Origin of the sequence: Parabacteroides sp. TM07-1AC (assembly GCF_003480915.1) — a bacterium.
Classification (GTDB): Bacteria; Bacteroidota; Bacteroidia; order Bacteroidales; family Tannerellaceae; genus Parabacteroides; species Parabacteroides chongii.
Genome location: NZ_QUKD01000001.1, coordinates 922,743 through 1,104,972 on the forward strand (window position 1 = coordinate 922,743; position 182,230 = coordinate 1,104,972).

Genomic DNA, 182,230 nt, shown 5'->3' on the forward strand with positions numbered 1-182,230 from the left:
AAACAGGTGTATTGCTTGTATATCCAAGCTGTTCTTCAGCTTCCTGCATAGAAATTTCAACTGTGAAACGACTGCCTTTCCCTTTCTTGCTGTCTAAACGGATTGTTCCGCCAAGCATCGACACAATATTACGCATTATGGCAAGCCCAAGCCCGAAACCCTCCTTTGCGGCGGCATTTGATAGACGTTCAAACGCACCGAACGCTTGTTTCTGTTCCTCTTCTGTCATGCCTGTACCTGTATCTTCAACGACCAGTGTCAGAACTCCATTATCATATTCAGTAATCAAAGAAACACCGCCTTCTTCTGTGAACTTGACAGCGTTTGACAGCAGGTTATTCCCGATTTGTATTATTCGCTCTTTGTCGGTCAATACAATGGCATCGTGTCCAGTCTTCACGGACAAGGACAGCCCTTTGTTCACGGCAACAGGCATGAACTCCGTTTCAAGTGTGTGCGTGATTGCTGAAATCCGGCAGGGTGACAGACGGGGCTGTTCCTTGCCGTTGTCCAGGCGGAAGAAGTCAAGCAAAGTGTTAAGCATATCCCGCATACGGTCGGAGGATTGCAGTATGTTTTGGATATACTGCCCGGACTTATCCTCACACTGTTCTTTCCGTATCAGTCCGGCATAGCCTGTTATTGCTGTCAGCGGTGTGCGCAGTTCATGGGTGATAGTATGTACCGCCTTCTTCCTTGACGTTATCAGTGCCTCGTTCCGTTGTACGGATTGTTCCAGTTGCCTTATCAAATCAGTTGTCTTGTGCTTGTATTGTTTAATGCTTTTTGCATCACGATGTATGATGATGTAGGAAATTAACAACAATAGAAGAACGAATCCCATTAAACCGCCTACTTGCATAAATGACTTTTCACGCATGGCAACTATTTCGTTTTCCCGGCTTTGCAGTTCGGTTTGTACCTTTTCTTCTATTTGGCAAATCAATTCTTGCAGTTGTCTGTTAAGTTCTGCATTACGAGCTGCAAGGCTGTCGGCTTGTTCCGACAATTGGCGATCCTGCACTTTCTGTTCGCTGATTACGTTTCTATTGACCGAATGAAGGATAGTGGTTGATACTGCTGGAGTTACTTCCTTTTTTTTGCCGAATATGCCTAAGAAACCTTTTCGTTTTGGCTTTTTGGACTGTTCCTGCACACTTTTCTGTACAATAACCGGAATTTGATTGGCTATCTTCTTGTTAATAGATTGTTGTTCATCCATTAACCGGACTATCTGGAACATCTGTCGTTCCTTATCCTCTAAAAGACTGCGCACACTATCGATGCGCTCTGCTGGATAGGTGGCCTTGAAACGGCAGAGCATACTGTCCATTGCCATACGCCGTGCATGGTAATGCTCGATATCTTTATCGTTCCATTCCAGTATTGTTTCACCCAATAGAGAAAATTTTATCATTTGAATATTGATATTGTTTATTTCTTTTCGGAGCTCGTCTATTTTTTTATTGCCAAGTTCTAATGCTTCTATCTCCTGCCATTCATAGAGGCTATTATATGCCATACATCCGATAAGAATGGAGATAAGTATATATCCCAACCGTATTGCCTTATAGAAATTTCCTGACCGCTCCATTATTTTAATGACATTGATTTTTGGAACATGAATAAAAGTTTATCTTTTTCGTTCATGCGGATATTATCAGAATAACCGTCTTTTGTTATTTGATACCCACATGGCTTAACCATAAAAATGCCTAAGCCCTTAGTGTACGAACTTACTTCTGAGGCATAGTCTTTACTTGTATTTAATGGAACTTTCCCTTTAATATGACACCACTCATTATTACAACTGATGTCTTCAATCTCAGACATCAGTTTTTGCAAATCTGTAATAGCTTTGGAACTCGCTACTTGGGGTATCTGCAACTCAAAACAGAGCATCGGTTCGAGAATGTCCACACCTGACTGTTGCAAAGCCAGCCTGAAGACATAAGGGGTCAGCTGTCTGAAATCAGCAGGTGTACTTACCGGGCTATAATACTCGGCTTGAGTAAAAGTTACTTTCAGATCTGTCACTTCCCATCCATGTAAACCAGATTGGCAAGACATACGAATCCCTTCAAAAACGGCATTTTGAAAAGAATGGTTCAGATAACCATAGGAGATGTCACTTTCGATTTGCAACCCTGCCCCTAACGGTAAGGGTTCAAGAGTCAGCCCTATTGTGGCCCAGTAAGGGTTGGGTGGTACTTCGATCTGAATAATCTTATTGACCTTTTTTATAGGTCGTTCTTTGTAGATAGTCTTGATCTCATCAAAATGGACCTTTACGGAAAATCGTTCTTCCAGCAATGTCTGTATGATTTCCTTTTGGGTCAAACCATATAACGAGATTTCCAATTCATCACTATATGAGTTTATGGAAAAGGACAAAGACGGGTCTTCAATCCACAATGTATTCAGAGCGGATATCACCTTGCTTCTCTCTTCGGGCTTATTTGGCCGGACGGAGGATTTGAGAGCGGGATGCTGATGAGATAATCCTTGAATCAAACAAGGTTTAGCACCTAAATAATCTCCGATTCGAAAATCTTCTATATCTTCTACAATCGCGATATCATTGGCACCCACTTCATCAACATTTATCTCTCTGCCCTGATAAATAGTCTTTAGATTTTTAATCTTGATGAATTTTTCCGAATCGTTGATTCTTACAACGTCTCGAAGTCTCAGACTTCCGTCAATTATTTTAAGAAAACTTCTTTTATGCCCTTTGGGGTCATGCTCTATCTTATAGAGATAAGCTGAAAGTCTGTTTGAGACTGATGCCGGAGGAAGTATAAAAGAAGAAATGGCGTCCAACAACTCATTGATACCGATATTGAACATTGCTGATCCATGTAGCACCGGATAGACTTTGGCTTTTGCCACAAGAGCGATTATCGTATTCCAATAATCAGCCGGTGAAATTTCGCTATCCGCCAAATATCGTTCTAATATATCGTCGTCATGGTTGCATACAAATTCTTTGTATTCTTCCTTTATATATGTTTGGGAGCAAACCGGATAAACCGATCCATCGACAACAGTTTGCATAAACAGGACATCTTGCGACAGATTTGTTTTTATATCCATATACAAACGCTCCAAATTCACACCGGCACGGTCAATCTTATTGATAAATATAATTGTCGGGATTTGCAGCTTTTGTAAAGTACTGAACAGCAACTTTGTCTGCGCTTGTATGCCTTCCTTTGCGGATAAGATGAGGACTGCTCCATCAAGCATTTTGAATGTCCGCTCCACTTCCGCAATAAAATCCATGTGTCCCGGAGTGTCAATGATATTGCATTTCACTCCATTCCAGATAATAGATGTCGTAGAAGCCCGGACAGTAATTCCTCTACGTTTCTCTATATCCATAGAGTCCGTTATGGTGTCACCATTATCCACACGGCCGCACTTTTCCGTTGCTCCACTGGCAAACAGCAGATTCTCGGTTACGGAAGTTTTTCCTGCATCAATGTGAGCAAGAATTCCTAAATTTATAATATTCATTTGGATTAAGCAATAATATACTACAGTAGATGCATTGTCGAAACGCACCTTTTAATACCTCCTCGTAGCATATGAGAACTACAGGATTACTAACTCGTATTAATATGTATATTATTACTGCCGCATAACGATTACAAAATTACACAAAAAAATATATCTAACAAAAGTGGGAGGATTTTTTAACTTTTTACCATAGACATTTTATTAGGGAAGCGTAGGTTCAACTGGCAAGTACAAATAAGTAGAAATGTTTGAACAACACCGTTTTAGGAAGTTGAAAAATCAAGTTTCTCTCTCGGTATAGCGTTTATTTTGGCCAATATCTTCTTTAGTTTAGCATTTGTGTATTTCCCATTCGTGTTCTATTTAGCTCCTTATTATGAGTATGTAGCAAGTTACTTATCAAATTCAGCCTCTTTGAGGGTCAAATATGGTTTTGCAAATGGTGACTGACAAGACATAAACAAGGTCAGCAGGAATTTTTTACATAAATGGACATGAATGTATATAACCTAAAATAAGAATAAATTTTAATAAGGGCTGCCCAAAAAGAAAAAAATGCAGTTGCCATCCTATAGATACTTGCAGAAAGGATAAAATTTACTTTTAGACCTTTTGGGATAGCCCTTATTAATACTTCAGATAAAATTCCTTAGGTTATATTTTCAATCCTTTGGACCGGGTTTCCTCCTTGGCATACAGTCCCGGACGCCCGATTATGACATGGTTGGCAACGATACTATCCGCCGGACTGCGTATCTGCGGCGGTGCATTTTCGGGATATTGCGCCTGCCTGTTCCTCACATCTTCCGCTTCCGGCTTGAGCTGTTGCCCTTCATTCTCCTTTTCTGCGACTTCGGGCGTGGGTGGCGCAAGCTCCAGCTGAATTTTTCGGTCAAGGGCGGCAAGTTCGGACTTCAACTGCTTCAGCTCGTCCTCCTTCTTCCACACCTTACCCGCTATCTCCTGTAACTGCGGTATCTCCATCTCCAGCACCTCGTTCTTCGCCTTGTACTGGTCGATGATGGAGGGTATCCTCTCCATCGCGTTGAGGAAGTTGCGGGCGGCGGCCAACGGGTCAGCCATCGCCAGATGCCCGTTGTTGTAGGTGTACTTGTAGTTCCCCTCGACCACGAAGCGGTTGTCGGTGAACTCCAATCCCTCTTTGAGTATCCTTTCGCTCACCACCTTTATCGGAAAACCGTAAAGTTCACCGACCTGCGTGTACAACCCTCCGGTCGTGGCATTCTTGGCTATCTCCTGCAAACGCTTTCCGATGACCTTCTCATCGGCGGAATCCACTCCGTCCACCTTTATTATATTAAGGCGGTTGCCCTCCTTGTCGGTCTGCACCACCGACAGGAAGCGGTTCCAGTCCTCCGTCATGGCATCTATGAAAGCCGTGTTGTTGCGCAACTCGCCGGTCTTTGACTCCAGCTTGAACTCCGAATCACGCTTGCCCTTGTTGAACGACTTGCGTTCCCCTTCGAGCGATGCGATCCGCTTTTCCAGTTTCGCCTTGTCCAACAGGTCGGTATTGCCGGAGAGCAACGCCATGTATTCCGAGAAATTCATGCCCGATTTTTCGTCCATTGCCCCCTCGTCGATGGTACGCGCACCCATCGCACCGCTTTTGAGCTGGCTTATGAAAGTCTGCTTGCAGTGCAGGAGGTTGAACTTGTAGCTGTCCAGTGACTTCTCCACCGCGTAGATGATTACATCCACGTTGTTCCCGGCGAAATGTTTGGCAATCTCATTACCTGCCCTAACTCCGCGTCCGTCACGCTGTTGCAAGTCGGACGGTCGCCACGGCGTATCGAGATGATGGATAGCCACACACCGTTTCTGGGCGTTCACACCCGTTCCGAGCATAGAGGTAGAGCCGAACAGCACACGCACCGTCCCGGCGTTCATGGCGTCTATCACCGCCTTCCGCGCCTTGTCGGTCTTGCACTCCTGAATGAAGCGCACCTCGCTTGGCGGTATACCGTAGTCCTCCGTCAGTTTGCGCTTGATTTCCGAATAGACGTTCCACCCGTCGCCCGGCTGGTATGTCCCCAAATCAGAGAAAACGAACTGCGTGCCTTTCTGGGCGTCGTATTTTTGATAATACTCCGCGATCATCTTGGCACAGTGACTCGCTTTGTTGTCGGGATGATCTTCGTAATTCGGGTCTATCATGCGCATGTCGAGTGCCATTTTCCGGGCATAGTCCGTGGCGATGAGCATCTTCGCCTTTTCTTCCGTTTCCGAAAGCGGCAGCCTGCCCAACAAGGTGGCATCGCCCGTCTTGGCGAACTGCATCAGTTTCTGTATGAAGTCCTCCTGTTCCGGCGTGGGCGGTATATGGTGCAGTATCTCGTTCTTGGCAGGACGGTCAACGCCCACATCCTCCGCCGTGCGGTAGTCCGTGATTTCATTATAGAAGGCGGCAAGCTCCGGCACTTTGATGAAGTAGCGGAAACGCTCCTTCTGGACCACATTGTTCGTCACGTTAAATTCAAAATCCGTCGTCTTCTTGGCAAATATCGCCGCCCAAGCGTCGAAACACCTTATGTCCTGCCGTTCCAGCTCCTTCGGGCGCAGGTACTTGAACAGCAGGTACAATTCAGTCAGTGAGTTGCTGATAGTCGTGCCGGAGAGGAAGGTCGCACCCAAGTCTTTTCCTGTGCGCTCCTGTATGGTGCGTATGGCAAAGAGCATGTTAAGTGCCTTCTGGCTTCCCTCGCTGTTTCCCAATCCCGCCACACGGTCGTGGCGCGTGTTGAAAGTCAGATTCTTGAACTGGTGGCTCTCATCTATGAAGATGTGGTCGATGCCCATCTGCTTGAAATCCACCACGTCGTCCGTGCGTGACTTTATGGCGTGTTCCACCTTCTCCAGCTTCGCTTCAAGGTTGTGCTTGCGCTTCTCCAATCCTTTCAGCATCGCCCGCGACACGTTCTTTCCCTGCTGCCGTAGCACTTCGAGGTTTTCCTCCACCGTGTCAAGCTCTGCTTGCAGGATGCGCTGCTGCAATTCCGGCGACTGCGGTATCTTGCCGAACTGGTCGTGCGACATGATGACGCAATCGTAGTCGTTGTTCTTTATATTATTGAAGAAGCGCACACGGTTGGCGGTCGAAAAGTCCTTCTCCGAAGCGTACAGAATACGTGCGTTGGGATATGCCGCCTGATAGGTGGCTGCAATCTCCGCAACGTTGGCTTTCAGCCCGATAATCATCGGCTTGTGTGCCAAATTCAGACGCTTCATCTCATGCGCGGCGATGCACATTATCAGCGTCTTACCGGTTCCCACCTCGTGGTCGCAAATTCCGCCGCCGTTCTGTTTCAACATCCAGACGCAATCCATCTGTGAGGGATAGACGCTCTTGATACCCCGGCTTGCCAGCCCTTTCAGGTTGAGGTCGGGAAAGGTCTGATGGGAGCCGTCGTAGCGCGGGCGCACGAAACAGTTGAACTTGCGGTTATACATCGTCACAAGCCGCTCCTTGAACTGCGGCGACTGCTCTTCGAGCCATTCGGAGAAGCCGTTTCGTATCTCGTCAATCTTGGCGTTGGCGAGTTGTATTCCCTCGCTGTCGCGCATCTTGATGTCGTTGCCATGCTCGTCCTTGCCGATGGACTTCATCATGTCAGGGCAGGTGTTGTGCAGGGCGTGTTTTAGGAGGTGCATACCGTCATAGTTCCGGTAATACCCCTTCACCAGAAACTCGTCCGTGATTTTCATGGTGCGGTAGCCGCACACCACCGAAAACTCGTCCATGCTTGCGGAATAGGCGATTTTCACCTCCGTGTCGAACAGCCGGCTCATGTAGGCGGCATAGACACCCGTCGGAATCCAGCGTTCCCCGAAATTGAAGTCCAGATCCTCGAAGGCGATGCGCTGCGGCTCGGCATCTTTCAGAGCCTCCAACGCCTGCTTCACCTCCGGCATACGCTCATTTTCGGGATTGTCACCCATCCATGCCTCTATGCGTTCCGCTTTCTCTATGACATTTCCGGCGATGAAACGGTCTTTGATTTCGTAACCGGTCACGAGCGGATTGTAGTAGATGCGCCCTTGCAGGGCAGTGAGCAAATCCTCCGCCGTGCTGTCGGTTATCTCCCGCATATAGTCGAGATTGACCGTACCATATTTGTTGAGCGACGCAGACAGGGCTTCTTCGGGAGAGCCTACGTTGGCATGGCTCTCCACCGCGAAGGAAACAGGATGCTCGAAGATGTCCGCCTTGACGAACTTTCCGTTTTCCATCCGTTCCAGCGAAAGGATGTCGCGCCCGCCCGCATCCATCATCACTAACTTCACGTTCTGCTTGGCGTTGAGGTTGCCGTAGCGCATGACAAACTCATCGTAACAGGTATTCAGATGCTCTCGCCACGGAACATTTGCCTCGCGCCGGAGCGATTCATAACGGTACAGACGCTCGTAGGCGTCACGCAGCGACACATACAACAACGCCTTTTCCTTCTGGTATCCTTTCAGGTCGAGCGGCTGGAATGTCGCCCCGTATGGCGTGATGTCTTTCAGGTAGCCGATGTTATGACGCCCCCGGTCAGCCACCAGCGACCCTTCGCGCAGGTGCATCTCCGGCGTGCGGTGGTAGGCACGCGGAGAAAGGTCCACGACTTCCTCCTTCGGCTTTTCCGCTTCGATGTCGGGGAAAAGGAAAGTCCCCACCGCTTCCGATGGGGTATCTGTAACGGCAGGTGCGGCGACTGCCTCCGGCTGTGTTTCCTCCTGTCGTGGCTGCTCACGGGAAGTTTCCGGCACGGCTTTCACTTCCGTCTTTTCCGCCACTTGTTTCTCGTTATGCTGCCTTGCCAGTTCCCGAAGTTCTTTCCTACGCTCCGGCGTCAAACCCATCATCATTTCATAGAAACCGTTGATGGGAGGATTGGTATCCCAGTCCAGTGTGGCATAGATGTCGTCCGGGTCGGCAGGCTTGGCGGTGTTCTCCGCTTTCACCTCCTTATTCTCCATTGCGGGTTTTGCAGTTGGAGCTGTCGGTGTAACCGTGACTTTCGGTTTGGGCGGAGTGGACTTTGCCGTAACTGCCTTTTTCACCGTCTTTTTCTTTTTGGAGGTTTTCGGTTGGCTGACCTCTTCCGTCATCCCCCAGAGGTCAAGCAGGGTGAGCTGCACGCCTGCGGAATATTGCGGGCGCGGTTCTATCTCCGGCTTTTCATCTGCGGGTTGCGGCTTTTCTGTCGGAGTTTCCACCGTCTGCGCCGAGGATACTGTTTCCAATTTTATGGCAGGACGCTCTACTTTATTTTGAACGGCAACTTTTTCTTCCGTTCCTGCCTGCCGGATTGAACCCGAATACAAGCGCATGGCAAGCCTGTAATGGAAATCCTCGTCGAGCATACGGCGCAAATCCCCGGCGATGCCTGCTGCCTTGCCCTCGTGCAGATAAACCATAGCGGGCTTCCCGTAGGGGTCTGTGTCAAGTTTCGCCATCGTATGCACGATGCGTTCCGGGTGGTGGATGAAATAGGCGTTGTCGGTCAGGGCGGTTTTCGTGTCCGTCTGTATCACGGTCATCAGCCGCTCGTCCTGCGACATTTCCTTCTTGCTGAGGTTCTTTTGCAGGACAATCAGGTCACTGCCCACCTCCGTGCCCGCGTTGTCCGTGAACAGGTTGTTGGGCAGGCGTATCGCGGATACCAGATTGGCCTGACTGAACAGCTCGTTACGCACGGAGGTCTTGGTGCTATTCAATACCCCTTGCGAGGTGATGAACGCCACGATACCGCCGTCACGCACGGCATCCAGTCCTTTGAGAAAGAAATAGTTGTGGATGGTTTTCTGGGCGGAGCGTCTGCCGAAAGAGTCGCTCCGCTGAAACTCCGCGTCGAACACGGCAATGTCACCGAACGGAATGTTGGACACCGCCAAGTCGAAATAATTGTTGAACGGTCTTTCGATTTTCTCAAAACCGCAGGTGCGCATTTTCTGGTCGGGATAGAGATGCCTCAAGATTGTACCCGTGAGCAGATCCTTCTCGAAAGCCATCACATCCGCATTGGGGCTGTGCCGCAGCATGGAATCCACGAACACGCCGACACCTGCCGACGGTTCGAGCATACGGGCGGGGCGGACGCTGTAATCTGCCAGCACGTCCGCGATGGTGTCGGTTATCTCTTTGGGGGTGTAGAAAGCGGTCAGCACGGACGCTTTCAGCGAATCCACAAACCGCTTGTACTCTGTTTCGTCCTTGCTGTTCTCACGGATAAGCCTGTGCAGCTCCACCGTCGGGGCGAACAGTTCGAGGTCGGATTTCGCCCACCGGACGGCATCCGTCAGTTCCTTTGCAGGGTTGAGGATACATTTCAGACCGCCGAAACCGCAGTACCTTTGAAGTATGGCACGCTCTTCGGTTGTCGCTGTCCTATTTTCCCTGTCAAGGATGAATGCCGTCCGTATCGCCTCGATGTTGTCCCGCAGTTTCTGTTTGCGGTTAAACGCCATATTCGTCTAAGTAAAGGACGGTTGCTCCCGTCAGCTCCGTGTAGAGCAGGTCGTAATCGGAAGACAGGGCGAAATTGTCATCCGAGAGGTCATAGACGGAGAACACGTTGCCGACAAGCGGCAGCAGTTTCAGGACAAAGGCTTCACGCTTCTCTTCCGGCACTTCATCGGCAAACTCGTTTTCCACGACTTCGCGGAGGATGGCGTAACGGGAATAATGCAGCCCGCGCAGCAGCGTGTCCATCGCCAGTTCCTGCGCACCATCGGCGGGATAGCCTTCAAGCCGTGCCCTCTCATACGTTTCGGCGGCACGGTCGGCCCGTTCCCGTATGAAAGCGGTGTCGTCAGCCTGTTCAAACTTGTTCGTGCGGAGATAGTCCAGCAGGTACAGACCGTAATAGGAAAAGTCGGTCTGACCCTCGTTTTTCTTCTTGTTGTTCATTACTTTGGATTTAGCGGATTGATAATTAACGGGATAATCGGTTGGAAAAAGGAAGAAAAAGGCACTCGGTATCCCTCCGAGTGCCACCACTAAATCCAAAGTATGAGTGTAATCCGGTATCGAAGAACAATTCATTACTCTGAACAAGTGGCAAAGTTAATACTATTTCTTCCGTCCTGAAAATTTCTTGTCCTTTTTAGCCTCCGGGAACACAAAAGTCGTGTTATATTCCCCGTCAAAGGCGACAACAGCATCGAAACTCTTGCCCTGTTTGCTCTTGAACCCTTTGAGCAGCTTGGTATGCCCTTCGGTGAGCAGGTCTTTGATTTCATCGTCGGACAGGGTGCGTCCCGCTTTCAGCCGGAACACGGGCAGTCCGCACTCCGTGTTGTCGCAGCGTACCACCTTGCCGTAGAACCGCATCCTGCCCGTGCCACACTTGGGACACGCGCAGCCGGAGTCACGGCTGCCGAAGAGCTTGTCGCACGAGATCAGTTCGGAGGTTATCTCACGTGTGTACGCCTCTATCTCCTTGCGGAAGGTGTCGTCGGACAGTTCCCCGCGCTCGATACGCGCCAGCTCCTTTTCCCATTCGCCCGTCATGGCAACATCGGCGATGCGCATCGTCTTGACGACGGAATTGAGGGCAAGTCCTTTTTCGGTGGGAACAAGCGACTTCTTGCAGCGTTCCATGTAACCGCGCTTGAAAAGCGTTTCGATGATGGAGGCGCGTGTGGCGGGAGTACCGATGCCACAGTCCTTCATCGCCTGCCGCAGTGCGTCGTCCTCAATTTCCTTGCCCGCCGTTTCCATTGCCGAGAGCAGGGTGGCTTCGGTATGCAGCGGCTTGGGTTTGGTCTTTCCTTCGGTAATGGACGAGCCTTTCGGTGTCAGCGTGTCGCCTTCCTGCCAGCCGGGGATGGTAATTTCCTCTTTTTCCTCGCCATAGACGGCACGCCATCCGGTTTGCTTCACGACGCTGCCTTTTACGGTAAACTCCACTCCGGCACATTCCGCCGTGACAGTGGTCACATCCTTGACGCATTTCTCAGAGAATGCCTCGACCATGCGCCCGGCAATCATCTGATAGATGGTATTGTCCTCTTTGGAGAGGAAGAGCGGTTTCTCACCCGTGACGAGCAGGGCATGGTGGTCTGTCACCTTGCCGTCGTCCACGCTGCGGCGTGTCGGGGCGGCTTTTGCCCGCACCTTGTCTTTCCATTCGGGCTGTGTGCCGATGAAAGCGAGCAGTTTGGGAATTTCGGCAAACACGTCTTCGGGGATGTAGCGGCTTCCCGTTCTCGGATAGGTTATCAACTTCTTTTCGTAGAGTTTCTGCGCGATTTCAAGCGTCTGTTCCGCCGTGAAGCCGTGCTTGGCGTTGGCTTCTTTCTGGAGCGTGGTCAGGTCGTAGAGCAAGGGAGTTTCCTCCGTCTTCTCCTTGCGCTCGGCTTTCGTGACAGTGGCGCAACCTGCCGCCTTTACCTTATTATATAGTTCCATCGCCGGTTCTTTCTCTTTCCATTTCTCGGAGGATGAGAATTTCACGACTTCGCCGTCGCAACCGTCCGTTGCGATATGGAGCTGCCAGAATGCTTCGGACGTAAAGCGGCGGTTCTCCCAGTAGCGTTCACATACCATAGCCAACGTTGGTGTCTGCACCCGCCCCACGGAATACGTGCCGTGTCCGGCGGCGATGGATAACGCCTGTGTGCCGTTGATGCCCACGAGCCAGTCGGATTCGCTCCGCGCTTTGGCGGCGAGGTAGAGGTTGTCGTATTTGCTGCCGTCTTCGAGTTTCCGCAGTCCCTCGCGGATAGCTTTGTCGGTGAGAGAGCTGATCCACAGGCGCACGAAAGGAGTGGTGCAACCCGTATAGTGGTAGAGGTAGCGGAAGATAAGCTCTCCCTCGCGTCCGGCATCGGTCGCCACGATGATATGTTCGCTTGTGTCGAACAGTCTTTTGATGACTTTTATCTGCGACACCACGCCGCTGTCGGGCTTGTAACCTTTCTCCGTCCTGACCTGACGGGGGACGAGCGTGAATGTGTCGGGAATAATCGGGAGGTTGTCACGGACAAATCCGCGCACGCCGTAGCCGTCGGGCATGGCAAGCTGAACGAGGTGTCCGAATGCCCATGTCACGGCATAACCGCCTCCCTCGAAATATCCTTCCTCTCTCTTTGTCGCGCCCACGATGCGGGCGATTTCACGTGCCACGGAGGGCTTTTCTGCAATGATTGTCTTCATGTCTTCTTCTTTTTTGTTGATACTTTGGATTTTATTTTGGATTCAGTGGCGGACACGGGATTACATTTTCATGCCCTTGCCCGTTTTCTTCTGCGGCTTCTCCTGCTGCTGTTGCTGGCGGGCGTCCTTCGGGTTGGTCTGACCTTTCTGCAACGGCTCTCTCAGATTCTTTGTAGCCTCGTTGGTCTTGCCATCGTTGTTCACCGCCACCTGCGTGCGGCTCTCGTTGGACGGAGCAACCTGCTGTGCATTGTCAGGGTTCGTGTCGTAGCGGTACGGGCGTCCCTTCTCCGGGTTGAACTTGATATACATCGTGGCATGGAAGCCCTGCTTGTCGGTCACGTTCTCCAGCTTCACGGCTTTACCCGCCACATAGTCGGCTTTCTGCTGGTCGGTGAAGCTCACGCCGCTCCATTTGCTGATGGGGCGGATGCTGCCGTCCTCGTTCGTCCACGTGTTGCGGCGTTGCTCCTTCTTGGTCTGTGCGGCATTTTCCCCGCCCTGCGCCTGACTTTTCGATGTGTCGCCTTTGGTTTCCTGTGTCTGTGCGGTACGGGGCGACTTGCCGGTTCCCGGCACGAACTCCACGCCGCGCTGCTCCACGTTCACTTGCAGGGTGGTGACGAACTTTCTGCCGTCGTTGCGCTCGATGAGCTTGTCGCGTACGGGCAGTCCGGCGCGGAGCATGTCCCGCTCCTGCGTGGTGATTTCCGTCTTGCCGATGCGCTCCGGGATGCGCACCCTGCTTGCCGGAATGTCCGTGATTTCATTCGTCTTGCGGTCGATGCTGATGTAGGAGGGGATGATCTCGCCCGTTTCCCTGTCCACAATGTCCACGACCCTACCGAGATTGCCCGTTTCGCGGAGGTTCTTCCGGTCATTGTCGGAGAATTTGTGTTCCTTGTACTCATCCAGCTTCTGCTCCTTGCGGATGAAGTGCGGCACGAGGCTGATGTTTCCCTCACCGTCCTTCTTGAAGGAGAGGCGGGCGTCCAGCTCGAATGATTCGCCGCCGAAGGTCGGTTTGACCTTTACCAAGTCGGACTTGCCATAGTTGAGCATCTTCGTAAGGTCGCCGGACTTTTCAAGGTTGTCCCGCTTTACGCCCCATCTGTCCTCCAGCTCCTGCCAGTTGATTTTACTCTCGTCGATGGGCTGGTAGCCACGTTTGCCCTACATCTGTTCGGATTTGTCCTGTTGCTGTTCTTTCCGTTGTTCCATGTTCTCCTGTTTTTGAGGTTCTTGTTTCTCTGTCTGTTGTGCTGCCATCTCTTCCTGCACCTTCTTCTCATAGTCGGAGGTGTCCACCTTGTGAGGGGCGAGCAGCTCCTTGTTCGCTTCGGGGTCTTTCAGCAGTTGCTTCATCACCTCTAAGAGATTTTCAGCTTGGTCTGCCGCAATGCGGTAGAAACCGAAGCGGCTGGGTTCCTTGCACTGCCGGAAGAAGTTCTTGAAGAAGTTGTCCAGCACGTCGCCATGTCGGTCGAATTGCAGGAAACTCTGCGCGTTCTCCGCTTTTGCGGGGGTGCGCTTGGGTGTGCCGTCCGCGTTCAGCCCGGCTACCACGCTGATCTCGCCTGTCTTCTCGTCACGGACTACCAGCACGTCCTTTTCGTCTTTTTTCTTTGCCATCTGAAAAATGTTTTAATGGGTTATTTATGAAAGAAATTATGGATACGAGCCTTGTAGAAGGCTATATCTTCCTTTTTGAAGTCCTTGATATGGTTGGAAAGGAATGTCAGCACGTCCTCCTCGCTGTAATAGGTCTTCTTGCCCAGCGTCTTGTAGGGCAATGCGCCTACGCTGCGGTAGCGTTGGAGGGTGCGTTTGCTTATCTGGAGCAACATGCACAAATCCTGATTGTCGAAAAGGCGGATGCTTTCCGTGATAGTGGGCTGTTTCCCCTCAGCCTTCATCGCCAGCAGCAGTTCGTCCTGACGGTCGAGCCGTTCCATCAGCTTCTGCATCCAGCCCTCGAAGTTGTTTCGTGTGAGCAGTTCCATGACCTATGTCCTCCTTCCTTTTGGTTTGCCGCCCGTGCGCAGCGTGTGGTTGTGGAACAGGGTGTCTATTGTCCCTTCCTCGTTCCTTACTGTGTTGTCCTCCAATAGCCGCAGTATCTCGGAAAGGCGGTAGCGGCAGCTTCCGCGTACCACCACATACTCGATACGGTGGTCGGTGCGCATACGCTGCATGGTGCGCTTGCTCACGTTGAGCATCTTCGCCGCCTGTGCCGTGTCAAGCAGCTTGTCTTCGGTTTCCCGCTTCCGTTTCTTCTCGTCCCTTGCCTCGCGGATGTACCCTGCGATGTTCGCAATCTGCGCCATCATCTCCTTGTAGGCGGAACTTTCCATTGTTATCACTTTCATGTTCAGTCCTTTCTTTTTGTTTCTGCGACAAAATTCGGCAATAAACAAAAGGGGCTTTAACAACTCACTACGTGACTCACGTAAGATTTTTGCGGAAGATGGCTCCGTAACCCGGTCAAACGGCGCAACAGGCAGCCTTTCAGCGGAAAACGATACGTCTTGTATGCCGTTTCGTTACCTTTGCGGCAAACTCTAAATGACATGAATATGGAAATAGTATCTATCGAGAAAAAGACTTTCGAGATGATGGTGGCGGCATTCGGCGCACTCTCGGAGAAGGTCGCCGCCCTGAGGCGCAAAAGCGACACGGGGCGCATGGAAAGATGGCTCACGGGCGAGGAGGTCTGCGGGCAGTTGAGAATAAGCCCGCGCACGTTGCAGACGCTGCGTGACAGGCGGCTTATCGGCTACTCGCAGATAAACCGCAGGTTCTATTACAAGCCAGAGGAGGTGAAGCGGCTGATACCGCTTGTCGGCACGCTCTATCCGCACGGCAGATGATTTGATTTATTCACCCACTGAATCCGAAGTTATGATGAACGAGAACAACGATGTTTTTACGATGGAAGACGAGCCGATAGCCTCTGTGGTGCAGGATATGCGCAAAGGCTCGAAATGGCTGTCCGCATTTCTGGAAAGCTACCGTCCTCCGCTGGACGGGGAACGTTACCTGACGGACGGCGAGGTGTCGGAACTGCTCCGTGTGAGCCGGCGCACCTTGCAGGAATACCGCAACAACCGCGTGTTGCCCTTCATACTTTTGGGAGGGAAGGTGCTTTACCCGGAAACGGGGCTGCGCGGGGTACTGGAAGCGAACTACCGCAAGCCGCTGGAGTGAGGCGGTTTCATGAAAAAGTAAACGGGTGACACCTTTTGTGGTGCTACCCGTTTACTTGTCTTATGGGGTATGTGCAATCAGCAATACCCGGCTTTTCCGTTCTGTATGAACATCACGTATGTCTGCCGTTTCTCTTGTGAGAGTGCCTTTCCCACCAGCCATGTGCGGAACAGGTGGGTGTTGTAGGTATTCACCCTGAAAGCGACCGGGATGATGATTTCAAGGGCGTACACGTCCGCGTGCAGCCCGTTTTCAAGCTGCATGTAGCGGCACACCTCGTAGTCGTTCAGCACGTCCGACTTGCGGACGGCTCTGATGGCGGCGTTCACTGCCGGGACGGTCGTATGGAACAATCCGGCTATTTCGGTGGCGGTCATCCACACGTCGTTACCGGTTACGCTGACTGCCTTGTCCTCGATGATGATTGTGTCACGTTTCATGGCTTTTCTTTTTAGATGGTGCAACCTGCAAATTCCTCGACGCCGTTCAATCTTGCGGCAAGGTTCTCCATGTCCTGATTGAGCTTCTCTTTGGTTATCTTTGCGTAAATCTGCGTCGTCTTTATGCTCTTGTGTCCGAGCATGGAGCTGACCGTTTCGATGGGAACACCGTTGGAGAGGAATATCGTCGTGGCTGCCGTGTGGCGGCTCTGATGCCACGTGATATGCTTGGTGATGCCGCAACGCTTGGCGACGGCACGGATACCGGCAAGGCACGTGTTATAATGCGGAACGGGAAATATCCTGCCGTCCCCGCACAGTCCCCGGTATTTGCCGATTATGCGGTTGGCGATGTCGAGCAGGCGGATGTTGGACACCACGCCCGTTTTCTGGCGGTTGATGTTTATCCACTCGTGTTCGTCGAAGTAGGTGCGGATATTCTCTTCCGTAAGGTTGCGCATATCCGCGAACGACAGCCCCGTGAAGGCGCAGAACAGGTAGAGGTCGCGGTACAATTCCTGTTTGGCGTTTTTCAGTTTCCCCTCCATCAGCAGGCGGATCTCATCTTTGGTCAGGAAACTGCGTGTTGTTTCCTCCTTCTTGATTTCATACTCGCGGAACGGGTCGCGCGTCAGCCACTCGTTGTTGATGGCGATGAATACCATCGTCCGTAACGGGCAGACGTACAGCCACACGGTATTGGTGCAGCAGTGCTTGTCCGTGCGCAGGAACATCTCGAAGTCGGAGATGAAAGCCGGGGTAAGCTCTTTTAGGGCGATGTCCTTCACATGGTAGCGGATGTCGAGGAACTCTTGCATGTGCTTGTAAACGGTGCGGTACTTCAGCAGCGTGCCTTTGGCTTTCATGCCTGCCTCCACCTGCTTCTCGTAGTCCTCGTTGTGCTGGCGGAACACCTGCATCAGCGTGTGGTAGCGGTGTTCCAGTCCGAGAAAGGCGTTCTTCACCTTCTCCGCCGTGACGAAGTTGTCACGCTCCATGATTTCCTGATAATGCCTGTTGATGCGTACCCGCATCTTGTCAAGCATACGGTTCGTTTCGAGTGCCGCCGTGCTTCTGCCCGTGACACGTCCACCTTTGGTGTCCCACAGTTTCGGATCGACAGTCAGTTTGCAGCTGAACTGTGTCTGGCTGCCGTCCACCGTGATGCGTCCCATGACGGGAACTGTCCCGTCCTTTTTCACTACCTGACGCTTGAGGTAGTAGATTACTGAAAATGTACTCTTCATTGTCCTTAATTTTTGGGTTTCAAAATTAGTTGGTGAAGAGTCCGGTGTTGGTACGCAAAACGGGGAGGAACGGCGCAATCTTTTTCCGTAACCTGATTTTTCGCATGAGTTATGGATAACTCACTATTCCTTAGAGCCTTGTTTCGCTATTCGTACCCGTTTGTCGCATTTTCGGGCATGGTTACGAACAAGTAACGTAGCGGCGTCAGGATTTGGCTTCGGCAGGGATTGTAATGGCTTCACGGATTATCGCCACTTCAACCAAAACCCTTGTAACTCAATTCTATCACTATATCTTTCCGCATTTCACTTTTTTGTAGTAACTTTGCACTAAATATATACATATTATCATATATGGCTAAACAAGGCACCATACTGGTCGTAGACGACAATAAGGGGATTCTTACCGCAGTACAGATGCTGTTAGGCACCTGTTTTGAGAAAGTGATAACTATCTCTACCCCAAACAAAATCAAAACAACCCTGCATAATGAAAACGTAGACGTTGTTTTACTCGATATGAACTTCAGTGCCGGTATCAATACCGGAAATGAAGGGCTTTTTTGGCTTTCCGAAATAAAGAAGGAAGACCCGTCGGTACAGGTTGTTCTCTTCACCGCTTATGCTGATATAGACCTGGCGGTAAGGGGAATCAAGGAAGGCGCTACCGACTTCGTTGTCAAACCCTGGAATAACGCCAAGTTACTGGAAACGTTGAAAACGGCTTATGATATCCGGACAGCCAACAAGAAAGGTATTCCTCACGAAAACAGCAAACTGGTTGTCTCGAAGGAAAGCGGCATGTTTTGGGGCGAAAGCAATGCGATGCAGCAACTTCGCAACCTGATCGAGAAAGTAGCAAAAACAGATGCCAACATCCTGATCACCGGAGAGAACGGAACCGGTAAGGAAATGCTGGCAAGAGAAATACATATGTTGTCGAACCGTAAAAAAGAAGCCATGGTTCCAGTAGACATGGGCGCCATCACCGAAACGCTGTTCGAAAGCGAACTGTTCGGCCATATGAAAGGTGCTTTTACCGATGCCCGCGCCGACCGTCCGGGAAAGTTTGAAGCAGCCAACAACGGGACCCTTTTCCTGGATGAGATAGGGAACCTCTCCTACCATCTGCAAGCCAAATTACTGACTGCCCTACAACGCCGCAGCGTAGTACGAGTGGGAAGCAACACGCCTATTCCGGTCAATATCCGCCTGATCTGTGCGACAAACCGCGACCTGCAGGATATGGTACAGAAAGAACAATTCCGCGAAGACCTTTTATACCGTATCAATACGATACATGTGGAAATACCGTCCCTCCGCGACCGCCCCGAAGATATCGTGCCGCTGACAGAGATATTCCTCGCTAAATATTGCTCTATTTACGGAAAATCATCCATGCGCCTGAATGCGGACGCAAAGGAAAAACTGAAACAACAACCCTGGTTCGGTAATATCCGCGAATTGGAGCATACCATCGAAAAGGCAGTGATCATTTCCGAAGGAGAAACGCTCGACAGCTCGGATTTCGATTTTCCCCGTAAGAAAGAATCTCCTCTGAAAGAAGCTACCACATTGGAAGAAATGGAATACAACATGATCAAAAATGCCATGGATAAATACAATGGCAATCTTTCGCTCGTTGCCAGCCAGCTGGGTATTTCACGTCAGACACTGTACAACAAAATCAAACGTTACGAGCTGTAATAATGTTAAAAGGTATCTATCATAGCCTGACTTTCCGGCTGGGTCTGTTCGGTATATTTACCGGCTGCGGGACCTACTTCGCCATGACCCGGCAATGGGAATGGCTCATTCTCATTCTTATCGGCTGGCTCTATTCCATGCGGATGATGAGCGAGTTATTCAAACGTAATGCCCAAAAAGTTGCCTTTATGTTCGATGCGATCGACAACAGCGACTATGCATTCCAATACGCCACCCGCGGACGTTCATCCAACGACAAGCTAGTCAGCGAATCACTGAACCGTATCACCCAGATTCTGTTCCAGGCAAAAGCGGATGCCGTCCAAAAAGAAAAATATTATGAGTTGATCATGAATTCGGTCAATACCGGCATCATCGTACTGGACGATACCGGCAATATCTTTCAGACCAACAATGAAGCACTCCGCCTGCTGGGGCTTTCCGTCTTTACCCATGTCAAACAGCTGGCACGCATCGACGACAAACTACAAGCTACAATCGCCAATATTCTCCCTGGGGATAAACATCAGATATCATTCGTAAACGAACGCGGCACGGTCAACCTGTCTATCCGCGTCTCCGAAATGACCCTGCAGGAAAAACACGTACGTATCCTGGCAATCAACGATATCAACAGCGAACTGGATGACAAGGAAATCGATTCATGGATACGCCTGACTCGTGTACTGACTCACGAGATCATGAATTCCGTCACCCCTATTACTTCGCTGAGCGATACCTTATTATCCATCCATGAGGATGCCGACAGCGATATACGGAACGGACTGGAAGTGATCAGTACGACCGGCAAGAGCCTGATATCGTTCGTTGAGTCGTATCGCAAGTTTACCCATATCCCAACCCCTGAACCGTCGTTGTTCTATGTGCAGAAATTCGCGGAACGGATGATAAATCTGGCCCGCCATCACAACAAATTCCCCAATATAACGATTAATATACATATAGAGCCGGCCGACCTGATCGTTTACGCTGATGAGAAACTGATCACGCAGGTTGTACTGAACCTGCTAAAGAACGCCATGCAGGCCATCGGCAGCGAACAACCGGACGGACGAATTGAACTGAACGCATCTTGCAATCCGGATGAATCCGTGATCATCGAGGTCAGCAACAACGGTCCCTGCATCCCGCCGGAAGAAGCGGAACATATCTTTGTCCCGTTCTTCACCACCAAAGAAGGCGGCAGCGGTATCGGGTTATCTATCTCGCGACAGATCATGCGACTGTCGGGTGGCAGTATCGCGTTGAAGAGCAATCCGGCTATAAACAAAACGTCGTTTATTCTGACGTTCCCATAAAAGGAAGTTGCTCATGAAGCATGAGCCGACTGGTGCAGGTCTTATGAGCCGAGGCGCTCACGTTGCATGAAAAGATTAAACAAGACACTGTAAGTATTAAAAACAAAAAGATAAGACAAGACATGAAACTTTTAGACAAACTCAAAATCAATCACAAACCTCGTTCCGGAGGATTAGACCTTTTGAAATATATTGGTCCCGGTTTATTAGTCACTGTCGGATTCATCGACCCGGGAAACTGGGCAACCAACCTTGCCGCCGGATCCGAATTCGGTTATGCCCTGTTATGGGTCGTTACCTTTTCATCCATTATGCTGATCATCATCCAGCACAACGTTGCCCACCTGGGGATCGTCACCGGACTTTGCTTATCGGAAGCGACCAACAAATATATGCCCCGTGCACTCAGCCGGCCTATTCTAGGATCGGCAATGCTTGCCAGTATATCCACCTCACTTGCGGAGATACTGGGTGGAGCCATTGCGTTACGAATGCTGTTCAGCATACCGATAAAGATCGGTGCCGTGATCGTTACGGTGGCCTGTCTGATCATGCTGCTCAGTAATACATACAGCAAGATCGAACGCTGGATCATCATGTTCGTTTCCATCATCGGATTGTCCTTCTTATATGAGCTGGCTCTAGTCGATGTAAATTGGGGACAGGCTGTCGTGGGATGGGTAAAACCTTCTTTCCCCGAAAACTCAATGCTGATCATCATGAGTGTGCTCGGTGCCGTTGTCATGCCGCATAACCTGTTCCTGCACTCGGAAGTGATTCAGAGTCGCGAATGGAACCTGGAAGATGAATCCGTTATCAAGAAACAATTGAAATATGAATTTTACGATACGCTCCTGTCGATGGTGATCGGCTGGGCAATCAATTCGGCGATGATCATCCTGGCAGCAGCCACTTTCTTCAAGGAAAAGATTACCGTGGACGAACTGGACCAGGCACAGCAATTGCTGGTTCCGCTGGTCGGAAACAATGCAGGCGTTATCTTTGCCGCCGCCTTATTGCTTGCCGGTATTTCCTCGACGATCACATCCGGAATTGCCGGAGCATCCATCTTTGCCGGTTTTTACGGGGAGGCATACAACCACAAAGACTTGCACTCCAAACTGGGGGTTATTCTTTCGTTCGTTCCGGCATTGCTTATCATCTTCCTGATCGGCGACCCGTTCAAAGGATTGATTCTTTCGCAGATGTTACTCAGCGTGCAACTTCCCATCACCGTCTTTTCGCAAGTATATCTTACTTCCAGTAAAAAAGTGATGGGGCAATATGTCAATTCACGTTCAACCACCATCCTGTTGCTATTACTGGGAACCATGGTGACCGTATTGAATATCGCCTTGCTGATCAGTTTGTTTTAACAAAATATTTATTCCGGACTATTTCAATCACTCCCGGCAGGATGGAGATAAAGATGATGAGGACAATCAGCAGTTCCAGATTCTTTTGAACGATCTCCATTCCGCCGAAGAAATAGCCGGCATATGAAAACAAGACCACCCAGACAATCCCTCCAACGATATTATACGAAGCGAAATGACGGTAATTCATATGCCCCATCCCCGCCACGAACGGTGCGAACGTACGCACAATGGGAACGAAACGGGCTAGGATAATGGTTTTCCCTCCGTGCTTTTCATAAAATTTATGCGTTTTCTCCAGATAACTCTGTTTAAATATTCTCGAATCCGGTTTACTGAACAGCCTTTCACCGAAGAACCTGCCTATTATATAGTTAGAGGCATCTCCCAGTACGGCCGCGACAATCAGCACCAGTACGATCAGATGCACATTCATCGGGTTACCCGGCAAAGCCGCCAGCGCTCCCGCCACAAATAACAACGAATCACCCGGAAGAAAGGGTGTTACTACCAATCCTGTTTCACAAAAAATGATCAGGAACAAAATGGCATATATCCAAATGCCGTAGGCTGACACAAGCGCTGCCAGATGGGTGTCGATATGCAGCACGAAATCAATCAGGAGATTGAAGTATTCCATACAAATGTATTATAATCTGTTCGATAAAATTAAGCCACAAATATAGGAAAAAACTTGTATTGCTATGCAGCGAATAAAGAAATCGCTACCTTTGTTCCGTTAATAAAGAAATAACATATTTATAACAGATATGAGCGATATCAAAACGAACGAAGAAGAAGGCAAAAAGAGCCTGAATTTTATTGAAGCAAATGTTGAGAAAGACCTGGCAGAAGGAAAGAACGGCGGACGTATACAAACTCGTTTCCCACCTGAACCAAACGGTTATTTGCATATAGGACACGCCAAAGCTATCTGCCTGGATTTCGGTATTGCAGAACGTTATAACGGAGTTTGTAACCTTCGTTTCGACGACACGAACCCTGTAAAAGAAGATACAGAATATGTCGATGCAATCAAGGAAGATATAGAATGGCTTGGATTCCATTGGGGTAACATCTATTACGCATCCGACTATTTCCAGCAATTGTGGGATTTTGCCATCCGTCTGATCGAGGAAGGAAAAGCCTATATCGACGAGCAAAGTTCGGAAGTTATCGCCCAGCAGAAAGGAACTCCTACCCAGCCGGGTATCGATAGTCCGTATCGTGACCGTCCTATCGAGGAAAACCTGGCTTTGTTCCAGAAAATGACTGACGGAGAGATAGAAGACGGAGCCATGGTGTTGCGTGCCAAAATAGATATGGCCAATCCGAATATGCACTTCCGCGATCCGATTATTTATCGCGTATTAAGGACCGCACATCACCATCGCACAGGTGACAAATGGAAAGTCTATCCGATGTACGACTTTGCACACGGACAGAGCGACTTCTTCGAAGGCGTTACGCATTCACTTTGTACCCTGGAATTTGTGGTACACCGCCCGTTATACGACCTGTTCATCGACTGGCTGAAAGAAGGTAAAGACCTGGACGACAACCGTCCCCGTCAGACCGAGTTCAACAAGTTGAATCTGAGCTATACATTAATGAGTAAACGTAACCTGCTTACGCTGGTAAAAGAAAAGCTGGTAGACGGTTGGGACGATCCCCGTATGCCGACTATCTGTGCATTCCGTCGTCGTGGTTATTCCCCCGAATCTATCCGCAAATTCGTCGATAAGATCGGATATACCACCTACGATGCCCTGAATGAATTTGCCTTGCTGGAAAGTGCCGTTCGTGAAGACCTGAACGCCCGTGCCACACGTGTATCCGCTGTACTCGATCCGGTGAAGCTGATTATTACCAACTATCCGGAGGGACAAGTGGAAGAGATGGAAGCCATCAACAATCCGGAAGATCCGGAAGCAGGCAGCCATATCATTGAATTTAGCCGCGAACTGTGGATGGAAAGAGACGACTTCATGGAAGATGCTCCGAAGAAATTCTTCCGTATGACTCCCGGACAGGAAGTGCGCCTGAAGAATGCCTACATCGTAAAATGTACAGGCTGCAAGAAAAATGAAGCAGATGAAGTAGTAGAAGTTTATTGCGAATACGACCCGAACACCAAGAGCGGCATGCCGGACAGCAACCGTAAGGTGAAAGGTACTCTTCACTGGTTGAGCTGTGCACACAGCCTGCCGGCAGAAGTACGCCTGTACGACCGTCTGTGGAAAGTTGAAAATCCGCGCGATGAACTGGCTGCTATCCGCGAAGCAAAAGATTGTTCCGTACTGGATGCCATGAAGGAAATCATCAATCCGGACTCTCTGAACATATTGACAAACTGCTACGTTGAAAAATATCTGGCAAATGCCAAACCATTAGATTATTTACAATTCCAGCGTATCGGTTATTTTAATGTAGACAAAGACTCTACGCCGGAAAAGCTCGTCTTCAACCGTACCGTATCTCTGAAAGATACCTGGAGCAAAGTGAAAGACAAGGCTTAACAATGTGCCAATTAAATTATTCCCTATGAAAAAAGATGATATCTCACGCTTGTTACAACGTTATCTGTCTGCCCGCGAAATGGGAAAAGAACCCTATTTCGATGCAGATGAAATTGATGAACTGTTGGGCAGCTTTGAAGAATCGGACAATTATGAATACTTCGATGAAGTTTTAACCTTAGGGTTAAAGCTTCATCCCGGTAATACGGATTTACAGATCAGACAGTGCAAGCTTTATGTCTATAATGAAGATTATGAAAGTGCACTGGTTTTGATCGACTCCATTGCCGAAACAGATAACCAGGACCTCGACTTATTACGGCTGGAATGTTACTGCATGCTCGACCGCTACGATAAGCTCATTGAATACACGGAAAGACTGATCGAAGAAAAATGCGATTATCTGGAAACCGTATTCGAATGTACCGCTCCCCTTTTAAGTGATATGGAAATGAACGATGAAGCACGAGATTTCATACGCCGCGGCATTGTTTTATTCCCCGACAATCTAGTCTTAAAGGATGAGTTATGCTACAACATGGAACTGGAAGGAGACATCGACGGAGCGATCGACCTATGCAACGAACTGATCGATAAGGACCCCTACTCTCACGAATACTGGTTCACACTCGGACGATTGTACTCCATCAAATCGGAATTTGACAAAGCGATTGAAGCATTCGACTTTGCGCTGACTTGTGACGATTCGGATCCGGAACTGAAAATACTGAAAGCTTACTGCCTCTACATGAATGAGAATTATGAAAAAGCACTCGAAGTATATCAGGACATCGATGCTACCTCCGAAATGGCAGAGCGCATCAAGCCTCTGATGGCAGAATGTTATATCAAGCTGGAAGATTTCGAAGGAGCATATAACCTACTGAAAGACATTATCGGTAAAAAAGCGACTGCCAATGAACCGGCAGCCTACATCAATTTCATCCGGTGTTGTGCAGAGACGGAACGCGACCGGGAAGCATCGAAAACGCTCAACAAAGCGGTCGAACTATTTCCCAACAATGTCCGGATACTCTCTTTACTGGCTCTGACTTACGTGGAAAACGGCAAAGACAAGCAGGCTATAGAGACAACCGAACGTCTGTTCGATATCCTGGATAAAGGGGAAAACTATCTGCCCGAAGATTATGAAAGTCTTTTCCATGCAGGTCAATACCTGTATATGAAAGGTGACATCGATAAAGCACTCAAATACTATAAAAAAGTATATGCCGTCAATCCGGACCTGCCTTACATGCACCTTCATATGGCTATGGCTTACCTGGCAAAAGGCGACATGAAGCATTTCGGCGAACACTTCAGTCAGACCTCTCCGAAAGAACTGGTGAAATACCTGGAAGACTCCGGTATCGATTTCAGTGACGTCGAGCAGCAACTGCTGGGAAAACATATCCCGCCGGAAGATCTGACGAAGGAATTCCTCAATAACAAAGACAATAACAACTAATGGACAGAAATCTAAAAGACTACGGTCTCCTACTTTTGAAAGGCATGGGAATGGGCGCAGCCGATGTCGTGCCCGGCGTATCAGGCGGTACGATTGCCTTTATTGTTGGTATTTATGAAGAACTGATCGATTCGATCAAGAGTATTAACGGAGCAAGCCTGAAGTTACTCTTCACCGGTAAGATCGCCTCATTTTGGAAAGCTATAAATGCCAATTTCCTGCTGGCTATCGTTGCCGGCATCGGTATCAGTATCTTTTCGCTGGCAAAGATCATCACATGGTTACTGGTTACACACCCGATCCTCGTGTGGGCTTTCTTCTTCGGACTGGTACTGGCTTCCACCTGGTTTGTTTCGAAAGATATCAAGCAATGGAACTGGAAAACAATACTGAGCTTTATTATCGGAGCCGTCATCGCTTACTATATAACAGTGGCTACTCCGGCAGAAACTCCGACTAATCTATTCTTTATATTCCTTTGCGGAGCCATAGCCATCTGTGCCATGATCCTGCCCGGCATTTCCGGCAGTTTCATCCTGGTATTACTGGGTAAATACTTCTATATTATGGAAGCGGTAAAGACTTTCAATATACCGGTCATGCTCGTATTTATCTGTGGGGCTGCCATAGGTATTACCTCTTTCTCGCGTGTATTGTCTTTCGCCCTGCGCAGATTTCATGATACGACCATCTCTGTACTGGCAGGTTTTATGCTGGGTTCGCTAAACAAAGTATGGCCGTGGAAAGAGACGATTGAAACCTACACCGACAGCCACGGAGTGATCAAACCCCTGGTTGAAGCGAATATCCTGCCCAACCAACTGGTATGGGAAGCCGTAGGATTAATGATTTTGGGATTCGCCATCGTATATTTCCTTGAAAAGCTATCTATGAAAGGAGCTAAGGCTTAAAAAATAATCTCTTCCCTATGCTCACGCACGAGGAAGAGCTTGTTCTCTCGCCAAAGAGAACCTCATCAATTATGTTAACCTTATTCAAGGTCATGGAAGGGAGCAGTTCGCCAGAGTTGCTCCCTTCATGTTGAAAACACACATATTCTTAGTATTGTTTATCTTTTTACCTTCTTTATTAGCAAATAGCATGCCAAAAATGTATCTATCTGATAATTAAGCCCATTAAATAAACCGGGCATGTCCGATTATGGACATCTGCCCGGTTTTACTTACTGTATCCGGCATCGCCGCTTATAATGCAAACAGCGTGCCAAAACATACAAACGACTATCTATCAAGCTTATAAATATTATTCACTAATTCCATTCTGTCCAATTATTAGACACTGATGTATAAAATTTAGACAGTATCACCTTACATCATAGCGTGTAAAGAAATAAAAACAAGCCATGAACAGAACAGCGATCGTGATTATCATAGCGACCAGGTAACCGCTGATAAATTCGAAGCGCTGGCCGAAGGAGGCGATCTGTTCCTGATACTGCGGAATCTGGTCGACGGCTACAGCCTTTTTACTGGTAGAATATTCTTCATACGGATTATACCAGTGAGGACTGCCGGAGTCTTTGGCATCTATATCCTTAAACCATTGAAGGAACCGTTCCTGGAAAATATGCAGGTCATTCCAGTTCTTCTGGAAACGCAGGTAACCACCTCCGAGGAATGCCTCATTCATATAATCGAACTGGGCAATCGGTGAGAGCAAGGTGAAATTACGGGTTTGTTCGAACTGGCGGAACTGCTGCAGGTAATAAGCATCATTGAACATCTTATCATTATTCATCAGATTGGTCATATTCTTTGCACGAAGTTCATGCCTTGGGAAGAAAGCATCGCCACCGTTGGACGACCAACTGCCCGGAGGCGCATTGCGGTTAATATCATCACGCGCTTCCATACGTTTACGGTCTACCTCTTCCGATGCCGGAATACCGAATAACTTTTTCGCCCAAAACACAGACGTATTAGGAATAATCACCGCAGCAAACAACCAAAAGCAAAGAGATATAAGCAGGCTGATATTCGAGTAACGCGTTACAACCGACGATAGCAAGCCGAATACAGCAAAAGTTGTAATAAACAACAGACTGATCAGCACAAAACCGCCTGTCTCCATCAAAAAGCTCCCGTTCAGCTGCACCTGTCCCGAAACAGCCAGGATAAGCAGACTGATTATAATACCGACCAACTCCATCATACCTACCACCGTGACGATACTTAGCAGTTTACTGCACAGGAAAGTACGCCTCGGTACAGCATTCGAAAAGACCAGAGCAAGCGTCCTCTCTTCCTTCTCACCCGATATCGCATCAAAAGCAAAAAGCAGCGTGATAAAACTCAGGAACATAGAGACAATGAACGACCAGCTCAGACTGTCTCCGCGACTTAACAAAGGGTTGTTGCTATCGTGCCGCACCGAGTAACCGAACACGTTGTAGGCACTATATTCGATACGATTAGGTAAATAGCTTTCTTTACAATCAGCAATCACACTGTTTTCACGCGGAGAAGTCACAAAACTGCTCCGTTGAGTCGCCACCTTCGACAAACTCTCGGCACGTTTAGCCAATGTCTCCTGCTGAGCCTGGTTGTACTTGGCGTAATTATCATGCATACCTTTAAAAGAAGAAACAAACGAAATGCTTCCCAGGCTAAAGACCAGCACAACAATGACGAAAGAAACCTGAAAACGCAGACTATACAAGTAGTTCTGCAATTCCCGTATATATAAAGTTGTAAACATAACTGTAATTATTTATTATCTGACATCATATTTCATAAACGACACGATTGTTCCGACCAACAATACGATCGCCAACCCCAGCAAGGCACATAAGCGTCCCAGTGCATCGCCCAAAGCAGCGGAAAGTGTTACCGGCTGAGGAATATAACGAGGTACACTACCGGTATCCAAATATGGAAATTCACTGTTTCCTCTTTCATATCTCCTTTGTGCCTCTTGGTCTCCTGCTTCCAATTCGGCACGGGTAGGAAATTCCTCCAGCTTTTGTCCCGTAAAGTAAGAGATGGATTCAAACAACTTATGATCTTTGAAATAAGTAATAAGGCTCTCCCGGTAATTCCGGATACTCTCCATATATTTCAGAAAACAATTCGCATTGGTATGACACAAAGCATCCGTCGTCTGGCTAAACAATTCGGAGGGAGACAACCAGGCGATCACCTGTTGCAGGTGTTGCTGCCGCATCAACCCATCCAGGTAATCGCGTTGCAAAGCCCATTTCTTATCCGCATTATTCAACATGACCGGAGTAGCCCAAATCTGCATCTGTTGATGAAACAAAGGAGTTTCCCGCGGCCCTCCGGCCAGTTCCAGATATTCCAAACCATCCCCATTACAATTATTGTAACTCAGGGATTTCATATTCACCCGTTGAGCAGCGCGCGGCCATTCTTCCTGATACTCCTTCATATAGGTATCGTCATAATCACTCATCGCAGCCTGAACATTGTCATACAGAGGTGCTTTCGAGATACTCTGCGACAGATAAGTGGCAATATTGGGCATCAGGAAAAGGAACCAAATCCAGCACAATAGACTAATGATGATGGATGAAGACGAATGCGTAACCCTGCTGGAAATAAACATACCCAACAAAAGGAACACCATCATATAAATGACAGAAGTCAGGAACAGTAATGTCACCCCGCCCCAGTCGGAAGCAGAAAAGGAGATTCCCGGATTGACCACAATAATCAGGCAGGCGAGCAGATAACAGAACAACAATATAGGAAGCAATATCAGCAACAGTCCGAGCAACTTACCTATCAGAAAGGAGATACGGCTCACCTGCCCGGTAAATGTCAGCTTCATCGTTCCGTCTTCCCGTTCGCGGGTGATGGCATCGTATGAGAATACGAGTGCCAGCAACGAAATAAGGATAGCGATAACCTTTGAAAAGTCTATCGAGAAGAAGGCATTCAATGACGGGTTATCACGCGTAATCGTATGACCCGAAGGAAACAACGGATATTCCCAAAAAGCGATCTTTACCTTGTTTCCCACATTCGTCATTATGCCCGTACTAAAAATACTCAGAGGTTCAGGCTCCTGAACGATGGTAGGACGTACCGCCGACCACACCCGGCTCTCTTTCAATTCCCTGTCCGCCTGCGCCTGTTCGATCTTATAGACGCGAACCTGGTTCTCGTAATTGTCCACACTGACAATGATCGTGAACGGAATTACCAGGAGGCAGAGCACAAACCCTATAATAAACCTGACTGACAACAAGTTCAGCAGGAAATCTTTCTTTGCTATTAACCAAATCATAGTATGTATCGTATTAGACAGTTTGTACTCTTATTCTAAAATAGCTTCCTGCATATAGTCCAAATAGATCCGCTCCAGGTCGTCCTGCAGGAACTCTTCGCGGCTACGGAGCATGACCAGGCGCCCTTCTTTCATGATACCGACACGATCGGCTACCGCTTTGGCACGAAAGAGATCGTGGGTACACATCAGGATACTTTTACCGGCATTGCGCAGGTTGATCAGTATCTGCATCAGCTCGGCTGCACTCTTGGGATCGAGTCCGGTAGTCGGTTCGTCCATGACGATGTTGTTGGCATCCTTGATGATGGCGATGGCAAGACCTACTTTCTGACGCATACCTTTGGAGAATGTCTTCAGCTTGCGTTCGAAGGCTTCTTCCTGAAGGCCGACACGGCGCATGACGTTATAATAATCGTCTTTCGTCAGATTGGTCTTCCCTCCCAGGCGGGCAAAGAAGTCGAGGTTCTGACGGGCGGTGAAGTTACCGTAGAGCATTACGTTTTCAGAAACGAAAGCGACATGGTTCTTTGTTTCCAGCGGTTTTTCCATAACGTCGATACCGTCGATCAGGGCATGGCCCGAAGTCGGTTCGATAAAGTTCAGGAAGATATTGATGGAAGTGGTTTTTCCGGCGCCGTTAGCACCCAGCAGGAAGAATATTTCTCCCGGTTTGATTTCCAGATTCAAGGCATCCAAAGCCAGGTTGCCGTCTTCGTATCTCTTTGTTAAATCGATAGCTTGTAACATAGTGTTCTTATTTTAATTATTATTATTATTATCTTACCGCTTACTAAGTTTCATCCCGAACCAGACGATTCCGCCCACAAAGCCCACCAGCAACAGGATCAAAAAGATTGTCCCGAAGATAGATGTGGCGGCATTCACCTGTATGCGGACCGTCTTGTCTTCTGTATCCACCTTGCGGTTATCTGCCATGGCTTCTGTCTTGATCTTTACTTCCTGGGCACCTACTCCACCATCTTTTGGCGGGATGATGGTGACCTGTACGGTCATTTCCTTTTCCGGATCCAGACTGCTGATCACATCCGGTTCGATACGGGTATCCCAGCCCAACGGCTTCTCGGTAGTCAGCTTGATGTTGTCCAGGCGACGGCTACCGCCGTTACGCACGGTCACATCCATTGTTACTTCTTTTCCTACGGTTGTTTCGTGGTAGAGGTTGTTTGCACGCACTTCGATCTTTCCTTTCCCGCGAGGGATGATCTCAAGATTTTCGCTACCCGCCTTCTCGCCGTTAGAAGCAGAAACAGTCTGAACCTGGAACTTGATCGGCTGGTCGATCACTACTTGCTGGTCATCGCGGTCGGGTAAATATACCTGCAAAGATAACTTCTTTATGTTTACGCCCTGCGCAAATTTGATCTGGGTTACCTTACTTTCTCCGTCCATAAAGTCGTAAGTGATCTGACGCGGCAGGTCGAGCACTTCCAGACGATATACATCATCCGAGGTAGAGAAACGTTCGAGTGTCAAGTCATACGTCGCCTTGCTGCTCAGGTCCGCTTCCTGACTGAACTGCATGGAGGAGATATCGATCACGTTCACACTGGCATCTTTCTTCAGATAGATGTTCTTCTCATCCTTGCGGTTATTGTAGTTCAACGACACCGTAAGGTTTTCCGCATCTTTCAGCAATTCAAAATCGGCAGTCGCCACCTTTCCCAGTTCGATAGACGGCACACGGTACTCGTACGGCGAACCGATAATCGTCTTCGATTCGTTATCCACCAGCGATACATATATATTATATATCTTACCGGAACGCATCTCGGGTGTAAAAACATCGAAATGTTCCTTGAACTGGCTCAAATACTCTTCATTCCCTTCCAGTGCACTTTTCAGGGTGATCTTTACCTTGCGTTCGCCACGCTGGTCCTGATATTTCACGGCACGCTCCACCGTGATGTAACTCTGCTGCGAGATCAGTTTCAGGATCAGCTTCTGATAATCCACCTCCTTACTCAGCAATTCATTCTTCGAACGGTTGAAATCGTTGGCTGAGATGGCTTTCTCATTATACAACTTCGTATCGTTCTGATACTTCTGTTTCGCTACTTCATAATCCGCACGCGTCTTCTTCAGGTCGAGCAGCAAGGAAGCCTCATCGTCCCCTTGTGCACGAACGCTGCAAACCAGCAGTAATGCCGCCAGTATAAGCGGAATCTTTCTAATCATCTGTGTCATCATTTGTCTGTTATCTTATTAATAATTACTCTTTAGCACTGTGACTTTTAATCTTCAGGTCACGTATTTTTACTATTTAAATGCTATACTTTTATTCTTTTTAGCTAGCTCAAAATTGATTTTTAGCATGCTAGTAATTAAATTTGAGCATGCTAAAAATTAAATTCATGTTTGCCAAAAAGATTAAAATGTCCTATGAAAAGAACCAATGAGTACCTATATAATCATTAGTATCTCCTTACTTTGCAACTAATTCCCTGTCTTCCGGCAGGAAGCTACGGTTATGTTCGAAGTCATACATCGTCTTACGGTTCAGATCCGCCACAGAAAGACGGTACGTGATATAGCTGTCGATGTAGGCGAGCTGTACCTGCGAAAGGCGTTCCTGCTCGATGGAAAGTTCCTGGCTCGTCATATCGCCGTTCTCAAAACGCATCTGGCTGATCCGGTAACTCTGTATCGCCACTTCCTGGTTCCGGCGGTTGATGCGGTAACGCTTCTCGGCCTCATACACGCTGCGGACGATCTCGCGTATCTCCTGTTCGATGGTACGTTCGGTATTGTCGAGGTTCAGCTTGCGCTGCTTCAGGCGGACCTCTTCACGGCGGACCTGATTCCTGGCGCGTCCCCAGTCCAAAAGCGGATAAGAGACCGTCAGGGCTATTCCCCGGTTAGACGGACGGTCGCGCATGTTGTCAAACGAAGAACCGACCAGCTGACCGACCGTGCCGCCGTCGCGCGTACTTAATCCGGTAAAATCATAGTAAGCGGAAATGTTGCCTTTAAACTCCCGTTCGCGTTTGGCACGCTTCACTTCGATCGCCTGCAGCTCGATGTCGAGATTGTTTTCCTTGATCTCCATTCGGTTGCGCAATGCCTCGTCGATCGCCTGCTGCATATCGACAATAAAGGCCTCGAACTCCATGTCCGCCTTCAGGTCGATCTCTTCGTTCAGAGGCAAGCCTATCAGCAATTTGAACTGGTCCTTTGCCGTAGACAGCTTACCTTCGCTTTCCATCACGCGCGCCTCATCCTGCGCTACGGTGATCTCGGCAATCAGCATTTCCCCTTCGGGAAGATTACCCGTTTCCTGTTTCAGCTTGGTGATGCGATAAGCCTCACGGGAGTTGACCAGACGGTCCTGGTTGATCTTGTGCTCGTACGCCAGTTTATATACATTATAAAAAGCATCCGTTACATTATATACGATATCCATTTGGACACGGGTGAAATAACAGGTACTTTTCTTATAATCCAGTTCAGCCACCTTCATGTTCTCTTTCAGTTTATTCGCCGTAAAGATGGGCTGGTTGAAAGAGAGGGCGAAACGGCTGTACACCTGGTCGCGTTTCAGCTCCGCATAATCCTGTTGTGAAAGCGTAGTCCGGTAATTCTCCCAATACATTTTAGAGCTGAGGGCAAAATTACCGCCGGTCGGCAATACGTAGGTAAAATTCAGATTACCTCCCACCTGCAGGGAACCGGTGGAGTTATACACCGGCAGGCCGTCCGCCTGCGAAATCTCCGTCAGCTCTTCCGTCCATGAAGGAGTAAAGAAATCGAAGTTAAGCAACGGCTTGAACTGCGCTTTGGTGTACAGATAAGAATAACGGGTGGCATCCATATCTTCCTTATAATATTTCACCGTATAACTCTCGCCCAAAGCGATCCGTATCGCTTCATCGTAAGAGATTGTACGGGGTGTTTCCGTTTCAGCATGCCCTGCCAAAGCAAATCCCATTAACAGAGATACCAGTAATTTTCTTTTCATACTATATCGAATTAAGTCTTTCCGGGTAATATGTTACCCAATTATCTTCTTTTGTTTATTCACACGTATATAGTAAGGCAAACGGCGTGCCAAAATCGTAACAGGCTGATTATACGTGCCTCGCTGAAATGGGTCACTTTTTACTCGTGGGTAATAGCCTTTACCCTTACCCAAATTGGGTAATTTCTTACCCATTCGCTCTATTTCAGAAGATAATACAACCGATTCAGCAGAAAGTTCTAATTCCAAACAAGAGAAAACACATACCTTTGTCTATCGAAAACAAACAAGTAATACCATGAATATAAGACAAGTAATACGTAATACGTTTTTATCTTTTATGTTCCTTGCCACGCTGGCTTCTGCGACGGTCAAAGAGCCTGTCGATTACGTGGATATGTTTATCGGAACTTCCAATTCCCGGTGGATGCTGGGACCTTATGCCCAGGAGCCGTTCGGGATGGTACAGCTCGGACCGGACAACCAGGGGAATGTCTGGATGGGCGGATACGAATACGCCATCAACAGTGTTTCCGGTTTCAGCCACCTGCATGCCTGGACGATGGGCGGACTGATGATCATGCCGACAACAGCCGATCTCGCATTGTCGAATCCATCCTCCGACTCTCCGTATAAAGGTGCAAACGCCGGCTATCATTCCCGTATCCTGAAAGAAACGGAAAAGGCTTCGCCGGGATATTATTCCGTCTACCTATACGATCATGAAGTGAAAGCCGAATTGTCCGCCACTACCCGTTGCGGTATCCACCGGTATACCTTCCCCGAGAGAAAAGAGTCGAGGATATTGATAGACCTCCTGTTTCCTACCGAATGGGATTACGGATTCAGCGTTAAGGATGCCTGCATCACCAAAGTAAGCGACACGGAGCTGGAAGGTTATGCCGACTGCCAGTCCGGTCCCTGGAGCGGATGGAATGATTACAAGCTGCATTTCATCGTCCGATTCAGCAAACCGTTTTCTCAACTGAACGGATGGAATGAAGGAAAGGAAGCCGATGACATACAATCCATCGCCGGCAAAAACGATATCGGAATCTATGCTCTTTACTCCACGAAAGAAGGGGAAAGCATCACCGTCTCTACCGGTCTGTCGCTGGTCAGCATCGAGCAGGCGCGCTTAAATATGGAAGCGGAACTGGCTCCCTTGCAATACGACTTCGACCGCGTAGTGGCACAAACCCGTGCTAAATGGAACGAACTGCTCGGAAAAATAGAGATAGAAGGACAGGACGAAGTGGATAAGACCAAGTTCTATACCAACCTGTATCGCGCTTATGCCGGAAAGCAAACCTGGAACGATGTGAACGGCAAATACCGGGATGCCTGCGAAAACATACAGCAACTGGATCACGGCAATATGTATGGCGGAGATGCTTTCTGGAACAGTTTCTGGAACCTGAACGGTCTTTGGTCGATCATCTCCCCTCGCATCGTCGACGATTGGGTAACGACACAACTGGAGATGTTCAAACATACGGGATGGACAAGCAAAGGTCCGGCAGGACTGGAATATTCGGGGATCATGGAAGGCTCGCACGAAACCGCGCTGATGGTGGCGGCTTACCAGAAAGGGATACGCAAAGACGGCGAGGACATTTACAAAGCCGTCCGAAAGAATGTAACGGAAACAGGTATCAAGCATCCCTGTGGCGGTTATTGCGGCAATCCTTTACTGGATGTCTACATTCAATATGGCTATATGCCGATGGAAAGGGGCGTTGTATCCAAAACACTCGATTATGCTTACGACGACTGGTGCGTCGCCCAGCTTGCCTTTGCCCTCGGAAAGAAAAAAGAGGGAAAAGCCTTGCAGGCACGTTCCATGAACTATAAGAATGTATTTCATCCGGAAAAGAAGTTTGTCATGCAGCGGGACAGTCTCGGCAACTGGGACCCTGACTTCAACGTATTCTCCAACAAAGGGTTCATCGAAGGGAACAGCTGGCAATACTCCTGGTATGTGCCGCATGATATTCCGGGATTGGTCGACCTGTTGGGAAAAGACCTCTTCAACAGCCGGCTGGAAGAAGGTTTCATCAAATCGGAAAAGCATAAGTTCGCTGCCCATGTCTTCGACCGTACGATGGGACAGGCTGCCGAATTTTATATCAACCAGGGGAATGAGGTGAATATGTGTACGCCGTTTCTGTTCAACTACTCCGGCAAGCCATGGCTGGCACAGAAATGGTCGCGTGCCATACTGGACAGTTTCTACGGTTCGACGCCCTATCATGGCTGGGAAGGCGATGAAGACGAAGGACAGATGGGCGGCTGGTATGTGATGAGTGCCCTCGGCCTGTTCGAAATGAACGGTGGTGCTTCCCTCCGGCCGGAACTGGAACTGACCAGTCCGCTCTTCAACAAAGTAACCATCCATCTGGATCCTGATTACTATAAAGGAAAGACGTTCACGATCGAAGCCCGCAACAACTCAAAAGAAAATATCTATATCCAAAAAGCATATCTGAACGGCAAGGAGTTAAAACAGCCGCGAATACCTTTTACTGCCATTACCGCCGGCGGAGTGCTTTTACTCGAAATGGGCGATAAACCAGGGTATACGTGCTTCTGAGACAGGCTTGCATTGCCGGACGAAATCATTATTCTATGTAACCGTCCGGCAAATTCATCTGTTTTTTATACTTTTGTACAAAGATCAGAAACAACATGCCACTATTCAGAAAGAACGAACAGCCCAAGCAACCGAATCTGGAACAACTGCTTTCGGAGTTCAATCAGTCGCTTACGCTGATTGTCGACAAGCAATTACTTATCGGCAACATCGCCGCCAAAGTAAAACAAATATGTCCTGTCGAAAGTATTTATATTTTCCTGCTGGATGAGAACACGGGGAATTACAAACAGCAGAACGAAACCCGAAACAAACCGGTGACGCTGATCAAACGGAGCCGCCTGATCAGCTGGCTGTCGGTAAACGAAAAGCATCTGACGGTATCCGAACATCCGGATATCATCGTTTACTTCCCTCCGGAAGAACAGGAAACATTACGGCAACTGGGCGCTGAACTGATCTTCCCGCTAAAGGTGATGAACCAGATAAACGGAACGATCTTTATCGGAAAGAAAACCGACGGAACCGCTTTCACTCCGCAGGAACTGAAACTGCTCTCCATCCTGATCAACCAGGCTACTTTTGCCATCGAACATGCTTCGCTCTACGAGATACAGACCGAACGTCTGAAGAAGATGTACCGCACAGACCGCCTGGCTACGTTGGGTGAGCTGGCTGCCGGTGCCGCCCACGAGATACGGAATCCGCTGACTGCCATTCGCAGTACGATCCAGTATCTGAGCAAAGACTTCAATGCCGATCCGACAAAAAAGGAGATGATGGAGGAACTGATCTCGGAAGTGGAACGTATCAATAAGATCGTACAGGGCTTGCTGTCGTTCGCCCGCCCCTCGGAGCTGAATACGTCGGAGGTAAACATCGAGCAACTGATCAACCAGACGCTCCTGCTGGTGACAAACACGCTACGCAAACAGAATGTCGAAGTGGAGTTCGAATACTTCACCGACAATACAACGATACAGGCCGATACGGAGCAACTGAAACAGGTCTTCCTGAACATTATTCTAAATGCCGTCGAAGCCATGGGTAAAAATACTCCCGATCGCTCGCGTACATTAATAATAAGTATAGAAAAGGGAGCTGCCATCAATACGCATTCCCGTTATCTGATCGTCTCATTCGAAGATTCCGGAAAAGGGATCGACCAAAAAGACATCGAGAATGTATTCAATCCGTTCTTCACGACAAAAGAGGAAGGTACCGGATTGGGATTAGCCATTTGCTACGGTATCGTGAAACGCCATGAAGGCGAGATCGAGGTAAAAAGTACGCCGGGCAAAGGCACTTGCATAAACATAAAACTACCGCAACGTATATGAAAGCAAAAATAGTAGTAGCCGACGATGAGCCGCGCATCCGCAAGATGATTGCCCGCCTGCTGACAGATGAGGGATACGACGTTATGCCTGTCGAAAACGGACGGGAAGCGGTAGAGGCACTCCTCTCCTTCCATCCCGATGTGATCCTGCTGGACCAGCAGATGCCGGTACTGACAGGCGTGGAAGCATTGGAAGAGATCAAACGTATTTCCCCGAATCAGGTCGTCCTGTTCGTCACGGCTTTCGGTTCCATCTCCCTGGCGGTAGACGCAGTAAAGAAAGGAGCGTACGATTTTATCGAAAAACCGTTCGATAACGACAAGCTGGTGCTCACCGTGGGCCGTGCCGTTGAACACAGCCGGATGAAAGGTGAACTGTCGACGCTGAAGAAGACACTCGGCGAGAAACAAAGCTCCGTTATCGGAGAAAATACCGGACTCAGGCAAACGATGATACAGGTGCGACGGGTAGCAGAAACGAATGCCACCGTCCTGATCCACGGCGAAAGCGGTACGGGAAAGGAACTGATCGCCCGTGCCATTCATACCAACAGCCTGCGTGCCAACGGTCCGTTCGTTGCCATCAACTGCGGAGCTATTCCGCTTACCCTGATGGAAAGTGAACTGTTCGGCCATGAACGGGGTGCCTTTACGGATGCCAAAGAGGCAAAGGCCGGTACTTTCGAGCAGGCAGACGGCGGAACTCTTTTTCTGGACGAAATAGGTGAACTGCCTTTGGATGCCCAGGTGAAACTGCTCCGCGTACTGGAAGAGCGGAAGATCACCCGCATCGGAGGGAAAAAGGCAATCCCGGTTGATGTCCGTATCGTAGCAGCTACCAACCGTAATCTGGACGATGAGGTGAAAGAGGGCCGTTTCCGCCTCGACCTTCTCTATCGCCTGAATGTCTTTACCCTTATCCTCCCGCCACTTCGCGAACGGAAAGAGGATATCCCCCTGCTGACCAATTTCTTCATCCGCAAATACAACCGGACATTGAGTCTCGACGTACAATCCATTACGCCCGAAGCCGTGAAGCTGCTTGGTTCCTACGACTGGCCCGGAAACGTCCGCGACCTGGAGAATGCCGTACAAAGTGCCATGATACTTTGTACCGACGGCACGATCCGCCCAGAACATCTGCCCGACCGGGTGAAAGGATACGAACTGGCGGAAGAGCAACCCGTAGCAGGGAGCGGCGGAAACAGTATCCGGGAGATTAATGCGCAAATGGAGAAAGAACTGATACTCGAAACGCTCCGGAAGCATAATTTCAACCGGACACTGACAGCCGAAGCTCTTAATATCAGCCGGAAAACATTGTTCAATAAAATGAAGCGGTACGGACTGGATTCGGCTACAGACAAGTGATAACAGGATAATTAACAAGCGATAACCGACGGCTGAAGATCGGCAAGCGACAGTTTAAAAATCAATGTGTAAATTATTAAACTGTCACCTCCCGACGACCATCCGTCAACTAAAAAACAAAACAACCCTTGTTTTTATAACATTAGTTCTTAACTTTGTAGGTCTTACACGACATAAAACATAATTAGTTATACTATGGCAAAGATAAAAGGAGCGGTCGTTGTTAACCAGGAACGCTGCAAAGGGTGCAACTTATGCGTAGTTGCCTGCCCCAGCGATGTACTGGAATTACACCCGCGTGAAGTGAACAACAAAGGGTACCATTATGTGTACATGAAAAACCCTGATGCTTGCATCGGTTGCGCCAGTTGCGGATTGGTTTGTCCCGACGGCTGTTTAACCATCTACAAAGTAAAAATATAAAACAAATATGGCAGAAGAGATCAAATTAATGAAGGGAAACGAAGTCGTCGCCCATGCAGCTATACGCTACGGTGTAGACGGATACTTCGGATATCCTATCACTCCGCAGTCGGAGATCCTGGAAACCCTGATGGCCGAAATGCCGTGGGAAACAACCGGAATGGTAGTACTGCAAGCCGAAAGTGAAGTAGCAGCTATCAACATGGTGTATGGTGGTGCCGGTACAGGCAAACGTGTAATGACTTCATCTTCCAGTCCTGGTGTCAGCTTGAAACAGGAAGGTATTTCTTATATCGCAGGTGCTGAACTGCCTTGTTTAATTGTAAACGTCATGCGTGGCGGTCCCGGTTTGGGAACGATCCAGCCGAGCCAGGCAGACTATTTCCAGACAGTGAAAGGTGGCGGACACGGCGACTATCGCCTGATCACCCTCGCTCCTTCTTCCGTACAGGAGATGGCTGACTTTGTCGGATTAGGATTCGACCTCGCTTTCAAATATTGCAATCCGGCTATTATCCTTGCCGACGGTATCATCGGCCAGATGATGGAAAAAGTGGTTATGCCTCCTTTCCGTCCGCGTAAGACAGAAGAAGAGATCATCGCCGAATGTCCGTGGGCTGTACAAGGCAAAACGAAAAATCGTAAAGCCAATGTGATCACTTCACTGGAACTCGATCCGGCGAAGATGGAAGAAAACAACCTTCGCTTCCAGGCTAAATACCGTAAGATTGAAGAAAATGAAGTACGCTACGAAGAGTTCCAGTGCGACGACGCGGAATATCTGCTGGTTGCTTTCGGTTCTTCTGCCCGTATCTGCCAAAAAGTGGTAGAGATCGCACGCGGAGAAGGTATCAAACTCGGCTTGTTGCGCCCGATCACGTTGTGGCCGTTCCCGACAAAAGCAATTGCCGCCTATGCCGACAAGGTGAAAGGTATGCTTTCTGTCGAATTGAATGCCGGCCAGATGGTGGAAGATATCCGCCTGGCTGTTAACGGAAAAGTAAAGGTTGAACACTTCGGCCGCCTGGGTGGTATCGTGTTTACTCCGGATGAAGTACTGAACGCGTTAAAAGAAAAGTTATTCTAATTTCTATGATACGCGGAAGTAAAACAGACAGCATATTGACAATCCTGTTCATGGTATTGGCAGCAGCAGCGATCGTTTGCTATTTTGCAGTCGACGACCGTCATGTATTCCTCTATTGCGGAGGGGCTGCCGTATGCTTCAGACTTGTTCAATATCTACTGAGATTTATTAGTTAATTAAGCAACAATTATGGAACTCAACGAAATAATTAAACCGGAGAATCTGGTCTATACAAAGCCGGAATTGATGAACGACAATCCCATGCACTACTGTCCCGGTTGCAGCCACGGTGTGATACACAAGCTGATCGCTGAAGTGATCGCCGAAATGGGAATGGAAGAAAAAACAATCGGTGTCTCTCCGGTGGGTTGCGCCGTATTCGCATATAACTACCTGGATATCGACTGGGAAGAAGCTGCTCACGGACGTGCACCTGCCATCGCAACAGCGATCAAACGCCTGAATCCGGAAAAGATGGTCTTCACTTACCAGGGCGACGGCGACCTCGCCGCTATCGGTACAGCCGAAACTATCCATGCTGCCAACCGCGGTGAAAACATCGTAATCGTATTCGTGAACAATGCGATCTATGGTATGACCGGTGGTCAGATGGCTCCTACTACCCTCGAAGGGATGCCGACAGCGACTTGCCCTTACGGACGTAACATCGCTCTCAACGGTTATCCGCTGAAGATCGGCGATCTGCTGGCCCAGTTGGAAGGTACCTGCCTGGTTACGCGCCAGAGTGTACAGACTGCTGCTGCCGTGCGTAAAGCGAAAAAGATGCTTCGCAAAGCTTTTGAAAACTCGATGGCCGGCAAAGGAACTTCAGTTGTCGAATTCGTTTCCACCTGTTCATCCGGCTGGAAGATGACTCCTGAAAAAGCAAACAAATGGATGGAAGAGAACATGTTCCCGTTCTATCCACTGGGAGACTTGAAGAACAAAGAATAAGTAAATACAAAAACGACATGAAACAAGAAATAATTATAGCAGGCTTTGGTGGACAAGGTGTTCTGTCGATGGGTAAGATACTTGCTTATTCAGGCTTGATGGAAGGCAAGGAAGTGACCTGGATGCCTTCATACGGACCGGAACAACGTGGCGGTACAGCCAACGTGACAGTGATCTTGAGCGATGATCCTATCAGCTCTCCGATCTTGAATGAATATGATATCGCCATCGTACTGAACCAGCCATCTATGGATAAGTTCGAAAGCAAGGTAAAGCCGGGTGGTATCCTGATCTATGACGGCTATGGTATTCATACGCCGGTTAAACGCTCCGACATCAACATCTATCGGGTAGATGCCATGGATGCGGCTACGGAAATGAAGAATGAAAAAGCATTCAACATGCTTATTTTGGGCGGTTTGCTGAAGATCGTTCCGATGGTGAAACTGGAAAACGTCCTGCTGGGCCTGAAGAAGTCCCTGCCCGAACGTCATCACAAGTTGATCCCGATGAACGAAGCTGCCATAAAGAAAGGCATGGAGATCATACAGAAAATGTAATCTTGCAAAAAGAATATAAAGAGGGGCGTTTCTTTCGTAGAAATGCCCTTTTGTTTTATCTTTGCAACCCATGAAGCATTGCTTATACATATTATTGTTGCTGATAGTATCTGCCGTAACCGTTCAGGCACAGCGCGAAGGTGGCCGGGCAGATCAGAGAGGTGGAGGAAGACGTGGGGGCTTCTCCCTGTCGAACCTGACATCATCACAGAAAGAGATACCGGACAGCCTGTTGGTCGCAGACAGCGCCGCTTTAAATTCCAAACGTATCACGGCTTATCGGCTCACTCCTTTTTTAGGTGAACCGTATGTAGCGCCACTGGATACAAACAAACTGAATTTCAGTAATTCGACATTGGTTGAAAGCAAATCGCTTGCCATCGGTTATCTGGCAAACCTGGGTTCTCCGGCACAAACCAAAATATTCTCCGAACGGCAAGAGGCACGTGATTTCATCTTTGCGGATGCCTATGACTATTATATCACAACACCCGAAAATGCCTATTTCTACAACACTAAAATCCCTTACACCAACATTATGTATACTACCGCAGGTGGTAGTACCAACAAGGAGGAGCAGTTGAAAGGGACTATGACAATGAACTTCGGCAAGAAGATCAATGTGGGTGGCGATATCGATTATATTTATGGTCGCGGGCATTATAAAAACAACGGTAACAAACTATTAAGCTACCGTTTCTTCGGCAGTTACCAGACCGATCGTTACGAATTGCATGCTTCATTAAGCAACTTCAACTTTGTCAATTACGAGAACGGAGGATTGGATAATGACTCTACCATCAACCATCCTGACGAATATTTTCCGGAGGGACGTCCGTCCGATACCAAGTCATATGATATCCGTTATCTGACAAATGCGTGGAACCGTGTACGCGGAAAACGATATTTCCTGACCCAGCGATATAACCTCGGCTTCACTCGTGAACTGGAAGAAACAGATGAAGAAGGGAATCCGAAAGAAATGTTCGTCCCGGTATCCAGCATCATCCATACGATCGATTACGAAGATAACCGCCGCCGTTTCATTGCAGACAATACCGCCCTGATGGATTCGTCTTACATAGTCGATGACAATGGTTTGCGTTTTCCACGCATCTATGGATTGGGGGCTACACTCGATGATCAGACATCTTCCTGGAATCTGAAGAATACGATCGGTCTTTCGTTGCGGGAAGGTTTCCAGGACTGGGTAAAATTCGGTCTGACAGCTTTCGTCCGACTGGAAAAGCGCCGGTTCAAACTGGAGCCTAAAATTGAGGGAATCGATTATGGCGAATACGGACGAGGCCCCTACTTCTCTGTCGATAATGTCGATCTGAAAAATCTACCGACAGCGGATATCTATGATGAATTTTCCACCTATGTCGGAGCGGAACTCTCCAAACGCCAGGGTAGTATCCTGACTTATAATGCGCGGGGTGAACTGTGTATGGTCGGTAGCGATGTCGGTGAATTTCGTGTGACCGGAGATTTGCAGACGCGCTTCAAATTGTTCAAGAAAGATGCCGTCATCAAAGCGGATGCTTACATCAAGAATACAACGCCGGCTTTTTACCTGCGTCACAATCATTCCCGTTACTTTTGGTGGGATAATCCGAACTTTAACATGACACAGCAAATCTATGCGGGAGGTGAAGTCTATCTGGAATCTTCAAAGACGACATTAAAAGCGGGTGTGGAAAGTATTCAGAACTATATTTATTTCAATAAAGAAGGATTCCCTGTACAGCACGGAAGCAACCTGCAGGTTGTCAGTGCACGTATCAAACAGGATTTCCGTTTCCGTGCTTTCGGATGGGAAAATGAAGCCTGCTGGCAATTGAGCAGCGACAAAAGCGTACTTCCGCTTCCATCGTTAAGCGCCTATTCGAACATGTATCTGGCCGTTAAGCTGGCAAAAGTACTGACAGTTCAACTGGGAGCCAACGTGTATTACAACACGGCTTATTATGCACCGTATTACGAACCGGCAACCCAGCAGTTCCAGGTTCAGAACGAAGTAAAAGTAGGCAACTATCCGTTGATCAACGCTTACGTGAACTTCCACCTGAAACAGGCTCGTTTCTTCGTTATGGCATATAACCTGAGCAGTAAGTTTGCAGAGCCTAATTATTTCTCTCTAGCACACTATCCGTTGAATCCGATGGTGCTGAAAATGGGTATTGCTGTTACATTTAATAACTAAGTCGTATGAAATCCCGGAAGTTGCTGGTTGTTTATATCATCCTGTTGGTATGTATACTGATAGTCATGTTCCGTTTATGGCCGTACAAAAAAGAACCTGTCGCTCCGAGGGATTATCCGGAAATCAAGGAGGAGGGTATCCTCCGAATGGTAACCGAATATAATCAATCCGGTTACTATATAGCCGGCGATACTATTGAGGGTTTCCAATACGAACTGAGCCAAGCGATTGCCGCCCTCTCGGGACTGGAAGTACAGACCCAGCTGGAAATGAGCCTTGCCGAAAGTTTCAGGGAGCTATCGGATAACCAATGCGACGTTATAGCCCGCAACATTCCTATTACCAGTGAAATAAAAGAGAATTATCTGTTTACCGAACCGATCGTTTTCAACAAACAGGTATTGGTACAACGTACGAAAGAAGCCAACAACGGTATCCAACCGATTCGTAATCAGCTCGATCTGGCACAAAAGACCTTGTATATACCTAAAAACTCTCCCGCTTTGTTGCGCCTGCAAAACCTGGCACATGAAATCGGCGATACCATTTATGTAAAGGAAGACGAACTATATTCCAGTGAACAATTGGCTATCATGGTAGCCAAAGGGGATATCAATTATGCCGTATGTGACCAGCAAATAGCCCGCCTGTCCAAAGAAAATCTGCCCGAAATAGATATCGATACAGATATCAGTTTCACCCAACTTCAATCATGGGCTGTACGCAAAGACTCCCCTATCCTGCTCGACAGCCTGAACAGCTGGCTGTCGCAAATCAAGAAAAGCGGTCTGTATGACCAGATATACAAACGCTACTACGGAAAGAAGTAATTACTTTAAAACAACATCACCAGGCATGTGAAGGCAAAATGAACGAAAAGGTAGACCCTTCGCCCAGCTTCGATTCAACCTGGATAGTGCCGCCCATCTTCGTAACAAGTCCTTTACAAATAGCCAACCCCAAACCTATACCTTCCACATAGTCATTTACTTTGACAAAACGGTTGAACAGATTCTGTAACTGTGCCTCTGCTATTCCTTGTCCGGTATCTTTTACATAAAAGTTCAGCTTACCATCGCCTAAGGATTTATACCCCATTGTGATACTGCCCTTTTTCGTATTCTTGATCGCATTATTGACCAGATTATTGATCAACTGGAGTAAACGGACATAGTCGGCACCAAAAGTACATCTGTCCAATCCCTTTTCGAGGATCAGTTTCACATCTTTCGGCATACGGGGTTTTATAGAAGCATACGTCGTGTCCATCATTTCATTCAGGTCGATCGGAGCATAACTGATCTTTATCGCATCAGCTTCAATCTTTGAGAGGTCGAGGATATCGTTGATCAGCTGCATGAGTAACTGATTATTCGCTTTGATAATCTCATAATAAGACATACGCTCTTCGTCTGTATCCGCAAACGCCATCATCTCCGAAAAGCCGGTTATTGCGTTCAAAGGTGTGCGGATCTCATGACTCATGTCTGCCAGATATTTTGATTTCAACTTATCAGCCAGTTCAGCTTTATCGCGCTCACTTTCCAGGCGTTTTTCTATTGCCCGCTTTACTGTGGCATCACTCCACAAGGCGAGCAACAGAGGTTTTCCGTTACTTAAAGAAATCGGGTACTTGGCCACTTCAATATATTTGGTATCACCGGAAGCTGTCTTGAGCCAACCATGAAATTCAGCCACTTTACCCGAACTGATAACATTTTTATCTACCTCCAACCGCTCTTCTATCGACATTAACGCATTATAATGTACTTCAGAGTCATCATGCCCCTCGATCTGAGAAGTATCAATCCCTGTAATCTCTTCCATAAATCTGTTCCAGTAGAGATAATTGTAATGATTCTCCGGATCTTTTACAAACACTCCCAAAGGCAAATGATCTAATATCGTGTTAAGCAACTCATGAACAGTATCTAATTCATTTAAGGTTGCCTTCTTCTGAAAGCCGTCAAAGCTATCATTTGTTCCCATAATAACTTGCAATTTTTCCAATATGGGCATAAAGATATTAATTTTTTATGGTACAGTACCATAGATAGATATGAATTTTCAAAGCTTATAGAAAAATACAAGACATTTATTACAAGAGCCAACATTACTAGTATAGAATTTGACAAATATTATTTACCTTTACGGTGAATTTAATGATAGAAGATGAGATTTGACGAATTGGATTTGGAAGAGGCCGTATTAGACGGTCTCGATGCTATGAATTTTCTGGAAACAACTCCTGTACAGGAATTAACGATTCCAGTAATATTAGAAGGGAAGGATATCATTGCCTGTGCACAAACCGGTACAGGAAAGACGGCTGCCTATGTATTGCCTCTGATCAATGAATTAAGTAAGGGTAATCATCCGGATAATGCCGTTAACGCTGTTATTATGGCTCCTACCCGCGAGCTGGCTCAACAAATAGACCAGCAAATAGAAGGATTTACTTATTTCGTTCCGGTTTCGGCTGTAGCCGTATACGGCGGGACTGACGGAGTAGCCTGGGAACAACAAAAACGAGGAATGGAGATGGGTGCCGATATCGTTATCGCCACTCCGGGGCGTTTATTATCGCACCTGAAACTGGGAACTGTAGACCTTTCACAGGTCTCCTATTTTGTTCTCGATGAAGCCGACCGTATGCTGGATATGGGATTTTACGACGACATCATGCAGGTACAAAAGCAGCTGCCTCCTACCTGCCAGACCATTATGTTCTCTGCCACCATGCCCCCTAAAATCCGGACACTAGCTAAAACAATCCTGAAGAATCCCGAAGAAGTCAAGATCGCCATCTCCCGCCCACCCGAAACGATCATGCAAACAGCTTATATTTGCTACGATCCTCAAAAGCTAAAGATACTTGAAGACCTCTTCCTTCAAAGCCGCCCGCAGCGCGTCATCATCTTCTCCTCCTCCAAGATGAAGGTAAAAGAACTTTCAGCCACACTGAAACGGATGAAGTTTAACGTCGCTGCCATGCACTCCGACCTGGAGCAGTCCCAGCGTGAAGAGGTGATGAAAGAATTTAAAAACGGACACATCGACATACTGGTTGCCACCGACGTTGTTTCACGCGGTATCGATATCAATGACATCAAACTGGTAATCAATTATGATATACCTCACGACCCGGAAGATTACGTACACCGCATCGGCCGTACAGCCCGTGGAACCGGAGGCGAAGGACTGGCTATCACATTTATCAGCATAGAAGAACAAGCCCAGTTCAAACGCATCGAGGATTTCCTGGAAAAGGAAGTATACAAGATTCCCGTCGATCCTAAGTTTGGTGAAACACCGCTATACGAGCCTGAAAAATACGGAAACATGCGTCGCGGACGCGGACGTCCACGTAAAGAAGGCAACGGAGGAGGCAGACCAGGTAACCGTCCGGGAGGAAAGCCCGGTAACGGAAACCGTCGCGGAAGACCTAAAAAAGAATCCTGAAATATAGAACTTCAAATATCGGATAACAAAAAAAGGGATGCATATCGATGCACCCCTTTTTTATTATCTATTTTATTCCGGATTATCCGTTCATGGAAGCCAGGAACTCCATATTGTCATACGTCTGCTCCATACGTTTCTTTACAAACTCCATTGCTTCGATCGAGTTCATATCCGACAGGTATTTACGAAGTATCCACATACGGTTCAGCGTACTTTCATCCTGCAACAGATCATCGCGACGAGTACTTGACGCAGTGATATCGACAGCCGGATAAATACGTTTGTTAGACAGCTTGCGATCCAACTGCAATTCCATATTACCTGTTCCCTTAAATTCTTCAAAGATCACATCATCCATCTTCGAACCTGTTTCAGTCAATGCCGTTGCCAGAATCGTCAGGCTGCCGCCGTTCTCAATGTTACGGGCAGCACCGAAGAAACGTTTCGGTTTCTGTAATGCGTTCGCATCCACACCACCGGAAAGAACCTTACCGGAAGCAGGTTGAACCGTGTTGTAAGCACGTGCCAAACGAGTGATCGAGTCCAAAAGGATTACCACATCGTGACCACATTCCACCATACGTTTTGCCTTGTTCAATACGATCTCGGCAATCTTCACATGGCGTTCTGCCGGTTCATCGAAAGTAGAGGCAATCACTTCAGCATCTACGCTACGAGCCATATCGGTTACTTCTTCAGGACGTTCGTCGATCAACAGGATGATCATATATACCTCCGGATGGTTTGCAGCAATCGCATTAGCGATATCTTTCAGCAACATCGTCTTACCGGTCTTAGGCTGTGCCACGATCAGACCACGTTGTCCTTTACCGATCGGCGAGAACAGATCGACTACACGAACAGCTATATTATCATATACTTTCGGAGCTTTACGGGCCGTAAGCATGAACTTTTCATCCGGGAAAAGCGGTGTTAAATGATCGAAAGGAACACGGTCGCGTACATCTTCCGGTGAACGGCCATTGATCTTGTCGACTTTTACCAGCGGGAAATATTTTTCACCTTCTTTCGGAGGACGAATAGCACCTTCTACCACATCACCAGTCTTCAAACCAAACAGTTTGATCTGTGACTGTGATACATAGATGTCATCCGGAGAAGTCAGGTAGTTATAATCCGACGAACGCAGAAAACCGTAACCATCCTGCATCATTTCCAATACACCCGTACCAATCAGAATTCCATCAAATTCGTACTGCTTGTCTTGCGATGCATTAGTATTGTTGCGCTGATTATTGTGATTATTCTGGTTGTTCTGTCTGTTATTATTCTGACGGGGAGCATTTTGCTGCTGTTGCTGTTGCGGCTGCTGCGGGGCATTCTGCTGTTCAGGTTGTTGCGGAGCTGCTTTTTCCTGTTTAGCAGGTGAAGGAGAGAACGGGAAAAGTTGATCGAGAACCGACTTGGTGTCAGGGTGTCTGAATACAACTCTTTTAGGTTCGTTGGCTGCCGGAGTTTCAACAGCCGGTACTTCAGCTGTTTTCTGTACCGGTACTGCCGGAATTTCAGGAACAACTTCTACTGCCGGCAACTCTTCGGGAGCACCTTCAACCACAACCGGCGGCAACAAAGGTTTTTCCACAGCTACTTCCGTAGAGACAGTCTGAGGAGTTTTAGTAACCTTTACATCATCGGTCTGATTAGCCGGTACAACTGCACCTGCCACTTTTTCTTTCTTTTCAATGCGTACTCTTTTCTTACGCTCGGGCTGTTCCTTCTTTTCTGCGGCAACCGCTACTTTCTTTTCTTCAGCCGGCTGTGTGGCTTCAGGAGCTACAACCGCAGCCGTTTCGGACTTTGCAGCTTTCGATTTGCTTTCGGTTTTCGGAGCTTTCGCTACCGCCGTTTTAGAAGGCTTCTTTGCTTTCGTCTGCTTTTCAGCTTTCTTAGCTTCTTTTTCTTTCTCCTTTTCTGCCTGTAAACCTGCATATGAGATAGCCTGTTCATCAAGAATACGATAAACAAGTTCTTCTTTTTTCAAAGAACTTATCTTCTTAATTCCTAACTCTTCCGCTATACTCTGCAATTCAGGAAGGAGTTTTTCATTTAGTTCTAGAATGTTATATTTCTGCATATTGAGAAGTGAGTAATAAAAACGGCACACGATCAAAGATTGTACAACACGTGCTTACCGCTATCATTGTATCTTAATAGTTTTTGATAATAAAAATTTCAATGTAAAAACCGGATTGTTTAGCTAATTTGAATCATTAGTAACACATCTGCGGAGTAAATCTTTGCAAATGTATAAAGATTTTTAGTTATTCTGTTATTTTTGTCGAAAAAAAATTCACAATTAGCACACTCTTAGTCGTTTTGTCGAGACAGAAGCGATTATCGGAGCGCTCTCCCACAATCCAGAGAATGTTTTCACCGCTACAAAGAAGCCACGTCCGCTCCTTATCCATACGACTGAATTTATGATCGGAAAAATAATCACTCAATTTCTTACGGCCTTTCATCCCAAAAGGAATGAACCAGTCCCCTTCTTTCCATTTACGCAATGTCAGGGGAAAAGAGAGTTTGTCGTAATCGAAATAAGCGATATGCTTATCTTTCCGGATACAGAAGTCATTAGTAATAACAGATTTAAAGAAAGAAAGTTCAATCGGACCACGCCAGATATCCTCCAAAATATCTTCCGCCGTAAACACATATTCCACAACGGCTTCTTGTTTTCTCGGTTCCAGCAGCAGATATTCACGATCTTTCAATAAACAATAATCGGATGAATAGAACATTTTACCCGACTCTTTCTCCAATGAACGGAATACATCATCGGCTACTTGACGGGAAAAACCATACGGCTTCAACAATTCATAGAGGATTGTTGCAGGCGAAGGATACCGAAGTAAACGGATAATCGGGATACGGCTCCCCGCTTCCATCAGTTCCCGGCGGGCTTTCTCTACCACATGCAGGTAGATGGTTTCAGTTTCTGCCAAATGATCGGCTGTACGCGCTATCGCCGACCGTACGGAGGGATTCAATTCCTCCAGTAAAGGAAGTACGCGAAGACGGATAAAATTACGTGTATAAGCATCCGAAAGATTGGTACTGTCGGTAACATAGGGTAACTGTTGTTTTTCCAGCCAGTCCAGTATCTCGCTGCGGCTGACCGTCAGCAACGGACGCACCACATACCCGTTTTTCGGACGGATACCTCCCAGTCCACGGACCCCTGTCCCCCGCACCAGGTTCATCAACACCGTTTCCACACTATCATCACGATGATGCGCCACAGCAATAGCCTGTGCCTCCCAGCGCTGCCTCATTTCTTCAAACCAACTGTAACGCAGTTCACGGGCTGCCATCTCGATAGAAAGATGATGTTCCGCCGCATAGGCAGTCGTATCAAAATCTATTTTATGGAAAGGCACATGCAGCCTGCATGCCATATCTTCGGCAAACCGTTCATCACGCACAGATTCATCGCCACGCAGATGGAAATTACAATGGAGAGCAATACATGGAAAATCCAACTGCACAAGCAAAGCAAGCAAAGCAACCGAATCAGCTCCTCCACTCAGTCCAACCAGCACAGGCCTGTCAGCAGACAACAGCTGCTGCTTCTCTATATATGCACGAACAATATTTCTCATCTGCCATATAAAATTATGGCTTTAGCCAAACATATTATCATTCAGCTAAAGCCACAAGCTTTTATCTACTGTATCAGTATTTATTCTTCTACACCTGCCAGTTCCGGGTCGATCATGATACGTCCGCAGTATTCGCAAACGATCACTTTCTTACGCAACTTGATATCCATTTGTTTCTGGGGCGGGATCTTGTTAAAGCAACCACCACAGGCATCACGCTGGATATAAACGACCGCCAAACCGTTGCGGGCACCTTTACGGATACGTTTGAAAGCAGTAAGCAAACGAGGCTCGATCGTTGTTTCCAACTTTTTAGCCTTTTCACGTAATCTTTCTTCTTCCTGCTTAGTCTCAGAAATGATCTCTTCCAATTCACTCTTCTTCTGAACCAGGTCAGCCTTACGGCCATCCAGTCTTTCAGAGAGCTGGGAGATCTCTTCTTTCTTATGGTTAATCGACTCACCGAATTCGCGGATCTTCTTTTCAGAAAATTCGATTTCAAGTCCCTGGAATTCGATTTCCTTTGACAGGTTATCAAATTCACGGTTATTGCGCACGTTATCCAGTTGCGATTTATATCTCTCGATCAGTCCGGTAGATTCTGTAATTCTGTGTTTCTGTTCAACAACAGCATTCTCATAATCCTGGATCTCCGACTGATAGTTTTGAAGACGGGTTTCCAATCCTGCAATCTCATCTTCCAGGTCCTGAACTTCCAGGGGAAGCTCTCCACGAAGCGTTTTGATCTTATCAATCTCAGTCATCATCGTCTGAAGTTGATAAAGCGTAGAAAGCTTTTCTTCAACTGTATACTCTTTTTCAGCTGATTGTTTATCTGTAGCCATTCTATAAATATTTTACCGGGTTTGAATTAACATTCGAAAAATGTACGGCAAAGGTAGGGAATTTTTTCGATATTATGTTATAAAAGATGTCTTTTGTACATACTTCGGATTCATAATGACCTATTACAGCCAGCAGAATACGATCTTCTACATCATAAAAGTCATTGTATTTGGCCTCCCCCGTAATGAATACGTCCGCACCATAGGCAATCGCGTCTTTCACCAGGAACGCGCCGCTGCCGCCACATAACGCCACCTCGCGTATCGGTTTACCCGTAAAGGCTGAATGCTTCACGCAACCAACCTGAAACAGGTCTTTTATCCGTTGCAGGAAAGCCAGTTCGTCCTCTTCTTCCGGCAACTCGCCCACGACGCCCGAACCGACCTGTTCCCAGGTATTGCTCAACGGGTAGAAATCGAATACCGGCTCTTCATACGGATGAACGGAAAGCAAAGCGCGTGTGATCGTCGGCTTACGGAAAGCAGGCAATATCGTCTCGATACGGATCTCACGTTCGACATGCAACTCCCCTACTTCACCACAGAACGGGTTTGCACCTTCGCCGGCACGGAAAGTTCCGTTCCCTGCCAGGTTGAAACTACATGAATCATAAGCTCCTACAGTTCCGGCACCCGCATTGAACAAGGTAGTCCGTACCAGTTCGGCATACGCTTCGGGCACGAATGTAACCAATTTAAGCAAAGCCCCTTTCTGAGGACTCAGCACACGCACGTTTTCCAAACCGATCAGTTCTGCCAAACGGAAATTCACTCCGCCCGCTGCATTATCGAGATTGGTATGAGCGGCATAGATCACCAGGTCATACTTGCAGGCTTTCATCATGCAGCGCTCAATATAGGTAGAGCCTGTCAATGACTTGAACGCTTTAAAGGCTAAAGGATGATGGGAAATGATCAGATTACACCCCAGTTCTATCGCCTCGTCCACCACCTCCTCGGTGACATCGAGACACAGAAGCGCACCGGTTGCAAGCTGGTTTACATCGCCAACCTGTACACCTGCATTGTCAAAGCTTTCCTGCAATGGCAACGGAGCATATTGCTCTAATTCTTTCAGTACATCCTTTATCCGTATCATAAGCAATAAATTATTCTTTTACGTCTACTTTCAGGCACAATTCATCCAGCTGCGAATCGTCGATAACCGACGGTGCATCAAGCATGACATCGCGACCGGAGTTGTTCTTCGGGAATGCGATACAGTCGCGAATCGAATCGAGACCGGCAAACAACGAAACCCAACGGTCCAGGCCATAAGCCAGACCTCCGTGAGGAGGTGCTCCATATTTGAAAGCATTCATCAGGAAGCCGAACTGAGACTGTGCTCTCTCTTCAGTGAATCCCAGTAACTGGAACATCTTATCCTGCAATTTGCTGTCGTGGATACGGATAGAACCGCCGCCCACTTCAACACCATTGATAACCATATCGTAAGCATTCGCACGTACAGCTCCGGTATCCGTATCCAGCAACGGAATATCTTCCGGTTTCGGAGATGTAAACGGATGGTGCATAGCGTAGAAACGCTGATCTTCTTCGCTCCACTCGAACAGCGGGAAGTCAACAACCCACAGACAAGCGAACTTATTCTTATCGCGCAATCCCAACTGGCTTGCCACTTCAAGACGCAATTCGCAAAGCTGTTTGCGTGTCTTCATCGCATCGTCGCCGGAAAGAATCAGGATCAGGTCGCCCGGTTTTGCACCGAAAGCCTCCTTCATCTGCTGCAAAGTTTCCTGTGTATAGAATTTATCCACACTCGATTTCACGTTTCCGTCGGCTTCCACGCGGGCATATACCATCCCCTTTGCTCCTACCTGCGGACGTTTTACAAATTCAGTCAGTGCATCCAACTGTTTGCGTGTATAGGTCGCTGCCCCTTCGGCACAGATACCACCGATATAAGCCGCATCGTCGAATACAGAGAAGCCATGGCCTTTCATGACATCCATCAATTCGACAAACTTCATACCGAAACGCAAGTCGGGCTTGTCGCTACCATAATATTTCATTGCATCGTGCCAGCTCATACGCAGGAACGGCTCTTTGATCTCGACACCACGAATCACCTTGAACAAATGTTTTGCCATACCTTCAAAGATATTCAGCACATCTTCCTGTTCAACGAAACTCATTTCACAGTCAATCTGTGTAAATTCCGGCTGACGGTCGGCACGCAGGTCTTCGTCACGGAAACATTTAACGATCTGGAAATAACGGTCGAAGCCAGACACCATCAACAGCTGCTTCAAGGTCTGCGGAGACTGTGGCAATGCATAGAACTGTCCCGGATTCATTCGTGAAGGAACCACGAAGTCACGTGCACCTTCGGGAGTCGAATTGACCAGTACCGGAGTTTCCACTTCCAAAAATCCCTGTTTATCCAAATAGTTACGAACTTCAAAAGCCATGCGGTGGCGCAATTCGAGGTTTTTACGAACTGCGTTACGACGCAAATCCAGATAACGGTATTTCATACGCAGGTCATCGCCCCCGTCCGTTTCGTCTTCGATTGTGAAAGGAGGAGTAGCCGCCGCGTTCAGTATATTCATCTCCGAAACGATCAGTTCGATATCGCCAGTCGGGATATTTTTGTTCTTACTGGAACGTTCCCTAACCGTACCTGTTGCCTGAATAACATACTCGCGTCCCAGTTTGTTTGCCTTTTCGCAAAGATCGGCATCCACTTCCTGGTTGAATACCAACTGGGTTATACCATAACGGTCACGGAGATCGACAAATGTCATACCGCCCATCTTACGAGTTCTCTGCACCCATCCGGCTAAAGTAACCACCAGACCTTCGTCTGCCAGGCGCAAGTTTCCACATGTTCTTGTTCTATACATCTTAAATAAGATTTATTTGTTTTAATTTCATGAATCAAAAGTATGCATACAGAGTATCTGTAAAATATGATTATACTTTACACGCAGCCGGTTTGCAAAGATAATACTATATTCATTAACTATAATAATTTCATTGAAATTAAAAGAAAAACTGAAGAAGCGAATTAAATAGACATATCATGATGAACAAGAAACAACTGTCACACTATCACTTTTCTTCTTACATTAATTGATATTCATTATATACACGCCTGTGATAGTAGAGATGATACACGAAAATAGTACTATCACACTATCACGAAGATGCCTGTCTTTTATCACATAGCATACCACTAATTTTCAGGAAGATAAGGAGATATTCTTATTGAGATCCGGGTGTCGGCTCCCTTCACACCCGGGTCTCTGCATCGTCCACACCCAGGTGTGAAAAGGGATAAAATGGGGGTCTCAGAAAAGAAATCCGCCTATTCTGCAATAAATAAGTAGTAATGTTATTAAAAAAAGAAATAGTCCTGACGAAAAAATGATAGTAGTGATAGTTGCCATGATAGTTATCCCGAACAACCATCATCAATACACATATTGATATTCAAGGATCAAAATGTTTTAATGATAGTATGACAGTATAAATGCAAAAAACTATAAGAAAAAGAATCCGCCAATGCCAAAATAAATTGAATTAAATAAAAAAGAGAACCAACATACGTTGATTCTCTTCCTCTGTCGGGGTACCAGGATTCGAACCTGGGACCCCCTGCTCCCAAAGCAAGGGAACACAGCTTGTATTTTGCTAATTTCTAGCTTCTTAACGAAATCATGTACAATATCTAACAGATATTTAAAAGTTACATTATTTTTATTATGCTTTTTGATTGCATTTTTTCAACAAAATACAACTTCAAAAAGCAGAATAACAGATTTCGTATCTGAAGTATTCAATAAATTATCAAAGATCTTGAGTTTGCATACCGACTGCGCAACACCCTGTTTAACCATCTACCCCAGTAAATGGTGCGCAAATATAGTTTTTTTATCCAATCTCTCAAAATATTCTCTGACTTTTATTAAATACCTTATAATACGATCACTTCCTCTTATTTTTACTTAGATGCAGGTCTATCATCCAATCAGCCCAGGCATCAGTCCCATAATCCGGAATATTAAACCACTCTTCCTCCTGAAGAAAGGAAATAAGATTGACGATTTTTTGAACCTGATCCGGATACCGGAATAGCTCCTCTTCGGATATAGACACAGAGTAATGCTTCTTATACTCTGTTACCTTCTCGAATACCTGAGACAGCCGGATTATCTCGTGAAAGGTAGGTGATTGCCCTTTATCTATCTTTAGCGTGATGCCGGACATTTCTCCCCCTTCTTTTCAAGTTGGTATGTCAAGAGAGCATTTTCTTGCTCTAGGGCATTGCACCGGCTAACAGCATCCTTTAACTGCCTCTGGAGAGTAGCGATAATTTTGTCTTTATCTTCCATGTGACTTATATTTTAGAATAAAAGCTATGTTCAAAAAAATTACAACAATCGACAACAAAAAAGAATCCGGTAATGTTTGTGAAACAAAAACCGTAACCACATATCACTTTTTAGGGGTACGTGTACTGGAATCTGTAAAAATTGAGCATTTTATAGAGCCCTCTCCATCTCCACTCGTACATAGAGATTGGAAAGAGCCTATACCGGTCAGGATTGCCCTTTGATAAGGTCGGCAATCTGTTTACAATCTTTCTTTACTGACAAAGTATTACCAAAAAGATTGAGTAAATATTCCGTTTCAGTTTCTTTAATAGTTGAAACTAGATCTAAATTAACGAAGCGTTCTTCTCCGTCATCCACATACTTTGCTTTAATAAACTGTGTCATAGTTGTTTAAATTTAAAACATTATTAAAATAATAATTATCTGATATATATGTATACTTCTTCATCAAAACGAAGTATACATATATGTTTCATAATATTTGTTTTTAATATCTACATTTTATCGCAAAATAATTATTTTCGTAATTTTACATTACTCTTTTCTATTTTTGCATTTTTAGCATATACACTTATTAGAGATTTTACAATTATTTCTTCTGCCTCAGTGGTCAAAGGTCCTAATCTTATAGAGATATTTTTAAGCTTCTCAGGGTCTAGGGCTAAATCATGATGATTAAATCCAAGTTCTTTTCCACTCACAAGCGCATCATGTATTAAACAATTAGCATTGGGAGATTCAAAATCTGACTTCTTAAACGGATATATATGTAAAATAAATCTACATTCTTTTTGAAATTCCCATTTTTTATGTTTGTATATCCCTATTTTATCGAAATGAATCTCTCTCTTCCCATATTTGTCACTTATAATATTTTCCACTTCACTTCGCGGATTATCACGATAAATTACTTTCTTCAAAAATGGGTCGTTATTACAATAAGGCATTATAAAAAAATCCTCATTAACCATTTGATCTATTGATAAAATAGGATTGGAGCCATTAATAAATTCTAATTTTCCTATTTTGAGTTGATGTATTTTTTCAGATGTTTTAAGAAACATATCTTCATCGATTTCAATCCTAACCCCTCTTCCATTAGGAGTATACATTTTCCACAAAGCGATATTTTCATCTTTATCTTCAGTCCAGCAAGAAACAAAAGTATATTTTCCGAATAATACACGATCATACATTGCCGACTCTTCCACATCATCAACATAATCTAATTTAGTAAATCTGATTTTTTGACTTTTCAAGATAAGTGCCAAATTTTCAATTGATGTATATTGATATATTTTCATAACTCTTTTTTATTTAAACAACCCTAATGTCGTAGCGACACTACTAGCGATCGCTGTTATTGAGCTTATCGTTTCCAATTTTGATGGCTCTATATCTTTTGATAACTTAAGAAGCTCTAGGTTCAGCTTTTCAAGGTTGGCTCGAAGAAATTCTTCCTGAGCAGTGAAACCTCCATGATTAAAAAAATCATATATTATTTGTATTATCAAAAAGGAACTTCTCCTGTATCTACAATAGAACGAAGACCTTCTATGCCAAAATCCAATTTAGTCTTTTCTATTTCACTAAACTTAGAAAACGCTCCCTCAAATTTTAATCGAACATCTCCCGTCCCTCCCATACGCTGTTTTGCAACAATAAACTCAGCCAATCCTATCAAAGAATTTCCACGTTCATCTTCTGTTATCTTATAGTACTCAGGACGATGAATAAAACATACAACATCTGCATCATCACAAATAGTCCCACTATCACGCAGGTCCGTCAATTGAGGTCTCTTACCTTCTGCCCCATATCGTGATTTATCTTCGATATTTCTATTTAATTGTGACGCAACTATTATTGGAATATCTAATTCTCTAGCTAATGCCTTTAAGCGCCTCGTTATATAATTTAACTCTAAATATCTATTATCATAATATTTATCATTAACAATTAGCAGTTGCAAATAGTCCAAAAATAAAATTTTTACACCATTCTCTCTTACCAAGCGCTTTGCCTTTTCGCAAAATTGATAAATATCTAAACGTGGGGTATCATCAATATAAATAGGGGCATTATGCAATTTTTTAATTTCAGAATCCATCGTTTCCCATTCATATGGTTCCATATGTCCATTTCTGATTTTCTGATTAGGTATTTCACATAAATTCGAAATAAGACAACTTGTAACTTGAGCATCACTCATTTCAAGAGAAAACAAAGCAACAGGAATAGGCATACTCTGATCTAAAACCATATTTAACATCATGGACAAAAGAAAAGATGTTTTCCCCATTGCAGGCCGAGCTCCAATTACTATAAGATTACCATTTTGCCAACCTTGGGTAATTTCATCTATTGAACTAAACCCAGAAGCTATTCCACCAATACCATCCTTTTTATTTGAAACATATTCAAGATATTCAAGAGCTTTTTTCATAACATTATTTATATGTATAGGCTCCCTTTCAAATATACTATTTTTATTATTTTCAACTTCTTCCATTCCTTATGATTTAAAGTTTGTGATACTATCTTTATATTATTGAAATATTACATCTTGTTCCTGCGATCGATCTATCCCCGACTCATCTTCCCAGGTGAATTTAAACCTATGTGATAGCTTGTGCCCTGTACACAAAATAACAGCAAACTCAACACTTCCCTGAGGAAGTAAACTTGGAATAGGCAACGTATTATCAGCAATCAATAGATTTATAGAATTATCCATTTCTAATGACTCCGATTCGAAATTTATATTCGATGCTTTCGCTTTTCCCTTATTATATATCTTCATTCTCCACGCAGAATTACCTCTTCTATCCATAGTCTTAAAAACATAAGCCTCTATTAATGCCTGCTTTTTTTCTAACTCCTCTTCTTTGCTTTTTTGAAGTTGGTATTCATTTAGCTTTGTTTGTTGATCATTAAGCTGCTCTTGCTGAGCATTCAATTTCTTTTGTTGATTATTTAACCTACGAGTATGACTCACATACATATAAATACCTCCAATAAAAGTAAACAGGGTTATAAACCAATCTATATTTTCTAAGATATCATTCATTTTTACTTTATATTTTAAGAAAATGCAATTCGATGAAAACAATTGAATATCACATAACGAAATCGTTTGATAAAAAGACAGGGAAAATGCATCATACAATTGAATGCAATGGAAAAACTATATACAATTTAGAATTCAACTGTTCTGAAGCTGGATATGAGCCATCTTCTCCTGTTGATTATCTAGAAGCGGCATTGGCTGGTTCACAAATTAATATTATACCTCAATACCATCAGGAACTTAACAACGTAGCTTTTGAGTTGCATCTATTAAATGCATACAGCATTGATAATACTAAAAAAAGCCTATCCTTTATATCAAAAACAAAAGCACTACTAACCAAAGTATTATCCAAAATCACTTCAATCTAATTGATTTATTACCTTTAAAAGCATCTTTAAACATTTTATTTATATCTGCTTTCAAATCCACCAAAGCCTCATTTTTCAGATCCTCCAATTCATTATTGATGGTTTCTTGGTTCAATTCAACAAGCTCGTCATAACCTCCTAAATATTCTCGTCCACAACGTGTACATTTTATATATGTCTTATCTTCGTTAGGTTCAAAAGAAGAATCATCTCCGCATGTTATACAGCGAAGCTGAACCGTTCTGTCATAGTTATCTTTCATAATCTACAATTTATAGTTTAGTTTTTAAGGATACTGCTTTATCTCGACGATCATTCCATTTTACGATATTTTTTTCGTATCTTGGATCAGATGCAAAAATCTCTAGAGCTCTATCTATTACTGCTATTTCTTCATCAATCTTTTTCTCTTTTCTATAAATGATCATCAATCTATCATAAGAATGTGTAGCCGGATATCCTATTTCTAAATTCTTTTTATAAACTCTTATTGCAGCTTTAATATTTCCATCTTTTTCATATTCAATACCCTTATTATTGTTTTTTGCAGTATCAGACAACGCCTTATCTTTCCTTTTTTGCTCAGTAAGTTTTTCATCCCAGATTTTAATTAATCCGAGACCTACATTAAAAGATTTTTGTCCCATCATATAAGCAGCAAAATATTCATGACTCAAATCTCCCATAACAAATTGATATTTTTTCAATTGAGCCCATGTCATCTTTTTTGTATATTCCATACTAATACTAGTTTAAGTTGTTTTTATAATTGATTCCTTCTTAGTTTACCTGCCACCTTATAAAGGAACAAAATCTCATTCTTTGAGATATCACGATCCGGGAATTTCCGACGGCCATCAGGATTTAATTCCATATTATATGACACCATAGTCACATAATTATCTCCCTTAGTGCTTTCGTACAGATTTTTTATATATCGATCTTCCCGAGTTATGACAACGTAACACTGACCATAATCTACATCATCGCGCCCTTCAATCGGGCGTACAAATATCACATCGCCTGATTTGTACTTATCATACATGCTGTCACCAAAGACCATTATACCTTTACAACCCTTGAATGCCGGAATTGAAACCCACTCCATGATTTTATTCTCATCACCTTCTAAGCCTATACCGTTTCCAGCACAAACACGGATATCAAGTATTGGTTGCATGTGTTCACGATCCGGATGAGACACGACCTCACACTCAACAGGAACTGCATTACCGGAAGTCTCCTTCAGCATTTTACCTTCTCCCATTCGAAGCCAAACCGTGTTCAATTCCGGATACACAGTAGATATTTTATCTACATTTTGTTTACGCATAGTATCCCCTGTCTTTGAAACAAATCCATTACTAAACCCGCAGGATTCTTCAAATGCCCTCACACTTAACCCTTTATACTCTACAAAGAGAAGTAGTCTATCTCTAATACTTTCGGCCATATAACATTAATTATTCTTAAAATGAAGATTTTTAATCTACACAAATAGACTATTGTAGATTTTATTTCTACATTTGCACTATAAAGTTAATGCAATACGGATGTATCCGCAAAATAAAACGGACACAAAATAAGCAAAATAGATTATTTACTCTAAAAAAACAACACGAAATGGCAAGCAAAGCATTCTCATCTGCAATCGCAGAAGCAAAACATGAAATTGAGTTCATCAATTTTGAACTGGGTAGAATGGGACGCGAGGAAGGTAAAAAACCCCAAAGAAAAGCAGCTTTACTGAAAATCCTCGATGTTATCGATATGTACAATAACGATGACTATGAAAGAATTATCTCTTTGGGTAAGGTTGGCGAAGAATGCAAACTGGAAAATGCCAAAGCTCTACAAATAGAAGCTGTGCTGAGTGAAACCAAAAAAGTAATAGATGATTTGATTGGTACTATGTTGATTAGCGCAGAGCGTTTCGGAGACGTAGATCTTCACCAGAAAGTAATTGATGTGATCGGACAAAAAGAAATGATCAAGCGTAAACTAAAGATGGACCTTCCTCTTTGGGACAGTGACAACAAGTTCATTTTGGAAAATCTATAATAGCATATATCCCGGACGGGTTTCGCCGCCTTTCCGGGAACCAAGAAAACTATAATATAATAATGTATATGGAAAATCAATTGAACATTATCAAATCGAATCTTCCGGCTGGCTACGAGAAAACAATAGCTCAGGAAGTTGGTTGCTCAACCGGTACGGTTCACAATATTATGAACGCCAAACATTCCGGTAGATCAGCTTACAAGTCGAAGGTGATGGCCGTTGCGGTCCGCATGGCACAAGAGAACCTTAAAGCAATGCAGGATATAGCGGAGACAGCCGCCGGGTTAGAAAAAGCTACGTCATGAACCTGCAAGCTGACACAGCTCTTACCAAGCGTGAAAATCAAATCGCCGGCTTAGCCTTTTGCGGTTTAGCCAAAAAGGAAATGGCCGATAGGCTTGGAACCGCTTACGGAACTATCAACGTAATACTAGATAGAGCCTATAAAAAGACTGGAACCAGCAAACTTAATGAACTCGGGGCATGGTGGGCTAATAGAGCATTTGCTCTAAACATCGACTTTCCCCAGCTACAGCGATCAATCGTCGCTCTCTCTTTCCTTCTTATCATTTGCTTGCAGATCGCTTTAGATCATAACGACGATATAAGACGTGGCAGGCGATCAAGAATAAGAAGATACAGAATTGAAGAAGTATCTGAATTCGAAATTTAATATTAATAACTAAGCAAGGCATCCCAGGCAAAGCGTTGCAGGGTGTTTACACTAAAATCCGACTCGAATCTCTACAACCCAAAGTATTAATCGTAAACGGCATTGCTTAAAATGGAAGATAGAAAAATAGAAGAAATCGTAACCGCTAGTATTAAGATTGGCACTATTGCAACGTTGAAAGGTCTAGGCCTGCTATCGGAAATAGTAACTGCCGCTGATGCTGAACGGGAGTACAAAAAAGAATTGATCAACGAATGGCGGAAAAAAGGCTGGATTACCGGCTATCCGACAGGGAATTCAAAACGCGGGAAGTACTACTTCAAACGCTCCGAACTCGAAACCGCAAGCGCAATGGATATACTGGGAAATGCGCTACCGGCAAATAAAATTTTCAAAAATATATTCTGATGAAATTTGATTTTTGGGAACTCGAAGATATATCGAGGTGGCTATGCTGTGCCTTTTTCATAGCCTTAGCGATTCTAGGGTTCATTGGAATACTCAAGGGATATTTCCTGCAAATTATCACAGTAGCCGGGTTTATCCGCATGGCATACTGCGTATTGAAAGAATGGTAACTAACAAATAAATCATAATCATTATGTCTAAGACATCAAGTTCATCATCCGTAACGGAATTTTTAACAGGACTACTTACAATCTCTTTCATTGTCCTCAAAATAACCAAGAATATAGACTGGTCTTGGTGGTGGGTATTGAGCCCATTGTGGATTACCATATTAGCCGGTTTAGGTCTCATCCTTATTGGCTATTTATACGCCTACATCAGGTATAAATTAAAGCTCAAGAAATTCAAGAGATCATTGAAAAAAGAGTCAAACGAACCATCTAAAAATTAATCATTATGTCAAGCAAAATTATCGTAAAAGTAGAAGAGCTGAATGCTCTGCCGGCAACTAAGATTGTCGAGAATGAAAATGTTGAAGCAAAGTTCATTCAAATGTATAATGCTATCTGGGGAACACAGGCAGGTACGCAAATCTATCAAAAGGAAGTATTCAACTTTCAGAAATTACTTCGTGAAAACCCCGAACTAGCGACCTGCAGTAAAATGTCTCTCTATGGTTGCTTCTTGGATATGGCTGTAAACGGATTATCGCTTGATCCCACTGGCAGACCACATTGTTACCTACTTCCACGCAATGTTAAAACTGGGCATAAGGATGCCAATGGAAAAGATATATACGAGAAACGTGCATCTGTCAGTGTAACAGCTTATGGAGAACTTACCATGCGTATGCGCGCCGGACAAATCAAATACGTAGACAATCCTGTGATTGTTTATGAAGGCGATCAGTTCAGCGTTTCTCTCAATAAGGGTGTCAAGTTTGTTGAGTATTCTGCCAAATGCCCGAGAACGTCCACCAAGGTGATAGCTGCTTTCATTCGTATTGTTCGCAATGATGGATCAGAAGACTACCAATGGTTGATGGAAGGGGATATTATGCGCTTGAAGGCATACAGCGAACGTGCTAATGCGAAATGGAACGATCAAACGAAACGAAAAGAGAACGGTAAAGCCAACGCACTATACACTTCTAATGGCGGACAGATCGATCCAGGTTTTCTCGAAAACAAAATGATTAAACATGCTTTCGATGCCTATCCTAAAGTGCGTACAGGTCAGTTTACAATAATGGAAACAGAGGAAGAAGAACAAGAGATAGATTATGGAATTGAAGATGCCGGAGATGCAGAAGTCGTAACAGAGAACAATCCTTCTGCCGGATTCGGGGATAACACATCGGAACCACAGGCACCGACTGTGCAGGTACAAATTACTCAAGAAGACGATGACGCAGGATTTTAACTTATAAATCAACAAAATTATGGAAACAAACAATAGCAGCAATCTTCCAATCAAGCCGAAAGAGGTCAATGATATTATAGGAACTACTCCCAAAATACTAGAACGTAACGAACTCTCTGTATCAGGGTGCAACAAGGCAGGTGCCGCCCTATTGGATACCATAGAAGGTCTCCAGGGTATTAATTCTGATGAGCTCGATACAGCTGTCTCTGAATACCTCAATAAGGTAAAGATTACAGTTGTCAACATGAATGAACGTCGTAAACCGATTACCCAGATGCTTACAGCTATCAGTAAGATGTTTACTACGATGGAAAATCAGATTGATATAAAGGTTGCCGGGACTATTCCCTACCGTCTTCAGAAAGCGCGTAATGAGTATGCTGCTAAAAAACTAGCAGAACAGAAAAAACGTGAAGAAGAGGCTCGCAGAAAACAGTTAGCCGAAAATGAGAAGGCTCAATATAAAGCGGATATCACTCTATTGCTAGATACTACTTATGCCAATTATGTAAGCAGGCATATCAATGCTTTAAATGGTATGTACGATCATGCAACATTAGCATCTTACAATGATGTATGCAGACAAATCAAAGAAGCTAATGTGACTTTCAACTGGACCGATTTCGCCAATAACGTAAAAGATACTTTCCAGACCTTTTACATGGACGCAGCCACCCGAACCTGTATTAAAAACGAATTAGCTTCTATTAAGAAGGTAGAGTATGCAAAGCGTTACTCTTTTGAATTAGACGACTTGAAACAGTCTCTGATCGATCGCTTGCCATCTCTCCGGAAGCAGCTGGAAGAACAGGAAGAATTGCGACGCACCAATGCGGAAGAAGCAGCCCGGCAGGAAGAAATCCGGAAGCAGAAACAGCAGGAACAACTCCGTAAACAAGAAGAAGAACGCAAGCGACGAGAAGAGGAAGCCAAGGCCAAAGTAGAAGCTGATAAAGCGGCAGCCGAAATACAGGCTGCATTCGATTTCTCAGCCGCAAGTATGCCATCTACTCCGACAAAGGCAAAGGTTAAGAAGAAAATACAGATCACCAACCCTCAAGGATTTCTGCAGGTATATCAAATGTGGTTTACTCGCGAAGGAATCAATATGAGCATGGAGGATCTGGAAAAGGTACATAAGAAGATGATCACCTACTGCGAGAAAGTTGTGAATAAAGATGGCGAGCAAATCCAGTCCGCATTTGTAAAGTATGTCGACGATGTAACAGCTAAATAATATGGGAAAGAAATTTTACCTCACAAGCTGGATTAACTTCGGTAAGTACCGGAGTAGTCCAGCCCGGCTGAAGTCAATCATTGAAACCTCAGAAGGTCGAAAATGGCTACGCTGGATGATTGCTAACACAGTCACATTCGAGTTCGACAAACTAGTATTAGACTACCTAGAACAACAGGAAGAAAATGCAAGACACCTATTACAGCCGGTCTGAAGTCAGCAACTCTGACCTGACAGAATTAAAGAACCTCCTCTATCCCCGGACACAATACGGGAATAAGGAGAAAGCTTTCAAGTTCGGTAGCCTAGTAGACGCCATGTTGACGGAACAGGAACGGGTACGGTATGACAAACGCATGGTAGACGATGTATTGTATTCCGGCGAAGACTGGGAGCTGGCTCTGGCTATGATCAAGTCTCTCCGGATGGAAGCCCGCCGGGATCCCTTCCTGGCTCAAGTTTTAGTAAAGGCCGAAACGCAGAGATTTATGGTAAACAAAGCTCAAAAATTTCAGTACGGAAACTTTGAGTACACTCTTGACACTCGATGCAAATGGGACTGGTGGTTACCCACATTCGGCTTCGGTGGAGATTTGAAGACAACCTTCGCCCAATCTCAAAAACAGTTCGATGAAGCCGTCGACTTTTTCGACTGGGACCGTTCCCGTGCCTGGTATATGGATATCGCAGGAAGCCGGCAGGATTTCATTTATGGGATATCTAAAAAGAATCAGAAGATATTTAAGGTCTTTATCAAACGCGGTGACCCTATTTATCTGAAGGGTAAAGAAAAATACGACGAACTCGCATTCCGATGGTGGATGCTAATTGAATGAGATATGAAGAAGTTTTTTAAACAGATCATCGACTGGTTTATTCGAGTATTATCGACTAAGTGCCCGGAGTGCGGTGCACCAATGGTCGTGAAAAAATACCAGACAACGGTCAAAGGAGAGTGTTTCCCGGTACTCCATTGTACGGGATGTAATCACGAGTATATCTTAAAATAAACAGAATGAATCTGAATATTACACCGATCGAGAGTATTGCCGAAGAATTAGCAGTAATCGACTCTTATCTGAATATCACAATGAGCGAAGATGTGCAGGAAGCTGTTCTCCGCGGAAATGACTTGGCTGTCTATATTGCTCGAACCGGAAAGCTGCTGGCCGATGCCAAGTACTTTCTAAACGGGAAAAAGAAGTCTGAGGTATTCGACACTCTCAGAGAGACAGCCAGCCGGGCAGGTGCAACATCTAAGGCTGTGAATGCGATCATTGATAGTTTATGTAAAGAAGAACAGTATCTCGTCGATTGGTGTGAACGTTTGAACCGGACCGCGACACATCAGCTAGAGTGGTGTCGTACTCTTATCAGTAAGGCCAAGGCAGAAATGTCCCTGGCTCCACAGATGTACAATAATAACAATCCTAAATTTTAAATGAGCATGGAAGAATTAGTAAAAGAACAACCCGTGTACGAGATCCAGAAAGTTAAAGTAAAAAACAACCAACTTACTGCCGAATACACTGAAAAGTATTTAGATGCGAACTACAAAAACAACATCATCAAGGATTCAGAGCAGTTTATTCATTCCGATTTACGTTATGCTCTCGATCGTCTCAAACCACACGTGGTAAAAATATGCGAAATGCACGAGGCTACCTTAGTTAATGTAGCCGAACCGTCCGATGATGATTTGAACGAAAAGTTGAAAAGCATCATAATTACCGGATACAGCAAAGGCGGTAACGATGAATCTGCCGGTGCATCAATCCAGGCACAAAAGCTGCTGAAAAGCGGACAAGTTTTGAATCTTTCTGTTCCGTTTACAAAATATGAGGACGAAACCGGCGACGGTTACCCGTATGGCGCAGAGCTGAAAGAAGCTATCGATCGGTGTAGTTACGAAGTAGACGCTTATCTCTTCGAAGGCAAATGCGGGATCAAGCAAGAATCATTCGATTTTGAAGCTCCTGAAGAATCCGATATCACAGGCGAAAGCATTGTTGAGAAACCCAAAAAGCGTGGACGCAAGTCTAAAAAAGAACAAATGAACGAAGCCGCAGAAGAAGTTCCGGCATTCGATCCGTACGCTTAATCATCTAACAATTATCACTATGTTAATTACACTGCAAAATACTCAATATGGGAGCTATTACGCAGTCAAGTTTGACCGGTATCGTCAGCAGGTAGTAGACAAATTTAAAGAATCTATTACCGTTGACGGCCGCCGGTGGGACAAGGCTAGCGGAGCTTGGTTGGTACCTGCCACGAACAAAGGCAAAGCCGAACTTGATCAGTTTTCTTATTATATCAAACATTTTGAGCCAGTTATCTGGGGAGATCAGAAAGCCGTAAAAAGCGATAAAGATATCGCCTATACACTCCCGGACATGCCGGAGCTGGAAGGTGATCACGGGCTTAAGATACAGCCGTACCCATATCAACTTCAAGGCATAGCACGTGGATTACAACTAAAACGCTTTATCAATGGCGATGATATGGGGCTCGGTAAAACCCTAGAGGCTATCGCTACGATCAACAAAGCGAATGCTTTCCCCTGCCTGGTTATCTGCCCGAACGTAGTTAAAATCAACTGGCAAAGAGAGTGGGCGAAGTTCACCGACAAGAAAGCTATGGTCTTAACCGACTCGGTACGCACCAGCTGGCCTTTTTTCTGGCAAACAGGCATGAATCAGATTTTCATTGTAAACTATGAAAGTCTGCGGAAGTATTTCGTCCGTAGGATCACAAAGTCCGAAAAATGGACTCTTAAAGATGTGGAGTTCCATCAGACGATAAAACTCTTCAAATCGGTAATTATAGACGAATCCCACAAGGTAAAGTCAACATCTACACAACAGAGTAAGTTCTGCAAAGGCATCGCTTCCGGAAAGGAATATATCATTCTGCTGACTGGTACACCCGTTGTCAACAAACCTAATGATCTTGTTTGCCAACTAGGGATTATGGATCGCATGATTGATTTCGGAGGATGGAAATATTTCGTTTCCAGATATTGTTCTGGTCCCAACGGAGCCTCCAACCTGAAGGAGCTAAACTTTATGCTTTGGAAGAATTGCTTCTTCCGGCGAGAAAAGTCCAAAGTACTTACCCAGCTTCCGGATAAAGTTCGCCAGGTTATGAGCTGTGATATCACAAACAGAAAAGAGTATCAAGATGCCGAACGTGACCTGATCGATTACTTGAAGCGATACAAGGAAGCAGATGACGAAAAGATTCAAAAGTCACTAAAAGGAGAAGTGATGGTCCGCATCGGTATTTTGAAAGATATTACAGCACGTGGTAAGTTGAAAGAGGTAATCGATTTCGTTAAGGACTTTCGGGAGAACGGGAAAAAGATTATCCTGTTCTGCAACCTGCATGAAATTGTAGACCGGCTACTTGTCGCCTTTCCTTCAGCCGTATGCGTCACTGGTAGACAGAATATGCAGGAGAAACAGGCTTCTGTTGATGCCTTCCAGAAGAACCCAAAGACGGACATTATTATCTGCTCAATCAAAGCGGCCAGTGCCGGTATTACCCTTACCGCTGCGAGCGATGTAGCTTTTATTGAGCTACCCTGGACGTATGCAGATTGTGATCAGGCTGAGAGTCGGGCACATCGTATCGGGCAGAAAGACTCGGTGAACTGCTATTATCTACTCGGTCGCCGGACGATTGACCAGAAGCTCTACCGAATCATCGAAGAAAAAAAGCACATCAGCAATGCTGTTCTTGGTGCCGAAGATAATATACAAACTAACATTGTCGATATGATGGCACACATGTTCGACGAAACAGAGGAGGACGAATAATGAATGTGAGTTTAAGTGTTGATCGAGTTAAGGAGCAAAGAGATGCTAACAAATACCCGAGAAGAAAATGTATAAAATGCATTCGATATCCTTGTTTCAAAGGCCAGGGAACTCCAATGCATCAGGTCAACTTTGCCGCTTACGGTTGTAAACAATATAGTAATCATGAGGTACGCACTGAGAAACCAGGAAAAAATAAAAAGCGCATTAGGAGAAGATCTTCTTCTGCGAATATTGGAAAGTCTTAAACAAGGCTTCGAACTATGGGGTGATGATATTGACAAACAAATAGAATCAGTAGATGGTCACCCCTTCCCTCTTCTAACACTTGATGATGCAGGGCATTCAAGTAATGTTGTTGCATTTTATGTGATAAAAAAACAATACAATGTCTACACATTAGCTTTCAAAGAGTTTATCGATTAATATAAAAAGTTATGAAACAGATAGAAATTAAAGAATACAGAATTGAACAACCTAAAATTATAGGATATCTAAGTAATAAGTCAATTAAAACAAGAATAGCTGTTTTTCAACCTATTGGGTGGTTTAAGAGGCTTATGATTAAGTGGTGTTTTGGATTTGAGTATGAGAAAAACTAATAAGAACTGAATCATGAGTAAACAAAATAAACAGTGTCCCGAATTTCCATATTTCGGAGCTACATATCCAGACGCTAGATGCATTAACGGATACTTATACGATATGGATGATTGCGATAACGATGGAAATCTATATGAGCGTGATAATGGTATTCCATGTCCATTCTGTAATACAGAAGAATTTATCAAATACGATCCGTTCAGCAAGGTTGATGAATTTATCGAAAATGACGGAACCGGATTTGATTCATGTGTTGCAAAGGCGATACCCAAAGTTCAGGATTGGTATTTGGGTTGGATAGAGAAAATGAAAGAACGATACTAATTAACAAGAACTGAAGAATAATATTTAATAAGAAAGGAGTATAGTTATGGCATTTTTAGCTGTAAACAGAAATGGAGAGGAATTAATATTTAATGACCTTCCCACTTATGACAGAGTAGAAGATACATGGAAAGTTTTAGGAGTTAGGTCAGAGCTTGTTTATGATGATCCACATGACTTCAGTGCAGGTACGCATGAGGAAACCGTAGATGATGATGATTACGGTGTCACCTTACCTAAAGGAACAATTGAAAAAATTATTGGTGGTCCGTTGTCATTAGCTAATAATCCGGTAGAAATTAACTAACAACTAACAACAATTGAACATGGAAAGTCAAAGCGCAAAACAAATCCTAGCTACATGGGTGACGAAGGTTAAAGGATATTGCACACCGGTTGTTTCTTATGATGACGCTGTTCGCTCCGTAGAATTGGCAGAAAAAGAAATAAAGGAGAAAGCTATAAAAGCGCACTGGAAATGCTGTCATAATCTATCAAAGGACAATGATCAAATGTGTAAACATCAGACAGATTGTGACAGGAAGTGTTTATATATGACTGAATTTGTAAATCAACTTTAATAATAACTGAATATGAAATGGATTGGAATTGCATTGATATACATTGCATTCTTTGCTTTGATAGGAACAGCATGCGATTGTGTAAATAGTGCATGGCCACTATTAGCACTAGTTTTTACACCTAAAATTAAACAAACAGACGATGGTGACAACATTTGATAGTGACTATAAAGTCAACAAACCTTTTGCAAATTTTTTAACGCGTAGATCGGAATTCGGGAAGTACATGAAAGGAATATATGTTTGTCAAACAGGATTTGTTTCGATTTATTCAGATGATAAATCATCAACATTTGAATACTTCCGGTCCGGCAGAATCTACTCCAGGACTATTCATGGGAAAAGCTTTACACAAAGGAGCCTGGCTGTTACAGCCGGGAAATTTGACCGGCAGGTTGAAGCTATGTTTGAATAAAGAAAGGCAGCGCCTCACAGCGCCACCCTCTCACAACCGAGAACAAATATATTAAATAACGACAACTATGGCAAGTGAGGCTTTGAATAAATATATAGAGAAACGTTACGACAGGTGGCTTGATTACGCTAAGTATCACTGCTCACTTGCCGGAATGACAGACGAGGCGATCGACGTGTTAAACGAGGTCATGTGCATGCTATTACAAAAAGATCTGGAATATATATCCCGGCTTATGGACTCCAAGCAAGGTAAATATACCGAACTTGATTTTTATGTCCTGCAAATGATCAAACTAAACGTGACCTCGGACACATCCCCCTACCGGCATAAGTACAAGCCTATCCCGGCAGATGACAACGTTGACTGGCGACGGCTTAACATTATCGACAACCAGGAGGAAGAACCGGATAAGAACAAATATATATGTAACCGGTTGCAGGAAGTCAGGGAGATATTAGATAGCCTTGAAATATCTGAAAGTGCAATCAAAATATTTACCTGGAAGTTCTTCGCTGGAGAATCATTTGCAGACTGGCCAGGTCCAGAAAGTAAAAAGGAATTGTATGAAACTTATAAAAGAGTATTCAAAGCAATACTCGATAAAAAAGACGGGAGGCTATTATTTTAAAGGCTGGATCAATCATCTAGCCTTTTTTCTACATTGCTTCCAACTTAGCTTTAAGCCTTTTCATTCGATTAATATCAGATAAAAAAATTATTTTTCGTTTGTAAATATACGAGTTGTTGTGATTCGTTATTCTACAGAAAGCATGTTATTCAATGGAATCCAAACTTTTCACTAAACAGGAATTATCTTGGTCACATACCAATACTTTTTTTCCCTACAAACAGTTACTTCATATGCATTTGACAATCTAGCGGTCTCTGTTTTTTTATAAATACATTTTTCAATTATTTTCTCATTAGAAAATATATTCTGCTGTCTTTTCAGGTAGAATAGTAAAATATCGCCTGAATTAGCTGCAATTGCTTCTTTGAAAGTCAAATCATCTATAAAACTACTATCAAATCCCTTTTCATTAATATTTCTTTTTAACAATTCAAAATCTCTTCTTATCTTTTTAATTTCTTTAATTGTATTTTTACGTGAAATTGGAAAACCTTCTATGACAGGAACCTCTGATTCAGAGATATATGTAACATAATATTTTACAGCATCATTATCCCTTTCTATTTCTTTTATATTTAAATGGAACATTCGATGTGAATTATATCCTGACTTAAATAATTTATAGCAATTATTAAAACGTCTTCTTTTAAAATCCATCGACAAAAAATTCCATGCTTCATTGTATTCTTTTTCAGAAATATTTTTATAGAACAATTTAATACAATTATTTGGATTAGTTTTAGGATCTTTTAATGAATCAAGTTTTATATTAAATTTATGGGAGAAAACTTTCATATCGTCATAGCTCAAAACGCTTAAATTCCTTATATCAAAAGGGAGCTTATCTACTTGAACTTTTTCATTCAATGTAAAAATAATGTTGTCTGTAGAGTCATGATGTCCATGATAATAACCAAACTCATAAAACACATTAGGATTATAATTTGAAATATCAACAATTGTGATATCGCTTTCTTTTATATGCCTAAATATCTTCTTTAATACATCTGCATCACCTTTTGAACTCACCCTTTGAGCTTCAATACCTCTAGATTCACAGGCACGTATGTAAAAATCATATATTTCATTGAATTCATCATCAAAAGGCATAATAATAAAGCATTTCATAATATATAGAATTAGAGTTATAAGCAAAGATATACATTTTTGGCTCTAAATATATTTTTCTAACAAAAAAACATACCTTATCTATTAAAAATCAATCCAAGTAGATATTTTATAGAAATTGATTCTAATAAATCAATAAAAAATCGCCCCACCCTCACGGGCAGAGCGATCGAATCAATAACCTTAAAAACTAATACTATGAAAAACACTATTCAAAATTTATACATAAGTAATATATAAAGTTCTTCTATCTATTTCTTCGGACCAACCAAACGACAACGTAACCAATACCTAACAAAAGGATTCCTGAAAGTGCTCCAATAGCCCAACCACCTACGTTCATTTTAACCTCTTCCCATTTGGTTAATTGCCTTTCTACCGGATAAGGCACTTGAATCTCTTTTTGCTTTGCGTTCAGGAGAGAATCATACTTGGCTTGTAGTAATATATAATCACTATTCAATTCCCGATACCGTTCTCTTTCCCTGTAAAGCTCAGTCCGGATCACATTACCTTTATCATCGATAACGATAACGGTCGAGTCTTTTATGACAGTTGAATCACGAGTTACAATCTTCTCTTTGATAATTATCGAATCGTGAGTTATAACAGAATCACGAGTCTCTATATTACTTTCAATCGGAACGTACGGGATTCTGCTCCGGCAACCGGTAAACAGAATCAGAAAACAGACTATAAATGTTGTTTTCATGGCTTTACAATTATTTCAGGTAAGAAACTCTTATACTCGGGGATCACATCGAAACAGGGACATTCTTTGATACGTTCCCAGGGATCGACCTTACCATTATGATTTGTATCTGGCGAAATATCCCGATGTCCGATTACCTTTACAATCGGATATTTCCGGCAGAGATCATTTACCAAATAGTTCAGACTTTCTTTCTGTGCAGTTGTTCGAGTGTCGGCAGCCTGGCCGGAAGAGTTAAGCCCTCCAATGTAACAGATAGCAATACTGGAGCCGTTGTAGCCTTTTGCGTGCGCTCCGACCTCCGACTCGTCGCGCCCAGGTTCAATTGTGCCATCTAAGCACACAACATAGTGATATCCGATGCATTTCCAATGATTCTGTTCACGGTGCATGCGATCAATATCATTTGCATGTAGATCAACACCAGGTTTACTGGCCGAGCAGTGAATTATAATTGTATCGATCAATCTCATTTTATTCATTATTTAAGCGGTGATAAAAATCTAATTTAATATCGTCGTAAGCCGCAGCGACATTGGTGTAAGCTCGGCTATTATTAGGTCCGGACGCATTATATATTTCGCCCTCTACAACCTGCGCAACCTTCTCAATCCATTCAGGCGAAGTATATGCAGATAGTTTCTTCCCGCGATAGGTATAGCAGTCAAAACGACTGTTTCGATCTTCATGCATATTACGTAGCAAGTTCCGGATCTTCTTACTTGTTGCCTCATGGTCAATAATATGGTTCTCTTCCCTGATTTTTTTAATCAATCGGCAGACCTGTTCTTTTGCAAGATCGAAATAAGCACCAGATGTATTCTTTATTCTTAGTTGTGTTTCCGGAAGAAGTCCTTCGGCTATATTCGTCATTAACCGGTTATTTTCCCCTATATTTTCTCCTAATATTTTAAGTTCTTTGGTATAATCAACTATGATACGATCAATAATACTTTTAAACCATTTGAAACATGCATACATTAACCCAGCAGACAATATAAGAAAAAAAGCGGCAGCCATTGCCATCATACCAACATCACCAATACTTTTTGCCACAGCTGTAGCAGTTTCTATTTGTTCCATCTTCTGAAATTTACAGGGGCGACCAAAGCCACCCCTTGATAACCTATACTTTATTATTTTTCTTTTTCTTCGCAAATAGACCTACTATCCATTCTATCAGTCCTGTATCAAATATCCCATTCGCGGCCAATGAGACACCCAGTCCATAAAGCAGAGCCTGCCACCATTCCAGACCATTTAGAAAGCCCAAATGAAAAGCCCAGCCAAACATCGTAACGGCGATACCGGTTATCCAGCTAATAATCTGAATAACTATAGGGCTAATTGATTTAAAGATTCTCTTCACTCCTTCTACTACAAAAGGGATAATGGCTACCAAGCCGGCAAAAGTGGTAAAAGCAGATGAATAATCAGGAGTAGGTTCCACTGTCGTTTGAGCATATACCCCTACATACGTTAGCATTAACGTTAACATTAACAATACAATCTTTCTCATACTTTATTCTTTTAAATGATTAAAAATTAATATATAAAAATCTATCTAACTTTCACTTGGCTCTACTCCCGGCTCGTCCAATATCTTGTTGTATGTATCCAAAACAAACTCAGAAAATCGCCCATCAGCATCTAGGTAGTCTACTTTAGCCTTCAAATATTCAAGTTCTTCAGCAGTAATATCGAAATCCTTTACGTCAGTGATAGCTTCAGCACTCCGGAAAGAAACGTCATACTGACCATGTCCGGTCTGAGTCATTACAACTTCACCAGCTTCCTCTGTTGAGAGGTTGATTTTGGAGACGATGGATTTTTTCAATGTGATACCCTGACGACTGTCGTAGTCGGGCAGGACTGTTTTCAGGATCAAAACTCTGTCTTTTAATGTCAATTTCATATTCGAATATGTTTAAATGTTATTGAAATATTATTTTGATACAACTTATTCTTTCCACAACTCAACGATCAAGCCGTTTCTAACCGTAAACCGGGCGTTGTCTAGGTCGATATTATTATCGAAAGAAACGCCTGTCCAATTCTTTCCTCCAGCACGCGTCATAAGAGATGTTGCCAACATTGGACCGTCAAAATATCCAGCATAGGTGGTGTCTGAATCAGGATAGTTCTGTGGAGAGGTGTATCTTGAACCATAAATGGCTGCACCTCCCGCATTGCTACCTACGGATTTAACTCCAAACTTACCTTCTTGGCTGGCATTGAAAGAGACATCGATTACCCCTTCATTTCCTGTACTGAACCCAAGTTTCAAAGATGTTGAACGGTTACCGAAATAATCGTTTTGATTCCATGTGAGACGGCCGTTGCTACTAATTGTGAATCGCCCAATCTTCCCACCAGAGAACTCGCAGTTAGAACCAAAAACCTTTCCATCCCGTTGTACGCGAAAAGGGGCAGAACCGGGGGCTGAACTACCAGCCCAAAAACGGATTGAACTAGCCGCATTACCCCTTCCCATGATGCCGGCCTGCTGGTCACGAAGCATAATGGCATCATTGGCAGTGATTGTTCCATCGGAAACCACACTTCCATCGTTATACACTTTGAATGTAGCATTGTTTGCATTATCACCACCCGACCAGATTCGAATAGATCCACTTCCGACCAACCCCGCAGATCCTCCGAAGGTCATAAAGCCAGAGGCCGAGAAAACACCCCGGTCGATGCTGGCCTCCGTATTGCCGTCCACGGAAGATAGTTGCCAATCAGAAGAATAGTAACTGCCGGACTTACGGCTTTGGATACAGACACGGATGGTACCTTCCGACGAACCGTAGCCACTGATCCACTGGTCGCCCGCATCGTAGGGAGGGCGGGGTTGCGAAAGAAAGACGCGCCGTTTACCGTCGGCCTTCACGTCTGCGGCTTCGGCTACCTCACGGGCGGCTTCGACGGCTGCCGGATCAACGATTTCACGCCAGTTATTATCAAATGGACCAACATATGTCTTCAGTACACCTGTGGAAGTATTATACCACATGTCGCCTACATGTTCATTCTCCGTTCCAGACGACCATGATTGCCACGGGTTAGAGGACTGGTAATAGGTATCTATCTTTCCGTCAATATCAGCCTGCATTTCCAAGATTTCCCGGTTAATTTGGTTAATCATCGTGACTGTACCATATTTGGAGAGGTCTGGTTTATCCTTTATATTTTCATACCCTGTTGTACCTGAAGCAAAATTAAGTCTACCATATATAGTCCCATTGATCAAGTCTATAACAACACGAGCCATTTTATCTTTTATAACCCCAGTCGTAATTGTCTGACCAGCAATTTCTGTATATCCGTAATTGGGTAACCAGCTGCGGACACTATCCTCCGGAGTATTCAGCACACCTACCCAAAAATGGTAATAACTAGCATCGTCAAGTAATTTTATTTGTCGTTCAGAAACTAATATTGAACCAGAGCTTCCTTCTCTTGAACATTTTGCGTACACATAATACGGTATAGAATTATTCAACCGGTGAGAAGATGCTGGTAATGTCCATTCACGGATACTATCCTCCTGAATAGTAAAATGCACAAGCTTTCCGGCAGTACTCTTAAAATAGTTCGGATCATCATCTGCATTTGGGATAAACTTTACCCCTATGAGATCCATTTGCTGTGAATTGGTACCGACAATCAACTGGGCTGTATGTACTGCCAGCGGCTTAATAAGCTCTGTGAAATAGTCCCCTTCCGGGTCAAACATCATGCCGAGTGTTTCCATCACATCTCGCCAAGAACGCTTAGTCCATTCACGAACAGGCTTAACTTTATCCTCAATCTCGTCCGGAACCTTATTAACGTCATCGACCATATCCTTAAAGCCATTTGACTCTAAGAAGTCAGACAGGGTTAACTCATACCGGTATGTCGGTTTATTATCGTTTTCAATATACCGCTTAACCTTTGTTACACGGATCTCGCGATTGATCTTTAGCTGTTCGGAGTAAACGCCAACCATCTGACCACAGGCTATGAAGAGATTCAATTGTCTAAATAGGCCTTCATCACATTTACCTCTTAACTGAACACGCTTTTCACAGTGTTCATCAAGCCATTTCTGAGCCTCTTCTTGCAGTTGTTTTTCGGCTTTGTCAATATACGATTGCGGCATTTTCAGGCCGGTAAGGATAAACTTATCACCAACAGAAAAATTGATGTCACCGGGGACGGTCAAAGCGTTTTCCTCCTTGTTCTCCTTCAACTTGAACTGTTTCTTTGAATTATCCCATGAACCCTCTACAATAGCAAGATCATAGCCGGCCAATCCACCGCTCTGAAAGGTTACAATAACCTCCACATCATCAATCAAACAATCCTTCAGGTTGAAATCTACATCACATTTGAGCGTAAGAGTATCAATCTTATCCGTTACTGTAAACTCTCCCTGCGGGAAAATATGATCGAACTGTATTTTCTTTTGTCCCAACCGACCGTATTTATCGGTATTCTTTGATAACTCGGTCAATCCACCAGGCAACATTAAATAATCAGCACCATAACCTGAACCGAGATTTTTATCAGATCCATACGGAAAAATAACAGTTGTCGGTCGAACGTCTTCAACTGCCGATATCTCCAACTCGGTAAAGCCAAGACCTTCTCCTTGTGCTAATACTAAACCATTACTTGAATATTCACGTTTACCGATACTCATTGTCTTACCTGATATCCAATACTCGGTATCCAGCTCCTTCACGAATTCATCAAGCACAGCACCTACGCTTTTATCCTTAAAGGATAGTGTAATCATACGTGATTCAATGCATGAACCAGCCGACCAACCAGGATCTTCCCTATTCATATTTTTGACAAACAGGTTCAACCAATCACGAGCTGTACCAGTATAATAATCAAAATTCTTTTTAAATTCAGGTTTCCCGTTTAAAAAGAAAATGACATCTTCCAGATCATACCTACCTGAATAGAGAGTAACGTTATACTCATAGCCTAAAGACGTCTCCCGTTTAACAACCTTCTCGTTATGCCGAATCTTATAAATGTTACCTTCGAAGTCCACATAATCGTTTATATGAAGGTCTACAACTTTACGAGACAAGAAGTTTAGAGTAAGCGTATGCTCACCCATGATCTCTTCCACCGTACAAGAATTGTTCTTCAAGTAAACGTCACAAACTACTATATTTCCGCGTTTTATTTCCATTCGTTGTAAATTAAAAAACACGACAAACAGATGATTAAAAATTCTGTTTATCGTGTCTTAAAATATATCCAGAATAGACTTTTTCTTGGAACCTGAAAAGTTAGTTTATACGCCGCCCTCGTCAGAGAGAAGAAAATCTTCTCCCTGACGAGGGCGGCTGGCGGACAGCCATATTTTAAGACCGACCTAAAACGAGCGCCTTCAGTTCTGCCAACTCTTTCTCCACGCTAGATAACTTACGAAGCGTCAACGTGAAAGTCTTATCTTCATAGTCGTACTTACAGCTGTCTGCTTTCGCATAGTCATAGTGCTTTTCAGTCAGCGTCTCTTTATCCTGGTTGTCTGTGTACACAGACAACTCATCTTTTCCTACCAGCACATTTTCGATTTCTTCAAAAGATGTACCCTCCAAAACCAATACCAGCTTATCTCCTTCAGGTTTAGCCGATCTACATTTGATACTTTCTACTTTCATAATTAAAAACAATAAAATTGTAATTCTGATATTCCACAATAACTTGCATTGAAACCTTCAGTTACGAGTATTCTCCAATATCTATGCCGTCCCTGAGACTTTTTCATAAAGATCCTATTCATCACTCCCGTTGACTTTTCAATCGTAAAAGATTCTACGTCTGTCCAAGAACTCCCATTATCTGAACACTGTATTTTGAATGATTTTGGAGGCTGGATGCCACTGTTATCCGTGCTACCTGCCAAATCAAAATACATACAGCCCACAATCTGATCAAAACAATAGCCTACATAAGCATTATTTGCGGTTGTACCAGAACCGTAAACAAAACCTGTAGATTGTGAAGTACCCACATTGCCATCAAAAGCATACCAACCGTATCGATTCGAATAAATTGGTGATGTAGAAGCCAATACCCTTGAATCATTCGCTGTCAACTTTGGAACTTTAATAACTACACTGCTGGAAGCGAGCGCAGACATTGCTGTCGAGCTGGAAGCGAGCGCAGACATTGCTGTCGAGCTGGAAGCGAGCGCAGACATTGCTGTCGAGCTGGAAGCGAGCGCAGACATTGCTGTCGAGCTGGAAGCGAGCGCAGACATTGCTGTCGAGCTGGAAGCGAGCGCAGACATTGCTGTCGAGCTGGAAGCGAGCGCAGACATTGCTGTCGAGCTGGAAGCGAGCGCAGACATTGCTGTCGAGCTGGAAGCGAGCGCAGACATTGCTGTCGAGCTGGAAGCGAGCGCAGACATTGCTGTCGAGCTGGAAGCGAGCGCAGACATTGCTGTCGAGCTGGAAGCGAGCGCAGACATTGCTGTCGAGCTGGAAGCGAGCGCAGACATTGCTGTCGAGCTGGAAGCGAGCGCAGACATTGCTGTCGAGCTGGAAGCGAGCGCAGACATTGCTGTCGAGCTGGAAGCGAGCGCAGACATTGCTGTCGAGCTGGAAGCGAGCGCAGACATTGCTGTCGAGCTGGAAGCGAGCGCAGACATTGCTGTCGAGCTGGAAGCGAGCGCAGACATTGCTGTCGAGCTGGAAGCGAGCGCAGACATTGCTGTCGAGCTGGAAGCGAGCGCAGACATTGCTGTCGAGCTGGAAGCGAGCGCAGACATTGCTGTCGAGCTGGAAGCGAGCGCAGACATTGCTGTCGAGCTGGAAGCGAGCGCAGCAAGGGCTGCGCTGTTCGACACGATCGCCGACATGTTTGCAAAATTTTCAGGCTTGTAACTTGAACTTTCCAAGCAACCGATCGCGTACTTTGCAATAAACGAGTTACTATCGGTCACTACCTTCCACGACACAGAATTATTTAATATAGCATTACGCGCAATTCGGCTTGCCGAGAGCGCGTTCATGGCGATCTGGCTTGCCGAGAGCGCGTTCATGGCGATCTGGCTTGCCGAGAGCGCCGTGCACGCGCTGGAATTGCTCGCAATTGCCGCCATATTTGCGAAATCCTTCGGCTTGTATGTGGCACTCTCAAGACAACCTACTGCATACTTTGCGATGAATGCATCTGTCTCTGTAACCACCTTCCAGGCCAGCGAGCTGGAGCGGAGCACGGCGCGGCCGTGCTCGCTCTCAGCGAGGACGGACATAGCCTGCTCGCTGAGAGCGAGTTTTTGTACCCTTGTAAGGTCTGCTATCATCGCCTCGCCCGCTTCGCGAACATTGGCGATGATAGCGAGGGCAGCCGGGGTGCTTATCAGTATGTCAAATGCGTTAGCATTTTCAAAAATATTATTATAGGCGATGTCGCTTCCGGCGACGGCCTGCATAGCGATGTCGCTTCCGGCGACGGCCTGCATAGCGATGTCGCTTCCGGCGACGGCCTGCATAGCGATGTCGCTTCCGGCGACGGCCTGCATAGCGATGTCGCTTCCGGCGACGGCCTGCATAGCGATGTCGCTTCCGGCGACGGCCTGCATAGCGATGTCGCTTCCGGCGACGGCGCTGCACGCCGTCTCATGTACTGCCAGTTCCGCACATGCGATCTCCGAGCCTGTAAACGCCTGCATTGCTGTCAAATCTGCAACCAAGGCCGTTAAAGCAATACTATCGTCTAATAAATTTGTTACAGTCGAATATCCTTCCGGAGACAAGGATAGCAATCCTACCAAATATTTTGACATTGGCATAGTCCCCAACCTGATACTATCGTAAGCACCTGGAGCCATAACAATAAATGTCAGAGCCTCTTCCGTAACAGCGACAGTATTCATCGCCGGAGCATCACCCGCAACAGATACCATATTATGATAGGTTACAGGATTAAGCCCCGTAAGATGACAGATATATCGACCAGCAGCCATGCCTGATCGTTTCGTTAAATTGTATGCCGCTTCATTCCCGACAACCTCCGCGGCATGACTGGCAAATAGGTCAGTCAAGTTGTCAAAGTCGAAAGGGTTCAGCCCGGCGGCCTTAGCGATTGCCTGTGCCATGTTGAGCTCGGAGACTGCAGTAGCCATATAATTCACAACGACATTACTGCTGACTGTATTACCACTTGCGTCGTACAGGCAGTAATGGAAGCCTTGCTTTGTTATATTCTTCACTGATGCAAATACAGCCGCCTCTTGTGGGGTAAGGATTACATATACATCCTCGCTGAACTCTTTCATAAACGTAAAAGAGTTCCAGCCCGCACCCGCGTTTGTCAATGTGCCAGCTTGTTGCTCCGGCATTCTTAAAGAAGAATCAAGTTGTCTACAAAAATCCGATTTTGTCCCTTTGTAGCCATTTCTCTTCAATACCTCATAGGCATCAAGGCCAAAAGGCAGTTGCGTTAATTCGTCGAAGTGTGTAACGCCATCACCAACGACAAAATTCTTTGAGTCGCCAATCACTAACCCCATTTCTCCCTCGGCTAGAATTGGATTAGACGCAATCCATTCTTCTAATGTCCCATTCTTTATTTGTAATTGATAAGCCATATTATTTTACTTTTCCAAAATTTATTACTTGTTCTGCTGTATGCACACTATTAGGCTTGCCGCAATCAATATTTGTAGCCAAAACAACCCCTAATCCAGAATCTTTATATTGACGCGTCTCTGGTTCCCAGACCTCCCATGTATTTTTATCTGTTATACGAGGAGCTCCCGGAGTTAAAGCGTAAATTCCGGTATCAACATACTCCCGCAATTCATCATTCCAGTTCTCCCAATTCTTCGTATCTGGATTAATACGGGGCGCCTTGCCGGGATAAGCACAAATTCCGGTATCATCCCACTGACGGGTAATGACATTCCAGACTTGCCAGTTATCCGTTTCCTCCGAAACGCGCGGAGCCTTACCGGATGTCATTCGATCTAACAGATCATTATAATGAGTCTTACCGTCACCGATCTTCACTACAAGCGTATCAGTTTCCCAAATGAGCACCCGATCCGGTACTATGGGGTTCTCTGCTTCCCATTCAGCTTTTGTTTTTGCTATCTGCTGATAGACATATAATCCTCCTTTTTTAGCCATATCATTCAAGTATTCCGTTATTCAACATTACCTTATCTTCCATATCGTTAAAGTCCATAGGACTACAAAGGATCACATCAACCGGTAGACGGCTACCGCCACCACCAAGTTCATCCCATACCGCGCCATCTTCATTCAAATCATACAATTTATAGAAGACATATTCTTCAAGATCGGGATCGTAATACCAACGTTCATCACCAATAGAATAAGAATAAGTAACCCCGCCATACTCATAATGAGTATCCTCGGCTGTTGGCTCATGGTCAATATCCAATACCATTGCCCCCGATTGCCCCTGTAAATTAGGTGTGACAATTGTTCCCGCAACAGACGTTATCTTTAGTTTGTAAGTATTCGGGGTATTAGCTTCATCTTCCACAACTTTCACATCGAAGCCTCGCAAATTCGGGGTATCAAATTCCCCAGCCGCCGATTTAACGTGCAAGGTGTAGGTATCTAGTTTATTTTCTTTGACTGTTACATGAGCGTCAATTGCTTCGGCCTGAACGCCGGTATCAGCTCCCTGTATATTCCAGCGCCCCGTATCCTTGTCAATAGTTGGACTAAGCCAATCGAAATACTCTTCTTTGGTTTTACCCTCAAACTCCGGGTATTCCGTCCAGACCTCATAAGAGGATTTGCCCTCTGCACCTCGGAGTTTACCCTGATTATCCCATTGCCATACGCCATCTATAACCAGCCAAGCATAATACGAAAAAGGCTCAACCGCTCCTACCGCATAGACTCCATCGACCAGAGTGCCATCCGGTACTGCAGCTTTCAGTTCGTCCAGCGTGTCGTAACGACCAACTATTTTAAAGGATGAACCGGTGTCGCCTTTTGCCTGGATGCCGGTATTCTTGTATTCTTGGTCAGCAACGCTCCACTCAAACCAAATACCACCCATTATTTTCATCGGGTGGGCATTCAAATCCAGTGTGATCGCAGTTGCAGCCTTGGACTTCTCAGTCGCTTCTTCGGTGTCAAGGATGGCCTGTACGGTATTCTGCTCACGCTCTTCTTCCGCTGTTACCCGTCCGGCTTCTGCTTCTTTTCTGGCTTTCTCTGCATTTATACGGAGCTGCTCTTCGACAATACGACCATCTTCTTTTTCGGAGCGGGTTGTCTCTGAGGTAATACGCAACTTCTCGGCTTCGATACGCTCCGTTTCCTTTTTAATGCGCTCCTGTTCAGCTGTCTCACGGTCGACTTCTTCGGATGCACGCGTAGATTCAGCCTGATCACGCAAGCCCTCCGCTTTATCACGTTCCGTTTCTGACTTGTCGCGCAGAGTTTCAGCGATAACGCGAGCCTTCTCGACTTCAACACGCTTGCCTTCCTCGGCAACGCGTCCCTGCTCAGACTGTATCCGCACGAGTTCGGCAGCTGCGCGCTTGGCCTCTTCGTCAACCCGAAGCCCTTCCACTAGAACGCGGCTACTCTCCGCTTCCTTGCGTGCAGTTTCTGCATTGGCACGTTCCGTCTCTGACTTGTCACGCAGTTCTTCCGCATCCTCCCGTAGAGTTTCAGCAGAAGCACGCGCGGTTTCGGCTTCGAAACGCAACTTCTCAATCTCAACACGCTGCTCTTCTGCCTTAACACGATTAGATTCGGCCAATACTGTCGTTTTACTAAACTCTTCAAAATCCGCCTTTACCTTATTCAGTTCATCGGCAGCATCCTGCGCCGGCTTCTGTAACTCCTTAATATCAGCTTCAGAAAGATCAGAGAAATGAAGTTTCAACAAATCGACCTCCTCCGCTGTCAGATCGGAAAATTTCATCTTCAATTCTTCTCGATCAAAGATGTTTATATAAGCGGTGTCCGGCTCCCCTTCATACTTCATCTGAAGCGTACCACCTACTTTCCGGAACAACGGCTTCTCTCCTTTCGGACCACGGAGCTTCTCTATTTCAATAAGGTTCTGCCAGGCTCCATTAATACCCAATTTCCATTGGATAAAAGTAGCAGAAACACCCAAATAAGAGCTAAGCCCCTGATCCCCCTTTGCCCCTTTCATTAACGAAGGAGGAACACGTTTTAGCCGCCCACCTTGTACCACCAGTAACATGTCATTATCAGACACGCTCGTTGCCGGTGGTAACATATTCGCCCTTACTATTTCATATTCTTCTTCGCCCATATCAATTAAAGACTATTACTTTTCCATTTTCATCTGCCAGTAGCCCCAGGTCGGGATCTTTAAGAACCCGGTACCTAACATCACCACCTGCATCTATCCAGCTTACGACCGGGATAACAAGCGAGATAGTAAACCGTACGCCAATTTCATCACTGCTCCATTTTTCAACCGTAAAGTTGGAGCAATCCGTATAGTAAACCTGAGTACTGCCGGCCAGTGTATTAATATATAAATCCTGTGTACCTGGTCCAGTCAGCTGATTAAAAAACGCCTGATAGTTATTCATAAATTCCTCGACACTCCCGGCAAGCATCCAAAGCGACAGATTGATTTGCTTATGCTGTGTCTTGATCAATGATAAATCAACTGTCCGGCCATCCGTAAAGGGATCTTTCATGGCCGGATATTTGAGTATATCATCCTGTTCATCATCTGATCCGATACCGAACTCTCCGAAATCGATACCGTTGATTGCATAGTGACCACGAAGGAAAATGCCGTTCACCGGATAAAGAACCGGCTGGATGAATAGATCATCTTCGACGAAATCAAGGCTGAACGTAGACAAGTTGCGTCCAGCGTTGAACGGGACCGGCATGTTATAAGCAGAGTTCGCACTTAAACGGAGCTTGTGAGTTATACCGGGAATAACATCAAATGCACGGTAACCGGTAGCCGACAGATCGCTGATCAATTTACGATACGACCTCCAGAACTGATCAGGGCTGTATGCATCCATAAGAAACTCGAATTGAACTTTACGTGCATCAAACTCCACTACCGATAAATCCGGATCAATGCCATCAGACTCAGCCCAATTCCGATAACTAACCGACTTTCGCCTTGGATACTTCAATAGGGTATCGAATGAGCCTTCCAAGAGCGTACAGTCATACTCTTTGTATATATTTTTACCATCGATCGTCATCACATTTTAACTTTTACATTCAACGTATTTTCGAGTGCATCCGCCGTTCTATGCGAAGATTCATACATCTTATCCGTATTACCTTTAATTTCCGAAACCGCCCCTTCGATTTTATCGGCCACCTCCTTGAGTTTACTAACCGTCTCCTTTATTGCTGCAACATCTTTCCATCCCTGCACTTGCTGATCACGGATAAATTGCATCTGTTCGCATATAGACTCCACAGCAACTCTCTGAGCACCGGTCTGTCCGGCCAATAGATCAATACTCTCTTGGCTAGCTTTTGCATAGGCTCCTTTCATGGAGTTGTCCGAGGTATCTTCCGTCGTGTCTTGATCTTTTGGCATCAGGTCGATGCCGTTGGCACTGAAAGCCTCTTCCAATTCCTTCCAAGCATCTTGAAATTGTTTCCCCAATCCCAACACGTTATCTTTGAAATTCTTTGCCGACTCAGCAGTAAGTTTGTAATAAGTATTGCCATCCTTGTCCTTCTTCTCCATTGACTTATAAAGGTCTGCTGTCATTTTTTCAAGAGGACCGAGCAACATATTACGGCGAAGCATACTCTGGGCTATACTTGCAATCGTTTTATCGATATTGGCTTCAAGGTCTTCCAGGGCATTATCTATCGATGGATCGGTAACGGAATTTACAATCATGTCTGTTATGCTCGTAAAATCCAAACCGAGAACAGTATCCTGAATCTGATCTTTAAATTCTTCTGTTTTGTCGATGCCTTCAGCGATTGCATCAATATATTTTCGCAACCCCTCCGGAAGACGGGCGTAAACCTCCGGCAATTTCTTCAACGAGGCCAGCTGTTCATTGGTCATTTGGCTTAAATCGGTCGTGTATATGCCAACTTCGCGAAGCTCCTTCACGTAGCCTTTCAGCATCTTGTTCGCCTTGTAACCGTCGCTATGAGAGAACATACCGGAACCGGCTCCCATTGCCTCATTGAACAATGTACGGCTGGCAGCAATAGATTTGGCGATATCCTTTGTTGTGTCAATTATATTCTGGCCAAATGCCATACCTCCCAGCTTATCAAGGAGGGCAACCTGGGTATCAATAAGATCGTTGATTGCATCCATGTAGGTTTCATACCCTTCAACCATGGATTTATCAATCTCTTTCTTTGCTGTAAACAAACCGCCAACGATGCTGATCAATTGACCGGCAGCCGCAGATATACCACCAATTAACCCACCTTCGGCAAATCCCTGAGCGATATTACTAACAGCATCCAAAGCCATATCCAGTTCGTCAGAGATACCACCGAATGCTGTTTTCAGGCTATCGGTTACATCGGCAACCATCTGCATCTTACCCTTAAAGCCTTCAGCATACTCGATTGCTTTCTCTTTCGCTTCTTCTTCGGACATACCCAGATCCATAAAGCGCTTCTGCAATGCCTTTATGGCTTTTTCATCAACCAGGTTATTGATTGATTTCTTACTTGGTTTTGACAGGGCTTTATCATATCCTTCGACGGCTATCTTTAAAAACTCTGCATCTTTCTTGGACTGTTCATCCCCCATACTTTCAAGGATGGTTATACGCTCCAAGGCATATTTACGTACAATCTCCGTTTTCTGTCGCTCGGTCTCTTCGACAAAGTAGGTATCATTGGACTTGTTATCAAGGTGACCAAGCTCCACCTGTTCTTTAAAATCAACGGTAGATACGGCAGATTCTTTCCGGGCATATTCCCGCTCCGCCTGTTGCTTTCTGATGAGCATTTGAATAAAATCGCCTTCTTCCTCTTCTCCTGCCTCCTTGGCTATTTTGATCTGCTCTTTGTAGTAGCTATCTATCTCGATCAAACGATTATCCAGCTGGTCTCGGAAATGAGAATCAACATCGTTTTGTATCGATTTCAACTGGTCGGCATATTCTTTTGTTATATTGGCAACATCGTTATTTCGCTTATCCTTAGCAGAGTTTTCACGATCGGTAAAAGTAGAAAGGACAGCGGGATCCTCCTTGCCTTTGGTTTCTTTGATTTTCTTTTGATATTCTTCCTTCTCTTTTTGAATAGCCGCAATAGTTTCCTTGTATTCTTGATCAGCCAAGAGGACACGCTTATCCTTGCCGTCCTTCATGATAGCAATACGATCGGCTTGTAGTCGCAACTCATTATCTAAAATCAAACGACGAAGTTCTTTCTGTTTTTGTAAGGTTTTATCATCTACTACAGTGCCCTTTACATTTACTTCAACAGCATCTTCTACTTTCTCATTCTCAGCTTGTATTTTATTAATAAATGGCTCATATTGTTTTTCTATCAAAGCTACAGCCGTTTCTGTATCAAACACACTCCTTACGTAATCCTCCATAGAGGATGCAAAACCATTTCCCAATTTTATTCTACCCGAATATTTCCTTTGAACGTTTGCATAAGCTTGCTGCCACGCTTTTTCCCAGGTTGAACCGCTTTTTTGAAATTCATCCGTAGTCTGTTTAATATCTTCAACCATTGCATCAACTAAACCAGAGTTTTTAATTCGTTCTTGTAAGCTTTTACGCATCTTGGATATCGCTCCGGCTTGTGTTTGTACACCTTCTGTTACAATTTTATCAGTTGCAGTGTTACGTATTTTTAATGCGATCTGTTCTTTCAGAGATGTATTAATTGCTTTATACGCAGCATTAATATCATCTAAACTACTTTCTTCTGTAAGTAGATTCGGAAGGTACTTTCCATATTGAGTATTTATTGTATCAATAATTTTCTTTCAACAGTGCCTTTATTTGCTCTTCCCAAAGCATCAAACAATTGACTCATTGAACGTTCTTCTTTCAAACATTCCGCATTAAATTCAATAATTGTCTCATTTAATTTTTCCTGATTCTTTTGTGCCTGGGTCTGATAGGTCCACAATTTATACAAACCATATCCCAATGCAGCAACGGCTGCCGCCATTAATGCATAAGGATTCTTGAGCATCGAAGCAGTTAATGCATCTGTTTTGCCTTTCAGTACAGAGAGTAATGCTTGCATTTTAGTTAACCCCTGCATGTGAGCTAGAGACGACTGGTAACGAAGATTTTCCACAACCATTGCAGCAGCAACTGAAACCTTATAAGTTCCCCATGCAATAGCAGTCAATTCAAGTAATGTTTTTAACGTTGACAATGAACGCTCCAAATCTCCATTAGCAAAGGCTTCATTGAATGCCTCTGCGACCTCTGACACTTCCTTTAATATAGCCTGCCCCATTGGGCGTAAAGCTGCCTGGATATTATTCGATAATAAAATCATTTGGTTACCAGCTTCATCTTTCATTTTTAGAAAAGCTGCTTCGGTAGCTCCTACGGAGCTTTGCAATTCTTCCAGATCAGACGCAGCGGCTTTTGCGTTTTTACCAGTCAAAGCTAATGTTGCGGCCAAACCTTCATCTGTGCCAAGCATCTCTTTCATTTTTGAGGCAGAACCAGCGGCTTTGTCGTTTATTAATTGTAAAGCATCTTGGAACGTTCGACCTTGAAAAGCGGCATCTCCCAGCTCTTTTGCTGTACCTTGGATGGCTGCTCGCACTTGCGTCATGGCTTGCGAGGTTGGTGTACCCTGCTTGGTTAAAGAGGCTACAGCACCTAGGACTTGATCTATGCTGATACCATAAGCAGCAGCAATAGGAGCTACTTGAGCGATAGATGTTCCTAATTGGGAAAAGTCTGTTTTTCCAAGTCTAACAGTAGTAAATAATTGGTCAGATACTCCTTCTGCTTTATCGGCAGACATTTTATAAGCGTTAAGTATCGTTGTTATAGCATCTGCAGCAGTTGCAGTATCCGTTAAACCTCCAACAGCGGATTTAGCCGACACCTCAAGAACCTTCATTCCGTCCGCCCCATCATGCCCGGCTGAAACAATCTGATATAGTGCTTTTGCTGCTTCAGGAGCCTTAATAGGAATTTCCTGAGTAATCGCCATTACTCGGTTCATAAAGTCGGTCATATTACCTTCTACCTGCGTGGAGATCGTTGCCACTTCCAGCATATTCTTCTGAAATTCCTTTTCAAAATCGTATGAGCTTTTTGCAGCACTGGCAAACGCTGTAGCAGCACTAATTCCAATACCGGAAAAGACATCGAACGATGTAATCTGCCCGGCCATAGCTTTGATTATCCCTATTGCCTCCCGGCGACCAGCGTACAACCCGGAGTTATCGATCCCGGTAGCCATATATAATGCTCCGTCCCTATTTACTATACCCATAGAAATGTTTATAGTAAAATATAATCAGATCAATAAAAATTTCAGACAAATAAACTTCCACATTTGGGAATTGTTTATTATCTTTGCATCAAAGAGAAACAAACAACAGAAATATGAAAATCATTGATTCAGAAAAGCTAGAAAAGTTCATCCGCAAGCACGCTGATGCAGACAAGGCAATCCAGAAATGGATACAAATATGTGAGGCCGCTGATTGGAAAAGCCACTCTGACTTGAAAAATGATTTTCTTTCCGCAGATTATGTAGGTAACAGCCGATATGTATTTAACATCAAAGGTAATAACTACCGGATTGTTGCAGTTGTAACGTTTTTCGCTGGTCGTATGGTTATCCGTTTTATCGGTACTCATCCGGAATATGACAAAATTGATGTAAAAACTATTTAATAAGGAGGGCGTATGATTATTAAAAACGATGCTCAGTATAGAGAATATAAAGAAGCTATGGAAGTAATTATCGCAAAAGGAACTAAACTTGGCGATATGGAACTTTTATCACAGTCGGACAAAAACGAATTTATCCGTCTCACCGATGCGATCCATGAATGGGAAGCTGCTTATCATCCACTGCCCGGTAAAGTCTCCTCACTGATAACAGACGAGATAAAAAAGCAGATGGTAGATAAAAAGATCAAACAAAAAGAAGCTGCAAAAATGCTCGGTATATCAGAGTCCAGGGTAAGCGAATTGTTGAACGGTAAACGTGCGCTTAACCTGAACATCGCAAAACGCTTACGTGATTGTTTCGGAATCCCAGCAGATTTCATCCTAGACAATATCTAATACAAAAGCCCGGCCAACTTCACAGTCCGCCGGGCTTTTTTGCCAAAATTCAAAATTCATCACTATGACAAAACTTCTCTACTCTATTCTAATATATACTATATCGATTTCATTTTCCTGACCTTTTTCTTTTGTCCGGTGTCAAAGTCCGTTACTTCAACCCATTCGCTAGGCTCTGACTCACTCCCTGCTGTACCTTTATCATCCGGGTACAACGCTTTGTTTCGCTCATTCACAAGATAGCCGTGTTCCCTGAGCATGGCCAGGATCAGGACAAAGCTGCTGTCTAGTATTTGATCATGCGTGTAACCGAAAGCCTCATTACAAACGGCTAGGAACATGAAACTACTTTGCGGCTCCGGCTCTTCCAGGTCTCGTTGTTCTTTTGAAGGGCTATTAACTCCTCTTCGCTTAGCGGGCTCACAGCTTCCAGCGCTGTGATAGTACGAGAAAAAGGGTTGCATCCGATCCGGAACAGTATCGCATTAAGAAGAACATACAAATCCTCCCAGGTACAATTATCCTTTAAAACCTCCCGGAACCAGGCCGGCATATTTCCTCTTTTGTTGTGAATGCCGAGGCAGACGATCTCAAAGATTATCTCATCGTACTTTACCATCAGGTCGGCGATCTCATTGTTAAAGCCTGTATCCTTATTGGCTACCAGTATTTCCCGGTCTTGCTTATCAATATGCAGTAAAAGTGGTTTTATCCGGAACCAGGTACGAACCGTAATCGGAGTAATAACGATACTATTCCCTAGCTTTTTCCCTTCTGGTAACAAATCTAACCGGGTAAACTCAAAAGGGATCTTGACCGGCTGACCTGCCGCCACATTACTTTCAATCTGAAGTACTTGTTTAACGCTCATGTTTTTCTTTAAAATATAAAAGCCCGAGGTTATCCCCGAGCTTTTCTTGATTTACGCTTAACTACTGTATTAGCCATTCAGCCCTCAGAAGGAGGAGCCGGAACTGTAACAGGTTTTACCTCACGGCAGTAAGGCGCAGATCGAACACCTGCAGAAGAAACAGGAGTCATAATGGTTGCCTTCACCAGCAATAAATCAGTTTCTTCTTTTCCTGGAGCCTGACTCAAACGACCGGCAATAGAAGCCTTGACGAATACATACTCTGTATACTTACCATTATACGGAGAACTCTGCAATTTAATCGTTTTTATAATTGTAGGTGTTGAAACAGGTGCTTCCCATTTATCTTCAGTTACCGTTCCCCCACAATGAGCCTTAAGCTCTTCTGCAGTAGGAGAAGGAATGGTATATTCGATACTTGAAGGATCCCCCTTCTTTGACACGACCGCCCACGGGTCTTCTCTCCCCATAGCCGTAAAGCTAATTTCTTTAGGTTCTGAGAAGTTGAAAGTCACAGTATCAATTTCGGGATACTGAGTATACTCTGTTCCTGCTACACCATCACCTGGTTCTGCAACTCCTAGATAGTCAATATCTAATGCTAAACTTCTTTCCATATTATTAATCAATTTCCGTAATTACTTCAAATCTTATATTCGTACAATCGAAGCCTTCTTTTGCTTCGCCAAGAGATTCAGACCAGACGATCCGGGATTTCCAATACATGCCGAAAGGAGGTGTTATATTTCGTAGTGCTGACTTAACCTTTTGTACCGCTCCTTTCATTAATTGTCGGGCAGGCATACCGTTCGTTTGCTTCTTTACGAATACGTTGATATTGACCGGTCCTTTATTGACTACATCCGTTTCACTCAATGCAAGCATCCGGATTGTAATATGGTTCTTTGTTTCCCCATCTCCGGAACAATCTTTATACAAGACGAAACCGACTCCGACCGGTTCAACCGTATCGTACACAATATCCACGATATCAAACTGATCTGCCATATCAATATCCTTTCTCCGCTAATTTGTCAAATAACGTTCGACTCTGTTTCTTGATCCAATCCTCTGTATGTTCCGTAGCAACAGAGATAACATCTAGATTGTCAATTGCTTCCACATATTTAGCATAAGGCATAGCGGCTACACCAATCAATACCCACCCTCTCTTATAAAGAGGAATCAGATCCGAAACCAACCGTTTCGCTTCACGCATACCAGGATGACGTTCGGATCCTTTCTCTGATAACTCGTAGTTCTCGGTCAATATATCGCCATCCTTAACGATCACATAGCCGATTGAACTACGAAGGTTACCGGTATGATCCTGATAGTTCCCTTTTTTTCGAGCAATCTTCACGAACTCTTCCCCAGCACGTTGCAATAATTTGTATATCCGTTCTTCCGCCCGATCCACAAAGTAATCGAACAAACGTTCTACCTCCCTATCGCTCCACATAGGAGTCAAACCACCTTTCCTTGCCATAGCTATACATAGATTACGGAATGAGACTGAAATGGCTCCCAGCAGATAATATCGACATCCAAACCGATACTATCAATCCTAATGTGCTTTGCATCCGGCACCGGACGTGACTTTGTAGAGAACTCACCATGCACGATAAACTCTCTACCATCGGCATTCTGCTTCAACTGCTGCCCGCTATTGGAAGGAAAGTATTGCCCAGTGACCTCTATTTCCGTCGGTTCTCCGGCAACCCATTCCCCTTTTACCAATTGTCCAGATTGAATTGTAACTATCGCCGTATGTGAATATCGCTTTACCATCTGTTACGGGTCCTTCCTTTTGGTACCTCAATCTTGTTTCCAATCAGCTCCGCTTTCTCCGGTTCTCCACCTTCCCTATACAGCCGTTTTGCCGTAGCCTCGTACCACGAACGGGGATAGGTAACGGATAGCTTGTTTTCCGTGAAGTCCGGCAGACCGCCGACCATCGAATAGAGGTCGGCTGCCACCAGCTTTTGTTTTTGAATATCGATCGTCTTACTATCTTCTGTACCTTCAAAACCGCGTCCCGGTAAAACGACGTTATCCAAAAACTCCTCACAGTCGGACAGACCGGGATAAGCAAGTATTGTATCTCGAATCGTCTTAGTCATAATTGTTACTCCCCGTCTGTAGTATCCTGAATTGTCTGGTCTTCCGGATCAACGGTTTCGCCCAAGAATGTTGCCGGAATATCGTCTGTACCCTCGGTATCCTCGGAAGCGTTCCAATCTTTACCATCCACCTTCATAATAAACATCGCATCCGGGTCGTTCACGACAGGAATAGCATTCGCCTCCGCTTTTGTCCATTCCTTGAACGGTTCCAGCTCAGACCACTTGGTTACCAATACCCAATCCTGCTTGACCATGAGGGCAATCTTCTGCAAGGTAGCGGAAGACTCGGCTGCAATCGGTCCGTGCTGGATATCTCCGACTTTCAAATCTTCCAGGAAGCATACACGTTTACGTTCCCAGGGATTGATTGTTTTACGACGATGGGCACTGTCTTCGATACGGACTGCTGGATTCACGGTGATAATCTTCACCGGAATCTCCTGTTCGGCCAGATATTCGTTGATGAGATTCTTTGTTACCAATATCTTGGAAGACGAATTAACCCATGCCTTTAACGTGTCGAACGTGGATTTCTGTTTCTTTAGCAAAGAGAAATCAGCCACGTGCATCACTACATAGCGGATCGTCACCCCTTCGGCAGAAGCAGCAACAACCGTATCTTCGATATCCTGCAAGCCGTTGGCAGTTGAAGCGTTGCTCCAATCTACAGAAGATTTACGCTGGTTCTTCTTCGGCATACCACACCCAACAAACTCGGCCGTTACAACACCACCATTATTCTTGGCTGACAGATGGAATCCGGCACGGCTCATAAGTTGCATACACCACCATTCGAAACGGGCACGGACGGAATTATATACAAAATCCTGATCTTTGAAAGCCAGATTCAATAACGCCAACTGGTCCGCGTCGCCCTGCGCGTCACGTTCCAATTGTTTGTACTCGTTGTAATCGCTTTCGTTCATACCACGCTTAACGGCCGTCTTCGGAATATCACCGGACAACTTGCTGATCACCTCGCGCGTCTTCTGCGGAGCGGAAGCGTCGAAAGAGATCACGTCGGCCATTACCGGAGCGCCCTTCTCGCCGGTCAGTGTCTCCCACTTCAACGAAGTCTTTCTTTTTACCCCGAAGAAGTTCGGGAAAACGACCGGTTTCACATGGCGGGTATTCAAACGAGCCGCCATATTCTTTTTATTCACCTGCTTAATTAAACTTCTTTCCATATATCTGATTTTAATGGATTACACAAAACGGATAAACGACATTAATGCCTTCAGGTCCTTATCTACCGGAAACGGCATACAGGATTCGTTTACCGTACCTCTTACCAATAATCCGGACTGCTGGTTGGCTACAGTCAAGTCGACTTTATTCATCGTGACGACCAATTCGCCATCATAAGGCAACTTGGCGGCTTTCGCAGCTTGCTTGTCTTTAGCCTGAACCAATACCAAACCTTTTGCAGCAGCACCTATAGTCGCTTCCAACGTGATCGTATCGAAATTCGCATTGCTCTTATCAATAGCCGTGATTTTATCGGATGCGCCTGTCAACGATCCACCAACCGTAACGAAGTCACCCACACCGAACAGATGGTTCTTAGCCACCTTATACGCTGTCGCATCGGCTGCAGCAGCTTCCGAAACCGTAGCCGTCTTCAATACATGAAACAGCCCTGTTTCCGGATCTTTTACTACAATTACAATCGGAGGCAGTTCGTCCAACGCCTTGCCATTGAACAAAGCATTCTGCAAATCCCGACGGTCAATCGTACCGCCACCAATCACATCCTCAATAATCTTTTCAATTCCGGGAGGATACTGGAATTCTCTTTCTCTTTTTCTGTACATAACGTTACACTTTACTTGGATTATTCAATACCCAGGTTTACCACACCGGGATTATTCGTATTACTGTCGACATCCTGATCCATCAGCTTCGCCCAATCCGCTTCGGAACGCTCCGGAAGATCCACGGAACCGGGAGCATAATCACCACGAGCCACAGCATCATCAATAGCCTTTTGCTGGATTCCGGTATATTCTTCGGACAGCACCTTAATCTGGTCCTCGATGGACGTTTCAGAAGCCAAATCCACACGTCCCAGCCAGTTATCCGGAAGATTGGCATCTTTCAACTGCTTACGAACTGCTTCTTTCTTAGCCTCGTTTGTCGAGTTTGTAATAGAGTCACCCACCTTCTTGGCCATATCATCGACGCTCTTCTTCATACTTTCCAGATAAGCTCTGACTTCCGGACTAAGACCCTTCAACAACTCTTCTTCCGTTTTCTTATCCTTGTCCTTATCCGGATCTTCTACCGGTTTACCGTCCTTCAATCCATGTTTAGCTTCGTATGCAGCGACAGCAGCGGTTTCAGCCGTATTTTTCGCTTCGTTTTCCGCTTCCTGGATTGCCGGAAGAACATTATCTTTGAATAGATCGACATAAGCCTCCAATCCTTCAGCCTTTTCTATTTTGAACGTCTTCTGAATACGTTCCGCATACTTTTCGGACACGCCTTTTGTCTTACATGCCGCCTTGATTAAATCTAAAATTGTCATAACCGTTTTCTGTTTAAAATATAAGTGAGGGAAAGTTTTTTCTTGCAAAATCCAAAATAAGTACTCATCTTTGTGGCGTTCAACGACCAAGGAACAATGTTTTATCATATGAATTTTCCGTGTAGGATTTTTTATGCCCGTATCCCAAGTATAAAGATATTAGGCTGTCAAAATCCCTACTACGTTACCTATACGTATAATTCGTATAAAACGTGTTCCTTGGTCGGAATGGGAGGCTGACAGCCTTTTTTGTATCTTATAATTTCATTAGTAAAAATGACCAAGGAACATGAAATTACAAGCGGTATGAACAATAGTAATACCACAAGTACGTCCACCCACGAAACGGGTAAGTACTCCACACCAGAACTACAAGCTGCATTCAATACCGGCCGAGAGATAGGAAGAACCGAAGGAATGCTATACTACATCAAGCACACTTCTGAGAATATGCAAAAGGAGGCAGAGAAATTAAATTCGAAACTACAGGCACAAAAAGCGAAAGTATAATAGAGATATTACGTGGCAATTGAGTAAACAATTTAGAGGGCATCGGGTGTATTCTGTAAATTGCCACTTTACTACAGAATCCCCGTTGCCCTCATTTTCTTTAATGAAGCAACCATTCAGCGAACTCCTCATGATCCATCATAACGGGCGTAGCTATGCAAATGCAAAACGGATGCCATCCGGTAAACTTGAAGTTTTTCGGGTACTGACCAGTCTTGCCATCACATACAGGACATGGACCGTGATTTGAAGGAGAACGTTCTACTTCTATTCCGGTCACAAAGTCCATATTTTGCCAACGTTCGTAATCGGCAGTTCGAAACGCTTTATTTGTTTCCGTTGCTGCTAGTCGAAGGGTATTTTTGTAAGACGAGCGATAAACACCCTGCCCCGGATGATAGTCTTTCATTGGCTGGGATAGAACCAGCTTCCCATTCGCATCCCTTACCCGTCGGAAACGACGGTTGGGTTCGTTTAGCAATTGCCGTATATCTTGGCTGATCAACGCTGCCGGACGGCCGGAGGACAGACCCGAAGAAAGATAATATTCCAGATTATCCATAGTTCCATCCGTTATATCCCAGACACGGGAGGATATAGTTTTGCCAAATTCATCTTTACGCTTCAACAGGGTATTCAGCGCATCGGCATTTCGGGAAAACAACTTTTCCCTTAGCGTAGTGGATATAGCCATATCCTTGATATAACCTGTTACAAGCTCATCAGCTTTCTTATTCCCCAAATTCCATACATCGGTCGCCGTATTGGATATATTGCTGACTAACTGACTATGCAAATCATCCAACAGCCGTTCGATTTGCTTCTCTATGGCAGCATTACCTATCCACACCCGGTCGCCACCATGATCCGACCATTTAACCAAAAGAGGCCCAACCCTACGGACAAACTCGTCAAACGAATATTTGATACAGCCTTGCTGCCGGAACAAACGTTGTAGGAACTGTTGTTCATGAAACGATAGTTCTTTCATTCTCCATATCCCATTGTTAAGCCGATCATATTATTTCGCTGCACTGCTGTATCCTCTTCTTTCTCCAGCAGCTTCATTTCTTCCTCCAAATCTTCTGTTAATGGAGAACGGGCAGTGACTGTCCGCTGAGCGTTGATAGGCTTACCGCCATTAGCGATGGATAAGGTTTGCAGGGTTTCAGCCAAATCATCCGGAAGTATAGAGCCAAATTCCACATCAATCAAGTTGTTTACCAGCTGGGGACGATACTTGATATTGGTTATATTGCAAATCCCGGCAAGCACGACCGAAATACAACGCTGAACTACCGGCCCGAATACCTCCATATTATCACTAGCCTTAATAGTGGCATCCATCAACATAAATTTGCGGGCAACACCGGACAAATCACCAATACCTTTCAAGTTATCAAAAGAAAGGTCGGGAGTAGATGTGCCTGAATACTGCTCATTTTTCGTTTCTTCCAGCTCCTTATCAACAGACGGCTGGGAGCCGGTCCATGTCAAATAATCCGCATCACCATGGTATTCCTTACCGGTCACCTCGTCGACCTTAATAGGAAAGTTGATGTCTTTACCGGTTGTCTCCTTGGATGGTAAATCTGAATCTCCGTACGACTTCAAAATCGGCTCGGCAAAATAATCGTTAGTATCGGCCATACGGGACAAGCGCATTTCCCGCGCATCCATAATGCCGGCCACTTCATCCCATTCAGGCTGGAATACATCTGCATACACGACCGGAATCTTACCAAATAGGTTTGGAACCTCTTTTATAACCCAGCCGCCCATCTCATCAATAGCTGTTATAATCTTATCGGCTGTCCAGATAGTGCAACTATTCCGGAGCATACCATTAGAATTTACCTGGTAACGATGAATGAAAGCATCCAAATCGTCGTTATCGTCAAAGTGAGGATAAAACTCGGAAAAGGTATTTGCATTACGGGGAACAGAAAGCGTCTTTACCTTTAGCTCTGTAACCAGCTTTCCATCCAGTCCTTTTGATATATAAGGATAAAATACAAGGGCGGCCTTACTCTCGGAAAGTACCTTTCTGGCAAATGATTTTAAGACAGACTGCATCTTCAGCTTGCGTTCCCAAACACGTTTGAACTCCTGAAAGCCATCGTTCTGTTCTGTACCTGTAATAGTCATCTTCCCTCCAAATAGGAAGGCTGTGGACGTTCGAACTTCCTTCTTCGGGAAATTGGTAACAATGCGTGCAACATCAACAATCTTATCCTCCAGGCGCAAAGGATTTCCTTTATCATCCAGCAGTGTGTCTGAATAAACAGCTAATCGCTTAGGTTCACGCCAGCCAACAGAGGTTTTACGACGACGACGCTCACCGTGATATTCATTGTAGTATTCCCTTGTGTCACGGTATTCAATGGCATCAACGCAGAGAGAGCTAACCACCTGACCGAAGTCGTCATTTGCTAAAATTTCGCTTATACTGGGCATAATCGTTTATGCTAAAATATAAGCATAAAAAAAGCGTGGCCTTAAAAATGACCACGCTTTTTTTATTTATTCTTACTCATCTAACCCTTCTTTTTTCTTTCCTCTTCCGTTTGTAATTCTTCTCCAACTAAGTCAAAATACAAATTTTGAAATTGATGTAAATACTTTATTGAATTCGTCATAGGCAAAATAATAAAACCATTAGGGGCAATATCTGTTACATAAAGAAGCATAAAAACACCATTATCTTTACCTATCCCCAATCCTAATTTATCTAAGATCTGTGTAGAATAATATTTTTGCCCTATCAAAGTGAAACCATAATCCAACAGTATGTTTTCATCAAGAGGAATAGGTTCTATAAAATGAATATCGCACGGATTTCCTTTAACATCGTCTAAACTTAAAAAAGCAGGTTGAATACAAAATACTTTTTTCCTTTCTTTTTTTAATGTTCTATTATCGGTTTTATAAACATAATTACCGATTCTTACTTCTCTAGTATCTATCATAATATTTTGATTTAATAATTTACAAAAATAATATATTATCTGGATCTAGCAACCTGTCTAGTCCTATTACTTTGGCACAGACCGATAAATTCAACATTTTCAGCAAGGATAGTCATACCATCGGGTGCATCATCATGTTTATTGCCACCCTCTTTCTTGTAGCTGGTTAGAGCTTTCATAAACCGGTCATAGTCCGAACCTTTCTTATACTCGCCTTCTTCCAGGAAATAGCAATGCTTCTTGATCCAACCAGATTTCAGCAAGATACGGGTTTCTTTATTGGCTGTGGTCGGCTTTGCCTGGATAATACATTTCTCGTTCTTTGCCTTTACAGCCTTGCGGACATTCAGGGCGAACAGACGGCCACCGTTATTGCTTTCGATACGCATATTGTCGCAGCGGGTGTCAAGAATCAAGGAAACTAACTTCGGTTCAGTAATCTCGACATTGTCTTTCGTAAACAGGACATCAGTAATGAAATACTTTGTACCGAATACTTTGGCAATCGGTGCACAAAAATCGTCGTCTCCTTCGTCGGCCACGTCTGTCGCACCAATGACGCCGTCCGGCTGTTTGCCCTCAATATCCGCCAGCTTGAATCGATTGAGCTCTGATTTAGGAAATAACAATCCTATTGCCTCGATCGGCTCCTGCATATACTCAGCACACCAAATCATGTCCTCTGTTTCTTCCCGTAGTTCTCGGTAATATTCCGTCGTATGTACGTCCTCGCAGAATGATTCGTCGTTTTCATCTAAGGCAGAGATACGAATAATCTCGTCATACTTCCCCACCTCTTCCATACGGCCGAGCACATCTGTAGCCGACCAGCGAGTACCAATATCAATAGAACAACAGTTCCCCTCGATACGGGAATCGTGCGTTCCCTGTTTCCAGCTCCAGACTTTTTCATTGTTGGTGTCAGATAAGGCATCTTCCAAACTCTTGTACAAGTCGTCGGTCATGGCAAGCATGGATGCACCGAAACCGATCACCGTACCTCCAACACCAGCACCGAAGTAACTTACCTGCCGGGCAGCGTCCAGACTCCAACCATGGACGTTTTGCTTATCACCACGTAGCTTTACATCGGGAAATACTTCTTTAAATCTGGAAGACCGGACAATATCGCGCGTATCATAGGAAAGCTTATTGTACAGAGTATCGGAGCAGCAGTTACGCATAACCGATTCCTCCGGGAAGTGCCCCAGCATCCAGGCAATGAAAAGTGACGAAATGTAAGACTTTCCGGCACGAGGTGGCATACTCACGGCGAGCCGATAAATCGTTTTGTCAGAATAAGACTTATATACACGCGTGAAGGCATCGGCTACCTGTTTTAGAAAAAGTCGATTTGCAAAGAATTTCGGATCATAATACAAGCAGTATGACCAAAAATCATTTTTCGCCTTCCGGCGTCTTAGCACATCCGCTGCTTCCGCCATCAACAACAATATTTCTCTTCTGTTTTTCTCCATTGATAAAATCCTCTAATTGTTCGTCTGTCATTCCTTCAAACTTACTAACAGGCGTATTACTATTAAAATTAGTATCCTGTCTATTCTTCCAACGTTCCGGATTTCCATTTGTCAGAGTAAAAATGATCGCAGCAGTATCTGGTTGTATATGCTTCTTAACTATCGTTTTTTCTTTAATCTTTGGTTTCTGCTTCTCTTTACCTGTTTCATCAATGATCGGTTTCCCACTATCTACATATACTGTTTTCGACTCTTCAACATCATACCCTTGAATTTTCTTCAAAAGGGATTTCTGTGCTTCTGCAACAAAGAACTGCATACGGTCATCTTCTGCCTTTTTTATAGAGTCGGAAAAGTCGGATTTTGTTTTTATCCAAGTATGGTATGTATCTTTGTGAATACCGACCAAATCGCAGATTTCGGCAATAGTATAGCTATCCTCCCGGATGAGAGAACAAATCCGATCAACTAAACTTTTACTATACTTTGCCATTTACTTTACTCCTCCTTATCTTCCTTGCTGAACTTGAACATGGAGTCCGCCATATCAAGACAGTTCTCCAATTCATTCACTATAGCTTTCAACTCAATGTACTTGCGCTTGTCTACCGTTGTAGATAGACTCTCTACCCCATTCATCTTTATTTCCAGTTCCGCAAGTTGCTGACGCTTACGCTCCAATCTCTTAGACAATACATCTCTATAAATCATACACAGTTTTATTTTCATGGCGAATCTCCTTTTTTGTTATTCGCCAAAGTTATCACTCATCCTTGAATAAATCATCATCCGAAAAGTCAAGTTCGGGAAAATTTTCCTTTATTTTACTCGGATCACCTTTGTAGAACACAAGCACATTTTGGTGCTGCTTACCAATCTTCCGGCTATTACTAAATTGCTTCCCGGCTCTCATTGCCAGGCTGCCTATGTTATTAACCAATATCATTTCATTGTAATAATGCAACCCCGCTTCCTGGAACGCGGCAATCGTATCAGGAACAAAGCTTCGGTACACGCCACTCTTATCGCGAACCTCTCCTACGACAAACACGGCGAATCGATCAGGCTTCAACAGAGAACAACTCTTCATGATGATTTCTTTATACGCTTGCAAGAACTCAGGATAATCCATCGTCGATAGGTCTGCCGGATCATCACTGTACACTTCCAGATCGGCATACGGAGGACAGCTAAAAACCAAGTCAGCCTCGTAACCTTCAGCCAGGGTATCTATCTCTACACTATCTCCACAAATCCACAGGGGTGCGAACTTATGACCACCTCTCCCGTCGAACTCTTCCCCTAATACCTCTGCAGCATTTTTACAGTTGGCTTCGACCTGCTCCGGCCTTAGATCAATACCATAATAAGTCATATCCAACATAGAAGCAACAATGCCACGAACGGAGCCACCGGCAAACGGATCCAGGATATTACCATTCGATACATTAAACCACCGGTAAGCCAGCTCACATAGTACCGGGTCAAAGATCGACGTTCCGTCCATAAACGGGATACCATGATCCTGGCAGTACTTCTGTAATTCATCCCACGAAGGATCAACTCCTGTTTTTTCTCGAATCAAGTTCCGGGCTTCGTAAACACGTGGCGGCTGAGCGGATCGATTAAATGTGATTTCCTTCTCCCGACCATCATCGCTCTTAATACCTAGATCAAGCCAAGCGCGTTTCCGCTCCTGCCAGGAACCGAGTTTAGAATCAAGTACAGAGAAAGGCGGAATAATGAAACGTTCTTTCAAGCTGCCAATACGCCCCTTGTCCGGCTTTACATCATCAACGGAGATATCATCAATATTCAAATCATCCACCTTAAACTCCCAAGCATCCAGCTCGTCGGCACCGAAATCTTCCACGATTGCGTCAAAGTCAAAAACTGACGTATCAGATGTGTAGTTGTCGGCCAGGGCAAGCGCCTTTCGCCGGGCATCTTCTGTCGACAGGTCGGTACGCTTGATTGCGATCAACTCCGTTCCATCCGACTCTATGATGCGAACTTTCAATCCGAGTGCTTGCGCCTGTTCGTATACACCGTTCCCGGCAATCAAGCAATCATCATTATCAAACAATATTGAACGACCAGCTCCACATTCTTCGAGGCTCTTCCGAATCAGACGTTTGTTCTTATCCGTGTGAATACGATAGTTTCGGGGATCATACTTTAATTCTGCCATACTTTTATTCTAATATATAATAGGGGAAATTCTATGAACCAAGATACTGCTGCATCACCCGAATAGCTTGCTCAACGCTCCGGACAATTACATATTTGCTCCCAGCGAGCTCTACCTGGCGCTGGTATTCTTTCTGTTCGGCTGACTGTTTGCCTGTTGACGTTTTGAACTCAAGACAAAGGGATGCATACCCTTTTTTCGGGATCTGCAGGATTACGTCGGCTACGCCACGTTTAACACCTTGGCACTTCATGTTTTTCGCCTCAATCTTGTTCCGGCTGCCACCGTTCGGCACTGCGAAAAGAAGCCGGTCCGGAAGAGAGGGAAAGAACAAAGGTACTTTATTGAAGAACTCAGTCTGAATCCGGGCTTCCTCATTGTCGTGGTGCCTTTTTTGCTTAGGAGGGTTCTTTTTATCAGAGTAGCAGTTATAGCAGACATATCCACCTTCGGTCTCGATCACAGATACCGTTTCTCGGCCACACACAATACATTTCTGCTTTTTCATATCTTAGTTTTACATAAGATATATAAATCCGTAAAAGAGTACTAGATAAATCAGGACTAACGATTAATATCTAATGTTAGTCCTGACTTTGTAGCCCTTCAAAGTTTCTGATCAAGTATTTTGTTTACTTTAATACCACCAAGGTTACCTGATTCTAAAGTTATACTATTGTAAACATTGTTCCAGTTTTCGTTTACAGCCAAGAAGTGAAGTAATTCCCGGTATATTTGATAAGTATTACCAATCAGCCTCTTACGAACATCATCATCTTGATTACCACCATCATATCCATAAGAGGCGTTACGACCAAGCTCAGGATAAACAATCCTTTTGATAGCATACAAATGTTCTTCTATTTTATCTCTTTTTTCACAACTATCATCGTGCCGAGCAAGAAGGGATGAAATAGTATTTCGCAACTCCGGCTGGCCGGCAGCAAACCGGCTAATATCTTCAAGACAGTTTGCTATTAGCAGAAGCTGTTCTCTATTTACTGTGATTTGATATAAATTTTCCTGCTTCATATATTCACTTATTGCGTGATTTGAGCTATTTCCAGTTGTTCGGAAAAAACGAACAACTACTATCAAGATTAATCGGGATTTCCGATTAATCTATTCCTCAAAAATTTTATCTACATCTTCATCGTCCATCTCCTCAATATCTTTTTCTTCTGGCTGATAATACACCGCCGTATTGGTATTCTCCCAGTCCTCTTCATAAATATTACTATCGCCCGCTTCGATGGCTAATGCTTTTGCTTCTTCCTTGCTGTTTGCTTTAACAAATACACCTATACATCGATGTACTGTTACTTCGTATATTTTCTTGTCGTCCATAAATTCAGTTCTTTTTAAATTAGATCCATTCTCTATTGTCCCAGCTAGGATCAGATAATCTTTGTTCACCCAACTCCATATCGGATAAGCGTTCCTCAAGAGAATCAATGTCCTTAATCAGTACATCACGCGGAGCAGCACCTTTAAACTTCCCTACGATACCAGCTTCTTCCAATTGGTTCACTATCCTTCCAGCGCGATTATATCCAATTCTGAATTTGCGCTGTATTAATGATGTGTTAGACATTTGTCTTTGAACTACTAAAATTGCAGCAGCTTGGAAATAGTTATCATATTCAGTCATTTCTTTGTACGGTTGCCTATACACCATAAGGTTCAATTATTTTTATGTTTGAGCCTTGTTAGGCTACATCGTTAATACTAATTTCTCCTTTCAAAACTCGCTCTACCTGCCTGTCGATTATCTCCTGAAACTCAATCTGGCAGATAAGAGTACAGTCCGGTATAATCTCTTCAACTGGGTCACCGCGCCATGTAGGTAGCTCGTCCAGGAAGATACGTCCGTCTTTATCTTTGAGGCATGTTGCACCAACATCACGCTCAATCTGTGCCATCTGAACAAACACTTCCGGAAAGTCCTTTCGTATCTTGTTCCAGTACCCCATTCCTCCTTTCACGCAACCTATGCAGTTATTATTGTTGTATCCCATCGAATACATGACCGGTTGTTTAATCCCTGCTTTCCAAAGCATACCAAGCGCTTCCGGTTTCGTTATCTCCCGCTCTATAAGCGGGAACAACGGTTTCGTTTCCGGATATTGCTGCTTTAGTCGAATTGCCCGGTTAATTTCTTTCGGGTCGAAGTCGAAGCCCCAGACCTGGCCGTCCCAACTGCCAAGTTCTTTCTCTAACTTGTAGCGGACTTTCTTCTTTAGTTCAAGAGTGCAAGCCGCACCATGGGCACTGTTTATCCAGCCTTTCCGAAGCACATCGGCCACACAACTATATTTATCGCTTCGGATAATGTGGATTGGCTGACCATACCAATGTTCACAGTCTGAAAGAAAACGAGCGTTATCCGGATGCCCGGAGCCAGTCTCTATATAATAAACTTGCACATCATTGTACAAGCTCAATGCTATTTTACAAGCAACAGCGGACGTTGCTCCGCAAGAAAACCATGCAATTACCATAACTCAGTTCTTTTTAGGTTTGAATTACATTACATCTCTATAGTTTTCCGGCTCCCAATTATCAGTATTGCAATTGAAGCAATACCCCGTTTTAGGGTTTGTTTCATGCGAATGAGATCCGCATGTTTCGCACCAATAGCGCTTATCAATGTCCGGTTCCAGTTCTTTATTCTCCTTTCTTGTCTTTTGGATTCGTTCTGTGAGGATATCTGTTAAAGCAGGATTATCGAAAGCTCTACCATCATGCATTAATATGATTTCATCAATACTGTTATATCCGTATCTATTCCAGCAAATCTTCTTAACGATCTCCTGTTTTGACTCCACGTCCAAGCCAGGAACTATTTCATCTAAAATGTCGGCAACGGAATTTTTATACGCTTGGTCTGCATCAGAGACAAGCTTGGTTAATCTGTCAATTTTGTTCATCTTTTTTTAGATTATAGCTGTTGAAAAATCAGGTGTATCATTTATATTGAGACTGTTTTCAATATCCACACCACACCAATCTTCTGGATCGCCTCTCTTTTCACCGTCTACAGACACATAACCAACACCCTCTATCATGTATTCTGTTCCGAATGCTGTAATATACCATGCTATTTGGCGTAGCATATCTTCTTCACTTGCACCGTCCTCTATCGCTTCACGATAAGTTTCAAGTGAATCTTTAAACTCTTCCGATTCTGGATCGTACTTCATACTAATGGTCGCGCTGACCTCTATATCTATTTGTTTCATGATTTTTTAAATTTACGCATAATGGAATACAAGGCTCTTAAATCTTTATTAGCTCTTTCCAGGTAATCTTCATCTTCCGCCCCTTCCATATTACCTTCAATTTCACAAATTATAGTTTCTTATTTTTTAATATTTACACCTTGTATTTACGTTCAAAATCATACTTTTTGAAATCATGTTCAGCAGCCTCTAACAAAGAAGAAGTTCGCTCACCTCGTGAATCTTTAAACCGTTCTGCCTCCTGGGTACTCGTATCGCAGGCCGTTGTCATTCGGTCATTGGTATATTGATTTAACCACTCAAAGATGACCTGCCCGTCGATCCGGTCAAAGACCTTGCCGTAATACCCTTTCTTCGCACGAGTAAAACATAGCTTGAAATCATCTGGCTTCAAGAAATAAAATTCCTCGATAATCAAATCAGCCGTCTGAGCAGCTTGAGTATCTTTCATCGTCTTTCCAACATTGAAAAACATAACTAAATCAATGATTATGTTTACCATAAATGCCCGAAGTTTCATTTCTCCGAAATTTTTGTTCATTACAGCAATGGAACAACTCGGAGATTGAAATACATCATTAACCGTTTTCGGGTGTAGGGCATTGTAATATGGCATCGGCAAGGCTCCTAAGATGCTCAAGGCTTGCTCTGTTGTTTTCGGCATTAGTTCTACCGGCAAGACTCCTGTTGTCGGGTCTATGCTGGCCAGGAGCTGTAATGCTTGTTGTTTGTCCATTTTGATATTTTTCTAAGTCACGTTTTGCCCATTTACGAAACGTGAGATTCGCACTAACATATTTTTTCAAAAGCTCTCGATAGTTATGCATCGAGACAAGAGTATCCTGGATTAGCTGAAGGGGAAAATCCTTCCTTATCCGCTCGAATTGTTCCTCGGTAAATGGCTCCTTAAGTTTTGCCACATTCGGAGCATTATCAGCAATCCATTGTATGAACTTTTCAAAATTCTCATTTTTCGGTTTCTCCGGCTTCGGGTCGGGGTCGTGCGTGCTCGCACGCGTATCTCCCTCCTCTCCTTTACAATCCTCTCCTCTCCTTTCCTCTACAGCAGGAGTATAATCGAATATTTCCGATTGTTCGAGATCATTCGCGAATGTTCCCGGATTACTTTGATTCTTGCCGGAAAGAACGTTTTCTATTACTTCTGCCGGAATTTTTGACTTTTGCGGTTTGTCAATGCGCTCACTGGAAAAGTCCATCACGTAGTAGCTCTTGTTTTCGTATTTAAGAGGTACAAGGATAGAGTTCTCAATCAGTTCTTGCAGCCACCCAGAAACCTGCTGCTTACGAATATCTTCGCGGGCAGGAAAAACTTTCGACTTAATGATAGTTTCATTAGCAAGAATGACACCGCTATCATCAGCAAAGTTCTTCATGCCTATATAAAGCAGACAAGCCGGAAGAGATACGTTCGAAAACCTTTCATCTTCCCAAAACTCCGGTATGATCGTTCTTATTCTTGGCATTTTATGCAATCATTTTCTGACGAATCAGGTTCATATTCTTCTTCACTAGTTTTACTATATGGTCGTGATACTCGCTTACACCATTGCAGACAGCACGGGACTGAACAATATCCATCGTTTCCAAGTTTACCTCTATTGTCTCAATACGCTTTCCATCGGTATCCTTAGCTGACAGTATCAAACATTCCGGTTTATTGTAATACCCGTTTTGATACACGCAATGATGCATGGCTTTGCCTTCCTGATAAAATTGAGTAATACTCTCCAACGGGCAAATGACAATGTTACCATCTGTGATTTTCATCCCGAAGAACTTTTCCATCCGTTCATAGAAACTGGCTATATCCTTCATGAGTTTTTCACGCTTACGGATAGCATTTATACGATCCCTTTCCTGTCTCTGTTTGGCTTCTATTGCCGTTTTCTTTATCATGAGCCTATCATGTGCAACTTTCAGGTTCTTTGGACAGACATAATAAGCATTACGCATATCCTTACCGAAATAAGACAGTAAACATATGTAGTCTTCCCACATGGACGCATCCTTGATAACATAATGGTTGCGGTTGCAAATATTGAATGAAGGCTTATAACGAAGCTGATAGGTACCAATCTTATACATGTGCTTCAACATGGATATTTGCCCGGTTTTGAGACAGAGTTCTACATCATTGCTTCCCTCCAAAAGGTTACGTATCAATTTCGATGGAGCAACATCTGGAAACCGTCGATTAAGTCCCCGCTTTTTCAATTCCAGAAGCAACTCTTTCCTTGGGTATAATTCTCCATGTATCGCATATAAATCACCATGATAATTCCAGTAACTACTACCGTATTCACTTTTAATACTGAGAGGGTCACTATATATCCATCCATTACCTCCCATATTTATCGATCGAGCCATGATAGTACGTTTTCCGTCTTTTCTAATCCACTCCTGAACAATTTCAATAAACATATAACTCACCGAAGAGGCTCCCTTTCGAGCATTTTTCCAACATAGTATATGTCGAACCACTTGAAATCCGCATTTCACTTGTAAGACAGACATACATACCTCTTCATGGCTCTTTTGTTTTCGACTAACCTTTATATTCAATCGATGATGGCAATAAGGACATTCAGTTTTGTCACCCAAGATAGTTACACCCAATTCGCTATTACTTGTATCTACCCATGTCTTACCGCATTCAGAACACCATAGTTCATTTTTACACTTGTAAGCCAGATGTTCAAATACATATTCTTTCGCCCACTCTTTCTGAATATCCGTTATAGCAGGAAGTTTACCGCTTAGCTCTACAACCAGCCTTTCCAACTTATTCCTCGGCTTCATAATCAGAACAGACTCATTTGTTGAACACTTTCATCTACCTTTTTCTTAGCCGGCTTCTTTTTGAGCGATCGGTATTGTTCTTCGGCCAATCTCTTGATGGCAGCCTGACGGGCAGCGTTCTTTTCCTCCTCCGTAAGTTCTACTTTATGGGAAGAAGAAACGGAGCTACCCGCAGAAACTTTTTCTATCTTAATATTCTCTTCATCGTAATAATGTACGGCCATGCCAAAAACTTCATCATCCTTCATAACCACCTCGGTTCCACGTTTACGAGCTTCACCTAATATATACCGGCAACAATCATCAACACTTTTTCCCGGTTTTGCATACGTTGCTGCAAACAATTTGTCGTCAACTGCGCGTTGATCCAAATATTGCTTGATAACTATTTTAAAATCCTTTGGTGCTTCCATATCATTGAATTGTCATAGGCATTAATAAATAAGTGAGCTCTTGACCTTCCTGCTGTTTTTCCGGCATTATCAGAATAGCAGAATTGGGCTGATTAAATGTTAGCTTGGTACGTTCAGCGTCAATACAAGAGAGCATCTCTAAAATAAGCGAACCTTTTACTCCTATCTTAAATTCATCATCTTTGAATTCAGCAGAGAGCGTTTCTTCAGCTGAAGTAGAAAAATCAAGATCATTTGCTGACACAACAAGTCGGTCATGATCAGCTTTGAACAATATAAGGCATGTTGATTTATTTGAAAAAACAGTAGTGCGCTTAATTGCTCCTATCAACTGCTTTGTATCTACCACAAGCTCCAGGGGATTATTATTAGGAACAACAGCTTTCCAATTAGGATATCGGCCTTCAACGTTTCGGAACGAAATTTCAAAATCCCCAAAAGTAACAACAGACCAGTCTGTCCCTACCTTTATTTCCAAATCATCCGAAGAAGCCGGTATAATACTTTTCAGTATAGAAGCCATAGGCCGGCTTACAATAACCGTAACTTTATTGATGCAGGACTCCTTTTTGTAGGAGAAAGAACCCAATCCATGTCCATCTGTTCCTACAAAGGTTAGAGTTTTAGAAGAAGCCTCAATAAGCACAGTACTCATTACAGGACGGAGTTCGTCTTCTGCTGCCAGGTTTACAACCTTGGCTATTCCGTTATAGAACTCCTCGGCAGTCGTATTTATACAATCTGATGAATCAAACTCTTTCTTATTGGGATAGGAAACTGTTTCATAGCCCATAAATTCAAATTTACCACCGAAATATTTAATTAGGATCTCTTTATTATTCGGATTTATGTAAATGTTTAGCGGTTGTTCCGGAAGAGTTTTTAATCCATCCAAAATTGCAGTCGGAACACATACAGACATGTCTTCGTCAGAAATACATTCCAAACTTGTCATTATTCGCCCTTCACTATTTGAAGCTGTAAGAAACAACCGACCTTCTTTTGTTTCAAAGAGATAATTTCCGAGGATCGGTAGAGAGGGTTTCGAAGAGATAATCTTCGAAAGAAGCTGCAATTTGTTCAGCAGCGCAGTTTTTGAGATTGATATTGTAGCCATGATTTTAATAATTAAATTGATTTACGATACATCCTATTTGTCTCATACTTACGCCATATTCTGCAGATAATTCCCTGTATTTATAATTTCCTGTTGAATATTTTTGACAAATCTCTTTTCTTTGAGCATCAGAAAGCTTTGAGCGATTGTGTTTTTCTCCAAAGTGTCCGAAATGCCCGCTTCGCTCACCTTTAGCCTGACGGTTTTTGGAGTCCCTGTCAGCCATATTTTCTTGATGGGTGGCCCAGCGTAAATTTGAAACATTATTATTTTCTTTATTGTCATCCAAGTGCATGACACAAGGAAGATCCTTTGGATTGGGCAAGTATGCGATGGCTACAAGTCTGTGAACTGACATTAATTTTTTCTTTCCATCAACATATAAGCATAAAAGCAAATATCCATTTGGGTGCTTATAAGGACTCAAGTACAAACCTGTGTTTACATTAAAAACCCTACCATCAGCTGTTACGTGGTAGTTATCAAAATCTGGAATATTACTTTTGATTTTTGTCATAGTGCCAAATTTTATGCAGGCACCAGGTAAGTCGTTATTTATTGGGTGTTTACGGGAAAGAAAGAAGCAATGTGTATAAACACAAAAAGTTGGACTTCAAACTTTCGTCTAAAATCCAACTCGAATTCTCTGCTGCAAATATAGGAAGCTTTTTTATACCTGCAAACATTTTGCCTTCTTTTTTTGAGATATTTTTTTAAGGTAGTCTAAAACAGCCCGATTTGATTTGTCGAATATGGAGTAATCAATCTCTATATAAATATCAGCCATCTTATAATCATTGTTCACATGACCAAGGCAAAAGTCCACATCCGCTTTAGGAACACCGGCTTTATTCCTCGCAACACTCGCCCAGCTGTGCCGGATCCAGTTCGTTGTTAATTCGCAGTGCAGGTTTAACTCATTTGCGATCTGCTTTAATCCCTTATTGACTGCTTTCATAAAACTTTTATGACTACAATATTGCCGGCGAAAATATGACAGGAAAGCAATATCACTATACTGTTTTATAAGAGGCTCCAATTCCGGTTCTATCCTAATCGACAACGGGAACCGGTACACATTATCTTCAGTTTCGGTTTTGCTCCGCTCATATTCAAGCCGGCCTCTTTTAGTTCCTCGCATCTGGTACAAGTCTTTTACATTTATTCCCATCATATAAAACATGATCATAAATACATCACGCGCCATATTTGCCCTTTCGGTCGAGAAGCGTCCATCCCGTATCCGGATTATGTCTTCGGCAGAGATCGTTTTGCGTTCTCGGCGATATTTGGGTACTTTCACCTTTGAAAACGGATCGTTTGGTATCCGTATGATATCATAATCTTCATTATTATAATATGCCTTAGCTTTATTCAATAGAGACCGAATCGCCCGAAGATAGTTACTGATACCACCTGGAGAAAGCGGTTTTCCTCCCTGGCCAGAGATAGACAGCTGCTGCTTAAATTCGTTCAACCGTTGAGCCGTTACATCCCGAACATCAATCTTTTTCCGGTTATAAAACCAGCATAAAGAGTTCAAGGCTGTTTGATACCATTCCCGAGTAGCTTCTTTATCCGTTTTTTCTATAATACCATTGCAGAAGGCTATAAAGTCTATGAACTCATACTCCGGTTCCATAGCTGCCGTTATCTGCTCCTTGACCTCTATACAGCTCATGCGTGATACTCGCTCGATGCCAAGCTTAATACAGACACCACGATACTTTTGAATCAAGTTACCGAGTTCGTAGTTGAGTAAATCCGCATCCCGGTAGCCGGAAGTGATAACACCATCTTTACCCAGGTAGTCCTCCTGTATATAATAAGGAGTAGAAATATACTGCGATGCTTTGTTATGATAGATACGGATCTTGATATTTTTTGTTCCGTCTGATTTTATATGAGAATTTCCGGCCAGAACGACCGCTTTAAAAGTTGCCATAGTACTTCATGTTTTTAATGTTTGAAACCAAAAACATATTGTACAGAATCGTTTAAAAGATATTTAAAAGAAATACCATGCCTTATCGTCGCTTATTAAGGTGAAATAAGGACTTTTTGGCATAAAAAAAACGAGTCAATACATTATGTACCGACTCGTTATTTTTTCAATTAGCTGAAATACAGCCTTTTGTTCTCTGTCGGGGTACCAGGATTCGAACCTGGGACCCCCTGCTCCCAAAGCAGGTGCGCTAACCGGACTGCGCTACACCCCGTTTTACAACCCCTTTATTGTCGATTGCGGTGCAAAGGTAAGCATTTATTTTTATCCTCCAAATATTTCGTGTTCTTTTTTAATTGATTATTTTCGCATCTGTTTATTTACATGATTTAAAGGAAAGGAGGAAAAACAGCAGAAAGAAGAGAAAAATAAGGATGAACATATTGCTAGACAATATGTTATAATATAAACATATCAACATTGAAAACAGTATGATAATTGCCTATACACGAACATATTCAAACAAGCAACAAAGTGACAATCAAAAAAATGCGATTGAACAGTTTGCCGCAAACAATAACATTTCTATAGATAAATGGCATAAAGATACACGTACGACCTCCTCACGACACAAAAACAGGCTTGAAGAAATAATCAAGAATATGAACGCTGGCGACACACTGATTGTAGCCGATGTTACACGCCTGAGCCGGAGGTTGATGGAAATTATGCATTTGATCTTATTATGTATTGAGAAAAAGATAACCCTTTATTGTCTTAAAGAGGGCTATACTTTTGAAAATAACGTTGACAGCAAGACGTTAGCATTTACTTTCGGGCTGGTTTCGGAAATCGAAAGCAAACTGATCTCGACACGAACAAAAGAATCGCTGGAGATAACCAGAAGCCGGGGTAAAGTCCTCGGACGACCGAAAGGAACTCCTAAAATGGATCATCTGATGGCTCAGAAAGAGCAGATAGAAAAGGAACTCAACAGAGAAAATGCGACCTATGCCGAATTAGCCGAGTTCTACCAGGTATCGCTCAGTTGTTTTAAGAATTTTGTCAGAAACAATATTTCACCTTCCCATCCCGGACGAAAGCGGAGAAGAAGAGAGACGGAATAATGACAATATAAATAAAAGGGGAATTGAAACAATCGACAGGCTTATGTTTTCAATTCCCCTTTTTTATTTGTCAGATTTATTTTTCTATCCGGATACGGGCATCTACCGCAAACAATCCACGGTCGGTCGCCAGAAGCGGATTGATATCCATTTCTTTTATTTCAGACGCAAAACGCAGTATTGTAGAAAGACGGACGATAATATCGGCATACTGTTGTTCGTCGATACCTTTCTGTCCACGCGTTCCTTTTATAATCGGATATCCCCGCAAAGAACGGATCATTGAAAAAGTCTCATCATACGACAAAGGTGCCAGACCATAAGATACATCTTTCAGCACTTCGACAAAGATTCCGCCCAGACCGCAGAGGATCACATGCCCGAAACCTTCTTCATATTTAGCACCCAGGAACAATTCCTGCCCTTTCAACATGGGCTGTACCATGACAGCCGTCACATCCGGCAAACGCATCATACGTTCAAACTCAAACAACAGATGCTCTTCGCTACGGATATTCAGGGCGACACCTCCGATATCACTTTTATGCACCGGACCGACCACTTTGGCTACAACCGGGAACTTTACCCGTTTGGCAAAAGCAATCAACTCATCCTTATCGGTCGAAGTAAACTCTTCCACCAGCGGAATATTGGCAGCACCCAATAAGGTACGGACCTGTTCGGGAGCCAGATACCCGTTTGACGGGAGCTGGTCGATGATGCGGCGTACTTCAGGCACATTGACTCCGTAGAGTTGTATATCCGTGCTCATCGGCTTCGGCGTATTGAGCACACGCGAAAGTGCTGTACCCAATGTTACTTCATCCGAGAAATTCACATGCCCTTTTTTAACGAAGCTACGCACTTCCGGTCCGGCTGTCACGATAGAAGGCAATACCGGGAAGATAGGCTTCTTACATTCTTCCATCTTCTTATGAAGCACTTCATAAGCGTCATATAATTTGACCAGTCCGGGACTTCCGAAAATGACCATCATCAAATCGATTTCCTCGAAATGATTTTCGCAATAATCGATTGCCGTAGCCAGATGTTCAGGTGTTCCGGTTCCGATAATATCGATCGGATTACCTACTGCTGCTCCCGGATATAACTTGGATTTCAATTCCGCAGCAACAGGCCCTTCCAGGTTAGGAACATTCAGACGGCCTTTCGAAAGAGCATCGGCCAACATAACAGCCGGACCTCCGGCATGTGTGATGATAGCGCAATTCTTCCCTTTTACATCTTTCAAGGTAAAGATGCTGGCAACAGTCGTCAGTTCTTCACGGCTGAAACAACGCACGATACCCGCTTTACGGAACAAAGCCTCGACAGCCGAATCGGAACTGGCAATCGCACCGGTATGTGAAGAGGCGGCACGTTTGCCGGACTCCGTACTTCCCGCTTTGATCGCTGCGATATGGCATCCTTTGCGGATCAGCGAAGAAGCATGATAAAGCAGTTTGTCGGGATTCTTGATCTGTTCGATATACAGCATCTTGATTTTCGAATCGAGTACGGGATCGAAATGGCGGTCCATGTATTCGATCACCTCCTCCACTCCGATCTGCTTGGAGTTACCTACAGACCAGACAGACGAGAAGCGCAAACCTTTTGTCAACGCCGACTCAATAATGAAAAGTGCCGTACCGCCGGAACTGGAGATAAAATCCACTCCGTCCGGATGAAATTCGGGTATAGGTTGTGTAAATACACCATGAAAATTCATATTCATCAGTCCGATGCAGTTCGGACCGATCATGGATGCTCCTGCTTCATTCACACTTTCGAGCATCTGGTTCTCCAGAATCGCCCCTTCATGAGTCTCCTCGCCGAATCCGGCAGAGACTACGATAAAAGCTTTTACATTCTTCTGCTTCGCTAATATATCGACAGCTTCAGGACAGGAAGGACCGGGAATCGATATGATAGCCATTTCCGTATCCGGTATATCGTTTACGGAATGATATGACTTCAGACCTTGCACGTCGTCTTCCTTCGCATTCACAACATACAGTTCTCCTTTATATTTACCATCGAGGAGATTTCGTACCAAACGCCCACCCGGCTTGTGTACATTATTTGAGCCGCCTACAACGACTATGCTCTTCGGGTCGATTAATTCTCGGTTAATCATAACATTTTGATTGTTTAATTCAGTGAACCGGAACAAATATAGCTTTTTTCATCTATTTATTCATCGGATTCCGGGTTATTTATTTACATTTTGCGCATTCCCGGCATAACCAGTCACACCAGGCATCCATCCCGTCGCCTTTCGTAGCCGACACTTCGAATACTTCCAGATGATGATTTACCTTTAAAGCATTATTCCTCAATGTCTCTATATTTGTATTGAGATAGGGTGCGAGGTCTGTCTTATTGATCACACAGACATCTGCTTCCGCAAAGATATGCGGGTATTTTAACGGCTTGTCATCCCCTTCGGTCGTACTTACGATAACGACTTTCTTTGCCTCTCCCAAATCGAACATGGCAGGGCAAACCAAATTACCGACATTTTCAATAAACAATATCGAGCCATTTGCCGGAGAAAGATGTTTGACGGCATGATTCACCATATCTGCCTCCAGGTGGCAGCCTGTTCCGGTATTCACCTGGAAAACCGGGATATTCAAAGCCGCAATACGGTCTGCATCGTTGGATGTCTGCTGGTCGCCTTCGATAACATACAGCGGCAGTTTCCCATTCAAACGACGGACGGTTTCTTCCAGCAATGTCGTCTTTCCGGAACCAGGCGAACTCATCAGGTTCAGGCAAAAGATTTCTTTTGCCTCAAAATAACCGCGGTTGCGTTCAGCAAGCAGATTGTTTCGCTGAAGTATATCCTGTTCAAGTGTTATTACCTTATCTTCATCGTGGTGGTGATGATGATGTTCATGGCCATGATCATGAGTATGGTCGTGTTCGTGATGATGATGGTGTTCTCCACACCCGCAAGTTCCACACATAAGCGTTTTGTATTTATTATTTAATAACAATCGATTTCACACGAAGTTCTTTTCCTTTAAGGATTTTAACACAATAAGAACCACATGCCGGACAAGGCGTGAATAAAGCATCCATCGGAAAGACCCGCCCGCAATCCGTACAAGCCCCTTCTCCGTCGATAATATGACGAACGATCGAAGCATGTTCAAGCATGGAACCTTTCACCGCACTTTCAAGGGCGAAGTCAAGCGTATGCAATTCCACACCCGCCAGGCGTCCGATTTCCAGTTCCAGTTCTTCGACGGCTTCCGAATGACGATTGCGCGCCTGTTCCTCTGCCAGCTCGACAATACTTTGAGCAATAGACATTTCATGCATAATCAGTACTATTTTTTCGGGAAGCGGCAATCGCCAGCTGGCCAACGGCAACTCCCCCATCATTACAAGGTATACGGCCCGGGACATACAAAGGAATGCCCTCATCCGCAAATAAACGCTGCAACTGTTCCGTCAACCGTTTGTTTTGAAAACAACCGCCGGAAATGATTACCCGGGTCGCACCGGTTTGTCGCAGATGACGTTTAGCTTCCGCCAGCAGAAGAAAAGCCATTGTATTATGGAACTTCGCCGCTATATCACAGACAGAGACTCCGGAAGCCAGATCATCCAGCACTCCTTCAAATAAAGGACGGAAAGAAACAACCTCTTCTTTTATCAGAACCGGATAATGTGTCGATTGTTCACTTCCCGCCGCCTGTTCCAACCGCACCGGGGCTTCCCCCTGATGCGTCGACACATCACAGAGACCAAGCAGCGAAGCGACGGCATCAAACAACCGGCCCGCACCGGATGTATAAGGTGTATTAATACCCTTTTCCATCATGGTTGTCAGCAGCCGGATTTTATCAGCGCCTATCCGTTCAGTAAATCCTTCCGGAAAGCAGGCGGAGCTTCCCCGATAATGCCATAAATAAGCTACAGCCATCCGCCAGGGTTCTAAGGCTGCCTTATCGCCGCCGGGTAAAGGTACATATTCAAAGTGCGACAGGCGGCTATACGCTTTCCGGTCACAGAGGAAAAACTCTCCTCCCCAGACTTTCCCGTCATCTCCTAATCCGGTCCCATCCAATACGATGGCAACGACTTTTTCATGCAAACCATGTTCCAGCATACAGGCGGCAGCGTGGGCATGATGATGCTGTACCTTCAGCAAAGGCAATCCGGAACGTAGCGCTATACGTTCTGCCTCCCGGGAAGACAGATAATCGGAATGCATGTCGCATACAAGCACAGAGGGAGTAAAACGGAAAAGATGCCGGAACCGTTCCATCGACTCTGTATAGAAACTGTAAGTTTCCCAGTTCTTCAAATCACCGATATACTGGCTTTGCAAAACCGTATCCCCTTTCCCCAGGGCAAACGTATTCACTTTCTCCGCACCAAAAGCCAGGATACCTTCTACCGGTATATCTGCAAAGAAAGGTTCCGGCACATAGCCCCGCGAACGACGGATCAGACAAGGTTGACCTCCGCAAACCTGTAAAACCGAGTCGTCCACCCGGTTATGAATATCCCGGTTGTGATGGAGCAGCAAGGTGACTTTACCGGACAGCTGTTCTTCTGCCTCAGCGGGTGTTATAGCAATCGGGTAATCGCTCAGGTTTCCACTGGTCATCACCAAAGCCGGAGTATCCAGGGCTTCAAACCAGTCATAATGCAGCGGCATATAAGGCAGCATACAACCCAATGTCTGCATATCACGGTTTATATCGGCTGCCAGCCTTTTCTTTTGTTGCAGCAACACGATCGGACGCCGCCAGGAAAGCAGGCAATCTTCTTCGACCGGATTGACTGCTGCATATCGCTTCAACTGTTCCATGTCACGGAACATAACGGCAAAAGGCTTGCTGTCACGTTGTTTTATCATCCGCAAGCGGGTTACAGCCTGTTCATTCAAAGCATCGCATATCAAATGATAGCCGCCGATACCTTTCGCAGCAATCACTTCACCTTCCGCAAGCAGGCGAACGGACAGGTCCAGCAATTCAGGATAGTTATCTATCTTTACATTATTATATATAGCATAATAAAAAGGCCCGCAATGATTACAGGCCACAGGTTGTGTATGAAAACGCCGGTCGCTGACCGTCGTATATTCTTTCCGGCAATCCGGACACATGGCAAAAGCCGACATAGTCGTTTGATACCGGTCGTAAGGCAGATCACGGATGATTGAAAAACGGGGACCGCAATGCGTACAATTGATAAAAGGATATCTCAGGCGATGCGGTTGTACCTTTCTGTCATGAAGGCATTCGGAACAAACGGCAATATCAGGCGCCACCTGCGTCACTTCTTCCGAATCGGAGTGGCTGGGAATAATGGTGAAACCGGTATATCCGCCGGCTTCCCGCTCCGTTTCCGAAACCTGTATGCTATGGATAAAAGCGACCGGAGGATGTTCTTCTCTGATCCGGGAAATAAATACCTCCTGTTGCTCCGGTGTCAGAACAGCATGAATGCAAACACCGTTATTCCGGTTATCCACCTCCCCTTCTATCCCCATTTCACTGGCTATACGATAGATAAACGGACGAAAGCCAACCCCTTGCACCAATCCACGGATTATCAATTTTGATATCTTCACCCTTCCTTGTTTTACAGTCCGAACAAATATAGAGGGTTTACCCATAATAAACAAACCATCCATCCGGCAATGCCGATAATTTTTATTTATCACTTAATAGATAATATGTATCATTTAACACATCTTTTCCCGAACATATTGGTTACTTTTGGAGTTGTTAATAAAAAACAAATAAGCTTATGTGTCTGGCTGTTCCTGGTAAAATAGTAAATATAGACCGTTCGGTGCCTGATCTGGCAATGGCTAAGGTCGATTTCAGCGGTATTACGAAAGACATTTGCATCCAATGGGTGGATGCAACGGAAGGCGATTATATACTCGCCCATGCGGGTATGGCAATATCTGTCGTCAATGCCCGGGAAGCCGAAGAGACGCTGGAGGACCTGAAAAAATTGGAACGCATATGAAATATGTCGACGAATATCGGGACAACGATCAGGTGCAGGCGCTCGTCCGCGCCATCCGGAAAGTAACGACCCAACCGTGGCATATTATGGAAATATGCGGCGGACAGACACATGCCATCGCCCGTTATCGTCTGGAAGAAATGTTGCCGGAACAGGTCCGCCTGCTTCATGGTCCCGGTTGCCCGGTCTGCGTCACACCGGTTACTCTGATAGACCAGGCTTTGGAATTAGCCAAACGTTCCGATGTCATACTGGCTTCTTTCGGAGACATGATGCGTGTGCCGGGGACCAACGAAGATTTGTTACAGGCGAAAGCACGCGGAGCAGACATCCGTATGCTTTATTCTCCACTCGACGCAGTCAGACTGGCGGAGACAAATCCCGGAAAGGAAGTTGTCTTTTTCGCCATAGGTTTTGAAACGACAGCTCCCGTCCACATGATGGCATTGAAGGAAGCACAACGGAAGAAACTATCCAATTTCTCTTTACTGACCTCACTGTTCACCGTCCCGCCCGCCATAGATGCGATCCTTTCCGATCCGGAAAGTAAGGTAGACGGCTTTCTGACAGCCGGTCATGTATGTGCGATCACCGGAAATTCAGCTTACCATCAATTAGCTCAAAAATATAATACACCGATGGTAGTCACCGGTTTTGAGCCGGTCGACCTGCTGCTGGGTATTTACCGTTGCCTGCTACAGCTGGAGAACGGAAGCTATTTTGTAGAAAATGCCTACCGCCGTGCCGTACCGGAAGAAGGGAATCCGGCTGCCCGTACTTTAATGGACGAAACACTTGAACCATGCGATCAGGAATGGCGCGGAATCGGTGTAATTCCCGGCAGCGGTTTACAATTGAAGAAAACATATGCAAACTATTCCTCTCGGGAGAAATTCCAGTTTCTTCCGAAAGAAACTAAAATTTCATCCGAATGTATTGCCGGAGACATCATGAGAGGTGTGAAGCAACCGTCCGACTGTCCTTTCTTCGGAAAGGCTTGTTCACCGGGACATCCGGTGGGAGCACCGATGGTTTCATCGGAAGGAGTTTGTGCTGCATACTATAAATATAGGAAATAATGAAGAACGAAGATTTTAGCTGTCCGGTTCCTTTTACCGATACCGATTGTGTGCTGATGGCTCACGGCGGCGGCGGAAGAATGACACATCAGCTGATAAGCACTGTTTTTTATCCCGCATTCCGCAATCCGTTGCTGGAACAGGATCATGACGGCTGTGTTTTCCCCGTACAGGAAGGACGCATGGCCTGTTCGACCGACTCGTTCGTCGTCGATCCGATATTCTTTCCCGGCGGCGATATAGGCGACCTGGCGGTGAACGGCACAGTAAACGACCTGGCCTGTTGCGGTGCCCGGCCTCTTTATCTGACAGCCGGATTTATACTGGAAGAAGGTCTGCCCCTTGCCGACCTGCAACGTATCGTCCGCTCCATGCGTAAAGCCGCCGACAAAGCCGGTGTGCAGATCGTTGCCGGCGATACGAAAGTGGTGGAACGCGGCAAATGTGACAAACTATTCATCAATACCAGCGGTATCGGAGTGGTACCGGAAGGTATCCGTATCGCTCCCGATCGCGTGCAGCCCGGAGATGCGGTAATCTGTAGCGGCCCGATCGGAGTACATGGCATCACGATCCTTTCTGCCCGCGAAAGTCTCGGTTTTGAAACAAATCTGAAAAGTGATACAGTTTCGTTAAACAATATGCTCGCTGAGTTGTTAAAAAATATAGAGGAAGTCCATGTGCTTCGCGATCCGACACGCGGCGGAGTAAGCGGAACACTGAACGAGATAGCGAATACAGCCCAGGTTGAAATCGTTTTAGATGAAGCATCCCTCCCCATACCCGATGCCGTGAAAGGCGCTTCGGAAATATTGGGACTCGATCCGCTTTATATCGCCAACGAGGGATTAGTGCTGGTTATCCTGCCGGAGAACCGTGCACAAGAGGCATTGGCTGTGATGAAAAACTTTCCGGAAGGAAAGGATGCAACGATTATCGGTCGCATAACCGGAAAGGACCATGCAATCGTTAAAATGAAAACACTGTATGGCAACTATCGGATCGTCGATATGTTAAGCGGCGAACAGTTACCACGTATCTGCTGAAATAAAGAAACCAATAAATTACGAAAATATGGAAAATAAAAGACCTACCGTCTACGAGGAATGCCGGCAAAAAGGCATCACCCGAAGAGATTTCCTGAAATTCTGTACCACCATGGCTGCTCTCATGGGACTGGAATCCACGGGCGTGGCCCAGGTTGTCAACGCGCTGGAAACCAAACCGCGCCTACCGATTATCTGGCTCCATCTCCAGGAATGTACCTGTTGTACAGAATCGTTCATCCGCGCTGCACACCCGATCGTGGCAACGCTTCTACTCGATAAGGTATCACTAGACTATACGGAAACGTTAATGGCTGCCGCCGGCGAACAGGCGGAAGCGGCCAAGGAAGAGACGATGAAAAAGTACTATGGTGAATACTTGCTTATGATCGAAGGATCGATCCCGACAAAAGACGAAGGTTATTGCTGTGTAGGCGGCAAAAGTGCCCTGCAGATTACTGAAGAGGCGGCAAAAGGGGCAAAAGCCATTATCGCCTGGGGTAACTGCGCATGTGCCGGTTGTGTACAGGCAGCCAACCCGAATCCTACAGGGGCAAAAGCGATCCATAAAGTAATCAAAGGTAAACCTATTATTAATGTACAGGGCTGCCCTCCTATCGCAGATGTGATGGCGGGTGTCCTCATCTATATGCTGACTTTCGACCGTATGCCGCAACTCGACGGCCTGGGACGTCCGAAGATGTTCTACTCCCGCCGCGTACACGATACCTGTTACCGTCGCGCCAACTTCGATGCCGGCCTTTTCGTGGAAAGCTTCGACGATGAAAATGCGAAGAAAGGATATTGCCTGTACAAAGTAGGATGTAACGGCCCCAGCACTTATAATTCATGCGGTATCATCAAATGGAATGAAGGAACCAGCTACCCGATCCAGAGCGGCCATCCCTGCCTGGGTTGCAGTGAAGAGAATTTTTGGGATAACAGTCCGTTCTACAAACGAATGCCCGATGTTCACGGTTTCGGCATCGAAGCAACGGCAGACCAGATCGGTCTTGCCCTGGGAGCCGCCACAGCTGCCGGTATTGCCGTTCATGCCGTAGCGACCAATATCCGTAAGAAAGAACTGATCGATAACGAAGAACCGGAAAGTAAATCTAACATCTAAATTCCCAATACCATGTCAGAAAGAATCGTCATAGACCCCATCACCCGCATTGAAGGCCATCTACGGGTAGAAGCAGCCATCGAAGGCGGCAAAATAAAAGAGGCATACAGTTCCGGTACAATGGTACGCGGAATAGAAAATATTGTACGCAACCGTGATCCCCGCGATGCCTGGGTATTTGTGGGACGTGTTTGCGGTGTGTGTACTTCCATTCATTCGCTCTGCTCCGTGCGTGCGGTGGAACAGGCGTTGGACATCACCATTCCTCCCAATGCGGAGATGGTGCGCAATATTATGGAAGCAGTACTTTACATGCATGACCATACAGTCCATTTCTACCAGTTGCATGCGCTGGACTGGGTCGATATCGTATCGGCTCTGAAAGCAGACCCGAAAGCAGCAGCCCTCCTCGCCCAGCAACTATCGCCGTGGGCCAAAAATACGGAAGGATATTTCAGAAATACACAGGAACGCCTGAAGAAATTCGTTGCCAGCGGACAGCTCGGTATCTTCGCCAACGGATATTGGGGTCATCCTGCCTATAAACTGACACCGGAACAGAACCTGATTGCAACCGTCCATTATCTGGATGCGCTGGAATGGCAAAAGGAGATAGTCAAAGTACATGCCGTATTCGGTGGTAAGAACCCGCATCCGAACTTCCTGGTAGGCGGTATGCCGTGCAGCATCGACCTCAACGAAGCAAATGCGATCAATTCCGAACGCCTGGCGCTGGTTAAGCAAAAGCTCCAGGAAGGGAAAGACTTTATCGACCAGGTATATATCCCGGATTTGCTGATGATCGCCGAAGTCTATAAAGACGAATGGAGCAAGATAGGCGGCGGCGTAAGCAACTATCTGTCATACGGCGATTTTCCCTTACATGGGTATGCCGGTATCGAAGATTATCTGAGTCCGCGCGGTATCGTGCTCGACCGTGACCTGAGCAAAGTCCATCCGGTAGATGCCAATTCTCCGGAAGAAATCAAAGAATATATCTACCACTCCTGGTACAAATATACCGAAGGTGACAAAGCCGGCCTGCATCCGTACGACGGAGAGACAAACCTGGAATATACCGGTCCGAAGCCTCCTTATAAACATTTGGACGTAGAAGATAAATATAGCTGGATCAAAACGCCGCGCTGGAAAGGCCAGCCGATGGAAGTAGGTCCGCTTGCCCGCCTGATCGTGGCATACGCTGCAGGCAAAGAACCTCAGAAAACAGCAGTCGATAATGTATTGAAGCAACTGAACCTCCCGGCTGAAGCCCTGTTTTCCACTCTGGGACGCACGGCTGCCCGCGGAATCGAGACACAGCTGGTTGCCGGCTGGTCGCTCGAATTTTTCGACCAGTTGATGAAGAACCTGGAGAACGGAGATTCCCGTATGGCGAATCCGGTCATGTGGGAAAACGAGAACTGGCCGAAGAAAGCGCAAGGCGTAGGACTGACAGAAGCTCCGCGCGGTGCACTGGCTCATTTTATCGTTATCGAAAACAACCGGGTAAAGAATTATCAGATGGTTGTTCCCACCACCTGGAACGCTTCGCCGAGAGACGAGAACGGAAACTTATCTCCTTACGAATCAGCCCTGATCGGTACACCGATCCACGATGCCAATCAGCCGCTTGAAATCCTCCGGACGATCCATTCCTTCGACCCGTGCCTGGCTTGTGCCGTGCATCTGTATGACGAGGAAGGGAAGTATGTGCACCAAATGGATACGTTTTAAAAAGTATTGCTATGAAAAGTCGTAAGAAACGTCTGAGAGAAGTATACGTATGGGAGCTTCCCGTACGTATTTATCACTGGGTAAATGCATTATGTATCGTTATACTTTGTATTACCGGGTTTATCATTGCCGATCCTCCTGCCATACTGAATGCATCGGAAGCCTATTTCAGTTACTGGTTCGGAGTGGTCCGTTTCATCCATTTTGTAGCGGCTTTCGTTTTCTTCTTCAACTTCGTGTTCCGCCTGTATTGGGGATTTGTGGGAAACCGCTTCGCCCGATGGAACAACTTCATCCCGCTAAAGAAATCGCAATGGCAGGAAGTATGGGAAGTGATCAAGGTCGATATCCTGATGATAAAGAACAAGCCGGTCGACAGTATCGGGCATAATGCACTGGCAAGCCTGATCTATTTCGGCACGTTCTGGGCATTCCTGTTACAAAGTATTACAGGTTTCGGACTGTATGCCAAAATGAGCCAGTCGGTCTTCCCTCAACTGTTTGCCTGGACCATTCCTTTAATGGGCGGCGATTTGATGGCACGCCAGATCCACCATTTCCTGATGTGGTTCTTTATCCTGTTCGCCATTGTCCATGTATATCTGGTATTCTACCACGATTACATCGAGCAACGCGGTGAAACTTCCTCTATCATTGGAGGCTGGAAGTTCATTGAAGAAGACATTGCAGACAAGGAAGAGGTTACAGAGACAGCCGAGACAATCACCAAGATCGCGAAGAAACATGAATAAAACTCTTATATTAGGTGTCGGCAACTTGTTACTGAAAGACGAAGGAGTCGGTATCCACGTGATCCGTGCCCTGGAGAAAGAAACGCTTCCCGCCCATGTCACCCTGATGGATGGCGGGACGGGAGGCTTGCATCTGATCAGCTGGCTGACGGGTTATGACCATATCATCATGGTAGACGCCACCCTCGACACCAATCCGCCGGGAACAGTCCGTCTCATCCGTCCGAAATACGCCAGCGATTATCCTCCCCTAATGAGTGCACACGAAATCGGACTTCGCGACATGATCGAAACGATGATCCTGACCGGCGATCTGCCGGAAGTCCATCTGATCGTCGTCTCGGCAGCCAATCTGAATGAAGTAAATATGGAACTGACCCCGGAAGTGGAAGCTTCCATCCCTGAGGTAATAAAGATCATACGGGAGCTGATATAAGAAGAATGACTATATTTCGCTATCCATTGCCCAATTCATTGTCCGTCCGACCGCCTTATGCCAGTCTGTAAGTAAAGCCAGCGCTGTTTCAGGTTTCATCTTGGCGGTAAATATAGTATCGAGCGACCATTGCTCTTTCAGCTCATCCGTATCTTTCCAATAGTTCACAGCCAATCCCGCCAAATAAGCAGCCCCCAAAGCCGTTGTTTCAATGATGCTGGGGCGTACTACCGGACACCGGCTGATGTCTGCCTGAAACTGCATCAGGAAATTATTTGCTATCGCACCGCCATCCACACGGATCTCCTTCGGTTTGGCCTGAATATCATTTTCCATCGCGATCAGTACGTCATATACCTGATAACAAATACCTTCCAGAGCCGCACGTGTCAGATGCGCCGCCGTCGTACCACGGGTAATGCCGATGATTGCACCACGTGCATACTGGTCCCAGTACGGAGCCCCCAAACCGGTCAGTGCCGGAACAAAATAGACACCGCCATTGTCGGAAACCGATTTCGCCATCTGTTCCGTTACCGGAGCATTCGGAATCAATCCGATACCGTCACGAAGCCACTGGATAACCGCACCGCCGACAAACACACTGCCTTCAAGCGCATAAGTCACCTGGTCACCCAACTTCCAGGCAATCGTCGTCAACAGGTTATTCTGCGAAAGTACTGGCTTGTCGCCTGTATTTACGATCATAAAACACCCTGTTCCGTAAGTCGTCTTCATCATCCCTTTATCCAGGCACAACTGCCCGAACAAAGCAGCCTGCTGGTCGCCTGCCATTCCGGAAACAGGAATGCCGGTCTTAAATATCGGCGTAGAGGTTTCGCAATAGACCTCGCTACTGCTCTTCACCTCCGGCAACATGGAGGACGGGATCGTGAACAGATCGAGCAACTCCTGATCCCATTGCAAGGTATTTATATTGAATAACATAGTTCGGGAGGCATTCGTGACATCGGTAATGAACTGCGAACCCCGCGTCAGTTTCCAGACCAGCCAGGAATCGACCGTACCGAAACAAAGTTCTCCCCGCTCCGCCCGTTCACGGATACCTTTCACATGATCCAGTATCCATTTGACCTTTGTTGCCGAGAAATAAGCATCGATCACCAATCCGGTCTTTTGCTGGATGAAATCGGAATAACCTTCCGCTTTCAGTTCCTCGCAGTAGTCAGCCGTCCGTCGGTCCTGCCACACAATCGCATTGTAAACAGGAAAACCTGTCTCACGGTCCCAGACAATCGTCGTCTCCCGCTGGTTGGCAATACCGATACAGACAATATGATCATCCGTCACGTCGGCTTTTGCCATCGCTTCCTTTATCGCGAGCGATTGCGTATACCAGATCTCGTTCGGGTCATGTTCTACCCAACCCGGCTTGGGGAAATATTGTTGGAATGTTTTCTGCGAAAGAGTGATGACCTGTCCCTGACGATTAAACAGGATGGCACGGGATGTTGTTGTTCCCTGATCGATAGCCAATACATATTTATGTCTGAAATTCATGTTATATCACTTTATAATCAGTAAACCACTTTCCTTAGGAATAAGTTCAGTTTATCCTAAAAAAGGAACTCCCGCAAATCTAATAAATAATTTAGATTTGCGGGAGTTGTATTTCAACTAATCCAGTCTACTATTCAAACATTTTATCGATACCTCCTGCATCTGCCGGGATACTCTTTCGTTCTTCTTCCGTTATCGTTTTGCAAGGATCGGCATATTGTTCAGGAACATCGAAGTCTTCCTCTTCCGAATAACCGAGCGTTTTGTCGGCATACACCTTCTGCATGAATAAGCCGTAGATAGGCAATGCCATACTTGCCCCCTGCCCTTCCTGAAGACGGTCGAAATGAATAGAACGGTCTTCTCCTCCGACCCAACAACCGGACACCAAACTAGGCGTGAATCCCATAAACCAACCGTCGGAATTGTTTTGCGTCGTTCCGGTCTTACCGCCCATCGGCGCCTTGATGCCATAACGGAAACGAACACGTCCTCCGGTTCCACCATCAATCACGCTCCTCAACATATATAACATCTTATAGGAAGCATCTTCCGGCAACACCTCACTCATTTGTTGATTGAAACTAGCTATCGTATTCCCATACTGGTCTTCGATACGGGTTACATACATAGGCTCGACGCGAATACCTTTATTGGCAAAGGTCGTATAAGCTCCTACCATTTCACCTACCGATACATCCGGTGTTCCCAAAGAGACAGAAATAACAGGATCGATATTCCCTTTTATTCCAAAAGAATGCAACAGACGAACAAACGTATAAGGAGAAAGCTGCTTCATCAAATAAGCAGTCACCCAGTTCGAAGAGTTCTGCAATCCCCACTGCAACGTAACCATTTCACCGACCCTCTTGGCTCCGGCATTCTTTGGAGCCCAAAGTATCCCGTTTTCATCCGTCAACTTCTGTTCGACATGCAACATTTCATCGCACGGACTAAAGCCTTCAATCATCGCCAACGAGTACAGGAACGGCTTAATAGTAGAACCCACCTGCCTGCGGCCGCCATTGATCATATCATACTGGAAATCATTATAATCGATCCCGCCGACATATGCCTTCACATATCCGGTACGCGGGTCCATCGACATAAACGCCGTACGCAGGAAGCTCTTATGGTAACGGATAGAATCCCATGGAGACATAATCGTATCAACCGGACCGTTCCAGCTAAACACGCTCATTTCTACCGGCTTCTGGAACTCCTTACGCATATCGGCTTCGCTCATACCTTCCTTCTTCATCGCACGGTAACGGTCTGTCTGATGCATAGCGCGCATCAACATCGTATCCACCTGTCCGGCTCTCACATCACGGGAAAACGGAGCATAACTACGTCCTTTCTTTTCTTTGAAGAAAGCAGGTTGCAAAGTTCCGCCTATATGTTCACGAACAGCATCTTCGGCATATTGCTGCATACGCGAATCAATAGTTGTATAAATTTTAAGACCGTCTGTATATACATTATAATATTGTCCATCCGCTTTCTTATTCTTATTACACCAACCGTATAACGGGTTCGTCTCCCATGCCAACGAGTCTTCCGAGAATTTCTGACCTTGCCAGGAGGCATAGCGCTTACGCTCCGGTTTCTTCGCCGTCAGGACAAGACGAAGATATTCACGGAAATAAGGAGCTGGTCCGTCTTTGTGGTCCATACGGCTGAAACGGACAGTCAGAGGTAATGCTTTCAGAGAATCACATTCCGCCCGGCTGATATACCCTGCCTTTTCCATCTGATCCAGAACGGTGTTACGGCGTCCGCGGGTACGTTCATTCTGACGAACAGGATTGAAATAAGAAGGATTCTTACACATTCCCACCAGTGTCGCCGCTTCTTCTATCTTTAAATTCTTGGGGGTTGTTCCGAAATAGACACGTGCAGCCGATTGAATACCGACCGCATTATACAGGAAGTCAAATTTATTCAAATACATGCTGATAATCTCTTCCTTGGTATAATAACGTTCCAATTGAACGGCAATCACCCATTCGATCGGTTTCTGGAACAGGCGTTCCATAAAGTTATCGGCACTCGGTGAGAAAAGCTGTTTTGCCAGCTGCTGGGTAATGGTACTACCACCGCCACCACTCTTCTGCATCAGGATACCGCGTTTCACAACAGCGCGGAACAATCCCTGCGCATCGATACCGCTATGTTGTGCATAACGAATATCTTCGGTAGCTATCAAGGCTTTCACCAGGTCGGGAGAAAGATCCTTATAATTTGTCATGATACGGTTATCCTGACTATGGGCATAACTTCCCAATGTCTTTCCGTCAGATGAAATGATCTGGGATGCATATTTGTCGATAGGATTTTCGAGCTGTTCCACCGGCGGCATATACCCGATAGAGCCATTAGCTATTGCGGTAAAAATCAGAAATACAGTTCCTACTGCTGCCGCAAACAGTACCCAGAATGTAATTATAATGCCTTTTGTTACTTTTGAAGCCATCTTCTTATTCGCTTAGAAATCGCAAAGATAAGAAATTAAACCAATAATATAACTCCCAGGCTAATTAAACCGATGAAAACCCAAAGCACCACCCCTTGCACCATCGGACGGACACCGACCTGTTTGATTACTTTTCTTGATAATCCGGCTCCGATAAGGAAGAGAGTGACAGTCAATCCCTTTTTTGCCAACCAAACCAACGAACCTGTCACTGTTTCGGGGATCGTTAAAAAGGTGTTGGCAACCATTGCCAAAATGAAAAAGAAGATAAACCAGGGGATAGCAATCTTACCACCTTTTTGCTTGAAGAGGAACATGGTCACGATCGTAATCGGAATAATCCACAAAGCACGCGTCAACTTAACCATCGTAGCGATTTCAAGCGCTTTCTCGCCATAAGCGGCACCGGCACCGACCACCGAACTGGTGTCGTGGATAGCAATAGCCGCCCACATGCCGAATTGCTCCTGTGTCATATTGAGTAAATGACCGATAGGGGGAAAGATAAACAGCGCAATTGCATTCAGGATAAAGATCGTACCCAGTGCCATCGACATTTCATTATCGTTAGCTTTCACTACCGGCCCTACGGCTGCAATGGCGCTACCGCCGCAAATAGCTGTCCCGGCAGAGATCAGATAAGCGGTTTTCCTATCCATCATCAGGCGTTTGCCCAGATATATACCCAACACCAGTACAGCCGCCACCGACACAATGGTGAAAAGCATGCCTTCCTTCCCTGTCTTCAGCGACTCGTGCAGATTCATACCGAACCCGAGCCCAACGACCGAAAACTGTAGCAGATATTTGGATGTCTTCTTACTAAACTTAGGAAAAGGCTGCCCGGCTGTCATCCCGAGTGTAAGCCCTAGAAACAGGGCTATTGCGGGCGATATAAAAGGCATCAGGCATAAAATAAAAAGAAGAATGAAAAGAGGTTTGTTATACTTCGCAAGCACTTGTTCAATTGTGTTCATTACTATAATATCTTAGTTATCCTTATATTTTTGACGGCGCAAAGGTAAATTTAAAAAAGATATCATACCAATCACATTATGGAATAGATGATAACTTGAAGTTATAACCCTCCTTTCATTCTGATTGTTCAGATTTTGGCAAGCGCCTCTTCCAAATCAGCCAGCAAATCCTCAATATGTTCCGTCCCGATCGACAAACGAACTGTTCCCGGATAAATTTCCTGGTCTACCAGTTCTTCGGCACTCAATTGAGAATGGGTCGTACTTGCCGGATGAATAACAAGAGATTTGACATCGGCAACATTTGCCAACAAAGAGAAAATCTCCAAACTGTCGATGAAGCGGTGTGCTTCCTCCTGACCGCCTTTCAGCTCGAAAGTAAAAATGGAACCGCCGCCTTTGGGAAAATAACGTTTATATAAAGCATGGTCGGGATGATCCGGCAGTGACGGGTGGTTTACCTTTTTCACTTTCGGATGATCTTTCAGAAAATCCACGACTTTCAAGGCATTTTCCACATGGCGTTCCACACGCAAAGAAAGTGTCTCCAGCCCCTGTAATAAAATGAATGCATTGAAAGGACTGATGCAGGCTCCGGTATCACGCAAGAGGATAGCACGAATACGGGTAACATACGCTGCCGGACCGGCAGCATCGACAAAACGTACGCCATGATAACTCGGGTCGGGCTCAGTCAGTTGCGGGAATTTGCCGGAAGCGACCCAGTCGAACTTACCGGAATCGACAATCACACCACCCAGCGATGTGCCATGCCCGCCTATAAACTTGGTCGCAGAATGTACTACGATATCAGCCCCGTACTCGATCGGACGGATCAGATAAGGAGTTCCGAACGTATTGTCGACGATCAAAGGCATCTTGTGGCGATGGGCAATATCAGCGACTACCTCTATATCTATAATATTGGAATTAGGATTTCCCAGGGTTTCAATGAAGACAGCCTTTGTATTCGGTTGAATGGCTTTCTCGAAATTCGACAGGTCAGCCGGATCGACAAAGGTGGCGGTTATCCCATAAGCAGGCAATGTATGCGCCAGCAGATTATAACTACCGCCATAAATGGTTTTAGCAGCAACGATATGGTCACCGGCACGGGCAATATTCTCAAATGCATAGGTAATAGCAGCAGCACCGGAGGCTACAGCCAGCCCTGCTACACCACCTTCCAGGACAGCTACCCGTTGTTCAAAAACACCTTGAGTCGAATTAGTCAAGCGTCCGTATATGTTACCCGGATCCTGCAGACCGAAACGGGCTGCGGCATGTGCCGAGTTATGAAACACATAAGATGTTGTCTGATAAATAGGAACTGCACGTGAATCTGTTGCCGGATCTGCCTGTTCCTGTCCCACATGAAGCTGTAAAGTCTCAAAATGCAATTCTCTTTTTGCCATGATCGTATTCTTTTTAGTTTAACTGATTATCGAATTATTCACCAGCAAAAGTATAATACATGGAAATATCAAACAAGAAATATTGATAATACAGAAAATAACCCTATTTTTGCATCAGTACACAGAATGAACAAACCGGATAATAGTTAAAATACCCCCAATAAAAGAATTTTATTCTATGGAGACTCTTGATAAAAAGGATTTGCAGATACTTCGTACGCTGCAGGAGAATGCACGATTGACGACGAAAGAGCTTGCCGCCCGGGTAAACCTTTCGTCCACACCTGTTTTTGAACGTCTCAGACGTTTGGAGAACGGGGGATATATAAAGAAGTATATCGCCGTATTGGATGCGGAAAAGCTGAACCTGGGCTTTGTCGTCTTTTGCCGCGTCAAACTCAGTAAGCTCAATAAAGAGATAGCGACTGATTTCACACGGATCATACAGGAGATACCTGAAGTAACCGAATGTTATAATATATCAGGCAGTTACGATTACCTGCTAAAGATACATGCCCCCAATATGAAGCATTATCAAGAATTTATCCTGAATGTCCTGGGAACGATCGACAGCCTGGGATCACTGGAAAGTACTTTTGTGATGGATGAAGTAAAACACGATTACGGTATCCATATCTGACCTTATTTATAGGCTTGCATATACCGGATAAAACTCTCCTCCAGTCCGCCGCTCTGCCCTTGCAACTGCACAAAGGAGAACATACGTTCGGCTGAAAAGTCCGTGATATCGATCACTTTCAATGAACCCGACATCAGTTCGCGGGTAACGGCACGCACCGATACGATCGCAAGGACATCCGAATTTTCAAGAAACAACTTGATACTTTCGGTACTTCCCAGTTGCATCAGCACATTTAACTGAGACAATTTGATCTGATGCTCGGCAAGCGTAGATTCCAGGACAGATAATGTTCCCGAGCCATTTTCACGGAGCACCAGCGGCAGAGTGCAAAGCTGCTCCAGCGACAGTTCTTCAAAATGGGCGAGCTTGCTGCCGGTATGTGTAACTACCACCAACTCGTCTTTCATAAAAGGCGTATAGTGGAGGGAGCTCTGGCGAATCTTCCCTTCCACCAGCCCCAAAGTGATCTTTCCTTCACACAAAGCCTTTTCGATATCATGGCTGTTACCGTTCAGCAAAGAAGCGCGTATATCGGGAAACTTCCTGATAAAAGAAGATAATATAGGAGGCAAAACATATTGGGCAATCGTGGTACTCGCCCCCAGGCGCAGGTCGCCGCAGATATTATCGGTCAGCAGATTCATCTCGAAATCCAGTTGCCGGTAAGCGGCAAGCAACGTATTAGTATGCGACAAAAGCAATTCCCCTGCCCGTGTCAGCACGATACGGCTACCGGTACGGTCGAACAACGGCATCTTATACTGCATCTCCAGTTCATGAATATGTTTGCTTATAGCGGGCTGGCTTATATACAACTCTTTGGAAGCTTTCGTAAAGCTCAGGTTAGTCGCTACGCTGTAAAATACCTTCAGGCGAAAATCCATATTCCTATATTCTTTTAAATAAACTTATCTGGTACAAAGATATGGGTTTATTTACATACTTTTGTATGACCAATACATGAAGACAATATGAAGATCAATAAAAAAGTAGTTACAACTATTATCGTTATTGCTGTTACCCTGTTCTTTATCCTGCCGGGTATCGGCTTCAGTATTCTGAACTGGGGTGTTCTCCCTCCGGAGAAACTGACTCCGCTCGTCATCGAACAGACCAATAAATTCCTTGATGCCCACCTGGATTGCGAACGGATCGAGCTTACTTATTTCGAAACATACCCGCATCTGGGCATCCGGCTTACGAACGGTCACCTGATCTCGCATGCTGCAGAAGACTCTACTGCGCACGAAGAAGAACTGGCCATTCCATCCGATTCGTTGCTTGCTTTCAAAACAGCCGTTATCTCCCTCCGGCCAACCGACTTTCTTTTCGGCGGCAAGATAACCATCGGCGAGTTTAGCCTCGAAGAACCCCGCTTCTACGGTTACGTCAATAAAAAAGGGGCTGCCAACTGGGATATTTATTCCAGTGAACCCGATTCTGCCGAGACCGACAAAAAGCCTTTGCCACCTATCGACCTGCAAAAAGTCCGTATCTCAAATGGCCGTTTCACTTACGACGACCGTGAAGCAGACTTATTTGCCGAGATCAACGGTTTCTTCCTTAACATGGACGGCTCGCTGACCGACGGGAAGAACAAGCTGGACATTGAAACCGGCTCTACCTCTATTCTTTTCAGTAGTCCGACCTATACATTAGAAAATAAACTGGCGCTGAAGCTAAAAAGCCAACTCCTGTTATCCGACAACTTCAATACAATCACATTGAACGATGCCGAATTGCTGGTAAACAACCTGCCTTTTACAGCCAACGGTTCTGTCAGCAGCCTGCCGCCGCTGAAACAGACCAAAATAGACATGGAAGTCGGACTTAAAGTATCCGATATGAACGATCTGCTGAAATTCATACCCGATGCCTACTTCCAACACAGAGAAAAAATAGAAGCTAAAGGTGCAGTCATCGTGGAAGGTAACATACATGGTTACCTGGGCGACAGCATTGTCCCCTCGGTCAACCTATGCTGTAAAATAGAGAATGGCTCTTACCACGTCAAAGGTCTCAAACAGGGGATCGACACCCTACAGATGGATATGGACCTCCATCTGAACGGCATGTATCCCGACTCTTCTTTCGTCTCGTTGGAACAACTGACATTAAAAGGTCTGACAACATCCCTGAATATGAACGGAAAAGTCACCAATCTGCTGACTTCCCCCAATATAGATACAAATATTAAAGGAAAGATAGATTTCACACGGCTGGCAAAAGAATTCCTGAACCCGGACACCCTATTCCTCCAGGGAGTAATGGATGCCGACCTTTCTGCCTCGTTCAATGTGGATGACCTGCTGAACAGCCAGTACGGAAAAGTACATGCGTCAGGCCGTTTGAATATCGATACATTGAAAGCCTACAGTAAACCGTTGGGAATGGATGTCTTTATTACCAATGCAGCTTTCTCGGTCGATTCGACCCAGTTAAGTAGTTCTTACCTGGAAAATAAGGACCTGTTAAGCATAACACTGTCCGTCGACAGCCTGAATGTCAAATATCAGGACGATATCAGTACCAACATCAGCCGATTGGCTATACAGGCAAAAACATCACCGGTAATCGATACGACAGCCGTTATCCCAATGACAGCACAGTTAAAATTCGATTATCTGCGTACCCGTCTTCCCGACTCCGTATGGCTGGTTGCCGGACAGACTGTTATGAAAGGCGGCATCAAATCATCCGCATCCAACAAACTCATACCGACTGCCGGAGCTACCATCTCTGTCGATACCCTGCATTATTTCATTCTGCCAATGCGTACCGGAATGATCCTCTCCGGAAATACATTTAATATAGAAGCTCTTCCCTACCGGGATGCCATACGTCAACGCAGGCTGGCCCGGACCGATACGACTACGCAAACAGCGACAAGAGTAGCACGTACACGCCGTCCAAGAATACCTGGTCAGGTACAGGCAGACACAACCGATGTGACAACGCAGTTATTACGTCGCTGGGAAGTACGTGGCAGTCTTTCGTTCAACAAAATGCGCGGATTCAGCCGCCTGCTGCCTCTACCGATGAGAATAGATCAGACAACCATGAAGTTCAACACCAACGACATTACACTCACCGATGCACACCTGCATCTGGGAAAAAGCGATTTCATGCTGAACGGAGAAATAAAACGTATCCGCCAAGCCATGTTGCGAGGAGGAAAATTACAGGGCAACTTCTCCCTGACATCCGACTATATCGACTGTAACCAGCTAATGAAAGCGATGAACTCTGGCATGCAATATTCGGAACAACATGCCGCAACAGCCGACCAGTCAGCTATCGACGAAGAAAATCTCGTCACAATGGATACCCATACATTGCAGGATTCCATTGCTACAGCCACATTAGACACGACAGACCGGGTATTCGTTATCCCTGCTTATCTGGATATGACGCTTCATACAGATGCGAAAAAGATCGATTTCAAAGATGTCGAACTAAGCAATGTTCTTGGTGAAGTGATCATCCGCGATCAGAGCATCAACCTCAGCAATCTCAAGATGGATTCGAATATCGGTCGTGGAAATATGACTATGTTCTACACGGCTAAGGATGAAAGCGGTGCTTCTGCTGGTTTCGATCTCGATCTGGAAAATGTCATGGTCGAGAAATTAATCGGATTATACCCCGCCATCGATACCCTGGTTCCTATGTTACGTTCTTTCGAGGGTGTAGTAGACTGCCAGATCACAGCCACCTGCAAAATGGACTCAGTAATGTCACTCGATCTCCCCTCTTTAAATTCAGCCTGCTATCTGCATGGAGAAAATATGGTGCTGCTCGATGGCGAAACTTTTACGGAAATATCCAAGACGCTTATGTTCAAGAATAAGAAACGAAATGTGATAGACAGTATCTCCGTAGACTTGGCCATTAAGGACAATAAAATCGAAGTATTCCCTTTCCTGGTTGAAATGGACAGATACAAAGTGGCAGTCGGAGGAACGCACAATCTGGATATGACGTTCAACTACCATCTATCCGTACTCAAATCACCCGTTCCTTTCAAACTGGGAATAGATATCACCGGCAACCTGGACGATTTCAAATACAAGATCGTGAAATGCCGCTACAAAGATCTCTTCAAACCGGCCAAAGAAGCCGAACTGGATAGCACGCGCACAAATGTCCGCAAAGAAATACGCGAGTCGATACGTAAACAAATAAAAGAGACTGCTCCCGAATTGGTGAGCAGCCTCTCTTCAAATCATTCAGCGATTTCTCCGGATGGAGAAACCAATGTTCTGTAATTAACGGCCGGAGTACATCCGGTCGTAATATTTCATATAATCGCCGCCGGTAATATCTTCTACCCATTGTTGGTTTTCCAGATACCAGCGGATCGTTTTTACGATACCGACCTCAAAGCTGGTTTCAGGTGTCCAACCCAGTTCTGTGGATATTTTTGTCGGATCGATGGCATAACGTTGATCGTGTCCGAGCCGGTCTTTTACGAAAGTAATCAAGCTTTCATTGATCCAGTCGATCCTAATCTCTCCGTCAGGACCGATCTCTTTCTTCTTCAATACCTGACGGTATTCAGGTTGCTCAGTCATCAACCGGCGGATTGTCTGAATGGTCAACTTCACAATCTCGATATTCTGTTTTTCGTTATGTCCACCTACATTATATACTTCGCCTGCCCGCCCCCGATGGATAACCGCATCGATCGCCTTGCAATGGTCTTCCACATACAACCAGTCCCTTACATTGGTGCCGTCGCCATATACAGGTAAAGATTTCCCTTCCAGGATATTTTTTATAATAAGCGGGATCAGCTTTTCCGGAAAATGATAAGGACCATAATTATTGGAACAGCGGGTAATGCTTACCGGCATTTTATAGGTATCTGCATAAGCCTTTACAAACAAATCGGCACTGGTCTTGGATGCACTGTAAGGACTTCTCGGATCCAATGGAGTCGTTTCGTGGAAATAGCCTTCCGCTCCCAGACTGCCATATACCTCATCGGTCGACACCTGGTGAAAACGTACGCCTTCGCGCCACAACGGATAACCAGTCTCGGCTTTTCCCGTTACCCAGGCTTTGCGCGCGGCATCCAGTAAGTTTTGCGTCCCCAGAATATTTGTCACCAGAAACAACTGCGGGTTTTCAATACTACGGTCGACATGACTCTCTGCTGCAAAATTGACGACATAATCAAATTTATATTTTGCAAAAAGTTCATCAGCCAAATCACGGTCGCAGATATCTCCCTTTACAAACTCACAACGTTCGCCATCGATATCCTCTGCTATTGTACCCAGATTACCTGCATAAGTAAGCAAGTCAAGAACTACGATCTTTATATCCTGATGCTCAGCCAGCATATATTTGATAAAGTTGGCACCAATAAAACCAGCGGCACCTGTAACCAAATAAGTCTTCATCGTCCGTATTATTTATATGTATAATTAATTTCTGCTTCGCTCAATAGGGGCGATTTTGTGTCTTTCTCCGATAAGGTCAATGCTTCCGCATCCGTGATCTTCCAATCTATCCCTATCGAAGGATCATCAAAGCGTAATCCCCTTTCATGGCTTGGCATGTAAGGATTATCTACCTTATATGTAAATACAGCCTCGTCGCTCAACACATGAAATCCATGAGCAAATCCCTGAGGGATAAAAAACTGGCGTTTATTCTCTGCCGAAAGTTCGACAGCCACATATTTTCCGAACGTCGGTGAACCGACACGAATATCTACAGCCACATCCAGAACACGTCCGGTGATTACCCGTACTAACTTCGACTGCGAATAAGGAGCCAGCTGATAATGTAATCCGCGGAGTACTCCTTTGGAAGAACAAGATTCATTATCCTGAATAAAATTTACCTTACCGATATGTTGTTCGAACTCGTCCTTCTTCCAGGCTTCCATAAAATACCCCCGTGCATCATTAAAAACCTTAGGTTCAATAATCCACATACCTGGAATTTCTGTCTCAATATAATTCATCCTTTCATTTTTATAACTAACAGAAGACAAAGTAACTTCTTTTTCCTTAGTTCTGCAACTATCAACGCCTGCAAAAAGAATGAAAAAGATTTGCATATTCCAAACATAATGCCTTTCTTTGCACTCGCAAAAACGATAAGACGTTATTTGAAACAAACGGTTCCTTGGATGAGTGGCTTAGTCAGCGGTCTGCAAAACCGTGTACGGCGGTTCGAATCCGCCAGGAACCTCAAAAGAGATAAACTCATCGTTGAAGCAAAACAAAGTCCGGTTCCTTGGATGAGTGGCTTAGTCAGTGGTCTGCAAAACCATGTACGGCGGTTCGAATCCGCCAGGAACCTCCAAAACAGAAGGATTGGAAAGTAAATTTCTAATCCTTTTTTATTTTCATTGAAGGGGAACAACAAGCCTTCCACCACACACATCCTCCTATTAACACGACACCGAAAATTTTCCAGATCCTTATAGAGGATGACTGATTATATTCCTTATTTTCAGAGAAAGAGGACTGGTTTGTTTGTTGATGGATTATCTCCAATAATGAATTATTCGTATGATCGATCGTATCGATCATGTTATGATGTTTGTTGCCTTGTAGTAAGGTTATTTCTGTAGTATATTGATAGCCAGCGCTATCGGGTGGTGAAAAGACCATCCGGGTTATATTCCAGTTTATGGAATCTTTCGTGTATATTTTATGGCTTAAAGAAGAAGAATCTTTAAGAGAATGTACCAGTGAATCTATTTGGATAGCCTGTCCCTTTTTTACACTTTCCTGTCGTATCCGGCAAGAGGGTAACAGAATAAGTAAACATAACAACATATAAAATAACACCTGCATCCGGTTATGACCTCTTTCTTTTAAGGAGATATGCAGAAACTTTCGTTTTCTGTACAGGATAGCTTGATCGAAAAGTAACCCCGACTTTTTCAGTATCTCCAGTAACCGACCCGGCCCTTCCGGTATATAACAATCGGCAGCCTCCCCGTTTCGGTGTTGACTAGTAGCAACGCCACCGGCCAAACGGTTTACCGCATCACTGCGATACCCGCTCAAAATGGCAATCGGACCATTATTCAACCGCCTTAACGGCTCCAGTAAGTGAGTGGCAAGATAAGCCAGGGCATGGCAAGCAACAGACGGAGGTTCGTTATCCAAACCGTTTACTACCGCTATATTACTGTAAGTCAGTTCCTCCTTGCTGAAATGTTCGCTCAGCATGGTTTTATGTGTTGTGTTACTCATGATTGTTGATTTTAAATTTATATGTATAATCCACTCCGAAAAGAGCTCCTGCAAATGTGCTGATCTCACCAAAGGCCACCAGTACGCTACTATCTATCAATCCGTCAGGGGCTACCCAAAAACCGCTGAAGAGAAGAACAATCCCGCTCACTGTGAGCAGGACTGCAATAATTAACTGAATCGTTATCCGTTTCATAAACCTCTACCCTTTTAACTGTCAACTGTCACTTGTCAACTGTCAACTACTCTATCACCGGTCTGTCGTCTTCCCCACCGCCATTCTCTTCATCCTTCTTTTCAGACAACTTCTCAAAGCTGACCTGGCTTTTAATGGTACGGAGTGCTTTCCCTGGGAAAAAGCGAACCTTAGGTTCACGGATCAGATTTGTATCAAAAGATTTTTCGTCCGTCACCCCGGGAGACCCGATAGTAAAACGGAAAGTACCCAATTCCCCGACAGTGACACGTCGTCCATGTTGCAGATGACGCACTAATATGACATTCATACGGTCCAATACCGCTTTCACCACAGCACTACCTACCCCGGAGCTATCGCCTACCTCCTCCACAAATTCATCAAATCCCACAAAATCACCCGAAACAATTTGTGCATACTTCTTTTCCGGAATATCCTTCTTATCATTTCCCAAATTCTTTTTAACCACCAGTTTATACTTTACACTCATGACTACAATAATTTAACAGATTAATATTCAAGTACTTTATCGACATCGATACAACAAAGATAAACCGGTAAAAAAATGAAATATGCTGAAATATGCAGCACATATAAGACCTGCAGGCAGGCTGTCGGCGTTTTAAATAAAAATACGAGACAATCCTTGTAGATTTCAGAAGGGGGGAATTAAGTTTTATTAATCAGAAGGCTACTATTTGGGCTCATTATCAGCTTTCCATAGATCAAGCAGGTCACTAAAATCATCCGAAGTAAATTCTTTACGAAGTAGATCTCCCAAATATTCGACCGATTTATTATCGTGAAAAACAAGGAGAAGCACAAAAGACAGGTGTAGATAAGAAGGCATAAAACCATCCTCCCGCTTTCCTTCCAGTAAAGAGAATACTTTTCGGAGCAGTTCCGGTTGTTGCAGTTCATAGCCGAGCGAACCGATTACCGTTTTATATAATAGAAAATCCAATGATTTTTGCCAATGGTGTTGAAATAAGTCGGTCAGAAATAAGCGGTAGCGGGGAGGTGTATTTTCCCAGTCACAAAAGGCCGTATCGACGGCAGCCTTTTTATAAAGTTCTTGTTCCGGCTCTGGCAAGTTTTCCAATAATGACTTAAACATTTTTACGGAGGGTGTTTTTCTCCCGAAGAGTTCTTTTAGCTTTGTATACATAATGCATTCAGACAGGGGAATGGTTTATCCCTGCCTGAATGCATATACCAAGGTCATACGTCCGCAACGATCACCTATTTCCGATCATTCAATAATCTCAATAAGTCCTTACCGGGTCTGAATTTGACACTGGTACGAGATTTTATCAAGACAGAAATACCGGTACGTGGATTACGTCCAAGACGTTCTGCCTGTTTCCAGGAAGAGAAAGTACCGAAACCTTGCAACATAATGGAACCATCTCTTAATAGTTCGCTTGCCATAACATCTTCGAAGATGTTTATAAAGCGCAAAGAATCCTTTTGGGAGATCGACATCTTTTCTGCGATCTCCCGTGTTAAATCTGATTTATTCATGATTTTATGATTATAAAGAATAAATTATTTCAAAAACCTTCCACGCAAACGTTCCACCATAACGACCGGACTTTGTAATTAGACCGATAGCATTGGTCGATTCTATCCATTTTTTAGGAGAGAGAGTAAAAGCATTCAATCCTGCCTCTTTTCTAAACCTATCGAATTCGATAGGTTTAATTACATACCACAATAAAAGTATCCGAGGTTTTAAATCGAGCTATATCCGTAATACAGATATAATCTTCTTCATTCACTTTAATGACTGTCACTTCCGTGTCTTTTACCGTAATTTTTGCCATAGCTATATGTTTTATTGTTAATTACGGTAAAGATACAGATTATATTTACAACAATCAATCTTTTATATTTCAAAGTTTGAAGCAATTTGTCTTCTTCTTGTTAAGTTCAATATGTGAAAGAACGCTTTATTTAAATAATGTCTACAAACACTGTCAGGTTAAGAACTGTTTATATTCATTATATGAAAGAATTTAGAGATTAGTTCTTATCGCGGACACAACGGACACCACCATTGCCTTGTTTGGTTGTTTGACCAGGATCACCTGTTTCCCAACTTATTACACATCGTTGATTTCTATCTGATAGATATACCGAGCTACTCCAATACCAAACATTTATAAATTCCTCACAACCATCTCCTTGTTCTATTTTTTCTTTATTTTCAAACATAGCTCTCAATTCTATCATTGTCGGAAGACGCCAATCTTTATGACCGCCTTCCTCCAAATTAGAACAATAACCAGACATTACATAAAAATTTGCATAACCATATAATGTACCTCCAGCTGTATTCTGTGCTTTTTGTACTTGTATAACATACGATCCTCCTCCCTCAATAAGCGTTTTTCTATTATTATAATCCAGGTCTTCTTCGTTTGCAAATGGAGGATACGAAGATAAGCGACTACCTAACCAAGTTTCATACGCGGTTAGCGACTCCTTATTTATTTCAAGATCAAAAGCGGATAATTTTGCAGCTTGATTTACCGTCACTCTTTTTGAATGATCATTACTACCTTCTACAGCAAAGAAGAAAGTAGCAGAACGAGTTTCATCTGTATTTTCAGGTACAGAGAATGTCACAGTCTGTCCGGTACCCGTTGCAGTAGATTGCTCTATATTAGCAGAAACAGCGTCACTACCCTCCTTCCTGGTTACGATCCAAGGTAACCCTTTTGTCCCTGTGACAGTGACTGTTCCGGTACTTGCCGTACTTTCCAGATCCAACACCGTTGGTGAAACTTCAAACACCGATCCTGCCTGTATTACCGTTATAACCTCTGAGGGTCCCGGATGAGAATCACCGGTTTCATTTCCGACCTGTACCGTGATCATCCCTCTCCGTTCCGAAGCATTTAAGTTTAAAGTTGTCTTGTAATCGATAGTTTGAGAGCCTGTTCCGGTTGTACCGCTTTCCGGAGTTAACAAAGACAACCAATCAGTTCCACTAGTCACTGTAGCAACCCACGGTAAGTCGTGGGTTGCTACAAAACTGTCTGACAGTTTTTCGGCTGCTTCCGGCCCCGGTTTGGGAGTGCGGTCAGTGACAGAGATTGTTGCTCCTGCCTGGGTAACAGATATGCTTTTAGTCAGTTCCGGATAGGTAGTACTGATCGCATCACCCGCCTTTACCAGGATTGTTCCGGTACGGGCTGCTGCGGAAGGATTACTGGATAAAGTCTTAACCTTCAACGATTCTTCAGTACCCGAAGCCTCCGCTCCTGTTTGCGGAGCGTCCCCGTTCCATCCAAGCCATTCTCCCCATTCGGAAGTTAATGTCGCAGACCAGGGTATTCCCCGGGTAGCCGTAAAAGAACCGTTTCCTTCAGAACCTCCACCGGCATCCAGTAATACAGAAGTTCCAGCTGCCAGAACTGACGGATTCTGTCTTACTGTAATTTCTTTTTCTCCGACCGTAAATGAAGTTTCCCGTTCCTCAGCACGGGGATTGGCTGTTACAGTCTTAAACTCCACCCTATAAGGACCTATAAAATCCAGTTTATTACCTGCCTCATACGTTGTTTCTCCTACTACAGCCAACAACCACGTCGGTATCGTAAACGACCAGGGCATTCCCGGGCGGGTTGTTACCTGAAAGATACCCGTAGCCCCTTTCTCCGCCCCCAGATTATCCGGATCCTGCATTTCCGGCACGGTCCCTACCGTTACCCGCTTATCGGAAAAATCTATGCCCGTCAAGGTCACATTTATAGTATAAAGACCGTTCCTCACTATCGTATAATCATTATTCCCATTACCGGGATAAAGCGTAAAAACAACATTTTCATAGCGAACTCCGTCCTGCACGGCATCTCCTGTCAAACGGATGCAGGTTGCATGTGTTACCCCTGCGCCGGTTTTATTGACCGCCTCGTTACCTGTATTGGCTCCTGTTCCGGCCGGATTCTCCGGCAGATACCAATATTGCGTACCGCTATTACCGGGTGAGGTAGCAGTATACGTTTTAAAATCCGCGTCTCCGGTCAGTTGCGTAGGATTTTCCTCTCCGATATATTTCATCTGTACCGGAACATTACACAATTCCAGTGAAGAAGGAAGAAAAGAAAAATTCTTTCCACCTACCAAATAGGTGAATTTTATTTTGGCAAGAGAACGTTTCAACTGAATATCCGCGCTGATATTCTCTTTGATTTCACCCGACCACATACCGGTCATTACACAAAGGTTGTTGTTCGGTAATCCGTCATCCGTAAAAGCATTCTCTACCGAATACGCTTTTAAATCAGATTCAGTAGCAGCTTTCCCCGTCAAATTCCCCGCATTGGCAACCGCCCAAACATGACTAGTCCCTTCTATTCGTTTTAGAGGCAAGTTTACGCTCTCCTGGGATGCCATAGACGAAAAATATTCTTCCGTAACCAAATCGCCGTTCTCCCCATACTGTCCCACCCACAAGTTCAGTATCGTCTTATCGGAGATATCCCCTGGATCGCTTGTCGAGCGAGTAACGGTCTCACTTTCCACCTCCGGAAGGCTGTCCGGTCTTGCCGTTCCACAGGAAGTAAAAGCGACACTTCGAGTATTGGTAACTGTTGTAGCCAGTATATTCAGATGAAAACACGAAGAAACCTCCTCCGCCTTTTCCTCTTTCCCCCCTGTCACCACCTCGCTTTGCGTGCAACCACAAAACAGGCTCAACAAGAAGAGCGCATTCAGCATCACTCCTTTTTTTCTGATCCTTTTTCTTTCCATTTCCCTGTTTGTTACAATACTAGTCAATTTTTCCACCGCCTACCGTCGCGCCTCCCGTCCAGGATATGTCCTCCCAATCGGCTACCACCAAACCGAAAGGAGTTCCGGGGGTAACTTCCGGTTCAGTCGGACGACCGGATGGAGCACCCCCTATATTATCGTCCGTCCATCCGAAAGGAGACCAATCATAGACACTCAGACGAAGCAGACTACGGTCGTTTTCCACTTCCAAGGTAAATACATATTGTTTTCCCTCTTCAAAAACAATATTTTTTGAAATCGTTGCTTCCAATTTTACGGCAATACCGTTGCGGGCCACTGTCACCGCTACCCCGAACGCCTCACTGTTCTTTGGCAACAGAATCGTTGTCGTCCGGTTCAGTCCCAACGGGTTCGGCTGATCCGGATTCTCAGGATCCGGTAAAGTGACAAAATCAGTTGTCGACAGTTTCCCAGCCTCCGACTGGTCACCGCCGGACGGAGGGATCACCTCGCTTTCCCCTACCGGCAAACCGGCTCCCGCCGATGAGATAGCAGACAGTTCAAGACGTGTCCCGCAAAGGGAAGAAATCGGTACGATATTCCCTTTGGTAGGTGTTACCTCAAAAACGACCTGCGCACATTTACGGCGGAACGCCCGAAGAGTAACGACCCGGGTGACCTGCGAGACTTCTACCCCGCGTACAAAAGAGGTCATTACATCCTCCTGATGCGGAATACCGGTGACTTGCCACTTCCCATCAACCTGTGTCAAAGGACGTGCCGGAGAGACCGCGTAAAAATCATATACACCTGCCGGTATTCTCATCTCTTCACCATTTCCGGCTATTTGCTTCCCGCTCCCATCCACCTGACAGGGCAACAGATCACCTTCAACGCCTACAACAAAAGTAGCTTCTACCGTCGGGGCCGTAACGGAAAAGTCTGCAGGATCACCCGTCCCACCCGATTCACTGAGGTGATAGGCTGCAATACGTATCGTACTCCCAACAGGTAAAGAAACCGCCTCAGTACTACGGGTTATCGGCAAAAGCTCCAATGCAGGAGACGCGAATGACAGCGTGATAAGACCGGTTTCTCCCTCCCCTTCTTCCACGATGCTGCCGGTACACCCCGTCCCCGATAAGAGACAAAATGTAAACAGTAAAAATAGATTTACAGAAAGCCGTTTCATCATTACAAATTATCCTTTTATACCGGTTAGCGAAATAATATGATTCACAATTTGTCAGAAGTGAATCTATTTGTCGCAATAAAAGAACCAGGTACGCGGATAACGCGGATTGAACGGATTTGAACGGATCGGATAATTTAAATCCGTTTTGATCCGCCTAATCCGCGTTATCCGCGTTCCTGGTTCTTATTAAAATAGTTCACCTTTTCCTATAATGTAGTATATTAACCATCCACAAGTCCTTTATTTATACTACTCTACCGGGACAACAACAGCCTCTGGACTATCATCCCAACCGACTACCTGTACCTGGCTGAACTCGATGCCTTTGTCGGTAACAGTCATGGTATAGACATAATGTTTACCCTGCTCCCAAGTAGCAGCGACAGTGTTCTCTTTCGTCTGATAGGTATGGTCTTTAACCGCATCAAGAGCACCCGTAGGGCCTAATGTGATCTTTACTCCCATCTTTCCTGTACACGGCGCTACCAAACCGTATGCCTGAGGTGAGGTGACTACCGTATAACCTGACTCTGCAGCTTCTGCTACTTCTGTCACTGGTTCAGACCATGCGGCAACCTGTCCTTGATTCTCTGTTTTTGCCGTCAGCGTCAATGCAGTTGTAGTCGATGTTCCGGTTAATACGCCATCCGTCAAACGCATAACGGCACTTGAGGGATTCGAAGCTACTACAAATGCAGCACCATTACTCGTCAGTTCCAGCTTCTTCACATAATCCTCTGTTGTAACTTCTTGTCCCTCCGCTTTCATCACACGGAAACTGATCTTAGCCAAGGCATGCTGCATGGATAAGGCTACAGATGGGCTTAGATGATTCACAACGGGAGCTTTTTTCTCCGCATCCGTTCCATAGAGATAATCAATCTGATCCGTTTCCCATTCATTGCCATAGACAAAGGACTGCTCAGACAAAATAACCGGTGCACTCAAAACAGGGATACTACTTTCATCCAGTTTACCTTCTGCATCGGAAGGCGCCCAGGCATACACCGTACCGTCGGTATCTCCCAGATTCAATGTTTTATCTGCAGTCCACGTCAACGCTTCTCCGCCGCCGTCACTACCACCAGCCTTGCTACAAGTAAATATCTGTTTTTCGACCAGGGTAGAATAATATTCCCTGCTATTATCACTTCCTTTCGTCACCAATACCCCGATCGTTTTAAGGATATTGCCCGCACCGTCAGCTCCTGTATTTTCATACACGGCTTTTGTTCCTTCGGTAAGGGATAAAAAACTGACAGACAAAGCACTTGTTTCCTCTTCATCAGGTTCTTTTTCCGGCAAACCTGTTTCCGCTACCGTGCAGGCGGTAAGGAAAAGACAGGGTAACAAATATTTTATACCACACATCATAAGTCGATATTTCCTCCCGATGTTTCTTCCCATTTCTGAACGCTTACACTTGTCACTTCCAGTTTGCGCTGCGAAGCACAGACCGTATATATATAGTTTATTCCTGCCTCCCAAGCATCAGCTACCGTCACAGGTAAAGACACCGTATATTCCTTGCCGTCAATAGTAAAGACCACCTCAATATCATTTTCTGAAATGCTTGTCAGCGGATAAGTCAAGAAACTTACCTTACGGGCTACTTTCGGACCGGTGACCGTTGCGTTTACAATATAAGTTGTTGCACTTTGTTCTCCCTCCGTGATCTGTTTGGGTATCGTATAACCGCTGATCGTACGGGTCAGGTTATCCGAGTTATTAGCCGACAGATTCGTTATCGTCCCGTCTTTCAACTTCATGGTTGCCCCGGTAGTTGTCTTAATCAACGTTTTGGCATCTGCATTTTTTATCTTGATCTGTGTCAGGTTGCCTGCTCCCGATAACGTACCATCATTATATAAACGGAAAGAAACCATCGTCAACGCATGTGCCATCGTCAAGTCTATGGAACGACCGGGGCTGCTAGCTACACGCCCGTTACTAACCTTACGGTCCACATTATTGGCATACAGATAATCGACCTCTGTCGGAGCAGAAATAATCTTTCCTTTATTTAATGTATTCGACACCCAGTTTTTTTTATCCGAGTCAAAACGCAAGTCGGCATTCGTCACATCATCCGACAATGTGATCGTTCCAGTCTTCTGCAGCAGAGCAAGAATGGTCAATGCATCAGCAGTCGTTCCCGTAACATTATCCGCTTTCGGATAATAGGCGTAGACCGTACCAACTTCATCTTTCAACGTATAAGGGGCAGCAGTAGCAGCATCAAAGCTCCCTCCCTTAACGGAAATGGACTTCCATTTTTCTCCTCTTTCGTCACCCATAAACCAGACATGATCGGCTGAAATCTCTCCTCCTGAATAGGCTGCGGTTCCCTCTGAATTCAGTATCACGACACCTATCCCCAACGCATCCGCTGAATAATTCGCTTTAGTATACGTGATCATTTCCCCACCGACCACCGATTTTGTTTCTGCGGACAGTACGCCGGTCGATATACCCAACACTGCCGGTTCGTCCTCACCGCCATCCCCTGTAAATACTTCCTGCTGTGTGCAACCTGTTGCCGACAGCAAAGCAGCAAATGCTGCTAATGAGAATAATTGTTTCATACTATTTTGTTTTAAATATCATTCTTCACATGAGGACATAAAAAAGCCCTCAATATCTCTATCATCCGAGACATTGAGGGTTTAAAGAAAAATATTCTTACAAAATGTATTACAGCTTCGCTATTTCTTCGGGAGTCAAACCGGTCGCCTGCGAGATAAGCGGAATATCCAAACCCAGCTTCTTCATGTTGGCTGCAATTTCATTACGTTCCAGAAATACACCTTGCTGAAGACGTTGCTGGCGGATTTCCTGAAGACCTTCCTGAAAACCTTCCAATTTGCTTCCTTCCAACGCATCATTTTGTATCATAAGATCGCTCAGATACTCATTATAGGCGTAGCGCTCCCCGTCACTCATATTGTGATAAAGCAGTTTTTCGCGCGCCTCCATCAAACCGGGAACGGTCGTATCGGGACGAATGGTTCCGTCTTTCAAATACCCCAGCCATTCCTCCAACGGAGTGACAGCCACCTGGTTGAACTCGTTCACACGAATGAGGAAGTATTCGGGAAGTAATTCCGCCGGTAGTTTATGCACCAGGAGATATTTTCCCTTTACACTCACCTCCAGACGATCGCCGGTATGTACGCCGGTGAAGATATTCTGACCATGATACAGATAATCATTTCCCTTACCAATATCGAAGTAAAAAATACTTATGGAATAGATTTTCTTTGCCTCATAATAACTTTCATCCAAAGAGATATGTTCAGTGATACCTTTGGTCGCATCATAGACGACGCGCTCACGGAAAGGCATCTCATGTATGTTCTGTACTTCTACGATAATGATCTCCCCTTTACTGTTTTTAGCCTTGATATCTACCCGGTTGAATTTGTAATAGTTTTGCATCTGATCGTTGCTCTCCAGCATTTCGATGATCTCCACCTTCTCATCCAACAACACAGTAAAGAAACCTTCCAGCACACCGAAATTGGCTTTTTGCCGCAGAAGCCTCTTTATGCTCCAGTCGAAACGGATGTAATTATCTTTCATAAGGCAATACGATTAATCGTTCACATGCAAATGTAATCAATTCCAATCAATATCATTTACAGCTTACCTTACTATTTTTCTTCAAACCCTCAATATGTCAAAGATCGCTTTCAAGCCTTCTATTGCAGGCTATGTTATATATCTTTATCAATGCTCACTCTCTACTGGTGAACCAATCCAGACAGGAACAGTCATGCTACTGTATAAAGAGATGTGTCAGATATCACGGACACAACGAATATACTCATCATGATCAATAATATCACATTGACTGAATTTTCCACCGTCAAAGTATAACAGGCTACGATATTCCATACCTTCAATCATAATAGTGGAACTGCTCCAATAATGCCAGCCGTGAAACGTATTTGCGCCTGTAGAAGATACGATTCTGTCCCTATTCATACGCATAGCCCACAATTCTATCAGAGTTGGCACACGCCAGCCAGACAAACCGTCTTCTTTCAAATTACCACAATATTCTTTCACAGCAGTATAAGTGAAAAAATCCGTCGTTTCTACTTTTTGTACTTGTATATCATAAGAACCAACCATCGTTCCTGCATCTTCATCAACAGTACAACCATGATATTGATTTATTCCATCTTCATCAAACAGGAGACGTGAGCCCGCAGCAGGTTTCACATTGGTTAATACACTTTGATCTATTGTCACTATAATAGCTGAACCTGCAACCTGTTTGACCTCTACCGTCTTTGAATGATTTCCACCGGTAACAGCGATAGTAAATGTGGCAGAACGAGCACCTCCTTTATTTTCAGTCGCATTAAACGTTAAAGTTTGTTCTGTACCATTAGTTGTAGAAGATGTTATAGCAGGAGTTATTCCGTTAGTTGTTTCAGAAGGCTGAACTGTCCATGGCAAACCACTAGTACCGTTTACCGTAACAGAGCCATAGGAAGCAACATACGGTAAATCGATTACAGATTTAGAAACAGTAAATTCCGAAGCCTTTTGTTTTACCGTAATCGTTCCTGTCGGACCACCATCCTCTTCACCTGCCCGGACGGTGATCGCTCCGCTTCGCTGGGAGGCATTTGGATTCACCTTAACATCAAAAGTGATCATTTGAGCAGAACCCGTTGTCTGATCTCCTCCCGTCGTACCTGTCAGGGTAATCCAATCATCACTCATTACCTTTGCCGCCCACGGCAAGCCCGATGTAGCTGTAAATGAAGACTGCCCGGTGGCGGCTACCGGTTCAAGCTCTACAGTGGAACCCTTAACCGTAGAAGCTGCCTGCCTGACCGTTATCTCTTTTGTCAAATTGTGATAATTAGGGTCACCTACCGAAGCACCGACTTTCACTGTGACAGTGCCGGTACGTTCCTCTGCCAGTGGATTACTGGAGATAGCTTTTACGTTCAACGCCTGTTGCTCACCTGTAGTTTCTTTATCAGCCCCTCCCTGGTTATCACCCGACCATTCCCACCAGTTTTCCCCGCTTACGGCAGCCAGCCACGACAGACCTTTTGTCGCTGTAAAATAAGAAGAAGCTTCCGAACCGGCAGCAGCTCCTAAAGAGAGATCTCCTCCTGTCGTTAAGGTCGAACCGGCTTGTGTAAGAGTGATCTCCTGGGGTTGTCCATTCACATCTACTGAAAACGAGACGCTCCTGTCCTCCACCTTCGGATTGGAAGACAATGCCTCAAAGACGACATTTGCCGGTCCCTGAAAACTTACTCCTACCCCCGTTCCAACAACTTTACCTTCTACTATCGCCGACAACCAATCCTCCAGCTCGAACGACCATTCCTGACCCGGACGGGCAGTGATCTGTACCTCTGTCCGACCGCCTTTCTCTGCAGGCATATTCCCCCCTGTTACTACGATCGGTGGTATCTTACCGACTGTAATGCGCTCGTCCGAAATATCTATCCCAACCAACGTTACATTCATTTTATAATAGGAATTACGTACAATATCATAATTGTTTTTATCCTTTCCCGGATAAAAACAGAATGTAACATTCTCGTAAGTCACCCCACTCTGCACTGCCGTTCCGGTCAGTTTAATAAAAGTGGCGTCACTCACACCTTGACCTGTTTTCTTCTTTTCGGAATCGACAGTATATTCGTCGCTTACCGTTCCCGCCATATTCTCCGGCAGATACCAATACATGGTTGTACCCTGCTCATCGACCTCACCGGTATAAGTAATATAGCTCATCTCCTTCAACTGGCTTTCCGGTGCGTCGACCTGCATTTTCTGCGGAACCGAGCAGAGTGTCACACTAGTAGGGGTAAATGTAAAGCCTTCTCCACCCATCGAATAGGTAAATTCAATTTTTGCCAACAAACGCGTCAGCTCCACCTCTACATCTTTTACGCCATTTTCTTCTACTATCCCTTGCCAAAAGCCTGCCATTCCGCATAGGTTGCTCGTTGGCAAACCGTTCTTCGTTGAAACATACGGCAGGACATGTTTCTTCAAATCCGCCTCCGTTTCAATCCTGCCCAGGTCGCCGGCATTCGCTACAAACCAAACCTTGCTTTCCGTTCTGTCCTGGCTTTTCTTTAGTTTCACGTTCACCTTGTCACCGCTGAAAGAATCTATATATTTACAAAACAGAAGAGCCCCGGTCGAGGCATCGTACTGCCCCACCCAAATGGCGGATATCCGGTTCTCAAAACCATCCGCCAACGGGTTGGCGGCACGGGTATCCATCCGGTCGGTTTCACCGACTGCCAGCGTATCCGATTCCACTGTACCCTCTGCCGTACACGTGAGGCTACGGGTCATTGCCGGACGGCAGGCCTCTACATGCAGGTGAAAGCCGACATCCACCTCTTTCAGCGCTTGCCGTGTAGAATCCTCTTCGCCTACATCAGCCAGTGTACAACTACCGGCAAGAAGCAAAATCAACCAGGCAAAACGTTCTATTTTATTTACTCGTTCCATCTCATCACACGTTTTATTTACTTCCTCCTATTTCCCCGTTCCCGCTCCAGTCAATAACTTTCCATGGAATCACCGTAAAGGTCGTTCCCACCCCTTCGTTGATATCCGGATCGGGATAAGGCCGGTCGGGGGCTCCCACGTGTTCATCGGTATATAAAACCGGAGACCAGTCCAATACTCTCATCAACAGCCGGCTCTCGTCGTTTTTTACCTCCAAGGTGAAAACGTACCGTTTGCCCCCGTCGAAAGAGATACCCATATCGGTTGTCGCTTTCAGGGTCGCCGTTTTATCATCCCGCTGTACGTCGATCTCCACGTCAAAAGGCGCTTCACTTTTAGGAAGAAGCACTCCCTTTGTTTTATTGAGTTTCGAGCCATCCGTATCCGACTCTACCTGTTCAAACTCTCCTGTTTCAAACAGGACCTGCGCACCCGTATCACCGCCTGTCGGCAAGATTCCCGTTCCTTCCCCCACGACAAGGGCTGCCCCCGGAGAAGAGATTTTGCTTATAACCAACCGAGTGGCATACAACCGGTCGAAAGGAAGAACATTCTCTTTCGATGGAGCGACATTGAATACGACCAGCGCACATTTCCGGTTAAAAGTACCCAACGTCACCCGGCGTGAATTGCCCGAAACAGTAACACCATGCACTGAAGAAGTCATCACATCTTCTTTATGGGGTATATCCTTTATCTTGTATACATTGTCGTCCGTGTCTTTTACCCATTTTCTTGCCGGAGAAACAGCAAAAAAGTCGTATACACCTCCCCGCACGACCATTTCTTTCGCTTCACCGTCAACCGGTTTTCCGTTATCGTCCACCCGACAGGGCGACAGGGAACCGTCCGCTTCCACCTTATAGGTAGCTTCCAGGGTCGGGGCTGTTGTAGAAAAGGATACCGGCGCAGCCTGTTCTTCCCCCGGGTCACTCCTGAAATAGGCACCGATACGCAAGGTCGTTCCCTCCGGCAGCAGCTCGGGAGACGGTGCTCCGGCTTCTCCCGCACGCGTCAGGACAACCGGCATGCCCAGGTCCGGTTTGCCGAAACTCAAAGCCACCATCCGGGCATTTTCCGGCACGACACCTTCCACCGGTCCTGCCGTGCATCCTGCCAATACAACGCATCCCATCAGCTCCAAATATACCTGTATACAATTCCGTATCATTTGTTTCCCTATCTTAAAGTTCTACTTCTCCTCCCTCTTTCTCCGTCCAGCCGGTAACAGCTGTGGCAACGGATAATTTTTCTTTCTCTGCATCCAACGTGACCGAAAGCGTATAGGAAGTGCCGGCCTGCGCCATGCCCCCCGCCTCCCCGAAACGAACCGGCAGAGCCTCATAAGCCAGGCTGCTCCCGTCGGGGAAAGCTACGGTTGCGTAAAATGTCAGTGGGACAGCAGCCTCCAACATCGTTGTTGCAACCGGCGTATCAGGATAAGTTCCCGACAGCCAAACATCTGCACCATCCGATTCCCAAACGGTCAAAACCGCCGGTTCACCCATCGCCAGCAACGTTCCTTTATTCAAATCGAGTAACATATCCGGATGGCTTCCGCCTATCTGCATCCGTATCAAACGGGCATCAGCCGGATAGCCTTCCGACACACGGACACGGATATTCAGTTGCGTCAGCAAATGACGGAAGGTAAACCGTTTACCCGTCTGCCAGAACATATCGGCAAGCGAACCGTATTGTTCATTACTGACAAGCAAATCCCGGCTACCGTCCAGTCGGTAAACAACTCCGTTACTGCCCGGCTCCGCCGAAGGATAATAGCCCCGGAGGTAAAGACGGCTGCCGTCTGACGGATAATCGTGCGACTGCAACAGGACAGCCTCCCCTTCCGCCGTCCCGTGCGCCTCCCAGATCTCATCATACGTACCCGACGCTTTCCCGGCGGCAAAAGCCAGTAGCTCGCCATCGAAAGCGGACAGAGAGTTACTTGTGAGCAGGCGTATCCCGTTCGTCTCTTCCACCGGTTCAGGTACTTTCAGGTTCTCGCATCCACACAATAACGCAGTAAGCAATAAAACCACGAACCTTTTATTTACCTTATCTCCTTTTTTCATATCTTTCTCTTTTCCTGTTTTCTATTCAGTACCGGCTGTTCCCTCCGTTTCCGCCGTTCCTTCATGCCAGCCGGTAACTTCTATCGTATAACCGCCTGTTTCCAACGGACGGACGGTCATATCCAATTCGATGCGGGCTGCCAAACCATTAAGTACAGCCTCATTCACCTGATCTGTCACATCCGTATGTGAGACGAACGATTGTCCGTCTTTTTGTTCTACTGTCAGCGAGAGATTGGCAGGAACCGATGTTTCCGCCTCCTTATTTCCCGGACGAAGACCGAACAAAGACAAAGACGCCGTATAACGGTTTATGCCGGCAACTTCAGTCGAAAAGCAGACCGAAGCATTATTTTCTTCACAAGGTTCACCCGTCGGAATACAAACTTCGGGAGGGATGCCGCTCAATTCACCGCTTACAACAGTGACTTCGCCGCCACCTTCGATGCGAATATTCAGTGTCACTTCTTTGATCAGGCAGACAGGACTCAGGACGATGGCTTTACCGACAGTAGCCGTGGCAACCACCTCTTCCTCTCCCGTTCCGTACAGATTGCCGGGCTGACTGATCACACCGACAGTTCCTTTGGAAAAAACAGAGGAACGGGCTACTGCACGAGCACCGGAATATCCGCTATTCATCGACAAGTCCAGATTAATGCCATCCGGATTACAGACCACTACCCCGTAATGACCTTGCGGGATGGTTCCCTCATAGCCGGAAGCATCGCCGCGACGAACGAGGGGAACCGGATTGCCATCGGCATAAAAATAATAATCGAAAACACCTGTATGAGCAGCACGTGTTCCCCAGTCCAGGACTAAGCGGACTTTGCCGTTCCTCGTCCAGTCCTTGTCGGTCGTCAGGGAGGTACAGGCCGTGAATAGCAACCCAATCAACAGCCCCCCCACATAATCCCTTATCTTGTTCCCCTTCCCCATCTTAATTTTCAATTTTCAATTCTCAATTTTCAATTACCTGACCCCTATCCTATACACTATACTGAGCCTGAATCCGATCATCATACCTGTTGCATTGAACAGGCTTTCCTGATAATTCTTATCATCCACTTTGTCATACCGGTATTTCTCTCCGCCAAAAACAGAACGATAGCCAGCCTGTAAAGCCGCCTCCGTACAGAAACCGGCTCCTAATGGAACCATGCACCCTATTGCCAACCCTCCCGAAGCAAACTTACCTGTACGGCCATAAAGACCGTCGGAGCTGATCTTTTCCCCTCGTACATCAAAATCGCCATACTGTCCGAACGCTCCGACCCATAGCCAGCGGAAACGATCATCCCCTTTCAACCAAAAACGCGGCTCCAGCGTCAGGGACGAAACGCCCCAAAGGTTATCCGGATCACTTCCATACGTATAATAGGAATAAAGAAAGGAGGCATCTACCGACCAGCGTTCCCCGAAACAATATTCCAGCTCCAGATTAGGCATAAAGCTTCCCTTGTTAAATTCGACCGGTCCATTCCCCAACATCACCGACGGAGCCAGCGTACACCAGGGCAGCAGGTTCGTCTTTATTGAAAGATTGAAAGGACGGGTACCGGAAGGATTTGTCGTTAGGGTAAGATTGTTTTTCTCAGGTTTCGCCTTTTCCGGTACCCCGTCACTTTTAACTAGTTTTTCATTCCTTTCTTTCGGTTTCCCTGTATGGGAGACCGGTGTCTTTTTGGAGATCACCAACCGGTAGTCACTGACCTCTTCCCTGTCAAACAAAGCATCGCATATCATATAGACGATACGATCTCCCTTTTCTCCCGACATCCGTTTATACTGTTCCACAAACGGGATAGCCCCATATTTTCCGACAGCCTCTTCCATGCTACGGGAATAATGGCTTTCACTATAATATATTTCCTGATTGGCAAACCACGGCACAGGAGTATCCAGATAATAGACATGTACCTGATCGCGGTTCGAACCACTACGGTCGATATAAAAGGCTATGCATTCATATGGTAATTTCAATTTCGTTTTCATATAATTCCGGATACGTTCGGCACGCAGCGAAACCTGATTGACGGCTTCTGTCTCCATGTATTGCCAGGAAGCCAGGTGAGCCACAATCAATAGATGGGAAGTTCCCTCCAATAAGGTAATCCGGTTTTGCTTCAACAGCTCTGCCATCCGCTGAAGCTCCCCGGCATTGTCCGCATAATCTGCCAGCAAACGGTTTTCCGTTTCGGGAAAAGAATAGACATAAGCATTCGCCTGTTGGAAATCCTGTCCCCAAAGAACATTCCCCTTCAACAATAGGAGCATGATAAACAATATGTACAAAGCTCTTTTCATAACTTCCCGTATCTGTTCCGTTTCTTAGCAAGAAACGGAACGTAAACAAAAACACAGACGTAAACAAATGGTATACAATGCCTTATATGCATAACAGAAGTATTCTTTATAGTTGTAGAATACAATATGAACCATTCTTTACGTCAGCTTTTTTTCTTTTCAGATCATGAATGTTTTTGAAACACAAGAAAAGCAGGTCTGTATGGAAAGTAATCTTCGTAAGAATACTTCTACTATAAAAAGACAATAAGATGAACTAAAAAAGAAGAAAGAAAAGAATAATTCCATTTACGAAAATAACCATAAACAACTGATACTTTGATGTTTGATAGAGATCAAATTGATTAGTATAAATAACAAGAACACCTATGCCCTACTTTGTAATATTTACTCTTTGAGAATAAGGAGAGTATAATATTCAGGGTTTCATGTGCAAAATTTCGGGTTTTCATAACCATTATAAGAAATAAAGTTATTATTTTTGCAGTGTAATACTATCATTGATTATCAACGTTCCGTTTCTTGCTAAGAAACAGAACCAGCTTCTAAGTCTATCCTGCTGATTCATATCTTTTTATTTTTGGTTCCTGTTTTCTTTTTAATACAATCCGATTGGCCTTATTGATCACGGAACTATTCAGTTCTGCCAGATAAATACGGGTCACCAAAATGGAAGAATGCCCCAGTGCATCACAAATAGTCTCGATATCCACCCCTTTGTCTCGTGCAACCGTTGCCCAGGAATGGCGTGCCACATGTGTGGTCAGTTTCACATTCAGTTCCAAAATCAGAGAGATACGGTTGAGCCGTTTGTTTTGCAATCTCAAGGCACTTTCATATCCTTCACCGTTGGCATTCAGGATAGGAAACAGGTAAGGACTGTCTTTCACATCCGCCGCATACCGCCGGATGATCATTATCATCTCAGGCAGTAGCTCTATATGCAAAACCTTACCGGTTTTACTTCTCGTATAGGTAAGAACTCCCCCCTGGATATCTGTCTTTTTCAGATGGGCGAGGTCCACAAAAGACATGCCTCTCGTATAATAGCTGAACAAAAACATTGAAAGGGCAAATGCCAAATTGGGGGATAACCGGGTCACCGCCTTTTCCAACCGGGTAATACTAGCTTCAGGCACAGCCCGTTTAGCCGTCTTTTTCACACCGGTAAAAACATTTTTAAAAGGATCTTCGTTTCCCCGGTCGGCCATCCCTGCCGCCACCATCTCATGCCATATAGTCCGCAGATGGCGAAGATAAAAAGAAGAACTATTCTCCCCCAACTTCTTCCCTCCCGGCTTTTCTTCTTGTAGCCAATGTTCATACGCCGTCATCAGTTTCCCATCCACCCCGTCCGCATACACTATCTTCCCGCATAAAAAACGCCGGAACGAATTAAGCGCACTGCTATAATTATGCGCCGTACTCTTCTTCCCCCCATCTTCCAGACGGGTTATCTTCTCTTGCATAAACTGCAGCACTTCCACTTTCTGCCGCCTGCCTGCACTCTGCTCGTTGTCTCTTCTCATATACATTATTATTTACTAATCGATAATCACTAAAGTGAGTTTAGTAAACAAAATAACAGAAAGAGAAGTTAGTAATATCTGAAAAACACAAACAAAATGAAAGCTTTTTAACTTCTCTGCTAACATCAATATCTTATAAAAAGAGACAAACAGATCAACATCTGATCATTCCCTACCGGATAGCTGTCACTACCCGCGCAGGTCACGTCCACTACCCGGCAGGTAGTCACCGCCATCCGTACGGATCATCGTGACAAACAGCCCGGGTAGTTACAATAATCCGGGCAGCCAGCTGAAACAATCCGCGCAGATAAATGAAATGAGGATAAAAGAAAAGAAAGCATAACTTGATATGGGACAAAAAGATTGTGATTTTTTCCTGATTAGCAGTTATTTTTCTTCCAAAAGCCTCTTCTGACAGCTTGACTTCCATTTTACATTCCGATATATAAATACGGTATAAAAAATCCGGGCTACATCTATCCGTACAGATAAATGCAGCCCGACAATCATTTTTCCATCTTATTAGAAAACTTGTATCCAAAAAGATAATCCTTAACTTCTGTACAGCCCCATATTTCACCAGTGGACCGGAGGCTGATACTTACAGTGTCAAGAAACTAAAGGTAAAATAACAGAATGATATTTTGATCGGTTTGACACAACCGATTGAGATATAATTTTTTAACAGAGTATTTGAGAGGCATCTCTAATTATGTCATCCAATTAAATAGTCCGAATTTATTTAAGAATTTCGGACATTTTATTTGTCTCATTAATGGCAATGTTATATTTTTGCAAAGAGAATAATAATGGATATGGGAACAATACTGACAAAGGAAATACGAAACATCATAAACAGAAACGGCCCTAATAAACTTTATATGGTGCGTGACTTTGCCTATCTAAATAATGACGGGTTGGTCACCCGTGCCCTTTCCAGATTAGAGAAAGAGGGAATTCTTATACGTCTTTCTCAAGGTTTGTATCTATATCCTTTACGCAATAAGTTCGGAATACTTCGTCCGTCTATTGATGAAATAGCATATGCCATTGCAGAGAAAGACAGGGCTCGTATTATCCCATGCGGATTGACGGCATTAAATAAATTAGGACTTTCTACCCAAGTTACAATGAACGCAATCTATTTGACAGATGCCACGGCGCGGGAAGTTAATATCGGAAACCGTAAAATCATATTCAAACGTAGTGTGCCACGAAATTTCGCTTACAAAACAGATATCTTTCCTTTGGTTGTGGCTGCCATGAAAGAGTTGGGTAAAGATAATATTACCGATGAACATATCTCCATCATAAAAAAGGCAATCACAAAATGTTACAATCCGGACGATGTCCGACATGATTATAATATTTCTCCTCTGTGGATCAAACAAAGACTTGCATTATGAATAATTGGACAAAACTTACCAAAGAAGAGCGACTCACGATATTAACAAATATTGCAGAGAACAAAGGTATTGTGGAAAATGCCATTGAAAAAGACTATTGGGTAAGCATGGCATTGCGTGCAATATTTTCATTACCGTATGCCAGTGCTTTTGTGTTCAAAGGAGGTACAAGTCTGAGCAAAGGTTGGGCATTAATAGAACGGTTTTCAGAAGATATAGACCTTGCTATTGACCGTCACTATTTAGGCTTTTCAGACGTGACGACTAAAAGCCAACGGACTAAATTACGCAAAGATTCAAAGAAATTTATCTATGGTACCTTTTCTAATGATATCACAGCAAAACTAAAAGAATTTGGTTTATCAGAATGTTGTATAGTTATTGCTCCAGAGACTTCAGTCAGCGACCTCGACCCAGTAGTCATTTTTATTGAGTATGATTCAGTATTGCAAAACAAGATACTGTATATCCCTGAACGTGTCAAGATCGAAATCAGCTGCCGTTCTTTAATGGAACCGTCTGAAAAAATTAAAATGCGCTCAATGATTGAAGAAGCCTATTCCGATGAAGAGTTTTCATTGCCTGAAATTGTAGTTTCAACAGTTGTTCCGGGACGGACATTTTTAGAGAAAGTATTTTTGTTACATGAGGAATTTACTCGTCCGAATGGTTGTACGCATATCGAACGTATTACCCGACACATGTATGATATTGTAAAAATGATGGACAAACCGTTTGCAATAGAAGCAATGAATAACAAAACTTTGTACGAAGATATTATTTCGCATCGTAAGCAGTTTACCGCATGGGGTAGACTTGATTATACAACACATTTACCTCAAACAATATCTTTTGTTCCACCGACGCATATAGAGGCTGTATTACGGAATGATTACCGACAAATGCAAGCAGGATTCATATATGCAGACGCTCCATCTTTTGATGAAATCATAGAACAAATGCGGGAATTACAGAATAGATTCAGAATGTTGCAATGGGAAAGTAATCATAAAAACAGAGACGGACAAACAGAGAAGTCAATACATAAATCGTAACAGCCAGTATGCATCATCGTCACTCATACTCTGTAAATCAACGGAATAAAACATCTATTGGAACCGCTATCAGCCTCTACTTAAAAAACGGATTCGAACACGGAGTTATCAAAATACACTAAATGGCACGCAGATGACATGGATTAAACAGATGAACACAGATTATTTATTGATTTTCAATTTACTTATCTGTGCTCATCTGCTCGATCCGGGGCATCTGTGTACCATCGTGTGACTTTTGATTCCCGGCTCGAATGTTTATTATATGCATAGGATTATTAACTCCTAAGCGTTTGATAAAACTAGAAATTCGTTGGCTTCCCTCCTACCTTGACCTCGGCTAATCCGGCATTCCCGGAAACAAAGTTGATACGGACAAAGCGGATATTCTTTCCGAGGTCACCATCTATACGCTGCTTCTTTTCTTTCTTATTGCTGGTGCGCTGGTCGGATACGGTTATCCATGATTGGTTATCGGAAGATACTTCAATAACGTATCGATGTATATCGGCTGTAGGGAAGACCAGTTCGATCGCGTTCAGATCATAGGAGGCTTCCAGATCGAGCTTCCACCAGGCAGCCTTATCTGAGGGATCGGCAAACCAGGCGGTCTGATCGTCATCGTCATTCGATAAAGTACGGGAAGAAAGTTCCGCTGTCGAACTGACAAAAGAAGGACGGTTAACTGCCAGTAACAACTCATTTACAGGCTCTTCTTTCTTCGGGGCAATATAGCGTTTATAAGGACGGTCCGCCACTTTCGGACGACCGGCCGACTCCCAGGTTGGCTGTCCTAATGTCCGGATAGTGAGGGTAGACACCGGTAGCCCCTCAGCAGACGCCTCGATGACAGTCGTTCCGGCATAGTAACTACGAAATTCGATTGCAGCCTTTCCGTCACGGATCGTAATATCGGAGGCTTCCTCTTCTGAAGGAGGCATAAACTGGATGGACGAACCTGTTGGAAATTCGCCCGGACCGGACAGGATGGATAGCTTAACGGGGATCTCATTACTAACCGGTTTGCCGCTTGCATCCAACAAAGAGATCAGGATATGAACATCATCTGTCCCATCGGGAGCAGCGATCGTTGTCTTATCCGCAGACAAACCGATCTTTGCAGGAATGCCCCATTCAGGCCATTGCGGTTCAACCGGATTCCTGTTTCCTTTGGCATAAGCCTCCCGATACCAGTACCAGGAACGCTTCGGGATACGGAAATAATCCACTAATCCCATAATAGCCAGACCGGTTCCACCTACTGTCCCGTGATCGAAGCCACACCAGATCACCTGCCCGCCACGCCATTCCGGACGGTTAAAGCCATCTTTCAGGTCTGCCCATCCCGGTTCGAACGCACCCGGACGATGTGTCGTTACACTTCCATATTCAGAAACCATACTAGGCACACCGGGATTCAGGAAACCCGCCCCATCGCCATTATAAAAAGCGATCTGGTTCTTCCCTAGTTTATCTACGCCTTTACGCTGGCTACCGCCGATAGCGACCAGGCGCGTCGGATCCCAAACATGCGTACTGTCGGTTGCCTTGTTCAGCAATTGCTTCATCCGTTCATTGGTGGAAGCATCCGTAAAGAAAGGTTCATTACTCATACTCCATGCCGTAATAGAAGGACTGTTCCGGTTGATTCGGATCAGCTCTTTCAACTGGGATAACACACTCCGGTCAAAACGATCCTGGTCTTCCGGATTCGGAGGATAACAACCGGACGAAGGAGTCCCCCAACCGTCACGATCGCCCGAACCGCCTCCCATACCCCAAAAAGCATTCTCCGGGAAGAACAGTATGCCGATCTCATCACAAGCCTGTGCAAACGAAGGGTCATGCGGATAATGTGATCCGCGGATCGTATTGAAACCACAATCCTTCATCATCTGTATATCCCGACGGAAACCGGCATTTGTTACGGCATCTCCCCAGCCGGCATGATCCTGATGGACATTTGCCCCCAACAGGTAAAAATGTTTGCCGTTAAGGAAGAACCCTTTGTCTGCTGTCCATTCGAACCAACGGATACCGAAAACGGTTTCTTTCCGGTCGGTCACTTTATTCCCCTGCTGAATCGTTGTCACCGCTTTATAAAGGTTCGGACTATCCGGATGCCAGAGAGCCGGGTCGATGATACTTGCCGGATACTGAGTGAATATCCGGGAACTGCCGGCTTCAAGCGTTTCTTTTGTTTCTGCTTTTGAGACAATTTTACCCTTGGGTGAAACGATCTCTGTCCGGATCGTAAACTGTTGCGGACGGGCATGGTCATTTCTTATTTCTGTCTCTGCCTTGAAAGAGGCAGACGATTTCGACACTTCCGGTGTTGTGATAAACGTTCCGCACCAGACGACATGTAAAGGATCTGTAATATGTAAATACACATCGCGGTAGATACCTCCGCTAAACTGATGATCACCGGCACGCGGTGCTACATCCGGCTTCCAAAGATTATTGACACGGACCGCTAAAATGTTTTTTCCGGGTTTCAGGAAAGGAGTCAGATCATAACAGAAACCGGTATATCCTCCGGTATGCTCTCCTACCCGCTGCCCGTTCAGGAAAACTTCGCTTTGAATAAATATGCCTTCAAATTCAACCGATATTTGTTTACCCTTCCATTCTGCCGGCATTTCAATCGTCTTCCGGTACCAGCCATACCCATTGTATACGCTCTTCCACATGAAGTAAGGCAGAGAAAATGAGTGAGGAAGATTTACTTGTTCCCAACCTTGATCGGAAAAAGAGGTTTGTTCTGCCCCCTCCACATCGCCTAAAGTAAAAAGCCAGCCACGGTTCAAATTGATTTGCTGACGAACAGGGGCGGCATTCAGATTCCAGCAGATCATAATCTGCAAGAAGAAAATAATCGTTACAAGAGTTTTTTTATTCATATTATTTACAGATTTTGGCCGCATACCCTCCGCCCGGAGCCATCTTGATCTTCAGCTTACGATCAGCCGGGACGGGGATGATTTCTTTTTTGTAATCGCAGGCAGCACGATCGGCATTGATACCATCCTTGAAAAGTTCCAGCTTGTAATCGCCGTCACCCAGGAAAGAAAGATCCAGCTCCAGCTCACGCGGTTCCCAGTTGGTGAGGGCACCTACGTACCAGTTGTCGCCCTGTTTGCGAGCTATTGCTATATATTCGGACACTTTTGCATCGAGCACCTGGGTTGCTTCCCATACGGTGGGAATAGCTGCTATAAATTCCGTACATTCCTTTTCACGCATATAATTCGTCGGATTGTCGCACAACATATTCAGAGGCGATTCGAAGATCACATAAGTAGCCAACTGGCGGCAACGTGTTCCCTGGCTCATAGGTTCGGAATTGACCGGACGGTAGTTCTGACGGATCGCATTGCGCATAGCCCCCTGGGTATAATCGACCGGACCGGCCAGCATACGAATGAACGGGAAAGTCACATCGTAAGTAACCATATCGTACGATTCAGGCGACCACTTCATTTGCTCCAGTCCGTTCACACCCTCATAATTGATCACGTTCGGATAGGTACGCTGCAACCCGGTCGGTTTACAGATCCCGTGGAAGTCGACCAACATATTATAACGGGCACAAGTCTCCGCCGAACGATACAAGAAGTCAATTATTTCCTGATCATCGCGATCCATAAAGTCAACCTTGAAACCTTTCACTCCCATATCGGCGTAATGTTTCACCACATTTTCCATATCCCGGTCGAAGGCATAGTAACCGGCCCACAGGATAATATCCACATTCTTCGATTTTGCATACGATACAATCTCCTTCAAGTCGATTTCCGGGATCACCTGCAATAAATCTGCTTTCAGGTTTACAGCCCATCCTTCATCGAGGATCACATATTCGATGTCATGGTCGGCCGCAAAATCGATATAATATTTATACGTTTCGTTATTGATACCGGCACGGAAATCGACTCCGGAAATATTCCAGTCGTTCCACCAATCCCAAGCTACCTTACCCGGTTTGATCCAGGAGATATCCTTTATACGAGAGGGAGCCGCCAGGCGATATACCATATCGCAATCCGCCAACTGCTTGTCATTTTCCGAAACAACGAACACACGCCAGGGGAAAGAACGGTTTCCTTTTGTCTTGGCTATATAATTCTCGCGTTCCTTGACCAGCATCTGCAATTGGTTATGTCCGCCTTGCTGTTTCACCTTCGGATACGGGGCATGGACTGATTTCAGGGAAGGCTTGTCTGTCGTGTTATTCAGGAACATACCCGGATAGCTTTCGAGGTCGGCCTCTGTGATACAAACCTTCTTTCCATTTCCGAGATCGACCAAAAACGGCAGGATCATCAGGCGCTTGTCGTTCAGTTTGGTGATCGGTTCATTATAATAAGGTTGCTCGAATGAATTGGAGAACTGTTCTTCGAAAGTCGGCTTGGTGCTGTTCACATAAGCAGCGAAGGTCTTGTGGTCGGTAGAGAAGTTGTAGGATGCTTCTTCATCTTTCACGATCATATCTCCTTTTTTCTTCGTCACGAAACGATAGGCCATACCGTCGTTATACAGGCGGAACACGATACTGTAATCGCCACGGAAAGCGATCGTCATCTCATTATATATATCGCTTACTTCCGATTTCTTATAAAATGGCGACGGGATCGACTTATCGACGGAACCTTTCGTCACTTTCGAAACTTTAGGACTGTTACCTCCCAACACTTCGCCGGTCTGTAAGGTCATGGATATGGCAGAAGGAGCCAGCACCTCCGTCCCGTCATGGTTCAACGAGAACTCTACATTATCTCCAACCGTCACAACAGTGTGCAGTTTCCTGTCGGGCGACTGCAACTGATAACTTTTCTGAGCCAATAAAGGCATGCTTCCCAACAACAGGAAAGTAAGCAATACTTGTGCTTTCATCGTATCTGAATTTTTGTTTTTAACTGAGGCAAATATACACGAATAAACGAAAACAAAAATTCTAATATTGTATTATCTTTGTCAATATTGTATCAAAAAGCATTGTAAACAAATAGATCGACCTATGAAAAGACTGTTGAGTATCTTTATTCTATGTATGGTATGCCTCTCTGCCGGGGCAGAATGGAAATGGCAGAATCCGATGGAGGCAAGTTTTCCCGTAATTCAGAACCAGGGCTGGCCTGATGAGATCGGACAGACCTATGTACGCCTACCCGACCGGGCAAAGGCCGAAGTCAGGGAACCGGTTTGGAACCTTTCCCGCAACTCTGCCGGACTGGCTATTCATTTTTATTGCAACTCCCCCCAGATAACCGTACGTTACCAGGTAAGCGGTGGGTATGCTATGCCGCACATGCAATCGACCGGCGTATCGGGTCTCGACCTGTACAGCATCGACAGCGAGGGCAAGTGGAGTTTCTGTTTCGGTAACTACTCATTCGGAGATACGATCCGATACAGCTATACGAACCTGGGACAAGACAAGTTCCATAACCGCGGGTTTGAATACAGACTCTACTTACCTTTATATAATAGTATCAAGTGGATGGAGATCGGCACACCGGAAGGCACCGAACTGACTTTCATTCCCCAATCGCCGGAGAAGCCGGTTGTCCTTTACGGAACTTCCATCGCACAGGGCGCTTGCTCTTCACGTCCGGCTATGGCGTGGGCGAACATCCTGCAACGTTCGCTGGACTATCCGTTGATCAATCTGGGATTTTCAGGCAACGGGCAACTCGAAAAAGCAGTCCTGAACTACATCGTTGAGCAGGATGCCCGCCTCTACATCCTGGATTGCCTGCCCAACTTCACACAAAAAACCAATGAAGAAGTAACCGCCCTGGTAATTGCCGCCGTCAAACAAATCCGGGAAAAACGAAACGCTCCCATCCTCCTGGTAGAACATGCCGGATACAGCAACGCTCCCAGCAACCGAGGACAATACGAATTATATACCCGCCTGAACGCCGCTTCGCGCAAAGGATACGAAGCCTTGTTGCAAGCCGGTGTCAAAGACCTGTATTACCTGACACATGAAGAGCTGAACTTTCCGCCCGATGCTTGGGTTGACTATGTACACCCTTCCGACCTCGGAGCCACCTACCAGGCCACAGCCGTTGAAAAGAAAGTACGCGACATCCTCCGGCTGCCGGTAGGAGACCGCCCGACGACCCAGCCTGTCACCCAACGTCGCGAACCGAACAATTACGAATGGCAGACCCGCCACCGCGACATATTGAAGCATATCGAGCAAAACCCGCCCAAAGCCGTCATCCTCGGCAACTCGATCACTCATTTCTGGGGAGGAGAACCGGCAGGACCGAGAAGCAACGGCGCGAAAAGCTGGAAGAAGATCATGGAACCGGCCGGATTCCAGAATCTGGGATACGGTTACGACCGCATAGAAAACGTACTTTGGCGCATCTACCACGGTGAGTTGGATGGATATGAAACGGATAAAGTTGTCCTGATGATCGGAACGAACAATATGGGAATCAGCCCGGACAAAGATATTGTAGAAGGTCTGCGTTTCCTCATCACAGCTATCCGTAACCGCCAACCGAAAGCGACGGTCAAAGTGATCGGTATCCTTCCCCGCCGGGAACACGAGGATTGGGTGAAAAACATCAACCGGCAAATCCGCACAATGGCGAACGAGGAAAACTGCCTGTTCAGCGATGCCGGAACCACCTTGCTCCTGCCCACCGGTAAGATCGACGAATCGCTTTTCAACGATGGCCTGCATCCGAACGAGAAAGGATATCAGTTAATTGCTAAAACAATAGCCGAGGATTAAAGCAACAGATATAAAGACAGTAAGTTATGACACAACAGAATGCAATCAAAATCTTTGAAGAAAAAAAAGTACGCACCGTATGGGATAGCGAAACAGAAGAATGGTATTTTTCCATAGTGGACGTAATTGCCGTATTGACGGATAGTAAAAATCCATCAACATACTGGCGAGTGTTGAAAAAAAGGCTATTAGACGAGGGAAATGAAACCGTTACAAATTGTAACGCTTTGAAGCTGCCCGCCACAGATGGCAAAATGCGTCTAACCGACGTAGCCACCACCGAGCAACTTTTCCGCCTGATCCAGTCTGTCCCTTCGCCTAAGGCAGAGCCGTTTAAACTCTGGATGGCTCAGGTAGCAAAAGAGCGGCTTGACCAGATGCAAGACCCGGAATTATCCATCGAGCAGGCTATGACCGATTACAAACGTTTGGGCTATTCCGACAATTGGATCAACCAACGTCTTAAAAGTATCGAGATACGTAAAGACCTGACCGATGAATGGAAACGTCACGGCCTGGAAGAAGGCGTACAGTTCGCTACTCTTACAGATATTATTTATAAGACATGGGCGGGAAAAACGGCAAAAGAATACAAACAATTCAAGAACCTAAAGAAAGAGAACCTGCGTGATAACATGACTAACAAAGAATTAGTTCTAAACATGCTTGCAGAGCTTTCAACGAAAGAGATCTCGGAAGCCATAGGTCCGGACTCTTTCGATGAGCACTCGGAAGTAGCCCGACAAGGAGCTACAGTAGCACGCAACGCCAGGTTGGAGCTGGAGGAAAAGACAGGACAGCCAGTTGTCACCCCTCTTAATGCCAAAAATATTCAGTCTTTGCAACAAGACAAAAAAGAGAATGAAAAGACCGGAGAAGAGTAGGCTGCCAGTATGTCAACCTTATTTCCTCAACGACCTACGCACCAGCCAGTAAGAGACTGACAACGTGCAAATCTCAGCGATCGGTATATCATACCAGATGGCGTCGATACCGAATACAGCGGGGAGGACAAGTATGCCGATTCCTACGAATATGAGTCCTCTCAAAGCTGATATAATGATCGAAATCTTCGCATTCCCGATAGCCGTAAAATAGCTGGATGCCAGGATATTCAGACCACACAACAAAAAGGCAAAGCAATAGATCGAGACACCTCGCGACGCAATAGCAAAGGCCTCGTTGCTGTGATCGTTGAAAAACAATCCGATAATCTGTTCGCCGAACAATAACAATACCAGGAACAAACCGATCCCGATCGCGGAATTAACCCGCACGGCAAGTCCCAGGATCGACTTGATACGTTCCTGCTTCTTCGCCCCGTAGTTATATCCTATAATAGGTATGATACCATCCGATATCCCCAGGAATATGGTGGTTCCGATAAACAGGATATAATTGATTGCCGTAAACGCCGCCACCCCACTTTCACCCAGATACTTCATCATCGTGATATTGAAGAGGAAAACGGTAATTGCCACCGACAGTTCAGACATACCCTCCGACGACCCGTTATAGAAAGCATTCCATACCAGCCGCCAATTGTAGCGTCCACGTTGGACGGCAACGACTTCGTGACGCGAAAACAACCGGGGCACATTCAGGCAAGCACCGATCGTAAAGGCAATACCGGTCGCCAGTCCGGCTCCCACCACGCCCCAACCCAATACGGCAACGAACACGAGGTCGAGAATAATATTCAGGATCACGGTCGTCCCCATGACCGAAGTCGCATACAAGGGATGCCCCATCGCCTTAATGATATAGTCGCCGAAGAACATCGTACACAAAAACGGGAAGAAAGGGACCAATGCCCGGATATATCCTACGGCATCCCCCTGCAACACTGCATTCGCCCCCAGGAAAGAAGCGATCTCCCCCGCAAATAAATAGATCAACAGGCTCACCGCCAAAGACATGGCAATCAGGAATAGGAATACCGAACGCAACGCGTTGTTTGCTTCCTGCTTATCACCTTTTCCCAGACTGATACTGACAATCGTCTGTCCCCCGATGCCCATCACGATGGCAAACGCCGAGATCAAACTATAACACGGTAAGATCAGATTCACACTAGCCAGCGCATTAGCACCCACAAACCGTCCGAGCACAATCCCGTCGATCACGGACTGGATACCCAGAAATAATAGTCCCGCCACGCCGGGAAGTGCATACTTTGTAAATAACCGGGGAATCTCACCTGTCAACAATAACCTCTCTCTTTCCTGGCGGAAGAGAGCTTTTTCATTACTCATAAATCAACTTGCTTTTGGTTCCGGCTACAAAGATAAGGAGGTCTTTTCAGAGAAAAATTACCATAAGATAATTTCGGTCTGCTCTTTTTATTTAGAAGAGGAACGGATACGACTCAACGATTGCGGCGTGATTTGCAGGTAGGAAGCAATATGTTTCAACGGCACTCGCTGGAACAAGTCCGGACGCGAATGCATCAGACTCTCGTATTGCTCACGGGCATCACTCCAACTGTCGTTGATAAAATAGTTCTCATATTCCCTCAGGTAATAGTCGAGCAGCTTCAATCCCCAGATAGCGATATCGTGCGACTGTTCGAAAAGTTTTTCCAGTTTCGTGGCAGGGATGCGGAACAGGACGGTATCCTCCACCATCTCCACGTTATAGACCGAGATGTCGCGGTAAACGAAATTGATCATTTCGCCGTCGCTGGCAAACCATAAGGTGACATCTTTCGTGTCCAGTTCGACATATGCCCGGACCAATCCCTCTTTGACGAACCAGACAAACGGGTCGCGGTCGCCTTCCCTCGTCGAAAGTTCTCCTTTCGAGAAAGCCACCTCCTCCATCTCGTCGACCAGCAACCGGATCGCTTCGTCGGACATGGGATAAACCGCCCGCTGTTGTTCTATGAATTTATCCATGCTGTTTTTGTAACAAGTCCAATAACAGGGTCAACGCAGCATCCGCCGCCGCCTGTATATTTTCCGCCCTGACCGTTCCGAAATGAAAACAATGTGAGACGACTTCGCCTTTCAGGGCTGCGGCGATCCAAACCGTGCCGACCGGTTTTTCCGGGGTTCCTCCGCCGGGTCCTGCAACACCGGAAGTCGCTACAGCACAGTCGCATCCGAGGGTACGGATCGCTCCCTGCGCCATCTGTTCCACCACTTCGCGACTGACGGCCCCATATTGGCGAAGACTTTCTTCCGAAACACCCAATACATGCTGTTTCACTTCGTTGCTGTAAGAGACAACTCCCCCGACAAAATAATCGGAGCTACCTGCCACCAGCGTGATCATATTGGCTATCCGGCCACCCGTGCAGCTTTCCGCCGTCCCCATCGTCAGTTTCCGTGAACGTAAGACGTCGCCTACCCGTTCACCTAAGACTTTATTCTCTGCCATAATTCGATATTATCTTCTGAAAAATAGGATGCATCCTTTTCCAAAATAGCATGCACCCTTTTTGTAAATAGCATGCACCCTTTTAAAAAAGAGGATGCATGCTTTTTTCTATACCGTAATTACACCTGATAATCAGATAACTACCCGTGAGAACGGAACAGCGTCCATCGGACAAAAATCCTTATCGAGGAATTTATAATAACCGGTGATGGCAACCATCGCCGCGTTGTCTGTTGTAAACGCAAACTTCGGGATATGCACTTTCCAGCCATACCGCTTCGCATGGTCGAGGAAGGCATCACGCAAACCGGAGTTTGCCGAAACACCTCCGGCCACCGCCACCTCTTTTATATTCAGGTCTTTCGCTGCCTTGCGCAACTTATCCATCAGGATATCGATCACTGTCGACTGAAGGGAGGCACAAAGGTCACGTTTATTATTTTCGATGAAGTCCGGATCTTCCTGTAGTTTATCCCTCAAGGTGTAGAGGAAAGAAGTCTTCAGCCCGCTGAAGCTATAATCGTATCCCGGAATATGCGGTTTGCTGAAAGTAAAGGCTTTCGAATTTCCTTCGTTGGCCAAGCGGTTCACCACCGGACCACCCGGATAACCCAGTCCCATTACCTTCGCACATTTATCGAAGGCTTCGCCCGCTGCGTCGTCTATCGTCTGCCCTATCACCTCCATGTCGTTATAAGCATTTACTTTGATGATCTGCGAGTTACCGCCCGACACCAGCAAACACAGGAACGGGAACGAGGGAGCATGATCGTCTTCCGGCGTTTCCTTGATAAAGTGAGCCAGTACATGCGCCTGCAAATGGTTGATCTCGATCATCGGGATGTCCAAAGATGCCGCAAACCCTTTAGCAAAGGAGGTTCCGACCAGCAGGGATCCCATCAACCCCGGCCCGCGTGTGAAGGCAACGGCGCTCAGTTCCGACTTATCGATGCCTGCACGCTTGATAGCCTCTGCCACCACCGGGATGATATTCTGCTGGTGGGCACGCGAAGCCAGCTCGGGAACCACGCCACCATATGCTTCGTGAACCGCCTGACTGGCTATCACATTCGACAGCATCACGCCGTCGCGTATTACGGAAGAGGAAGTATCATCACAGGATGATTCTATCCCCAATATTGTTACACTCATACTCTTCTCTCGTTTTTTTGTGCAAATTTAATGAATTCTATCGCGATATTGTTGTAGATTTGCGTTTAAAATATAGTAAAGATATCAGAGGACTCAAATACATAATCATTACCCTACTTGTTTTGTTCTGGATATTCTATGCGATGCCCTTTATCTTGTTGAAGATACCCTACATCCAACATCAGGTTTCCGACATTGCATCGACCGAATTATCCGGCCATCTCGGTGTGCCCGTAAAGATAGGAAATGTGAATATCGAATGGTTCAACCGTTTGGTCCTCGACAACTTATACCTCGAAGATCAGGAAGGTCAGACATTATTCGAAGCCAATCATGTGGCGGCGGGCTTTGAAGTTCTTCCGTTGTTTAAAGGAAAATTCGTTTTCACTACCGTGCGGCTATTCGGTTTTTCCGTCAATCTCAAAAAGAAGACACCCGAAAGTCCGCTCAATCTCCAGTTCGTGCTGGATGCTTTTGCCAGCAGGGACACGATCAAGAAGAATCCGAATATCGACCTGCGTTTCAACTCGATCCTGATCCGTCGGGGAAACTTCCGGTACGACGTGCAAAGCGAGGCCGAAACGCCAGGAAAATTCAACGCCAGGCATGTAGCTATCAAAAACCTGAGTGCGAAGATTTCCATGAAGGCCTTCAACAAGGACAGTCTGAACGCCAACATCAAAAAGATGAGCTTCGACGAGGCTTCCGGCCTTACGTTGAATAAACTGTCGATGAACGTTATCAGCAACCGCGACAGTGCTTTCATCAACAATTTCGAAATAAAACTACCGGAAACGGATTTGAAAATCAGCCGGGCAAAGATCGACATGCAGGAAGTGAAGAACGCTTCCGAGCTGCTGAACCATGCCCCGTTAGAATTGAATATTTCCCCGTCGCAAATCTGTCTGAAAGACCTCTCTCCTTTCGTCCCGGCTTTCAGCAACTTCACCGAGACCATCGAATTATCGGCAGAAGCGTCCGGCTCCGTCAACAATATCAACCTGCAACGGCTGACAATCCGTTACAGCGACAAGATGCTGTTTATCGGAAAAATGGACCTGAAAGGGATCAGCCATCCGGAAGATGCCTATATCTTCGGACAGGTAAACAAGATGTATATCACGACCGACGGACTGGCGGGCCTGGTAAACAATTTCAACAAGAAGCCGGTCGTGCTGCCCGATCCTATCGTCAGGTTGGGTACGATCAATTTTACCGGAGAGATATCCGGCTTCTTCGATAACCTGGTGGCGTTCGGAAAGTTCTCTTCGGCGATCGGTTCGGTGCAGACCGACATGATATTCGGTACAGACAAAGAAAACAATGTTGCGGCATACCTGAAAGGACATATTTCTACCTCCGGCCTGCATCTGAACGAGCTGTTCAACGATGGTAATCCTTACGGGAACACCCGCCTGAGCATCTCGCTGGATGCCAAACGCTACAACAACAGCAGTTTCTTCGGAAATATTAAAGCGAACATCAATGAGTTCGAGTTCAAAAAATACAAGTACGAGGATATCCAGCTGTCCGGAAATTTCAAAAAGAACAGCTTCGACGGCATGGTACAGGTGAACGACCCGAACGGGAAGTTGCATGCCCAGGGTATGTTCCGCCACGAGGGGAAGAACTCTATGTTCAACTTCACCGCCAATCTGGAACATTTTCGTCCCGACAGCCTCAACCTGATCGACAAATATGAATCGCCGGATATCTCGCTATCCCTGAATGCCGATTTTACGGGGAATAATATCGATAACCTGGAAGGTAATATCACGATAGACAGCCTTTCGTTCCTGACGGCTCCAAGCAGCTTCTTCCTGAAAAAATTCCAGGTAACGGCATCCGGACATTCACTGGACCGCCATCTGACTATCTCGTCCGATATCCTGAACGGAGAGGTTACCGGTGCATACTCCTTTACCACGATCGTACCGAGTTTTATGAACACTTTCAAAGGATATATCCCGGCACTGATCAATGCGACGCAGAAGAAAAAAGAAGTAGAAGAAAACAATTTCTCGCTGTTGCTGACAGTGGAGAATACGGAAAAGATATCCGAAACACTCAAACTGCCGGTGACGATGGTCAACCAGGCACGCATCACCGGACACTACAATAACTTGTATAATAAATTCCGCATCGAGGCTTTCCTCCCTAAATTCAAACTGGGAAACTCCCTGTTCGAATCCGGTTACCTGACTTGCGACAACCCGCAGGATAATATCAACCTGCAACTGAGGGCAACCAACTACAACCTGAAAGGACTTCGTAACTACCTCGACCTGAAAGCGGATGCCCGCGACAACCGGATCAATACGCTGATCGGCTGGGCGAACAATAAGGAAAAGGTGTTCCGTGCCGAGCTGTCGGCGTCTGCCCTCTTCACGGAAAAAGAACAGGAAAAGAGGCCTTCTACCCTGCGAACCGATATTTCCGTCAAGGAGAGCCAACTGGTGCTGAACGATTCTTTGTGGACCATCCATCCCTCGAATATTGTAATTTCCGACGGGCAGATAGGTATCCGTAAATTCCGGGTAGGCAATGAGAAACAATCGTTGCTGCTGGACGGAAACATCTCCAAAAATCCATCAGATACGCTTTTGATGGACCTGAAACAGGTCGAACTCAAATACATTTTCGATATACTGAATATCCCGGTATTGCAATTTGCCGGGAAAGCGACAGGTACATTTAATATAAGCGACCTGTACGGCAGTCGTATGCTGAACACCGATCTGGAGATAAAAGACTTCTCATTCAACCAGACACCGCTGGGCAGGCTGAACCTTTTCAGCGAATGGGACGATGAGCAAAAGGGTATCCTGATGCTCGGCAGTATCTATAAGAACGATACGACATGGACCGACGTAAGCGGTTACATCTTCCCGGTAGGACAGAATGCCGGGTTGTCCTTATTCTTCGGAGCCAACGATATCAATTTGGGATTCCTCCACCCCTTTGTGGAAAAGGTGGCTAAGAATATGAAAGGACGGGGTTTCGGAAACGTCCACCTGCACGGTCCGTTCAAGTCGCTGACTGTCGAGGGAGATGCGTATGTGCTGGACGGCGGGCTGGGCATCGAATATACGAATACGTATTATACCTTCTCCGACTCCATCCATCTGGATGCCGGTTCCATCAATATGCGGAACCTGACCGTCCATGACGAGTTCGGTAATTCGGGTATCGTCAACATGAGTGTCTATCACAATCATTTCAAAGATGTCAGTTTCGACGTGAATGTCAAGACAAACAATATGTTGGTGTTTAATGCGACCCGTAAGCAAAATCCGTTGATTTACGGAACAGTCTTCGGTAGCGGATCGGCGTCGATCAAAGGAAATGACAAGCTGATCAACTTCGACATCAATATGCGAAACGATCCCAAAACGGCCATCACGCTCGACTTCATAAACAATACAACGGCTGCCGAATATGATTTTATCACATTCGTCGATAAGAAACAGTTAAAGGAATCGATTGCCAACGGGACAATCTCGCCTGATTCCCTGAAAATGGCTGCCACCAACGAAGAAGAAGGTGCTGAAATGCGTATGAACTTCCTGCTCGATATTACACCTGATGCCAATATCGAGCTGATCATGGATCCAATTGCCGGAGATAAGATCACCGGTAATTGCAGCGGAAGCATGCAGATAGAATATGGGACAAAGACTGATTTACGCATGTATGGAAACATGGGCATCATCAAGGGTAACTATAATTTCAGCTTGCAACAGATCATCCATAAGGACTTTAAGATACGTGAAGGCAGCTCCATCGACTTCCGGGGCGACCCGTTCAATGCCACGATGCAAATAAATGCCATTTATAATGTAACTGCCAACCTGCGCGACCTGGATGAAAACCTAGCACTGGAAAGTCCGCGAACCAACATACCCGTCAACTGCGTACTTAACCTCGACGGCATGTTACGCAGCCCAGCTATCTCGTTCGACCTGGAACTTCCCGGTTCAAACGAAGAAATAGAACGTCAGATGAAAGCGTTGGTCGATACGGAAGACATGATGACGCGCCAAATTATCTACCTCTTGGTGCTGAACAAATTCTACACCCCTGAATACAGCCAGAACGCCTACCGTTCGAGCGAATTTAGCGCCGTGGCTTCTTCCGCCATCTCCTCCCAACTGTCGAGCATACTCAACAGCTTGACGGACAAGGTACAGATCGGTACGAACATCCGCACCAGCGATGACGGCATACAAGATACGGAAGTGGAAATGTTGCTATCCAGCCAATTACTAGACAATCGCCTGTTATTCAACGGTAGTTTCGGATACAGAAATAATATGAACCAGGGGAAGAACGACTTCGTCGGTGAATTCGACCTGGAGTATAAGCTGACCCCAAGCGGAGAAATCCGTCTGAAAGCTTACAACCATGCCAATGATATGTATAAGTATCTGAACCGGGCCTTAACGACCCAGGGGGTAGGTGTCATGTTCAGGAAAGACTTCAGTAATATTTCCGAATTCTTCCGCCGACGTAAAAAACTGCTGCCGATCGTACCGCTTGCTCCGGCTGACACCATCTCGCCGGCAAAGGCGGATACTACGGCTGTAACAACTCCTTTACCGCCTGCTGATAAGTAGATAACTGGTTGCTTTTAAGTATTTTCTTCCGCAAACGTTTTTCTGCGTCCGGTAAGAGGTAATCCCAAAGAGTTTTCATTTTGGCAAGCACCTGGTGCTCTCCGCCTTCAAGTATGGCGCTGTATTTCTCAAATAAAAGTGTATGAAAACGGAACAGTCCGGCTTTCTTTTCCGTGTCCGGCAGCTCCTTTCCTGCCATATATTCCTTCGCCAGCCAGGGGGAAGACAATAAGCCGCGTCCCAACATCACCCCGCTCAACCGGGGATACAAGCGAATGATCCGGTCGATATCGGCCGGACAGTTCAGATCGCCGTTATAGAAAAGCGGGTGTGCACATGCTTCGTAGAAACGGGTAAAGCTGTCCATATCCACATGCCCTTTGTACTGTTGCCGCCCTATCCGGGGATGCAGAGTCACATGTGTAAGCGGCAACGAATCGATAAAGGGTAGCAAAGCAAAGACTTCGTCCGGTGAATCCCATCCTAACCGGAGCTTGACTGAGAAATTCATTTCCGGAAATTCACGGACTGTCTGCAAAAGGGCGGCAGCATCTCCCGTATGCGGCAGGATACCTGCTCCCCGGTGAAGACGTGCCTGCATCGGGAAAGGGCACCCCATATTGATATCTGCCTGCCGGTATCCTTGTTTGAGAAATAAAGTTACCAGACGCCGGAATTCGTTAGGCGTGGCCGCTATCAACTGGGGAACGACCGGAGTAGCTACATTCCTGCCGGGCGTTATATCCCGGAGATCCTTGTTCCGGAAACCGTCTTTCTCCACCCGCACGAAAGGGGTATAGTAGGCTTCCACTCCACCGAATACCAGTGCATGCACTTCCCGGTACACGGCATCCGTATAGCCTTGCAAAGGGGCAAAATGTATCTTGTACTCCATCAGGGAAATAGTTCTGAGAACAATGAATGAAGCCGTGTTTTAGCAAGTTCGAAATCCTGCTTTCCACCCAGTTCTTTTTCCAGCGAAGTCACTCCTTTATCCGTAAACCCGCAAGGATTAATCAGGGAGAAATAACTCAAGTCTGTATTGATATTCAGAGCAAATCCATGCATAGTAACGAACCGGCTGCTCTTTACTCCGATCGCACAGATCTTGCGGGCACGTCCTTTTACATCCGGATCGATCCATACGCCGGTAGCACCGTCGAGACGTTCTCCGCGTATCCCGTAAAGGGCGAGGAAACGGATAATGACCTCTTCCAGCCGATGGATATACAGTTTGAGTCCCAACTGCCAATATTCCAGGTCGAAGACCGGGTAACCGGTTATCTGCCCGGGACCGTGATAGGTAATATCCCCTCCCCGGTTGATATGGTAGAAAGAGACGCCACGCTGCTGCAACAGTTGTTCCGGTATCAGGAGATTGGCATCTTTCCCGCTCTTTCCGATCGTCAGCACGGGTTGATGTTCGCAGAAGAACAACTTATTTTCTTCGCTGCCTCCCTCCTTCTTTGCCTGAAGCAAGGTTTCAAAAGCATCTGTCTGAACCTTTAGCGCATCTGCATAATCAATGCGTCCGAGGTCGTGAAAAGTGAAGCTCTCCATTTCTTTCTTTTTTTTATTTTTCCGTTCGTATTATCGATCTCACCGGCTCCGTAACCCATCTGTATCTTCAACAACTTACCCATCAGGGAAAGGATTTGTCCCTGTCGTTTCAACATATAGGGAGAAGGTTTACCAGAATTGAATTTCCTGGGATTCGGCAAAGATGCAGCGATCAACGCAGCCTCCTCGCGATTTAGCCGGGAAGCCTGCTTCTTAAAATGGGCCTTGGCAACCGCTTCTGCTCCATAAATACCGTCGCCCATCTCGATGGAGTTCAGATAGACCTCCATGATCCTTTCTTTCCCCCATATCCACTCGATCAAGAGGGTGAAGTAGGCTTCGATCCCTTTCCTTATATAGCTTTTGGCAGGAAGAAGGAATACATTCTTGGCTGTCTGCTGGGAGATAGTGCTGGCGCCGCGTACGCGTTTTCCCTTTTCCGCCTCGTCGCGTGCTTTCTGTATCTGTTCAATATCAAAACCGTTATGATCGAGAAACAAATTATCCTCCGAAGCGACAACCGCCTGTACCAACGGTTGTGCTATCTGCGACAAAGGAACCCATTTATGTTCCAGCTTGAAGGGTTTCCCTCCCTTGTACTGATCGTACAACCGCGTCAGCATCAACGGCGTATAATAAACAGGGACGAACTTATACGCCACCACCGCCAGGATGCTGGATATAAAAAGAAACAGAAAGATATTCCTGCACCAAATCAGAATCCGTTTTATAATAGGCATATTCAATATCGTTTACTGCCGGCAAATGTACGAATTTTGTCAAAATTGAGCTATTTTATAGTGTCTGTTTATGGCGACTGATGGTAACCCTTTCCCCTCTTGAGAGGGGATAAGGGGTGTGTTAAAGCCAGTTATATGCCGATACTATAACACACCCCCTGCCCCCTCTCAAGAGGGGAAAAGTTACTCCCGACGCTATAAATGGATAGTTCAATTATTTCTATCTCCGAATGCGAAGTCCACCTGCCACCTGAAAATCATTTCATGCCATGAAAAAAAGCATATCCCGCCATTGCAATAAATAAAAAACGACTATCTTTGCCCCGTTACCCGCTATTGGATAACAGACCATTAAAACCATTAACATATGGAAAGATACGTGAATATCATGCTTGATGAGGGCTTTAAAACTGTCTTCGGAGTAAAGCAAGTAGCCATTGATTTTATCAATGCCGCCCTCTTGGGTGAGCGACAAGTCAAAGACCTGACTTATCTCGATAAAGAAATCCAACCGGAAGTAGTAGAACAACGTACGGTGATCTTCGATCTCCTTTGCGAAGATGTAGACGGTAGTAAATTTATTTTGGAGATGCAGAATTGCCCGCAACGTTATTTCTTTAACCGCGGATTCTATTATCTTTGTCGAATGGTCTCCCGTCAGGGAAAGACCGGACGGGACTGGCAATATAGCCTGCTTCCTGTCTATGGTATCTACCTGTTGAATTTTAGCCTGCCGGAATTACATAACTGGCGAACAGATGTAATCCTGGCTGACGAGGCAACGGGTAAAACTTTTGGCGAAGTCAAACTGAAACAGATTTATCTGTCGTTCGACTTGTTCAATCTAACGAAAGAGGAATGTAAGACTCCTCTTGAAAATACGGTTTATATATTGAAGAATATGAATTTATTTGATATGTCTCCATTCAAGGAGAAAGAGGATGCTTTCAGACGCTTGCTCGACGTGGCGAACCTCAATGCCATGAGCGATCATGAGCGTGCCGTCTACGAAGAGAACCTGAAGATCTACCGCGACTGGCATGCTACGACGGAATATGCAGTGGAAAAGGCTAAGGAAAAAGGGATAAAGATAGGTAAGGCAGAAGGCATAGAGCTAGGTGAGGCGAAAAAACAGCGTTTTATCGCAGCAAAAATGAAAAAGCAAGGAGTCGCTATTGAAACGATCGCTGAGTTTACTGAATTGTCAGTAAAAGAGATCAAGGAATTGTAGTTTCTTATTAACCATAAAATAATTCATCAGCCAGGTTGTTTGAACACATAACAACCTGGCTGATTTTGATTCTACCCTTACCCTGCATTGATATTTCAATTATTTCCGGATTCGAACCAATATGACTACCCTCGTAGGAGCGGTGTGTCAAAAAGCTACTTTATCAGCACTTTACGGACGGTATCCCCTACTTGTACGATATAGATATCCGTCGGCAATTGCCGACGGTTCAGTCCCGGGACTGAACGGA

General features: G+C 45.2%; 167 protein-coding genes, 3 tRNA genes and 3 pseudogenes (1 of these 173 running past the window's edge). 59 read left to right on the forward strand and 114 right to left on the reverse strand.

All coding sequences use genetic code 11. The features are described 5' to 3' along the window. From DXD68_RS03855 to DXD68_RS03890, 8 genes and pseudogenes are all read right to left on the reverse strand, one after another. Positions 1–1,594 carry the 5' portion of an ATP-binding protein gene (locus tag DXD68_RS03855; protein ID WP_122360329.1) on the reverse strand. The gene continues 725 nt to the left of window position 1, outside the view, so only the first 1,594 of its 2,319 coding nucleotides appear in the window; it begins with the start codon at positions 1,592–1,594; its stop codon lies beyond the left edge, outside the window. Next, positions 1,594–3,519, reverse strand: a complete 1,926-nt coding sequence (tet(Q), locus tag DXD68_RS03860; protein ID WP_004291466.1) for a tetracycline resistance ribosomal protection protein Tet(Q) — start codon at positions 3,517–3,519, stop codon at positions 1,594–1,596. Before tet(Q) ends, DXD68_RS03855 begins: the two co-directional genes overlap by 1 nt. A gap of 657 nt (positions 3,520–4,176) precedes the next feature. After that, on the reverse strand, positions 4,177–9,993 hold the full coding sequence (locus DXD68_RS03865; RefSeq protein WP_004291462.1) for an N-6 DNA methylase: 5,817 nt from the start codon (positions 9,991–9,993) through the stop codon (positions 4,177–4,179). After that, positions 9,983–10,570: a DUF1896 domain-containing protein gene (locus tag DXD68_RS03870; RefSeq protein WP_004291461.1), complete on the reverse strand. Its 588-nt coding sequence runs from the start codon at positions 10,568–10,570 to the stop codon at positions 9,983–9,985. Before DXD68_RS03870 ends, DXD68_RS03865 begins: the two co-directional genes overlap by 11 nt. A gap of 27 nt (positions 10,571–10,597) precedes the next feature. Then, positions 10,598–12,685: a type IA DNA topoisomerase gene (gene topB / locus DXD68_RS03875; protein WP_004291456.1), complete on the reverse strand. Its 2,088-nt coding sequence runs from the start codon at positions 12,683–12,685 to the stop codon at positions 10,598–10,600. A 60-nt stretch (positions 12,686–12,745) separates the two neighbouring features. Then, a pseudogene (locus tag DXD68_RS03880) lies at positions 12,746–14,317 on the reverse strand (DUF3945 domain-containing protein). Positions 14,318–14,337: 20 nt separating this feature from the next. Continuing rightward, positions 14,338–14,688 carry a helix-turn-helix domain-containing protein gene (locus DXD68_RS03885; RefSeq protein ID WP_004291454.1) on the reverse strand — a complete coding sequence of 117 codons (351 nt, stop codon included), beginning with the start codon at positions 14,686–14,688 and terminating at the stop codon, positions 14,338–14,340. Positions 14,689–14,691: 3 nt separating this feature from the next. Beyond that, positions 14,692–15,054 (reverse strand): helix-turn-helix domain-containing protein, encoded by a 363-nt coding sequence (locus tag DXD68_RS03890; RefSeq protein ID WP_004304264.1) that lies wholly within the window; start codon positions 15,052–15,054, stop codon positions 14,692–14,694. 201 nt (positions 15,055–15,255) lie between these two features. Here DXD68_RS03890 and DXD68_RS03900 point away from each other — a divergent pair, with 201 nt between their 5' ends. Together DXD68_RS03900 and DXD68_RS03905 are read left to right on the forward strand one after the other, a co-directional pair. Beyond that, the gene (locus tag DXD68_RS03900) at positions 15,256–15,555 is read left to right on the forward strand and encodes a helix-turn-helix domain-containing protein (RefSeq protein WP_004291426.1); all 300 of its coding nucleotides are present in this window, start codon (positions 15,256–15,258) and stop codon (positions 15,553–15,555) included. Positions 15,556–15,586: 31 nt separating this feature from the next. Continuing rightward, positions 15,587–15,892, forward strand: coding sequence for a helix-turn-helix domain-containing protein (locus tag DXD68_RS03905; RefSeq protein WP_004291424.1), 306 nt, complete (start codon positions 15,587–15,589; stop codon positions 15,890–15,892). A gap of 77 nt (positions 15,893–15,969) precedes the next feature. Here the strand turns inward: DXD68_RS03905 and DXD68_RS03910 are convergent, their stop codons facing one another. Next, positions 15,970–16,332, reverse strand: coding sequence for a hypothetical protein (locus DXD68_RS03910; RefSeq protein WP_004291423.1), 363 nt, complete (start codon positions 16,330–16,332; stop codon positions 15,970–15,972). Between the two features lie 11 nt (positions 16,333–16,343). After that, on the reverse strand, positions 16,344–17,579 hold the full coding sequence (locus DXD68_RS03915; RefSeq protein ID WP_004291422.1) for a site-specific integrase: 1,236 nt from the start codon (positions 17,577–17,579) through the stop codon (positions 16,344–16,346). A gap of 354 nt (positions 17,580–17,933) precedes the next feature. Here DXD68_RS03915 and DXD68_RS03925 point away from each other — a divergent pair, with 354 nt between their 5' ends. The 3 genes from DXD68_RS03925 to DXD68_RS03935 all read left to right on the forward strand — a co-directional run bounded on the left by DXD68_RS03925 (position 17,934) and on the right by DXD68_RS03935 (position 21,981). Beyond that, a complete protein-coding gene (locus DXD68_RS03925) occupies positions 17,934–19,286 on the forward strand; it encodes a sigma-54-dependent transcriptional regulator (protein WP_122360330.1) in 1,353 nt (450 codons plus the stop codon). 2 nt (positions 19,287–19,288) lie between these two features. Further along, positions 19,289–20,605, forward strand: a complete 1,317-nt coding sequence (locus DXD68_RS03930; protein ID WP_122360331.1) for a sensor histidine kinase — start codon at positions 19,289–19,291, stop codon at positions 20,603–20,605. 122 nt (positions 20,606–20,727) lie between these two features. After that, the gene (locus DXD68_RS03935; protein WP_122360332.1) at positions 20,728–21,981 is read left to right on the forward strand and encodes an Nramp family divalent metal transporter; all 1,254 of its coding nucleotides are present in this window, start codon (positions 20,728–20,730) and stop codon (positions 21,979–21,981) included. On the opposite strand, the gene DXD68_RS03940 is transcribed toward DXD68_RS03935, so the two are convergent. Next, positions 21,968–22,621: a DedA family protein gene (locus DXD68_RS03940; protein ID WP_122360333.1), complete on the reverse strand. Its 654-nt coding sequence runs from the start codon at positions 22,619–22,621 to the stop codon at positions 21,968–21,970. The genes DXD68_RS03935 and DXD68_RS03940 overlap by 14 nt on opposite strands. A gap of 130 nt (positions 22,622–22,751) precedes the next feature. Between DXD68_RS03940 and DXD68_RS03945 the strand changes: the two genes are divergently transcribed. Genes DXD68_RS03945 through DXD68_RS03955 form a run of 3 tightly spaced genes read left to right on the forward strand, consistent with a single transcriptional unit; the run spans position 22,752 to position 26,879 of the window. Continuing rightward, the gene (locus tag DXD68_RS03945) at positions 22,752–24,500 is read left to right on the forward strand and encodes a glutamine--tRNA ligase/YqeY domain fusion protein (RefSeq protein WP_122360334.1); all 1,749 of its coding nucleotides are present in this window, start codon (positions 22,752–22,754) and stop codon (positions 24,498–24,500) included. A gap of 25 nt (positions 24,501–24,525) precedes the next feature. Next, positions 24,526–25,968 carry a tetratricopeptide repeat protein gene (locus DXD68_RS03950; protein WP_122360335.1) on the forward strand — a complete coding sequence of 481 codons (1,443 nt, stop codon included), beginning with the start codon at positions 24,526–24,528 and terminating at the stop codon, positions 25,966–25,968. Then, a complete protein-coding gene (locus tag DXD68_RS03955; RefSeq protein WP_122360336.1) occupies positions 25,968–26,879 on the forward strand; it encodes a DUF368 domain-containing protein in 912 nt (303 codons plus the stop codon). Before DXD68_RS03950 ends, DXD68_RS03955 begins: the two co-directional genes overlap by 1 nt. Before the next feature lie 412 nt (positions 26,880–27,291). Here DXD68_RS03955 and DXD68_RS03965 read toward each other — a convergent pair whose 3' ends face one another. The 5 genes from DXD68_RS03965 to DXD68_RS03985 all read right to left on the reverse strand — a co-directional run bounded on the left by DXD68_RS03965 (position 27,292) and on the right by DXD68_RS03985 (position 34,216). Beyond that, on the reverse strand, positions 27,292–28,686 hold the full coding sequence (locus DXD68_RS03965) for an ABC transporter permease (RefSeq protein ID WP_122360337.1): 1,395 nt from the start codon (positions 28,684–28,686) through the stop codon (positions 27,292–27,294). 15 nt (positions 28,687–28,701) lie between these two features. After that, positions 28,702–30,237, reverse strand: a complete 1,536-nt coding sequence (locus DXD68_RS03970; protein ID WP_122360338.1) for an ABC transporter permease subunit — start codon at positions 30,235–30,237, stop codon at positions 28,702–28,704. A gap of 30 nt (positions 30,238–30,267) precedes the next feature. Further along, complete coding sequence (locus tag DXD68_RS03975) at positions 30,268–30,987, reverse strand: ABC transporter ATP-binding protein (RefSeq protein WP_122360339.1); 720 nt, start codon at positions 30,985–30,987, stop codon at positions 30,268–30,270. A gap of 33 nt (positions 30,988–31,020) precedes the next feature. Beyond that, positions 31,021–32,436 carry an NEW3 domain-containing protein gene (locus DXD68_RS03980; RefSeq protein ID WP_233576983.1) on the reverse strand — a complete coding sequence of 472 codons (1,416 nt, stop codon included), beginning with the start codon at positions 32,434–32,436 and terminating at the stop codon, positions 31,021–31,023. Positions 32,437–32,683: 247 nt separating this feature from the next. Beyond that, entirely contained in the window at positions 32,684–34,216 is a 1,533-nt protein-coding gene (locus DXD68_RS03985; RefSeq protein ID WP_122360341.1) for a TolC family protein, read from the reverse strand. A gap of 298 nt (positions 34,217–34,514) precedes the next feature. Here DXD68_RS03985 and DXD68_RS03990 point away from each other — a divergent pair, with 298 nt between their 5' ends. The 10 genes from DXD68_RS03990 (at position 34,515) to DXD68_RS04030 (ending at position 45,579) form a co-directional block, all read left to right on the forward strand. Further along, a complete protein-coding gene (locus tag DXD68_RS03990) occupies positions 34,515–36,809 on the forward strand; it encodes a GH92 family glycosyl hydrolase (RefSeq protein ID WP_122360342.1) in 2,295 nt (764 codons plus the stop codon). Between the two features lie 95 nt (positions 36,810–36,904). Then, positions 36,905–38,149, forward strand: coding sequence for a GAF domain-containing sensor histidine kinase (locus tag DXD68_RS03995; protein WP_122360343.1), 1,245 nt, complete (start codon positions 36,905–36,907; stop codon positions 38,147–38,149). Then, complete coding sequence (locus tag DXD68_RS04000; protein WP_122360344.1) at positions 38,146–39,519, forward strand: sigma-54-dependent transcriptional regulator; 1,374 nt, start codon at positions 38,146–38,148, stop codon at positions 39,517–39,519. The genes DXD68_RS03995 and DXD68_RS04000 overlap by 4 nt, the downstream gene beginning before the upstream one ends. Before the next feature lie 195 nt (positions 39,520–39,714). Further along, on the forward strand, positions 39,715–39,942 hold the full coding sequence (locus DXD68_RS04005) for a ferredoxin family protein (protein ID WP_007653280.1): 228 nt from the start codon (positions 39,715–39,717) through the stop codon (positions 39,940–39,942). 7 nt (positions 39,943–39,949) lie between these two features. Further along, on the forward strand, positions 39,950–41,029 hold the full coding sequence (locus tag DXD68_RS04010) for a 3-methyl-2-oxobutanoate dehydrogenase subunit VorB (protein WP_122351577.1): 1,080 nt from the start codon (positions 39,950–39,952) through the stop codon (positions 41,027–41,029). A gap of 5 nt (positions 41,030–41,034) precedes the next feature. Then, positions 41,035–41,205: a hypothetical protein gene (locus tag DXD68_RS24230; protein WP_199715370.1), complete on the forward strand. Its 171-nt coding sequence runs from the start codon at positions 41,035–41,037 to the stop codon at positions 41,203–41,205. Positions 41,206–41,218: 13 nt separating this feature from the next. Beyond that, positions 41,219–41,983, forward strand: a complete 765-nt coding sequence (locus DXD68_RS04015) for a thiamine pyrophosphate-dependent enzyme (RefSeq protein WP_007653276.1) — start codon at positions 41,219–41,221, stop codon at positions 41,981–41,983. Positions 41,984–42,000: 17 nt separating this feature from the next. Continuing rightward, positions 42,001–42,543 carry a 2-oxoacid:acceptor oxidoreductase family protein gene (locus tag DXD68_RS04020; RefSeq protein ID WP_122360345.1) on the forward strand — a complete coding sequence of 181 codons (543 nt, stop codon included), beginning with the start codon at positions 42,001–42,003 and terminating at the stop codon, positions 42,541–42,543. A gap of 70 nt (positions 42,544–42,613) precedes the next feature. Next, positions 42,614–44,749, forward strand: a complete 2,136-nt coding sequence (locus DXD68_RS04025) for a putative porin (protein ID WP_122360346.1) — start codon at positions 42,614–42,616, stop codon at positions 44,747–44,749. Positions 44,750–44,754: 5 nt separating this feature from the next. Continuing rightward, positions 44,755–45,579 (forward strand): transporter substrate-binding domain-containing protein, encoded by an 825-nt coding sequence (locus DXD68_RS04030; RefSeq protein WP_122360347.1) that lies wholly within the window; start codon positions 44,755–44,757, stop codon positions 45,577–45,579. 16 nt (positions 45,580–45,595) lie between these two features. Here DXD68_RS04030 and DXD68_RS04035 read toward each other — a convergent pair whose 3' ends face one another. Then, positions 45,596–46,738, reverse strand: a complete 1,143-nt coding sequence (locus DXD68_RS04035; protein WP_122360524.1) for an ATP-binding protein — start codon at positions 46,736–46,738, stop codon at positions 45,596–45,598. A gap of 183 nt (positions 46,739–46,921) precedes the next feature. Here DXD68_RS04035 and DXD68_RS04040 point away from each other — a divergent pair, with 183 nt between their 5' ends. Then, entirely contained in the window at positions 46,922–48,211 is a 1,290-nt protein-coding gene (locus tag DXD68_RS04040) for a DEAD/DEAH box helicase (RefSeq protein WP_122360348.1), read from the forward strand. Positions 48,212–48,293: 82 nt separating this feature from the next. On the opposite strand, the gene rho is transcribed toward DXD68_RS04040, so the two are convergent. From rho to DXD68_RS04095, 10 genes are all read right to left on the reverse strand, one after another. Beyond that, on the reverse strand, positions 48,294–50,309 hold the full coding sequence (gene rho, locus DXD68_RS04045) for a transcription termination factor Rho (protein ID WP_122360525.1): 2,016 nt from the start codon (positions 50,307–50,309) through the stop codon (positions 48,294–48,296). Positions 50,310–50,496: 187 nt separating this feature from the next. After that, entirely contained in the window at positions 50,497–51,837 is a 1,341-nt protein-coding gene (tilS, locus tag DXD68_RS04050; RefSeq protein ID WP_122360349.1) for a tRNA lysidine(34) synthetase TilS, read from the reverse strand. Positions 51,838–51,917: 80 nt separating this feature from the next. After that, complete coding sequence (locus tag DXD68_RS04055; RefSeq protein ID WP_122360350.1) at positions 51,918–52,682, reverse strand: zinc ribbon domain-containing protein; 765 nt, start codon at positions 52,680–52,682, stop codon at positions 51,918–51,920. A gap of 1 nt (position 52,683) precedes the next feature. Continuing rightward, positions 52,684–53,781, reverse strand: coding sequence for a Nif3-like dinuclear metal center hexameric protein (locus DXD68_RS04060; RefSeq protein ID WP_122360351.1), 1,098 nt, complete (start codon positions 53,779–53,781; stop codon positions 52,684–52,686). Between the two features lie 10 nt (positions 53,782–53,791). After that, complete coding sequence (gene aspS / locus DXD68_RS04065; protein WP_122360352.1) at positions 53,792–55,549, reverse strand: aspartate--tRNA ligase; 1,758 nt, start codon at positions 55,547–55,549, stop codon at positions 53,792–53,794. A gap of 1,084 nt (positions 55,550–56,633) precedes the next feature. Next, positions 56,634–56,915: a hypothetical protein gene (locus DXD68_RS04070; protein ID WP_122360353.1), complete on the reverse strand. Its 282-nt coding sequence runs from the start codon at positions 56,913–56,915 to the stop codon at positions 56,634–56,636. Between the two features lie 332 nt (positions 56,916–57,247). Next, positions 57,248–57,427 carry a hypothetical protein gene (locus tag DXD68_RS04075; protein WP_122360354.1) on the reverse strand — a complete coding sequence of 60 codons (180 nt, stop codon included), beginning with the start codon at positions 57,425–57,427 and terminating at the stop codon, positions 57,248–57,250. A 131-nt stretch (positions 57,428–57,558) separates the two neighbouring features. Continuing rightward, entirely contained in the window at positions 57,559–58,347 is a 789-nt protein-coding gene (locus DXD68_RS04080; RefSeq protein WP_122360355.1) for a DUF2971 domain-containing protein, read from the reverse strand. 206 nt (positions 58,348–58,553) lie between these two features. Beyond that, a complete protein-coding gene (locus DXD68_RS04090) occupies positions 58,554–59,555 on the reverse strand; it encodes a replicative DNA helicase (RefSeq protein ID WP_122360357.1) in 1,002 nt (333 codons plus the stop codon). 36 nt (positions 59,556–59,591) lie between these two features. Beyond that, entirely contained in the window at positions 59,592–60,113 is a 522-nt protein-coding gene (locus DXD68_RS04095) for a hypothetical protein (protein ID WP_122360358.1), read from the reverse strand. Between the two features lie 32 nt (positions 60,114–60,145). Between DXD68_RS04095 and DXD68_RS04100 the strand changes: the two genes are divergently transcribed. Next, on the forward strand, positions 60,146–60,484 hold the full coding sequence (locus DXD68_RS04100; RefSeq protein WP_122360359.1) for a hypothetical protein: 339 nt from the start codon (positions 60,146–60,148) through the stop codon (positions 60,482–60,484). On the opposite strand, the gene DXD68_RS04105 is transcribed toward DXD68_RS04100, so the two are convergent. From DXD68_RS04105 to DXD68_RS04115, 3 genes are read right to left on the reverse strand one after another with little or no spacing between them, the layout of a single operon-like run. After that, on the reverse strand, positions 60,471–60,746 hold the full coding sequence (locus DXD68_RS04105; protein ID WP_122360360.1) for an ECs_2282 family putative zinc-binding protein: 276 nt from the start codon (positions 60,744–60,746) through the stop codon (positions 60,471–60,473). The two genes, DXD68_RS04100 and DXD68_RS04105, sit on opposite strands and share 14 nt — an antisense overlap. Positions 60,747–60,756: 10 nt before the next feature. Further along, on the reverse strand, positions 60,757–61,224 hold the full coding sequence (locus DXD68_RS04110; protein ID WP_122360361.1) for a hypothetical protein: 468 nt from the start codon (positions 61,222–61,224) through the stop codon (positions 60,757–60,759). A 23-nt stretch (positions 61,225–61,247) separates the two neighbouring features. Next, complete coding sequence (locus DXD68_RS04115; protein ID WP_122360362.1) at positions 61,248–61,937, reverse strand: helix-turn-helix transcriptional regulator; 690 nt, start codon at positions 61,935–61,937, stop codon at positions 61,248–61,250. 170 nt (positions 61,938–62,107) lie between these two features. Here DXD68_RS04115 and DXD68_RS04120 point away from each other — a divergent pair, with 170 nt between their 5' ends. The 19 genes from DXD68_RS04120 (at position 62,108) to DXD68_RS24240 (ending at position 72,666) form a co-directional block, all read left to right on the forward strand. Beyond that, positions 62,108–62,545 (forward strand): hypothetical protein, encoded by a 438-nt coding sequence (locus DXD68_RS04120; RefSeq protein WP_122360363.1) that lies wholly within the window; start codon positions 62,108–62,110, stop codon positions 62,543–62,545. Between the two features lie 68 nt (positions 62,546–62,613). Further along, complete coding sequence (locus DXD68_RS04125; RefSeq protein ID WP_122360526.1) at positions 62,614–62,853, forward strand: hypothetical protein; 240 nt, start codon at positions 62,614–62,616, stop codon at positions 62,851–62,853. Then, positions 62,850–63,221: a helix-turn-helix domain-containing protein gene (locus DXD68_RS04130; RefSeq protein WP_122360364.1), complete on the forward strand. Its 372-nt coding sequence runs from the start codon at positions 62,850–62,852 to the stop codon at positions 63,219–63,221. The genes DXD68_RS04125 and DXD68_RS04130 overlap by 4 nt, the downstream gene beginning before the upstream one ends. A gap of 111 nt (positions 63,222–63,332) precedes the next feature. Beyond that, positions 63,333–63,629, forward strand: a complete 297-nt coding sequence (locus DXD68_RS04135) for a hypothetical protein (protein ID WP_122360365.1) — start codon at positions 63,333–63,335, stop codon at positions 63,627–63,629. Positions 63,630–63,822: 193 nt separating this feature from the next. Further along, positions 63,823–64,080: a hypothetical protein gene (locus DXD68_RS24795; RefSeq protein ID WP_122360366.1), complete on the forward strand. Its 258-nt coding sequence runs from the start codon at positions 63,823–63,825 to the stop codon at positions 64,078–64,080. 5 nt (positions 64,081–64,085) lie between these two features. After that, positions 64,086–65,051, forward strand: a complete 966-nt coding sequence (locus DXD68_RS04145) for a recombinase RecT (protein ID WP_122360367.1) — start codon at positions 64,086–64,088, stop codon at positions 65,049–65,051. Positions 65,052–65,070: 19 nt separating this feature from the next. Then, entirely contained in the window at positions 65,071–66,291 is a 1,221-nt protein-coding gene (locus DXD68_RS04150; RefSeq protein WP_122360368.1) for a hypothetical protein, read from the forward strand. 185 nt (positions 66,292–66,476) lie between these two features. Further along, positions 66,477–67,127: a hypothetical protein gene (locus DXD68_RS04160; RefSeq protein WP_122360370.1), complete on the forward strand. Its 651-nt coding sequence runs from the start codon at positions 66,477–66,479 to the stop codon at positions 67,125–67,127. A 3-nt stretch (positions 67,128–67,130) separates the two neighbouring features. Next, the gene (locus tag DXD68_RS24060; protein WP_158585853.1) at positions 67,131–67,301 is read left to right on the forward strand and encodes a hypothetical protein; all 171 of its coding nucleotides are present in this window, start codon (positions 67,131–67,133) and stop codon (positions 67,299–67,301) included. A gap of 5 nt (positions 67,302–67,306) precedes the next feature. Further along, positions 67,307–67,732, forward strand: coding sequence for a hypothetical protein (locus DXD68_RS04165; protein WP_122360371.1), 426 nt, complete (start codon positions 67,307–67,309; stop codon positions 67,730–67,732). A gap of 6 nt (positions 67,733–67,738) precedes the next feature. Continuing rightward, complete coding sequence (locus DXD68_RS04170; RefSeq protein ID WP_122360527.1) at positions 67,739–68,392, forward strand: hypothetical protein; 654 nt, start codon at positions 67,739–67,741, stop codon at positions 68,390–68,392. A 19-nt stretch (positions 68,393–68,411) separates the two neighbouring features. Next, complete coding sequence (locus DXD68_RS04175) at positions 68,412–70,112, forward strand: DEAD/DEAH box helicase (RefSeq protein WP_122360372.1); 1,701 nt, start codon at positions 68,412–68,414, stop codon at positions 70,110–70,112. A gap of 165 nt (positions 70,113–70,277) precedes the next feature. After that, positions 70,278–70,538 carry a hypothetical protein gene (locus DXD68_RS04180; protein ID WP_122360373.1) on the forward strand — a complete coding sequence of 87 codons (261 nt, stop codon included), beginning with the start codon at positions 70,278–70,280 and terminating at the stop codon, positions 70,536–70,538. A gap of 11 nt (positions 70,539–70,549) precedes the next feature. After that, on the forward strand, positions 70,550–70,714 hold the full coding sequence (locus DXD68_RS24235; RefSeq protein ID WP_199715372.1) for a hypothetical protein: 165 nt from the start codon (positions 70,550–70,552) through the stop codon (positions 70,712–70,714). Between the two features lie 13 nt (positions 70,715–70,727). Beyond that, on the forward strand, positions 70,728–71,039 hold the full coding sequence (locus DXD68_RS04185; RefSeq protein ID WP_122360374.1) for a hypothetical protein: 312 nt from the start codon (positions 70,728–70,730) through the stop codon (positions 71,037–71,039). A 46-nt stretch (positions 71,040–71,085) separates the two neighbouring features. After that, positions 71,086–71,346, forward strand: a complete 261-nt coding sequence (locus DXD68_RS04190) for a hypothetical protein (RefSeq protein ID WP_036632291.1) — start codon at positions 71,086–71,088, stop codon at positions 71,344–71,346. A 19-nt stretch (positions 71,347–71,365) separates the two neighbouring features. Further along, entirely contained in the window at positions 71,366–71,620 is a 255-nt protein-coding gene (locus tag DXD68_RS04195; protein WP_122360375.1) for a hypothetical protein, read from the forward strand. Between the two features lie 142 nt (positions 71,621–71,762). Next, a complete protein-coding gene (locus tag DXD68_RS04200) occupies positions 71,763–72,035 on the forward strand; it encodes a hypothetical protein (protein WP_122360376.1) in 273 nt (90 codons plus the stop codon). Positions 72,036–72,102: 67 nt separating this feature from the next. After that, on the forward strand, positions 72,103–72,666 hold the full coding sequence (locus DXD68_RS24240) for a hypothetical protein (protein WP_199715374.1): 564 nt from the start codon (positions 72,103–72,105) through the stop codon (positions 72,664–72,666). Positions 72,667–72,837: 171 nt separating this feature from the next. On the opposite strand, the gene DXD68_RS04210 is transcribed toward DXD68_RS24240, so the two are convergent. The 15 genes and pseudogenes from DXD68_RS04210 to DXD68_RS04275 form a co-directional block, all read right to left on the reverse strand. Further along, positions 72,838–73,797 (reverse strand): hypothetical protein, encoded by a 960-nt coding sequence (locus DXD68_RS04210; protein ID WP_147382973.1) that lies wholly within the window; start codon positions 73,795–73,797, stop codon positions 72,838–72,840. A 247-nt stretch (positions 73,798–74,044) separates the two neighbouring features. Continuing rightward, entirely contained in the window at positions 74,045–74,509 is a 465-nt protein-coding gene (locus tag DXD68_RS04215) for a hypothetical protein (protein WP_122360378.1), read from the reverse strand. Next, the gene (locus DXD68_RS04220; protein ID WP_122360379.1) at positions 74,506–74,982 is read right to left on the reverse strand and encodes an N-acetylmuramoyl-L-alanine amidase; all 477 of its coding nucleotides are present in this window, start codon (positions 74,980–74,982) and stop codon (positions 74,506–74,508) included. Before DXD68_RS04220 ends, DXD68_RS04215 begins: the two co-directional genes overlap by 4 nt. 1 nt (position 74,983) lies before the next feature. Next, complete coding sequence (locus tag DXD68_RS04225; RefSeq protein ID WP_199715376.1) at positions 74,984–75,592, reverse strand: hypothetical protein; 609 nt, start codon at positions 75,590–75,592, stop codon at positions 74,984–74,986. Positions 75,593–75,635: 43 nt separating this feature from the next. Next, positions 75,636–76,028 carry a hypothetical protein gene (locus DXD68_RS04230; protein WP_122360380.1) on the reverse strand — a complete coding sequence of 131 codons (393 nt, stop codon included), beginning with the start codon at positions 76,026–76,028 and terminating at the stop codon, positions 75,636–75,638. Between the two features lie 45 nt (positions 76,029–76,073). Beyond that, complete coding sequence (locus tag DXD68_RS04235) at positions 76,074–76,424, reverse strand: hypothetical protein (protein WP_122360381.1); 351 nt, start codon at positions 76,422–76,424, stop codon at positions 76,074–76,076. A gap of 45 nt (positions 76,425–76,469) precedes the next feature. Then, positions 76,470–79,706 carry a hypothetical protein gene (locus tag DXD68_RS04240; RefSeq protein WP_199715378.1) on the reverse strand — a complete coding sequence of 1,079 codons (3,237 nt, stop codon included), beginning with the start codon at positions 79,704–79,706 and terminating at the stop codon, positions 76,470–76,472. Positions 79,707–79,881: 175 nt separating this feature from the next. Continuing rightward, on the reverse strand, positions 79,882–80,181 hold the full coding sequence (locus tag DXD68_RS04245) for a hypothetical protein (RefSeq protein WP_122360382.1): 300 nt from the start codon (positions 80,179–80,181) through the stop codon (positions 79,882–79,884). Positions 80,182–80,183: 2 nt separating this feature from the next. Continuing rightward, complete coding sequence (locus DXD68_RS04250; RefSeq protein ID WP_147382974.1) at positions 80,184–82,868, reverse strand: hypothetical protein; 2,685 nt, start codon at positions 82,866–82,868, stop codon at positions 80,184–80,186. A gap of 129 nt (positions 82,869–82,997) precedes the next feature. Next, a pseudogene (locus tag DXD68_RS24800) lies at positions 82,998–83,117 on the reverse strand (hypothetical protein); the annotation flags it as partial. Between the two features lies 1 nt (position 83,118). Further along, positions 83,119–83,658 (reverse strand): hypothetical protein, encoded by a 540-nt coding sequence (locus DXD68_RS04255; protein WP_122360384.1) that lies wholly within the window; start codon positions 83,656–83,658, stop codon positions 83,119–83,121. 1 nt (position 83,659) lies between these two features. Further along, a complete protein-coding gene (locus DXD68_RS04260) occupies positions 83,660–85,804 on the reverse strand; it encodes a hypothetical protein (RefSeq protein ID WP_122360385.1) in 2,145 nt (714 codons plus the stop codon). 1 nt (position 85,805) lies between these two features. Continuing rightward, complete coding sequence (locus DXD68_RS04265) at positions 85,806–86,732, reverse strand: hypothetical protein (RefSeq protein WP_122360386.1); 927 nt, start codon at positions 86,730–86,732, stop codon at positions 85,806–85,808. Then, positions 86,732–89,212: a hypothetical protein gene (locus DXD68_RS04270; RefSeq protein ID WP_122360387.1), complete on the reverse strand. Its 2,481-nt coding sequence runs from the start codon at positions 89,210–89,212 to the stop codon at positions 86,732–86,734. The genes DXD68_RS04265 and DXD68_RS04270 overlap by 1 nt, the downstream gene beginning before the upstream one ends. A 236-nt stretch (positions 89,213–89,448) precedes the next feature. Further along, positions 89,449–90,954 (reverse strand): phage tail tape measure protein, encoded by a 1,506-nt coding sequence (locus DXD68_RS04275; RefSeq protein ID WP_122360388.1) that lies wholly within the window; start codon positions 90,952–90,954, stop codon positions 89,449–89,451. A gap of 113 nt (positions 90,955–91,067) precedes the next feature. Here DXD68_RS04275 and DXD68_RS04280 point away from each other — a divergent pair, with 113 nt between their 5' ends. Further along, on the forward strand, positions 91,068–91,361 hold the full coding sequence (locus DXD68_RS04280; protein ID WP_010803610.1) for a type II toxin-antitoxin system HigB family toxin: 294 nt from the start codon (positions 91,068–91,070) through the stop codon (positions 91,359–91,361). A 12-nt stretch (positions 91,362–91,373) separates the two neighbouring features. Continuing rightward, positions 91,374–91,757 carry a helix-turn-helix domain-containing protein gene (locus DXD68_RS04285; protein ID WP_122360389.1) on the forward strand — a complete coding sequence of 128 codons (384 nt, stop codon included), beginning with the start codon at positions 91,374–91,376 and terminating at the stop codon, positions 91,755–91,757. Positions 91,758–92,088: 331 nt separating this feature from the next. Here the strand turns inward: DXD68_RS04285 and DXD68_RS04295 are convergent, their stop codons facing one another. From DXD68_RS04295 to DXD68_RS04450, 31 genes are all read right to left on the reverse strand, one after another. Continuing rightward, a complete protein-coding gene (locus DXD68_RS04295) occupies positions 92,089–92,628 on the reverse strand; it encodes a hypothetical protein (RefSeq protein WP_122360390.1) in 540 nt (179 codons plus the stop codon). Positions 92,629–92,705: 77 nt separating this feature from the next. Next, positions 92,706–93,245 carry a hypothetical protein gene (locus DXD68_RS04300; RefSeq protein ID WP_122360391.1) on the reverse strand — a complete coding sequence of 180 codons (540 nt, stop codon included), beginning with the start codon at positions 93,243–93,245 and terminating at the stop codon, positions 92,706–92,708. Positions 93,246–93,249: 4 nt separating this feature from the next. Next, a complete protein-coding gene (locus DXD68_RS04305) occupies positions 93,250–93,636 on the reverse strand; it encodes a hypothetical protein (RefSeq protein WP_122360392.1) in 387 nt (128 codons plus the stop codon). Position 93,637: 1 nt separating this feature from the next. Continuing rightward, complete coding sequence (locus tag DXD68_RS04310) at positions 93,638–94,117, reverse strand: HK97 gp10 family phage protein (RefSeq protein ID WP_122360393.1); 480 nt, start codon at positions 94,115–94,117, stop codon at positions 93,638–93,640. 2 nt (positions 94,118–94,119) lie between these two features. Beyond that, on the reverse strand, positions 94,120–94,419 hold the full coding sequence (locus DXD68_RS04315; protein WP_122360394.1) for a hypothetical protein: 300 nt from the start codon (positions 94,417–94,419) through the stop codon (positions 94,120–94,122). Further along, on the reverse strand, positions 94,413–94,751 hold the full coding sequence (locus DXD68_RS04320) for a hypothetical protein (protein ID WP_122360395.1): 339 nt from the start codon (positions 94,749–94,751) through the stop codon (positions 94,413–94,415). The genes DXD68_RS04315 and DXD68_RS04320 overlap by 7 nt, the downstream gene beginning before the upstream one ends. Before the next feature lie 5 nt (positions 94,752–94,756). Then, positions 94,757–95,941 (reverse strand): major capsid protein, encoded by a 1,185-nt coding sequence (locus DXD68_RS04325; protein ID WP_122360396.1) that lies wholly within the window; start codon positions 95,939–95,941, stop codon positions 94,757–94,759. 18 nt (positions 95,942–95,959) lie between these two features. After that, positions 95,960–96,568, reverse strand: coding sequence for a hypothetical protein (locus DXD68_RS04330; protein WP_122360397.1), 609 nt, complete (start codon positions 96,566–96,568; stop codon positions 95,960–95,962). 20 nt (positions 96,569–96,588) lie between these two features. Further along, entirely contained in the window at positions 96,589–97,281 is a 693-nt protein-coding gene (locus DXD68_RS04335) for a hypothetical protein (RefSeq protein WP_122360531.1), read from the reverse strand. 610 nt (positions 97,282–97,891) lie between these two features. Then, positions 97,892–98,782, reverse strand: coding sequence for a hypothetical protein (locus DXD68_RS04345; RefSeq protein ID WP_233576985.1), 891 nt, complete (start codon positions 98,780–98,782; stop codon positions 97,892–97,894). After that, entirely contained in the window at positions 98,779–100,248 is a 1,470-nt protein-coding gene (locus DXD68_RS04350) for a phage portal protein (protein ID WP_122360399.1), read from the reverse strand. Before DXD68_RS04350 ends, DXD68_RS04345 begins: the two co-directional genes overlap by 4 nt. 80 nt (positions 100,249–100,328) lie before the next feature. Next, a complete protein-coding gene (locus tag DXD68_RS04355) occupies positions 100,329–100,760 on the reverse strand; it encodes a hypothetical protein (protein WP_122360400.1) in 432 nt (143 codons plus the stop codon). 35 nt (positions 100,761–100,795) lie between these two features. Further along, a complete protein-coding gene (terL, locus tag DXD68_RS04360) occupies positions 100,796–102,238 on the reverse strand; it encodes a phage terminase large subunit (protein ID WP_199715380.1) in 1,443 nt (480 codons plus the stop codon). Beyond that, the gene (locus DXD68_RS04365; protein WP_122360402.1) at positions 102,159–102,731 is read right to left on the reverse strand and encodes a phBC6A51 family helix-turn-helix protein; all 573 of its coding nucleotides are present in this window, start codon (positions 102,729–102,731) and stop codon (positions 102,159–102,161) included. Before DXD68_RS04365 ends, terL begins: the two co-directional genes overlap by 80 nt. 5 nt (positions 102,732–102,736) lie before the next feature. Further along, positions 102,737–102,967 (reverse strand): hypothetical protein, encoded by a 231-nt coding sequence (locus tag DXD68_RS04370; RefSeq protein WP_122360403.1) that lies wholly within the window; start codon positions 102,965–102,967, stop codon positions 102,737–102,739. A gap of 34 nt (positions 102,968–103,001) precedes the next feature. Then, positions 103,002–104,429, reverse strand: a complete 1,428-nt coding sequence (locus tag DXD68_RS24405) for a DNA modification methylase (RefSeq protein WP_233576987.1) — start codon at positions 104,427–104,429, stop codon at positions 103,002–103,004. 31 nt (positions 104,430–104,460) lie between these two features. Then, positions 104,461–104,937, reverse strand: a complete 477-nt coding sequence (locus tag DXD68_RS04380) for a VRR-NUC domain-containing protein (protein WP_122360404.1) — start codon at positions 104,935–104,937, stop codon at positions 104,461–104,463. A 98-nt stretch (positions 104,938–105,035) separates the two neighbouring features. After that, the gene (locus tag DXD68_RS04385) at positions 105,036–105,461 is read right to left on the reverse strand and encodes a hypothetical protein (protein ID WP_122360405.1); all 426 of its coding nucleotides are present in this window, start codon (positions 105,459–105,461) and stop codon (positions 105,036–105,038) included. Between the two features lie 90 nt (positions 105,462–105,551). Further along, positions 105,552–105,776: a hypothetical protein gene (locus DXD68_RS04390; RefSeq protein WP_122360406.1), complete on the reverse strand. Its 225-nt coding sequence runs from the start codon at positions 105,774–105,776 to the stop codon at positions 105,552–105,554. A gap of 19 nt (positions 105,777–105,795) precedes the next feature. Continuing rightward, positions 105,796–106,080: a DNA translocase FtsK gene (locus tag DXD68_RS04395; protein WP_158585854.1), complete on the reverse strand. Its 285-nt coding sequence runs from the start codon at positions 106,078–106,080 to the stop codon at positions 105,796–105,798. Between the two features lie 58 nt (positions 106,081–106,138). Next, on the reverse strand, positions 106,139–106,930 hold the full coding sequence (locus tag DXD68_RS04400; RefSeq protein WP_122360408.1) for a hypothetical protein: 792 nt from the start codon (positions 106,928–106,930) through the stop codon (positions 106,139–106,141). A 24-nt stretch (positions 106,931–106,954) separates the two neighbouring features. Next, positions 106,955–107,359 (reverse strand): hypothetical protein, encoded by a 405-nt coding sequence (locus DXD68_RS04405; protein ID WP_122360409.1) that lies wholly within the window; start codon positions 107,357–107,359, stop codon positions 106,955–106,957. A gap of 6 nt (positions 107,360–107,365) precedes the next feature. Further along, the gene (locus DXD68_RS04410; RefSeq protein ID WP_122360410.1) at positions 107,366–107,671 is read right to left on the reverse strand and encodes a hypothetical protein; all 306 of its coding nucleotides are present in this window, start codon (positions 107,669–107,671) and stop codon (positions 107,366–107,368) included. Positions 107,672–107,804: 133 nt separating this feature from the next. Continuing rightward, entirely contained in the window at positions 107,805–108,191 is a 387-nt protein-coding gene (locus DXD68_RS04415) for a DUF6633 family protein (RefSeq protein WP_233576989.1), read from the reverse strand. A gap of 58 nt (positions 108,192–108,249) precedes the next feature. Continuing rightward, on the reverse strand, positions 108,250–109,155 hold the full coding sequence (locus DXD68_RS04420) for a hypothetical protein (RefSeq protein ID WP_122360412.1): 906 nt from the start codon (positions 109,153–109,155) through the stop codon (positions 108,250–108,252). A 1-nt stretch (position 109,156) separates the two neighbouring features. Continuing rightward, complete coding sequence (locus DXD68_RS04425; protein WP_122360413.1) at positions 109,157–110,491, reverse strand: PcfJ domain-containing protein; 1,335 nt, start codon at positions 110,489–110,491, stop codon at positions 109,157–109,159. 2 nt (positions 110,492–110,493) lie between these two features. Then, positions 110,494–110,904, reverse strand: a complete 411-nt coding sequence (locus DXD68_RS04430; protein WP_122360414.1) for a PcfK-like family protein — start codon at positions 110,902–110,904, stop codon at positions 110,494–110,496. Between the two features lies 1 nt (position 110,905). Then, complete coding sequence (gene dnaN, locus DXD68_RS04435; RefSeq protein ID WP_122360415.1) at positions 110,906–112,021, reverse strand: DNA polymerase III subunit beta; 1,116 nt, start codon at positions 112,019–112,021, stop codon at positions 110,906–110,908. 4 nt (positions 112,022–112,025) lie between these two features. After that, on the reverse strand, positions 112,026–112,538 hold the full coding sequence (locus tag DXD68_RS24640; RefSeq protein ID WP_122360416.1) for an HNH endonuclease: 513 nt from the start codon (positions 112,536–112,538) through the stop codon (positions 112,026–112,028). Between the two features lie 153 nt (positions 112,539–112,691). Further along, positions 112,692–113,966, reverse strand: coding sequence for a phage integrase SAM-like domain-containing protein (locus DXD68_RS04445; RefSeq protein ID WP_122360417.1), 1,275 nt, complete (start codon positions 113,964–113,966; stop codon positions 112,692–112,694). A gap of 199 nt (positions 113,967–114,165) precedes the next feature. Then, positions 114,166–114,240 (reverse strand) — tRNA-Pro (locus tag DXD68_RS04450). Positions 114,241–114,457: 217 nt separating this feature from the next. Here DXD68_RS04450 and DXD68_RS04455 point away from each other — a divergent pair. Beyond that, positions 114,458–115,093, forward strand: coding sequence for a recombinase family protein (locus DXD68_RS04455; RefSeq protein ID WP_122360418.1), 636 nt, complete (start codon positions 114,458–114,460; stop codon positions 115,091–115,093). 76 nt (positions 115,094–115,169) lie between these two features. Here DXD68_RS04455 and DXD68_RS04460 read toward each other — a convergent pair whose 3' ends face one another. The 4 genes from DXD68_RS04460 to hypF all read right to left on the reverse strand — a co-directional run bounded on the left by DXD68_RS04460 (position 115,170) and on the right by hypF (position 120,737). Further along, a complete protein-coding gene (locus DXD68_RS04460) occupies positions 115,170–117,230 on the reverse strand; it encodes an acetate--CoA ligase family protein (RefSeq protein WP_122360419.1) in 2,061 nt (686 codons plus the stop codon). Positions 117,231–117,309: 79 nt separating this feature from the next. Beyond that, positions 117,310–118,065, reverse strand: a complete 756-nt coding sequence (gene hypB / locus DXD68_RS04465; RefSeq protein WP_122360420.1) for a hydrogenase nickel incorporation protein HypB — start codon at positions 118,063–118,065, stop codon at positions 117,310–117,312. Between the two features lie 16 nt (positions 118,066–118,081). Then, a complete protein-coding gene (locus DXD68_RS04470; RefSeq protein WP_122360421.1) occupies positions 118,082–118,423 on the reverse strand; it encodes a hydrogenase maturation nickel metallochaperone HypA in 342 nt (113 codons plus the stop codon). Continuing rightward, a complete protein-coding gene (gene hypF, locus DXD68_RS04475) occupies positions 118,416–120,737 on the reverse strand; it encodes a carbamoyltransferase HypF (protein WP_199715394.1) in 2,322 nt (773 codons plus the stop codon). Before hypF ends, DXD68_RS04470 begins: the two co-directional genes overlap by 8 nt. A gap of 134 nt (positions 120,738–120,871) precedes the next feature. Here hypF and DXD68_RS04480 point away from each other — a divergent pair, with 134 nt between their 5' ends. Genes DXD68_RS04480 through DXD68_RS04510 form a run of 7 tightly spaced genes read left to right on the forward strand, consistent with a single transcriptional unit; the run spans position 120,872 to position 127,272 of the window. Then, the gene (locus DXD68_RS04480; RefSeq protein ID WP_122360422.1) at positions 120,872–121,099 is read left to right on the forward strand and encodes a HypC/HybG/HupF family hydrogenase formation chaperone; all 228 of its coding nucleotides are present in this window, start codon (positions 120,872–120,874) and stop codon (positions 121,097–121,099) included. Next, on the forward strand, positions 121,096–122,178 hold the full coding sequence (gene hypD, locus DXD68_RS04485; RefSeq protein WP_122360423.1) for a hydrogenase formation protein HypD: 1,083 nt from the start codon (positions 121,096–121,098) through the stop codon (positions 122,176–122,178). The genes DXD68_RS04480 and hypD overlap by 4 nt, the downstream gene beginning before the upstream one ends. After that, on the forward strand, positions 122,178–123,224 hold the full coding sequence (gene hypE, locus DXD68_RS04490; RefSeq protein WP_122360424.1) for a hydrogenase expression/formation protein HypE: 1,047 nt from the start codon (positions 122,178–122,180) through the stop codon (positions 123,222–123,224). The genes hypD and hypE overlap by 1 nt, the downstream gene beginning before the upstream one ends. Positions 123,225–123,252: 28 nt before the next feature. Further along, the gene (locus DXD68_RS04495; protein ID WP_122360425.1) at positions 123,253–124,350 is read left to right on the forward strand and encodes a hydrogenase small subunit; all 1,098 of its coding nucleotides are present in this window, start codon (positions 123,253–123,255) and stop codon (positions 124,348–124,350) included. A 12-nt stretch (positions 124,351–124,362) separates the two neighbouring features. After that, positions 124,363–126,084 (forward strand): nickel-dependent hydrogenase large subunit, encoded by a 1,722-nt coding sequence (locus DXD68_RS04500; protein WP_122360426.1) that lies wholly within the window; start codon positions 124,363–124,365, stop codon positions 126,082–126,084. 11 nt (positions 126,085–126,095) lie between these two features. Next, the gene (gene cybH / locus DXD68_RS04505) at positions 126,096–126,836 is read left to right on the forward strand and encodes a Ni/Fe-hydrogenase, b-type cytochrome subunit (RefSeq protein WP_122360427.1); all 741 of its coding nucleotides are present in this window, start codon (positions 126,096–126,098) and stop codon (positions 126,834–126,836) included. Further along, entirely contained in the window at positions 126,829–127,272 is a 444-nt protein-coding gene (locus DXD68_RS04510) for a HyaD/HybD family hydrogenase maturation endopeptidase (RefSeq protein WP_122360428.1), read from the forward strand. The genes cybH and DXD68_RS04510 overlap by 8 nt, the downstream gene beginning before the upstream one ends. 9 nt (positions 127,273–127,281) lie before the next feature. On the opposite strand, the gene glpK is transcribed toward DXD68_RS04510, so the two are convergent. The 4 genes from glpK to DXD68_RS04530 all read right to left on the reverse strand — a co-directional run bounded on the left by glpK (position 127,282) and on the right by DXD68_RS04530 (position 133,661). Continuing rightward, the gene (gene glpK / locus DXD68_RS04515) at positions 127,282–128,793 is read right to left on the reverse strand and encodes a glycerol kinase GlpK (protein ID WP_122360429.1); all 1,512 of its coding nucleotides are present in this window, start codon (positions 128,791–128,793) and stop codon (positions 127,282–127,284) included. 130 nt (positions 128,794–128,923) lie between these two features. Continuing rightward, on the reverse strand, positions 128,924–131,269 hold the full coding sequence (locus DXD68_RS04520; RefSeq protein WP_122360430.1) for a transglycosylase domain-containing protein: 2,346 nt from the start codon (positions 131,267–131,269) through the stop codon (positions 128,924–128,926). Positions 131,270–131,304: 35 nt separating this feature from the next. Continuing rightward, complete coding sequence (locus tag DXD68_RS04525) at positions 131,305–132,246, reverse strand: YeiH family protein (protein ID WP_122360431.1); 942 nt, start codon at positions 132,244–132,246, stop codon at positions 131,305–131,307. A gap of 128 nt (positions 132,247–132,374) precedes the next feature. Continuing rightward, a complete protein-coding gene (locus DXD68_RS04530) occupies positions 132,375–133,661 on the reverse strand; it encodes an O-acetylhomoserine aminocarboxypropyltransferase/cysteine synthase family protein (protein ID WP_122360432.1) in 1,287 nt (428 codons plus the stop codon). 178 nt (positions 133,662–133,839) lie between these two features. Here DXD68_RS04530 and DXD68_RS04535 point away from each other — a divergent pair, with 178 nt between their 5' ends. Next, positions 133,840–134,301: an Lrp/AsnC family transcriptional regulator gene (locus DXD68_RS04535; RefSeq protein ID WP_122360433.1), complete on the forward strand. Its 462-nt coding sequence runs from the start codon at positions 133,840–133,842 to the stop codon at positions 134,299–134,301. Between the two features lie 2 nt (positions 134,302–134,303). On the opposite strand, the gene DXD68_RS04540 is transcribed toward DXD68_RS04535, so the two are convergent. Continuing rightward, entirely contained in the window at positions 134,304–135,188 is an 885-nt protein-coding gene (locus DXD68_RS04540; protein WP_122360434.1) for a LysR family transcriptional regulator, read from the reverse strand. An 87-nt stretch (positions 135,189–135,275) separates the two neighbouring features. Between DXD68_RS04540 and DXD68_RS04545 the strand changes: the two genes are divergently transcribed. Beyond that, a complete protein-coding gene (locus tag DXD68_RS04545) occupies positions 135,276–138,572 on the forward strand; it encodes an AsmA-like C-terminal region-containing protein (RefSeq protein ID WP_122360435.1) in 3,297 nt (1,098 codons plus the stop codon). Here the strand turns inward: DXD68_RS04545 and rfbB are convergent, their stop codons facing one another. Beyond that, positions 138,573–139,712, reverse strand: coding sequence for a dTDP-glucose 4,6-dehydratase (gene rfbB, locus DXD68_RS04550; RefSeq protein ID WP_122360436.1), 1,140 nt, complete (start codon positions 139,710–139,712; stop codon positions 138,573–138,575). 8 nt (positions 139,713–139,720) lie between these two features. Further along, entirely contained in the window at positions 139,721–140,281 is a 561-nt protein-coding gene (rfbC, locus tag DXD68_RS04555) for a dTDP-4-dehydrorhamnose 3,5-epimerase (RefSeq protein WP_122360533.1), read from the reverse strand. Positions 140,282–140,439: 158 nt separating this feature from the next. On the opposite strand from rfbC, the gene DXD68_RS04560 reads away from it, so the two are divergent. Beyond that, positions 140,440–140,511: transfer RNA gene (locus DXD68_RS04560), tRNA-Cys, on the forward strand. 39 nt (positions 140,512–140,550) lie between these two features. Next, positions 140,551–140,625 (forward strand) — tRNA-Cys (locus DXD68_RS04565). A 26-nt stretch (positions 140,626–140,651) separates the two neighbouring features. On the opposite strand, the gene DXD68_RS04570 is transcribed toward DXD68_RS04565, so the two are convergent. The 18 genes and pseudogenes from DXD68_RS04570 to DXD68_RS04655 form a co-directional block, all read right to left on the reverse strand. After that, entirely contained in the window at positions 140,652–141,527 is an 876-nt protein-coding gene (locus tag DXD68_RS04570) for a D-Ala-D-Ala carboxypeptidase family metallohydrolase (RefSeq protein ID WP_122360437.1), read from the reverse strand. Next, entirely contained in the window at positions 141,520–141,723 is a 204-nt protein-coding gene (locus tag DXD68_RS04575; protein ID WP_122360438.1) for a hypothetical protein, read from the reverse strand. Before DXD68_RS04575 ends, DXD68_RS04570 begins: the two co-directional genes overlap by 8 nt. 46 nt (positions 141,724–141,769) lie before the next feature. Further along, positions 141,770–142,213, reverse strand: coding sequence for an HU family DNA-binding protein (locus DXD68_RS04580; RefSeq protein ID WP_122360439.1), 444 nt, complete (start codon positions 142,211–142,213; stop codon positions 141,770–141,772). A 204-nt stretch (positions 142,214–142,417) separates the two neighbouring features. Continuing rightward, positions 142,418–142,840, reverse strand: a complete 423-nt coding sequence (locus DXD68_RS04585; protein WP_122360440.1) for a hypothetical protein — start codon at positions 142,838–142,840, stop codon at positions 142,418–142,420. A gap of 125 nt (positions 142,841–142,965) precedes the next feature. Further along, a complete protein-coding gene (locus DXD68_RS04590; RefSeq protein ID WP_122360441.1) occupies positions 142,966–143,247 on the reverse strand; it encodes an HU family DNA-binding protein in 282 nt (93 codons plus the stop codon). Between the two features lie 37 nt (positions 143,248–143,284). Beyond that, positions 143,285–143,549: pseudogene (locus DXD68_RS24415) on the reverse strand (KilA-N domain-containing protein); the annotation flags it as partial. A gap of 199 nt (positions 143,550–143,748) precedes the next feature. Next, on the reverse strand, positions 143,749–146,484 hold the full coding sequence (locus DXD68_RS04600; protein WP_122360442.1) for a BACON domain-containing protein: 2,736 nt from the start codon (positions 146,482–146,484) through the stop codon (positions 143,749–143,751). 19 nt (positions 146,485–146,503) lie between these two features. Beyond that, a complete protein-coding gene (locus DXD68_RS04605; protein WP_122360443.1) occupies positions 146,504–147,661 on the reverse strand; it encodes a BF2992 family fimbrillin-A clan protein in 1,158 nt (385 codons plus the stop codon). Positions 147,662–147,910: 249 nt separating this feature from the next. Beyond that, positions 147,911–149,032 (reverse strand): fimbrillin family protein, encoded by a 1,122-nt coding sequence (locus DXD68_RS04610; protein ID WP_158585855.1) that lies wholly within the window; start codon positions 149,030–149,032, stop codon positions 147,911–147,913. Next, a complete protein-coding gene (locus DXD68_RS04615) occupies positions 149,032–150,246 on the reverse strand; it encodes a fimbrillin family protein (RefSeq protein ID WP_122360445.1) in 1,215 nt (404 codons plus the stop codon). The genes DXD68_RS04610 and DXD68_RS04615 overlap by 1 nt, the downstream gene beginning before the upstream one ends. A gap of 109 nt (positions 150,247–150,355) precedes the next feature. Then, positions 150,356–151,243 carry a PD-(D/E)XK nuclease family transposase gene (locus tag DXD68_RS04620; protein ID WP_122360446.1) on the reverse strand — a complete coding sequence of 296 codons (888 nt, stop codon included), beginning with the start codon at positions 151,241–151,243 and terminating at the stop codon, positions 150,356–150,358. A gap of 216 nt (positions 151,244–151,459) precedes the next feature. After that, positions 151,460–154,165: a BACON domain-containing protein gene (locus DXD68_RS04625; RefSeq protein WP_122360447.1), complete on the reverse strand. Its 2,706-nt coding sequence runs from the start codon at positions 154,163–154,165 to the stop codon at positions 151,460–151,462. Positions 154,166–154,178: 13 nt separating this feature from the next. Further along, positions 154,179–155,336 carry a BF2992 family fimbrillin-A clan protein gene (locus DXD68_RS04630; RefSeq protein WP_122360448.1) on the reverse strand — a complete coding sequence of 386 codons (1,158 nt, stop codon included), beginning with the start codon at positions 155,334–155,336 and terminating at the stop codon, positions 154,179–154,181. A gap of 13 nt (positions 155,337–155,349) precedes the next feature. Beyond that, complete coding sequence (locus DXD68_RS04635) at positions 155,350–156,240, reverse strand: fimbrillin family protein (protein WP_122360449.1); 891 nt, start codon at positions 156,238–156,240, stop codon at positions 155,350–155,352. A gap of 21 nt (positions 156,241–156,261) precedes the next feature. Next, entirely contained in the window at positions 156,262–157,182 is a 921-nt protein-coding gene (locus DXD68_RS04640; RefSeq protein ID WP_122360450.1) for a DUF5119 domain-containing protein, read from the reverse strand. Between the two features lie 33 nt (positions 157,183–157,215). Beyond that, the gene (locus DXD68_RS04645) at positions 157,216–158,550 is read right to left on the reverse strand and encodes a DUF3575 domain-containing protein (RefSeq protein ID WP_122360451.1); all 1,335 of its coding nucleotides are present in this window, start codon (positions 158,548–158,550) and stop codon (positions 157,216–157,218) included. 551 nt (positions 158,551–159,101) lie between these two features. Further along, positions 159,102–160,079 (reverse strand): tyrosine-type recombinase/integrase, encoded by a 978-nt coding sequence (locus DXD68_RS04650; protein WP_158585856.1) that lies wholly within the window; start codon positions 160,077–160,079, stop codon positions 159,102–159,104. Positions 160,080–160,305: 226 nt separating this feature from the next. After that, the gene (locus DXD68_RS04655; RefSeq protein ID WP_122360453.1) at positions 160,306–160,512 is read right to left on the reverse strand and encodes a hypothetical protein; all 207 of its coding nucleotides are present in this window, start codon (positions 160,510–160,512) and stop codon (positions 160,306–160,308) included. Positions 160,513–160,897: 385 nt separating this feature from the next. Between DXD68_RS04655 and DXD68_RS04660 the strand changes: the two genes are divergently transcribed. Together DXD68_RS04660 and DXD68_RS04665 are read left to right on the forward strand one after the other, a co-directional pair. Then, positions 160,898–161,488 carry a DUF6088 family protein gene (locus tag DXD68_RS04660; RefSeq protein WP_233576991.1) on the forward strand — a complete coding sequence of 197 codons (591 nt, stop codon included), beginning with the start codon at positions 160,898–160,900 and terminating at the stop codon, positions 161,486–161,488. Then, the gene (locus tag DXD68_RS04665; protein ID WP_122360455.1) at positions 161,485–162,543 is read left to right on the forward strand and encodes a nucleotidyl transferase AbiEii/AbiGii toxin family protein; all 1,059 of its coding nucleotides are present in this window, start codon (positions 161,485–161,487) and stop codon (positions 162,541–162,543) included. The genes DXD68_RS04660 and DXD68_RS04665 overlap by 4 nt, the downstream gene beginning before the upstream one ends. A gap of 302 nt (positions 162,544–162,845) precedes the next feature. Here DXD68_RS04665 and DXD68_RS04670 read toward each other — a convergent pair whose 3' ends face one another. Next, positions 162,846–165,446 carry a glycoside hydrolase family 2 protein gene (locus DXD68_RS04670; protein WP_233576992.1) on the reverse strand — a complete coding sequence of 867 codons (2,601 nt, stop codon included), beginning with the start codon at positions 165,444–165,446 and terminating at the stop codon, positions 162,846–162,848. 1 nt (position 165,447) lies between these two features. Then, entirely contained in the window at positions 165,448–167,439 is a 1,992-nt protein-coding gene (locus DXD68_RS04675; protein ID WP_122360456.1) for a glycoside hydrolase family 97 protein, read from the reverse strand. 124 nt (positions 167,440–167,563) lie between these two features. Here DXD68_RS04675 and DXD68_RS04680 point away from each other — a divergent pair, with 124 nt between their 5' ends. Both DXD68_RS04680 and DXD68_RS04685 read left to right on the forward strand, forming a co-directional pair. Continuing rightward, positions 167,564–169,300 carry an SGNH/GDSL hydrolase family protein gene (locus DXD68_RS04680; protein ID WP_122360457.1) on the forward strand — a complete coding sequence of 579 codons (1,737 nt, stop codon included), beginning with the start codon at positions 167,564–167,566 and terminating at the stop codon, positions 169,298–169,300. A 26-nt stretch (positions 169,301–169,326) separates the two neighbouring features. Continuing rightward, complete coding sequence (locus DXD68_RS04685) at positions 169,327–170,184, forward strand: Bro-N domain-containing protein (protein WP_122360458.1); 858 nt, start codon at positions 169,327–169,329, stop codon at positions 170,182–170,184. Between the two features lie 18 nt (positions 170,185–170,202). On the opposite strand, the gene DXD68_RS04690 is transcribed toward DXD68_RS04685, so the two are convergent. The 4 genes from DXD68_RS04690 to tsaD all read right to left on the reverse strand — a co-directional run bounded on the left by DXD68_RS04690 (position 170,203) and on the right by tsaD (position 173,833). Then, complete coding sequence (locus tag DXD68_RS04690; protein WP_122360459.1) at positions 170,203–171,555, reverse strand: MATE family efflux transporter; 1,353 nt, start codon at positions 171,553–171,555, stop codon at positions 170,203–170,205. An 87-nt stretch (positions 171,556–171,642) separates the two neighbouring features. Next, positions 171,643–172,197: a Crp/Fnr family transcriptional regulator gene (locus tag DXD68_RS04695; RefSeq protein ID WP_122360460.1), complete on the reverse strand. Its 555-nt coding sequence runs from the start codon at positions 172,195–172,197 to the stop codon at positions 171,643–171,645. Then, entirely contained in the window at positions 172,190–172,681 is a 492-nt protein-coding gene (locus DXD68_RS04700; protein WP_122360461.1) for a CinA family protein, read from the reverse strand. Before DXD68_RS04700 ends, DXD68_RS04695 begins: the two co-directional genes overlap by 8 nt. Positions 172,682–172,813: 132 nt before the next feature. Further along, on the reverse strand, positions 172,814–173,833 hold the full coding sequence (gene tsaD / locus DXD68_RS04705) for a tRNA (adenosine(37)-N6)-threonylcarbamoyltransferase complex transferase subunit TsaD (protein ID WP_122360462.1): 1,020 nt from the start codon (positions 173,831–173,833) through the stop codon (positions 172,814–172,816). Between the two features lie 143 nt (positions 173,834–173,976). Between tsaD and DXD68_RS04710 the strand changes: the two genes are divergently transcribed. Next, the gene (locus DXD68_RS04710) at positions 173,977–178,449 is read left to right on the forward strand and encodes a translocation/assembly module TamB domain-containing protein (RefSeq protein WP_199715410.1); all 4,473 of its coding nucleotides are present in this window, start codon (positions 173,977–173,979) and stop codon (positions 178,447–178,449) included. Here the strand turns inward: DXD68_RS04710 and DXD68_RS04715 are convergent. Genes DXD68_RS04715 through mtgA form a run of 3 tightly spaced genes read right to left on the reverse strand, consistent with a single transcriptional unit; the run spans position 178,409 to position 180,749 of the window. Next, positions 178,409–179,344 (reverse strand): tRNA-dihydrouridine synthase family protein, encoded by a 936-nt coding sequence (locus DXD68_RS04715; RefSeq protein ID WP_122360463.1) that lies wholly within the window; start codon positions 179,342–179,344, stop codon positions 178,409–178,411. The genes DXD68_RS04710 and DXD68_RS04715 overlap by 41 nt on opposite strands. After that, complete coding sequence (gene lipB, locus DXD68_RS04720) at positions 179,344–180,009, reverse strand: lipoyl(octanoyl) transferase LipB (protein ID WP_122360464.1); 666 nt, start codon at positions 180,007–180,009, stop codon at positions 179,344–179,346. Before lipB ends, DXD68_RS04715 begins: the two co-directional genes overlap by 1 nt. Beyond that, entirely contained in the window at positions 179,955–180,749 is a 795-nt protein-coding gene (mtgA, locus tag DXD68_RS04725; RefSeq protein ID WP_122360465.1) for a monofunctional biosynthetic peptidoglycan transglycosylase, read from the reverse strand. Before mtgA ends, lipB begins: the two co-directional genes overlap by 55 nt. A gap of 367 nt (positions 180,750–181,116) precedes the next feature. On the opposite strand from mtgA, the gene DXD68_RS04730 reads away from it, so the two are divergent. Then, complete coding sequence (locus DXD68_RS04730) at positions 181,117–181,980, forward strand: Rpn family recombination-promoting nuclease/putative transposase (RefSeq protein WP_122360466.1); 864 nt, start codon at positions 181,117–181,119, stop codon at positions 181,978–181,980. Positions 181,981–182,230 lie beyond the last annotated feature (250 nt).

Coding starts and splice junctions, on each gene's coding strand:
- DXD68_RS04020 (WP_122360345.1), top strand. CDS start 42,001: ATGAAACAAGAAATAATTATAGCAGGCTTTGGTGGACAAGGTGTTCTG.
- DXD68_RS04670 (WP_233576992.1), bottom strand. CDS start 165,446: ATGAATAAAAAAACTCTTGTAACGATTATTTTCTTCTTGCAGATTATG.
- DXD68_RS04005 (WP_007653280.1), top strand. CDS start 39,715: ATGGCAAAGATAAAAGGAGCGGTCGTTGTTAACCAGGAACGCTGCAAA.
- DXD68_RS04060 (WP_122360351.1), bottom strand. CDS start 53,781: ATGATACGGATAAAGGATGTACTGAAAGAATTAGAGCAATATGCTCCG.
- cybH (WP_122360427.1), top strand. CDS start 126,096: ATGAAAAGTCGTAAGAAACGTCTGAGAGAAGTATACGTATGGGAGCTT.
- DXD68_RS03975 (WP_122360339.1), bottom strand. CDS start 30,987: ATGTTACAAGCTATCGATTTAACAAAGAGATACGAAGACGGCAACCTG.
- DXD68_RS03890 (WP_004304264.1), bottom strand. CDS start 15,054: ATGAAAGTGATAACAATGGAAAGTTCCGCCTACAAGGAGATGATGGCG.
- DXD68_RS04300 (WP_122360391.1), bottom strand. CDS start 93,245: ATGGAAAGAAGTTTAGCATTAGATATTGACTATCTAGGAGTTGCAGAA.
- DXD68_RS03950 (WP_122360335.1), top strand. CDS start 24,526: ATGAAAAAAGATGATATCTCACGCTTGTTACAACGTTATCTGTCTGCC.
- DXD68_RS04105 (WP_122360360.1), bottom strand. CDS start 60,746: ATGAAAGATAACTATGACAGAACGGTTCAGCTTCGCTGTATAACATGC.
- DXD68_RS24060 (WP_158585853.1), top strand. CDS start 67,131: ATGAAGAAGTTTTTTAAACAGATCATCGACTGGTTTATTCGAGTATTA.
- DXD68_RS04145 (WP_122360367.1), top strand. CDS start 64,086: ATGTCAAGCAAAATTATCGTAAAAGTAGAAGAGCTGAATGCTCTGCCG.
- DXD68_RS24795 (WP_122360366.1), top strand. CDS start 63,823: ATGTCTAAGACATCAAGTTCATCATCCGTAACGGAATTTTTAACAGGA.
- DXD68_RS04425 (WP_122360413.1), bottom strand. CDS start 110,491: ATGAAGCCGAGGAATAAGTTGGAAAGGCTGGTTGTAGAGCTAAGCGGT.
- DXD68_RS04470 (WP_122360421.1), bottom strand. CDS start 118,423: ATGCATGAAATGTCTATTGCTCAAAGTATTGTCGAGCTGGCAGAGGAA.
- DXD68_RS04070 (WP_122360353.1), bottom strand. CDS start 56,915: ATGTCCGGCATCACGCTAAAGATAGATAAAGGGCAATCACCTACCTTT.
- DXD68_RS04010 (WP_122351577.1), top strand. CDS start 39,950: ATGGCAGAAGAGATCAAATTAATGAAGGGAAACGAAGTCGTCGCCCAT.
- DXD68_RS04195 (WP_122360375.1), top strand. CDS start 71,366: ATGGAAAGTCAAAGCGCAAAACAAATCCTAGCTACATGGGTGACGAAG.
- DXD68_RS03885 (WP_004291454.1), bottom strand. CDS start 14,688: ATGGAACTGCTCACACGAAACAACTTCGAGGGCTGGATGCAGAAGCTG.
- DXD68_RS04685 (WP_122360458.1), top strand. CDS start 169,327: ATGACACAACAGAATGCAATCAAAATCTTTGAAGAAAAAAAAGTACGC.
- topB (WP_004291456.1), bottom strand. CDS start 12,685: ATGAAGACAATCATTGCAGAAAAGCCCTCCGTGGCACGTGAAATCGCC.
- DXD68_RS04280 (WP_010803610.1), top strand. CDS start 91,068: ATGAAAATCATTGATTCAGAAAAGCTAGAAAAGTTCATCCGCAAGCAC.
- DXD68_RS04510 (WP_122360428.1), top strand. CDS start 126,829: ATGAATAAAACTCTTATATTAGGTGTCGGCAACTTGTTACTGAAAGAC.
- DXD68_RS04170 (WP_122360527.1), top strand. CDS start 67,739: ATGGAAGAATTAGTAAAAGAACAACCCGTGTACGAGATCCAGAAAGTT.
- DXD68_RS04695 (WP_122360460.1), bottom strand. CDS start 172,197: ATGGATAAATTCATAGAACAACAGCGGGCGGTTTATCCCATGTCCGAC.
- DXD68_RS04175 (WP_122360372.1), top strand. CDS start 68,412: ATGTTAATTACACTGCAAAATACTCAATATGGGAGCTATTACGCAGTC.
- DXD68_RS04605 (WP_122360443.1), bottom strand. CDS start 147,661: ATGATGAAACGGCTTTCTGTAAATCTATTTTTACTGTTTACATTTTGT.
- DXD68_RS04335 (WP_122360531.1), bottom strand. CDS start 97,281: ATGACAATTTTAGATTTAATCAAGGCGGCATGTAAGACAAAAGGCGTG.
- DXD68_RS04190 (WP_036632291.1), top strand. CDS start 71,086: ATGGCATTTTTAGCTGTAAACAGAAATGGAGAGGAATTAATATTTAAT.
- DXD68_RS04370 (WP_122360403.1), bottom strand. CDS start 102,967: ATGAAAATAAAACTGTGTATGATTTATAGAGATGTATTGTCTAAGAGA.
- DXD68_RS04295 (WP_122360390.1), bottom strand. CDS start 92,628: ATGAGCGTTAAACAAGTACTTCAGATTGAAAGTAATGTGGCGGCAGGT.
- DXD68_RS04455 (WP_122360418.1), top strand. CDS start 114,458: ATGATAATTGCCTATACACGAACATATTCAAACAAGCAACAAAGTGAC.
- DXD68_RS04235 (WP_122360381.1), bottom strand. CDS start 76,424: ATGAAATTGACATTAAAAGACAGAGTTTTGATCCTGAAAACAGTCCTG.
- DXD68_RS04220 (WP_122360379.1), bottom strand. CDS start 74,982: ATGAGATTGATCGATACAATTATAATTCACTGCTCGGCCAGTAAACCT.
- DXD68_RS04355 (WP_122360400.1), bottom strand. CDS start 100,760: ATGATAGATACTAGAGAAGTAAGAATCGGTAATTATGTTTATAAAACC.
- DXD68_RS04015 (WP_007653276.1), top strand. CDS start 41,219: ATGGAACTCAACGAAATAATTAAACCGGAGAATCTGGTCTATACAAAG.
- DXD68_RS04330 (WP_122360397.1), bottom strand. CDS start 96,568: ATGTACAGAAAAAGAGAAAGAGAATTCCAGTATCCTCCCGGAATTGAA.
- DXD68_RS24230 (WP_199715370.1), top strand. CDS start 41,035: ATGATACGCGGAAGTAAAACAGACAGCATATTGACAATCCTGTTCATG.
- DXD68_RS04570 (WP_122360437.1), bottom strand. CDS start 141,527: ATGAGTAACACAACACATAAAACCATGCTGAGCGAACATTTCAGCAAG.
- DXD68_RS04215 (WP_122360378.1), bottom strand. CDS start 74,509: ATGAAAACAACATTTATAGTCTGTTTTCTGATTCTGTTTACCGGTTGC.
- DXD68_RS04200 (WP_122360376.1), top strand. CDS start 71,763: ATGGTGACAACATTTGATAGTGACTATAAAGTCAACAAACCTTTTGCA.
- DXD68_RS03965 (WP_122360337.1), bottom strand. CDS start 28,686: ATGTTTACAACTTTATATATACGGGAATTGCAGAACTACTTGTATAGT.
- DXD68_RS03915 (WP_004291422.1), bottom strand. CDS start 17,579: ATGAAGAGTACATTTTCAGTAATCTACTACCTCAAGCGTCAGGTAGTG.
- glpK (WP_122360429.1), bottom strand. CDS start 128,793: ATGAATTTCAGACATAAATATGTATTGGCTATCGATCAGGGAACAACA.
- DXD68_RS04730 (WP_122360466.1), top strand. CDS start 181,117: ATGGAAAGATACGTGAATATCATGCTTGATGAGGGCTTTAAAACTGTC.
- DXD68_RS04165 (WP_122360371.1), top strand. CDS start 67,307: ATGAATCTGAATATTACACCGATCGAGAGTATTGCCGAAGAATTAGCA.
- hypE (WP_122360424.1), top strand. CDS start 122,178: ATGAAGAACGAAGATTTTAGCTGTCCGGTTCCTTTTACCGATACCGAT.
- DXD68_RS04540 (WP_122360434.1), bottom strand. CDS start 135,188: ATGGATTTTCGCCTGAAGGTATTTTACAGCGTAGCGACTAACCTGAGC.
- DXD68_RS03865 (WP_004291462.1), bottom strand. CDS start 9,993: ATGGCGTTTAACCGCAAACAGAAACTGCGGGACAACATCGAGGCGATA.
- DXD68_RS04405 (WP_122360409.1), bottom strand. CDS start 107,359: ATGAACAAAATTGACAGATTAACCAAGCTTGTCTCTGATGCAGACCAA.
- DXD68_RS03925 (WP_122360330.1), top strand. CDS start 17,934: ATGGCTAAACAAGGCACCATACTGGTCGTAGACGACAATAAGGGGATT.
- DXD68_RS04675 (WP_122360456.1), bottom strand. CDS start 167,439: ATGAAAGCACAAGTATTGCTTACTTTCCTGTTGTTGGGAAGCATGCCT.
- DXD68_RS04600 (WP_122360442.1), bottom strand. CDS start 146,484: ATGGAAAGAAAAAGGATCAGAAAAAAAGGAGTGATGCTGAATGCGCTC.
- DXD68_RS04400 (WP_122360408.1), bottom strand. CDS start 106,930: ATGGTAATTGCATGGTTTTCTTGCGGAGCAACGTCCGCTGTTGCTTGT.
- DXD68_RS04100 (WP_122360359.1), top strand. CDS start 60,146: ATGAAAACAATTGAATATCACATAACGAAATCGTTTGATAAAAAGACA.
- DXD68_RS04180 (WP_122360373.1), top strand. CDS start 70,278: ATGAGGTACGCACTGAGAAACCAGGAAAAAATAAAAAGCGCATTAGGA.
- rfbC (WP_122360533.1), bottom strand. CDS start 140,281: ATGAATTATATTGAGACAGAAATTCCAGGTATGTGGATTATTGAACCT.
- DXD68_RS03870 (WP_004291461.1), bottom strand. CDS start 10,570: ATGAATTGTTCTTCGATACCGGATTACACTCATACTTTGGATTTAGTG.
- DXD68_RS04630 (WP_122360448.1), bottom strand. CDS start 155,336: ATGATACGGAATTGTATACAGGTATATTTGGAGCTGATGGGATGCGTT.
- DXD68_RS04390 (WP_122360406.1), bottom strand. CDS start 105,776: ATGGACGACAAGAAAATATACGAAGTAACAGTACATCGATGTATAGGT.
- DXD68_RS04395 (WP_158585854.1), bottom strand. CDS start 106,080: ATGACTGAATATGATAACTATTTCCAAGCTGCTGCAATTTTAGTAGTT.
- DXD68_RS04585 (WP_122360440.1), bottom strand. CDS start 142,840: ATGTTTAAGTCATTATTGGAAAACTTGCCAGAGCCGGAACAAGAACTT.
- aspS (WP_122360352.1), bottom strand. CDS start 55,549: ATGTATAGAACAAGAACATGTGGAAACTTGCGCCTGGCAGACGAAGGT.
- DXD68_RS04365 (WP_122360402.1), bottom strand. CDS start 102,731: ATGGCAAAGTATAGTAAAAGTTTAGTTGATCGGATTTGTTCTCTCATC.
- DXD68_RS04590 (WP_122360441.1), bottom strand. CDS start 143,247: ATGAATAAATCAGATTTAACACGGGAGATCGCAGAAAAGATGTCGATC.
- DXD68_RS03935 (WP_122360332.1), top strand. CDS start 20,728: ATGAAACTTTTAGACAAACTCAAAATCAATCACAAACCTCGTTCCGGA.
- DXD68_RS04080 (WP_122360355.1), bottom strand. CDS start 58,347: ATGAAAATATATCAATATACATCAATTGAAAATTTGGCACTTATCTTG.
- DXD68_RS03905 (WP_004291424.1), top strand. CDS start 15,587: ATGATGAACGAGAACAACGATGTTTTTACGATGGAAGACGAGCCGATA.
- tilS (WP_122360349.1), bottom strand. CDS start 51,837: ATGAGAAATATTGTTCGTGCATATATAGAGAAGCAGCAGCTGTTGTCT.
- DXD68_RS04500 (WP_122360426.1), top strand. CDS start 124,363: ATGTCAGAAAGAATCGTCATAGACCCCATCACCCGCATTGAAGGCCAT.
- DXD68_RS04420 (WP_122360412.1), bottom strand. CDS start 109,155: ATGCCAAGAATAAGAACGATCATACCGGAGTTTTGGGAAGATGAAAGG.
- DXD68_RS04610 (WP_158585855.1), bottom strand. CDS start 149,032: ATGTGTGGTATAAAATATTTGTTACCCTGTCTTTTCCTTACCGCCTGC.
- DXD68_RS24640 (WP_122360416.1), bottom strand. CDS start 112,538: ATGACAAAAATCAAAAGTAATATTCCAGATTTTGATAACTACCACGTA.
- DXD68_RS04260 (WP_122360385.1), bottom strand. CDS start 85,804: ATGGGCGAAGAAGAATATGAAATAGTAAGGGCGAATATGTTACCACCG.
- DXD68_RS04520 (WP_122360430.1), bottom strand. CDS start 131,269: ATGGCTTCAAAAGTAACAAAAGGCATTATAATTACATTCTGGGTACTG.
- DXD68_RS04620 (WP_122360446.1), bottom strand. CDS start 151,243: ATGAAAGATAATTACATCCGTTTCGACTGGAGCATAAAGAGGCTTCTG.
- DXD68_RS04055 (WP_122360350.1), bottom strand. CDS start 52,682: ATGGCTACAGATAAACAATCAGCTGAAAAAGAGTATACAGTTGAAGAA.
- DXD68_RS03910 (WP_004291423.1), bottom strand. CDS start 16,332: ATGAAACGTGACACAATCATCATCGAGGACAAGGCAGTCAGCGTAACC.
- hypF (WP_199715394.1), bottom strand. CDS start 120,737: ATGGGTAAACCCTCTATATTTGTTCGGACTGTAAAACAAGGAAGGGTG.
- DXD68_RS04710 (WP_199715410.1), top strand. CDS start 173,977: ATGCCCTTTATCTTGTTGAAGATACCCTACATCCAACATCAGGTTTCC.
- DXD68_RS04690 (WP_122360459.1), bottom strand. CDS start 171,555: ATGAGTAATGAAAAAGCTCTCTTCCGCCAGGAAAGAGAGAGGTTATTG.
- DXD68_RS04635 (WP_122360449.1), bottom strand. CDS start 156,240: ATGAAAAAAGGAGATAAGGTAAATAAAAGGTTCGTGGTTTTATTGCTT.
- DXD68_RS04115 (WP_122360362.1), bottom strand. CDS start 61,937: ATGGCCGAAAGTATTAGAGATAGACTACTTCTCTTTGTAGAGTATAAA.
- DXD68_RS04525 (WP_122360431.1), bottom strand. CDS start 132,246: ATGAACACAATTGAACAAGTGCTTGCGAAGTATAACAAACCTCTTTTC.
- DXD68_RS04090 (WP_122360357.1), bottom strand. CDS start 59,555: ATGGAAGAAGTTGAAAATAATAAAAATAGTATATTTGAAAGGGAGCCT.
- DXD68_RS03990 (WP_122360342.1), top strand. CDS start 34,515: ATGAATATAAGACAAGTAATACGTAATACGTTTTTATCTTTTATGTTC.
- DXD68_RS04530 (WP_122360432.1), bottom strand. CDS start 133,661: ATGGCAAAAAGAGAATTGCATTTTGAGACTTTACAGCTTCATGTGGGA.
- DXD68_RS04495 (WP_122360425.1), top strand. CDS start 123,253: ATGGAAAATAAAAGACCTACCGTCTACGAGGAATGCCGGCAAAAAGGC.
- DXD68_RS04025 (WP_122360346.1), top strand. CDS start 42,614: ATGAAGCATTGCTTATACATATTATTGTTGCTGATAGTATCTGCCGTA.
- DXD68_RS04660 (WP_233576991.1), top strand. CDS start 160,898: ATGGGAACAATACTGACAAAGGAAATACGAAACATCATAAACAGAAAC.
- DXD68_RS03945 (WP_122360334.1), top strand. CDS start 22,752: ATGAGCGATATCAAAACGAACGAAGAAGAAGGCAAAAAGAGCCTGAAT.
- DXD68_RS04230 (WP_122360380.1), bottom strand. CDS start 76,028: ATGAGAAAGATTGTATTGTTAATGTTAACGTTAATGCTAACGTATGTA.
- DXD68_RS03955 (WP_122360336.1), top strand. CDS start 25,968: ATGGACAGAAATCTAAAAGACTACGGTCTCCTACTTTTGAAAGGCATG.
- DXD68_RS04615 (WP_122360445.1), bottom strand. CDS start 150,246: ATGAAACAATTATTCTCATTAGCAGCATTTGCTGCTTTGCTGTCGGCA.
- DXD68_RS04150 (WP_122360368.1), top strand. CDS start 65,071: ATGGAAACAAACAATAGCAGCAATCTTCCAATCAAGCCGAAAGAGGTC.
- DXD68_RS04125 (WP_122360526.1), top strand. CDS start 62,614: ATGGAAAATCAATTGAACATTATCAAATCGAATCTTCCGGCTGGCTAC.
- DXD68_RS04095 (WP_122360358.1), bottom strand. CDS start 60,113: ATGAATGATATCTTAGAAAATATAGATTGGTTTATAACCCTGTTTACT.
- DXD68_RS04350 (WP_122360399.1), bottom strand. CDS start 100,248: ATGCCCAGTATAAGCGAAATTTTAGCAAATGACGACTTCGGTCAGGTG.
- DXD68_RS04665 (WP_122360455.1), top strand. CDS start 161,485: ATGAATAATTGGACAAAACTTACCAAAGAAGAGCGACTCACGATATTA.
- DXD68_RS03980 (WP_233576983.1), bottom strand. CDS start 32,436: ATGATTAGAAAGATTCCGCTTATACTGGCGGCATTACTGCTGGTTTGC.
- DXD68_RS03985 (WP_122360341.1), bottom strand. CDS start 34,216: ATGAAAAGAAAATTACTGGTATCTCTGTTAATGGGATTTGCTTTGGCA.
- DXD68_RS04625 (WP_122360447.1), bottom strand. CDS start 154,165: ATGGAACGAGTAAATAAAATAGAACGTTTTGCCTGGTTGATTTTGCTT.
- DXD68_RS04535 (WP_122360433.1), top strand. CDS start 133,840: ATGGAGACTCTTGATAAAAAGGATTTGCAGATACTTCGTACGCTGCAG.
- DXD68_RS04460 (WP_122360419.1), bottom strand. CDS start 117,230: ATGATTAACCGAGAATTAATCGACCCGAAGAGCATAGTCGTTGTAGGC.
- DXD68_RS04575 (WP_122360438.1), bottom strand. CDS start 141,723: ATGAAACGGATAACGATTCAGTTAATTATTGCAGTCCTGCTCACAGTG.
- DXD68_RS04640 (WP_122360450.1), bottom strand. CDS start 157,182: ATGGGGAAGGGGAACAAGATAAGGGATTATGTGGGGGGGCTGTTGATT.
- dnaN (WP_122360415.1), bottom strand. CDS start 112,021: ATGGCTACAATATCAATCTCAAAAACTGCGCTGCTGAACAAATTGCAG.
- DXD68_RS04715 (WP_122360463.1), bottom strand. CDS start 179,344: ATGGAGTACAAGATACATTTTGCCCCTTTGCAAGGCTATACGGATGCC.
- DXD68_RS04185 (WP_122360374.1), top strand. CDS start 70,728: ATGAGTAAACAAAATAAACAGTGTCCCGAATTTCCATATTTCGGAGCT.
- lipB (WP_122360464.1), bottom strand. CDS start 180,009: ATGGAGAGCTTCACTTTTCACGACCTCGGACGCATTGATTATGCAGAT.
- DXD68_RS04265 (WP_122360386.1), bottom strand. CDS start 86,732: ATGACGATCGATGGTAAAAATATATACAAAGAGTATGACTGTACGCTC.
- DXD68_RS03970 (WP_122360338.1), bottom strand. CDS start 30,237: ATGATTTGGTTAATAGCAAAGAAAGATTTCCTGCTGAACTTGTTGTCA.
- DXD68_RS04415 (WP_233576989.1), bottom strand. CDS start 108,191: ATGAAACTTCGGGCATTTATGGTAAACATAATCATTGATTTAGTTATG.
- DXD68_RS04245 (WP_122360382.1), bottom strand. CDS start 80,181: ATGAAAGTAGAAAGTATCAAATGTAGATCGGCTAAACCTGAAGGAGAT.
- terL (WP_199715380.1), bottom strand. CDS start 102,238: ATGGAGAAAAACAGAAGAGAAATATTGTTGTTGATGGCGGAAGCAGCG.
- DXD68_RS04225 (WP_199715376.1), bottom strand. CDS start 75,592: ATGGAACAAATAGAAACTGCTACAGCTGTGGCAAAAAGTATTGGTGAT.
- DXD68_RS04310 (WP_122360393.1), bottom strand. CDS start 94,117: ATGGCAAGGAAAGGTGGTTTGACTCCTATGTGGAGCGATAGGGAGGTA.
- DXD68_RS04040 (WP_122360348.1), top strand. CDS start 46,922: ATGAGATTTGACGAATTGGATTTGGAAGAGGCCGTATTAGACGGTCTC.
- DXD68_RS04700 (WP_122360461.1), bottom strand. CDS start 172,681: ATGGCAGAGAATAAAGTCTTAGGTGAACGGGTAGGCGACGTCTTACGT.
- rfbB (WP_122360436.1), bottom strand. CDS start 139,712: ATGAAGACTTATTTGGTTACAGGTGCCGCTGGTTTTATTGGTGCCAAC.
- DXD68_RS04160 (WP_122360370.1), top strand. CDS start 66,477: ATGCAAGACACCTATTACAGCCGGTCTGAAGTCAGCAACTCTGACCTG.
- DXD68_RS04325 (WP_122360396.1), bottom strand. CDS start 95,941: ATGGAAAGAAGTTTAATTAAGCAGGTGAATAAAAAGAATATGGCGGCT.
- hypB (WP_122360420.1), bottom strand. CDS start 118,065: ATGTGTGGAACTTGCGGGTGTGGAGAACACCATCATCATCACGAACAC.
- tsaD (WP_122360462.1), bottom strand. CDS start 173,833: ATGAGTGTAACAATATTGGGGATAGAATCATCCTGTGATGATACTTCC.
- DXD68_RS04315 (WP_122360394.1), bottom strand. CDS start 94,419: ATGGTAAAGCGATATTCACATACGGCGATAGTTACAATTCAATCTGGA.
- DXD68_RS04545 (WP_122360435.1), top strand. CDS start 135,276: ATGAAGATCAATAAAAAAGTAGTTACAACTATTATCGTTATTGCTGTT.
- DXD68_RS04075 (WP_122360354.1), bottom strand. CDS start 57,427: ATGACACAGTTTATTAAAGCAAAGTATGTGGATGACGGAGAAGAACGC.
- DXD68_RS04580 (WP_122360439.1), bottom strand. CDS start 142,213: ATGAGTGTAAAGTATAAACTGGTGGTTAAAAAGAATTTGGGAAATGAT.
- DXD68_RS03940 (WP_122360333.1), bottom strand. CDS start 22,621: ATGGAATACTTCAATCTCCTGATTGATTTCGTGCTGCATATCGACACC.
- DXD68_RS03930 (WP_122360331.1), top strand. CDS start 19,289: ATGTTAAAAGGTATCTATCATAGCCTGACTTTCCGGCTGGGTCTGTTC.
- DXD68_RS04275 (WP_122360388.1), bottom strand. CDS start 90,954: ATGGGTATAGTAAATAGGGACGGAGCATTATATATGGCTACCGGGATC.
- DXD68_RS24240 (WP_199715374.1), top strand. CDS start 72,103: ATGGCAAGTGAGGCTTTGAATAAATATATAGAGAAACGTTACGACAGG.
- DXD68_RS04645 (WP_122360451.1), bottom strand. CDS start 158,550: ATGAAAAGAGCTTTGTACATATTGTTTATCATGCTCCTATTGTTGAAG.
- DXD68_RS04345 (WP_233576985.1), bottom strand. CDS start 98,782: ATGAAAGAACTATCGTTTCATGAACAACAGTTCCTACAACGTTTGTTC.
- hypD (WP_122360423.1), top strand. CDS start 121,096: ATGAAATATGTCGACGAATATCGGGACAACGATCAGGTGCAGGCGCTC.
- DXD68_RS04030 (WP_122360347.1), top strand. CDS start 44,755: ATGAAATCCCGGAAGTTGCTGGTTGTTTATATCATCCTGTTGGTATGT.
- DXD68_RS24405 (WP_233576987.1), bottom strand. CDS start 104,429: ATGGCAGAATTAAAGTATGATCCCCGAAACTATCGTATTCACACGGAT.
- DXD68_RS04130 (WP_122360364.1), top strand. CDS start 62,850: ATGAACCTGCAAGCTGACACAGCTCTTACCAAGCGTGAAAATCAAATC.
- DXD68_RS04650 (WP_158585856.1), bottom strand. CDS start 160,079: ATGAGAAGAGACAACGAGCAGAGTGCAGGCAGGCGGCAGAAAGTGGAA.
- DXD68_RS04250 (WP_147382974.1), bottom strand. CDS start 82,868: ATGCCGGAGCAACAAGCTGGCACATTGACAAACGCGGGTGCGGGCTGG.
- mtgA (WP_122360465.1), bottom strand. CDS start 180,749: ATGCCTATTATAAAACGGATTCTGATTTGGTGCAGGAATATCTTTCTG.
- DXD68_RS04000 (WP_122360344.1), top strand. CDS start 38,146: ATGAAAGCAAAAATAGTAGTAGCCGACGATGAGCCGCGCATCCGCAAG.
- DXD68_RS04270 (WP_122360387.1), bottom strand. CDS start 89,212: ATGGTTGAAGATATTAAACAGACTACGGATGAATTTCAAAAAAGCGGT.
- DXD68_RS04210 (WP_147382973.1), bottom strand. CDS start 73,797: ATGAAATGCTTTATTATTATGCCTTTTGATGATGAATTCAATGAAATA.
- DXD68_RS04285 (WP_122360389.1), top strand. CDS start 91,374: ATGATTATTAAAAACGATGCTCAGTATAGAGAATATAAAGAAGCTATG.
- DXD68_RS04680 (WP_122360457.1), top strand. CDS start 167,564: ATGAAAAGACTGTTGAGTATCTTTATTCTATGTATGGTATGCCTCTCT.
- DXD68_RS04430 (WP_122360414.1), bottom strand. CDS start 110,904: ATGGAAGCACCAAAGGATTTTAAAATAGTTATCAAGCAATATTTGGAT.
- DXD68_RS04305 (WP_122360392.1), bottom strand. CDS start 93,636: ATGGCAGATCAGTTTGATATCGTGGATATTGTGTACGATACGGTTGAA.
- DXD68_RS04240 (WP_199715378.1), bottom strand. CDS start 79,706: ATGGAAATAAAACGCGGAAATATAGTAGTTTGTGACGTTTACTTGAAG.
- DXD68_RS04120 (WP_122360363.1), top strand. CDS start 62,108: ATGGCAAGCAAAGCATTCTCATCTGCAATCGCAGAAGCAAAACATGAA.
- rho (WP_122360525.1), bottom strand. CDS start 50,309: ATGCAGAAATATAACATTCTAGAACTAAATGAAAAACTCCTTCCTGAA.
- DXD68_RS04380 (WP_122360404.1), bottom strand. CDS start 104,937: ATGAAAAAGCAGAAATGTATTGTGTGTGGCCGAGAAACGGTATCTGTG.
- DXD68_RS04135 (WP_122360365.1), top strand. CDS start 63,333: ATGGAAGATAGAAAAATAGAAGAAATCGTAACCGCTAGTATTAAGATT.
- DXD68_RS03900 (WP_004291426.1), top strand. CDS start 15,256: ATGAATATGGAAATAGTATCTATCGAGAAAAAGACTTTCGAGATGATG.
- DXD68_RS04320 (WP_122360395.1), bottom strand. CDS start 94,751: ATGACTAAGACGATTCGAGATACAATACTTGCTTATCCCGGTCTGTCC.
- DXD68_RS04480 (WP_122360422.1), top strand. CDS start 120,872: ATGTGTCTGGCTGTTCCTGGTAAAATAGTAAATATAGACCGTTCGGTG.
- DXD68_RS04385 (WP_122360405.1), bottom strand. CDS start 105,461: ATGAAGCAGGAAAATTTATATCAAATCACAGTAAATAGAGAACAGCTT.
- DXD68_RS04035 (WP_122360524.1), bottom strand. CDS start 46,738: ATGGGAACAAATGATAGCTTTGACGGCTTTCAGAAGAAGGCAACCTTA.
- DXD68_RS04445 (WP_122360417.1), bottom strand. CDS start 113,966: ATGGCAACTTTTAAAGCGGTCGTTCTGGCCGGAAATTCTCATATAAAA.
- DXD68_RS04655 (WP_122360453.1), bottom strand. CDS start 160,512: ATGGAAGTCAAGCTGTCAGAAGAGGCTTTTGGAAGAAAAATAACTGCT.
- DXD68_RS04110 (WP_122360361.1), bottom strand. CDS start 61,224: ATGGAATATACAAAAAAGATGACATGGGCTCAATTGAAAAAATATCAA.
- DXD68_RS03995 (WP_122360343.1), top strand. CDS start 36,905: ATGCCACTATTCAGAAAGAACGAACAGCCCAAGCAACCGAATCTGGAA.
- DXD68_RS04255 (WP_122360384.1), bottom strand. CDS start 83,658: ATGGCTAAAAAAGGAGGATTATATGTCTATCAGCAGATAGCAAAAACA.
- DXD68_RS04410 (WP_122360410.1), bottom strand. CDS start 107,671: ATGAAACAAATAGATATAGAGGTCAGCGCGACCATTAGTATGAAGTAC.
- DXD68_RS24235 (WP_199715372.1), top strand. CDS start 70,550: ATGAAACAGATAGAAATTAAAGAATACAGAATTGAACAACCTAAAATT.